The 169,511-nt window shown below is 34.0% G+C and carries 154 protein-coding genes, 2 pseudogenes and 1 riboswitch (1 of these 157 only partly in view); of the genes and pseudogenes, 133 read left to right on the top strand and 23 right to left on the bottom strand.

Annotated features, from left to right (window positions below):
- Positions 1-332, bottom strand: a pseudogene (locus tag NK213_RS01000) (transposase); the annotation flags it as partial.
- Between the two features lie 47 nt (positions 333-379).
- On the opposite strand from NK213_RS01000, the gene NK213_RS00995 reads away from it, so the two are divergent.
- The 7 genes from NK213_RS00995 to NK213_RS00965 all read left to right on the top strand — a co-directional run bounded on the left by NK213_RS00995 (position 380) and on the right by NK213_RS00965 (position 10,402).
- Positions 380-6,856 carry an autotransporter domain-containing protein gene (locus NK213_RS00995; RefSeq protein ID WP_253346067.1) on the top strand — a complete coding sequence of 2,159 codons (6,477 nt, stop codon included), beginning with the start codon at positions 380-382 and terminating at the stop codon, positions 6,854-6,856.
- Positions 6,857-7,144: 288 nt separating this feature from the next.
- On the top strand, positions 7,145-7,408 hold the full coding sequence (gene rpsO / locus NK213_RS00990) for a 30S ribosomal protein S15 (RefSeq protein WP_256478621.1): 264 nt from the start codon (positions 7,145-7,147) through the stop codon (positions 7,406-7,408).
- Between the two features lie 61 nt (positions 7,409-7,469).
- Positions 7,470-7,967, top strand: coding sequence for a GNAT family N-acetyltransferase (locus NK213_RS00985; protein ID WP_253346066.1), 498 nt, complete (start codon positions 7,470-7,472; stop codon positions 7,965-7,967).
- 1 nt (position 7,968) lies between these two features.
- A complete protein-coding gene (locus NK213_RS00980) occupies positions 7,969-8,391 on the top strand; it encodes an MATE family efflux transporter (RefSeq protein WP_253346065.1) in 423 nt (140 codons plus the stop codon).
- Entirely contained in the window at positions 8,388-9,338 is a 951-nt protein-coding gene (locus NK213_RS00975) for an MATE family efflux transporter (RefSeq protein ID WP_253346064.1), read from the top strand. The genes NK213_RS00980 and NK213_RS00975 overlap by 4 nt, the downstream gene beginning before the upstream one ends.
- Positions 9,339-9,426: 88 nt before the next feature.
- A complete protein-coding gene (locus tag NK213_RS00970) occupies positions 9,427-9,987 on the top strand; it encodes a GNAT family N-acetyltransferase (RefSeq protein WP_253346063.1) in 561 nt (186 codons plus the stop codon).
- Between the two features lie 19 nt (positions 9,988-10,006).
- Positions 10,007-10,402 carry a hypothetical protein gene (locus NK213_RS00965; RefSeq protein WP_253346062.1) on the top strand — a complete coding sequence of 132 codons (396 nt, stop codon included), beginning with the start codon at positions 10,007-10,009 and terminating at the stop codon, positions 10,400-10,402.
- Positions 10,403-10,478: 76 nt separating this feature from the next.
- Here NK213_RS00965 and NK213_RS00960 read toward each other — a convergent pair whose 3' ends face one another.
- The gene (locus NK213_RS00960; RefSeq protein WP_371926342.1) at positions 10,479-10,832 is read right to left on the bottom strand and encodes a nuclear transport factor 2 family protein; all 354 of its coding nucleotides are present in this window, start codon (positions 10,830-10,832) and stop codon (positions 10,479-10,481) included.
- A 105-nt stretch (positions 10,833-10,937) separates the two neighbouring features.
- The gene (locus tag NK213_RS00955) at positions 10,938-11,306 is read right to left on the bottom strand and encodes a DUF4870 domain-containing protein (RefSeq protein WP_253346060.1); all 369 of its coding nucleotides are present in this window, start codon (positions 11,304-11,306) and stop codon (positions 10,938-10,940) included.
- A 134-nt stretch (positions 11,307-11,440) separates the two neighbouring features.
- Here NK213_RS00955 and NK213_RS00950 point away from each other — a divergent pair, with 134 nt between their 5' ends.
- The 4 genes from NK213_RS00950 to holA are packed head-to-tail and all read left to right on the top strand — an operon-like array spanning position 11,441 to position 14,672.
- Positions 11,441-11,812, top strand: a complete 372-nt coding sequence (locus tag NK213_RS00950; protein ID WP_253346059.1) for a carbonic anhydrase — start codon at positions 11,441-11,443, stop codon at positions 11,810-11,812.
- Positions 11,813-11,814: 2 nt separating this feature from the next.
- Positions 11,815-12,675, top strand: coding sequence for a polyphosphate kinase 2 family protein (locus tag NK213_RS00945; protein ID WP_253346058.1), 861 nt, complete (start codon positions 11,815-11,817; stop codon positions 12,673-12,675).
- 15 nt (positions 12,676-12,690) lie between these two features.
- The gene (locus NK213_RS00940; RefSeq protein WP_253346057.1) at positions 12,691-13,698 is read left to right on the top strand and encodes a spore photoproduct lyase family protein; all 1,008 of its coding nucleotides are present in this window, start codon (positions 12,691-12,693) and stop codon (positions 13,696-13,698) included.
- Between the two features lie 8 nt (positions 13,699-13,706).
- Complete coding sequence (gene holA / locus NK213_RS00935) at positions 13,707-14,672, top strand: DNA polymerase III subunit delta (protein WP_253346056.1); 966 nt, start codon at positions 13,707-13,709, stop codon at positions 14,670-14,672.
- Between the two features lie 95 nt (positions 14,673-14,767).
- On the opposite strand, the gene NK213_RS00930 is transcribed toward holA, so the two are convergent.
- The 3 genes from NK213_RS00930 to rpsT form a co-directional block, all read right to left on the bottom strand.
- Positions 14,768-15,109, bottom strand: coding sequence for an immunity 51 family protein (locus NK213_RS00930; RefSeq protein WP_253346055.1), 342 nt, complete (start codon positions 15,107-15,109; stop codon positions 14,768-14,770).
- 37 nt (positions 15,110-15,146) lie between these two features.
- On the bottom strand, positions 15,147-15,944 hold the full coding sequence (locus NK213_RS00925; protein WP_253346054.1) for a Fic family protein: 798 nt from the start codon (positions 15,942-15,944) through the stop codon (positions 15,147-15,149).
- 208 nt (positions 15,945-16,152) lie between these two features.
- Positions 16,153-16,419 carry a 30S ribosomal protein S20 gene (rpsT, locus tag NK213_RS00920; protein WP_253346053.1) on the bottom strand — a complete coding sequence of 89 codons (267 nt, stop codon included), beginning with the start codon at positions 16,417-16,419 and terminating at the stop codon, positions 16,153-16,155.
- Between the two features lie 555 nt (positions 16,420-16,974).
- On the opposite strand from rpsT, the gene NK213_RS00915 reads away from it, so the two are divergent.
- The 3 genes from NK213_RS00915 to NK213_RS00905 are packed head-to-tail and all read left to right on the top strand — an operon-like array spanning position 16,975 to position 18,904.
- Positions 16,975-17,493 carry a PTS sugar transporter subunit IIA gene (locus tag NK213_RS00915; protein WP_253346052.1) on the top strand — a complete coding sequence of 173 codons (519 nt, stop codon included), beginning with the start codon at positions 16,975-16,977 and terminating at the stop codon, positions 17,491-17,493.
- A gap of 18 nt (positions 17,494-17,511) precedes the next feature.
- Positions 17,512-18,570 carry a PTS fructose transporter subunit EIIC gene (locus NK213_RS00910; protein WP_253346051.1) on the top strand — a complete coding sequence of 353 codons (1,059 nt, stop codon included), beginning with the start codon at positions 17,512-17,514 and terminating at the stop codon, positions 18,568-18,570.
- A gap of 19 nt (positions 18,571-18,589) precedes the next feature.
- Positions 18,590-18,904, top strand: coding sequence for a PTS fructose-like transporter subunit IIB (locus NK213_RS00905; RefSeq protein WP_253346050.1), 315 nt, complete (start codon positions 18,590-18,592; stop codon positions 18,902-18,904).
- A gap of 52 nt (positions 18,905-18,956) precedes the next feature.
- Here NK213_RS00905 and NK213_RS00900 read toward each other — a convergent pair whose 3' ends face one another.
- Positions 18,957-19,718, bottom strand: a complete 762-nt coding sequence (locus NK213_RS00900; RefSeq protein WP_253346049.1) for a DeoR/GlpR family DNA-binding transcription regulator — start codon at positions 19,716-19,718, stop codon at positions 18,957-18,959.
- Positions 19,719-19,868: 150 nt separating this feature from the next.
- On the opposite strand from NK213_RS00900, the gene NK213_RS00895 reads away from it, so the two are divergent.
- Genes NK213_RS00895 through NK213_RS00885 form a run of 3 tightly spaced genes read left to right on the top strand, consistent with a single transcriptional unit; the run spans position 19,869 to position 23,747 of the window.
- Positions 19,869-22,166: a formate C-acetyltransferase gene (locus NK213_RS00895; protein WP_253346048.1), complete on the top strand. Its 2,298-nt coding sequence runs from the start codon at positions 19,869-19,871 to the stop codon at positions 22,164-22,166.
- Positions 22,167-22,217: 51 nt separating this feature from the next.
- On the top strand, positions 22,218-23,039 hold the full coding sequence (locus tag NK213_RS00890; RefSeq protein WP_253346047.1) for a glycyl-radical enzyme activating protein: 822 nt from the start codon (positions 22,218-22,220) through the stop codon (positions 23,037-23,039).
- A gap of 24 nt (positions 23,040-23,063) precedes the next feature.
- Positions 23,064-23,747, top strand: a complete 684-nt coding sequence (locus NK213_RS00885) for a fructose-6-phosphate aldolase (RefSeq protein WP_253346046.1) — start codon at positions 23,064-23,066, stop codon at positions 23,745-23,747.
- 179 nt (positions 23,748-23,926) lie between these two features.
- Here NK213_RS00885 and NK213_RS00880 read toward each other — a convergent pair whose 3' ends face one another.
- A complete protein-coding gene (locus NK213_RS00880; RefSeq protein WP_253346045.1) occupies positions 23,927-24,508 on the bottom strand; it encodes a hypothetical protein in 582 nt (193 codons plus the stop codon).
- A 553-nt stretch (positions 24,509-25,061) separates the two neighbouring features.
- On the opposite strand from NK213_RS00880, the gene NK213_RS00875 reads away from it, so the two are divergent.
- From NK213_RS00875 to NK213_RS00775, 21 genes are all read left to right on the top strand, one after another.
- Positions 25,062-31,754, top strand: coding sequence for an autotransporter domain-containing protein (locus NK213_RS00875; RefSeq protein ID WP_253346044.1), 6,693 nt, complete (start codon positions 25,062-25,064; stop codon positions 31,752-31,754).
- Positions 31,755-32,636: 882 nt separating this feature from the next.
- On the top strand, positions 32,637-36,302 hold the full coding sequence (locus NK213_RS00870) for a hypothetical protein (protein ID WP_253346043.1): 3,666 nt from the start codon (positions 32,637-32,639) through the stop codon (positions 36,300-36,302).
- A 26-nt stretch (positions 36,303-36,328) separates the two neighbouring features.
- Complete coding sequence (locus tag NK213_RS00865; RefSeq protein WP_253346042.1) at positions 36,329-39,253, top strand: autotransporter domain-containing protein; 2,925 nt, start codon at positions 36,329-36,331, stop codon at positions 39,251-39,253.
- Positions 39,254-39,450: 197 nt separating this feature from the next.
- The gene (locus tag NK213_RS00860) at positions 39,451-41,901 is read left to right on the top strand and encodes a helicase C-terminal domain-containing protein (RefSeq protein WP_253346041.1); all 2,451 of its coding nucleotides are present in this window, start codon (positions 39,451-39,453) and stop codon (positions 41,899-41,901) included.
- 332 nt (positions 41,902-42,233) lie between these two features.
- Positions 42,234-44,324 (top strand): HD family phosphohydrolase, encoded by a 2,091-nt coding sequence (locus tag NK213_RS00855; RefSeq protein WP_253346040.1) that lies wholly within the window; start codon positions 42,234-42,236, stop codon positions 44,322-44,324.
- Positions 44,317-44,775 (top strand): rRNA maturation RNase YbeY, encoded by a 459-nt coding sequence (ybeY, locus tag NK213_RS00850; RefSeq protein WP_371926335.1) that lies wholly within the window; start codon positions 44,317-44,319, stop codon positions 44,773-44,775. Before NK213_RS00855 ends, ybeY begins: the two co-directional genes overlap by 8 nt.
- Positions 44,776-44,780: 5 nt before the next feature.
- Entirely contained in the window at positions 44,781-45,569 is a 789-nt protein-coding gene (locus NK213_RS00845; protein WP_253346039.1) for a diacylglycerol kinase, read from the top strand.
- Positions 45,570-45,606: 37 nt separating this feature from the next.
- Positions 45,607-46,533, top strand: coding sequence for a manganese-dependent inorganic pyrophosphatase (locus NK213_RS00840; RefSeq protein WP_253346038.1), 927 nt, complete (start codon positions 45,607-45,609; stop codon positions 46,531-46,533).
- Positions 46,534-46,759: 226 nt separating this feature from the next.
- Positions 46,760-48,037 (top strand): hydroxymethylglutaryl-CoA reductase, encoded by a 1,278-nt coding sequence (locus NK213_RS00835; protein WP_253346037.1) that lies wholly within the window; start codon positions 46,760-46,762, stop codon positions 48,035-48,037.
- Positions 48,037-48,939 carry a UbiA family prenyltransferase gene (locus tag NK213_RS00830; RefSeq protein WP_253346036.1) on the top strand — a complete coding sequence of 301 codons (903 nt, stop codon included), beginning with the start codon at positions 48,037-48,039 and terminating at the stop codon, positions 48,937-48,939. The genes NK213_RS00835 and NK213_RS00830 overlap by 1 nt, the downstream gene beginning before the upstream one ends.
- Positions 48,940-48,941: 2 nt before the next feature.
- Entirely contained in the window at positions 48,942-51,548 is a 2,607-nt protein-coding gene (locus tag NK213_RS00825; protein WP_253346035.1) for a PEP/pyruvate-binding domain-containing protein, read from the top strand.
- A complete protein-coding gene (locus NK213_RS00820) occupies positions 51,548-52,648 on the top strand; it encodes a DUF3419 family protein (protein ID WP_253346034.1) in 1,101 nt (366 codons plus the stop codon). Before NK213_RS00825 ends, NK213_RS00820 begins: the two co-directional genes overlap by 1 nt.
- Positions 52,645-53,976, top strand: coding sequence for a diacylglycerol/polyprenol kinase family protein (locus tag NK213_RS00815; RefSeq protein WP_253346033.1), 1,332 nt, complete (start codon positions 52,645-52,647; stop codon positions 53,974-53,976). Before NK213_RS00820 ends, NK213_RS00815 begins: the two co-directional genes overlap by 4 nt.
- A 14-nt stretch (positions 53,977-53,990) precedes the next feature.
- Positions 53,991-54,968 (top strand): GNAT family N-acetyltransferase, encoded by a 978-nt coding sequence (locus NK213_RS00810; RefSeq protein ID WP_253346032.1) that lies wholly within the window; start codon positions 53,991-53,993, stop codon positions 54,966-54,968.
- Positions 54,965-56,548, top strand: coding sequence for an AMP-binding protein (locus NK213_RS00805; RefSeq protein WP_253346031.1), 1,584 nt, complete (start codon positions 54,965-54,967; stop codon positions 56,546-56,548). The genes NK213_RS00810 and NK213_RS00805 overlap by 4 nt, the downstream gene beginning before the upstream one ends.
- A 14-nt stretch (positions 56,549-56,562) precedes the next feature.
- A complete protein-coding gene (locus NK213_RS00800) occupies positions 56,563-57,405 on the top strand; it encodes a fumarate hydratase (RefSeq protein WP_253346030.1) in 843 nt (280 codons plus the stop codon).
- A gap of 20 nt (positions 57,406-57,425) precedes the next feature.
- The gene (locus tag NK213_RS00795) at positions 57,426-57,971 is read left to right on the top strand and encodes a Fe-S-containing hydro-lyase (protein WP_253346029.1); all 546 of its coding nucleotides are present in this window, start codon (positions 57,426-57,428) and stop codon (positions 57,969-57,971) included.
- 21 nt (positions 57,972-57,992) lie between these two features.
- Positions 57,993-59,165, top strand: coding sequence for an NADP-dependent malic enzyme (locus NK213_RS00790; RefSeq protein ID WP_253346028.1), 1,173 nt, complete (start codon positions 57,993-57,995; stop codon positions 59,163-59,165).
- 109 nt (positions 59,166-59,274) lie between these two features.
- Positions 59,275-59,790, top strand: a complete 516-nt coding sequence (locus tag NK213_RS00785; protein WP_253346027.1) for a hypothetical protein — start codon at positions 59,275-59,277, stop codon at positions 59,788-59,790.
- A 122-nt stretch (positions 59,791-59,912) separates the two neighbouring features.
- Positions 59,913-60,509 carry an ankyrin repeat domain-containing protein gene (locus tag NK213_RS00780; RefSeq protein ID WP_253346026.1) on the top strand — a complete coding sequence of 199 codons (597 nt, stop codon included), beginning with the start codon at positions 59,913-59,915 and terminating at the stop codon, positions 60,507-60,509.
- Between the two features lie 22 nt (positions 60,510-60,531).
- On the top strand, positions 60,532-61,086 hold the full coding sequence (locus NK213_RS00775; RefSeq protein WP_253346025.1) for a sugar O-acetyltransferase: 555 nt from the start codon (positions 60,532-60,534) through the stop codon (positions 61,084-61,086).
- 51 nt (positions 61,087-61,137) lie between these two features.
- Here NK213_RS00775 and NK213_RS00770 read toward each other — a convergent pair whose 3' ends face one another.
- On the bottom strand, positions 61,138-61,821 hold the full coding sequence (locus tag NK213_RS00770; RefSeq protein ID WP_253346024.1) for a GntR family transcriptional regulator: 684 nt from the start codon (positions 61,819-61,821) through the stop codon (positions 61,138-61,140).
- Positions 61,822-61,975: 154 nt separating this feature from the next.
- Positions 61,976-63,439, bottom strand: a complete 1,464-nt coding sequence (locus tag NK213_RS00765) for a PTS fructose transporter subunit IIC (RefSeq protein ID WP_253346023.1) — start codon at positions 63,437-63,439, stop codon at positions 61,976-61,978.
- Positions 63,440-63,621: 182 nt separating this feature from the next.
- On the opposite strand from NK213_RS00765, the gene NK213_RS00760 reads away from it, so the two are divergent.
- From NK213_RS00760 to NK213_RS00690, 15 genes are all read left to right on the top strand, one after another.
- Positions 63,622-65,904 carry a pyruvate formate lyase family protein gene (locus NK213_RS00760; RefSeq protein WP_253346022.1) on the top strand — a complete coding sequence of 761 codons (2,283 nt, stop codon included), beginning with the start codon at positions 63,622-63,624 and terminating at the stop codon, positions 65,902-65,904.
- A gap of 72 nt (positions 65,905-65,976) precedes the next feature.
- A complete protein-coding gene (locus NK213_RS00755; RefSeq protein WP_253346021.1) occupies positions 65,977-66,888 on the top strand; it encodes a glycyl-radical enzyme activating protein in 912 nt (303 codons plus the stop codon).
- 28 nt (positions 66,889-66,916) lie between these two features.
- Entirely contained in the window at positions 66,917-67,414 is a 498-nt protein-coding gene (locus NK213_RS00750) for a PTS sugar transporter subunit IIA (protein WP_253346020.1), read from the top strand.
- A gap of 670 nt (positions 67,415-68,084) precedes the next feature.
- Entirely contained in the window at positions 68,085-68,963 is an 879-nt protein-coding gene (locus NK213_RS00745; protein WP_253346019.1) for a hypothetical protein, read from the top strand.
- 491 nt (positions 68,964-69,454) lie between these two features.
- Complete coding sequence (locus NK213_RS00740; protein ID WP_253346018.1) at positions 69,455-70,204, top strand: MurR/RpiR family transcriptional regulator; 750 nt, start codon at positions 69,455-69,457, stop codon at positions 70,202-70,204.
- Positions 70,205-70,440: 236 nt separating this feature from the next.
- Positions 70,441-71,151 (top strand): pirin family protein, encoded by a 711-nt coding sequence (locus NK213_RS00735; protein ID WP_253346017.1) that lies wholly within the window; start codon positions 70,441-70,443, stop codon positions 71,149-71,151.
- A 22-nt stretch (positions 71,152-71,173) separates the two neighbouring features.
- Complete coding sequence (locus NK213_RS00730; protein ID WP_253346016.1) at positions 71,174-71,377, top strand: DUF896 domain-containing protein; 204 nt, start codon at positions 71,174-71,176, stop codon at positions 71,375-71,377.
- 400 nt (positions 71,378-71,777) lie between these two features.
- Positions 71,778-72,698, top strand: coding sequence for a 1-phosphofructokinase (gene pfkB / locus NK213_RS00725; protein WP_253346015.1), 921 nt, complete (start codon positions 71,778-71,780; stop codon positions 72,696-72,698).
- Between the two features lies 1 nt (position 72,699).
- A complete protein-coding gene (locus NK213_RS00720) occupies positions 72,700-74,097 on the top strand; it encodes a PTS fructose transporter subunit IIC (protein ID WP_253346014.1) in 1,398 nt (465 codons plus the stop codon).
- A gap of 76 nt (positions 74,098-74,173) precedes the next feature.
- The gene (locus NK213_RS00715; RefSeq protein WP_253346013.1) at positions 74,174-75,025 is read left to right on the top strand and encodes a class II fructose-bisphosphate aldolase; all 852 of its coding nucleotides are present in this window, start codon (positions 74,174-74,176) and stop codon (positions 75,023-75,025) included.
- 22 nt (positions 75,026-75,047) lie between these two features.
- Entirely contained in the window at positions 75,048-75,500 is a 453-nt protein-coding gene (locus NK213_RS00710) for a PTS sugar transporter subunit IIA (protein ID WP_253346072.1), read from the top strand.
- 185 nt (positions 75,501-75,685) lie between these two features.
- Complete coding sequence (locus NK213_RS00705; RefSeq protein WP_253346012.1) at positions 75,686-76,072, top strand: VOC family protein; 387 nt, start codon at positions 75,686-75,688, stop codon at positions 76,070-76,072.
- A gap of 264 nt (positions 76,073-76,336) precedes the next feature.
- A complete protein-coding gene (locus NK213_RS00700; RefSeq protein ID WP_253346011.1) occupies positions 76,337-76,747 on the top strand; it encodes a hypothetical protein in 411 nt (136 codons plus the stop codon).
- A 75-nt stretch (positions 76,748-76,822) separates the two neighbouring features.
- The gene (locus NK213_RS00695; RefSeq protein WP_253346010.1) at positions 76,823-77,353 is read left to right on the top strand and encodes a hypothetical protein; all 531 of its coding nucleotides are present in this window, start codon (positions 76,823-76,825) and stop codon (positions 77,351-77,353) included.
- A gap of 18 nt (positions 77,354-77,371) precedes the next feature.
- Positions 77,372-77,722 carry a hypothetical protein gene (locus tag NK213_RS00690; RefSeq protein ID WP_253346009.1) on the top strand — a complete coding sequence of 117 codons (351 nt, stop codon included), beginning with the start codon at positions 77,372-77,374 and terminating at the stop codon, positions 77,720-77,722.
- Positions 77,723-78,321: 599 nt separating this feature from the next.
- Here the strand turns inward: NK213_RS00690 and NK213_RS00685 are convergent.
- The 3 genes from NK213_RS00685 to NK213_RS00675 all read right to left on the bottom strand — a co-directional run bounded on the left by NK213_RS00685 (position 78,322) and on the right by NK213_RS00675 (position 81,216).
- Positions 78,322-79,110 carry an ATP-binding cassette domain-containing protein gene (locus NK213_RS00685; protein ID WP_371926341.1) on the bottom strand — a complete coding sequence of 263 codons (789 nt, stop codon included), beginning with the start codon at positions 79,108-79,110 and terminating at the stop codon, positions 78,322-78,324.
- A gap of 212 nt (positions 79,111-79,322) precedes the next feature.
- Positions 79,323-80,018 carry a GTP-binding protein gene (locus tag NK213_RS00680; protein WP_253346007.1) on the bottom strand — a complete coding sequence of 232 codons (696 nt, stop codon included), beginning with the start codon at positions 80,016-80,018 and terminating at the stop codon, positions 79,323-79,325.
- A gap of 1 nt (position 80,019) precedes the next feature.
- Positions 80,020-81,216, bottom strand: coding sequence for an ABC transporter substrate-binding protein (locus NK213_RS00675; protein ID WP_253346006.1), 1,197 nt, complete (start codon positions 81,214-81,216; stop codon positions 80,020-80,022).
- A gap of 363 nt (positions 81,217-81,579) precedes the next feature.
- On the opposite strand from NK213_RS00675, the gene pnp reads away from it, so the two are divergent.
- The 17 genes from pnp to NK213_RS00590 all read left to right on the top strand — a co-directional run bounded on the left by pnp (position 81,580) and on the right by NK213_RS00590 (position 99,244).
- Positions 81,580-83,712 carry a polyribonucleotide nucleotidyltransferase gene (gene pnp, locus NK213_RS00670; RefSeq protein ID WP_253346005.1) on the top strand — a complete coding sequence of 711 codons (2,133 nt, stop codon included), beginning with the start codon at positions 81,580-81,582 and terminating at the stop codon, positions 83,710-83,712.
- Entirely contained in the window at positions 83,696-84,238 is a 543-nt protein-coding gene (pgsA, locus tag NK213_RS00665; protein ID WP_253346004.1) for a CDP-diacylglycerol--glycerol-3-phosphate 3-phosphatidyltransferase, read from the top strand. The genes pnp and pgsA overlap by 17 nt, the downstream gene beginning before the upstream one ends.
- A gap of 13 nt (positions 84,239-84,251) precedes the next feature.
- Positions 84,252-84,515: a YggT family protein gene (locus tag NK213_RS00660; RefSeq protein WP_253346003.1), complete on the top strand. Its 264-nt coding sequence runs from the start codon at positions 84,252-84,254 to the stop codon at positions 84,513-84,515.
- Between the two features lie 339 nt (positions 84,516-84,854).
- Positions 84,855-85,631, top strand: a complete 777-nt coding sequence (locus tag NK213_RS00655; RefSeq protein WP_253346002.1) for a TrmB family transcriptional regulator — start codon at positions 84,855-84,857, stop codon at positions 85,629-85,631.
- A gap of 77 nt (positions 85,632-85,708) precedes the next feature.
- Positions 85,709-88,153, top strand: a complete 2,445-nt coding sequence (locus NK213_RS00650; RefSeq protein ID WP_371926340.1) for a glycogen/starch/alpha-glucan phosphorylase — start codon at positions 85,709-85,711, stop codon at positions 88,151-88,153.
- A 198-nt stretch (positions 88,154-88,351) separates the two neighbouring features.
- Positions 88,352-88,783 (top strand): division/cell wall cluster transcriptional repressor MraZ, encoded by a 432-nt coding sequence (gene mraZ, locus NK213_RS00645; RefSeq protein ID WP_253346000.1) that lies wholly within the window; start codon positions 88,352-88,354, stop codon positions 88,781-88,783.
- Positions 88,784-88,792: 9 nt separating this feature from the next.
- Complete coding sequence (gene rsmH / locus NK213_RS00640; RefSeq protein WP_253345999.1) at positions 88,793-89,719, top strand: 16S rRNA (cytosine(1402)-N(4))-methyltransferase RsmH; 927 nt, start codon at positions 88,793-88,795, stop codon at positions 89,717-89,719.
- Positions 89,719-90,102 carry a hypothetical protein gene (locus tag NK213_RS00635; RefSeq protein WP_253345998.1) on the top strand — a complete coding sequence of 128 codons (384 nt, stop codon included), beginning with the start codon at positions 89,719-89,721 and terminating at the stop codon, positions 90,100-90,102. The genes rsmH and NK213_RS00635 overlap by 1 nt, the downstream gene beginning before the upstream one ends.
- 295 nt (positions 90,103-90,397) lie before the next feature.
- Positions 90,398-91,582, top strand: a complete 1,185-nt coding sequence (locus NK213_RS00630) for a M20 family metallopeptidase (RefSeq protein ID WP_253345997.1) — start codon at positions 90,398-90,400, stop codon at positions 91,580-91,582.
- Positions 91,582-92,937 (top strand): 23S rRNA (uracil(1939)-C(5))-methyltransferase RlmD, encoded by a 1,356-nt coding sequence (gene rlmD, locus NK213_RS00625; RefSeq protein WP_253345996.1) that lies wholly within the window; start codon positions 91,582-91,584, stop codon positions 92,935-92,937. Before NK213_RS00630 ends, rlmD begins: the two co-directional genes overlap by 1 nt.
- Before the next feature lie 387 nt (positions 92,938-93,324).
- On the top strand, positions 93,325-94,284 hold the full coding sequence (locus NK213_RS00620) for a sugar-binding transcriptional regulator (RefSeq protein WP_253345995.1): 960 nt from the start codon (positions 93,325-93,327) through the stop codon (positions 94,282-94,284).
- A gap of 249 nt (positions 94,285-94,533) precedes the next feature.
- On the top strand, positions 94,534-95,337 hold the full coding sequence (locus tag NK213_RS00615; protein ID WP_253345994.1) for an SDR family oxidoreductase: 804 nt from the start codon (positions 94,534-94,536) through the stop codon (positions 95,335-95,337).
- An 11-nt stretch (positions 95,338-95,348) separates the two neighbouring features.
- Complete coding sequence (locus NK213_RS00610; protein WP_253345993.1) at positions 95,349-95,756, top strand: PTS sugar transporter subunit IIA; 408 nt, start codon at positions 95,349-95,351, stop codon at positions 95,754-95,756.
- Positions 95,757-96,245, top strand: coding sequence for a mannose/fructose/sorbose PTS transporter subunit IIB (locus NK213_RS00605; protein ID WP_253345992.1), 489 nt, complete (start codon positions 95,757-95,759; stop codon positions 96,243-96,245). It abuts the gene before it with no gap.
- A 13-nt stretch (positions 96,246-96,258) separates the two neighbouring features.
- Complete coding sequence (locus NK213_RS00600; protein ID WP_253345991.1) at positions 96,259-97,071, top strand: PTS mannose/fructose/sorbose transporter subunit IIC; 813 nt, start codon at positions 96,259-96,261, stop codon at positions 97,069-97,071.
- A 69-nt stretch (positions 97,072-97,140) separates the two neighbouring features.
- A complete protein-coding gene (locus tag NK213_RS00595) occupies positions 97,141-97,971 on the top strand; it encodes a mannose/fructose/sorbose PTS transporter subunit IID (RefSeq protein ID WP_253345990.1) in 831 nt (276 codons plus the stop codon).
- A 40-nt stretch (positions 97,972-98,011) separates the two neighbouring features.
- A complete protein-coding gene (locus NK213_RS00590; RefSeq protein ID WP_253345989.1) occupies positions 98,012-99,244 on the top strand; it encodes a zinc-binding dehydrogenase in 1,233 nt (410 codons plus the stop codon).
- Positions 99,245-99,326: 82 nt separating this feature from the next.
- Here the strand turns inward: NK213_RS00590 and NK213_RS00585 are convergent, their stop codons facing one another.
- Positions 99,327-99,815, bottom strand: coding sequence for a flavodoxin (locus tag NK213_RS00585; protein ID WP_253345988.1), 489 nt, complete (start codon positions 99,813-99,815; stop codon positions 99,327-99,329).
- Between the two features lie 296 nt (positions 99,816-100,111).
- On the opposite strand from NK213_RS00585, the gene NK213_RS00580 reads away from it, so the two are divergent.
- The 6 genes from NK213_RS00580 to NK213_RS00555 all read left to right on the top strand — a co-directional run bounded on the left by NK213_RS00580 (position 100,112) and on the right by NK213_RS00555 (position 105,072).
- The gene (locus NK213_RS00580) at positions 100,112-100,573 is read left to right on the top strand and encodes a GyrI-like domain-containing protein (protein WP_253345987.1); all 462 of its coding nucleotides are present in this window, start codon (positions 100,112-100,114) and stop codon (positions 100,571-100,573) included.
- Between the two features lie 423 nt (positions 100,574-100,996).
- Positions 100,997-101,620, top strand: coding sequence for a glycerol-3-phosphate 1-O-acyltransferase PlsY (gene plsY / locus NK213_RS00575; protein ID WP_253345986.1), 624 nt, complete (start codon positions 100,997-100,999; stop codon positions 101,618-101,620).
- A complete protein-coding gene (locus tag NK213_RS00570) occupies positions 101,617-102,621 on the top strand; it encodes an NAD(P)H-dependent glycerol-3-phosphate dehydrogenase (RefSeq protein WP_253345985.1) in 1,005 nt (334 codons plus the stop codon). Before plsY ends, NK213_RS00570 begins: the two co-directional genes overlap by 4 nt.
- A 13-nt stretch (positions 102,622-102,634) precedes the next feature.
- On the top strand, positions 102,635-103,447 hold the full coding sequence (locus NK213_RS00565; RefSeq protein WP_253345984.1) for an RNA polymerase sigma factor RpoD/SigA: 813 nt from the start codon (positions 102,635-102,637) through the stop codon (positions 103,445-103,447).
- Between the two features lie 15 nt (positions 103,448-103,462).
- Positions 103,463-104,587 carry a DNA polymerase III subunit beta gene (gene dnaN, locus NK213_RS00560; RefSeq protein ID WP_253345983.1) on the top strand — a complete coding sequence of 375 codons (1,125 nt, stop codon included), beginning with the start codon at positions 103,463-103,465 and terminating at the stop codon, positions 104,585-104,587.
- A 74-nt stretch (positions 104,588-104,661) separates the two neighbouring features.
- On the top strand, positions 104,662-105,072 hold the full coding sequence (locus tag NK213_RS00555; RefSeq protein WP_253345982.1) for a DUF4259 domain-containing protein: 411 nt from the start codon (positions 104,662-104,664) through the stop codon (positions 105,070-105,072).
- Positions 105,073-105,133: 61 nt separating this feature from the next.
- Here the strand turns inward: NK213_RS00555 and NK213_RS00550 are convergent, their stop codons facing one another.
- A complete protein-coding gene (locus NK213_RS00550; RefSeq protein ID WP_253345981.1) occupies positions 105,134-105,454 on the bottom strand; it encodes a hypothetical protein in 321 nt (106 codons plus the stop codon).
- Between the two features lie 225 nt (positions 105,455-105,679).
- Here NK213_RS00550 and dnaX point away from each other — a divergent pair, with 225 nt between their 5' ends.
- The 9 genes from dnaX to NK213_RS00505 all read left to right on the top strand — a co-directional run bounded on the left by dnaX (position 105,680) and on the right by NK213_RS00505 (position 116,275).
- On the top strand, positions 105,680-107,167 hold the full coding sequence (gene dnaX / locus NK213_RS00545; RefSeq protein ID WP_253345980.1) for a DNA polymerase III subunit gamma/tau: 1,488 nt from the start codon (positions 105,680-105,682) through the stop codon (positions 107,165-107,167).
- A 16-nt stretch (positions 107,168-107,183) separates the two neighbouring features.
- Positions 107,184-107,642, top strand: coding sequence for a 50S ribosomal protein L9 (gene rplI / locus NK213_RS00540; RefSeq protein ID WP_253345979.1), 459 nt, complete (start codon positions 107,184-107,186; stop codon positions 107,640-107,642).
- Positions 107,643-107,644: 2 nt separating this feature from the next.
- On the top strand, positions 107,645-109,021 hold the full coding sequence (dnaB, locus tag NK213_RS00535) for a replicative DNA helicase (protein WP_253345978.1): 1,377 nt from the start codon (positions 107,645-107,647) through the stop codon (positions 109,019-109,021).
- Between the two features lie 40 nt (positions 109,022-109,061).
- A complete protein-coding gene (locus NK213_RS00530; RefSeq protein ID WP_253345977.1) occupies positions 109,062-110,324 on the top strand; it encodes a U32 family peptidase in 1,263 nt (420 codons plus the stop codon).
- 132 nt (positions 110,325-110,456) lie between these two features.
- Positions 110,457-111,053: an ACP phosphodiesterase gene (locus tag NK213_RS00525; protein WP_253345976.1), complete on the top strand. Its 597-nt coding sequence runs from the start codon at positions 110,457-110,459 to the stop codon at positions 111,051-111,053.
- An 87-nt stretch (positions 111,054-111,140) separates the two neighbouring features.
- Entirely contained in the window at positions 111,141-112,637 is a 1,497-nt protein-coding gene (locus NK213_RS00520; RefSeq protein ID WP_253345975.1) for a lysozyme inhibitor LprI family protein, read from the top strand.
- 276 nt (positions 112,638-112,913) lie between these two features.
- Positions 112,914-114,374 (top strand): gluconokinase, encoded by a 1,461-nt coding sequence (locus NK213_RS00515; RefSeq protein WP_253345974.1) that lies wholly within the window; start codon positions 112,914-112,916, stop codon positions 114,372-114,374.
- Between the two features lie 63 nt (positions 114,375-114,437).
- Positions 114,438-115,334 (top strand): phosphogluconate dehydrogenase (NAD(+)-dependent, decarboxylating), encoded by an 897-nt coding sequence (gnd, locus tag NK213_RS00510; protein WP_253345973.1) that lies wholly within the window; start codon positions 114,438-114,440, stop codon positions 115,332-115,334.
- Between the two features lie 92 nt (positions 115,335-115,426).
- Positions 115,427-116,275, top strand: a complete 849-nt coding sequence (locus NK213_RS00505) for a MurR/RpiR family transcriptional regulator (protein ID WP_253345972.1) — start codon at positions 115,427-115,429, stop codon at positions 116,273-116,275.
- A gap of 70 nt (positions 116,276-116,345) precedes the next feature.
- Here the strand turns inward: NK213_RS00505 and NK213_RS00500 are convergent, their stop codons facing one another.
- Both NK213_RS00500 and rlmN read right to left on the bottom strand, forming a co-directional pair.
- Positions 116,346-118,376, bottom strand: a complete 2,031-nt coding sequence (locus NK213_RS00500) for a transglycosylase domain-containing protein (protein ID WP_253345971.1) — start codon at positions 118,374-118,376, stop codon at positions 116,346-116,348.
- Entirely contained in the window at positions 118,376-119,449 is a 1,074-nt protein-coding gene (gene rlmN / locus NK213_RS00495) for a 23S rRNA (adenine(2503)-C(2))-methyltransferase RlmN (protein WP_253345970.1), read from the bottom strand. The genes NK213_RS00500 and rlmN overlap by 1 nt, the downstream gene beginning before the upstream one ends.
- A 96-nt stretch (positions 119,450-119,545) precedes the next feature.
- On the opposite strand from rlmN, the gene NK213_RS00490 reads away from it, so the two are divergent.
- The 29 genes and pseudogenes from NK213_RS00490 (at position 119,546) to NK213_RS00355 (ending at position 149,410) form a co-directional block, all read left to right on the top strand.
- A complete protein-coding gene (locus NK213_RS00490) occupies positions 119,546-120,370 on the top strand; it encodes a toxin-antitoxin system YwqK family antitoxin (RefSeq protein WP_253345969.1) in 825 nt (274 codons plus the stop codon).
- Between the two features lie 28 nt (positions 120,371-120,398).
- The gene (locus NK213_RS00485) at positions 120,399-120,629 is read left to right on the top strand and encodes a GlsB/YeaQ/YmgE family stress response membrane protein (RefSeq protein ID WP_253345968.1); all 231 of its coding nucleotides are present in this window, start codon (positions 120,399-120,401) and stop codon (positions 120,627-120,629) included.
- 193 nt (positions 120,630-120,822) lie between these two features.
- Entirely contained in the window at positions 120,823-121,581 is a 759-nt protein-coding gene (locus tag NK213_RS00480; RefSeq protein ID WP_253345967.1) for a hypothetical protein, read from the top strand.
- A gap of 132 nt (positions 121,582-121,713) precedes the next feature.
- A complete protein-coding gene (locus tag NK213_RS00475; protein WP_253345966.1) occupies positions 121,714-122,442 on the top strand; it encodes a UTRA domain-containing protein in 729 nt (242 codons plus the stop codon).
- 151 nt (positions 122,443-122,593) lie between these two features.
- A complete protein-coding gene (locus tag NK213_RS00470; RefSeq protein WP_253345965.1) occupies positions 122,594-124,249 on the top strand; it encodes a uracil-DNA glycosylase in 1,656 nt (551 codons plus the stop codon).
- Between the two features lie 221 nt (positions 124,250-124,470).
- Positions 124,471-125,247: a hypothetical protein gene (locus NK213_RS00465; RefSeq protein ID WP_253345964.1), complete on the top strand. Its 777-nt coding sequence runs from the start codon at positions 124,471-124,473 to the stop codon at positions 125,245-125,247.
- A 190-nt stretch (positions 125,248-125,437) separates the two neighbouring features.
- Complete coding sequence (gene polA, locus NK213_RS00460) at positions 125,438-128,095, top strand: DNA polymerase I (protein ID WP_253345963.1); 2,658 nt, start codon at positions 125,438-125,440, stop codon at positions 128,093-128,095.
- Positions 128,096-128,381: 286 nt separating this feature from the next.
- Entirely contained in the window at positions 128,382-128,843 is a 462-nt protein-coding gene (locus NK213_RS00455) for a GNAT family N-acetyltransferase (protein ID WP_253345962.1), read from the top strand.
- Positions 128,844-128,864: 21 nt separating this feature from the next.
- A complete protein-coding gene (locus NK213_RS00450) occupies positions 128,865-129,311 on the top strand; it encodes a GNAT family N-acetyltransferase (protein ID WP_253345961.1) in 447 nt (148 codons plus the stop codon).
- Between the two features lie 57 nt (positions 129,312-129,368).
- Positions 129,369-130,259, top strand: a complete 891-nt coding sequence (locus NK213_RS00445; RefSeq protein WP_253345960.1) for an AEC family transporter — start codon at positions 129,369-129,371, stop codon at positions 130,257-130,259.
- A 139-nt stretch (positions 130,260-130,398) separates the two neighbouring features.
- Positions 130,399-132,348, top strand: coding sequence for a fructose-1,6-bisphosphatase (locus NK213_RS00440; RefSeq protein WP_253345959.1), 1,950 nt, complete (start codon positions 130,399-130,401; stop codon positions 132,346-132,348).
- A 24-nt stretch (positions 132,349-132,372) separates the two neighbouring features.
- Positions 132,373-133,707: pseudogene (locus NK213_RS00435) on the top strand (KUP/HAK/KT family potassium transporter); the annotation flags it as partial.
- A 12-nt stretch (positions 133,708-133,719) separates the two neighbouring features.
- The gene (locus NK213_RS20610; RefSeq protein ID WP_371926339.1) at positions 133,720-134,325 is read left to right on the top strand and encodes a hypothetical protein; all 606 of its coding nucleotides are present in this window, start codon (positions 133,720-133,722) and stop codon (positions 134,323-134,325) included.
- A gap of 16 nt (positions 134,326-134,341) precedes the next feature.
- The gene (locus NK213_RS00430) at positions 134,342-134,998 is read left to right on the top strand and encodes a vancomycin high temperature exclusion protein (protein ID WP_253345958.1); all 657 of its coding nucleotides are present in this window, start codon (positions 134,342-134,344) and stop codon (positions 134,996-134,998) included.
- Between the two features lie 203 nt (positions 134,999-135,201).
- Positions 135,202-135,741, top strand: a complete 540-nt coding sequence (locus NK213_RS00425; RefSeq protein ID WP_253345957.1) for a hypothetical protein — start codon at positions 135,202-135,204, stop codon at positions 135,739-135,741.
- A 119-nt stretch (positions 135,742-135,860) separates the two neighbouring features.
- On the top strand, positions 135,861-136,757 hold the full coding sequence (gene whiA / locus NK213_RS00420; RefSeq protein ID WP_253345956.1) for a DNA-binding protein WhiA: 897 nt from the start codon (positions 135,861-135,863) through the stop codon (positions 136,755-136,757).
- Positions 136,747-137,736, top strand: coding sequence for a tetraacyldisaccharide 4'-kinase (lpxK, locus tag NK213_RS00415; protein WP_371926332.1), 990 nt, complete (start codon positions 136,747-136,749; stop codon positions 137,734-137,736). The genes whiA and lpxK overlap by 11 nt, the downstream gene beginning before the upstream one ends.
- 12 nt (positions 137,737-137,748) lie before the next feature.
- Positions 137,749-138,453 (top strand): hypothetical protein, encoded by a 705-nt coding sequence (locus tag NK213_RS00410; RefSeq protein ID WP_253345955.1) that lies wholly within the window; start codon positions 137,749-137,751, stop codon positions 138,451-138,453.
- Positions 138,450-139,013, top strand: a complete 564-nt coding sequence (gene nadD / locus NK213_RS00405) for a nicotinate (nicotinamide) nucleotide adenylyltransferase (protein ID WP_253345954.1) — start codon at positions 138,450-138,452, stop codon at positions 139,011-139,013. The genes NK213_RS00410 and nadD overlap by 4 nt, the downstream gene beginning before the upstream one ends.
- A gap of 14 nt (positions 139,014-139,027) precedes the next feature.
- Positions 139,028-140,308: a serine--tRNA ligase gene (gene serS / locus NK213_RS00400; RefSeq protein ID WP_253345953.1), complete on the top strand. Its 1,281-nt coding sequence runs from the start codon at positions 139,028-139,030 to the stop codon at positions 140,306-140,308.
- Positions 140,309-140,411: 103 nt separating this feature from the next.
- Positions 140,412-141,113 carry a DUF4163 domain-containing protein gene (locus NK213_RS00395; protein ID WP_253345952.1) on the top strand — a complete coding sequence of 234 codons (702 nt, stop codon included), beginning with the start codon at positions 140,412-140,414 and terminating at the stop codon, positions 141,111-141,113.
- A 204-nt stretch (positions 141,114-141,317) separates the two neighbouring features.
- Positions 141,318-142,295, top strand: a complete 978-nt coding sequence (locus tag NK213_RS00390; RefSeq protein ID WP_253345951.1) for a class II fructose-bisphosphate aldolase — start codon at positions 141,318-141,320, stop codon at positions 142,293-142,295.
- Positions 142,296-142,466: 171 nt separating this feature from the next.
- Complete coding sequence (locus NK213_RS00385) at positions 142,467-143,015, top strand: dual specificity protein phosphatase family protein (RefSeq protein WP_253345950.1); 549 nt, start codon at positions 142,467-142,469, stop codon at positions 143,013-143,015.
- Positions 143,016-143,188: 173 nt separating this feature from the next.
- Entirely contained in the window at positions 143,189-144,784 is a 1,596-nt protein-coding gene (locus NK213_RS00380; RefSeq protein ID WP_253345949.1) for a CTP synthase, read from the top strand.
- Between the two features lie 482 nt (positions 144,785-145,266).
- The gene (locus tag NK213_RS00375; protein ID WP_253345948.1) at positions 145,267-145,527 is read left to right on the top strand and encodes an HPr family phosphocarrier protein; all 261 of its coding nucleotides are present in this window, start codon (positions 145,267-145,269) and stop codon (positions 145,525-145,527) included.
- Positions 145,528-145,780: 253 nt separating this feature from the next.
- The gene (locus tag NK213_RS00370) at positions 145,781-147,040 is read left to right on the top strand and encodes a M20/M25/M40 family metallo-hydrolase (RefSeq protein ID WP_253345947.1); all 1,260 of its coding nucleotides are present in this window, start codon (positions 145,781-145,783) and stop codon (positions 147,038-147,040) included.
- Positions 147,041-147,075: 35 nt separating this feature from the next.
- Positions 147,076-147,870, top strand: coding sequence for a DUF3100 domain-containing protein (locus tag NK213_RS00365; protein ID WP_253345946.1), 795 nt, complete (start codon positions 147,076-147,078; stop codon positions 147,868-147,870).
- Positions 147,867-148,373 carry a hypothetical protein gene (locus tag NK213_RS00360; protein WP_253345945.1) on the top strand — a complete coding sequence of 169 codons (507 nt, stop codon included), beginning with the start codon at positions 147,867-147,869 and terminating at the stop codon, positions 148,371-148,373. Before NK213_RS00365 ends, NK213_RS00360 begins: the two co-directional genes overlap by 4 nt.
- A 347-nt stretch (positions 148,374-148,720) precedes the next feature.
- On the top strand, positions 148,721-149,410 hold the full coding sequence (locus tag NK213_RS00355) for an outer membrane beta-barrel protein (RefSeq protein WP_253345943.1): 690 nt from the start codon (positions 148,721-148,723) through the stop codon (positions 149,408-149,410).
- Positions 149,411-149,489: 79 nt separating this feature from the next.
- On the opposite strand, the gene NK213_RS00350 is transcribed toward NK213_RS00355, so the two are convergent.
- The 5 genes from NK213_RS00350 to NK213_RS00330 all read right to left on the bottom strand — a co-directional run bounded on the left by NK213_RS00350 (position 149,490) and on the right by NK213_RS00330 (position 154,361).
- Positions 149,490-151,088: an NFACT family protein gene (locus NK213_RS00350; RefSeq protein ID WP_253345941.1), complete on the bottom strand. Its 1,599-nt coding sequence runs from the start codon at positions 151,086-151,088 to the stop codon at positions 149,490-149,492.
- An 89-nt stretch (positions 151,089-151,177) separates the two neighbouring features.
- The gene (locus NK213_RS00345; RefSeq protein ID WP_253345939.1) at positions 151,178-151,840 is read right to left on the bottom strand and encodes a MarR family winged helix-turn-helix transcriptional regulator; all 663 of its coding nucleotides are present in this window, start codon (positions 151,838-151,840) and stop codon (positions 151,178-151,180) included.
- Positions 151,841-151,842: 2 nt separating this feature from the next.
- Positions 151,843-152,478 carry a ribulose-phosphate 3-epimerase gene (gene rpe, locus NK213_RS00340; protein WP_253345937.1) on the bottom strand — a complete coding sequence of 212 codons (636 nt, stop codon included), beginning with the start codon at positions 152,476-152,478 and terminating at the stop codon, positions 151,843-151,845.
- Positions 152,475-153,341, bottom strand: coding sequence for a ribosome small subunit-dependent GTPase A (gene rsgA / locus NK213_RS00335; protein WP_371926338.1), 867 nt, complete (start codon positions 153,339-153,341; stop codon positions 152,475-152,477). Before rsgA ends, rpe begins: the two co-directional genes overlap by 4 nt.
- Positions 153,342-153,380: 39 nt before the next feature.
- Positions 153,381-154,361, bottom strand: coding sequence for a PASTA domain-containing protein (locus tag NK213_RS00330; protein WP_253345935.1), 981 nt, complete (start codon positions 154,359-154,361; stop codon positions 153,381-153,383).
- A gap of 414 nt (positions 154,362-154,775) precedes the next feature.
- On the opposite strand from NK213_RS00330, the gene hpt reads away from it, so the two are divergent.
- The 15 genes from hpt to NK213_RS00255 all read left to right on the top strand — a co-directional run bounded on the left by hpt (position 154,776) and on the right by NK213_RS00255 (position 165,663).
- Positions 154,776-155,330: a hypoxanthine phosphoribosyltransferase gene (gene hpt, locus NK213_RS00325; protein WP_253345933.1), complete on the top strand. Its 555-nt coding sequence runs from the start codon at positions 154,776-154,778 to the stop codon at positions 155,328-155,330.
- Entirely contained in the window at positions 155,320-156,144 is an 825-nt protein-coding gene (rsmA, locus tag NK213_RS00320) for a 16S rRNA (adenine(1518)-N(6)/adenine(1519)-N(6))-dimethyltransferase RsmA (protein WP_253346069.1), read from the top strand. The genes hpt and rsmA overlap by 11 nt, the downstream gene beginning before the upstream one ends.
- Positions 156,144-156,383 carry a DUF4911 domain-containing protein gene (locus tag NK213_RS00315; protein ID WP_253345932.1) on the top strand — a complete coding sequence of 80 codons (240 nt, stop codon included), beginning with the start codon at positions 156,144-156,146 and terminating at the stop codon, positions 156,381-156,383. The genes rsmA and NK213_RS00315 overlap by 1 nt, the downstream gene beginning before the upstream one ends.
- 2 nt (positions 156,384-156,385) lie before the next feature.
- Positions 156,386-156,784, top strand: a complete 399-nt coding sequence (locus tag NK213_RS00310) for a thioesterase family protein (protein ID WP_253345931.1) — start codon at positions 156,386-156,388, stop codon at positions 156,782-156,784.
- Between the two features lie 2 nt (positions 156,785-156,786).
- A complete protein-coding gene (locus NK213_RS00305) occupies positions 156,787-157,032 on the top strand; it encodes a KH domain-containing protein (RefSeq protein WP_253345930.1) in 246 nt (81 codons plus the stop codon).
- 22 nt (positions 157,033-157,054) lie between these two features.
- On the top strand, positions 157,055-157,558 hold the full coding sequence (gene rimM / locus NK213_RS00300) for a ribosome maturation factor RimM (RefSeq protein WP_253345929.1): 504 nt from the start codon (positions 157,055-157,057) through the stop codon (positions 157,556-157,558).
- Positions 157,555-158,295: a tRNA (guanosine(37)-N1)-methyltransferase TrmD gene (trmD, locus tag NK213_RS00295; RefSeq protein WP_253345928.1), complete on the top strand. Its 741-nt coding sequence runs from the start codon at positions 157,555-157,557 to the stop codon at positions 158,293-158,295. Before rimM ends, trmD begins: the two co-directional genes overlap by 4 nt.
- Positions 158,292-158,813 carry a gamma carbonic anhydrase family protein gene (locus tag NK213_RS00290; RefSeq protein WP_253345927.1) on the top strand — a complete coding sequence of 174 codons (522 nt, stop codon included), beginning with the start codon at positions 158,292-158,294 and terminating at the stop codon, positions 158,811-158,813. The genes trmD and NK213_RS00290 overlap by 4 nt, the downstream gene beginning before the upstream one ends.
- Positions 158,810-159,373 (top strand): RNA methyltransferase, encoded by a 564-nt coding sequence (locus NK213_RS00285; RefSeq protein ID WP_253345926.1) that lies wholly within the window; start codon positions 158,810-158,812, stop codon positions 159,371-159,373. The genes NK213_RS00290 and NK213_RS00285 overlap by 4 nt, the downstream gene beginning before the upstream one ends.
- Positions 159,373-160,155, top strand: a complete 783-nt coding sequence (locus NK213_RS00280) for a DNA polymerase beta superfamily protein (RefSeq protein WP_253345924.1) — start codon at positions 159,373-159,375, stop codon at positions 160,153-160,155. The genes NK213_RS00285 and NK213_RS00280 overlap by 1 nt, the downstream gene beginning before the upstream one ends.
- 414 nt (positions 160,156-160,569) lie before the next feature.
- Positions 160,570-161,559 carry a dihydroxyacetone kinase subunit DhaK gene (gene dhaK, locus NK213_RS00275; protein ID WP_253345922.1) on the top strand — a complete coding sequence of 330 codons (990 nt, stop codon included), beginning with the start codon at positions 160,570-160,572 and terminating at the stop codon, positions 161,557-161,559.
- Positions 161,560-161,569: 10 nt separating this feature from the next.
- Entirely contained in the window at positions 161,570-162,208 is a 639-nt protein-coding gene (gene dhaL, locus NK213_RS00270) for a dihydroxyacetone kinase subunit DhaL (RefSeq protein WP_253345920.1), read from the top strand.
- 10 nt (positions 162,209-162,218) lie between these two features.
- On the top strand, positions 162,219-162,608 hold the full coding sequence (dhaM, locus tag NK213_RS00265) for a dihydroxyacetone kinase phosphoryl donor subunit DhaM (RefSeq protein ID WP_253345919.1): 390 nt from the start codon (positions 162,219-162,221) through the stop codon (positions 162,606-162,608).
- Between the two features lie 17 nt (positions 162,609-162,625).
- Positions 162,626-164,149 carry a glycerol kinase GlpK gene (glpK, locus tag NK213_RS00260; RefSeq protein WP_253345918.1) on the top strand — a complete coding sequence of 508 codons (1,524 nt, stop codon included), beginning with the start codon at positions 162,626-162,628 and terminating at the stop codon, positions 164,147-164,149.
- Between the two features lie 17 nt (positions 164,150-164,166).
- Complete coding sequence (locus tag NK213_RS00255; RefSeq protein ID WP_253345917.1) at positions 164,167-165,663, top strand: NAD(P)/FAD-dependent oxidoreductase; 1,497 nt, start codon at positions 164,167-164,169, stop codon at positions 165,661-165,663.
- 845 nt (positions 165,664-166,508) lie between these two features.
- Here NK213_RS00255 and NK213_RS00250 read toward each other — a convergent pair.
- On the bottom strand, positions 166,509-166,718 hold the full coding sequence (locus NK213_RS00250) for a DUF2188 domain-containing protein (protein ID WP_253345916.1): 210 nt from the start codon (positions 166,716-166,718) through the stop codon (positions 166,509-166,511).
- 324 nt (positions 166,719-167,042) lie between these two features.
- Positions 167,043-167,129: riboswitch (TPP riboswitch) on the top strand.
- A gap of 56 nt (positions 167,130-167,185) precedes the next feature.
- On the opposite strand from NK213_RS00250, the gene NK213_RS00245 reads away from it, so the two are divergent.
- The 4 genes in view from NK213_RS00245 to NK213_RS00230 are tightly spaced (at most 25 nt apart) and all read left to right on the top strand, a layout consistent with a single transcriptional unit that may run on beyond the window.
- Positions 167,186-167,473 carry a thiamine-binding protein gene (locus NK213_RS00245; protein WP_253345915.1) on the top strand — a complete coding sequence of 96 codons (288 nt, stop codon included), beginning with the start codon at positions 167,186-167,188 and terminating at the stop codon, positions 167,471-167,473.
- Positions 167,445-168,209 carry an ABC transporter permease gene (locus NK213_RS00240; RefSeq protein ID WP_253345913.1) on the top strand — a complete coding sequence of 255 codons (765 nt, stop codon included), beginning with the start codon at positions 167,445-167,447 and terminating at the stop codon, positions 168,207-168,209. Before NK213_RS00245 ends, NK213_RS00240 begins: the two co-directional genes overlap by 29 nt.
- Before the next feature lie 16 nt (positions 168,210-168,225).
- Positions 168,226-169,206 (top strand): ABC transporter substrate-binding protein, encoded by a 981-nt coding sequence (locus NK213_RS00235; protein ID WP_253345911.1) that lies wholly within the window; start codon positions 168,226-168,228, stop codon positions 169,204-169,206.
- A 25-nt stretch (positions 169,207-169,231) separates the two neighbouring features.
- Positions 169,232-169,511: the 5' portion of an ABC transporter ATP-binding protein gene (locus tag NK213_RS00230; protein ID WP_253345909.1), read on the top strand. 455 nt of this gene lie beyond the right edge of the window; only the first 280 of its 735 coding nucleotides appear in the window; the start codon lies at positions 169,232-169,234; the stop codon falls past the right edge of the window.

The following is a 169,511-nucleotide window of genomic DNA, read 5'->3' as shown; positions in this document are numbered from 1 at the left end:
AATTAGTCCGAAAATCTTTTTATATTTACAAATGAAATGATAAGCCACTAATCTATTTCCTTCGCAAAGAATGCCGCTGCTTTTTTTAGAAAGAGATTTTCTTTTTTCAATTCTTCAAGTTCTTTTTTAAGTTTATTATTTTGTTTCATAAAGTCTTGTTCTTCATGGGCTTTTTTATTGATGCGGCATTCGTTACGGAATTTTTTTAGCCAGTATGAGACAGCAGATTTAGAGATACTGTACTCCAGTGATAGGCTTTTAATAGTTCTTCCCTCTTCTATATGAAGACGGATTATTTTTTTCTTGAATTCTTCCTCATAATTTTTTTGCATTTCAAAACACCTCTTTCTTTTTTTATTATATCATTGTTTAGATTTTGGTGTTCCTACTTTACTATAGCACTACACAAAATGACTATGTTGTAAAACCTGAATATCTGGAATGGCAGATATTTACAAGCGGATTTTATAATAACAGTCAAAGAGGCGGAAAAAAAGACACAATAACTATGAATGGTGAAGGACGTATAAAATCAGTAGATTTAGGAATGGTTATACCTGTGAAAGGTATTAACAGGAATGGAGTGGAACTTAATCTGACACCGGTAAATGAACCGGAATTGAATATAAATACAGTTTCTGTACTGGAACCTCAGATTAGTGATCCTGTTTATAAATATACAGGTATCAGTGTTCCGGCTATGCCCCGTACTCCTAGTATAAATTTTAGTTATCCCAATTCATATGATAATCAATCAATTGGAGGCTACGCATTTAATACAGGATATTATACATCTGGAAATAAAATTTTTGAAAATCTGGATGTCAGCACATCAGAGACTACAATAAATTTAAATGGAGAAACTAACATTGCAACAATAACTGGTGCTGCTACTTATTCCGACGGTTCTTCTTATAACGGAACAACGGCTGATTCTTATACACATACTACTAACAGTAATAATAACAAATTTGTAGTACACGAATTAGGCGGTGCAAGAAACACAGAAATTAGCGGAAAATGGAATATGACATTAACAAATGGTACACGGAATAATGCTGTAGGTTTTTTGAGCTACAGACCAGCTTATTACAACGGCGGGGACTATAAGACAGTTTTTTCGGGAGATTTAAATTTACAGGTGGATTCCACAAGTACCAGCTATACAATTACTTCATTAATAGGTATGAGCCTTGATTTGTCTAATGTATATAGTACGCCGACAAAAGCGGTTTTAGAAAATACAGGAACAATAACAATAAAAAGAGGAAATCAGTATGGACAAAGCGGTATTGCCATGCAGCTTGACAGAGGAAGTTCTTCAACAATACAAACAGGTGAACTTATTAACTCAGGAACAATAAATATAGAAAGCAGTACTGACACTTCTTATGGGACTGCTTCTGGAGTTGTTGGATCAGTAGGGGTTTTTGTTACGGTAGATAAATTAAAAAATGAGGTATTAGTAAAACCAGGTAATATTAATGTTGACGGAGTTGGGAACAGAGGAGTAGAAACAGGAGGATATATTTACGGAAGCACTGATTATCTAAGCAGTAAAATAGAAATAGACGGTTCTACAGGAAAAATAATAATTGGCGGTAAAAATAACACAGCTTTTCATTTGGGGAAATCCATATCAGAAAGCGGTATCTCACTAGCAGATAATGTGAAGAATCTTGATATAGTATTAAACGGTGAAAGTTCTATGGGAGTTGTAAGAGAAGCAACGGGAACTATAGAAAAAACTATGGACTTAATATTAAATGATAAAATGATAAGTTCAATAGAATTTGGTGGAAACTCTAAAAGCAGTGCGATTTTTTATTCATATAGAGAAGGAACTACAATAATAGACAGTAGTTTAGAGAATTCGTTAACTCCTATTAATTCAGGCCAGCAAAATGCAATTGCACTTGGGAATAACGGGTCTAATATAAAAAATTACATGCCTATAAAAATAGGTTCCGGAGCTAAAGCAATGGCAGGATTGGTAAGCAACGGCGGAAGAATTGAAAATTATGCAGATATAGAAAATAATTCATCAGCTTATACAGATGTATATGGAAATAATTATGGAGGTACTGCTCTAGCATCAATGTATTATATGGATGATGCCATGATAGTAAATACCGGGAACATTACTATGAATGGTGATTATTCGACAGGTATTTTAAATTCCGGTAATATTGCTACTACAGAAAATGATCATATAATTGTTAATGGTAAAAATGCTACAGCGATATACAGCGGATTTGGTTATAATTATAATTCAGACGCTTCAAAGACAGAGATAAAAGCAAATAAACTCGAAGCCAACGGAGAAAACAGTACTGTTATATATGCAAACGGAAGTGAAGTGAAGTTAGGTTCTTCCACAATAGGCAGTCCTTTAGAAGTAAAGGCAGACGGTAAAGATGCATTTGCTTATTTTATAAAAGATTATAACAACAATGGAAATTACAAAGGGAAAATGATTTTAACAAGTGATGTAAATACAGAAATAAAAAATGGCGCATTAGGATTTTATGTAGAAGGAACGGATCCCAGTACAACAATAAATGTGGGTGAGTATTTAAAAGGCATAGTAGATACTACTAACGGTAATTTAACAATGAATATATCTGATGATTCTTACAGAATGGTTTTAAATAAAGCAAGCATAAAACTCAGTGACTTAAGTGATATTTCAAACGGATCGGGAATTAATTTTACAGGATCAGATGCTTCAAAAATTATTCAGTCATCAGTAGAAATTGATATTGATTCTAACATAGATAAAAACAACATAACTGGTGATAAAACATATAGAAATCAGGAAATTGGGAAATCAGGAATTACAGTAAAAGAAGGAATAACAATTAGTGGAACTGAAGACGGTCTGGCAGGTATAGCACAGGAATTTGCGAGTACTGATACACACATATTATCAAGTACAAATAATGGAACGATAAAATTAGAGGGTAATAATTCATTGGGGATGTATACAAAGAGAAGTTCGGTGAGAAATAACGGATTAATAGATCTATCAGGAACTTCAGGTGTGGGTTTATATTCAATACTTGGAGTAGCACAAAATACCGGTACAATAAAAGTCGGGGATAAGGGTGTAGGAATGTACGCCAGTACCAATGTAGACATTAGTGAGGTTCCTTATTATACACCACCTGCTTCATTGGAAAACAGCGGTAAAATAATAGCTGAAGCAGGAAGCAATGCAGTAGGGATGTACATAAACAATGCTTCTCCGAATGGATATACTGATGGCGGTATAAATATTGACAACGGTGAGATAGATGTAAGTGCATCAAAAGGCGGAATTGGTATATATGCTACTACTAATGCAGAAGTTAGCGGATCAGATGCTAAAATATCAGTAGGTGAAAACGGGACAGGTATATATTCAAAAAATGGATATATTAACGTATTTGATCTGGAACTAAATTTAAAAGGTGATAATTCTACAGGTATATATGCAGATAGTTCGTCATTTTACGGGTCAGTAAATGCAAATGTGGATGGAAAAGGAATTATAGTAATTAATAAAGAAGGAACATCAAGTTCTAATCTGGATTCTATTAATGTAACTTCTACAGAAGGTTCAGAATACATTGTGCAGAATATAAAAGATAACATAATAAGTTATAACAATAATGCATCCTTAGGATCAGGCGGGATATTTGCAGCTGGTACTAACTCAGTAGTATACTTAGGAGAAAATTCAAATTTAACTTCTTCAGGTCAGGCTGGCATGATAGGAATTGCCTTAAATGGAAAATATACAAACGGATTACCTGTTAGGATAGATTGGTACGGAAACTATGCGTATAAGGAAGCAACAAATAAAGGAACTATAAACTTCGGTAATAATTCAGTAGGAATTTATGTTGTAGATGGTGCCGGTGCCCAAAATGATGGTTCTATATTGTTAGGTGATAATTCAGTAGGTCTTTATGGTAAAGGCAGCGGGTCAAGTATTGCAAATACAGGTACAGTCGAAGTAGGCGGAAATTCATCAGGACTTTATCTGAAAGATGGAAATAGTGTACTGAATAGTGGAACTATAAGAAGTACAGGAGATAATGTGACAGGAATAAATCTTGACGGAACATCTGATATTACAACAGTTAATGTAGGAAATATAAATTTATCAGGGAATAAATCAATAGGTATATATGTATCTGATGGAGGAAATAAAGTTGTTGATAACTATGGGTATATAGAAATAGGAGATTCTACATCAGTTTCTGATCCAAGTATAGCGATATATAATAATAATTCCAATGGTGTTATTAATAATGCAAGCAGTATGATATTAGGGAAAAATTCAATAGGAATATATAATAACGCAGGAAAGGTAACGCATACATCAGGAGATTTATATATTGAAGAAGCAGGAACAGGGATTTATACAAATTCCGGAAATGTCAGCCTGTCAGGGGGTAAGTTAACTCTTAACGGTGCAAATACTGTAGGAATTTACAGTGCTGGTAATTCAGCCATAAATAACGCTATGGCACTTAGTGTAAGTGATAACAGCTATGGTATTGTACTTGACGGAAAAACTTCCATAACAAACAGCGGAGCCTCTACAGTAGGAGAAAACGGAGTTTTATTATACGCAAGTAACGAATCGGATGTAGTAAATGAAGCCGGAGGATCTGTATATATGACAGGTTCGGATTCAGCGGCATTTTATATGGTAAACGGCGGAAGTATTACAAATAGAGGTAATATTACAGCTGATACAGGAACAGCCAATATAGGTATTTACAGTAAATCAGGAAGTATATATAACAGTGGTGATATAAAAATCGGAAGTTCTGTAATAGTAGACAAACAAAATCCATATTTGAATAAATATGCAGTAGGAATATACGGAGATAGTGTTCAGAATATGGAAAACAGCGGAAATATAGAAGCAGGAACTGAAGCAGTAGGAATGTATGTTACTAATAATATAAACGAAGCTTTGAATAAAGGAAACATATTTTCTTCTTCAGAAAAAGCAATAGGAATATATTCAAGTACAGGAAGTTTGAGAAATGAAGGTAATATCACAATGTCAGGATCAGGAAGTATAGGGATAGCAGCAGAGAGAGCTTCTACAGTAACAAATGCAGGTACTATAACAATGAATGGTAATGATAATATAGGAATATATGCTAATGTAAATTCAAAAGTAATAAATGAAAGTACAGGAAAAATATATATAAATGGTAATGACAGTGTGGGAGTACAATTATCAGGAGGATCGACACTGGAAAATTACGGTTTGATCTCTGTGGCTTCCGGAACAATAAATTCTACAGACATAGTAAAAGGGAAAGACGGATATACACCGCCAAGTATAATAAATGCAGGTGTAATAAAGGTAGATGAAAAGTTTGAACTGGATGGATATAATTTAATAGTAAAACCAGATCCTACAAGTTTTAGAAAAGCAACAATGGAGGAAATTACAATAAATGATTATTCTCTTGATGATATAAATGCAGGATTCTTATTGTCAAATAAAGTAAGTTTTGTAGCACCAAGTTTTGATTTTGGGAATAATGCAGTAAAAATAGATCCTTTATTTACACAAGGAACTAATGCAAGAGTATATAAGTTTGAAAATGTATTCGACCCTTCTACTCCTGACGGCGGAACAAATTATGGAGAGATATCTGTGTCAAGTAATTCACTTACATTTGATGCGATACCTGTAGTGAATAGTCAGGGAAAAGTAGATATCTGGATGGAAAAAATTAATTATGACGAGTTTACTAACGGTGCATGGTATGATGAATTCGCCAAAAATATAGAAGGTAAATATCTGAATGCTGAAGGAGATGCATTAAAAATTTATGATAAACTTGATCTTATAACTGATGCCGGAGTTCTTGGCAATAGTTTTGAACAGCTTGCAGGTAACATGTATTCAAATATAAATCAGAGAGAACAGGATATCGCAGGTGTTTTTAATAATGCATTAACAACGTTGCAGAATTCTACTAATAATACAAAAGAAAATGTAAAAATAAATATTATAGGCGGAAAAGGAAGCACATCAGAAGATACTACAGGAGTGGAATCTTACAGCTATAATTCAGTGGGAGCATTGGCTCTGAGAGAAGTAGAGAGAACATACAGACATACATTCGGATACTCATTGGGATATGTAAGAACTGATTTCCAGATGAAAGATACAAAAAATGAAGAAGAGGTAAATACAATACAGCTGGGATTACATAATAAATACAGTGTTAACGGCTGGAATATCAAGAATGATATCCTTGGAAGAGCAGGATTTCATTCAAGTGACAGAGAAGTGGCGTGGTATGACGGAACAAAATCTAAATTAAGCGCTGACTATAATGTATACGGAGTAAGTTCATTAAATGAGGTAGGAAGAGATATAGAACTTGGAAAAAATCTAAAAGTAACTCCATTTGCAGGGCTTGAACTTGGATATATGACACATGACAGCTTTAAAGAAAAAGGTGGGATAGAAAGCCTGAAAGTGGATAGTAATGACGGATACAGCGTAAAACCAAGCATAGGTGTGAGATTAAACGGCGAAGCCGGATTTGGGTCAAGTAAAGATGTAAAACTGAAAGGAAACATAGGCGTAGCTTATGAATATGAATTAGGTAATATGAATGAACAGGAAAGAGCAAGCCTTGAAGTCATAGAAACAGGATATCATAAACTTGCACAGCCTGCAGAAGATAAAGGAAGAATAAAAACAACAGCAAGTGTAGGAGTAGAAGTAAATGACAGATACGGAATATTCCTAAACGGCGAATACGGAATGGGAAATGCTAATAAAGAAGATTATAAAGTAGGAATTTCATTTAAAGCAGCTTTTTAATACACATAAAAGAAGTAATAAAGAAGGGAATTATATCAAAAACATGATTTGTTTTGGTATAATTTCTTCTTATTTTGAAGGCAGAATATTATTTTAACTGAATACAAAAGGAAAAATATGAAATCTTCCGAAATAATATGTTAATATGAAAATTTTAAAAAGGAGAATACACAATTAATACTTTACATTTTGTGCTAAATATGATATTATTATTATGAATTTTTTCTAGGAATTTAGGTAGCCTCTAAATTCTTGGATAGGATAATTTATAATTAGGAGGAAATATTAATGGCTTTGAAAAGTAAACAGGAAATAGTTGCAGAATTTGGAAAAAATCCACAGGATACAGGATCTACAGAGGTTCAGATAGCATTACTTACTGACAGAATAAATCACCTTACTGGTCACTTGAAGACACACAAAAAAGATTTTCACTCAAGAGCAGGACTTTTGAAAATGGTAGGTAAAAGAAGAAGACTTTTAAATTATTTAAAAGACAGAAATGTAGATGGATATAGAGTATTAATCGAAAAATTAGGAATAAGAAAATAACATAAAAAGAGCGCTCTGCTCTTTTTATTTTAAACACAATGCCAGCCGGGAGATGAGAGAAATGATCAGAGGAGTAGAACTAAGAGACGCGGGAGATATTACAGCGATATATAATTATTATATAAAGGAAACAATCATAACTTTTGAAACAGAGGAGATAGATACTGCGGAAATGGAGAACAGAATAAGAAAAATACTGGATGCAGGATATCCCTTTATTGTTTATGAGGAAAATAACAAGGTGACAGGTTATGCATATGTGGGAAAATTCAGAGAGAGAAGTGCATACAGCGAAAGTCTGGAAACAAGCATATATATGGATATTAATGAAAAAGGAAAAGGAATAGGAAGAAAACTTTATAAAAGACTGATAGAACTGTCTCAGGAGGCAGGAGCACATGTACTTATAGGTGTAGTTTCATACCCGAATCTGGCAAGCCAGAGACTTCATGAAAGTATAGGTTTTGAAAAAATCGGTGTTTTTAAAGAAGTAGGGAAAAAATTTGGTAAATATATAGATGTTGAATTTTGGTCGTATATATTAGGTAAGGATAAATAAAATGAAGAAGAAAGTAAATAAAACAAATATATTGGAAGGTTCGATATCAAAAGGACTGTTTAAACTGGCTCTTCCGGTTGTACTTACATCTTTGATATCCATTGGATACAGTCTTACAGACACATGGTTCATAGGGAAATATCTCGGGGACAAATATGTTTCGGCAGTTGCAGCAGGTGCATTTTTTATAAATTTTGGAATGTGTTTCTGTAATATACCGAAAATAGGTGCACAGGTGCTTGTAGCGCAGTCAATAGGCGCACGTAAGATATTAACGGCAAGAAAATATGTAAGAACGGCACTTTATCTTTGTGTGGCTTTTGGGCTTATGTATTGTGCATTTGTTATGATATTTCATAATTATCTTATAAAAGTAATTAAGGTACAGGATCCTTTGATTGTCCATGCGCAAATCAATTTTTGATAATTTCCGCAGTGGGATTCGTATTTTTATATCTGGTAATAACAGTATCATCTATTATAAATGCCGAAGGTGATACTTTGGGGCCGTTTATTTTTAACTCGGCAGGGCTGCTTTTAAATGTGCTTTTGGATTATATCTTTATAAAATATTTAAAAATGGGAGTAATAGGAGCGGCAACAGCCACAGTTACAGCACAGGCAATAGCATGTATAGGAATATTATGTTACCTTTTCAGAAAAACATCAAGATTCAGAAAACTCCGTATATGGAGACTGGATCCGGTGCGTTATTATAAGAGAATAATAAAACTCGGGATTCTAAACGGAATAAATCAGGCTCTGTTCTCGGTATTTGCAATTATTCTTGCTGGTATGATAGCAAGCATAAATGAAACAGCATTGGGAGTACAGCGTGTGGGTATTCAGTTCGAGGCATTTTCTTGGAATATTTCAATAGGACTTGCAAGTGCTATATCTGCATTTGTAGGGCAGAATTACGGTGCGAGAAATTTTGAGAGACTGAAAACCGGCTATTTTATCGGGCTAAAATGGATAGTTTCTATTGGATTTGTGATTTCAGCTGTATTTATATTCGGAGGAAAGTATCTTTACGGATTTTTCTTTGAAAACCCCGAAACTATAGCAATGGGACAGGATTATCTGCGTATTCTGGGATTTTCGCAGATGTTTATGTGTGCGGAGATAACAACAACAGGAGCATTTAACGGCGTGGGAAGAACGTTACAGCCTACTGTAAACAGTGTAGTAGTAACCAGCCTGAGAATACCGCTTGCTTACATTCTTACATTAATTATGGGACTTACAGGAATCTGGTGGAGTATAAGCGGAACAAGTATCTTAAAAGGTGTTATTTCAGTTACGTGGTTTTTGTGGACTTTGAGAAAAATAAAAAATTCGGGAGAAATGTTAGAAGAATTAGCAGCTTAGAATTTTGGTATATTGACGGTTTTGAATTCAATATTGACATTCTGAATAGTAACAGACCGTTTTATCAAAAAAGTAAAGGAGTAATAACATGTCAATAATTAGAAAAGCAGAAAAAAGGGATGTAAAAGGGGCAGCAGCACTGCTTATTACAGCATTGGACGAGATGAAAACAGTATTTTCGGGATATAGTGATGAAAAAGAAATATTATCAAAATTAGAGGAATATTTTTTACTCGAAGAAGGAAGATATACATATAAAAATTTTGCTGTCTGCGAAATTGACGGAAATATAGCAGGCGTAATAGTAGTATATTATTCAGATGAAGGGGAAAAGCTGGACAGAGTGATGCTTGAGGATTTGAAAAAAAGAGGAATAATACGAAACAGTTTTGAAAAAGAATTTTATGAAAATGAATTTTATATAGATTCTGTGGCTGTAAGCCCTGAATATCAAGGTCGGGGAATAGCAAAGGAACTCATAAAGTATGCGGAAAATGAAGGTAGAGAACACGGATATGAAAAAATGAGTCTTATAGTTCACGGAGATAAGGAAAAAGCATATTCAATATATAAAAAAATAGGTTATGAAGAAGATTCGGAGATAACAGTATACGGAGAGAATTATACGCATATGGTAAAGAAATTATAAAAGCATATGGGAGGCTGTTTTGAATAAAAAAGAAAAGATGTGGCTGGGGTTTTTGGCTTTTGCGCCTTTTGTAACAGCAGTTATAATAAACGGAATGGTAGCAAAAAATCTGACTTCTATTATAGCAATGATTTTTGAGGATGCATTTTTTTCAGACATTCTTGTGTTAATATTAAAAGATTACAGTTTTATTTTCATATTATGGGCGATAAGCTGTAGTCTATCTTTGGTACAGAAAATTGTCTACATAATACTTGCAATAAAAAATAAGAATATAAAACGTACGATAAAAATACTTTATGTGATATGTATGGTATTCTTTGAGATAGCAGTAATGATCTACTTTTATCTGGAAGTCCTTCACGGGAAAAAAAGGAAGAAAAAAGGAGAAGAAGATACTGTGTGGATAGATTGATTCTTACAGATAAACAGGTAAAATAAAAAGATACTTTGTAATTTACAGGTATCTTTTTTAGATGAAAATATTGAAGTTATTCAACTGGGAAATTATACAGCTTTAAAAATGAGAGTTTGTCCCAGTAACCTCTCTGGAAAACTATTTTGTCATTAATAATATGAAAAAAGCCGCATCCTCTGAGACCTAAAGAATCTTTCCATTCGAGAATTGCCCATTCCCCGTCTTCGAATATATTCTCCGGAATACACACCATTTCAGCCTGTCTGAATTCATTTTCAAACATTTGCTTTATAGCTGTACGTCCGTTGACAGGTTCGTTGGCAACCTGATGATTAACCGCATTATCTGCATAAAGGGCGGAAATCTTTTCTGTATCGGCACTATTAAAGGCCTCAATCCACTGAATAAGAATTTCTTTTGGTTTTATAATAACCACCTCTAATAATAATCAAGAGAAAAAATTGCCCTGAAAATTTTTATTTCAAAAAGCTTCCGGACAGTTTTTATATCTAAAATTTGTTTAATATATCTCTTATGCAAATAAAAATTCACAAATTTTTCCCATAAAAGGTAAATCAAAAGTATCACCTTTATAAGCCTTATAACATGCAATGATCTGATAAACAGACAAAGCCGCCAGTCCCAGTAAAAAAACAATCTGACCAATAAAAAAAATCACATTACAAACAAGTAAAACTAAAAAAATCATATTTACAGCCAAAGTTCTTTCAGCATAAAATCTGACAAATTCATTTTCTTTTTCCAGTATAAGAGAAGCCAGTGAAACTATAAAACTTACTCCCAGAAAAAAAGATATACATATAAAAAAAGCTGCAATACTGGCTCTCAAACCGCCGATAGAAGCTTCTTCCCTCGGGTTTCCCTTGTATTCAAACGACATGATTAAACCTCCTGAAAATATATATAAAATTTTATCACAAATAAGTCATAATATCAATAATTGAAATTCTTGGGCAAAAAGAGTATAATGTAACATAAGAATTTTTTTAGGACATTAATCGAGGAGGACAGAATATGTATTGTACATTAATATGCTGCATGGACGGCAGATTTAACATGGCAGTAAACGAGTATATAAGGGTGAAATACGGGTATGTTTATGTGGATACCATCACAGACGCAGGGCCGGTGTCGAAGATAATAAATGAAAGTTATCTGAAGGATATAGAGGATAAAATAGTATTAATCTCTGTTAAAAAACATAAATCCGATCATCTTTTTATAGCAGGTCATCATGATTGTGCAGGGTGTCCCGTAGATGATGAAACACAGAAAAGCTACATAGAGGAAGCAGTGGACATTCTAAAAAAAGATTTGAAAGATATAAAAGTAACAGGAATGTTTATAGACGGGGATTTTAATATAAAAGTCGTAAAAGAGGTGTAAATATGATTGGAAAGTACAGAGTGGACGGTAAGAAAAGCATTAAGTTAAAAGATTTTCCCACAGCTGATAAGGGAATATTTAAGAACAAAGAAGAAGGATTGCTAAAATTAGGAGAGAATATCGAAATATTAAGTGAACTTCAGAACAAACTCTATGCTGAAGACACATATTCACTTCTGATTATTTTCCAGGCAATGGATGCAGCGGGTAAGGACGGGACGATAAAACATGTCTTCAGCGGTATAAACCCGCAGGGCTTCCAGATTTTTAACTTTAAACAGCCTTCAATGGAAGAACTGGATCATGCCTATATGTGGCGTACATCTAAGTCTATGCCTGAGAGGGGAAGAATAGGCGTATTTAACAGATCATACTATGAGGATGTATTGGTGGTAAGAGTGCATAATCTTCTTTCCGCACAGCATCTTCCCAAGGAAAAGCAGTATAAGGACATATGGAAAAAGAGGTTTCATCATATAAGAGAGCAGGAAAAATATCTGTTTGAAAACGGGATAATACCAATAAAGTTTTTTCTGAATGTTTCCAAAGAGGTACAGAAAGAAAGATTCCTTGAAAGAATAGAAGATCCGAGCAAGAACTGGAAATTTTCTTCAGCTGATATTGAAGAAAGAAAGTATTGGGATGACTATCAGGAAGCTTATGAAGACGCGATAAATCATACAAGCACTTCTTATGCGCCATGGTATGTGATTCCTGCAGATAAAAAATGGTTTACTAAGTTCGCAGTCTCAGAAGTAATTAAAGAGACACTGGAAGGTCTGAATTTGAAGTATCCTGAGTTAAACAAGACACAGAAGAGCGAGCTTAAGAATTATAAAGAAATATTATTAAAAGATAAATAATTATAGAGGAAAAAGATGGAAAGCAGATTTTTTATAACCGAGGATATAAAAGAGCATAAAAAAGGCAGAGATATCCTGAATATTTTGAAAAACTACAGTATTGTCAGTTCGGAAGCAGAATTTTTAGAGATGCTGAAAGAAAAGAAACTAGGTTTTGAGAAAGAAAAAGGATATTTTTTATTTACAGTAAAAAAGGGCAGATTTCTGAAATCATATCATCTGGATGAGAACTTCCGGAAAATAAAGGAAGAATATTATCTTTCTTATGAGAATAACTGCCCTTTTAACTGTGTATATTGTTATTTAAGGGATTATTACAGCCACGGGGCAGGGATATTTTATGTGAATACAGAGGATATGTTTCGTGAGCTGGATAATCACAAGGGGAATAATGAAATGATAAGCTGCGGAATTGTGAATGATTCACTTGTTTATGACAATATTACGGATATTTCACATGATCTTATTGATTATTTTGGTAACAGGGAAGATCTTACTTTGGAATTCAGAACCAAAAGCAAAAATATAAAAGGGCTTTTGAAAGAGAAGGTTTATAAGAATATTCTCGTTTCATTTACATTCAGCCCTGAGGAAGTTATTGAAAAGTATGAATTTCATACGGCTTCACTGCAAGACCGGATTACAGCCGCAAGACAGCTTCAGGAGCATGGCTACGATATCGGGATAAGGATAGACCCTGTGATAAATATAAAAAACAGGAAGAATGCCTATACAGATATGATAAATAAGCTTATGAGAGAACTGGACACCAAAAAGATAAGAGATATCGGTCTGGGCAGTCTGAGGTATACAAAAGGTCTGAAAGATAAGGTTCTTTCAGAGAGAAAAACCGATTTGTTTTATAATGAGCTGGTAACGGGAATAGATGGAAAAGAGAGATACTTTAAAGGAATAAGAATACAGATGTATAGTGAAATAGTGGAAGAAATTAGAAAATACGGGGACTTTGATATTTATCTCGGAATGGAAGAGGAATATATCTGGAAAAAAGTTTTGAAATAGGAGAATAAATGTTTTATTTTATTTGCGGTACCGAAAGCAGAGAGTTGAAATATCTGGAGATACTGGATGATATAAAAAAGAAAAATCCGGGAATACAGGAATTTGTCTTTGATGTGGTGCTTAAAGAGGATGATAAATTTTTTGAAAAACTGAATTTTAATTCCATATTTGGCGGTAAGGAAATACTTGTTTTGAAAAGGGCGGAAAAACTCGGCAATATAGAGGAGGTTCTTGCTCTTATTTCTAATGTAGAAATGGATTCAAAATATGTAATAGTAGATTTTCAAATAGAGGGAAGCAAGAAGAACGATAAATTGTTTGCTCTTCTTGGTGAAATAGGGAAAAAGACAGAAACTAAAGTTATCAAGACCGAGGAAGACGAGAAAAATCTTGCTGATTTTGTAAAGGAAAATCTGAAAACCGATACGAAGGAAACGCAGAGACTCCTCAGTCTTATAGGGGAAAATCCTTTTAAGGTGAAAAATGAAGTGGAAAAAATAAAAAGTTTTCTTGGTGATGAGCCGTATGACTTTGAGAAAATAAAAAATATGATTTCCGTGCAGAAAGAATACTTTATCTATGAATGTGTGGAAAAAACAATAAAAGGCGAAATTTTTGAGGTAATGGAATATCTGAAAAAAACAAAAGAATATATGGGGTTTCTATACAGTATGTACGGGGAAGTGGAAACACTTTTGAAACTTTTGGAACTGGAAGAGGAAGGATTCAGACTAAGAGGGGATTATAACTCGTTTAAGTCAGAATATGAAAAGATAAAAAAATATTTTTATGTTAATAAAAGACCTGCCCATCCATATGCCATATTTAATAAGTATAAAAATATAAAAAGATTCAGCAGGAAGAAGCTTAGAAGGCTTAGTTACAAATGCTGGGAAATAGAAAAAGACATAAAGACGGGAAAGCTTCCTATGGATATAGGGGTAGAGGCTCTTGTACTGGAAGTAAACAGATAGGTATATGGTTTTAAACTTTTGAAACAATAAATAACAATAAAAAAAACTCTGTAAAAAAAATATTTTTCACAGGGTTTTTTCTTTTATGATTATTTTTAGTCCAGTTCTGCACGTGAAAACATATCTGTAATTAATTCTGTATTTTCACAGGCTTCTTTGAATGAAAGAGCGAATTTCTTTAATGCCGTCGGATCGGAAGAATAGGCACAGAACATATCAGCTTCCGGGTCAAAATTCACAATACCGTCAAGTTCAGGCATTTTTTCTTCAAGAAATACACGGGCAAGTGATTCCCAATCGTAGCCGTTACCCAAAAATCCTTCATCAGCTCGTGAATCAAATATCTCAGCTTTATAATTCAGCGAACTAAGGCATAAAGAAGCGCTTTTTTCATGCTCAACCCAGAAAAAGGGTTTTATAATTTCTTCAAAATTCATGTTTCCTCCTTGAATTTATAATTTTTACTATATAATGTTATTTCATATTATTTATCTTGATTTCTTCTTCTTTAAATTTATTCATATATTCAATTCTTTCATCAGCTTTAACTGCTATAAATTCTGTGAAATCTTCCCAATTTCCAGTAACTGAACCCATATCCAATGTTTTGTAATAAATTTCCCGTTCTTCCTTATTTATGATTATAGGAGGATATCCGCTTTTCATCAATTCAAAGTTCAATAACAATCTTGCTGTTCGTCCATTACCATCTTTAAAAGGATGAATTTTTATAAATTCTCCATGTAAGATACTTGATTTTTCTATTGGGTGTAGATTACTTTCTTTATACCATAAAATTAATTCTTCCATTTTTCCTTTAACGAGATACGGGGGAACAGGAGTAAAGTTAGCTCCTCCTATTTGTACCTGTGTATCCCTGTATTTTCCTGAATCAATATTTTCTATACCTTTAGTCACTAAATTATGAATGTTTTTTATTTCATACTCACTTAAAAAAATATTTTTACTGACAATTTCTTCTATATATTTTATTGCCTCAGCATGATTTATTATTTCCAAATGCTCCTTCATTGTTTTTCCGCCTATAGTAATTCCATCTTCAAGCAATACTTTAGTCTGGTACATATCTATTGTATTTCCTTCTATAGCATTGCTGTTATAAGTCCATTTTATAATTAAGTCTTCTCTCAAATCTTTTAATAGTTCTTTTGAAAGCTTAATTTCACTATATTTTTTTAACTTTTTATCAATATCTAGAAATTTCATATTTTCTTTGTATGATAAAAGTATAATAATTATACATTTTTTCATACACTCCTTTCCAAAAAGATATTCTTTTGACGGTATTGTTTCAGCTTTTGAACTGACAGGCTTAAAAATGATTCTTTAATAAAGGCACTAATAGCCATATTATTAACATTATCCCAAAATCACAATTTATAATATTATAACAGATTTAAAGCAATAAAACCAAAAAAAGTTAAAACAAAAAAGACACGATGTGTCTTTTTTATATTGATTAGCTAGCCAATGAATTAACTTTTGCAGCGAGTCTTGATTTTTTTCTAGATACAGTGTTCTTCTTAAGGATACCTTTAGTAACAGCTTTATCTAGTTCTTTATATGCAACACTCAATGCTGTTTTAGCTTCGTCGACATTATTCGCATCAACAGCAACAAGAACTTTTTTAACAAATGTTTTTACTCTGCTTTTTATAGCCTGGTTTCTTAATCTATTTCTCTCACCTATGTATACTCTTTTTTTAGATGATTTTGAATGAGCCATTAGTAGCCTCCTTTCCGATAATTTTACGTATAATCATATCATTTTTTCTTATAAAAATCAAGCTTTTATCTGAATAAAAGACTAAAACCTCATGAATAAAGGGGTTTGGATGGAAATAGAACTGCACTTTATACAGATTGTACAGCTATCTTTTTCCTCAAAATTATATATAAAAATATCAGCTGGAAAAATTTTATTTGGAAAAGCTAAATAATAAAAAAATCAATAAAATAATAAATATAGTTTTATAATGATTATTGATGAAAAAACAGGAAGAAACAAGAAAAAAGATATAAAATAATTGAAATAAAAAATAAAATTAAAAAATAAAATGATTATAAATAAGTAAAATAATGATTTGTTATTCATTTTGTAAAAAACAATAAGAAACGATAAATGTTATAATTTTTGTTATTTGACATGTAAAACATGTGTGTGACTTTTTTGACAATAAAAAAATGGTTTAAAGAATAATGATCAATAAGAAACTTGACAAAACAATAAAAAATGGTATTATTAATTGTAGAATTTGAACAAGAGAGGTGAAGGTAATTAATGGGAACACTAATTAACGAAAAGCTGATAGAACTGGACATGGAGGTGAAGACAAAAGAGGAAGCCATAGAAAATCTGGCAAAACTAATACATGAAGAAAAGAAATTAAATTGTGTATGGAAAAAAGACGGCCTTGATAAATGCCAAAGCTGTGATTTCTGCTCTAAGACAGGATTTTTACATGCTCTACATGAGAGAGAAAAATCGTTTCCTACAGCAGTAGGCTATTCTTTTGCCATTCCACACGGGAAGTGCGGTTCTGTAAAGGATGCTGCAATAGCATTCGCAAGATTGAAAAATGAAGTAAAGTGGGGAGAAGACGGGGACGAAGACGAGTATGTAAAATATGTATTTATGATTGGTGTGTCTGAAGAAGCAGCTGGAGATGAGCATATGAGAATACTTATAAAATTATCTACTTCTATATTAGACGACGATTTTCGTGACAAACTTTCGAATATAAATACGAAAGAAGAAGCTTTACAAATAATAAGCGAGTATTCTGAAAATATAAACTAATAATGAGGGAGAAAAAGTATGAAAGATATTGTAAAAATATTTAAAGAAATCAGACAGCACCTTATGACAGGGGTGTCACATATGATACCTTTCGTTATAGCAGGGGGAATATTGCTGTCTTTAGCAGTGGTTCTGGGAGGAAAAGGAAGTGTTCCTGAGAATCCAATATTAAAGGATATTTTTGATATAGGGGTAGCAGGATTTGAACTGATGATACCTATGCTTGCAGCATATATAGGATATTCTATAGCGGGAAGATCAGCACTGGCACCGGCTGCCATAGCAGGGCTGGTAGGAAGTAAAATCGGCGCAGGATTTCTTGGAGCACTTTTCGCAGGGATAATCGGCGGAATAGTAGTGTTTTATTTGAAAAAAATAAAAGTACCGGATGTATTCAGATCGATAATGCCGATCTTTGTTATACCATTAATAGGAACATTTATAACTGCGGGAATAATGATGTGGGTAATAGGAAAACCAATTGCCAATATAACAGTTTTACTTACTCAGTGGCTCCAGAATATGAGCGGGGCTAATACAATACTTCTGGCAATTATACTTGGGATGATGATAGCATTTGATATGGGAGGACCTGTAAATAAAGTAGCTTTCTCATTTATGATACTGTCAGTATCTGAACAGATTTACACAATTCCTGCAATGATAGGAGTAGCTATATGTGTACCGCCTATTGGTCTTGGAATATCAACATTACTGGCACCGAAAAAATACAGCGATGAAGAGAAAGAAACAGGAAAAGCAGCGATTCTCATGGGGCTGGTAGGAGTAACCGAGGGCGCGATACCTTTTGCCGCTGCCAATCCTTTAAGAGTAATACCTGCATTAATGGTAGGAGCTGCATGCGGATCAGTAACAGCAGGTCTTTTGGGAGCAAAATTAAGTTCTTCATGGGGAGGACTCATAGTACTGCCTACAGTGGAAAATAAAATAGGGTATATAATATCCGTTCTTGTAGGAGCTATGGTAACAGCAGTATTAGCAATAGTATTAAAGAAATCGGAAGTAAAAGAATCGGTTTCGGATTCTGATGATTTAGAATTAGAAATAGAATTTTAGAATAACGGAGGATATAAATATGAAAATACTAGGAGTAACATCTTGTCCGTCAGGGGTAGCACATACTTATATGGCAGCAGAAGCATTGAAAAAAGCAGCATTAGCTAAAGGACATGAAGTAAAAGTAGAAACACAGGGATCGATCGGGACAGAAAATGAACTGACTATGGATGATGTAAAAAGTGCAGATGTAATAGTGCTTACAAAAGATGTGTCTTTGGCAAATCTTGAAAGATTCGAAGGAAAGCCGACAGTTAAAGTAGCAATAAGTGATGTAGTGAAAAAATCAAATAAAATCATAGAGAAAATAGAAGAAGCATTTAAGAACAGATAAGAAAAAAATCACTTTTACGACGTTGTCTAAAAGTGATTTTTTCTTAATTTTATTAAACAATAGAAACATTCTTTTTTTTCATAAATGTTTTTATATCTTTGGGAATATCATCATCGGTAATAAAACCATTGAAATTATCAATATTTGAGTATATGAAATTACCATCCTGATAAAATTTCTGCTTTTCGGATATAAGATATTTTTTCTTGGCGGAATTAATAATGGCTTCTTTTGTAAGTCCGTCTTCAGAATCAAATGTAGTCAGGCTGCCTGATACGGTATCAAGACCTATTGTTCCGAGAAAAGCTATATCCGATTTGAATTTTTTTATCTGATCTATTGAAACAGAGCCGACGAATCCGTCCAGTTCTTTATTCAAAACACCGCCGATTCCTATGAGCTTTATATTCTCAGAGTGGTAAAGCAGGTGCATTATATCGATCATATTGGTGATTACGGTAACGTTTATACCGCTGTTATCTATTTCATCTGCAAGATAATAATTTATAGATGTAATATCGAGAAAAACAGTATCATTAGGACTAATCAGAGAGAGAGCCTTTTTGGCAATTTTTTTCTTCTCTTCAGTATTGGAAGTCATTCTGCTCCAGATACTAAGATTCTTAACTATAGTCCTTTTTGGGATTGCACCTCCGTAGGTTCTTTCCAAAAGTCCCTGGTCTTCCAGTTTTTGAAGATCTTTTCTTATAAGATCTTTCGAAACACTAAACTGTTTACTCAGGTCGTTTACCTCGATTTTTCCTTTTTCTTTAAGCAGAGACATTATTATTTCCAGTCTTTCTTTTACAAACATAAGACCTCCCTGTAATTGGTAATACCAAATTATATATTAAATATGCAAAAAAATCAAAGATAAAATTCAAAACAATAAACAACAATAAAAAAGTTGACAAAACAATAAAAAAGATGTATCATAGAATTGAAAACCATTGGAGGTAATGTTATGAACGAAAGAATAAAATTTTTGAAGAAAGATTTATTTAAAAACGAAAGAGAAATATCAATAGAAAGAGCATTGCTTTATACTGAAAGTTACAAAGAAACAGAAGGTCAGCCACAGATAATAAGAAGGGCTGCGGCAACTGAAAATATACTAAATAAAGTGGAAATAAGCATAAGAGAAAAGGAAATAATAGCAGGAAACAGAACAGTGAGACCAAGAAGCGGAATTATATCCCCGGAAATGGATCCTTACTGGATTTTGGAAGAAATAGATACCATGGCTGTCAGACCGCAGGATAAATTTAAGTTTACCGAGAAAGATAAAGCTGTATACAAAGAGGAACTTTTTTCTTACTGGCAGGAAAAATCAATGAAAGATTCAATCGAATGTAACATAGGTGATGATATAAAAGTAAGTGTAAAAGAAAAAATAGTAAAATTAAACCAGACTGATAAAGGGCAAGGACATATAATTCCTGATTTTGAAACAGTATTGAATAACGGACTGGGTTATCTAAACAGAAAAATCAGCGATAAATTAAAAGAAAATCCTGAAAATGAATTTTATCAGGCATCAAAAATAGTACTGGATGCTTCTGAAAAACATATTCTCAGATATGCCGAACTGGCAGAGGAAATGATAAAAACAGAAACTGACAATGTTCGTATAAATGATCTGAAAAGAATAGCCGAAGTATCAAGAAAAATATCAAAAGACAAGCCCGAAAGCTTTCTTGAAGCATTGCAGCTTTTATGGTATGTATGTGTGATACTTCAATATGAGTCAAATGCAAGCTCTATCTCTTTGGGAAGAGTCGATCAGTACTTAAACAGTTTTTATGTTAATGATCTTGAAAAAGGAATATCTGAAAATGAGTTAAAAGAGTATCTCGAGGCTTTTTATATAAAAACAAATGATGTGGTATTGGTAAGAAGCAGCAACAGTGCAAAGTTTTTCGCAGGATTTCCTACAGGATACACTGCACTTCTGGGAGGTCTTACAGCTGAAGGGAGACCGGCGGTAAACGAGCTTTCGTATTTGTTTCTTGAAGCATACAAAGATATACAGCTTCCGCAGCCTAATCTTGGTGTAAGGGTAAATGAACTGGAACCAAGAAAATTCATCAAGAAAACATGTGAGATAATAAGACTGGGAACAGGAATTCCGCAGATTTTTAATGATGAGGTGATTATTCCGTCTTTCCTTATAAGAGGAGTAAGCCTTGAAGATGCCAGAAATTATTCTGTGGTAGGATGTGTAGAACTGTCAATTCCAGGGAAAACATACGGACTTCATGATATAGCAATGCTGAATATAATGAAAATCATGGAAAAAGTACTGCTGAGAAATAAAGGGAATAACAGGATTACTTTTCAGTTTATAATAGATGAAATAAAAAATGATATAAAAAAATATGTGAAACTAATGGCAGAAGGAAGTAATATAGTAGATGAAGGACACAGAATATATGCTCCTGTTCCGCTGCTTTCTGTAATGGTGGATAACTGTATAGAAAAAGGGAAAGATATAACCGAAGGCGGAGCAAAGTATAATTTTTCTGGGGTTCAGGGTATAGGAATGCCAAACCTTTCAGATTCGCTTTATGCTATAAAGAAATTTGTATTTGATGAGAAAAGATACACATTCAATGAACTTGTGGATGTCATGGAAAATGACTTTAATACTGAGAATGGTGAAGAAATGAGGCTCAGACTTATCAATGACGAGGATAAGTACGGTAATGACCTTGATAATGTAGATGATTTAAGCTCGGAAATATTAAGACTTTACTGTAAGGAAGTGGAGAAATATGATAATCCGAGAGGAGGAATATTTATTCCCGGTTCTTATACTGTTTCTGCGCATATACCTTTAGGGGAAGTAGTGGGAGCAACACCTGACGGAAGAAAATCAGGAGAACAGCTTGCAGACGGGGGATTATCGCCTATGTTCGGGAGGGATAAACTAGGTCCCACAGCGGTATTAAAGAGTGTAAGCAAGCTTGATAATGTTCTGCTGACTAACGGAAGTCTTCTGAATGTAAAGCTTAGCCCCGGGCCGCTTCAAAGTGATCAGGGACTGGAAAATTTTGTTAATTATATTTATGCTTATATGAAGCTGAAAATACAGCATATACAGTTTAATGTAGTGGGAAGAGAGACTTTACAGGAAGCTCAGCTTTACCCTGAAAAGTATGACAATCTTGTAGTCAGGGTAGCAGGATATAGTGCATTTTTCACAGAATTAAATGAGAAAATACAGAATGATATAATTAACAGAACAGAACATGTATTTTAGGATATTGCTTTTTTACATTTTGACATTAGCAGTAACAAGGAGAGATTATGAATGAATAAAGCTTTAATTTTTAACATTCAGAGATATTCTTTAAATGACGGTTCGGGAATCAGGACAATGGTGTTCTTCAAAGGATGCAGGCTCAGATGTCCGTGGTGTTCCAACCCTGAATCTCAGAGTGGTAAAATAGAAGTAATGATAAATAAGGAAAAACAGAAAAAGTATGAAAAATATATAGAAAATATAGACGAAGATCCTACGGGGACATATGAAAAAACCGGTAAATGGTACAATCTGGGAGAGCTTTTGAAAGAGGTTCTGAAAGATGAGATATTTTTTAATACTTCAAAAGGCGGGGTAACATTATCAGGTGGGGAAGTTTTGGAGCAGGGAGATTTTGCTGCGGAATTTTTGAAAGAATTAAAGGAGCATGGAATAAATACTGCTGTAGAAACCTGCGGCTATGGTGATAATAAGAAATTCAGAGAGATTCTGAAATATACAGATACAGTCTTATTTGATCTGAAAATAATGGATAATGAAAAGTCAAAAAAAATACTAAAGGGCGGTTCGGATATAATAACTGAGAATTTCAGAGCAGCGGCTGAGACAGGAAAAGTAATTGTGCGTTTTCCTTATATTCCGGGATATACTGATGAAACAGAAAATTTGGAAAAAATATCGGAATTAATGAAAGAATGCAATGTGAAAAATATAGATATTCTGCCTTATCATAACTATGGAAGCAAGAAGTATGAATATCTGAACAGAAAGTATCTTCTGGAAGATTTGGAAATACCAACAGAAGAGGATACTGGAAATATAAAAAAGTTTTTTGAAAAAGAAGGGTTTTGTGTAAATATAGGCGGATAAATAAAAAAACATACAGGAGGAAAAATGGAATATTTATTAGATACTGCAAATCTTGAGGAGATAAAATATTTTAACGAAAAATTTCCAATTGTGGGAGTGACTACTAATCCTACAATAATAGCAAATGAAAAAGGAGATTATAAAAAGATAATAAACAGCATTCTTGAAATAATAGGAACTGAAAAAATGCTGCATGTTCAGGTTTTGGGAAGAGATGCCGAAACTATAATAAAAGAGGCCGGGTTACTAAAGGAAACTTTAAAGGGAAATCTTTATATTAAGATTCCTGTATCGGATGAAGGTCTGAAAGCTATGGCAGTTCTTAAGAAAAAGGGATTTAATATTACAGCAACAGGAATACTTACTTCACAGCAGATAGTTTTTGCTGCACAGGCAGGTGCTGATTATATGGCTCCTTATGTAAACAGAGCTGATAATATCGGCGGTGACGGAGTAAGAGTGGTAAGCGAAGCTTATGAAATACTAAGCAGAAATAAGGACAACAAGGCAAAAATACTGGGAGCTTCATATAAAAACGTGAAACAGGTGCATGATTCAATACTGGCAGGAGCAGAAGCAGTTACTGTAGGATCTGATGTCTTGAAACAAATGATTTACCATCCTTATACAGACTGGAGTATAGACAAGTTTGAGAGTGACTGGGGAAAAGTTTACGGAAATGGTAAAAACCTGCTTGATATCTTATAGAAATTTTTATTAATATATATGAACTGAAAAACATTCTGAGTAATATGTGATTTTATTTGCCGGCTTTTCGAGTACGGTTCATGGGATTACTGCATTCTCGGAATGTTTTTTCTGTTATCCGGGAATAATATTTTGGCTGATATAAAAACAGCAGAGATTTTCACTCTGCTGTTATTTATTTATATTGAATCAGTGACTTTCAGATCGTATTTCTGCTTGGTTTCGGTATTTTCCAATTTGAAGTTCGGGCTTACCATCATGATAAGCTTACATTTCTTTCCCTTTATTCCGTCGCCTAATACTCCGTTACCGTTGGCCTCTTTCCCTTTTTTGCAGTCATCTATTCCTTGTTTTTCTGCCTGTTTTCCGGTTCCTTTATAAAAGGTATCAGCTTTTCCAATAAAAAGTCTGTTATCTTCCGAACTGACAATGGCGATATATTCACGAGCTGATACTACAGTACAGATAGAAGACTTTTTACCGGCACATGACCATGTTCTGTCAAGAGCAGTTAAAAAATCTCTTGTTTTCAAGTCAACAAGCTGATAATTGCTGTTTTTTACATCTAATATAAGAAAATACATGTTAACCGCGGGAGCATCAGGCGGGGGTGAATAAACAGGTGTATTAACAGGACAGTACTGACCGGTCGTCACATATCCGCCGCCGGGACATGTACATATCTGAGCATTGCATCCTGCTGCAAAATTCACTATACTAAAACATCCGAATAAAATCAGGAAAAATAATAATTTCTTCATATGTTTTCTCCTTTAATAATTTTTATATTTTAATCTCAATAAATTATAGGCTATTAAATAAAAAAAGTCAATGTGTAATGAAAAACAAAGAATATTATTACTTTGCTGTAATTTCACAAAATACTATATTAATAATATCAAGAAAATGAATGAAGAGTTAATTTTTGAAAAAATGATTTTTTAACATTACGATAAATAAAGAGGTTCAAATATTTTGAAAATTTATTCTAATATAATTATATTTGTACGTAGTAATATTTATTGACAAAAAAACTATTTATTATTATAATGAGTATACAAATGATAAGAACAGTAAAACTACAAATAAAATAAATTAGTAAAAACAGTCATTCTTCTTAAAAAAGAACAGCTAATGGTATGAAGAAAATAAAAATTTAGTATTCAAAATATGAATTAGATTTTTAATTTGAACAAATCATTATAACTAAGGAGAAGGCTATGAAAAAATATAGAAGTGCATTAATATGCGGCATTTAATGCTGTAACTTTTGCTTATGGTGCAGCAACTGTTAGCAGTAACACAGCTGAAAACTTGTATAACCAAATGGTTAAGAATATAGATTCAGAAAAAAGCAACGATTCAAACTATAAGCAAATAGAAAAAATATTAAATAAAAAAAATAAAGAATTAAAAGATTTGTATTTACAGGGAGATTATATAGTAAAACCTGAATACCTGGAATGGCAGGTATTTTTCAGCGCTTTCTATGCTGAAAGAAGAAAAGGGGATAATACTCTGAATAATGCCGATTATTATTCAGATCCGGATAAAAAACCGACAAAACCTATCGATCCCCAGCCACCTATAGATGTTAACATAGGACTGGCAATCCCTGTAAAAGATATAGAGCCGAGAGACAGAACTCTTGCGATTACACTGCCGAATGAGATTAATATAACACCTGCTGTTATAGATATACCAGCTCCTACAGCTTCAGCGATTATTGCGGTGAATCCTCTGCAATTTCAGCCTATATACCCGAGTATTCCGCAGGTTACAGTAAGTACAGTAACACCGATTTCATTTGATTTTCCGGGATCTTCTAATAGTGACGACCAGTATTTTCTAAAACAGAGTGCTTCAGTTGCTCCTATTTCACAGCAGAACTTGACTGGACAGGGATCAGGGGGAAGCATGGATGTAATAAGTAATTCATCAACTCTGAATCAGGATTTTGATATTTATGTTCAGAATACTCATGCAGTGGGTGTATCAAACGGGGCAACGCATAAATTGACTGATAATGGTATACAGAATACATCTGCTACAGGGCTGACTTCAGATTATGCAGCAATGAAACTGGTAGGAGGACATACCGTAAATATAGAAAATATGAATTTTCGTATGATAGGTGTGGGAAATAAGCCGGGAAACTATTTGATGTTATTTCATACTGATGCTCATGACGACGGTGGCGAAGCAGCAGCTTGGATAATGGATTCCAGTACAACAACGAAAATGTACGGGCAGCAGGTAATATTTTACGGAGTTCAGTCACATAAAACTTATACTTACGGTGCAGATATGATAAATAATGGAACTATAGAAGCTGTGGCAGATACATCTGTAGTTGCCGGAGGAGGAACAATAAATAATCTGACACCGCAGCAGAGAATTATTTTTACTACAATAGATGCAAATTCAGGAAATCTGTCTTACTATAACAGATATTTTACCTTTACTAATAATAACGGGGCAAATATAGTATTGAACGGAACTTCGGATATATTAGCCAATTACGCAACACCGGGGAATACAAACGGAGGAGCAGTTTTCACAAATAACGGAAATGTAACTTTAAACGGACTGAATTCAATAGGTGTAATATTAAACAGCTCAGTAAGCGGTTTTGGAGATTCCAAAATAATATTTAATACTCCTGTAGTATTAAACGGGGATAATTCAGTAGGTATACAGGCTACGAATTCAATGATTAATCTTGATAATTCAGTAATAAAATTAAATATAGGAACAGCAGGAAATGCTGCTAATTCTACAGGAAATGCTTCAGGAGGAGATGCCTCAAAAGTAGAAAATGCAATTGGAGTAGCAGTAGACTATACTACATCAAACCCGCTCAGAATGAGCAATTATAATATATTTTTAGGAAGCAGTGCCAAAGGCAGTACAGGTGTTATGGCGCAAAACGGAACTATAACTTTAGGTTATAATTCGGCAGCGGGAACAACACAGCAGATAACAAGCAACGGCGGAATAAAGAATAATCTTTTGGTTGCAACAGGTTCCGGTTCTTCCATAACTACCGAAGCTAATACTACATTGAGTATTTTGAATGGTTTCGGACAGGTGGGAATTTTTGCAAATGACGGTGCAACAGTAAATAACGCCGGAACTCTTAATGCAAGCGGAGCCGGAACAATAGGTGTAATAATAAATGACGGAACTGTAACTAACACAGGAAATTTGAATATAAGCGGAGGAGTGTATACTGATCCGGCAAATGATAAAACAGGTACGGTAGGAGTAGCAGTATTAAGTACCGGAGGAAGTCCGGCTTCTTTTACATCTGCTTCGGGAAATATTCAGGTGAATGTAACAGGTCAGGAATCTACAGGATTATTTACAGATTCAGGATTAATAGATATAACCGGGGGAAATATAGAGGCATCTGACAGTGCATTTAATCTTTACTCAAAAGGAGCTGCAGGAGTAATAAAATTAAACGGAACTACTTTACGTACAGGTCAGAGATCATTATTATTCTATACTGAAGACGGCGGTACCTTTGACCTGACAAATGTCACTGCAACAATAGCAGGAGGAACTGACAGCTCTTCAAGAGGAACAGCCTTTTATTACTCAGGAAATAATACACCGTTAACTAAAACAGACCTTGAGAATTATTTTCAGACAACATTTAACGGCCTTGCAGGAAAATTGACTTTGAATATGGAAGCCGGATCAAGACTGTTTATAGTAGATAACATAGTAATGGATCTGAGTACGGCAGCAACACCTCTGGGATCACTTGCCAACGGGCCTACAGTAGTAGGAAGTAATTATAAAACATATATGATGTATAAAGGAACCTTGAATATAGACCAGAATGTAAATCTTGATTCTCCTACAGATCCTTATAATACACTGGAATTAGCTACATCACATATAAATAATACATCAGCAACATTTTCTGGGACAAAGGCAGGGCAGATAGGAATGGCTCAGGAAAATGGACTTGACAGCTTAGGCGTTTCATTGCCGAGAAATCAGGTAACACTGGTGAATAACGGAGGAACTTTCAACCTTAGCGGTTCGAAATCTGTGGGAATATATGCAAGCAACGGAGAGATAAGCAATATAAACAGCGGTAATCTTACTCTTACAGGTGACGGTTCTATAGGAATGTATGCAGTAAACGGTACAATGGCAATTAATGATGCAACTTCAAATATAACAATAGGAACAAACGGTATAGGAATATACGCAGAAGGATTCAAACAAGGTTCTTCACAGGCTTTTGGGAACGGAACACTTGATATAACTAATAATGGTAATATAACTGCACAAAGCGGATCAGGAGCAATTGGTATATATCTAAATAATAACTCAACAGGTGTAAGAGGAGATACTAAACTGGATATAAGCGGAGGAAACATAGATGTTCAGAATTCAGTAAAAGGTGTAGGTGTATACATGAGCGGAGGTACACTGACTTCGACTTCTTCTACTATAATCAGTGTGGGTGAAAACGGTATAGGCCTTTATGTAAAAAATTCAGATGTAAATTTATCTGATATAACATTGAATCTAAATGGTGATAATGCTCTGGGAATATACTTTGACGGAGGAACAAATTTCACAGGAGCAGGAACATTTAATATAGACGGGAAAAATGTAGTATTATACAACATGGTATCAGGCGGAGTGGTAAATGCCAACATAAGTCTGGGGACAGTGACAACAGGATCTTCATATATCTTTGGAAGTGTAATTGATCAGGTGGCAGTATATACAGGAGATGCAAATCTGGCATCAAACGGAAGTTTTCTCATAGGAAAAAATTCAGCAGTATATCTTTCACCTACAAGCAGTATAACTGTACAGCCGGGTTCTGTAAATACAAGTGCTTTTGTACTGGACGGACAGTATGTTATGCCTGCGGGCAGCAGTGCATATGCAGGAATGACACCTGATATGGACGGAGAAAATGCAGGAGTCATAACAGTAGCTGATTCTTCAGCGGGAATATACGGTAAAAACGGTTCAAGATTAATCAATACAGGAACTATAACTGTGGGTAATTATTCTGCAGCAGTGACTTCATCAGGTGCAGGATCGCAAATAATTAATACAGGAACTATAAATCTCGGTTCCAGATCAAATGCATTATTTTTGAAAGACGGTGTAAATATAGAAAACAGAACTTCGGGTGTTATTACAGGAAGTTCGGATCATACAATAGCATTATTTGCAGATAATGTAAGCGGACCGATAATAAATCAGGGTACGATAACACTAACAGGAGATCAGTCAGCAGGAATTTATTCAATGGGTTCTGCGGCAAAAACAATAAATAACAGCGGAACGATAAATATAGGAAACTCGCTGGACGTAAAAAATCCAAGTGTAGGAATATTCACTGCTACCGCAGGAGATCAGATTACAAATAATAATCTTAATGCCGGAAATAATTCAATAGGAATTTACAGTGTAGGAGGGCAGATAACACAAACCGGAACATTAAATATAGGGGATACAGGAGCAGGTATGTACCTGAGAAACGGTCTGGTAAATATAACAAATACTGCAGCATTAAATTTTGGAACAGATAAGGCAGTGGGAGTATATGCTGATAATTCCACAGTATTAAATAATGCTAATATGAATATCGGGAACAATAACTTTGGATTTGTAGTTTTAGATGGTTCATACTCAAATACAGCATCGGATATATCAATGGGAAGTGATTCCATTTATCTTGTTAAAGGCGGATCAGGAACAGTAACAAACGCTTCGGGAACAACAGTAACTATGAATGGTTCCAGAAATACAGCGTTTTATATACTGAACAGAGTAGACTTCGTAAATGACGGAACGATTACCGGAACAGCAGGAACAAGTAATATAGGAGTACATAGTATTGCAAGTACGGTAACAAATAACGGTTCGATAAGTCTCGGTGATTCAAACATAATATTCAAAAAGAATTTTGACGGAAGTTATTCGCTTGATCCAAACGGAAACAAAATTGTAGATATAGAAAGAAGTTTATTCACTGTGGGAATGTATGGAAATGCTTCAACACTTATAAATACATCAACAGGGAATATAACAGTAGGTGCCGGAGGTGTAGGAATAGGACTGATTTCCGGTTCTGCAAGAAACGACGGAAATATAACAGCTAACGGAGCTTACTCTATGGGAATGTATACTGAAAGAGGAAGCTTAGTAAATAACGGAACTATTAATGTAACAGGTGATAATGTAATAGGAATGGCAGGAAACGGGGAAGGTTCAAAAATAGAAAACTACGGTACTATAAAAGTTTCCGGAACTCACGCAATAGGAATGTATGGTCTGTCATCAACAGAGATAATAAACGGAGGAACTATAATTGCAGATGGTGAGGGTGCACAGGGAATAGTTCTTGGGAATGGTTCAGTCCTAAACAATCTCGTAGGTGGAACTATAATAATAAACGGAGGAGTAGGTACCGGAAATTACGGTGTAGGTTCCGGCGAAGTATACAATACTCCTACAATAATAAATGCAGGTGTAATAAAAGTAGCGGAAAAATTCACTACAGACGGGGTAAATGTAGTGATAAACGTAGATCCTTCCACAATAAAAGCGCCAACAGCAGGAGATATAGCAGCAGGAAATTATGATCCTACAGATTTAGGGGCAGACTATCTCATATCAAATGCGGTAAGTATACAGGCTCCGGCTTTCGATATAACTTCACCGCTGCAGGTTTCAGGAAATTTTGCTGTAGGAACAAATGTGGAAAAATATAAGCTCGAAGATGTGATAATACCCGGTTCGGGATTCGGAGCAGACTCAGCTTCTGTACCGATACAGAGTAAGTCACTGACATGGAAAGCAATACCTGTGGTAAACTCAAGAGGAAATCTGGATGTATGGATGGAGAAAATACCATATGACAACTTTACAAGCGGTCTGTGGTATCAGGATTTTGGACGTGCATTAGATGAAAAATACTACAAAGCTGAAGGAGATGCACTAAAAATATATGACAGACTGGATGTCGTAGAAAATGAACTGGATTTCAGACATCTGATGGCCAGTCTTGCAGGTGATGTATATGCTAATATTAACCAGAGAGAAGAAGACATAGCAAGAACCCTTGAAAGTTCACTTGATCTCTTACAAAATTCAAAAAATAATACAAAAGAAAATGTAAAAATAGATGTAATAGTAGGGAAAGGTGAAAATAAGGAAAATACAGACGGCGTACAAAGCTATAATTACACAACAGCAGGAGTGTTAGCTCTGCGTGAGGTAGAGAGAACATACAGACACACATTCGGTTACTCTTTGGGTTATCTGCATACAGGCTTTGAATTCAATGACGGAAATAACAGTGAGGAATGGGTAGATACAATTCAGTTAGGTGTACATAATAAATATACAGCAGACAGCTGGAAAGTAAAAAATGATCTTACAGGGAGAGTAAGTTTTCATAATGTAGACAGAAATGTAGACTGGGGAACTCAGTATGGAAGATCTGAAATGAACGGAACATATGAAACTTATTCAATAACATCTGATAATATACTGGGAAAAGAGTTTGAATTAAGTAAAAAAGTGACTATAACACCATACGGAGGACTAAGAGCTATGTATGTGACAAGACCAACATTTGATGAAAGCGGGCTGGAAGCAGTACAGGTAGAAGGAAATGATGCATGGAGCGTGAAACCGAGAGCTGGTGTAGAATTAAAAGCATCAATGCCGTTAAGTCCGAAAACAGAATGGAAGCTAAAAGGAACTCTTGATCTGGCTTATGAATACGAACTTGCTAATCTTAATGAAAGAGAAAAAGCCAGATTAACAGCAATAGAAACAGATTATCATAATTTATCAAAACCTATGGATGAAAATGGAGCATTTAGAAGTAAGGCCTCATTAGGAGTGGAAGTGGAAAATAGATACGGAATCTTTCTTACAGGTGAATATGTAGTTGGTAATGACAATCAGGACGACTACAGAGCAGGAGTATCATTAAAAGCAGTATTTTAATAAATAAGGAAAATCAGATCTGAAAATGATCTGATTTTTTAATGTAAAAATAATTTTAAAAAATATTTTTTTAATTATTTGGAAATATTAAATATAATTTTATGTTTATAAATAAATTTTTTATAAAAATAATAAATTTAAAAGTTAAATAAAAAATTTTATTTTATATTTTTTGAATTAAATAAATCAGAATGAATATGCAAATAGTTTGTTTTTTTACAACAAATCCTTATAAATCAAAGTGGGGAAAATTGTACAATAATTGTAAAAGAAATAGGGTATAAAAGTATATAAAATATAATATAAAAAATTTAGATGATCAAAATTTTAGATAATAACAGAGGTAACGGAGGTTTTTTAGAAATAAAAAAAGATTTTTAACTGAGGAAAATTATGTGGAATATACAAAAATACTGATTTTATGATTAAAAGTTACTTTCAGGATAAAGAGAAAGAATGTAAAAAATTAAAGAAAAGTCTTTGTTTTACAAGAAATTTAACATATTTATGTATTTAATATTTATTGTTGCAAATATTTTCTTTTTTTAGAATGATATATCTAAAAAAAGAAAAAACAAATTTTTGAATTATTTTTTTATTTTATTTATAGTTAAATATTGGTTTATTAGATTGAGTGAATATTTTTATTTTATTACTGTTTTTATTGTATTGTTTTAAGTTTTTATTTTTAATGTTTTGATTAATTGACAAAAAAATTAATTAATAATATAATGAAAATATTCAAAGATATTTATAAGGAAAGGGAAATGTTTTTTTGATAATAGATTTTGAAAAGGTGGTGGTCTGGCAAAGAAGTTGTTATAGTCAGCAAGTTTCAGAAAAATAACCTAATTTTTTTAGATATAGAGAAGGAGTAAATTTATGAAAAAAAGTAAAAAAATATTATTAGGTCTTCTAGCCCTTAATTCAATGATTTCTGGCAGTATGTATGCTGCCGCAGGTTCGGTTGCAAATTATAATGATTTGTATAATAAAATAACAAAAAATATTGATTCCGGCAAATCTAATGACGGAAATTACAAAATAATAGAAAATATACTGAATAAAAGAAACAAAGAATTAAAGGATTTATATTTACAGGGGGATTATGTAGTAAAGCCGGAGTATCTTGAATGGCAGATATTTTTTACAGGATTTTACAGTGAAAGAAACGGCGGGGATAATACAAAAGAAAATGCACAGTATCGTTCTGAGGTAGAAGGATACTATGATACAAACGGAAATTTCGTAATGACAGGCGGGGACAAAGACGGAGTTCCCGGAAAGCCGTATTTGCAGCAGCAGGAGCCTAAAGAGATTAACCTTGGGGTGAGTATTCCTATAAAAGGAATGACAAGAGACGAGCTTAATTTAGATATAGTTCCGGCGGGGGAAGTTAATATTGCACCATTTGCAGGAAATATAACACCTCCGGTGATAGACTTTAATAATATACCGGTTAGCTTATCTCCGTTTTCACTGCCTGATGCACCAGTAGTTAATGTGACACCATTGAATATAAATATTCCTGCCTTTGCATTTCCGGGTTCAGGTAATGGTGACGATATGTGGATTTTATCAACTGGAAGTACAGCTCCAGTAGCTCAGATAAATCTGAATAATGACGGACTTGGTAATGCAACAGGAACAATGGGAACTATGAATGTAAATGTAAGCGGGGGAACTTTCGGTGTAAGTATGAGTAATGTTGATGCAGTGGGAGTCAAGGGTGCAGCTCACAGTCTGACAGCAAATCCAAATGGCTATGTTAAAGCAACAGGAATAAATTATACTGGTCTGAATCAGATGGCAGTTATGAAAGATGTAGGTGGTCATGATGTATATCTGGATAACCTGAATATTACTTTCGCAGGAATAGGAACAGCAGGATCACCAAAAATGCTTTTCCATATAGATGCTCATAATGATTACGGGGCATCAGTTTTTCATCTGGGCAGTACAGTCACTACAAATATTACAGGATCGAATCTATTGTTTTTTGGAGTGCAGTACCATTCAGGGGGAACAAATGCACAGAATGCCGGATTAGTAAATGCAGGAACGATAACCACATCAAGCAGCGGAAGCGGGAATACAATATTTACAACACTAGGCAGTCAGGGTGGATCGAATACAAGAAATCTGTATTTTACAAATAATGGTTCGATTACACTAAATGGAGACAGTGAACTTTTGGGACTGATAGATCTTCCCGGGGCGGCAGGTTTCGGAGGAGTCTTTACAAATAACGGAACTATTAATATGGATGGGACTAATTCATTTGGAATAATAGTAAATACAGCAGCAACAGGTTTAGCAAAAATATGGTTTAATTCAGCAGTAAATATAAATGGTACAGGAAATAAGGGTATTATACTGCAAAAAGATCTGGATTATTCACAATCAGTATTTAAATATAAACTTGACGGAACAGACGGTATTGGTCTTTTCACTAATTATGTACCGTCAGTAACAAGAAATATAACAGGATATGATATTTCCACAGGAAGTAATGCAAACGGCGGTACTCTTGTCAGAGTAAACGGAGGTAATTTCTTATTTAATAACACTGGAGTAATTGACCTGAAAGGAACTGATAATTACGGGTTTATATTATCAGGTGCGAATGCAAATGTATCAATAGATAATAATATTACTTCTGCAGGTGACGGTAATATTGTATTATATTCAGAAAATAATGCTTCGTTAAAATATGCCGGAACATTGGAAACTGCGGGGATAGGCTCACATGGAGCTGTAATCGGCAGCGGGGGTAAACTGGATAATTATTCCGGAAAATCTGCTTCATTGAAAGTGTCAGGTGATTCAAGTGTTGCTCTGTATAACAAAGGAACGGTAAATCTGCTGAATGGCGGAACATATACCGCATCAGGAGCCAAGTCAACTATTATATATAATGACGGCGGGACAACAAATATAAAAGGCAGCAACACATATGAACTAGGGTCAAACGGAGTGGGATTCTATGTAAACGGCGGAAAGCTGACACTGGATTCAAACAGCGGTGTATCGAATATAAACATAGGTTCAAACTCAGTTTTATCAAGTGTAAATACAGCAAATGGAATGGCATTTCAAAATGGACAGTTTAATGTAAGTCTAGGGGCGGGGGCGACAGGGTTTATATATAAAGGTACAGGAATGGGAACATTAACAGCTTCAGATGTAACGACATATCTGGGGAATTATTATACAGGGTTAAATAATCTTTATTTCACAATGGATCCTGATTCAAGATTATTCGTGGTAGAAAACTACGGGACAATAAATCTTACTGATGTACAGGCATTAAGTACATCAGGAGCAATAGTAAATATCGTAGGTGCAAATACGGGAAAAGATGCATATTTATGGAAAGGCGGGCTTATCGTAGACAGCAGTTACGGAACAATAAACCTTGATAACCCTTCAAATGCATTAAACAGTGTGGACAGATCAGCAGTTGGTGTGACTTTGAGTACAGGGGTTACTTTGAAAGGTACACAAAGCAGTCAGATAGGGCTTGCTGATGTGGATATTTATAACATGAACTATGTAAAAATGGTTAATAATGGAAGTGTTGATCTAAGCGGTTCTAATTCAATAGGAATATATACTAATAATGGAACTATAACAAATAACGGAACAGTATCAGCTACCGGAACAAATAGTGCAGCATTATATGGAGAAAATTCCACTTCAATAACAAATTCGACAGCAGGAATAGTAACTGTGGGAAGTAACGGGGTAGGGATTTACGGAACTTCTTACCAAAACCCTCTAAGTGTACCGACATACGGAAGCGGAACTATAAGTATACAGAATGATGGTATGATAACTGCAAATACAGGTACAGAAGCTGTAGGTATATATGCCAATAATAATAAACCGGGTGGAACAGTTGCTGATTCAACAGTTAATTTATCCACAGGGACGATAAATATACAGAATTCTGAAAATGGAACAGGTGTCTATGTAAATAAAACAACACTAACAGGCGGAGCAGCTGTAATAACTGTAGGTAAGAACAGTACAGGACTGTATGCAAAAGACAGTAATGTGACTTTGACAGGTTCAACTATAAATCTCTACGGAGATAACGCTTTAGGGCTGTATCTGGACGGAAGTACGAATTTTACAGGATCAGGGACTATAAATATAGCAGGAAAAAATGTAGTATTATTTAATATGGCATCAAGCGGAACTATATCAAATAATTTTACTGTGGGAACAGTGGCTTCAGGGTCAACATACACTATTGGAAATATAACAGGAGGAGTATTTGAATATACTGGAAACACTGCGCTAAGTTCTAACGGATCACTAATAACAGGTCAAAATGCGGCAGTTTATCTGAATGGTTCCACTATAACAGCTAATTCAGGGTCAACAGGAGCAGCGGCAATTGCGCTGGACGGGCAGTATACTGGAGCAACACCGCTTCCGGCGGGGATGACAGCAGGGATAGACGGCGAAAATGCGGGAACAATAACACTGGAGAATAGTTCTGTAGGTCTTTACGGTAAGAATGGAACAAGATTAAGCTAATAACAGTAGGAGACAGCTCGGCTGGTATGATAACATCAGGAACAGGTTCACTGGCTCAAAACAGCGGAACAATAACAATAGGTACAGGGTCTCAGGGAATGTTGGTAACAGACAGTGTAACAGCCGGGAATCTGGCCGGAGGAATAATTACAGGAACAGGAGTAAAAACAATAGGAATATATGCTAAAAATACAAGCGGGACAATAACAAATGCAGGAAATATAGCATTAACAGGAGACGGCTCTATAGGTATTTATACAGAAGGAACAAACGTGAAAACAATAAATAACAGCGGAACACTTACTATGGGAGACTCAACTAATCCAAGCAATCCGTCAATAGGGATTTACAGCAATAATGCCGGAGATACCATTACAAATACGGGAACATTAAAATCAGGAATAAATTCAATAGGAATATACAGCGCCGGAGGTATAGTAAATCAAAATAATATAATGAGTATAGGCGATACAGGAGTAGGGGTTTATATCACAGACGGAACTGTTACAACAGGGGCATCTTCAGTATTTAATTTCGGAACGAATTCAGCTGTGGGTGTATACGGGATAAGAACAGCAGCAGCAAATAATTCATCAATGAATACAGGGAACGGTAATTACGGATTTATATTAACTGACGGTACATTTACAAATAATGCCTCAAATGTAACTATGGGGACAGATTCAGTATTTGTTTACAGTTCAGGAAGCGGAACAGTAACAAATAATTCCGGAACTGCAATAACAATGAATGGTTCTGACAACATAGCCTATTACACAGTAAAAGGTGCAAATGTTCTGAATAACGGAGTAATTACAGGAACAGCAGGGGCAAATAATATAGGAATATATAACGTAGACGGAAGTATAACAAACAATAGTTCTGTAACAGTGGGAGATTCTACTTTAGTATATGTAACAAACAGTAAAGGGGAATCAGTACTTGATACAGCAAACAGCAAGTACGCAGTAGGAATTTACGGTGAAAATTCAGCTGTAGTAAATAATGCTCCAGGGAATATAAGTGTAGGAGCCGGCGGTATAGGCATTACAATAAAAGGCGGTACTGCAGAAAATAATGGTGCTATAATCGGTTCAGGCAAAGGTACAATGGGAATGTATTCAGAAAAAGGAGATGCTGTAAACAGAGGGACTATCACAATAACAGGTGATGATTCTATCGGTATGGCAGGAAACGGGGCAGGTTCCCAGATAGAAAACTACGGAACTATAAAAGTTTCGGGGACTAATGCAATAGGTATGTTTGGGAATGCCGGAGCTATAGTGGTAAACGGAGGAACTATTATAGCAGATGGAACTAACGCACAAGGAATAGTTCTTTCAAGCGGTTCTAAATTAAGTAACCTTGCAAGCGGTGTTATAATACTAAACGGCGGACTTCCTGTGCCGAATTATTATGTAGAAAGCGGGGACAGCTATACTACTCCTACAATAATAAACTCAGGAGTAATAAAAGTATCTGAAAAATTCGAGACAAACGGTGTAGATGTAATAATAAAAGTAGATCCTACAACAGTGAGGAAGCCTACAACATCAGAAGTAACATCTAATGGCTATGACCTTGGAGATACAGGAGCAGAATATCTGATATCAAATGCTGTAAGAATAGAGGCACCGTCATTTAGTGTGACTTCACCGTTAAAGATAACGGGTAACTTTGCAGAAGGAACAAATATAAAAAAATATAAGCTGGAAGATATGATAGTTCCGGGAAGCGGAAATGGTGTAGATGCAGGAATAATCCCTGTAGTAAGTAAGTCTTTGACATGGACAGCCACACCAGTGTATAATGATGCGGGAAATGTAGATATATGGATGGAAAAAATAGACTATACCAAATTTACAGACGGTTTATGGTATCAGGATTTTGGGCGTGCACTTGAAGATAATTATGAAACAGCAGGTGCCGATGGAATGAAAATATATGATAAAATAGATGTAATAGAAACAGAGAAGGACTTTAGACATGTAATGGCAAGTCTTGCAGGAAATGTTTATGCTAACATAAATCAGAGGGAAGAGGATATGGCAAGAGCATTAGAAGGATCTCTTGATCTGCTGTCTAATTCTCAAAACAACACTAAAGAAAATGTAAAAATAAATATTATAGCTGGTAAAGGTGAGAATAAAGATGACACTGACGGAGTAACGGGTTATGATTACACAACAGCAGGTGTACTTGCACTGCGTGAAGTAGAAAGAACATACAGACACACATTTGGCTATTCACTTGGATATCTGCATACAGGATTTGAATTCAAAGACGGTAATGAAAGTGAAGAATGGGTAGACACAATTCAGCTTGGGGCACATAATAAATATGCTGTAGACGGATGGAAGCTGAGAAACGATCTTACCGGAAGAGTAAGTTTCCATAATATTGACAGAAATATAGACTGGCCGAGTCCTAACGGAAGGTCAGAGATGAACGGGACATATGAAACATACAGTATAACAAGTGATAATATACTTGGCAAAGAAATAGGACTATGGAAAAATACAAGTATAACACCATATGGTGCATTCAGGGTGATGTATGTAACAAGACCGACATTCAGTGAAACTGGACTTGAAGCTCTGGAAGTAGAAGGAAATGATGCATGGAGCGTAAAACCAAGAGCGGGTCTGGAACTAAAAAGTGCCCTTCCTATAGGAAATTCAGCGTGGCAGCTGAAAGGATCACTAGATTTTGCATATGAATATGAACTTGCTGATCTGAATGAAAGGGAACAGGCAAGATTAATATCTGTGGAGAGCGGATATCATAAGCTTTCAAAGCCCGGTGACGAAAAAGGAGCATTTAGAACAGGTCTTACACTGGGAGCAGAGGTAGTAGACAGATATGGGATTTTCTTAACAGGGGAATATAAATATGAGGATAATGACAAAGATGACTACAGGGCAGGGGTTACTCTTAAGGCAGTATTTTAATAATATAAAAAAGTAAATTTTAAACGTGGAAACAGGGCATAAGTCCTGTTTCTTTTTAATAAATGAATCATTTATTAAATATAAGAATGAAATAAATGCGGTAATCCAGCATTCATGGAACAGAGATAAAATAAAATGAAATCCTGCCTTGAAAAAATATTGGTAATATTGTAAAATTGCTATATGTGGGAGGATACATGAAAATCTTAGAATTTTTAGATAAAAAGGCTGTAACAAAGCTCAAAAAGGAAATAAAAGCAGCTTCGGGGAATGAAGTCTTTTTCAGGGGGATTCCCAATGAAGAAGGAATAGTTACAGATGTGGAAGTAATTGCCAGAGGAAATGAATATTCCGTAGCGGCAGTTTTGAACAGAATGAAAAAGAATGAAATAATAATACATAATCATCCGTCAGGATTACTGGTTCCTTCTGATAATGACGTACAGATATCATCTGTGTACGGAGAGCTGGGCGGCGGTTCCTACATTGTAAATAATGAAGTTAATGATATATATGTACTTGTTTCTTTGAAAAAACATATAAAGATAGATATAGATAAATATTTTGGAGATGCCGGGGTAATTAGAAACAAATACCCTGATTTTGAGATAAGAGACGAACAGTATAAAATGTCTAAAAACATTGAAAAATCTCTTAATGAAAATAAAAAAGCACTGATAGAGGCTGGGACAGGAACAGGCAAAACACTGGCTTATCTCATTCCTACACTGGAATATGCTCTGGAGAATAATCTGAAAGCTGTAATATCTACCAATACAATAAATCTTCAGGAACAGCTTATTAATAAAGATATACCTCTGGTAAAGGAATTGCTGGGGCAGGACTTTAAATATACCCTTGTAAAAGGAAGAGGAAATTATCTCTGTAAGAGAAAACTGCAGAATGCTATTATGGAGGAAAGCGACGACAGCGAGGAGAAAGACATCCTGCTGAATCTCCAGAAATGGAATGAAACTACAAAATACGGTGACAGAAACGAACTAAGATATGAACTGAGTTTTGAAATATGGGAGAAAGTAAACTGTGAACTGGATTTGTGTACTAATGTGAAATGTCCGTATTTTTCAAGCTGCTATTTTTTTAATGCGAGAAAAGAAATAGGGAAATCAGATCTTCTTGTAGTAAATCATCATATGTTTTTCGCAGATTTATCTATACGAAGTGAGATAGGTTTTAATACAGATTACTCGATACTGCCTAATTATGATATTTTGATTTTTGATGAAGCGCATAATATAGAAGATACAGCAAGAAGTTATTTTACCAGCGAGGTATCGAAGTATTCATTTGGTAAATTAATGGGGAATATCTATAACAAAAGAGTCAGAAATTATAATAAAAGCGGAATTTTTGTAAGAACATTGATTTATCTGAAGGATAATCTTGATCCCGAGGATTATGAAATTATTGATAAACTAAAAGAAGAAGAAATAATTGAGAATTTAAATAAATATTATGATAAAATAATAGAAATATTTGACAGGTTTCTGCTTGGTTTTTCTAAAGACAGCGAGCAGATGGAAGTAAAAAAGAGATTTGATAAGGATAATATAAAAAAAAGCGTTCTCTGGAAAGAGATAATGAGGCTCAGAAAAGAATCAGTACATCTTTACAGTGTAATGATCAGAGGTATTACTAAGTTCACAAATGAAATTGACAAATTCAGACTTGAGGATGAAAACGGAATAATATTTGATTTTAAGAAATATATAGAAAGAGTAAAGGTATTCATGAAAGACCTTCTGTATATACTTGATTCAGATCAGGAAGATCACGTTTACTGGGCTAACATAAATCTCAGAAAGGGAAGCATAAGAATTTATGCGACGCCGTTTGAAGTGGCAGATGATCTGGAACATAATTTATTTGCTAAAATGGACAGAATACTTTTTACGTCGGCAACACTTGCCGTGGAACAAAAATTTGATTATTATAAAAAAAATATAGGTCTTGAAAAAAAAGGAATAATAGAAGAGATAATTGATTCCCCTTTTGATTATGAAAAACAAATGAGGGTCTACATACCTGATGATACTAAAGATCCTAATTCACTTGAATTTTTCTCTGATATTTATGACTTTATAAAAAAACTTGTGATAAATACCAAGGGAAGATGCTTTTTACTGTTTACATCTTATTCTTCACTGAATTTTATATATAACAAAATCAGGGGAGAGCTGGAGAAAAAGGGATATACACTTTTGAAGCAGGGTGAACTTCCAAGACATGAAATGATAGAAATGTTTAAAATAAAAGATAAGGCGATATTGTTCGGGACGGATAGTTTTTGGGAAGGGATAGATGTTCAGGGGGACAGCCTGAAATCTGTAGTAATAGTAAAACTGCCGTTTAAGTCTCCGGAAGATCCTGTGACAGAGGCTATAATAGAATATATGAGAAAAAATAACCAGAATCCGTTTATGAATTATCAGATTCCGCAGGCTGTGATAAAATTTAAGCAGGGAGTGGGAAGGCTGATCAGAAGTAAGACTGATACAGGAATCATAACAATACTGGATAACAGGGTTATAAAAAAGGCTTATGGTGAAAAATTTTTGAAATCTTTGCCAAAAACGTCTATAATAAAAGGAAACAGAGAGTATATTCTGGAAGAAGAAAAAAAGTGATGTTGGATGCTTGATTATGTAATCCACAGGATGGGTGTTTAATAGATGATTTTATAGATTGGGTTAATGGTATAAATAAAGTTGTTAAAATTTACGTTTGAGAGAACTTTAGCACCTTGTTTTCTCTGCATTTTGCAAGTGAAAATAAGGTAGAGGCACAAGAGTTTTGACAACGTAAATATAATTGTCTACGGGATCCTAGTTAGACAAAACTCTAGCACCTTATCTTATTTGCATTTTGACAGTGAAAAAATGTAGAGGCACAAGAGTTTTGACAACGTAAGTATAATTGTCTACGGGATCCCAGTTAGACAAAACTCTAGGGAGGAAAAATGAGACTGAATTTTTTTGGAAGAGAAGTAACAATAACAGTTGATGATAAAAAAATAAATAAAAAAGGTATAGTTTCCAGTTTCATACTGAATAATAAATTCAGATACAGATTTCTTCTGTTAAGTACCATGTTCCTTATCTTTGGTATTTTTATGGAAACTAAAAGAATAAATATCAGCTATCACATAGGAGATAAAGCAACAAAAGATGTAATAGCCTATAAAGATGTGGTATATTACAAAGATCTGCTGGATGAAAGCGTAAAAAACAGAATTATAGAAAATACTACTCCTGAATATGACAGAAACAAAGAAGTAGAAGATAATTCAGTCTCACAGCTGAATACATTTTTTGATTCCATAGACAGGTTTAAGCTGCAGCCGGAACTGGATAACGCCGAACTGAAAAGCTTTATAGATGATAATAAACTAAATCTTACTGTAGATGAATTGAAAACTATAGTACTAAGAGACAGCAGTTCTTATATTCTGTCACTTGCAAATGATGTGAGGAAAATCTACGCCGAAGGAATAGTAAAAAAAGGCGATTTTGATAAAATAGTCGCTTCAAAAGACTATAAACTAGGGCCTGAAGAGAAAAAACTGCTGAAAAACTTTATGGTAATAAATATGAAGTTTAATCAGGAAAAAACAAAAGAAAAAATTGATAAAAACTTAGAATCATTGAAAAATCAGGAAATAAAAATATACAAAGGCGATGTGGTATTGAAAAAAGGCGACGTAATAACAGCAGATGCTTATGAAAAACTGGAAAAACTGAGCATGGTAAAAGTAAGCGATAAAGCCAGAAAAACTACAGGATTGCTACTTTCATTTGTTATTTTATCCATGGTTTTATATTATATTTTAAAAAAATACTCAAAAAAAATAATGGACTCAAAAGCATTTTATCCGAGCCTTATTACAGTAGCAATATTAAATCTTATATATCTGGCATTCTTCCAGACGGGATTTTTACTGTACCTTTTACCTTTTGCAATAGTGCCTATAATTCTTTCTATTTTGGGGGATAAGGTATTTGCCATAACTTTGTCAGTGTTTAATCTGGTTCTTCTTACAAGAGACGAGACATGGTTCCTGATAACTTTAGGTGTAACAGTAGTGGCGATATATCAGGCTTCAGCATTGGTAAACAGAAGTGAATTCGTAAAATTAGGGGTATTTCTCGGAGTGTTTCAAGCGGTACTTTCTGTGGCATACGGGCTTGTGAACCAGTTTCCTATGACTATACTGGGACTTCTTATTATACTGTCTGTTTTCTCAGGAATACTCACAGGAATGATATGTCTGGCGCTGCTGCCGTTCTTTGAGAACACCTTTGACATACTGACCAATATAAAACTTCTTGAACTAAGCGACTTTTCACATCCTTTATTGAGAAGTCTGCTGGTAAAAGCATCAGGTACATTCCACCACAGTATTATGGTGGGTGCACTTGCGGAAAGAGCGGCGGAATCAATAGGGGCAAATGCCACTTTTGCAAGGGTGGCGTCGTACTATCATGATATAGGAAAAATGAAAAGACCTAATTTCTTTGTGGAAAACCAAAAAGGAAGGGAAAATCCTCATAATCATATAAAGCCTACATTAAGTGCATTGATTATTATTTCTCACACTAAAGACGGTGTGGCAATGGGGAAAAAATATAATCTTCCAAAAGAGATTCTGGATATAATGGTAGAGCATCACGGTACTACACTTGTGCAGTATTTTTATAATAAGGCAAAAGAAGAAGGCGAAGAGATAAGAGAACAGGATTTCAGATACAGCGGGCCAAAACCAAGAACAAAAGAATCAGCAATAATATTAATGGCAGATACAATAGAAGCAGCAGTGAGAGCAGCAGAAGACAAAACAAAAGAAAATGTGGAAAGTCTTGTAAGATATCTGATAAAATATAAGATAGAGGACGGACAGCTTTCATCTGCGGATATAACTCTGAGAGAGATAGAAGTAATAATAAAAGCCTTTCTGGATGTACTTCAGGGAGCTTACCACCAAAGAATACAATATCCTAAAGTAGGGGAAAATAAAAAATTAGTGGAAGATGAGGATTTTAAACATGAGTAATATAGAAATAACTTATGATATTTCAGATGTACAGGAATTTATGGATGAAGAAAAAATAAACGAGTTTGTGGATCTGATCCTTGAACATGAGAAAGTGGAAAATATAGAAAATATATATATATCATTTTTGATAACTACAAATGAGGTAATAAAGAACATCAACAGTGAATACAGAGGAAAAGACACTCCGACTGATGTTATTTCGTTTGCCTATAATGAAACAGAAAATATAGGGCCTTTTAATATTCTGGGAGATATAATAATTTCCGAGGAAAAAGTAAGGGAACAGGCAGAAGAATATGAACACAGCGTAGAAAGAGAATTTTATTATGTATTATGTCACGGGATGCTTCACCTGCTGGGATATGACCATATTGACGAAGAAGATAAAAAAGTAATGAGAGAGAAGGAAGAGCAGTTACTAAAAGAAATTGGCTATGAGAGAGGCTGATCACAGTGAAGAAATTTAAATTTTTTAAAAAATATCAGGATCTGGACTGGGATATAAAAAAAGAAAGAGAACGGGACAGGAAAATAATAGACAGCTTTAACTTTGCCATAGAAGGTACCATTGAAACAATAAGACATGAGAAACATATGAAAGTACATGTTTTTGTATCAATTGTTATAATTACCATTGCCATACTGACTAATATAAGCAAACTGGAACTGATGGTTCTGGCTCTGACTATTTCGCTTGTTCTTATTACCGAACTGATAAATACCTCAGTAGAAGCAATCGTGGATTTAATATCTCCCGAAAGGCATGTTCTTGCCAAACTGGCAAAAGACGTAGCAGCAGCCGGTGTTTTGATAGCGGCAATAAATGCAATAATAGTAGGATATCTGATTTTTTATGATAGAATACTGAATATATTTAATACTAATCTCCAGATTACCAGAATAGCAGCAAGAACAGGGAATATAGTGGCAATAACACTGGGACTTATATGTCTTATAGTTGTTACGCTAAAGGCCTTCTGGGGAAAAGGAACACCGCTTGAAGGAGGAATGCCGAGCGGACACAGTGCAATAGCATTTTCTATTTTTGCAATGATTTTATTTCTGACAAGTGATATCAGAATACTGCTTCTTGGATTATTAATGGCACTTTTAGTAGCACAAAGCAGGGTAAAATCAAAAATACACAGTTTTAAAGAGGTACTTGTAGGAGGAGCAATAGGTTTTTTGACGACTTTTTTGATCTTTTCTATAATATCTGCCTTTGGCGGCTTATATAATTAAATAAGAATAGATAAATAAAAATTAGGAGGAAGAATTAATGTCAAAAGAAATATTGGTATTAGGACACAAAAACCCTGATACAGACAGTATATGTTCAGCAATAGCCTATTCGGCTTTAAAAAATAAAACAGGAGCAAATACAATACCGATAAGACTCGGTGAGATTAATAAGGAAACAGAGTATGTTCTGGAACATTTTAATGTGGAAAAGCCAAGATTACAGACAAATATAAGCGGGGAAAGTGTAATACTCGTGGATCATAATGAAAGAACACAGACAGCAGACGGATTTGAAGAAGCTAAGATTCTGGAACTGGTGGATCACCACAGAATATCGAATTTTCATACTGATGAGCCTCTGAAAGTAAGAATGGATATAGTAGGATGTACTTCTACACTGGTTTTTGAGCTGTATAAAGAAGCAGGACTGGTTCCTGAAAAGAATATAGCAGGATTAATGCTGAGTGCAATAGTGTCTGATACTCTCTTATTTAAGTCGCCTACATGCACTGACAGAGATGTGGCAGCTGCAAAAGAACTGGCTGTTATTTCTGGAACAGACCTTGAAAAATACGGTATTGACATGCTTATAGCAGGAACAAACCTAGATGATAAAACTAATGAAGAACTGCTTAATATGGATATGAAAATATTTGAGATAGATACTCTTAAACTGGCAGTTGCTCAGGTAAGTACTGTTGACACAAATAAACTGCTTGCTAAAAAAGCAGAACTTGAAAAATCAATAAGTGATTTTATAACAAAAGAAAATCTTGATATGTTTATGTTTGTAATTACTGATATACTAAATAACAATTCTGTAGCAATGGCAGCTGGAAGCAGAGCGGATATAGCGGAAAAAGCTTTTGGACAAAGCATGAATAACGGAATTTTGACACTGAATGGAGTAGTTTCAAGAAAGAAACAAATTATTCCGCCTTTAACTAAAGCAGTACAAAATTAATAAATAAGGAAGATAAAATATGCCGGATACGGCAGTGATTTTATTTTCCTTTTTTAAATATACGGATATTCTATAAAGATTTTAGTATTTATAACTCTCTGTGTCCCCTGAAAGAAGTTTTGTAAAAACAGGACTTTAATGGAGAAAAATTCTATGTTTTGTGGTATAATTAATGGAATATATCAGAATAAATTAAGTGTTTTATGAAGAGAAAAGGTGGTCGCTTATGGGAATAGGAAAATTAAATTTTAAGAATACTGTAAGTAATGTTTTTAAAAAGTTTACTTTTGAGGAAATAGAGAAAAAGCTAAGTAAAAAAGACGGAATAAAATACGAAGATATAAAATTCGGCTATGACTCAAAAAGTTTTGATGAAAGGCTGAAATTATTAAACCTTACAAAAGAACAGGAAAATCTTATATTGGGTGATAACAGGGAAAAAGATCTGGAGACATATGGTCTCAGTATAGAAAATTACATTGGGATTGCCAAAGTTCCTGTGGGAATAGCAGGGCCTATAATTATAAACGGCAGTCATGCACAGGGGAAATTTTATGTACCTATGGCAACTACTGAAGCTGCAATGCTCGCATCCTATACAAGAGGAAGCCAGCTGATATCAGAAGTCGGAGGATGCAGTGCATTTGTTTTGAGCGAGGGAGTATCAAGATGTCCGTGTTTTTTATTTAAAAATATGCTTGAAGTGGGAAAATTCCTGCTTTGGCTCAGTGAAAACGAAGAGCGGATAGTGGAACAGGCGGAAAGTACATCAAGATATGCCAGAGTAAGGGATATAAATATAACAGTGGAGGGAAACAGAGTATACCTTAATGTTATTTATACCACAGGAGATGCCTCAGGACAGAATATGGTGACTATAGCCACTGAAAAAGCCTGTGAATACATAGAGAAAAATTCTGCGGTAAAGCCGGAAAAATGGTATGTAGAAGCGAATATGTCAGGTGATAAGAAGGCATCTTCCCAGTCATTCCAGAGTGTAAGAGGTAAAAAGGTAGTATGCGAAGTAGTAATACCAAAAGAACTACTGAAAAAAAGATTAAATGTAACTGCCCGTGAGATGGAAAAGTTTTATCAGGTAACGCAGAACGGCGGGATACAAAGCGGTGTATTCGGGAATCAGGGACACTACGCCAATGCTCTTGCGGGAATATATATAGCCTGCGGTCAGGATGCAGCATGTGTTTCTGAATCGTCTGTAGGACTTACGAGATTTGAGGCACTTGAAGATGATAGTCTTTATGCTTCGGTAACACTTCCCAATCTTATTGTGGGAACAGTGGGCGGAGGGACAATTCTTCCCACACAGAAAACATATCTTGAAGTTCTAGGGGCATATGGAGCGGGAAATGCCGGTAAATTTGCTGAAATAGTAGCAGGAATGTGTCTGGCAGGAGAATTATCCATATCTGCTGCAATATGTTCGAATAATTTTACAAGAGCTCATAAGATTTTTTCAAGGATGAGAAATAAAAAGGGGGAATAATGACATTAAAGACGTTATATATTTATCAGAAAGAGAGATTTCCGGTATTTAAACATGGTCTTTTGATATTGATTCTTTCAGTTTCCACATTGTGCTTTGTGCAGATACTTCAAAATAATTTTGTATTTCCGGTACTAAAAGATATAATTATTGTTTTTGTTATTATGTTTATATTTTTTCTTCAGTTAAGAATAGCAGACGAGTTTAAGGATTTTGAAGAAGACATGAAATACAGGGCTTACAGACCTGTGCCAAGAGGGCTTGTAACACTGAAAGAATTAAGGAATATAGGTATCGGGGGATTTTTAATACAGGTCATACTAATTTTACTTTTTAATAAAAATGTCCTTATAATATTTTGTTTAGTTTATCTGTACATGTTACTTATGACAAAAGAATTTTTTGTTCCTGAATGGCTGAATAAACATCAGGCTGTTTATGTTTTTTCACATATGATTATCATGATATTATTTCATTTATTTATTATTATTTATCAGTTTGGCGCATTTCCGGAATGGAAATATCTGCCGTATGTTTGTTTATACCTGATAATAGGGTTTTTAAATGGAATGTGTACTGAAACAGGAAGAAAAATAAGGGCTCCGGAAGATGAAGAAGACGGGGTGTCAACATACAGTAAGTTATGGGGAATAAAAAATTCAGTATTAATATTCGTTTTTATACAGATACTAAGCTTTATTTTATGTATGGTAACGGCTGTAAAAACAAACTCTCTGGCTCTGACAGGAATATTGCTTGGATTAATAGTGACAGTAACAGTGATAAAATCATTTGAATTTATAAAAAAACGTAAAAACGGAGGAATATTTGAAATAATTTCAGGGGTATGGATATTGGCAGTATATTTAATGCTGGGAATAATTCCGCTGATTAAGGGGTAGAGATGAAAAAATATATTGTGAACAGGGAAAATTATCACAGCTTTCAAAATACCGGGGGAAAAATCAAAGGGCTTTTTGAACTGGAAGAATATGGATTTACTGTTCCTGAATGGTTTGGGGTAAGTCCGGAGATTTTTTACGATAATATTGAAGAAGACATTACCAGTTTTAGTGATAAAAGTGAAATTATAAAATTAACAGATAAATTTCAGTTTGGGGAGAACAGTATTCAGATTCTGGATGCCGCAGAGAAGCTTGGAGCTGCTGAATATTATGCAGTAAGGTCATCTGCACGGGCTGAGGATTCTGAAAAGTTTTCGTTTGCCGGTCAGCTGGAAAGTTTTTTATATGTAAAAAAAGAAGATATAGAAATTTATATAAAAAAAGTATGGAAGTCTATGTTTGCAGATCATATATATGAGTATGGAAAAAACAATAATATAGATATAAAATATGAACTTCCTTTTGTAATAGTACAAAAAATGATAAATTCCGAATCAGCAGGTGTAGCCTTTAGTAAAAATCCGGTAAACGGGAATAATGAAGCAGTGATCAGTGCTGTATACGGTCTCGGGTCAAGTTTGGTAAATGGGGAGATTTCGGGAGATACATATATAGTAAGTTTGGAAAATAACGAGATTCTCAGTAAACAGATAAATGAAAAAGAAATCATGCGTGTTTTGGATAATAAAAATGGTTCAGGTATTATAAATGTAGAAACAGACATCGACAAAAGAAATGGTCAGGTTCTGAATGATGATTATATAAAGAAAATCGCTCTTATAGTAAAGAAAGCAGAGGAAAAATCCGGGTCTCCTAGGGATATTGAATGGGGAATTGAAAACGGTGAAATTTATATATTACAGTCAAGACCTGTTACCACACTTGGAAAAAACCGGAAAAAAGAAAGGGAAATCATATGGGATAACAGCAATATTGTGGAAAGCTACAGCGGAATAACCCTTCCTCTTACATTTTCTTTTGTGAGAAGTGTTTATTCCAAGGTATACGAGCAGTTTTCCCTGCTGATGGGTGTGGATAAAAAAACAATAAGAGATTATCTGCCTGTGTTTAACTGTATGCTGGGATATCTTAACAGCAGAATTTATTATAATCTTTTAAACTGGTATAAACTTCTTACACTTTTTCCGGGATTTAAGGCAAACAGAAAGTTTATGGAACAGATGATGGGTGTAAAAGAGGAACTTCCCGAAGAAGTGGAAAAAAGTATAAAGGAAACCGGCAGTATAGGACGTTTTTTTAGCAGAGTAACACTTGTAAGGACTTTTTTGGGATTTGGGATAAACTTTATTTTTATAGATGTTAAAGTAAAAAGATTTAAAAAGCTTTTGAATAATACTCTTGAAAATAGAAATACAGGGGAAATGTCGGAATATGAGTTATATAATTATTATACAGAACTTGAAAATAAGCTTTTATATAACTGGCAGACCCCTATTTTAAATGATTTCTATACAATGATATCATTTGGGGTGCTGAAAAACAGAATACAAAAATATAAACTGGATACTGAAGACGGAATCCTTCATAATGAACTAATAGTACATGAAACTGAAATTATGAGTGTGGAACCTTCAAAATATATAGAAAAGATGGCAGATATTGTCAGGGATGAGGGGATAATAAATAATGCCGCTGATATAAAAAACTTTGAGAATAAAGTATTTGAAAGTGAAAAATTCAGAAAGATTTTTGATGAATATATGGAAAGATTCGGGGACAGAAGTATAGCCGAGCTGAAACTAGAATCACCAACATTACATGAAAATCCCGAACTTTTATTAAAAACAGTTTTTGAAACAGCAAAGAGTGAAAAACGGGAAAAGAATGACAGTTTGGCAGAATTGAAAGATAAAGAGAAAGAAGTATTTGATAAACTCAAGAGTAATATTATAAAAAAATACAGATTTAAAAGAACGCTAAGGCTCGCAAGGAAGCATACAGCACTGAGGGAAAATCTGAGATATGAAAGAACCAGAGTTTACGGCAAGGTAAGAAGAATTTTTCTGAGAATGGGCGAATTATTTCAGGAAAAGAGAATTATTGATAATAAAGGAGATATATTTTATCTCGAAAAAGATGAGATATTTTCTTTGATAAACGGGACTTCTACATTTCCTGACATGAAAAAAACAGTGGAGCTGAGAAAGATAAAGCTTGGGGAAGACAGAAAAAAGGACAGACTTCCTGACAGATTTAAAACTTTCGGGGTTATAAGCGATGATTTTGAGTATATTTCCCTTGATAAAGATGATAATCTCAATACTGATATAAGAAAAGGGACAGGCTGCTGTAAAGGAATAGTACGGGGAAAAGTTCAGGTAGTAATGAATCCTAATGAAACCGTTATAGAAAAAGGCAGTATAATAGTAGCACATTCCACTGATCCAGGCTGGGTAATGGTATTTCCTCTTGCTAAAGGACTTATAGTGGAAAAAGGAAGCCTGCTTTCCCACAGCGCAATTGTGGCAAGGGAGCTTGGCATACCGGCAGTGGTCGGAGTAAATAAGGTCACAGACTGGCTGAAAGACGGAGATATAGTGGAATTAGACGGAAGCACAGGAGTTATCAAAAAAGCGGAGGTATAATGGAGAGCGAAGTAAGCAGAAAAGTTGATTTTTCTATAATAAGATATGCGCAATGCTGGGAAGATCCGGAGATTTTACTTGAGGTGCTGGATATTAAAGAAGGGGATGTGTGTATGTCCATAGCATCAGCAGGGGAAAATACTTTTGCTATGCTGGTTAAGAATCCGGGAAAGATAATAGGAATAGATCTGAATCCTGTCCAGCTCAGACTTGTAGAGCTGAAAAAGGCCGCATTTCTGGCACTTGAATATGAAGAAATGCTGGAATTTTTAGGGTTTAGCGAGAGCAGAAGAAGAAAGGAATACTATGGAAAATTAAAGGATTATCTTTTGGGAGAAACTGAGAAATACTGGAATGAGAATATGGCTTTAATAGAGGCAGGAGTAATAAATACCGGAAGATTCGATAACTTTTTTCAGATTTTCAGAAAGAAAGTCCTGAGTCTTATTCACAGCCAAAAAAGAGTGGCGGAACTTCTTGAAAAGAAAAATAAAGAAGAAAGATATGAATTTTATAATAAAAAATGGAATAATCTGAGATGGAAGATTCTATTCAGAATATTTTTTTCAAAGTTCATTGTGGGAAAACTGGGGAGAGACCCGAGACTTTTTGATTATGCTGATAATACGAGTCTTTCAGCTGTAATGTCAGAAAAGGCAAAGTATGCTTTTACCGAACTTGATGTATCTGAAAATCCCTATATAGAATATATACTTACAGGAAAATATACCAAAAATCTTCCTTTTGCCATGAGAAAGGAAAATTTTCAAAAAATAAAAAGTAATCTGAACAGGCTGGAATTACACAATGTAAGTATAGAGAAGTATCTGGAAACTTCAGAAGAAACTATAGATAAATTCAATTTAAGCGATATATTTGAATATATCTCCAGTGAAAAGTACAAAGAACTTCTGGAAAAGATATATGAATTTTCTTCAAACGGTGCAGTATTAGCATACTGGAATATGATGGTACCGAGAAGCAGACCGGAAGAACTGGGAAATAAGATCATTTCCCTGTCAGAAACAGCAAAAAATCTTCATGCCATAGATAAAACATTTTTTTATTCCGGTTTTGTGGTGGAAAGGATAGTAAAATGAAAACACTGGTATTTATCCTGATAATTTTTTTACTGTATGGATTGCTTTTTTTGGTAATTGACAGACTGGAGAAGAAGGGGAAAGCAGATTCGGAACTAACAAGAAAACTTCTTCATATAGGATCGGGACTCATAGCTCTGCTGTTTCCGCTGATTTTTAAAACGCTTACAGGAGTGGTATATCTGGGAATATTCTTTATTATAGTGCTTTTACTGCTAAGAAATATGGAAAAATTCAGCGGAGGAATAGGAAAGGCACTTAGAAAAGAAGAAAGAAAATCAAGGGGAGATTTGTACTTTATAGTAAGTATAGTGATACTGTGGGTATTTTCATATTCAAACAGAATATTGTATTATATACCTCTTCTGATTCTCATTTTTCCAGATGCACTGGCAGCTTTGGGAGGAGTGAGGTTCGGGAAAATAAAATATAAATCCGTAGTAGGAGAAAAATCAGTAGAGGGATCAGCAATATTTTTCTTTGTTACATTATTCATAACATTGGGATCGCTGCTTCTTTTTACGCCTCTGGGTCTTGCAGAATCAGTGATAATTTCATTATTAATGGCGTTTTTGTCTATGATTCTCGAAGCTATATCATGGAGGGGACTGGATAATATATTTGTTCCCGTGTTAAGTTTCTTTATTTTAAAAAGTTCCATGGAAGCTGATATTTTCACCACGGGAATAAATCTTCTGGTTACGATAATTTTATTTTTAATAGTTATTTTCGGAAAGAAATACGCATCTCTATCAGACGATGCAGCTTTGACAGGAGCATTTTACTGTTATTTTGTATGGATTACAGGCGGTTTAAAATGGACTATGGCTACTCTTTTTCTTTATGTTTTATATAGAGCAGTTACTGTAAAACCTGACTTTGACAAAAAAGAACCTTATGATTTTTTCACAATGCTGATTATATGTCTGCCAGCACTTTTTTGGCTTGTTATTTACAGAATAACAAATACAGAGGATATATTTTATGTGTATCTCACAGTTATTTCATCACATTTATCCATAATCGGGACAGCGAGAATGAGATATACACACCCTGAAATAGATTTTAAGAGGGTGGTTTTAATAAACAGCCTGATAGGAATATCCTATCTTACAATATTTATGAATATTTTTTCAGATTCTTTTGAAAAAGTAATCTGGATTTTTTGCATAATAGCAGTATGTTTATCAACACTGATATTTAATTTTTTACAGCCTGAAAGAAAAAATTATACACTGAATAAACACAGGCTTATAAAACATCTGCTCACAGTATTTTTATGTTCGTTTATAGTTTTAATACCAATATGGGGAAAAATATTTTTTTAAAATAAGGTGGTTATATGAAGATAAATATTATTTCAGAAAATGAGCTGGAAAAATTTTGTAATTTTGAAAGCTTTGATCTGGACAGGGAAAATGTGAAGAAATGTGGTGCTTTGGAAAGTGTTGTTGCGGAAGATAAGGGGAATATTCTCGCAAGGGCGTCATTATGGAATGCCGGAAATAAAATACAGGGAAAAAAAACGGGATATATCGGACATTTTGCTGCTGAAAATAAAGAAGCGGGATTGTTTTTAACAGAGTATATGTATAAGAGGGCAAAGGAATACAGACTGGAATATCTTATAGGGCCTTTGGACGGGAATACATGGCAGAAATACAGATTTATAACAGGAGATAATAAAAATCCGTTTTTTCTGGAACCGTATAATCCGCCGGAATGGCCTGAAATATTCATGGAATCAGGATATGAAGTAATTGCAGAGTATTATTCCGTACTGGTAAAAGAGCCTGAGAAAAAATTCAGAGTATCAGAAAAATTAAAAAAAATGAAATTTTATTCTGATTTAGTGATAAAAAAAATTAATAAAGAAAACTTTGACAAATATATAAATGAAATATATGATATGTCTATAGAGTCGTTTAAGGATAACTTTTTATATTCGGAAATAAGCAGGGAAGATTTCATATCTTCTTATATGAAGATAAAGGATGTCATGGACTGTGATTTTATATATACCGCATATAAAAGCGGAAAACCCGCAGGTTTTGTCTTTGGAATCCCTGATTATAACGAGATGTCTTCGGGGAATAAAATAGAGACAGTAATTTTAAAAACTCTTGCAGTAAATCCTGAATATCAGAATTTCGGACTTGGAACAGTATTGCTGGAAAAATTTCATGAGACTGCTGTGGAAAAGGGTTATAAAAATATAATTCATGCTTTGATTCATAAAGATAATATGTCCGGGAAAATCTCCGGAAAATATGGTGAAATCATGAGAACATATCATCTGTACGGGAGGGTGATATCATGAATGTATCAGATATCCTAAAAGAACTTGCTGTAAAATTACCTAATAAAACAGCTGTTATTGATACTAAAACTTCATCAAGAATCTCATTTAATTATCTTGAAAAAAATTCATCTAAAATAGCCAATATGTTCAAAGAGTCAGGACTTCAGGAAGGAGATGGTGTTTTACTGTTTCTGCCGATGTCTGTGGAATTATACTCTATACTGGCGGCAATATTTAAGATGAAACTGGTAGCTGTTTTTATTGATCCTTATGCAGATTCAAATCATATAAAGAACTGCTGTAAAATACATCCGTTAAAGGCTTTGATAATTTCCGGGAAAAAAGCGGGAATGTTCTGCTATATGAACAGTGAAATAAGAAAAATACCTAATAAATACATGACTAACGGCAAAATGCCGGGATTCAGGAAATTTTCCGAATATGAAGATTACTCTTTTGATTTTTCGTGCAGTGAAACAGCTCCTGATACAAAAGCACTTGTTACATTTACCAGCGGGAGTACAGGAACACCGAAAGGGCTTTTGAGAACACACGGTTTTCTTGCTGCACAGCAGAAAGTGCTGGAAAAAACTCTTGAAATATCAGAACATAACAAAGTTTTAGTGGCATTTCCCATGTTTTTATTATCAAACATGCACAGCGGACTCACAAGTATAATTCCAGATACAGATCTGAGGAAAATAGAGGAAACTGACGGCGGACTTATTACAGGGCAGATAATGTCGGAAAGTGTGGATACAATACTTGCTCCTCCTTCATTTTTTGATAATATGATAGAAATACATAAAAATACAGGAAGAAGTATCCATAGTATAAAAAAGGTTATCACAGGGGGAGTACCTGTATTTCCTGAGATAATGGAAAACCTGAAAAAATTATTTCCTTATGCTGAAATAAAAATAATTTACGGCTCATCAGAGGCTGAACCAATGGCTGAATTATGCTATAATGAATTAGAAGAAAACGATGTGGAAAAAATGAAAAACGGCGGCGGACTTCTTGCGGGAAAAATCATAGAGGACATAGATTTAATGATAATAGAAAATGATCCTGAAATAAGCTTCGGAGATCCTGTGAATATACTGAAACAGGGTGAAAAAGGGGAGATTATTGTATCAGGTGATCATGTACTGGATACTTATCTGAATGATATAAGAGGCAGCGGGAATATGACAAAATTAGTAATAGAAGATAAATTCTGGCATAGAACAGGCGATCTCGGATATATAGATGATTCAGGCAGGCTGTGGCTTCTTGGAAGGGCAAAAGCAGAGATTTCCAGAGACAGTGAAAAAATCTATCCTTTTTCCATAGAAACAATGCTTTCTTTTGAAAAAGATATAAAAAGAACAGCAATTATCAGTAAAAAAGGTAGAATTCTTTTATTTATAGAAATTCATTATACAGAGGATAAAGAAGAACAGTTTCAGATTCAGGATAATCTGGAAGTGAAAATAAATGAAATGGGGATTAGCGCAGATAAAATAATTTTTATAGATAAAATTCCGGTGGATAAAAGACATAACGGCAAAATTGATTACGGCAGTCTGGAAAAATTATCCGAAAAATATAGTTAGAAGGCGGAAAAGTAATGAAACAAATTGATTTGGAAAAAGTAACATCGGAAGTGGAAAGATTATGTATAGAAGCAAATTACTTTCTTGATAAAAACATAATGGAGAAACTGAAAGCAGCGCTTGATAATGAGGTTTCCGACACAGGGAAAAACATCCTTATGCAGATAATAGAAAATGATGAAATAGCTGAAAAGGAACATGTTCCAATGTGTCAGGATACAGGACTTACAGTAGTTTTTCTTGAAATAGGAACGGAAGTAAAGGTAAACGGTGATATTTATGAAGCTGTAAATGAAGGTGTAAGAAGAGGATATGAAAATGGCTATCTGAGAAAGTCAATGGTAAAGCACCCTCTTGACAGAGTTAATACAAAAGACAACACACCTGCGGTTATTCATACAAAGCTGATCCCGAACTCTGACAAGCTGAAAATCATTGTAGCACCAAAAGGCGGAGGCAGTGAAAATATGAGTATGGTAAAAATGTTAAAGCCTTCCGATGGGACAGAAGGGGTAAAAAAAGCCGTGGTAGAAGCGGTTCTTAGTGCCGGAGGAAATCCCTGCCCGCCGATAATAGTCGGGATTGGTCTCGGAGGAAGCTTTGAGAAAGCAGCAATGCTCGCTAAAGAAGCTTTGTTAAGAGAAATTGATGATGAAAGTGCTGACCCGGTGAACAGAGAATTGGAAAAGGATCTTTTGGAATTGATTAATAAAACAGGAATTGGACCTATGGGACTCGGCGGGAAAAATACAGCACTTGCAGTTAAGGTGAATTCATACCCTTGTCATATTGCTTCACTTCCGCTGGCAATAAATATAAACTGCCATTCTGCGAGACATAAAGAAACAGAATTATAGTGTAAAATCAAGGAGACGAAATGAATATAGAAACCCCTTTGAAAAAAAACGATATAGAAAAATTAAAAGCCGGAGATATAGTAAAAATTTCCGGGATAATATATACAGCAAGAGATGCGGCTCATAAAAAGATGTGCGAACTGCTGGAAAATAATCAGGAATTACCTTTTGAACCTGAAGGGGCGGTTATTTACTACGTAGGGCCTACCCCTGAAAAGCCGGGACAGATAATAGGAAGTGCCGGACCTACTACCAGCGGAAGAATGGACGCTTATACACCGCTGCTTTTGGAAAAAGGATTAAAGGGAATGATAGGTAAAGGCGAAAGGTCTGATGAAGTCAAAAGTGCCATAGTAAAGAATAAAGCTGTGTATTTTGCAGCGGCGGGAGGTGCGGCGGCACTGATTTCCAAGGCAATAATAAGCTCAAGGGTAATAGCCTGGGAAGAATTAGGCACAGAGGCTGTAAGGGAACTGGCGGTTAAAGATTTTCCCGTTATTGTAATTAATGATATACACGGAAATGATCTTTATATTGAAGGTCAGGAAAAATATAGAGAAGAATAATATCATAAAAAGGAGAAAAGAATGTCTGTATTTGATGAATCACTGAAACTGCATGAAAAAAACAAGGGGAAAATCGAGGTAGTATCTAAGGTAAAGGTGGAAAACAGAGAAGATTTGAGTCTTGCATATTCTCCGGGAGTAGCCGAGCCTTGTAAGAGAATAGCTGAAAATAAAGAGGATGCCTACAAATATACATCGAAGGGAAATATGATAGCAGTAGTAACAGATGGTTCTGCTGTGCTGGGGCTGGGTAATATAGGACCGGAAGCTGCACTGCCGGTAATGGAAGGAAAGGCAATTTTATTTAAGGAATTTGCCGGAGTGGATGCAATTCCCATTTGTCTTGATACACAGGACACCGAAGAGATCATAAAAACGGTGAAACTTCTTGCACCGAGTCTTGGCGGGGTAAATCTTGAGGATATATCAGCACCGAGATGTATAGAAATAGAGAAAAGACTGAAAGAAGAGCTGGATATTCCTGTTTTTCACGATGATCAGCATGGTACTGCAATAGTAGTAACCGCCGGACTTATAAATGCTTACAGATTCTTGGGGAAAGATCTGAAAGATGCAAAAGTGGTGGTTAACGGTGCAGGAGCAGCAGGGAGTTCTATCTGTAAGATGGTAAAAGAGCTTGGAGTGAAAGATATTATTGCTGTGGATAAATCAGGAATTCTGAACAGAGATGATATCAGCGGATATAATGAACTTCATAAAGAACTTGCCGAAATCACAAATACAGATAATAAAAAAGGAAATCTTGCAGACGCCTTGGCAGGAGCAGATATATTTATTGGTGTGTCAGCGGGAAATATATTAAAAAAAGATATGGTAGCGAATATGAATAAAGATGCGGTTATTTTCGCCATGGCAAATCCTGTGCCTGAAATAATGCCCGAAGATGCTTTGGAAGCAGGCGCAGCTGTAGTGGGAACCGGACGTTCCGATTATCCTAATCAGATAAATAATGTATTGGCATTTCCGGGGCTTTTTAGGGGAGCGCTTGATGCTAAATCGAAGAAAATAACAGAAGATATGAAAATAGAAGCTGCAAAGGCTATAGCATATATTCTTGAGGATGGTGACCTAAGAAAGGATTACATAATTCCTGATGTATTTGATAAAAGAGTGGCGGAATATGTGGCGGAAGCAGTGAAAAAGGTAGCTGTAAACAGCGGAATATGCAGATAAAACGAGCCTGATTTGTAAATGAAAGTGGTTTATTTTTAGTAAAAGCAATAAGACAGTTTTTAATTTTAAATTTTTAATATGAAATTATTGTATTTAAGGAGGTCTAATTATGGCAAAAGAAGAGAGCAAATTATATCTTGATGAAGAGGAAACAGGACTTGCAAGAGAAACAAGCCATCCGAATTTTGTGGAGTATTTCAGTGAAGAATTCTATTATGACTGTGCTGATGATGAAGCACCTTTCGGAAATGACAATGGTGCAGATACACTTTATGAACTGGAAGACTTATTTAAAAGCGGTGATTATGAGGGGAAAATATTTACACTTCCCAAAAGAATTGTTTCTGAAATATGGGACTTTCATTATTTGAAACCTGATAATTTTAGCAAGAAAAAAATAACAGAACTTATAGAAAAAGACGAATACTCCCTTATAGCTACAGATCAGGTAATAATAGCAGTAGCATTGGGCGAGATAAAAATTACCGGGAAAATAAGTCCGGAATTAAAAGAACTGGCTCTTAATGCAATGAAACGTCAGAAAATAGTATTTGAAATGCTGGGTTATGAAGGAAGCGATACATATGATAAGATTATGGAAGATTTAGAAAAATTTCCGGTTTAGGAGAGAGCAGCGAAAAAATGACGAAAAAAATATTTTTGCCGGTAATATTAATTCTGACTGTTGTATTAATATATCAATGCAGTATGGGGAAAAACAGGAATGAGCAAAAGGAGGTTTCAGACATGAAAAGTGAGATTATCAATGCAGTGGAGAGTAATGACTATAATAAAACAAAAGAGTTTCTTGAAAAAGGGGCAGATGTGAATGTGAAAGATGAGAGAGACAGAACGCTTCTTATGATTGCAGTTTATAATAATAATTATGAAATTTCAAAACTGCTTATAGAAAATAAAGCTGATATTAATGCACAGGATGATATGAAAAACAATCCTTTTCTTTATTCAGGTGCAGAAGGGCAGCTCGATATACTAAAGCTTCTTGTAAAAGCCGGGGCAGATACAAAAATTACGAACAGATATGGCGGAGTAGCTTTGATCCCTGCTTCTGAGCGTGGACATACCGAAACTGTAAAGTATCTTCTTGAAAATACTGATATAAATGTGAATCATATAAATAATCTCGGCTGGACGGCACTTCTCGAAGCGATTATTCTCGGAGACGGCGGGAAAAAGCATATTGAGATTACAGATTTGCTTCTGAAACACGGAGCCAATCCTAATATAGCAGACAAAAACGGTGTGACTCCGTTTATGCATGCAAAAGAAAGAAAGTATAAGGAAATTGAAAATTTGCTGGTAAAATCAGGAGCAGAGCAATAATAAAACAGGGAGAGGACTTTTTATGAAAAGCGAAAAAGAAAAGATGTTAAATGGTGAAAATTATAATGCTTATGATGAAATACTGGTAAAAGAGAGAGCGAGTGTCAGAAGAGCTGTAAGGGAATTCAATGATATAAGTGAAGATGAACAGGAAAAAAGAGAGAAAAAAATCAGGGAAATCTTTGGAAAAGCCGGAAAGAATGTATACGTAGAATCTCATTTTAAATGTGATTACGGCTATAATATAAGCGTCGGAGACAATTTTTATGCTAATTTTGACTGTGTTTTTCTTGATGTATGCAGTATAGAAATAGGAGATAACTGCTTTGTGGCACCGGGAGTGCATATTTACACTGCTACCCATCCACTTGATGCAGCAGAAAGAACATCGGGAATAGAGTCGGCCAAACCTGTAAAAATAGGAGATAATGTATGGCTTGGCGGAAGAACTGTAGTGAATCCCGGAGTTACCATAGGGAATAACGTAGTGGTAGCTTCAGGTTCGGTAGTAGTAAAGGATATTCCGGATAATGTGCTGGCAGCAGGCTGCCCTGCAAAAATAGTAAAAAAAATATAGAATATTAATATAAAAATCCCCTGAATATTCATCCAAAACTCAGGGGATTTTTTATTTTACGGTAATAACCTTAAAAAAGTTATCAATAATTATTTCTTTAGTATACTGTGCAAGTATAGATTTTATGAGATAAACTTTATGAGTTATTTCAAGGGCAATGTCATTTTCCTTATGATTAAGCAGTTTTGCCTCGTCTTTTGTGAGCTGTACACCTTTTATCTCTTTGGAATCATGGCTTATTTTATATCCTGAAGTATTCTCGATAAAGTCGAACATAGATTTTTCCACTACTTCCTTAGTCATTTCCTTAAATAAAAATTCCGGCATATATGTCTCTTCTATGACCTTCGGCACTTCATCTATAATCCTTACTCTCAGATAATGGAAAAAATTACTGTCTGGATGAACATTAAACATTTCGGAAAGTTCTTTATTTTTTACATTTTTTTCAAATTTTACTACTTTTGTCTTTAGAGTATGTGAATCCAGCATTTCGGATAAACTCTTCAAATTCTGGTCTTCATAAAATTCCGGAGGATTTACAAATATTCCCGATCCTTGTCTGGAATGAATAAATCCTTCTTTTTTCAGCATGGAAATTGCTTTTCTGATGGTAGTACGGCTCACTCCGTAATAATTACAGAGCATTACTTCCCCGTCAAGAGGACTCCATGACTGATATTTCTTATTTAGTATTCTCTGTTTTATATCTTCATAAATATCAATATATTTCAAAATTACCTCCAAATTTGTAGTGATTATTTTGTTATCTCTTTATATCATTATATAACTAATGCTGTAAATAATCAATAAAAATAGATAAGAATAAGAAAAATACTCTTTTATACCGGTTTCGGCAATAAAAGAGTATTTTTTCCTGTTCTGGTTTTTACAGCACCAGCTGTCTTTTTCTGTAACGTATAGATTTTATTCCAAGTGAAATAAATGCTGTAACAAGTGAACCTAAAATCATAGCCAGTAATGCAAGAAACGGTTTATTCATTGCACCAAGAAGAACTATGATAGGGCCTCCGTGCGCCACACTGCATGTAACTCCGAATAACAGAGAAGCGATACAGGCTACTGCACTTCCGATCATATTAGCCGGAAATACTGCAAGAGGATCGGCAGCGGCAAAAGGTATTGCACCCTCTGAGATACCTACAAGTCCCATTGCAAATGCAGCCTTACCGTTCTCGAATTCTTCCTCGGAAAAAAGCTTTCTTCCGATAAATGTAGAAATAGCCATTCCCAGAGGAGCTACAGGAATTGCACATGCCTGTGCACCCATAAATAAAGTCTGTCCGCTGGCAATCAATCCAAGGTTAAAGAGCAGTACAACTTTCCCGAAAGGGCCGCCCATGTCGAATCCCTGCATAAGTCCCATTACCAGACCTATTACTACAATACTTCCAGACGAAAGATTAATCAGCACATTTGTCATAGCTGTCATTAAAGAAGCTATAGGAGCACCAATAATAAAGATAAATACAGCACCTATAAATAATGTACCAAGAATAGGAATAATCATAATAGGTAAAAGCGGCTGGAGTATCTTAGGCCAGTTAAACTTTTTCATAAATAATACAAAGTAACCAACAAGAAATCCGGCAATAATAGCACCTATAAATCCTGTTCCAGACGGGGCATTGTAGAAAGAACCGTCATTGGCAATCCATCCTCCTATAATACCCGGAGCAAGAGCCGGTCTGTCACCTATAGCATAAGCTATATATCCTGCCAATATAGGAATCATAAGCTTAAAACCGAGAACTCCTATATTCAAAATACTGTTCCAACGGCTTTCTTCAGGAATCTGTAATCCCTGAGGAGTAGGCTTTCCGCCAAGTGCCAGAGATAAAGCTATTAAAATTCCACCGACTATTACGAAGGGAATCATGTGTGAGACACCATTCATAAGATATTTGTAAATATTACCCCTAGCAGTGGAGAGATTCAGCTTACTGCTGTTTTCTTTGTTTTCCGAAGAAGCTTTTTCTGCTAATTCCTCCTTATATACGGGGATATCTTCGTTCAGTACTCTTTCAATAGTTTCATCAGCACCTTTTACAACTTTTTTTATTGGGACAAAAAGCACTTTTTTCCCGGCAAATCTGTCTAAATCAACCTGTTTATCGCATGCAACAATGACAGCCGCTGCCTTTTCTATTTCTTCAGGTGTGGGAGAATTTTCTACGCCTATTGATCCGTTTGTTTCTACCTTAATAGAAATACCGGCTTTTTCGGCAGCTTTTTGCAGGCTTTCAGCAGCAATGTACGTGTGAGCCACCCCTGTAGGGCATCCTGTTACACCAATTAGAAAGATCCCGTCATTCGTCTTATTTGTTTCCATAAAGTCCTCCTAAAAAAATTCTTTAATATTTTTCTACAAGTAGAGTATACCCCGAAAATATAAATTTGTAAATACTAAATTTTAAATATAAATTTGTTATTACAAATTTATATTTACAAAGTAAATAAAGTGTGGTATATTTAGTTCAAGAGAAGTAACTTATTAGATATGGAGGAATACTTATGAATGATAAAAGCGTAGTTGAGCAAGTGGAAGTAAATAAAAAGGTAGAATGTGAAAAGACACTTGAGGAACAGCTTAATGTAATGGAAGAATATACCAGAACACACGAGAAATATTCAAACGGTAATATTTTTAAAAGAGAACTGGAATGTCTGAAAGTAATATATCCGAAAATGTTCAGAAATATAGAGAAACAGGATCTTGTTCTCGGTCGTGTGGACGCACTTCCTGTAGGATTCGGGAGTGTGACTTCTATAGGCGGAGTGGGGCATTATTGTATCTTTTCCAAGTTAAAGGCTTTCAGGGAAAAACTTACTGATGAAACTATGAAAGCAAGAGTAGATGTAATGGAAAAATACTGGGATAAAAATGATACAAGAACTATATATTTTAATGATGTGCTAAAAGATGACACAATGGGAAAATTTGTGGATGTAAAGTATCCGGCAATAGCTACTGCAAGGCTCAGCGGAATGTATCTTAATTATAACATTCTGGTAGAAAACGGAGTATCAGGACTAAGAGAGATTCTTACGAAAAAACTGGAAAATACAAATGATGAAAAAAAACAGCATGTTTATAAAAGCTTTTTAGGATGTCTTGATATGCTTGTAAAAACAGCAGATTATCATATAGAACTGGCAAAAACAGCTAAAAATGAAGCAGATGAAAAAAGAAGAAAAGAACTGGACAATCTGATCACGGCAATGGAAAATATAAAAGTAAGAAAACCGGTAACATTACTGGAAGGTATACAGCTTACATGGTTTTTCAGCCTGCTGGCAGCTGTGGTAAATTTCGGAAGAATGGATGATTACCTTGGAGAACTGTTAGCAGCAGACCTGAAAGCCGGAAGACTTACCGAAGATGAAGCCAAAGAGTACATAAAATCACTCTTTAAACTGATTGAATTCAGAAAAACAACAGTAAACGGAAGAGTAATAGTAGGCGGAAAAGGAAGAAAAAATCCAAAAACTGCTGATATATTCTGTAAACTTGCAATACAGGCAGTAAGAGAAAATAAAGATACCGAACCTCAGTTTACATTGAGAATTTATAGCGGAATGAACGAAGAAATCTATAATGATGCTTTGGATGCAATAGGTGAGGGACTAACATATCCTATTCTGTACAATGATGATGTGAATGTTCCCGCAGTTATGAATTCTATGCAGGTAGATGAAAAAACAGCGGAACAGTATGTACCTTTCGGGTGCGGGGAATTTGTTATATCCGGGAAAAGTGTAGGAACACCAAATACATGTATGAATATACTGAAAATTTTGAATATTTCGTTAAACGGCGGGATAGATCCGTGGGATAATTTAAATAAAAGCGGAGGTGTGGAATTAAAAACACCTGATAAAATAACAGATTTTAACGAAGTAGTCAGCCAGTATAAAAAGCTTCTTGATTATTATATTGATATCACATCAAAAGCTCAGGCATATTCATATAAAGTGATGAATAATCTGTGCGGCTTTATATTTACAAGCCTTCTTACAGACGACTGTATAGGAAGGGGAGAGATGCTTCTTGACGGCGGAGTGGAGTATCTCGGCGGAACAAATGAATTATACGGCAATACTAATGCCACAGATTCATTAACAGCCATAAAAAAAGTAGTATTTGAAGATAAAAAATATACACTGGCAGAAGTAGTGGAGGCTGTGAATAAAAACTTTAATGGTTTTGAGGAGATGAGAAGAGCACTGGTAAATGCGCCGAAATACGGTAATGATGATTCTTATGCAGATGATATAGCTGTGGATATACATAATTACATCTGTAATGGTATAAGAAATTCAGCAAAAGAAGCAGGATTATTTTCTTATCTGGTTGTTATAATAAATAATCAGGTAAATACAGAATGGGGAAGAGCAACAAGCGCTTCTGCTGACGGAAGACTTTCGGGAGTATATATGAGTAATGCAAATAATCCCCAAAGCGGTGCAGATAAAAACGGTCCTACGGCAATGTTAAATTCACTGGTAAAATTAAAAGCAAATCTTCATGCCGGTTCTGTACAAAATATAAAATTCAGCAAAAATATGTTTAACAGCAACAGAGATATAATGAAAGGCATGTTCAAAACTTATTTTGAGAACGGCGGCCCTCAGTTAATGGTAACTGTGGTAGGAAAAGGAGAGCTCGAAGAAGCATATAAGAATCCTGAAAAGTTTCCTAATCTTGTAGTAAGAGTAGGAGGATTCAGTGCAAAATTCGTAAATCTGGACAGAGATGTACAGGAAGAAATTTTGAACAGAACGCTGAATGATTAAGAAAAGAAGCAGAGCATAAATATTTCGTATCAAACAAAGATTTGGAGTAAGTAAATAAATGAAAGGATAAAAATGGACAGAAAAGGAGTCATACTGGATATACAAAAATTTTCAATACATGACGGTCCGGGAATAAGAACAACGGTTTTTTTGAAGGGGTGTCCGCTGAACTGTCTATGGTGCCATAATCCTGAATCAAAAAAATTTCAGCCGCAGTTATCATATGATGCAAATAAATGTATAATGTGTGGTAAATGTGAAACAGTATGTCCGGCAAATGTACATAAATTTGAAAATAACAAACACTGTACAGATTATTCAAAATGCATATTATGCGGTAAGTGTGTCGAAGCATGTCTGGTAAATGCATTAAGTATATATGGAAAATCAATGAGCGTAAATGAAATTATATCCGAAGTAAAAAAAGACAAAAAATTCTTTGATAATACAGGCGGAGGGATTACTATTTCAGGCGGAGAGCCGCTTAGTCAGCAGGAATTCACAGCAGCTCTGGCAAAAGAGGCAAAAGAGCAGGGAATACACGTAACTGTAGAAACAAGCGGTTTTGCCTCAAAGGAAAGTGTGGAAAGAGTAGCAGAGTATACTGACTTATTCTTGTTTGACTATAAAGTAAGTGAGGATGAATTATCTGAAAAATTAATAGGTATTAAGGATTTAAACAAAATTTTAGAAAATTTGGACTTAATTTGCTCAAAGAAAAAGGATATAATAATAAGATGTCCGTTTATACCCAAACATAATATAACAGAAAAACATTTTAGGAAAATAGCAGAGCTTGAGAAGAAATATCCTGATCTTCTGGGAATAGAAATTCTTCCTTATCACAATTTTGGCAAGAATAAAGCAGACAGTATAGGTGATGAGTATGAGGTGGAAGTAAAAATGCCCGAAGACAGTGAAGTGGATAGCTGGCTTGTGAAATTCAGGGAACTTGGATGTAAAAAAGTATACAGAAACAAGTAAAGTAAAAAGTATTTTGGAGGAAAAGAAAATGAGTACATTGATTAATGAAAATCTTATAACACTGCATTTAGATGCGGCAAATAAGGAAGAAGTGCTTGTAAAGCTCGCAGAACTTATACAAAATGACAAAAAGTTAAACTGTGTCTGGAAAGAAAAAGAACTGGATAATTGCCAAAAATGTAATTTCTGTCATACAGAAGGTTTTGTAGCGGCACTGAAAGAAAGAGAGGAAAGTTATCCCACATCTGTAGGTTATTCATTTGCTATTCCTCACGGAAAATGTAATTCAGTGGTGGAATCGGGAATTGCCTTTGCCAGACTCACAAAAGAGATAGAATGGGATGAAGACGAGGAAGTAAAGTATGTTTTTATGATAGCAGTATCTGAGGAAAATGCCTCAAATGAACATTTGGAGATACTGATAAAACTTTCAAAATCTATTTTGGATGATGAATTCAGGGAAAAACTGGAAAATACAGATTCAGAATCAGAAGTATTGGAACTTCTGAATAAATATACAGCATAAAATAAGAATAAGGCTGATTGCTGAAATATAACTTGAAATCAGATAATAACTGAGAATAAGATATATTTTACACTTAATCAAGCCTTATTTTTTTGCTTAGCAGATAAATTAATATACTAATTTATCTGCTAATATTTTTTATAAAAAAGAACGTTGTTCCAAAATGATTTAAATTAGATTATAAAACAATGCTTGGTTCATATAATATTGTTAAAATGTTTAGCTTGATTTTTTAAATATATAGATATAAGATAAAATAATTAAATAAATATAAATTTTTTTTATTGACAAAATGATATAAAAGAACTATAATAACTAATAGGAATATAGTTCCAAAAGTGTTTTTTGGAGAACAAACTTTAAAGCATATAAATATCAGTACTTTCTATTGATAATCATTTTTTGGAATTAATAATCAATATAAAACCTACGTCATTTTCGGAACTATGTTCCATAATAATATATTATTAAAATTTATAATTGGGTGAGAAAGTAGAATTTTATAAACGGAAAAAGTTTCAGGCAACAGGGATATTAAAAAGACCGTTATAAACATAATACAGTTTTTTGTGGCTTATACAGTAAAAGGGCAGGTAATTAAGTATAGAGTGAAGGATTTTATGTTTTTTGGAAATTATAAAACAAAATACCAGAAGGCGGTTGATATAAAATGTACAATGAAAAAAATAATTTAGAGTCGGAAATTTTGAAACATTCTGACCAAGAGGAAGAAACTGAGAAAAAAATTCAGAGAAAAAGCAGCTCAAAAAAGAGATCTGCCAAAAGAAAAAAAAGAGAATACATTGAGTATGATAAAGAGATACTTTTAGATTTGATAAAAGAAAAGATCAAAGCAGGAGAATTAAAACATATATCCAAAATAGGGAACCTAAAAGGAATGCCCAGCTACAGATATATAAAGAAACTCTGGACTCCTGACGAACTAAACGAGATATTCGGAATTAAGCTGAAAGTATATTCATATACCAACGGAGAAATAATAAAAGAGTATTACAGAATAAAACAAAATTACGATGTAATAACTTCGGATGTAATGAAAAAAGAAACTGGTATATGTATAGACTCTATCAGAACACGTTTTGGAAGCTGGAACAAATTTCTTATGTTTCTCGGTGAAGAACCTGTAAGAAACTTAAAAAGAGCGGAACATTCCAATGAAGAGCTAATAAAGCTGTACAGGGAAATATCGCTGAAAATAGGAAAAGAAGTATATGGAGCTACTTTTTCGGATTTGAAAGAAAACGGATTTCCTTATTCAAGATCGGTATTATCAAGCAGATTTACAGATATGAACAGTTTGAGAAGACTGGCAGGTTTTGAGATAAAAACTGAGAGAATAACAAAATATTCAAAACAAAAATTAAAAAATATGCTGTTTATGAACTATAAAAAATACGGAAGAAGATTAACACAGACAGAAATAAAAGATCATAAGGAATTACCAAATCCTTCAATAATTTTTAACTATTTCCAGACTACAGAAATAACAAAAGTATGGAATGAAGTACTGGAAAATATAAATGTATAAAAGCAGAGAATAAAAAATTATCGATTTGAAATCTAAAAAAGTTTTTAGAAATTTAGGAAACTGAATTGTCTGAGAACTTTTTGCATATAGATTATATTTATAGCAGCATGTTTGTAAAATTTTGTTGTTTTATAAAAAAATATACATATGAATATAGAAGTAATATTTAGCAGGAATTTATAACTTTGCTGCTTAATATGTAAAATATACCGGAATGTCAGGTCTTTTGGATCTGACATTGTTTTTTTAGATGAAATAAACATTTATATTTTTGGAAATTTTAAAATAAAAAAACTAATAAAAAAATAATATGGAAATAAGTGAATATAATTCAAATATATGATAAAATATAATATATATTTGGGATATTATAACAGGCTGTATTTGCAGATGAAATTGTTTAACATCGGACAAAGTAACAAAAATATTAATTAAGCCTGTAAACGCACCAATATTCGTATAGTCAGATTTTTTATGGAGAGAGGAAAAATATGATAATTCAACTAAATGACAAAATTAAATCAAGACTTACCAGTTCGGAAGAGCAGGTAATAAAGTATATTAATGAAAATGATAATAAACTGGTTGATATGTCAATAGTGGATATAGCCGAGGAAACATTTACCTCTCCCGCCACGGTTTCAAGGGCAATTAAAAAATGCGGGGTTAACGGCTTTATGGAACTTAGATATAATTTATCCAAAAAGAAGGAAGAGATAAACAGTTCCAAAGACATAAACGAAATTTTCAGCAAATCATTAATAGAAACAAGACAGACACTGGAAAATATTTCTGTTAATCAGATACTGGAAGTAATTGAGCTGATACAGAAAAGCAAGAAAATAATAGTAGTAGCAAGAGGGCTGAGCGAACTCGTCGCTACAGAGTTTTCACTGAAACTGGAACTTATGGATTTTAATGTATTTACCATATCAGATCCTAATATTATGAAAAAGTTCAGCAGGGAAGCAGATAAGGATCATCTTTATATAGCCTTCACGCTAAAAGGAGAAGATCAGGATATTCTTACTTCTATAAGAAACGCTCATTCACGTGACGCAAATGTAATTGTGTGTTCATGCGGGAGCAATAAGGAGCTTAGGAAATACTCAGACCATATAATCATGGGATATAAGCACTCCAATATTTCAATAAAAAAATTCGAGGTAACTTCGAGATTGCCGTTATTTGTAATATCAAGGGTTATTCTTGACTATCTTGTAATGAATCTGGAAAAATAAATTATTAGATATTAATATTAAGAGCAGAGTCAGTGTAAAAATATTTACGGCTCTGTTTTTTTATTATTTATTTTCTATAAAATGCTGAAAGACATTGGAAATAAGGGTTTTTATAGATTAATCAGAAACACTTGACATTATCACTAATTAGTGATATAATCATTTTATAAAGTGAATAGAGAAATAATTTTTTTGAAAGTATATCACTAATTAGTAATAAATTGGAGATGATTTAGATGTTAAGAAGATTACCGATAGAAAAAATGGGAGAATCTAATTTAGGATGGTTAAGAAGCAAATTTCACTTTTCATTTGCTGAATATTATAATGAGAAAAATATAAATTTTGGTGTATTAAGAGTGATAAATGACGACTATATAGCTCCGGGGACTGGATTTCCTACACATCCACACAGAGATATGGAAATAATATCATATGTAATAGAAGGAAAACTTACTCATAAAGACAGTATGGGAAATGAATCTACACTTGAAAGAGGAGAAGTACAATATATGAGTGCGGGAACAGGTGTTACACATTCAGAATATAATAAACATGCAGAAGATTTGAGGATTTTGCAGATATGGGTTCTTCCTGACAGAAAAGGACACACACCTAATTACGGAGAATATAAATTTAAATATGACGACAGAATGGGGAAATGGCTTCATTTTGTATCGCCAAAAGATGGGGATGCGCCAATAAAAGTCAATCAGGATGTTAATTTTTATGTAACTGAGATCGAAGCAGGGAAAGAAGCTGAGTTCGAAGTGAAAGAAGGGCGTCAGGCTTATATAGTGCAGATAGAAGGGAAATCAGAGATAAATTCTGTTGCTATGAATCCAAGAGATGGAATGGAAAGTATTGGTGAAAGTCTGAAAATACTTTCAAAAGAAAAATCACATATTCTTGTGATCGAAATGAAAGAAAGAGAAGATTTGAAATAAAGATACAGAAAAGAGGTATAAGATGGAAATGAGAAATATAATAACTGAAATAAATCGTTATACAAGTATATCAAGAGAAAGAGAATTAACAAATACAGAAAAAAATGAAAGAAGCACATATAGAAAACTTTATTTGAAAAAATTCAGGGAAAATTTTAGAAACCACCTTGATAATATAAAAGTAGTATATGTAGATGAAAATGGAAATGAAATAAATCCGCACTAAAAACTACACCGGAATAAATTTTAAAATATTCCGGTGTTTATTTTTTTAATATATGGTAAAATAAAAATAGATTAGTTGAAAAAATAATATAAAACCATTAATTTTACAAAAATTATAGGTCTGACATATTTGGATACGTAAAATAAAATATGGTTTAATTATAACGAGAGAGTTCAGATTAATAAGATTCGATTTTTTCTGTCAGGTTTTTTGGAAAAATATACAACAGATAATTATAAAAATGTAATTCCAGTGAAAATATTTTCAGTATAAAATAATGCATATTATGCTGTCATGAGAACCGCAGCATCAGTCTATCGCATAAATCTGGAAAGATTTTCATGAATTAATATGGTATACATAGAGTAGAAAGAATCTAAAAAAATTTGAGGTGAGAAACTTGATTTACACATTGACAACTAATCCAGCGATAGATATGAACATAAATACAAAAACTTTGAAACCCTCATATGTTAACAGAACAGACGAAGTAGGCTATACGCCTAACGGAAAAGGAATAAATGTTTCGTTTGTACTGGGACATTACGGGATTGAAAGTAAAATTTTAGGTTTTTTTGGCGGATTTTCCGGACATTACATCGTAGATGAGATAAAGAAGAGAAACTTTGTAATCGAGCCTGTATGGATAGATGACGAAATTACAAGAATCAATATTTTTATCAACAGTAACGGTGAAGAGTATAAACTTGTCAATAAAGGAGGTAATGTAAATTCTGAGAAACAGCAGGAACTTTTGAAATTAATAGAATCAAAAGAGGATTGTACGCATTTATCAATAAGCGGAAGCCTTCCTGCAGGAATCGAGGAATCATATTATCACGAAATATTGAAGATTTGTAAGGAAAAAGGTATAGAAATTATTCTGGACATAAGTTCAAAAGAATTGAAGGAGCTTTTGAAATATGAGCCTTTACTTATAAAGCCGAATGATGATGAAATAAAAGAAGTATTCGGCATGGAAATAACAGATGAAAACAGCGTAAAGGAAGTAATGAAACATCTTCACGGACTCGGGGCGAAAAATGTTCTTATGACAATGGGAGCAAAAGGTCTTTATTTCTCAAACAAAGAAAAAATATGGTTCTGTGACGCGCCAAAAATCACACTTTTAAGTTCGGCATGTTCAGGTGATTCGTGTTTAGCGGCTTTTTTAAGCGAATGGCTGATGGGGAAAGACATCGAATATGCATTAAAAAAAGCTTCTGCTACAGGAGCAAATGTTGCCGAATCTATGGCAATCGGAGATTTGAAAAAAGTAGACAAATACATTGAAAGTTTAAATATCAAGGAGGTAAAATAGTATGGGAAAAATTCTAGCAGTAACAGGATGCCCGACAGGGATAGCACATACTTTTATGGCTGAAGAAGCATTGAAAAAGGCAGCCGCTGAATTAGGGGTAGACATTAAGGTAGAAACAAACGGAGCAGTGGGAGTAGCAAACGAGCTCACAGAAGAAGAGATCAGAGATGCAGTGGGAATTATAGTAGCTTCTGATAAAGATGCAAGAACTTATAGATTTGCAGGGAAAAGAGTAATAGAGGTTCCGGTTGCGGATGGTATACGTAGACCAAAAGAACTTATCGAACAGATGCTTGCAGGCGGAGGAACAGTAAAAGCCGGAGGAGCTGTGAAAGCAGAAGCTTCAAATGCAGGATCAGGACAGGAATCAGTAGGAAGAGTAATTTATAAGCACCTTATGAGCGGTGTTTCAAATATGCTGCCGTTCGTAGTAGCAGGTGGAGTTTTAATAGCAGTATCATTTTTATGGGGAATCTTTTCAGCAGACCCTAACAGTGAGCAGTATAATAAAATAGCAGCAGCACTTATGAAAATAGGAGGAACTTCATTTTCTATGATGGTTCCGGTATTCGCGGCATTTATAGCATCGTCTATTTCGAGCAGACCGGGAATGGTAGCAGGATTCGTAGGAGGACTTCTGGCAAATGAAACAGGAGCCGGGTTTCTTGGCGGTATCATAGCAGGTTTCTTCGCAGGATATTTAGTATTGTATCTTGTAAAGGCATTATCAGGATTACCAAGACAGTTTGAAGGATTAAAATCAATTTTCATTCTTCCGATATTAGGTGTACTGTTAACAGGAGCATTAATGCTTTTTCTCGGAGGACCGGTAGCAGCTATTAATAAATCAATGATGGATTTTCTGGCTAATCTTCAGTCAGCTAACCCGATCTTACTTGGAATAGTAATTGGATGTATGTCGGCATTTGACTTTGGAGGGCCGGTTAATAAAGCAGCATATGTAACAGGGACAATCCTGCTTGGGCAAGGAAACTACTACTTTATGGCAGGGGTATCAGCAGCATGTATTACACCGCCGTTAGTAATAGCACTAGCAACAACAATTTTCAGAAACAGATTTACTGAGGATGAAAAAGCAGCAGGATTAGTTAACTATGTATTAGGAGCTACACATATAACAGAGGGTGCAATACCGTTTGCAGCAGAAAGACCGCTTGTAAATATACCAATACTTATGATGGCATCTTCTATATCAGCAGTATTATCTTATCTGATGAAAATACAAGTACCTGCACCGCACGGAGGATTCTTAATACTTCCAATAGTAACAAGAGGATATTTATGGGTAATTGCAATTTTAATAGGATCATTAATAGGAGCAATAGTATACGGATTATCAAGAAAACCTATACCAGCAGGAGCAAAAGAAACAGTATAAATATTATTATAACCAAATTACACGCAGGAAATTTTTAGAATAGATAATATATTTAATTACAGAACAGGAGAAAAGAATGTTAATATCTGGAAAACTGGGATTAAGAAATGCACTGGAAAACGGTTATGCTTTACCGGCCTTTAATTATACAAACCTTGAAGGGATAAAGGCTATAATAGAAGCAGCCGAGGAGATGAACTCACCGGTAATAATTCAGGTGACACAGGGTGCAATAGATTATGCGGGATTCGAATACCTGAGAGATCTGGGAACAGGAGCCGCTGCAAGAAGTAAAGTACCGGTAGTGTTACATCTGGATCATGGAAAAGATTATAACTATCTGTTAAAAGCTTTCAGATACGGTTGGACATCGCTTATGATGGATGCTTCACACGAAAGTTTTGAGAAAAATGTAGAAATAGTAAAAGAAGTAGTGAAAATGGCCTCTCCGCTGGACGTGGCAGTAGAAGCCGAGCTTGGAGTAATAGGCGGAAAAGAAGACGATCTGGAAGTAGACGAAGCGATTTATACAGAAGTAAACGAGGCAATAGAATTCGCAAAGCTGTCAAACTGTGATTCACTGGCTATTGCTGTAGGTACTGCACATGGTATCTACAAGGGTGAAGTAAAGATAAATTATGACAGAATAGAAGAGATAAAAAAAGCTTCTGGTATTCCGTTGGTTTTACACGGTTCATCGGGTGTACCTGATGAAATGGTAACTAAGGCAGTAAAAAGCGGTATCAACAAAGTAAACTTTGATACAGAATTAAAGCTTGCCAATCTTGCAGCATTAAATAAATTCCTGACAGAAAATCCGGGAGTATATGATGTAAGAAAAATCTATAAGCCGTGTATAAATGCTATGAAAGAAGTAGTAAAATCTAAAATAAGAGCCTGCGGTTCAGAAAATAAATCATGGATTTAAGGAGTGGACTAAATTGGATTTAATGGACTTAATTGATAAAAGATGTATAAAACTCGAAGTAGAAGCTAAAAATAAAGCTGATCTGTTTGATGAAATGATAGGGTTATTATACGATGCAGATAAAATTAAGAGTAAAGAAGGATTTAAAGAAGGAATTTTACATAGAGAGGCACAGAGTTCCACTGGTCTGGGATTCGAACTTGCAATACCTCATGCGAAATCAAAAGAAGTAAAAGTGCCGTCAATAGCAATAGGGTTTTCCAAAGAAGGAATGGATTATGAATCAATGGACGGGGAACCTGTAAAACTTATATTTATGATTGCAGCACCTGAAGACGGAGGCGATCTTCACGTTATGCTTCTTGCAGAGCTTGCTAAAATGCTGATATATGAAGATTTCAGAGAACAGCTGCTAAATGCCGGGAGTGCTGATGAAGTCATGGATATAATTAGAGACAAGGCAAAGAAACTATAAAATATTGAGTAATTTTTGGGATGAAAAAGTGTCTGTTTGAAAGAGCAGGCATTTTTTATTTTTAAGTTTTTGATTCACTTTGTTAATAGTTTTGCTGTAAAAAATTAATGGTGTATGTTATAATTAGGAGTAGATGAAATAGCGGTTTATGGTTTGAAATTTTTATGTGATATAGGAGGAAAAACATGATCGATAAATTTGGAAAAGTGATGATTTATGTTAATGATACCAAAACAGCTGCTGATTTCTGGACTGATAAAATGGGGTTCAGTAAAGTCAAGGTTGATACATATGAGGCAGGAGTTCTTTCAGTTGAGCTGGCTCCCAATGATACATCTGATGCAAGCATTGTTTTATTTGACAGAAATGTTGTGGAAAAAATGTCTCCGGAGATAAATCTCGGGACACCGTCTATTCTGTTTTCCAGTTATGGTATCAGGGATATGCGGGACAGGCTTATCGGTAACGGTGTAAATGTCGGGGATATTATAGAAATGGGCGGAGTGCTTACATTTAATTTTTCCGACTATGAGGGTAACTACTTTGCAGTAGGGGAAATAAAAAAAGATTAGATAATTTATTTATATTATAGAAATTCATTAGACAGCGTCTGGAAAGATCCCGGCGCTTTTTTTGTATTTTGAAAATATTTATATAAAGTAAAAAACTAATGAGGAATAATTTTTATTTTACGGCAGATATTATAAATTTAGCATAGATTCTGTATAAATAAGGATTTGTTATAAAATTATAAAAAATACTCAAAAAACTTGATTTATATTAATAAAAAGGATAAAATAAGATAGAACGATCTAAATTATTTTAAGGAGGAATTTATGTTAGAAAATAACGACTTTACAATAGAAGATATCAGAAAGGTAGCAAAGAGGGGCAAATTCTTGAATACAGTATTAATAGTGGTAACATTGATCTATTTCGTATCAAGCTGGGTGATAAACGGGATGTCCATGTTTAATGATCCTACGACTATTTTAATAATATTCAGCGCCGTATCTACGATTCTAGCTATAATAATACTTATTTTTTCAATATTAACATTTGGGAAAATGAGATTTTTGAAAATAGAAGGCGGAGGTCAGCTTCTGGCTTCGAGCATTATATTCACAATATTTGCACTTACTGGATTTTTACTGGGGATTGTGATATTAATACTATCTGGAATATCAATAAGAAAAATTAAGGAATCTTTGGAGATATTGGAAATAGAGAACGGCGGGAAATATTAAGGCAAAGAACAGCGGAAACCCGGAAACGGGAAATGCCGGAAAAAATGATAAAGACAAAGGAGTTTGGGAGGAATAATGTTTAACAAAATATTTCCGGAGCAGGTATCCGGAGAAACAGAGATACTGCAAAGTATAGAGCATGTCGAAACTGCGATTAATAAAATCGGAGAAGGGCATTATGTAAAAAAAGAAAATGGTGTGATTACCATAATACCTAAAGGAGCGCTAAACGTATTAGGTATGACACATCCTATAAGAAATTACAAAAAAGTAATATTTGAACCGGTAAAAACAGGTGATTATTCTACAAAGCTGAAATATACAGTGTTTCGTAAGCTGGCAAAAGCATCAACTGTTATTTATATTATATTTCTGCTTTTGGATGTAGCGCTTATTGCCGGAACAATATACACAACAATTACTTTCAGCGAGCTGGCACCGCTTTTATTTGCGGCAACAGCGGGGTGGGTTCTTATATCAGGCTGTGCATTTATATTTGATTATTTTATGCTGTTATCAAAAGGTGCAGTTTTGAGAGGTTTTAAGAAGAATATTCTGAGAAGGCTCGCAGCTTTGTGTGAAGCAAGCGCAAGAGCCTGGCAGTAGTACAGGATGGTGGATTTTTTGAAAGAGAAAAATAAAGTGCTGACAGCTGCCAAAAGGAAAGCGTTAAGAAATGTTATTTTTGGAATTATATATAATGTAATTTTATTTATGATTATAAAATTAGTTCTTAACAGTGAGTATGGAGATTATGGAAATGCAATGATGATTTTAATATTTTCTTCTGTTTTATTTATAATATCATTGGCTTTTTTCATTATTTGGTTTTGGGAAAAAATGGGGAATTTTTATGTTATTTTGAAAGAGGAAAGAATTCCAAAAGCTTCATTTCTGGGAATAAGTTCAGCTTTTATGTTTATTCCCGGATTTAGCATTATTTCTGTAATCTGTGCTTTGATTTTTTTGATTTAGGTTAGATGATTTATGAGTCCTGAGGTTTCCGGTGATTTGTTCATATGGAAATTTTCGGGATTTTTTTGTATGATTATAAGGAGTATGGGAGAAAAGTCGCGTCTGTCGATCTCTGGTAAGGTGTAAACTGATGGAGATCGACAATCCTTTATTTTATAAGGGATTTAATGTATTTTTGGCTAAAAGATGACATGTTTTTGTCGAGTTTGATTCAGACGAAAAAAAGTGGTCGACAGAAATGTTTATTTAGAGTATAATAAATAAAAGATTTTTGACAAGATGGGTATTAATATAACTATCCTAGAATGTAAATTCTCCTACTTTGATTTTTTATTTTTAATCTGTTATAGTATTAATATAACTATCCTAGAATGTAAATATTTCTTTCAAATCATACATTATAGACATACTCACAGTATTAATATAACTATCCTAAAATGTAAATGTACTATGTGCGATCTCATGAAGTACTGTATGGTAAGTATTAATGTAACTATCCTAGAATGCAAATCGAAGTCCCCAAAACTCTACGAAATTTAAATCGCTGTATTAATATAACTAAAAAAAGGACACCGTACGGTATCCTTCAATAAATATCCCTAAATAGTAAGCTTTTTCCCATATCTAAGATCTTTTCTCAAATCCTGAATTTTCTTATCCATTTCCTCTAATTCCAGAAATATTTCCTTTTCATCATCACTGGTCTCAATAACATTTTTAATCCCGCCGTTATTAATAACAATCCTTTTATTTCCCATAAGAGCAAGTAAAGGGTCATGAGTAGCCATAAGTACGATTTTTTCTTCGCCTACAAGCAGTTCAAGCGCCTTTTTTCTGTCAATCCCTGCATTTTCTATCTCATCTATAAGAACAATAGGAGAAGAACTCAAAATCGCAGTATCAGATATCATAAGAGCACGTGACTGACCGCCGCTAAGACTGGTAACAGGAGTATCAAGGGTAAATTTTTCACCTGCAAGATTATTGGCATTTTCAATAATTCTGTTTATTATTTCCTCTTTATTTTCAACCATTCTGCTGGCAGCATGAAGCTCAAGAAATTCATAGACACTTAAATCCATGATAAAATTCATATTCTGAGACAGCTGTGCCACCATTTTATTTCCCGATGACAGCCTGTGTGAAGTGTCCACATCTTCGTCATTAATAAGTATATGCCTTTTGGTAGGAGTGTCACCCTGCGCTGTCCATTCTATATCAGCAAGAAGTCTGCTTTTTCCGCTTCCTGTAGGACCTACAATACACAAAATTTCCCCTTTCAAAATTTCAAGTTTTTCAAAATTCTCTTTATTCCCGCTTTTATCAGTTCCCGGAAGAAGAGTAAGCTTTTCTATGTTATTTTCTTTCAGTCCGAGAATCTCTGACATTTGATCCACATAATTAGTGATAAGGTCGCTGATTTGTTTCTTAGTAAGAGCCCTGTCTTCCAGATCAAATTCATTTATTTTATCCAAAGCCTCTCTGAGAGAAACTGTTTTATCCGACATATTAATAAGATTTTCCTCAAAAGTTTCTTCCAAAAAAGGGTATTCTTTTAGTAATTCATTAATTGTTTTATTTATTAACTTATTATTTTCCATTATTTATCACCCAAGTCGATTTTTCTGATATTTCCCATTTGATGTTCCGCACCTATACGTGTCTCCCCGAGACAGTATGAACATGTAGCGGAAGGCATTGGGAATCTTAATTTTTTTCCTTCAAGCGTTTCTAGATTTTCATTTTCTTTATATATTATAGTAGAGAATTCATAAGCACCCTGACCTGTAAGTCCGTTTACGTGCATAACCACAGCATTTGGATTAACTGAATTTACTCTTGAAGCAAAAACTTCCCTTTCAGCCTGTGAAACTATATCTCCTTTTGTAATAACCACAATATCTGCTGTTTTCAGCATAGGACCGATTTTCTTCGGGGTGTTTATTCCGCTCAGATTGTCTATAACACAGACTGCTTTTATATTTTGTATATAAGGCGAACATCTGTTACATAATCCGGCACTTTCTGTGATAAGTACATCGAGATTTTCTTTTAGTCCCCATTGAACAACCTCTTCGATATTACTTACAAAGTAATGGTCAGGACACAGCGAACCTGAAAGTCCTTTTTTCACAGGAACTCCCGCCTTTTCATAAAGTTTGTCATCATCAGTATAGAGACAGTCAAATTTTACCACACCAACTTTCAGATTTCTAAGTTTCAGATTTTCTATAGTTTTTATTATAAGGGCTGTTTTTCCTGATGAAGGCGGCCCGGATACAGTAATTAAGTTCATTTTATACCTCCTGAGTATTTTCGGTTAATATTTTCGTACAGTTGTCAAGTATCTGATCTATGTCATTTTCATATAAATAGTCCCATCCCGCCCAGAGAAATTTTTTGTCCTTGATGTTATTTTCCACATCAGGATGCACACTTGGAAAATATCCCTGCTTTGAGAGTATTTCACCTGTTTTTTTACTTGAAAGAAAGTTCACTGTTTTATCAAGATGAACACTTTTACGATTTTTGATCAGCATAAATATAGGTGAAACTATAGCACCGTCTTTCGGCCAGTTTACAAACATTTCCGATTTTTCCGGCAGCATTTTTGTGAAGAAATACGGTGTTATTGTAATTGCCGGCTTGTTTACTTTCAGTTTATCAGCTTTAATCATTTGTGAAGGATGAAGATTATCAAGAAAATTATTTTTCAGTTTTTTAATTCCATCATAGCCGAATCTGCTGTGCAGTGTAATAAGCGCTGCATTATAAAGATCAAGGTCTCCCATAGGAATGCTGATGCTTTTTTCAAATTCAGGTTTTAGTATATCTTCCCATGTTTTGGGACATTTTCTTCCTTTCAGTTCTGCGGGATTAACCAGCATAACAGCAGGCACCACACCAACCATGGCATAATTACCATATGGATCTTTCAGATCTGTATTATCAAATATTTTATTATATTTTTCAAGTCCTGTTTTATCTTTAAATGCAGATTCTTTTTTTATCCTGTTTTTCAGATTCTGACTGAAAAACAGTTCAAAACCTGTGGAAATAAATATATCAGGTATCTCAGAAATATTATCTTTTTTTATAAGTTCTTCCATCCATCCTGAACCTGACGAAGCAGATTTCAAATCATAATTTAGTTTTATTTCCGGATTATCAGAATCAAATTCTTTGAAAGCTTCCAGAAGCGGAAGTCTTACAGGACAGGGCAGCAATCCTGAAACATCAGTTCCCCCTGCTTTATATTCCCGTGTTTCTGCGGTAATATCTGCATCATATGTATCAAAAGATGAATTCAGAGTATCCAGCAGTATTTCCAGATTTATCTTTTTAGTTTTGGCAGCCATCTCAAGTGTTAATTTATTTAAAAGGGCTGATTTGGAATTTTCATCAAACCCGCTTATGTTTTTTGACTTAAAAATATTTACCGAAGAAGGATATTTTGATACTATTTCGCCGAGTGTCATATCTTTTTTTATCATAATATTACCTGCTTTCTATTTTATATAAATATATTACACAAATTTTTAAGAAAAAAACGTAACATTAGTTACATTTGATTATAAAATTTTATGAATAAACGCTGAAAAGCTTAATTTATTTATTAAATAACGCATAATAAGAAAGTTGCTATTTTATGGGAATGTGTGGTATAATCACTATAAATCAAGAAGAAAGGGAGTAAGTAATTCTTAAATTCTTTGCATCAGCATAGTTATAGTGTAATGTCCCATTCACAATCAGTCAGACAATACTGTCTAATTGTAAATGAAACAGTGCATTAGAGTATTTAAGTGTTATTTGCTTCTCTTCTTGGTTTTAAATTTATAAACAGGAGGAATAATATGTTTAATGAAAAATCCTATGAACTGAAAATAGGAGAAAAAACGGTAAAAATAAGCAGCGGAAAAATAGCAAGACAGGCAAGCGGAGCAGTTGTAGTAGAGTGCGGAAAAACAGTGCTTTTGGTAACAGCTACAAGAAGTAAGGCAGTAAGAGAAGGGACAGACTTTTTCCCTTTGACAGTGGACTATATAGAAAAGTTTTATGCTTCTGGTAAGTTTCCCGGAGGTTTTATAAAGAGAGAATCAAGACCTTCTACAGGGGAAGTGCTTATAGCAAGACTAATTGACAGACCTATAAGACCTTTATTTCCCGAAGGATTTTTCTACGGAGTTCATATAGTAATAACTGTAATCTCTTATGATGAAGTAAATCTTCCGGAAAATCTGGCTACACTTGGGGTATCAGCAGCATTGTCAATATCGGATATACCTTTTGCAGGGCCGGTAGGCGGAGTAACTGTGGGATATATAGAAGGAGAATATGTACTGAATCCTACACCTGAACAGCTGGAAATAAGTGATATCGAACTGTCGGTAGCAGGTACTGCTGATGCGGTAACTATGGTCGAGGCAGGTGCAAACGAAATTTCAGAAGAAATCATGCTGGAAGCAATTATGTTCGGACACGGAAAAATAAAAGAGATGTGTGCAGAGCAGGAAAAATTCATAAGCCAGTTTGAAGTAAGCAAAATGGAATTTGAAATAGCGGAAGTAAATCCTGAAGTAAAAAGATTCATTGATGAAAAAGCTACTGAAGAACTTGGTGCAGCTATAGAGAAACATGGTAAGCAGGAAAGAGACGATGCTATAGATGCATTAGAAGAAAGACTTATTGAAGAGTTCGCTACATTATATGAAAACAACGAAATACCTGCTGAAATAGAAATAGAATTCAAAAATTACTATCATGATCTGATGAAAAAAATGGTCAGAGAATCAATTTTATATAAAAAGAACAGACCAGACGGAAGAAATACAGAAGAAATAAGACCAATAGATGTAGAGATAGATACACTGCCTATACCGCATGGTTCTGCACTGTTTACAAGAGGGGAAACACAGGCGCTGGTAACAGTAACACTGGGAAGCAGAGAGAATGAGCAGATAGTAGACGGAATGGAAGAAGAATCAAGAAAGAAATTTTTCCTTCACTATAATTTCCCTCCTTATTCGGTAGGTGAAGCAGGATTTATGAGAGCACCGGGAAGAAGAGAACTGGGACATGGGAGTCTTGCTGAAAGAGCATTAAAATATATGATACCTAAACAGGATGATTTTCCTTATACTATAAGAGTAGTTTCTGAAATCACAGAATCTAACGGATCATCTTCTCAGGCAAGTATATGCGGAGGTTCGCTTGCATTAATGGCAGCAGGTGTGCCGATGAAGAGTTCTGTAGCGGGAATAGCAATGGGACTTATAAAAGAAGGGGAAGAATTCGTAGTTCTTACTGATATTCAGGGACTTGAAGACCACCTTGGAGATATGGATTTTAAAGTAGCTGGAACTAAAGGCGGAATAACAGCCCTTCAGATGGATATAAAGATAACAGGTATAACTAGAGAAATAATGGAAATTGCACTAAAACAAGCTTTTGACGGAAGAATGTTCATACTTGATAAAATGAATGCAGTTATTCCTGAACCAAGAAAAGAAGTTTCTGAAAATGCACCAAAAATTCACTTTATGAGAATAGACCCAAGCAAAATTGCTATATTGATAGGTCCTGGAGGAAAAACAATAAAATCAATTATTGATCAGACAGGAGCAACAATAGATATAGAAGATGACGGAAGTGTAGCTATCTTCGTTAAAGAGAAAGCCAGCCTTGATAAAACAATCGAGCTTGTAAAATCTTATACACAAAGTGTAGAACTAAATGCAGTTTACACGGGAAAAGTAATAAAACTTGCTAAATTCGGAGCTTTTGTAGAGGTACTTCCAGGTAAAGAAGGACTGCTTCATATTTCTGAAATAAAGAAAGAAAGAGTAAATAAAGTGGAAGATGTTCTGAAAGAAGGACAAATCATAAAAGTAAAAGTTATTGGAATGGAAGATGAGAATAAATTTAACTTAAGTATGAAAGCTTTAGAAAATGAAAAAGTAGGAGATAATGATGAATCTGCCAAATAAATTAGCAGTTTTGAGAATAATATTGGTGATTCCTTTTGTTTTTATCCTTAGTTTTGGATTGAGAATAGAGGGAGTAGGAGGTTTTATATTAAGAATACTGGCTTTTTGGATTTTTGTAGGAGCATCAATTACAGATTTCTTAGACGGCTACATAGCCAGAAGAGATAATCTGGTAACAAATCTGGGGAAACTTCTGGATCCCCTTGCAGATAAGATTTTAGTACTTTCCGCACTTGTGGTATTTACTAAGAATGATCAGCTTTCAGTATGGTTCGTTTTGTTGATTCTGTTCAGAGAACTTGGGATAACAGGTTTGAGATCAATAGCAGCAGCAGAAGGAAAAGTAATTGCAGCTGAAACTCTGGGGAAATGGAAAACAGTTTCGCAGATAATCGCAATACTTATAATAATATTGTTCCCTTTGGGAAATGTGTTCGGGACTTTTATAATGCTTATTCCACTTGCACTGACTCTTATGTCAGGGTATGAGTATTATGTGAACTGTAAAGATATACTGAATAAGTAGGAAGGTATTAATTATGTTTTTTATAGGAAATATTTTGTTAAAAGTAATAGATATTTATCAGATTATTATATTAGCTTCCGTGGTATTATCATGGATAGACAGATATGGTGAAATGAGTGTAACAAAGTTTATAAGGCAGTTAACTGATCCTTATTTAAATAAACTAAAGGTAGTAGTCCCTGTGGGTGGAATGTATTTTGATCTTTCACCGATTATAGGAATATTACTTCTTAATGTGATCAGAGGAATTGTTGTTAAAATATTTTTTGGCTTTTAAAAATGAATTGATAATAGAGGGTTTGGAATTAAATAATAGTTAGTTCCGCCCTTTTTTATTATAAATTACAGTTTCTTATATTTTGAAAATAAAGTTTGATAATAAAATTTAAAATGATTTATTTTGATATTTATAGAGTGATTGTTTATACTTGAAAGATATAAGTATTTTGAAATTAGCAGTCAATAATTACATTGTATATAACCCGAATAAAATTTCAGGGAAAATTTTTCATATTTTAGAGATTTCATATAAGCTGCTTTGAATGTGAAAAAATACATTGAAGAAGAAAAAATTATGTTGTATAATAAAAACAACAAAATATAGGAGTAAATTTTTATGAAGATAATAGATGAACTTCAGAAATTCGGCCTGACAAAAATAGAAGCGCAGGTATACTATGAGCTTTTGAAAAATCCTGATTCCAACGGTTCTCAGATATCAAAGAAAATAGATACACCGCGTACGTCTGTTTATATGGCACTGGAAAAACTGTATTCACTGGGTTTTATTTATCTTATTCCCAGCCTTAATGAAAGAAAGAACTATATGGCGGCTGATCCGGATAAGCTGGTAATGAAATTAAAGAATGAATATATCAGAAGTGCGGAATTTCTTGAAGATGAGCTTTTGAAAATACACATAAAAAGTGATAACGAACAGTTTATTAATCTCAGGGGTGAAGAAAATATCCTTGATAAAATAAAAGAAATGCTGAATGATTCAGAAAAAGAAATATACATGAATACCAATATTAATCTTGCAGTATTCGAAACAGAACTTGAAAACTTTCTGAATAAAGGCGGAAGAGTTATTTTATTCAGCTTTGAAAAGCATAAATTGACTGATTCACGAATAGAAGCATACAGCAAAACCGAAAATTATATCAGTGATCCGAATAAAAGGCTGATGCTTGTCTCTGATATGAAAGAGGTAATAATAGGAAGTTCTGATGCAACGCATGGTTTTACCGGGACATATACAAGAAACCCACTTCTGGTAAATATAGCAGCGGAACATATTCATAATGACATTTATTTATATAAATTAGAAACAAAGTTCGGAAAAGATTTTTGGGAAGATATAAAAATAAGAACTTTAAATGAGGAGAAATAGGAGGAATTAATATGATAGTTGATAATGAAAGTTTGAAACACACTGAATCAAGGTTAAGACAACAATTCGGACTGACCTTGGAGGAAGCAAAGGAATATTTGAAAGTAAGTATAGAGAGAAAGATAAGAAGACAATTTGGTAAAACGATAAAAGAGGCGGAACCTCATGAAATATATTATGCATTGTCAAGAACAATCCTGGATTACAGTATAGAAAACTGGTATAACACAACAAGAAAATACAATGAAAAACAAGTGAAGCAGGTTTATTATTTTTCGGCGGAATTCCTTATGGGAAGATATCTTGGAAATAATATGATAAATTTGCAGATATATGATGAGATAAAAGAAGTTTTGAAAGACTTGAATATTGATATAAATATAATAGAAGACAGCGAGCCTGACCCGGGACTGGGGAACGGCGGACTGGGAAGACTTGCGGCATGTTTTCTCGATTCACTGGCAACACTGAAAATGCCGGGACACGGTTATGGTATAAGATATAAGTACGGAATGTTCCAGCAAAAGATAGAAAACGGTTACCAGATGGAGTACCCGGATGACTGGCTGAAATACGGCGATCCGTGGTCTATAAAAAGACTGGACAGAGTGTATGATATTAAGTTCGGCGGAGAAGTGGAAGTACATAAGGATGAAATAGGTAAAGAATATTATAAAAGAGTAAATACAGAGACTATTAATGCAATAGCCTATGATGCGCCGATACTGGGATATGGTACAGATACGGTAAATACTCTGAGACTGTGGGAAGCAAAGTCGCCTCAGGGATTTGACCTTCAGCTTTTTAATGATCAGAAGTATTTGGAAGCCAGTGCCGAAGCAGTAAAAGCAGAAGATTTATCAAGAGTTCTGTATCCTAATGATACAGAGAGAAGCGGAAAAGAACTAAGGTTAAAGCAGCAGTATTTCTTTGTATCAGCTTCATTACAGGATATAGTAAGAAAATATAAAGAAAAATATGGGAATGTATTTTCAGGATTTGCAGATAAAATAGCTATTCAGCTGAATGATACACATCCTGTGGTAGCAATACCGGAACTAATGAGAATTTTTCTTGACAGTGAAAAGCTCAGCTGGGTGGAAGCATGGGAAATATGCCAGAAAGTGTTTTCATATACGAATCACACAGTTCTTGCAGAAGCTTTGGAAAAGTGGGATATTAATATATTCAGTTCGCTTCTTCCAAGGGTATATCAGATAATTGAAGAAATAAACAGAAGATTTATGGCGGAAATAAGCAAAAAGTATCCTGAAGACTGGGCGAAACAGCAGAGAATGTCAATAATAGGAAACGGTGAAGTAAGAATGGCATGGCTTGCAATAGTGGGGACACATGCAATAAACGGAGTCGCGGCAATTCACACAGAGATTTTGAAACATCAGACACTAAAGGACTGGTATGAACTCTATCCTGAAAAATTCCAGAATAAAACAAACGGAATAACGCAGAGAAGATGGCTTCTAAAAGCTAATCCCGAGCTGGCAGGATACATTACTTCACTAATAGGCAACAAATGGATAACAGACTTGTCAGAACTGAAAAAACTGGAACAATATATAGAAGATGACAGTGTACTGAATAAACTGCTTGAAATAAAGCATAAGAAAAAAGAAGATCTGGCAAAATATATAAAAGAAAATAATAATATAGAAGTAAACATAGATTCTATATTTGATGTGCAGATAAAAAGACTGCATGAATATAAAAGACAGCTTTTGAATGTATTCCATATTATGGATCTTTATAATAAAATAAAAGAAAATCCTTTACTGGAAATGGTACCGAGAACATTTATTTTCGGTGCTAAGGCTGCTCCGGGATACAGAAGGGCAAAATCAATAATAAAACTGATAAATGCAGTGGCGGAAAAGGTAAATAACGATCCTGAAATAAATGATAAGATTAAGGTTATTTTTATAGAAGATTACAAAGTATCACTGGCAGAAAAAATAATTCCTGCGTCAGAAGTATCAGAACAGATTTCTACAGCCGGGAAAGAAGCATCAGGAACTGGAAATATGAAGCTTATGCTGAACGGAGCTATGACACTTGGTACACTTGACGGGGCAAATATAGAAATAGTAGAAGAAGCAGGCGTAGACAATAACTTTATATTCGGACTGAAAGCTGATGAAGTGGAAAGACTGAATCTTTACGGAAAATCTAACCCGCTTGAGGAGTATCACGTGGTAGAAGGTCTGAAAAAAGTAATAGACCAGCTTGTTGACGGGACATATTACGATAACCACAGAGGTCTTTTCAAAGAACTGCATGCTTCACTGCTGAATGGAGTGGAGGGAGGCAAGCCTGACCAGTACTATGTGCTGAAAGACTTTGCTGCATACAGATCTACACAGAACAGACTTCAAAATACGTATAAAGACAAGAGAAAATGGGCTCAAATGATGCTTATGAATATAGCGAACTCAGGTAAATTCAGCTCTGACAGAACTATAAAAGAATACGCAAAAGATATTTGGAATATCAGCACATTTGAATAAAATTTTTATAAAAAAATAACAAGATATAGTGCAAATTGAAAACGACATATACTAGATATAGTGAAATGTCGTTTTTTTTTATTTAAATTACAAAAAAAAGCTTGCAAAAATTCCTAAATAAAGGTATAGTTGTTATGTGGGAGAAAGTGGTAAGAAGTGGTAAAAAGTGGAAGAAGATTTGAAAATAGGTGAGTTGCTATGTTTATGGGAGAATTTACCTGCAAGATAGATGATAAAGGCAGGTTTATGTTGCCAGCTAAATTCAGGGAGATATTACAAAATGATGAATTCGTTATTACAAGAGGTCTGGATAATTCAATAGACCTTTTTCCAAGCAGCGAATGGGTTAATATCGAGAATGAACTGAGAAAGCTGAAGAGAACAGACAGCAAGCACAGAGCATATCAGAGATTCGTGTTATCAGCGGCCACTAAACTTACAGTAGACAACCAGGGTAGAGTGAATCTGCCGAATTCACTGGTAGAGCATGCCAAAATAAATAAAACTCTCATAGTAACAGGCATGGTAGATAAAATAGAAATATGGGCAGAAGAAATATGGAAAGAATACATTGAGAAAACAGAAGCATCTATAGAAGATATAGTTGATGAAATAAATTTTGATTTTTAGGAGTAAATTGTGGATTATCATAAGCCGGTTTTATTTGACGAAGTAATTGAGAATATAATTACCAATAAGGAAGGTGTATATTTAGACTGTACACTAGGAGGAGCAGGACATACTCAGGGGATTTTGGAAAATACTTCGGAAGGAGCAGTGGTAATTGCTATAGATCAGGATGATGATGCAATAGAATTTGCCGAGAAAAAGTTGGAAGACTACAAAGGACGTATAAAAATATTTAAAGATAATTTCAGAAATCTGGATACAGTTCTTTATATGGCAGGATATGAAAAGGTGTCAGGGATTCTTATGGATATAGGAGTTTCATCATATCAGCTTGACGATCCTGAAAGAGGTTTTTCTTATAAATACGAAGCAAAGCTGGATATGCGTATGGATAAGAGCGCAAAAATAAGCGCATATGAAGTAATAAATGAATTTTCAGAACAAGAAATAGCAGACATATTATATAAATATGGTGAAGAGCCGAAAGCTAGAAGAATAGCTAAGAAAATAACGGAGCAGAGAAAAGCAAAAAAAATAGAAACAACGACGGAGTTAGCAGATATCGTGATAAGAGCAATTGGAAAGAGCATGAAGAGACATCCGGCCAAAAGAACTTTTCAGGCTGTGAGAATGTATGTGAATAAGGAATTGGAAGTGCTTGAGGAGGCATTGGAGAAAGCTGTAGAACATTTAGAGGATAAAGGGAGATTATTAGTAATAACTTTCCATTCTTTAGAAGACAGAATAGTTAAAAATAAGTTTAGAGATTTCGAGAAGCCATGTAAATGTCCACCAGATATACCTATTTGCGTTTGCGGTAAAGAAAGTTTAGGAAAGGTCATAACTAAAAAGCCAATTATTGCCGGTGAATTAGAGTTAAAAGAGAATTCTAGGGCACATTCTGCAAAGTTAAGGGTTTTTGAAAGGAGAGCATAATGGTAAGAAAAGAGAGAAAAATTGATGTTATAGATTTGCCTGTAGTCAAAAGAACCATAAAGCAATATGATAATTTTGAAACAGTGCGTAAGCAGCAAAGAAGAGCAAAAAGCAGAAATAGTGCTAAATTGTATATGAAAATATTATTCTATTCTGTGATTTTTATGAGTGTTTCGGCATTCAAAATGACGACACTATATGACGTAATGGACTTAACAATGAAATTACAGAAATTAAACGGTGAAATATATGAAACTGAATTAGTTATAGATGATTTGAATTATTCTTATGATTCAAAAGAAAATTTGAAAGAGGTAGAGAATCTGTCAAAAAAACTTGGTTTTGTAGATGACAGAGATATAAGATATGTTAGATTTAATTAGTGTGTTGGTAAATTCTTTAAACAATATAATATGAAATCTTTCTAACTAATATCTATTAGGAAAAAAGATTTTTTTTTATAAAAATTTTTTATATTAATTAGAGTGATAAAGTTATAAATAAGTCTATTTTTTAATTTAAACATATATGTATATTTTCATCTGTGTATAAAAATATTTGTTTATAATTTTTAAATTGCTGTAAATTATATTAAAAAATCTTGTATAAATGAGTTTTTTATTTTATACTATTGGTAAATATCTGAAAATATAAAAAGATATATGGTTAGGAGCTACAATGGATAATGATTTTATAAAAGCAGAAGTCTCTAAGATTTTTGACGAAACAGTAAAAATCAGAAGAGACATACATATGAATCCTGAACTCGGGTTTGAAGAAACAGAAACATCACAGAAAATAAAGAATATTCTTACAGAATGCGGTGTGGAAATACAGAGTGCCGCAGGAACCGGAATAGTGGGGATTTTGAAAAACGGTGACGGTATAGTGGCAGCAAGCAGGGCTGATATAGATGCACTTCCCATTTCAGAAGAAAATGAAGTGGAGTATAAATCTACAGTGGCAGGAAAAATGCACGCATGCGGTCATGATGTTCATACGGCAATACAGCTTGGTGCTGTGAGATTTTTCGCTGAAAACAAGGATAAATGGAAAGGAACAATAAAATTTATCTTTCAGCCTGCGGAGGAGACTACAGGAGGCGCTAAGCCTATGATAGAAGAAGGTGTCCTTGAGTATCCCAAAGTAGAATATATTTTCGGACTTCATACTGCACCAGAGATAGAAGTAGGAAAATTTGGGATAAAATACGGTAAAATGCATGCTTCTTCCGATATATTTGAAATAAAAATACATGGAGAGTCAGCGCACGGAGCTTTGCCGCAGAATGGCACAGATGCAATAGTAATAGCTTCACAGCTGATAAATTACATACAGACAATAGTTAGCCGTAATATAGACCCCAGAGAAGAGGCTGTTATTACAATAGGGAAGATTTCCGGCGGGAAGGCAGAGAATATAATTTGCGACCTTGTGGAGATGAAAGGAACAATAAGGACTCTTTCTCCTGAAGTCAGAAGTTATATACTTGATAAAATGCATAATAGTGTAGTAAAATTTGTAGAAACTCTGGGAGGAAGTGCTGAGGTATCTGTGAGAAACGGTTATGATTCTGTAATTAATAATGATGAAGTTACTGCAATGCTGGAAAATAACATAAAAGAGCTGTACGGCGAAGAAAGTATAGTGAAAATTGATAAACCAAGAATGGATGTAGAAGATTTCAGCTTTTTTCTGCAAAAGGCAAAAGGAGTTTTTTTCAGGCTTGGTGTGAGAAATGAAGAAAAAGGCATAATTTATGATCTTCATCATCCAAGATTCAATGTAGATGAGGAAAGTATAAGATATGGTATGGAACTGCAGATAAAAAATTTAATAAATATATTAGAAATGGGTGAATAATGGAAAAGGGCGATAAAATAATAATAAAAATAGAAAAACTGGTATTTGGCGGAGAAGGATTGGGATATTATGACGGATTTACATTTTTTGTTCCCATGTCAGTTCCCGGGGATGAAGTGGAAGCTGAGATTATTTCATTGAAAAAAGATTACGGACGTGCACTTATAACAAAAATTATAAAGCCGTCGGAAGACAGAACTACAGGAATAGATAAAATAAGCTTTGAAGATTTTCAGGGCTGTGATTACGCAATGATAAAGTATGATAAACAGCTGGAATATAAAAGCAGCATACTTTTGGAAACAGTGAAAAAAATAGGGAAGATAGACGGGGATATTGATTTCGAAGGTATCATAGGTGCAGATAATATAACTAATTACAGAAATAAAGTTTCCGAGCCTTTCGCGAAGAAAGACGGAAAGATAATAACAGGATTTTATCAGAAAAAATCTCATGACGTCTTTGAAGTGGAAAATAATATGCTTAGAAGCAAAATTGCCGATAAGGTGGTAAATGAACTGCTTAAACAGCTGAATGAAGGAGATTTTACCGTTTATAACGAAGTGAATAAGTCAGGGTTTTTGAGATACCTTCTTGTTAGAAATAATTCACATAATGAAGTGATGATAACAGTAGTAGTCAACAAAACTACACAGGTAAAGAAATTGAGTGCTGTATTAATCGGCCTTACAGAAAAGTTCAAAGAAATTGTGTCTGTTTATATATCGCTGAAAAATGATGATGGAAATTATGTTTTGGGGAATGATCATAAGCTGATTTACGGTTCTGAGTATCTTGAAGAAGAGATTGACGGGATAAAATTCAAAATATATCCTGATTCATTCTTTCAGATAAACAGTGAGCAGACAGTAAAGCTATATAATAAGGCAATGGAGTATCTGGGGGACTCTGATGATAAAAGAATAGTAGATGCATTTTCGGGAACAGGTACACTTGGGATGCTGGTTTCTAAAACAGCCAGAAAAGTATACTGTATAGAAAGCGTGGAAAGTTCTGTTATATCTGCTAAGCACACAGCTGCGGAAAATAATATAAAGAATGTAAGATTTAAAATAGGAAAAGTAGAGAATAAACTTCCGGAAATTTTGAAAAATACAAAAATGGACGGGATAATATTCGATCCGCCGAGAAAAGGGATAGATGAAAATACTTTGAAGAGTATAGGGAAGCACGGAATAGAGAGAATAGTTTATATTTCTTGTAATCCGTCTACTTTTGCGAGAGATGCAAAGATACTTACAGGGTTAGGGTATAAACTTGAAAAGCTTGCCGCTGTGGATATGTTTCCTCAGACTCATCATATTGAAGCGGTTGGGTTGTTTTTAAAAAAATAACAAATTAATAACTCCTTTTGTAAAAAAATGATAATACAGTATTTTTTATTATAAATACTATAAATTCATAAATTTTTCAAAGGGAGTTTTTTTAATGAAAACATTTTATATTTCCTTAATGTAAATTATTACTTGCTTTTAAACTCTTATTTTGGTATAAGTAACTAGAGAAAATTTATAAGTAAATTTTAGTTATATTTCAGCCAAAAAGCCCTCAAAGTATTGAAAATAAAGAGGCACATTAGGAAAAAATAAATCACATTTGTGAAATATGTATTTGTCATTCTGTTAAATAAGGAAAAAAACTGTAATTATCAGGACACAAATATTCCGGCAGTAAAATTAATCAGACCGGATGCAAGGAATAAATAAAAACGGAGAGTGAATATGAAAAAAAATGAGGACAGGCTTTTAGTAAAAATAGCACAAATGTACTACGAAGAAAATAAAACACAAAGCGAAATTTCCAAAATACTCGGAATTCACAGGACTAGCATTAGCCGTATGCTGAAAACAATCAGAGAAAAAAAAATAGTAAAAATTTTTATTAATTATGATTTTGGAGGGACTTTGAGTCTGGAAGAAGAACTGAAAAATGTATTCGGACTAAAAGACGCCGTAATAGTGCCGTCTACACCAAATCAGGATAAAAGAATAAAAGTGAGTCTTATTGGTGCAGCAGCAGCGGATTATATCGGAAAAATAGTAAAAGATGATGATTTGATAGGCGTTTCATGGGGAGAAGCTCTGGCAGAAACAGTAAGCGCCATGGAGAGAAAAGATCACAAAGGAGTGGTATGTATACCTCTGATAGGAGGTCCGTCGGGAAAACTTGCCAGTTCATTTCATGTGAATACTATCGCATATGAAATAGCTTCAAAACTGAACGGAAAATCCATGCTTATAGATTCACCGGCCATTCTCGAAAGTGAGGAAATAAAAAATGCACTTATGGAAACTGAATATAATCATGAACTTTCCGAGCTGTGGAAGAAGATAAACATAGCTGTGTGCGGGATAGGAAGCCCTCTGATAAGCAAACATTCAAACTGGCAGGGATTCTATGCGGATAATCTTCTGGAGTCTCTAAAAGGAAAACAGGTGGCAGGAGATATATTATCAAGATTTTATGATATAAACGGTAAGGTTTTGGATACTATTATTTCAAAAAAGATGATAAGCTCTGATCTGGAAAATTTGAAAAAAGCTGAGTATTCCATAGGAATAGCAGAGTCTTTGGACAAGGTCGCAGGTATTCTTGGTGCATTAAGAGGGAAATATATAAATGTGCTAGTAACAACAGAGGAGACAGCAGAAGCACTTTTGGAAATGAATAAAGAAGACTAGAAATAAAATAAGACTATGATTTTTCGTAGTCTTTTTTTTATACTTCTTGTTTTAATATCAAAAAATATAATCAAAATTAATCAAAAATTATTATTTGCTGTTTTGGTAGATTTTATGTGACTTCTTTGAGAACTTTTTTCTAAAAAGTATTTTTATAGGAAAAATGTTGTTGACTTTAAAAAAGTTTTTTCATATAATCAAGTTATCACAAATGTTAATTAAAAATCACAAAAGTGAGAAAGGAGAAATATGACTGAAAATTGGTTGAATTTAGAAGGAAGTGTAGTAATAGTAACAGGCGGATCTTCAGGAATAGGAGAGAGCATAGTAAATGAACTATTGGAATTGGGGGTTAATACAGTGAATGCGGATATTCATCCGGGAAAAACTGTACATGAAAATCTTTTATACATAAAAACAGATGTTTCTTCAAAATCAGATATAGAAAATCTGGTAGAAAAAGTCATGGAGAAATACGGGAAAATAGACGGTCTGGTAAATAATGCAGGAATAAATATTCCTAAACTTCTTGTGGATGCAGGAGATTCAGAATCAAAATATATGGCAGATGAAACGGCTTTTGACAAAATGACTTCAATAAATCAAAAAGGACTTTTTATGCTTAGTCAGGCAGCAGGAAAAGTGTTCGTAAATCAGAAACACGGTGTAATCGTGAATATGTCTTCTGAAAGCGGAGCCGAGGGGTCTGAAGGACAGAGTATATATGCAGCTTCAAAGGCAGCATTAAACAGTTATACGAGATCATGGGCAAAAGAGCTGGGGAAATATAATGTCCGTGTAGTGGGAGTAGCACCGGGAATAATGGAGGAAACAGGACTTCGAACTATTGAATATGAAACAGCACTGGCTTATACAAGGGGAATAACTGTGGAACAGCTGAGAGAAGGATACAGCAAGACAACTACAATACCATTGAACAGAAGCGGGAAATTAAGAGAAGTGGCAGATTTTGTATGTTATCTTTTATCAGAAAAAGCCAGCTATATTACTGGTGTTACATGTAATGTCGCAGGAGGAAAAACAAGAGGATAAGGAGAAAAATTATGATAGTTATCTTGGCAGGACATGGAAAAATCGGAACGGCTATGCTTGAATCCACACAAATGGTAATCGGTGAATGCAGTAACTTTTATTCCGTGGAGTTTCAAAAAGGGGAAGGGCCGGAAGATATTCTGGCAAAATATAACAAAATACTTGAGGGAAAAGAAAATGAGGAAGTTCTTATAGTAACAGACCTGTTCGGGGGAAGTCCGTATAATGCAGCAGCAGTATTGGCAATGAAAAATAACAGGGCAGAGGTACTTACAGGTTTATCACTTCCTCTTTGTGCAGAACTGGCTACAATGGATGCAGTAAGTGTTAACGAAGCATCAGCTTATCTGAAAGAAGCAGGAAAAGAATTTGTAAAATCATTCAGAGATCAAATCATAGAGGATGAGGAGGAATTATAAATGATTATTAATCTGGCAAGAATTGACGACAGACTTATTCACGGACAGGTAACTACAGTATGGTCAAAAGAAGCAAATGCAGGCAGAATTATAATTGTCAGCAAAGAAGTAGACAATGATGAAATTAGAAAAACCCTTGTGAGACAGGCAGCACCTCTGGGAATAAAAGTAAATGTAGTAGATGTAGAGAAGGCTGTAAGGGTCTTTAATAATCCTAAGTATGACGGCGACACTGTTTTTTACCTTTTTACCAATCCAAGCGAAGTTTTGGAACTCGTGGAAAGCGGTGTACCATTGAAAAAAATAAACATTGGGGGAATGTCATTTAAAAACGGGAAAACCCAGATTACAAAGGCAGTTTCAGTAAACGAAGAAGACGTGGCAGCATTTCGTAAATTAAAAGCTCTTGGAGTAGAACTGGATTTACGTGTAGTAATATCTGATCCGCCGGTTGATTTTGAAAAAAAATTAAGCGAACACTTTAATTAAGGAGGAGTAGGGAATGGAATTAAGTATTATACAAATAGTTCTGATATTTATATTCTCATGTATAGCAGGTATGGGAAGTGTTTTGGATGAATTTCAGACACACAGACCTTTGATAGCCTGTACAGTGGTAGGACTAATATTGGGAGACGTAAAAACAGGGGTAATCCTAGGAGGAACTCTGGAACTGATAGCCTTGGGATGGATGAATATAGGAGCTGCACAGTCACCGGATTCAGCACTGGCAAGTGTCATAGCGGCAATTCTGGTAATAGTAGGAAAACAGGATATACAAAAAGGAATAGCAATTGCTCTTCCCGTAGCAGCAGCAGGTCAGGTTCTTACAGTATTCGCAAGAACAATTACAGTAGCTTTCCAACATGCGGCAGATAAAGCAGCTGAAAATGCAGATTTCAAAAAAATTGAGTTTTTGCATTTTAGTGCATTATTTATTCAGGCACTGCGTGTGGCAATACCGTCAACAATAGTAGCAGTATTTGTAAGTGCCGAGATGGTGGATAAAATGCTTTCGCTTATTCCGGATGTAGTAACAGGCGGTCTGGCTGTAGCAGGAGGATTTATAGTAGTAGTAGGTTATGCAATGGTACTGAATATGATGAGTGTAAAATATCTGATGCCTTTCTTCTTTTTGGGATTCGTAGTGGGAGGTTATCTGAATTTCAGCCTTTTATCATTTGGAGTGGTAGGTCTGGTAATGGCGCTGATATATGTACAGTTAAACCCGAATTATAAACAGGGAAAAGCTGTGGCGGGAGCAGTACCGGAAGGCGTCACAGGCGGAGAATACGATGATGAGTTAGAAGACTAAGAAAATATTACTTATTTAAACGAAAGTATTCAGGTAATAAAAAATTGCCAAATACCAGGAGGGAAGAAAATGTCAGAGATAAAAACTAAGATAAATCGTAAAGATATGATAAGTACTTTTATAAGATCAAATTTTCAGCAAGCTTCATTTAATTATGAGAGAATACACGGACTTGCGTTTTGCGTAGATATGATTCCTACAATAAAACGTGTTTATACTAAGAAAGAAGATCAGGTAGAAGCATTAAAGAGACATCTGGTATTCTTTAATACAACACCGGCAGTATGCGGCCCCGTTATTGGGGTAACAATTGCAATGGAAGAAGCCAAAGCAAGCGGTGCGGAAATAGATGACGGAACTATAAACAGTCTGAAAGTCGGACTTATGGGTCCGTTGGCAGGAGTGGGAGATCCTCTGGTATGGGGGACATTAAGACCGATTACTGCAGCAATAGGAGCTTCACTTGCATTATCAGGAACTATACTGGGGCCGCTGGCATTCTTTATAGCATTTAATGCAGTAAGACTGGGGATGAAATGGTTTGGTCTGAAATACGGAATAATAAAAGGAATGGATATAGTAAAGGATTTATCAGGAAATATTCTTCAAAAATTAACAGAAGGAGCAACTATTCTTGGATTGTTTATAATGGGAGTCCTTGTTACGAAATGGACTTCAATAAATGTACCGCTGGTGGTATCAGAAACTCCCGGACCTGACGGGACTATGGTGGTAACAACAGTTCAGAATATTCTGGATGATCTGGTGCCGGGATTACTGGCTCTGGGGCTGACTATGCTTATGATGAAACTTCTGAAAAAGAAAGTAAGTCCTATAGTATTGATATTTGCATTATTTGCAGTGGGAATTATCGGTTACTGGTCGGGTATTCTGGGATAACAGCAGTGTGTAACAAAATTTTGAAAGGTGAGGATAATTAATGAAAACAAAAGCAGTAAGACTTTATGGCAAAAATGATTTGAGGCTGGAAGAATTTGAGCTGCCGGAAATAAATGACAATGAAATACTAATGTCAGTAATTACAGACAGTATCTGTATGTCTACATGGAAACTTGCGAAACAGGGTGAAGACCATAAAAAAACACCGGAAAATATCAAAGAGGAACCGATTATTATAGGGCATGAATTTTGCGGTGAGATTATAAAAACAGGTAAAAACTGGGGTAATAAGTACAAGGAAAATGAAAGATACGTAGTACAGGCTAATTTACAGCTTCCTGATGCACCGTGGTGTCCGGGTTATTCATATAAATACTGCGGCGGAGATGCAACGTATATTATTCTTCCTGAAGATGTAATGAAGCAGGATTGTCTGCTGCCGTATAACGGAGAAACTTATTTTGAAGGGTCGCTTATAGAGCCGTTATCATGTGTAATAGGAGCATTTAAAGCAAATTATCATCTTATTGAAGGTACATATGATCACAAAATGGGTATAAAAGAAGGCGGAAATCTTTTGATATCGGGAGGAACAGGGCCAATGGGTCTTCTTGCTATAGATTATGCACTTCATGGGGACATAAAGCCAAAGAATATAGTAATAACAGATGTAAATGAGGAAAGATTGAAAAGGGCAGCCGAGCTTTATAAGTCAGAGGGAAATACAAAGGTTCATTATGTGAATACTTCCAAGATAGATGATGTAGTTGCTTACCTGAAAGAAACAGCAGGAGGCGGATATGATGATGTATTTATATTTGCACCGGTTTCTGAGCTGGTAACACAAGGGTCAAAACTCTTGAATCCGGACGGATGTCTGAACTTCTTTGCAGGGCCGCAGAATAAAGATTTTTCTGCTGAAATAAATTTTTATGATATGCATTATAATTTTACACATTATGTGGGGACTTCCGGAGGGAATACAGATGATATGCGTGAGGCTGTTAAGCTGATTGAGGACAAAAAGGTAAATGTGGCAAAGGTAGTCACTCATGTTCTGGGACTCGATGCAGTGGCAGAAACTACATTGAATCAGCCTGAAATAGCCGGCGGTAAAAAAGTAGTGTACACACAGAGAAAATTTTCGCTGGAATCACTTGATAAAATTATGGAAGATGAAAACAGCGAACTTGGAAAGATATTAAAGAAAAATAACGGGATATGGTCTAAGGAAGCAGAAGATTATATACTGGCAAATGCTGAGAAAATATAAATTAAAGAAGCCTGAGCAATAACCATAACTCAGGCTTTTTATATGGACTATTAAAAATGTCATGTTGCAAAAGAAATTTTTATTAGTCCAGTTTTTCTATAATATCGTCAACCCATGTCTTTACTTTTATATTTACTTCATCCGGGTTGCTTTTTGCAGGACTTAAAAATTCCATTTCGCCGATAATATTATTTTCACGGAGAATATCACACAGTTTTATAAAAACCTTTCCTTTTCCCCCTCTGGAACAGCAGAATAATACAATGTTCTTATTTTTTACTGCAGTTTCCGAAAGAAAAGTATTCAGAGCCGGGGCGAAAGTACCTGCCCATACAGGTGTACCTATAAAGATAAGGTCATAGTCTTCGGGATTAATATTAAAAGCTTCAAGTGCAGGCTTTTCATTTCTCAAAACCTGTTTGCCGCCTGAAAGAATCTTGAAGAGTCCTTTTTTGTTAATGTCATGTACTGGTTTTAGACGTAAAATGTCAGCATTAATAGAATTTTTTATCTCTTCGGCTATCATATGGGTATTTCCGTCAAGAGAATAATAGATAATTAAAGTTTTCACTGGAACCTCCTTAAAATAAGTGATTCAAAAGATTTTTAACAGAATTGTTATTATATTTTCGTAAAATTTTTTAAACTGTTTGTGTCATATTATTATAACAGCCTGTTTTAACAAGTGTCAACCAAATTATTAATTATAGATGTTTTTTTATTGAAAAAATAAAAAAATATATCAGACAAAAGAAAAAGAAACGTATAGCGAAGAAGCAAAAAATAAGAAGAGATTATTAATATATTATATATATGTCATAGTAGATATTGTATAATAAAGTACGTAATATAAGAGGAGGAAGTAACATGAATTACGAAATAGTAGAAATACCTGCAAAAACAATGACTGGAATAAGTATTCGTACTACCAACGAAAACATGCAGGCAGCAGATGATATAGGGAAATTATGGGAAGAATTCTGGAATAAAAATATATTCAGCTTTGCTGAAAACAAAAAGAACAATAAGATGTACGGAGTATACACAAATTATGACGGAGATTACACAAAACCGTATGACTTTTATGCATGCTGTGAAATAGAAGATTCTAAAAATAATAATGATGAGTTTTCCGTAGTGTCAGTTCCGGAATCTAAATATGCAAAATTTTCTATAAGAGGAAACTACGATGAGTCGGCAGGGAAATTATGGCATGAAATATGGAACACTGAGCTTGACAGGAAATACACGTATGATTTTGAAGTTTATCATAATGACGGCAATGATCCTGAGAACCAGCTTCTGGAGATATATATTGCCGTGAATTAAAGAAATAAATTCTATGGTATAAAATGGCGGTTGTTATGATTAGCCGCCGTTTTACATTTTTTTATAAAAAAATGTTATTAAAATTTATATTATTTTAAAAATATATTTCTATGTAAATTATAAGCTTTTTTTATATTTTTTTACAGGGAATATATGTTATTATCTTTTTAGTGTAAGGTGCATTTTATGTGAAATAAAAATAATGTATAAAAAAATCAAAATATTGAAATACATGTATTATTAGTCGAGAGTATGATTTATTGCTTTTTCCGTCTGAACTACAGGGTGCTTTGTAAGATTTACAACTTGACATCCTGAGCCAAAATGCTTATAATCAGATATAAGAAAAATAAATAGAAGGAATCAAAGCAAAATTATATTTTTTACTTTGTTTTGTTTTATTTACAAAATATGGGAGGTATGATGAACCTAATTATAATGTGCATATTTGCATATTTTTTAGGAAGTATTCCTAATGCTGTATGGGTAGGGAAAGTATTTAAAAAGATTGACGTAAGAGAACACGGAAGCAAAAATGCTGGATCTACAAATGCGGCAAGAGTACTTGGAGCGAAATTAGGGATACTGGTACTGGTTTTAGATGTACTGAAAGGCGTGATACCTACGTATTTAGCCTTAGGAATTAATACACTTGGGAATATGACAGGTATAGTAGGGATTGATCCTATTATTATCGGGATAGTCGCTATTCTGGGTCATACATTTTCTATTTTCCTTAAGTTTAAGGGTGGAAAAGGTGTGGCTACGACTTTGGGTGTTTTTCTGGTTCTTGCTCCAAAAGCAATATTATTTTTATTTGTTATTTTCTTTGTATTATTTGCTGTTTTTAGATATGTATCGCTGTCTTCTATAGTAAGTGCCGCATGTCTGCCGTTTTTTATATACTTTATATATAAAAATATTCCGCTGACAGTGGTTGCGCTGGTACTGGCGCTGGTTATAATAGTGAAGCACGGAAGCAATATACAAAGACTCATAAACGGAACAGAGAATAAATTTAAAGTAACTAAGGATGGTGAAAAATGAGTAAAGTATTAGTACTTGGCGGAGGTGGATTTGGAACATGCCTCTCGAATCTCCTTACTGAAAATGGAAACGATGTATACCTGTGGGAGTACAGCGAAAAGGTAAGGGATGTAATTCGGACAGAGCATGAAAATAAAGTTTTCCTCCCGGGAATAAAACTATCAGAAAAACTAAAAGTAGTGGATGAGTATCAGAAATTACTGAATGAAGAAAAGTTTGACTTTATTTTATTAGCGACACCATGCCAGTTTTTGAGAGGCATACTGAAAAATCTGAAAACTTCCCTGAAGTATAAAGTAATAATAATAAATATCGCTAAAGGGATAGAGATAGCCTCCAAAAAAAGAATGTCAGAAGTAGTAGAGGATGAACTAAGCGGCTGTGATTATGAATACGGAATTCTCACAGGGCCGACACATGCAGAAGATCTGGCTAAAAAAATGCCGTCAGCAATTTTGGCAGCATCACCTAATCTTGAAACTGCAGAGAAAATACAGAAATTATTTAATAATGATTATTTAAGAGTATATACAGGGACAGATATAGTAGGGGCAGAACTTGGCGGAGCTCTGAAAAACTGTCTTGCTATAGCTGCGGGTATGGCAGACGGGCTGGAGCTTGGCGACAATTCCAAGGCAGCGCTTCTTACAAGAGGAATAAATGAAATAATAAGAATCGGGGAATTTTACGGGGCAGATCCCAAGACTTTTTTCGGGTTGTCCGGTCTCGGTGACATAATTGTTACATGTACAAGTAAACACAGCAGAAACAGATATGTGGGCGAGCAGCTGGGAAAAGGAAGAAAGCTTGCGGAGATACTAGAGAGTATGAACGGCATTTCAGAAGGATCAGAGACAATAAAGGCACTGCATAATATTATTGTTGATGAAAATATAAATGCACCTATTTTTACTGAATTATACAAAGTCCTTTATGAAGACGAAACTCTGGAAAATTTATTTTATAACTTAATGAGTAGAAAACTAAAGTCAGAATTTTAGATGGAGATAGAGTATGGAAAAAGAATATAATTTAATAGATTTGTATTTGAAGGATATCCAAAAATATGAATTATTAAATAGAGAAGAAGAATATGAACTCTTTAGAAAAATCAAAGAAGACAATTCCCAGGATGCAAGACACGAGCTTATTTTATCTAATTTGAGACTTGTAATAAGTATTGCAAAAAAATCTTTAGGAAACGGGCTTCCGCTTATAGATCTTATAAGCGAAGGGAATATTGGTCTGATAAAAGCAATTAATAAATTCGACTATACTAAAGGACACAGATTTAGTACATATGCAGTGTGGTGGATAAAGCAGTCTATAAAAAAAGCTATTATCAATAAAGGAAGGGATATAAGAATACCTTCATACAAATATGAGCAGCTGGCTAAGGTGAATAAAGTAATGGTCAACTATATAAATGACCACGGCGAGTCGCCAAGTGTGGCATATATAGCTGAGCAGTTGGAAATAAAAGAATATAAAGTAAGTCTTCTGATAAATGAATTTCAGGATATAATATCACTGAATGACGTAATCGGGGATAATATCTTTTTGGAAGATGTAATAGGAAATGAAGATAATATAGAAGAAAAAATAATAAAAAATGATCAGATAAACAAAATGCGTGAACTTCTTGATAATATATTAAGTGAAAGAGAAAGAGAGATAATCGAACTTAGATACGGATTATACAACAATAAAATGCATACCCTGAAAGAAATAGGCGATGAGCTGAATATAACAAGGGAACGGGTAAGGCAGATAGAGAAAAAGGCAATTACAAAACTAAAATCTCATTTTCATGAGTTTTTTAAATAATTTGAAGGAGGAATAATGCTAAATATAAAAGTAAACAGAAAAGACTTTCTAAAAGGATTGCAAATCGTAGAAAATGCAGTATCGGAAAATAAAATCAGACCTGTAATTTCAGGTATTTTTATAGAAGCAAAAGAAAATGAAATATTCTTGAAAGGTACTGATCTTGAGCTTTCAATAAACTTTAAGATAAACGGCGAAGTAAGAGAAAACGGAAAGATCGTTATTAAATATAAACTTATAGAAGAATTTTTGAAACAGATAGAGGATGAATTTATAGAGCTTATAGAAGAAAGCGGAAAGATAATTATAAAAACAGGAAAAATAAATTCGGAATTCTCTACATTTGATCCTGAAAATTATCCTGTGACACCTACACTTGAATTAGGAGTGGAGTATAACTTTGATAAGCAGAAACTTTTGGAATCTATAGAAAAAGCAAGAATAGCAGCATCACTTACACCTGAAAATCTTGCTGTTAACTGTATAAGATTCGAAATAGAGGAAAATAAACTGAAACTCGTATCTTCTGATACCTACAGACTGATTTACCTTGAGGAAGAACTGGAAGAAGAAGAGAAGAACAAAGAAAGTCTGAGTGTAAGTATACCGCTGAAAACAATGGATGGTCTCGTGAAAATAATGAAACTTACAAGTGAGGATAAAATTGTTTTAAAATCCGACGGAACAAAGGTATATTTCCAGATGGGCGATGTAGAAATACTTACAAGAGTAATAGAATTACAGTTCCCTGATTATAAAGCAATTTTAACAGGTGCACAGTATGATAAAAAGATACTTCTTAATACAAAAGATTTTATCGCAGTATTAAAAAGAACGCTTATTTTCGTAAGAGATAACTATGAAGCTAAAAACAGCGGAATATTCAGCTTTGAAAACGATAAGCTGTTTTTGAATGGAATTAGCGAAAATGCTAAAATAAAAGAAGAAATACCAATTATAAAAGAAGGGGAAGATATAAAAATTTCCCTGAACGTAAAATTTTTACTGGACTATATCTCTACAATTACAGGAGAAGTTACACAGCTGAAAATGCTTAATTCAAAAAGTTCAGTATTAATAACAGAAGAAAAAAATGATAAGTCGCTGTATCTGACAATGCCTTTGGCATTAAGAGACTAGTATTTTATCCTGACTGATAAAATACCGGTGATTTTAAAATAAAAATATAGTAGTAGTGTAAAGTAGGAGGAAGCATGGGAGCCTGGGGATATGGGTGTTTAGAAAATGATACAGCCCTTGATTTTATAGGTTATTTGGAAAATTATAAGGGGAAGGAACCTAGTTTAAAAAAAATATTGAGAGAAATGGAATATGATGCAGAATATGTGGATTCAGATGTAGATGCTGAAATTCTCGCACTTGCAGCGGTAATACTGAATCAGGAAAATATAGTGGAATTCACTGAAATAACAGATGAGGTTCCATATCTGCCATATACAAAAGATGATGTAAAAGTATTAATAGAACAGATAGAGGATATACTTACCAATTCTGAGAGTCATGAACTACACGATTTGTGGGAAGAAGCAGATGAGGAAGATTTTAATGAATGGAAACAGGAAGTAGGAGATCTGGCTGAAGCTTTATCAGATCTTTTGAAATAACATAAAAAGGAGAGACAAGACTCTCCTTTTTCATTAGTATCTATTATGGATATAAAATAAATCAGTCAGTCCAGATTCGCTCTATATCAAGAGTTTTACAGGGTTTTCCTGCCTTATACTCAGTTTTATAAGCTTCAATTTTTTTATCATCATTTATGTTTTTGTAGATCATATAAAACATAGTACATTTAGCATATACATTACCGGCTTTATCTGCTTTTCTGTAATATTTTTCCGCTTTTTCAAAATCATTATTATTCTGGAATTTAACAGCTTTTGAAAATAGTGAGTCCGGATAAATTTTTACCCTTGTAATGTATACAGCTGTAACTTCAGATAATATTAAAAGTGCTGATAAAAAAATAAATAATACTTTTTTCATGCTTTCCTCCTTGTTCATTACTTATTTTATCATATAAAGAGTTTTCATGTATAATATTTATACAATTTTATAAGAATATTATAAAAATATAAACAGCCGAATAAAAATACAGCAGATTTCGAAAAAAAGGCAGAAATTCAGACATGTTTAATGTAGGCCATAATTGCAAAAACAGCTTAGAAATGTTATAATTAAAGACAATAAAAAAAATGGGAGAATTTTAGAGTGAATATAACTTTATATAGAAAATACAGACCTCAAAATTTTGAGGAGATTGCCGGGCAGGGTCATATAGTCAAGGCAATAAGGAATTCTTTGAAAGAAAATAAATTATCTCATGCTTATCTTTTTAACGGACCGAGAGGTGTGGGAAAGACCACAATAGCCAGACTTATAGCAAAAGGCGTAAACTGTCTGACTAATGGTATTTCCGATCATCCGTGCGGAACATGCGATAACTGCCGTGAAATAACAGCAGGAATCTCTATGGATATGGTGGAAATAGATGCAGCATCAAACAGAGGAATAGATGAGATAAGAGAGCTGAAAGAGAAAATAAACTATCAGCCTGTGAACGGGAATAAGAAAGTATATATAATAGATGAGGTTCATATGCTTACTAAGGAAGCATTTAACGCCCTTCTGAAAACTCTGGAAGAGCCGCCTTCGCATGTTATATTTATTTTGGCTACCACAGAAGTGGATAAAATACCGGATACTGTAATATCAAGATGTCAAAGATATGATTTTCTTCCATTAAATATGAACGATATTATAGAAATGCTGAAAATGGTTGCTGAGAAAGAAAACATAAAAATAGACGACGAAAGTCTGAAACTTATTTACAGAAAGTCTGAGGGAAGTGCCAGAGACAGTTTTTCTATTTTTGAACAGGTAGCGTCTAATTTTTCCGGTGAAGAAATAGATATAGAAAAGACACAAATGGCTTTGGGTGTTATTCCCGATAAGCTTTTGAACGAATTTCTGGATGTTATATCCAATGGTGATAAAATCGGAGGAATAGATTTTGTAGATAAATTATGGGAAGATGGTATACTTATAGAAAATTTTCTGAAAGATTTTTCATATTTTTTGAAAGAAAATCTAAAAAGAGAAGATTCTATAGGGATAGACAGAACTTTATCATTAATCAGCGTAATTTATTTTGTTCTGGGTGAATTCAGATATGAAGAGGATAAGAGACTTCTTGGTTATGTTCTTATAAATGAGATATTTAAACAGGAAACACCTGTTGTCATCACAGAAGTAAGGCAGGAGGTCAGAGCAGCAGAACCTGCGGGAAAAAGCAGTCCGGAAATGCCCATAGAAAATCAGGCACAGGAAACCGCGCCAAGTCCTTCTGTAGAGCTTTCTGATCTTAATATAAATATTATAGAAAAAAAGTGGCCGTTATTCAAAGGGGAGTTAAAAAAAGAAAGCATCATGCTTTCTGCATTTCTTACAGACACCAATCCTTTGGATCTCGATGGTGACAAGCTGGTCTTAGGTCTTCCTGGATGGCAGTCTTTTCACCGTGAAAAAATAGAAGATAAAGATAATAAGCTGAAAATAGAAAAAATACTGAAAAAAATATACGGTGCAAAATTAATTATAAGCACAAAATTAATCGGTGAACAGCCGAAAAACGAATCCGACGAATTCATTAATAAGGTCATAGACTTTTTTGATGCTGAGATAATTGAAAAAAAATAAGACGGGAGTGAATGGTATGAAAGTAAAAGTGATACTAAAAGAGAACATCAAAGGTGTAGGAAAAAAAGATGAAATAATAGAGGTTAAAGACGGATACGCCAATAACTTTTTATTTGCACAGAATAAAGCAGTTCCTGCTACAGATGAAAATCTGAAAAAACTTAAAAATAAAGCAGAAAAAAATGTTAAAGATCACGCAAAAGAAGTAAAAAAAGCTGAGGAAATAAAAGAGAAAATTAATAATAAAGAAATAACACTTGCAGTAAAAGCCGGAGAAAACGGGAAAGTGTTCGGGTCTATCGGTTCAAAAGAGATAGTGGACGAAGTAAAAAAAGTGTTCGGGCTGACTATTGATAAGAAAAAAATAGACGGGGAAAATTCAAGAATGAAAGAATTAGGACTTCATGATGTGGAAGTAAAACTACACAGTGAAGTAAAGGCCATTTTAAAAGTGAAATTAATAAATAAGGAGTAAATATGGACCAAAATACAGTAAAAACCCCCTATAATATAGAAGCAGAAGAGGCGCTTCTAGGGTCGATATTTATAAAACCCGATGTTCTTTCGGAAATTATAGAACTTGTTACAGAAGATGATTTTTATAAAAATAATTATAAAATTATTTTTACGGAAATGAAAGAAATATACAGAAGCTCGGCAGTAATAGATTCATTACTGCTGATAAACTCTTTAAATAGAAAAGGAGTTCTGGAGGATATAGGCGGGGAACAGCTTATATATGATCTTACAGAGGCAGTCCCTACTGCTGCCAATGCAAAAATGTACGCACAAATAATCAGGGATAATGCAGTTCAGAGAAAGCTCATAGACACAGGAAGTAAAATAGTGGAAATGGCTTACAAAGGATATGATGACGTACAGACAATGCTTGATAAATCAGAAAGTATGATTTTTAAAATAGCTGAATTCAAGCAAAAAAAGGATGTAACAACATTAAAGGAAATGGCAAATCTGGAATTGGAAAGAATGGAGAAAATGCCCAAAGGAACCGGAATAACAGGGATAAGTTCGGGATTTACCGACTTTGATTCAATGACAAGCGGATTTCACGGGTCTGACCTTCTTATACTTGCGGCAAGACCAGCCATGGGAAAAACGGCTTTTGCGCTGAATCTGGCTTTGAATATCGCAAGACAGAATAAATCAGTACTGGTTTTCAGTCTGGAGATGTCAAATGTACAGCTTTATCAAAGACTTCTTGCTATGGAAACAAGAATACCGCTTACGAAGCTGAGAGAAGCAAGACTGTCGGAAACTGAATGGGCAGCACTGGCAAACGGAGTCGGGAAACTTGCAGATCTTCCGTTCTATATCTCAGATGCACCGGGAATAAATGTCCTTGAAATAAAGGCAATAGCACGTAGATTAAGGGCAGAGGGAAAACTTGACGCCATTGTAATAGATTATCTTCAGCTAATCACAGGAACTGACGGCGGAAGAAAGAGTCGGGAACAGGAAATATCGGAAATATCGAGATCACTGAAAATAATAGCAAAAGAGCTTGATATTCCAGTAATTACACTATCACAGCTGTCAAGAGCACCTGAATTGAGAGCAGATAAAAGACCTATGCTTTCGGATTTGAGAGAATCGGGAGCCATAGAGCAGGATGCGGATATAGTTCTGTTTTTATACAGAGATGAATATTATAACGAGCAAAACAGAGGGGAAGGCAGCGAAGGAGCACCTAGTCCCGAACCTGCAGTAGTTAACAATATACCAATAACAGAAGTAATTATCGGTAAGCAGAGAAACGGTCCTGTAGGGACTGTAAAAATAGGATTTCTGAAGGAACAGCAGAGATTCGTAAATATAACATTCAGAACAGACTAGTTAGATACAAAACAGTGCGTAAAATCAATTAGGAGGAAAAATGGGCACAAGGAAAATCGAATTATTAGCACCTGCGGGTAATCTCGAAAAATTGCAGTCAGCTTTTCATTTTGGGGCAGATGCATGTTATATAGGCGGGAATGCTTTTAATTTAAGAGGTATGTCTGCAAATTTTAAAAACCCTGAGTTGGAAGAAGCGGTAAAATTTGCACACAGCATAAATAAGAAAATTTATATAACTTTAAATATATTTGCTCATAATAAAGAGATAGACCATCTTCCGGAATTTATAAAATTTCTGGCAGGTGCAGATGTAGATGGGGTAATAGTAGCAGATTTGGGAGTTTTTCAGCTGGTTAGGGAAATAGCTCCCGATCTGGATGTACATGTAAGCACACAGGCTAATAATACAAACTGGAGAAGTGTAAAACTCTGGAAAGATCTCGGAGCTAAAAGAGTGATTCTTGCACGTGAAATGTCTCTTGAGGAAATAAAGGAAATAAGGGAAAAAGTCCCTGATATTCAGCTGGAAGTATTTGTCCACGGAGCAATGTGCATGGCGGTGTCAGGAAGATGTCTTTTGAGCAACTACTTTACAGCAAGAGATGCAAACAGGGGAGTATGTGCGCAAAGCTGCAGATGGAATTACAAGGTCGTTGCTGAAAACAGACCCGGGCAGTATCATGATGTAGTGGAAGATGAAGACGGAACATTTATATTTAATGCAAAAGATTTATGTACGATAGAGTTTATTGATAAAGTCATAGAAACAGGAGTAGACTCACTGAAAATAGAAGGACGTATGAAAAGTATCTATTACAATTCTATAGTAGTAAAGCAGTACAGGGAAGCAATAGACCTGTATCTTAAAGGTGAATATAAATATGATCCGAAATGGCTGGAAGAGTTGCAGACAATAAGCCACAGACTTTATTCACAGGGATTTTATTTAGGAAAGCCTACTGAAGATGATCAGAATTACAATACAAATCTTTCTTACAGCCAGACTTACCAGCTGGTAGCCAATGTGCTGGAAAAAAGAGAAAATAATCAGTATTTGCTGCAAATAAGAAACAGATTAACTGCTGATGATGAAGTGGAACTGGTAAGACCAACAGGAAATGCGCAAAAATTCAGAATAAAAGAATTTTTAAATACAAAAAATGATGAAATAGTTAATGTGGTGCATCCGAATACCCTTGCACTTATAACAGCTGATCTTGAGATGGAACCGAAGGATTTACTGAGAGTAAAACTTCCTGTAGGTGAAAGTGAAAGCGATATAGATAAAGAAAGCAACTAAAAGAAAACTTGCCTTAACGGTGAGTTTTTTTGCTGTAAAATAGTATAAATTTTGTATATCCAAAAGTAAAATTAGACTTATTTTGAAATATAGGATAAAATATATTTACATTAATGTAAAGGAATGATAAGTATGAACTTTCTCGGGCATTCTAGAATCTCTGCGGAGATTGACATAAAAACAACATATGGTAATTTTACAGGTGATTTTTATAAGGGCAGACTGGAAAATATAAATGTTCCCTATGAGGTGAAAAATGGGCTGTTTCTTCATAGAAAAATAGACTCTATCTCTGATATTGATAATGTCCTTACAGAAAAAATAGATAAAAGATTCAGTATTTTCAGGGGTGTAATTTCAGATATAATAATAGATCATTTTTTGGCTTTGGAGTGGGAGAATCTTTTCAAAGAAGACCTTAATAAAAGCATAAAAACAATATACGGAGAACTGGATAAGTATAAAAATATTTATCCGAAGCATTTTATTGAAGTATATGACTGGATATCGAAAAATAACATACTTTACTCATATAAAAATCCTGAAAACATCAGGAAAACTTTTGGGGGAATTTCCAGAAGAGTGAGAAAAGGTGAGATATTAACAGAGGCATATGACGAGCTTATGAAAAAATATGATTTGTTTCACAGGCTGAGTTTAGAAGAATTCAGACGTACAGCAGAACTTGCGTATACAGAATATCAGAATTTGACAGATGGTCAAAGGTAATTCTATATAATAAATACGGGCAGTTATGATATAATACGTAAAATGAGTTTTATATTCAGCAATTTAGCTATATATAAGGAGTGTGAAATGTCAGAAAATAAAGAAAATTTAGAGAAAAAAGAATTAGCAGAAGAAGAAAACGGTACAAAGCTGCCGGAAGAAAATATTGAGACTGCTTTGGAAAATCAGGCAGAAGATATCACAGAAGAACCGGTTCATCCAACAGAAGAGAGTGAAAATACAGAAGCCGGAAATAATGACTATGAAGCTGATATTGCAGAAAACGAGGGAGAGGAATCTTTTGACGAGAATCTCAAAGATAAATTCGATCCTTCAAAATATGTTCCTTATGACCCAAGCGTAAAAAGCAGGGGAAATACAAGTAAGCTTCCTTATATAATATTTGGAATTATAGTAGTTTTAGGAATACTTCTTTATATTATAATAGGAAATATGAGAGGCGGGAACAGAATAAACGACCTTGCAGAGGAGAACGCCCAGACGGAAACAGAGCAGACTGCTGCGCCTGGCACAGATGTTAATGACTATAAGAAAAAATACTGGAGCGGTGATACAAGTATTGCAATATCAGATGCTTTTTCGAATTATAAAAACGCCAGAAATGTAGAGTATCTTCTGTATGAAAAAGACGGAAGAACTGTTTTTCAGGTAAAAGCTGAGCTTGATGTAAAGCAGATTCTTGATTATAACGGTCCTGATGTAAAAATAGGCAATGACGGAGATATGTCTGAAATGGCGTATTTGTATCTTAGAAAACATCAAAATGAAATAAAAATATACGATAACAGTTATTTCTACATACCAAAGGAAAGTACAGGAAATGAAAATCTGGAACTGTCTAAAAGGGAAATGGAAATAACAAACGGAAATGAAATATATAAAGCAGAATTAGCCGGCGGATTAAATGATGTATATAATGATTCTTTTAATTACGGGGCAGCACTAAAAGGGATGAATAATTTTTACCTGAAAGTAGTTCCAAAGAAAACATCAAGTATAAGTGTAAAATTTGAAACTAAAGAGAAAGCTGACGAAGAGCTGAATAAAGTATATCAGCAGCTGACAGGAGTCCTTAATGATGATCAGAGATCAAAGCTTACAGCTTCACAAAAGTCATGGCTTGATTACAGAGACAGTGAATTTAAATTTTTGAATTCAATATTCTTTATCAAAGATATTCCAAATTCTGCGGAAATTTCGGATAGATTCTCAGAAAAATATAAGATAAAAGTAATAGAAAACAGAATTAATGAATTAAATTCATATAAAGAACTGGTAGATAAAAAAGGAACAGTAAAGCTTGACGTAACAGAAATGAATAAGCAGAAAGAAAATTTGAAACAGAGATATGCAACATTGCTTACACATTTAAGCGGTGACAGCCTGCAGCCTATGAAGGATTCAGAAACAAAATGGTCTGTATTTGCTGATTCTGACCTTACATTTGTTCAGAGTCTTTCAGCGGTACTAGCTGAAGGAGAGACATCTCAGTTTTCAATGGGATTTGAACCATACAGTATAAGACTGAAAATGCTTCAGGTTTATGATGATATTTTATTTTAAAATGAGAAGTGTAATTTTTCCCGGAATTTATAAAGGAATTCCGGGATTTTTTAGTATGAGGAAAAAGTTTAAGTAGGAGAATTAAATATTAGAAAGCATATTTTACTGAAAATAATAAAGATGATAAACAGCTGTATATTTTGAAATATAAAAATTTTAGTTGACTTTTAAAAAAAATAAAGTATACTATTATTAGAAAATTTTTTTCATAAAAATATTTTTTTTGACAAAATAAAGTTTTAAGTAAAATTTTTTTCAAAAAGAGAAAGAGGTATGATGAAGTACTTAATCAGCATAGATATAGGAACTACCAGTGCGAAGTTAATTGCATATAGTATTGAGGGAAAGATAATTTCAGAGAGGAATTCCAGATATAATACCTATACACCGAAAGACGGATTTTTTGAGCAGAATCCCGAAGAGATTTTTGAATCTGTGACAGAAAAATTAAAAGATATAATTTCAGATAATAAGACGAAAGTGCTTCTGGGAATTAGTTTCAGCACTGCAATGCACAGTATAGCAGCAATAGATGAAAATGATGAACTGCTTACCAATGCATTGTTATGGTCTGACAGAAGAAGTGAAAAACTGGTAAAAAAATATAAAGAAAGCAACATAATACATAACATATTTCTTAAAACGGGAACGCCGATTCATGCAATGTCTCCTTTGTTTAAGATAATGTGGTTCAGGGAAGAAAAAAAAGATATATTTCAAAAAACTAAAAAATTCATATCAATTAAGGAATATATTATTTTTAAACTTACAGGAAAGTATTATGTGGATTATTCCACAGCTTCGGCTACAGGACTGTTTGATATTCATGTCAGGGAGTGGAGCAGGGAAGCAATTGATTTTCTGGGAATAGATGAAGGTTATTTATCAGAGAGTGTAGATATTGATTTTAAAATATATGATATAAAAGAAGAGTACAGGGAATTTTTAGGTTTAGCTAAAGACATTCCGTTTATAATCGGTGGAAGTGACGGATGTATGGCGAATCTGGGAGTAAATGATATGGAGGAAGGAACAGCTGTGATAACATTAGGTACAAGTGCCGCTGTGAGAGTAGGGAGTAAAAATCCGGAAGTAGATAATGGGAAACGTATTTTTACTTATATACTGGATAAAAATCATTATATTTCAGGCGGAGCTGTAAACAACACCGGAATAGTTCTCGAATGGCTTAAAGAAAAACTTTTTCCCGGCTTAGACTACAAGGAAATATTTCAAATTCTTGAAGATACAGAGGATATAGCAGGAATTCCCGTATTTCTTCCGTATCTTCTGGGAGAGAGAGCACCGATCTGGAATTCCAATGCAAGAGGAGTATTTTTTGGAATAAGTCTGGAGCATAAACAGGAACACTTTGTAAGAGCGGTGCTTGAAGGAATAATTTACAGTATATATGATGTTTTCAGGGTTTTGGACAGTATGAAAGATATTAAAAAAATATACATAAACGGTGGATTAAGCAGATCAGAAGCATTTGTGAGAACAATGGCTGATGTTTTTAACAGGGAGATATTAATTTCGGAAAACTATGAAAGCTCTTGTTTTGGAGCATTTATAACAGGAATGGCAGCTGTGGAAGAAATAGAAAATATAGAAAGTTTTAATAATATAAAATTTGAGGTAAAAAAAATAACACCTGACAGAGAAAAGCATAAAGTATATATGGAAAAATTTCGGATATATAAAGAAGTTTATAATTCTTTAAAAGAAATATTTTGATATTATATGCCAAAATTACTTGTTAACCGGCAATAAACCAAAAAACTGATTAGGAGATGACATATGAAAATAGGAATAATAGGATTGGGAAAAATGGGATTCAATTTATCAAAAAATCTGCTTAGAAATAATCATGAGGTAGCAGCATTTGATACAGATAATGATATAAAGGCAAAAGCACGGGCAGAAGGAATAGAGACTGCGGACAGCCTGAAAGATTTATGCGGAAAACTGGGAGGGCGGAAAATAATATGGATAATGATTCCTAACGGGCTTCCTGTGGATAATACAATAAAAGAGCTTCTTCCTGAACTTTCAGAAAAGGATATAATAATTGACGGAGGTAATTCCAATTATAAGGAAAGCGTGAGAAGGCATAATGAACTAAAAGAGCGAAATATAGATTTTATAGACTGCGGGACAAGCGGAGGAACGTCAGGAGCTTTAAACGGGGCATGTCTGATGGTAGGAGGAGATACGGAACCTGTAAGTTACTGTGGAAAAATCTTTACTGATATTGCTGTAAAAGATGGATATCTTCATGTAGGAGAAGCCGGAAGCGGACACTTTACAAAGATGGTGCATAACGGGATAGAATACGGGATGATGCAGTCTATAGCAGAAGGATTCGAGATTTTGGACAAGAGCAGCTATAACATGGATTATGAAAAAGTAGCACGGGTATGGAATAATGGTTCTGTAATAGAAAGCTGGCTTATGGAGCTTACAGAGAATCTTTTCAGAAAAGATGCGAAGCTGGAAAAAATAAAAGGTATAATGAATTCTTCCGGTGAAGGGAAATGGACTGTGGAAACCGCACTTGATCTGGAAGTTCCGGCTCCGGTGATAGCATTGTCGTTAATGATGAGATACAGATCACTTGAAGAAAATACTTTCTCAGGAAGAGTAATTGCTGCATTAAGAAATGAATTCGGCGGTCATAAAGTGGAGAAAGCATAAAAAGTATTGATATTTCTTTGAAATAATTATAGAATATTAAGAAAAGATATTATGAATTAAACTTGTGAAGTTTTCGGAAAAGGATGTAGTAAATGGAGAATTTAACTTATCTTGAACGTATCAGGGAAGTCTATCCCAGATTAAAAGGTGTAGAAAAGAAAATAGCCGAGTATATAATGCAGAATCCGGAAAGGATTATAAAACTGTCAATTACAGAGCTTTCAGAGGAATGTCAGAGCGGGGAAGCCACTATTTTCAGAGTTTGTAAAAAGCTGGGATATAAAGGCTATCAGGAGCTGAAAATAAAAATAGCAAGTGAAGTCATAGAGCCTATAAAAGACATACATGAAGAAATAAATGAAAATGACAGTGCACTGGTAATAATGGAAAAAGTAATAAGATCCAGCATGTACTCACTGGAAAAAACAATGAAACTAAATAAAAGCACCCAGATAGAAAGGAGTGTTTCTTATCTGCTGAAAGCGGAAACCATTGCATTTTTCGGAATGGGCGGTTCGGCAGCACTTGCTTTTGACGGATATCATAAGTTTTTGCGTACAGGAAAAAGATGTGAATATCATTCGGATTCTCACCTGCAGGTTATGATGGCAGGGCTTTTGAAAAAAGACGACTGTATAATTGCAATATCAAATACCGGAAGCAATAAAGAACTCATAGACAATCTTGCTGTTGCCAAAGAAAACGGAGTAAATATAATAGCAATCACTTCTAATAATAAATCTCCCATTTCCAAAATTTCCGACGAAGTTTTGCTGAGTTACGGACAGGAGAGAAGTTTTAAAAGTGAAGCATCAGAATCAAAGATTAGTACACTTGCAATTATAGATACATTATTTGTGAATGTTTGTCTGAAAAATAAAGGGAAGTATATGGAAACTGTGGGAAAAATCAGAGAAGCCATTGCAAAAAAAAGATTTTAAGAAATTATTTATAAAAAAACAGGAGTTATCATTCAGAGATAACTCCTGTTTTTTATATAATCAGTTATTTTTAGAAGAAACCTTCAAGTCCCATTCTGTATTTATTTTGAAGTTCTACAGGCTCTGTTCCTACTTTGAATAATGCTGTTCTCTTATCTACATTATCTGTATCAAGAAGACCGGTTTTCAGGTCAATATCTCTCATAGAAAGATCCTTACTCTTAATATAGTCATCTATAAAGGCGAAATTACCAATTTCAAATCCTTCAAGATTAACAACAGACTGCATATAGTTTTTCCAGATAGGGGCTGCAGCAGCTCCTCCTGTCATACCTCCGCCCATAGATCTGTTGTCGTCATTACCGACATATACTATAGTAACCAGAGTAGGAGTATATCCTGTAAACCATGCAGAACCATAATCACTTGTAGTTCCTGTTTTTCCTGCTTCAGGAATCAGCTGTCCGTTTTTAAATACTTTTGCACTTTGTCCTGTACCATATTTTACTGCACTTTCAAGCATGAAAGTAATCAGTGCTACATCTTCCGGTTCGTATATTTTTACTTTTTCCTGTTCTTTCTTTGCATCGTAAATAACTTCACCATATTTATTTTCTATTTTATATATAAATATAGGTTTTACTCTGTAACCTCCGTTTGCAATAGCCGAGTAAGCTTTTGCCATATTAAGCGGGTTAGTGGTAATAGATCCCAGAGCCAGCGTAAGGTCTTTCGGGAAATCTCCGCCTTCTATACCGGCATCACGCCATATTTTTTCTACTTTATCTATACCTACCTGCTGCAGAAGCTTAACAGGTACAACGTTGTTTGAAATTTCAATAGCTTTCAGAAGGCTCATACCGCCTCTGAATTTCCTGTCATAGTTATTAGGGCTCCATCCCGGAGTAGTAAACGGTGAATCTTCTATAACTGTGTTCATAGGAATATTTTGCTGTATTGCAGCCAGATAAATAAATGGCTTATAAGATGAACCAGGCTGTCTTGTAGAACTTATAGCTCTGTTAAAGTCACCTTTTCTGTAATTCTTCCCGCCGACCATTGCTTTTACGAATCCTGTGTTAGGATCCATAGAAATTAAGGCACCGTTTAGTCTTTCACGTCTTTTTAGATTATAATTATTGTGAAAAGCTTTGTAAGCGGCTCTTTGCATATCCAGATCAACTGTGGTATATATTTTGTAACCGTCAAATAAGGCTTTTTGATCACTTTCGCTGATATTAAGTATTCTTTTTGCTTCACTGATAGCAATTGATGTAAATTCCGGAGCGTTGTTTGAAACTGAAATCTGTTCGTCTTCATTCAGATCATTATTTAAGTCGCTGTTTTTAGAAAGTACGATTTTCTGATTCAAAGCTTCTTCATATTGTGCTTCAGTAATAAACTTATACTTATACATTTGTGCAAGAACTACCTGCTGACGTTCTATTGCGTTTTTCATATTCTTTGTAGGTGAATATTTGGTAGGAGACTTAGGGATACTTGCGAGTATTGCAGCTTCTGCAATGGTAAGATCCTTAGGCTTTTTGTCAAAATATTTTCTGGCGGCATTTTTAATACCGTACGAACCATTTCCAAAATAAATTGTATTTAGATAATTTTCTAAAATCTCGTCTTTTGTATATCTTCTTTCTATCTCAATAGCAAGCAGTGCTTCTTTCAGCTTTCTGTCAAATGATCTTTCAGGTGAGAGGAAAGCATTTTTCGCAAGCTGCTGAGTAATGGAACTTCCACCTTCTTTGGCACTTCCGGTAACATTTGATAATACTGCCTTACCAAGTCTCATATAGTCAAATCCGTGGTGTGTTCTGAATTTTCTGTCTTCTATAGCAAGAAAAGCATTCTGAACATCAAGAGGTACTTCGTTAATATGAACCGGTGCTCTGTTTTCCAATGTGATAATATCCAGCTGGTTTCCATTAATGTCATAAATAACAGTAGGGGAAATAGGCTGATAGTTTTCAATAACTTCCGAATTTGGAAGCTCTTTCTTTACTTGATATACAAGAACCCCCACAGCAATAAGCAATGCTATAATTAGAAAAATAAATATTTTTATTGCTATAGATAATTTTGATTTCATTAAATCAACTCCCTTTTTACTTTTAACTGTCCGCATGCTGCAGCAATGTCCTGTCCTTTTGTCTCTCTCAGAGTTACATTGATATTATTATTTAATAAAATTCTATAAAATTCCTGCTGTTTTGCTTTGGAAGGAGTCTTGTAAGACTTTCCCGCAACTGGATTATAAGGAATCAGATTTACCAGACAGCTAAATTCTTTGAGAAACTTAGTAAGCTCGAAAGCGTCATTTTTACTGCAATTAAAATCATCAATAAGAATGTATTCAAAGCTTATACGTTTTTTAGTTTTCTTTTGGTAAGCCGAAAGGCTCTTTTTCAAATCCTTAAGAGGATATTTTTGGTTAACAGGCATAATTTTACTGCGATATTCATCTTTTACAGAGTGCAGGGATACTGCAAGATTAACCTGTGAATCCAGCTCTGTGAACTTTTCAATAAACGGAACAAGTCCGCTGGTAGAAACAGTAAAGTTTCTTTTGGAATAATATTGTCCGTCAGCACTGTTCAGAGTATCAATAGAATCCATAACATTGTCATAATTCAGGAAAGGTTCCCCCATTCCCATAAAGACAACATTATCGAGCTTATGACCTTTTTGGTTCAGATATTTCTGTACATAATAAAACTGCATCAAAATTTCGGAAATATCAAGATTTTTTTCAAATTTCATCGTGGCAGTAGCGCAGAATTCACATCCCAAAGCACAGCCGGCCTGTGATGAAACACAGAGAGTATAACGGTTTTTATGACCGATAAGAACGCTCTCAATCAAAACATTCCCCTGTAATTTAAATAAAAATTTTTCAGTATCATCATTCTCAGAAATCTGGTGATCCAATAATATTATTTCCGGTATAAAAAAATTTTTACTCAAAATATTTCTGTTCTCTTTTGATATATTGGAAAAATTATCAAAATTATCTTCCATTTTATTATGAAGCCAGTTAAATATCTGTTTAACATTATATTTTTTGAAATTTAGTTTTAATAGTTCTTTTTCCAGAGTATCGTATTTTAAGCCTGATATATTAATTTTTTCGATTATTATCACCTTCATATTTATGATATACATGATATTTTATCATAAAATGGATAAAAACAAAAGATAATTTGAAATTGAAACTGAAATTATGTATAATATAGGAAAGATTATTTAAAGGAGAAAAAAATGAGAAGATTCATGATCTTATTTTTGTCATTATTCGCAGCTGTATTTGCTTTCGCGGATATGCTGCATTCAGATTATCAGGTAAGTAATGACAGAGTCTATTTAATTAATCCGATTTTTTATGAGAATATAAAGGTTAAAGATGCAGATAACGGAAGATATGAAGTTATTGATACCGGGGATTTTAATTTTATTTCAAATTCCGGTAGAAGTATTACTTTTTCTCTGAAAAACGGTGAGCTTGCAGGAAATTTTACAGAGTATTATGAAAATGGATTGAAATTATCAGAGGGAAGTTATGTAAACGGAAAGAAAAATGGGAAATGGTATACCTATAATGACAGCGGCAGAAGATGGATACAGGAAACATACAAAGACGGGAGGCTGGACGGCGAGTATGTGGAGTTGTATTCTAATACAGGGCAGGAAAAGATAAAGGGTAATTATATAAATAACAGAAGAGAAGGTAAGTGGAATACTTATTATACCAACGGGCAGAAAGAGTCAGAAGGAAGCTATGAACGCAACCAGAAAGACGGAAGATGGACAACATGGTATAATTCAGGAATAAAGAAACTGGAAACTGAATATTCCAACGGTGAAATATCGGGAGATGATATAGCTTATTATGAAAACGGGAATGTTTTTTATAAAGGGAAGTACAGTAACGGAGAAGGAAGTGTTATTTCTTATTTCAGTTCGGGAGAACTGAAATTTGAAGGAAATTATAAGCTAAGAAAAAAAGAGGGTCTATGGAAATACTTTGATAAAAGTGGAAATATTGTAGCAACAGAAAATTACAACAATGGTATTTTGCAATATTAACATATTCTAAAAATCGGGAGGTATTTGTATGGGTATACTTGGTTCACTTATAGTGGGTGCAGTAGCTGGAATAATAGCAAAAGCACTAATGGGACAAAGATACAGTTTCATAGTAACAATTATTATTGGTTGTATAGGCGGTTTGATAGGAGGGCTTATATTCCGTGATACTTACGGGTTATTTGCACAAATATTGGTTTCAGCTGTGGGAGCCGTAATATTTTTACTGATTCTCGGCTTTTTTAAAAGAAAATTATGAATTGAGATATGGGGCTTTATGCCTGAATTAAGATGATCCGTGACTGGGTCGTCTTTTTTTGTGAATAATATGATGCAAGAGATTAATTTTATAACTTGAAATATATTATTATGTAATATAAAATAATATATGGTAGAATGTTGTATAGATTTATATAAAATTAAAAATATTTGAATAACTAGGGAGAAGAAAAATGAAATCAAGTCTGACAGAAGTAATAAAAAAAACAAATGAAGATACAATGAATAATATGGGTAAGTCCATAGTAGGATTCCTGATAAACTGGGGTGTTAATTTTGGAGTGGGGATGGCTGCACAGATTTTGATGCTTCTGGGATGTATATTTTTTATCTTTCAAAATATATGGAGCTATATAACAGGCAGTGTGATTATAGCAATATTGGGAATAATTTCACTGAGTCTCGCAGGAGTGATAGAATACGGATTATACATATTTTATCTGAAAATTACAAGAGGGGAAGAAACAACATACAGTACATTATTCTCCGGAAAAAATCATATAAAAAAAATAACTTTATTTCAGATTTTAAAATATGTAAAGTTTGGAATATATTTAATGCTGGGCTGTGCAGTAGTATTTGTACCGCATTGGCTTATCGGCCCCGGAAGAGATATTAATATATTTGAAACGATATATATTATACTCTTTAGTATATTTCTTATTATAAAACTTCAGATTTATAATTTTGGATATTACATTATTCATGATAATCCGGAAATTGGAATATTTGAAGTATTTAGGAGAATCAGAAGCCTGATAAAAGGGGAAACGGTAAATATACTGCTCGTGTTTTTGGTGTATATGCTTGTTATGATAATATCTTTATGTACGCTGTGGATAGGAATAATAATAGGAGTTCCTTATATAATGATACTATTTGCTAATTATTATAACAGCCTTGAAGATAAACAGGAAAAAGAATACTTATAATTTTTTCAGGAATAAATAATTTCAGACAGCCGCAAAAAATATAAACCAGAATAAAGCATAATATTATTTCATTTATTATAAAATTCAAAATAATATGATATAATCAAAAAAATAAATAATAAAGGAAGAAAAATGGGAAGAATAAAATATGACAAGATATATGAAGACCTTAAAAAGAAAATAGAGTTGGAAGTATACGGATATCAGCAATTACTCCCGTCTGAAAATAACCTTATAAAAGAATATACATGTTCACGTAATACATTAAGGAGGGCTGTGGCACAGCTGGCATCAATCGGTTATGTACAAAGCCTTCACGGCAAAGGTGTATGTGTAATATACGAGCAGCATAAGAAACCGGGTTTCATGCTTGGTGATGTTGAGAGTTTTAAAGAGGCAAGTATAAGAAACAGCAGGGAAAATAAAACAGAAGTCGTACACTTTTCAGAACTTACAGCTGATGAAGTTTTAAGCAGAAAAACCGGAATTCCAGCGGGAACTGAAATATACTATATCCAGAGAGTCAGATTTATGGACAGGCAGGCACTGATAATTGATCATAATTATTACAGAAAAGATATAGTAAAAGGGCTTACTCTTGAAATAGCGGAAAATTCCATATATGAATATATTGAAAATGAACTGAATGAAAAAGTAGTGACTACCAAGCGTATTATTACAGTGGAAAAAGCAACAGAGGATGATTTTAGATATCTGAATCTGCAGGACTATAACTGTGTAGCGGTGATAAGTAATTATACTTATAATGCCGAAGGGATTATGTTTGAATATACTCAGTCAAGACACAGACCTGATTATTTTATATTTTTTGGGCAGGCACAAAGAATAAAAAATACATGATTTGTATATGGGAATTCTTTAATTGATGCTTTTACAGACTTTTTTACAGTATAGGAAAATACAATGTTCTGTAAAAAAAATTGTAAAAGTATCTTTTTTTATGGCGTTTTAAGTGTTATAATAATAAAAAAATGATTGATGGCGGTTTTGTATGAAAGTAATATTGGATAAAAAGTTAATAAACGAAAACGGGCTGAAAGATTTTGATCTGGATCCTGTTAATAAAGATTTGGTCGCTGTGGGGAAAAAGCTGTATTTTGTATCGCCGGATTTTGAGGGAAATGTAAATGTAACAGAGCTCGGCGGGAAATTAAAAAATTTAGAAGCAGTAAAATTTATAAAGGAAGAAAATCAGCTGTTTGTATCGAATTCCTTTTTTGTTCTGACTATGAACGGGGATATTTATAAATATTATGACAGAAAACACAAAACTTCCAAAACAGTATTTTCAATGGAAAGAACACCTGATTATGTGAATTTCACCACAAACGGAAAGATAATATATCTGATGGATAATATTCTTCACTCATATAATCCTAATTCAGAAAGAACAATAAAAAAGGCTGTTATTAATGAAAAGAATGAAAACAGGGGAAAGTATAAAATTTATATTAACGGTGAAAATATAGTAGTAAAATATCGCGCCCTTCATTCACAGGAAAATACCATAAGTATTTTCGATGAAAAGCTCGAAGAAATTTTTAATATAAAAACAGTAAAAAACCATATATATTCCAGTATATCTGCTCTTCAGTATATAGCAGGAACAGAAGACGGAGAAGTGGAAATATGGGATGTAATCACTAAAGAACTTTATAATTCCGTAAAAGTAAGCGATTATCGCATATCTTATATAGAAAAAACCAAGGAAAATTACCTTTTGGGGCTTTCATCGGGAGAACTCCTGATAACAGACGAGAAATTCAGAATAGAGAAAAAACTCAGTCTTCATAAAGGCGATATTCTGAAAATAAAGGCTAATGACGAGAGAATATTTACACTTGGCATGGATTATAATATATTAAGTCTGAGAATACTTAGAGATGAAGATACAGATATTGAAAGACGGAATTTTATGGAAGAATACAAAATAAACGATGAATATTTTGATTTTTTTACATATGAAAGAGTGGAGTCTGTGAGAAACTTTATAAAAGAACTGAAAATGAAAAATATACCTTACAGCCCGAAAGAAAATCTCATATTCAGAGTATTTTCAGAGCCGCTTTCAGAACAAAAAGTATGCATGCCGGGAAAAGAACCTTATACACAGGGGAATACTGCCACAGGGCTTGCATTTGAGATGGAGAAAAATTCATGGATGGATCCTGAGGTAAATAATACTCTTAGAAATATTCTGAAATTACTTTACAAAACGTATATGGGAACTTCAAAAGATCTGAATTTTATAAGGGAAGATATAGAAAAGAGAAATTTTAACATTCTTCCTCCTGACAGATTATTTAAATACTGGGAAAAAAACGGAGTTCTTCTTTTGAATACAGCTTTGACAATATCCGAAACAAAAGCAGCAGACCATAGTAAGTTTTGGATACCTTTTACACAGGAACTTATGGAATTCATATCAGAAAGAAATAAAAATATAGTATATTTTTTATGGGGAAAAGATGTTCAGATATTTGAGAAGAGTATAAAAAGCGGAGAAATAATAAAAAATAATCATCCTTCTGCATGGGGAAATCCTGAGAATGAAAATGATTTTGTGAACAGCAAATCTTTTGAAAAAACAAAAGGGCTGGTAAACTGGCTTGGACATGAGGATCAGAGAAAAACTACGCTGTTTTAAAAAGAGAATATCAATATTGATTAAAAGGCTTTTATAAGGCCTTTTAATTATTTATATAAAATCAACAAGGGTTAATTTTTTATATCATAGAAAATCCAGTGTAAAAACTATTGTTTTTATATGGAAGTATAATGATTATTTCTTGTAAATTATATGTTAAAGTATTATAATAAAAATGTATTTAGGTGTTACAAAATAATATGATAAGAGGTGATTTTATCGTGAAAAAGGTGATATTAATGTTTATGACGTTATTGTCGGCAGGAACATTCAGTGCATCGTCAATAGCCTGTGTGGAAACATGGGAGCGTCCGAGACCTGAAGGTGTGGTAATAAAATCAGACGGTATATATTATGATAATAAAAAAGTAGATACTGATGTGGATAAACCAAAAATTTTGAAGAAAAAATATGATATTGAGAATTTTTATAGAATTGATAATGAGTTAAAACTGAATAAGCCCGGAGATGAGGATTATAAACCTGAAAATAACGAGTATTTTGTAACAGGTGGAAGACTTTATTATAAAAATTATCAGATAAATAAAAATAATTATAAAAGTCTTGCGGCAGTGGGGCAGATACGTTATTCCACAGGAGGACGGTGCAGTTCTTATACTGTATATAACGACATTATTAAAGCTGATAATTTATATATAATAAACGGAAACACATATGCTTCTATAAATAAATATATTTCTGATATTCTGGCAAATGAAAATGTGGAACTTCTTTATATTATGCTGGATAAGAGACTTACAGTATATAATTATTTTGATAATGGTTCCTTTATGAATAATTATGTGTATAATACATCTAAAAATATGTTTATAGCAGACGGAGTACAGGAAGTAAGAGATAAAAATTATAAAATTATAGATAAAACAATTTTTAAAAACGGAACGGGATATATGAAAGTATATGATGAAAGTCTGACTTTAGTAGAAGAAGGTAAATATGAAAATTCGAAAAGAGTAGGGGACTGGAAGTTATATTAATGTTTTAGCAGTACCGGAATAGTCAGAATAAAGAAGATTATTCCGGTTTTTTGTATTCTGAATATAAAAAGCCGATTGAATGAAGTAAACAGTTTATATTTTTTAGTACAAAAAAATTTTTTATGCCAAGTGAATTATGGTATAATATTACAAATAATAGATAATAAAAAACGGAATAAAGGAGAAAAAAATGCCAAGAGCTGTAATATTAGATACAAGCGCCATTATGTACAGAACACATTTTGCCCTTATGGGAATGAGAAATTCCAAGGGGAAAGCAACAGGAGCTACATATGGTTTTATAAATACCCTGAACCTGATAATAAAGGAATTTTCTCCTGATTATCTGGTAGCCTGTCTTGATGTGAAAAGATCAGAGCTTAAAAGAACTTCCGAACTGACAGAGTACAAGGCACACAGGGAAGATATGCCTGAAGAGCTAGTTTATCAGCTTCCTAAGATTATGGAAGTGCTGGATGCATACAATATACCTAAGTATAAAGTAGACGGATATGAAGCAGACGATGTTATTGCCACTCTTGCGAAGAAACTTTCCGATGATAATATGGAAGTATTTATTGTTACAGGAGATAAAGATCTTATGCAGCTTATAAAAGATAACGTAAATATAGCGCTTCTCGGAAAAGGTGACGGTAAAAGCCAGTTTAAGTACATTCAGACAGAGCAGGATGTAGTGGAGTATCTGGGAGTAAGACCTGATCAGGTAATTGATCTTTTTGGTCTTATGGGAGATAAATCCGACGGAATTCCGGGAGTACAGGGAATAGGACCTAAAACCGGTGTTGAATTAATATCAAAATATGGAAATCTTGAGACTTTATATGAAAATATAGATGAAATAAAAGGAAAAAGAAAAGAAAAACTGGAAAAGGAAAAGGAAAATGCATTTTTGAGCAGAGAACTGGCAACAGTTCATATGGAGCTTGATGTGGAGTATGATAAGGACAAGCTTAAATATGAGGAAAAAGATATGAATAAGCTCATTCCTCTGTATAAAGAGATGGAATTCAAGAGATTCCTTGAAGATGCAGAACGTGCAAGAAAGAATGCCAATCCGCTTCAGGGAACTTTATTTCAGACAGCGGTACAGGAAAAGAAACCTGCTGCGGAAGAAGTAAAGGAAGAAACTCCGTTTCAGTACGAGACAGCAGATACATTGGAGACGGCTGAGAAAATAATTGCGGCACTTGGTAATGAAGTAACTGTTTTTGATAATGAACTCGGGTTTGGGATTTCCAATAAGGAAAAAAACTATTATATTCCTGCGGAAATTATTACAGACAGAGCTGCTTTTTTGAAAAATTTTAAGGATAAAACTGTAAATGCATATAATATAAAAGACCTTTTTAAGGCCGGACTTGAGTATAAAGATTACTTTGATATTATGCTTGTATGGTATGTACTGGGGACAGAGGCTGCACAGGATCTGGAAAGCATAATTTTTTCAGAGTTTCAGGTACTTTTGGAAAAGTATGAAGTAGAGTTTAAGAAACAAAATATAAGTGAAGTTTCTTTAGAAAGAAAAGCGGAATTTCTTACAAAAAGATCTTATTATATGGCAAGGCTCAGAGACATTTTAGGAAACCGTCTGGAATCAGAAGGTCTTAATAATGTTTATGAAAATATAGAGAAAAAACTGGTTCCTGTTCTTGCTGATATGGAGAAAAAGGGAATACTGATAGACCCTGATTATTTTGAAAAATATGGAAGCGAGCTAAAAAATAATCTTGTTGAAATAGAGAAAAATATATATGAGCTTGCAGGTGAGGAATTTAATATTAATTCTCCTAAGCAGCTTTCAGAGATATTATTTGAGAAAATGATGCTTGATCCCGTGAAGAAAACCAAGACAGGATATTCTACAGATGTGGAAGTGCTTGAAGTGCTTGCAGCACAAGGTGTGGATGTAGCAGAGAAAATACTTGAATACAGAGGTTACACAAAGCTTCTTACGACATATGTAGAACCGCTTCCGAAGCTGGCAGACAAAGAAAACAGAATACACACAACTTTTCATCAGAACGGTACTGCCACAGGGAGGCTCTCTTCAAGTAATCCCAATATACAAAATATTCCCGTGAAAACTGATGAAGGAATAAAAATAAGAAGAGGTTTTGTTTCTCAGGAAGGCTGGAGTTTTATATCTTTTGACTATTCGCAGATCGAGCTGAGAGTTCTTGCGGAATTATCGGAAGACGGGACTCTTATACTGGCGTATCAGCAGAATAAAGACCTTCATGATCTTACAGCAAGAAAGCTGTTTTTTAAAACAGACGAAGAGCCTGTGAGCAGAGAGGAAAGAAGTATAGCCAAAGTAATAAACTTTAGTATTCTATATGGGAAAACTCCTTTCGGACTGTCAAAAGAACTAAAAATTCCTATGGGAGATGCGAAATTATATATAAATAAATATTTTGAAGAATATCCTAAGGTAAGAACATTTTTGAATAATGTACTTCAGGAAGCAAAGCTGAATGGTTTTGTAGAGACATTATACGGTACAAGAAGATACATTACCGGGATAAATTCGTCAAACAAAAATATAGAAGCACAGGCTGACAGAATGGCTGTAAATACTGTAGTTCAGGGAACAGCAGCTAATATTATAAAAATAGTAATGGTAAAGCTTTATGAGGAATTTAGGGATAAAGAAGACATAAATATGCTGCTTCAGGTACATGATGAACTTATCTTTGAAGTGAAAAACGAAGTTGTGGATAAGTATCTGAAAGAAATTGATAATATTATGGAAAATACAATAAAATTAAAGAATGTAAGACTTGCAGCAAATGGCAATGTAGGTAAAAACTGGGGAGAATTAAAGTAAAGATGAGGCATAAGCCTAAATTTCTTAGATTGCAGACGGAAGCGTGAAAATAATAAAACAAAGTATAAAGATATGAGTTATTTCCCGTTTTTGCATTTATAACCATAGTTTTAGCAATAATAAGCGGCTGGGCGGTTTATAATACAAATATAGATAGTATCAAAGTATTAAAGCCGCTCAGAATATGCTGTTCTCTATGGAAAGACAGGACAGTAAGGGACTGAGTAAGACGGGAATATATGTAAAACGGGCAAATAAAGCTGATGATCTATAAATGGAGGTTGGTATGACAGAAAAATCAATAAAAAAATTCAGTGAACTTACTCTGGATGAATTATATGATATTTTGAAGCTGAGAACGGATATATTTGTAGTGGAACAAAACTGTCCTTACGGGGAACTGGATAATAAAGATAAAGAATCAATACATATTTTTTATAAAGATAACGGGGAAATAACAGCTTATCTGCGTATTATACCAAAGTTTCTCTCTTATGATTCTGTATCAATGGGAAGGATCTGTGTAAAGAAAGAATTTAGAAGCCGTAAACTCGGCAGAGTGATAGTAAAAGACGCTATAGATTACATAGAAAAAGAGATGAATGAGTACATTATTACAATAGGGGCACAGGAATATCTGAAAGACTTTTATGCATCTTTTGATTTTAAGCCGATATCAGGTGTATATGATGAAGACGGGATAAAACATCTGGATATGCAGAGAAAATGCCCGGGAATGCCAGAATAAAAGTCAAATGAAGGAGTAAAAATGGAACTGATTATAAAAAAATACAGTGATCTCACTCTGGATGAGCTTTACGGATTAATAGAAGCCAGAATAGAAGTTTTTATAGTGGGACAGATAGGGGCATATCAGGATCTTGATTTTAAGGACATGGAAAGCTATCATCTTATGTACAAAGAGGGAAAAGAAGTGACGGCATATCTTAGAATAGTACCAAAAGGTGTGGGTTATGACAAAATTTCCTTTGGAAGGGTTCTGGTGAAGGAAAAGCACAGAGGTAAGCAGCTCGGAAGGGCAATAGTGGAAAGCGCAGTAAAATTTATCACAGAGGAACTAAAAGAAAAAGAGATAAAAATAGGAGCACAGAAATATCTGGAAAAATTTTATGAATCATGCGGATTCAAAACCGTATCAGATACTTATGATATTTTAGGGATAGAGCATGTAGATATGATTTACAAATTATCATAATATTATAAATATAAACAAACAATAATTAAAATCAGAATTTAACGACAGGGGAAAAAAATGTTTTCGAAGATAATGGTTATAAATATGTACTTTATATTGGGATATTTTATGAAAAAAATAAAAATATTAAAAGAAGAAGACGGAAATACACTGTTGAAAATGGCATTTTACATATTTCTTCCGGCAATTCTGTTCCAGTCAATAAGAAAAATAGATTTTACACCGGGTTATCTGGCTTATCCCTTGATAATCCTTTTGATCCAGCTGATAATTGCAGCTGTGGTTCTGACATATTTAAAAGCAAAAAATACAGAAAAAGATACTATGAAAATAATAGCCGGCTTTTTTGCAATGGCAAATATAGGATTTTTATATCCTTTTTATATATCAATATTCGGCGACGAAAATGTATGGAGGCTGGGTCTTTTGGACTTTGGCAACTCCATATTTATTTATGCAATATCTTATTCTTATATAGTAGGGGCAGAGCGAAAAAGAGATCTGGCGAGAAAAGTGTTTTTTGCACCGGGAATAGTAGCCTTGATTCTTGCTTTGATATGTAATTTTGCAGGGATAAAATTTTTTGCACCAATTGAGGAATTTTTGAATCAGCTTGGTAATCTTACAGGCTTTTCAATGCTGTTTTCTCTGGGACTGTTTTTTAATTTCAGATTCGGTGAATTAAAAGAAAGTCTGAAAATAGTCCTTTCTAAAGAAATTGTGAAGTTTGTGCTTCTGATAATAATCTATAATCTGAATATAGATTATTATACTAAAGGTGCATTTATGCTGGTAACAGTATCGCCCGCAGCTTCAAGCCTGCTGAATTTTGCATTGTTTGCCAAACTGGATACAAAGTTTGTATCAAAGCTTATTTCTATATCAATGATACTTTCATTTATAGAAATACCGATTGTCGTTTATTTTCTTCAAAAACTTCAGTATTAACGGTATGAATTAAGAATTTCCTTCCTGGAAACAAGGGGGATTTTTTATTATAATAATTTTTTAGGTCATAAAATCGTTTTATAGGTTTCAAATTATCATAAAATCATGTATAATAACAGGTGATAATGAAGGAGGTTTCATGCTTAATAATTATTGTAAAATTTTATCAAAATATTATGATAATATCGCAAAGGTGTCAAAGGAGATAATAAATCTCGAAGCAATACTGAATCTTCCCAAGCCTACAGAGCATTTTATAACAGATATACACGGTGAATACGAGTCATTCAGCCATATATTAAGAAATGCTTCCGGCTATATAAGAATGAAGATCGACGAAGAATTCAGCGATTTGAAGCTTCATGAGAAAAAAGATCTTGCAACCTTGGTTTATTATCCGAAAGGATGGCTGAAAGCCAATAAGACAGAGTATAAGGAGCTAAAAGACTGGTATAAGATAACCCTTGAAAGACTGGTTATATTATGTAAGGTAGTTTCTTCAAAATACAGCCGTTCAAAAGTAAGAAAGGCACTGCCAGAGAATTATTCCTACATTATAGAAGAATTGCTGCATGAAAATTCCTATAATAATATAGACCGTAAACAGTATTATAACGGCATACTGGAGTCAATTATCGAACTTAACAGGGCAGATGATTTTATTATAGAACTTTCCAAACTGATAAGGAGGCTCGCAGTAGATCATTTGCATATAGTGGGGGATATTTATGACAGAGGACCGGCACCGCATCTTGTGATGGATGAACTTATGAATCATCACTCTCTGGATATACAATGGGGGAATCACGATATTCTGTGGGTTGGAGCAGCGGCAGGCTCTACAGCGTGCATTTATAATGTTCTCAGAATTTGCATGAAATATAATAACCTTGAAAGTGCAGAGGACGGATATGGTATAAATTTACTCCCTCTGGCAAGGTTTGCGATGAAAACATATAAAAATACAAATTGTAAGATGTTTGAACCAAAGATAAATAATGATGAAAATATATCACTTGATGATATAAAACTGATCGCTCAGATGCATAAAGCAGTGACAGTGCTGCAGCTGAAACTGGAAGGTAATATCATAAAGGAAAGCCCTGAGTATAATATGAACGACAGACTCTTCCTTGATAAAATAGATTTTACCAACAATACTGTAAGAATCGGAGATAAAGATTATCCATTGCTTGATACGGATTTTCCTACGTTTGATCCTGATGATCCTTACAGACTGAGTAAAGAAGAAGAGGAAATTACAGAAAAACTAAAAAACAGCTTTATAAAAAGTGAAAAGCTTCAAAAGCATATAAAATTCCTGATTTTAAAAGGAAGTATATATCTGAAATATAACTCTAACTTGTTATACCATGCGTGTATTCCAATGGGAGAAGATAAAGAATTTAAAAAAATAGAAATACTGGGAAAATCCTATTACGGGAAAAATTTCCTTGATAAAATAGATATTCTGGTAAGAGAGTATTATCTCACAGGAGGCAAGCCAAAGGAAAAGTTTGGTTCTGATTTCTTCTGGTATCTGTGGTGTCATCAGGACTCGCCTTTATTTGGGAAAGATAAAATGGCAACATTTGAAAGATACTTTATAGAGGATAAGTTTACTCATAAAGAAAAAGAAAACCCGTATTTTACACTTAGAGATAAAGAGAAAGTATGTAATAAAATACTGGAAAACTTTGGTCTTGATGTAGCAAAGTCTCATATAATAAATGGTCATATGCCTGTAATTGTACGAAAAGGGGAAAGTCCCATAAAAGCTAACGGGAAGCTTTTGGTAATAGACGGCGGTCTTTCTAAGGCTTACCAGAAAAAAACAGGTATAGCAGGTTACACCCTTATTTATAACTCATACGGTCTGCTGCTTACTACTCAGGGGCCGTTTACATCAACGCAGGAAGCAATAGAATCAGGACATGATATACTTACAATAAGCGAAGTAGTAAGAAAAAACGACAGAAAATTCGTAAAAGATACTGATATAGGAAAGGAGATTTCAGAGGAAATCTCAGAATTAAAATATTTGTTAACTTCATATAAGGAAGGTATAATTAAGGAAAAAAACATCTGAATATAATGAAATGAGTGATGAGTAATGAATGAAAAACAGACACATAATATAAATAAAGTCACATTAGCCACTTTAATTGTCACTTTAGGGGTAATTTACGGAGATATAGGGACTTCACCTTTATATGTAATGTCAGCAATAATACGGGGTAATAATAATATAATAGATTTATCTTTTGTACTTGGGGGAGTTTCTCTGGTAATATGGACTCTGACCCTGCAGACAACAATAAAATATGTTTTTTTAACACTAAGTGCAGATAATAATGGTGAGGGAGGAATCTTTTCACTGTATACAATAATCAGAAAAAGGGCGAAATGGCTTCTGGTTCCTGCAGTCATCGGCGGTTCGGCACTTCTTGCAGACGGAATGATAACTCCTCCGGTAACAGTAACTTCTGCAATTGAAGGATTAGTAACTATAATACCTCTTACGACTAATGAAATAGTTACAATAGTAGCTATAATAATTACAATGCTTTTTCTTTTTCAAAGATTTGGAACGGCAGTAGTGGGAAGAGTTTTCGGGCCTGTAATGTTTGTGTGGTTTTTTATGCTTGCAGTTCTGGGGGTAAAAGAACTTGTGACTTATCCCGTTGTGCTTAAAGCGATAAATCCTTATTACGGAATAAAGCTTCTTATTACAAATCCGCTTGGGATCATGATTTTGGGAGCGGTATTTCTGTGTACCACCGGAGCAGAAGCGCTTTACTCTGATTTAGGACATTGCGGTAAGAGAAATATACACTATACGTGGATTTACGTAAAAATTTCATTGATTTTGAATTATCTGGGACAGGCAGCATGGCTTTCCAAAAATGACGGACAGATTTTGGAAGGAAATCCTTTTTATAATATTATGCCGTCGTGGTTTTTGATACCGGGAATAATAATAGCCACTCTGGCAGCAATAATAGCCAGTCAGGCACTGATATCAGGGTCTTTCACGCTGGAATCAGAAGCAATAAAGCTGAATATATTTCCAAGACTTAATATCAGTTATCCTTCAGACTTAAAGGGATAGTTATATATTCCTGCGATAAATATGGTTTTGTGGCTGGGATGTATGCTCGTATTATTTCACTTTAAGGAATCTTCAAATATGGAAGCTGCATACGGGTTGTCCATCACTATAACAATGCTTATGACAACAGTGTTATTCTATAATTATCTGAGATTTAAACAATATCCTGTGATTTTCTCTGTGATATTCCTGTGTGTATATGGTATAATCGAAGGTATATTTTTATACGCCAACCTGTTTAAGTTTTTCCACGGCGGTTATATCACAGTGCTTATAGGGATGCTGATAATGTTCCTGATGTATGTGTGGATAAGAGGAAAGAGTATAAAAGAAGGCTTAGCTGAAAATGTGAAAATAAAACTTTATGAAGATCAGCTGACTACTCTTCAGGAAGATATAGATATACCAAAATATGCTACGAACCTTGTATACCTTACGAATACATCAGATGATGAAGAAGTGGAAAGAAAAGTAATGTATTCAATTTTGAATAAACAGCCTAAAAGAGCGGAAATATACTGGTTTATAAATGTACTTGTAACTGACGAGCCGTTTACCATGGAATATAAAGTAAACAACATTATACCGAATCAGGCACTGAAAATACAGTTCAGACTGGGATTTAAAGTAGACCAGAAGATAAATATATTCCTGCGTCAGGTAGTTAATGATCTTCTGAGTACAGGGGAACTGAATTCATATCAGAAAGGTTATTTTTCAGAATCGGGTAATCAGGTAGGAGATTTTAAATTTGTAATAATACAGGAATCCCTGTCAAATGAGGGGGAACTTCCTAAGTTTCAGGAATTAATAATGAATTTGAAACTATTTGTAAAAAAATATACAGTAACGCCGGCCAAATGGTTTGGTCTGGATACAAGCAACGTAGAGGTGGAAACTGTACCTCTGGTTCTGGGGAGAAAAGTAAGGGCAAAATTAACAAGAGTGGACTAATAATGAAAGGGGAGAAATGAAAAAAGTGATTTTGATATTTAAAATACTGCTGGTTCTCTTTATAGGAGCAGTGTTTATAAATATATACATACAATACAGTACAAAAAAATATATATTTTCAAATGTAGAAGGGGTTCCGAAAGCTTACACCGGTCTGGTTTTGGGATCAATGGTTTTTGATAACGGAAACCCTTCGGGAGTGGTAAGGCAGAGGCTTGATAAAACAATAGAACTGTACAGGTCAGGGAAGATAAAAAGAATTCTTGTTTCAGGAGATCACGGACAGAAAAATTATGACGAGGTAAATTCAATGAAAAATTATCTTGTGAAAAAAGGGATACCTATTGAGGATATTTTTCTGGATCATGCAGGCTTTGATACGTACAGTTCTATGGTAAGGGCAAGGGAAATATTTGAAATAGATGATGTAATTATCATAACACAAAAATTTCATCTGCCAAGATCTGTATACATTGCCAGAAAAAAAGGGATGAATGCATACGGGGTAATTTCTAATCCTGAAGGATGGTATGAATCTTACTATAACAAAGGAAGGGATAAGATATCACGGGTAAAAGCTTTTTTTGATGTTATGTTTAACAGAAAACCAAAATATTTAGGGGAAAAAATACCTATAAACGGCAGCAATGAAAAAACATTAGATCAAAAATAAAATTTCCTGTATAAAATATTTTTAATTTCTGATAAAATAGAGAAAAGAAATAAAAAATCAAAAAATTGAATGACAAATAAAAAAATTTATATCATCTTAATATAGCAGCCATCACAAAATACAGTTGTTTAATTATATGGAGCATAAGTTTTGGCATAAATATTACAATTAGGAAAAAGATTCTAATAAAGGGAGAAATCGAAATGGATAGAAATAGAGTAATAGCCGAGATTCCGGAATATCATTTGAATAAGTATAAATTAAGAAGAGGTTTCAAATTTGTATACATGAGAAGCTACGAGTTTCTGACTTCGTTATTTCTGGTAGTGTTAATAGCGGCACTTGCAGGAGCTTACTATTTTACAAATGTGGATAAGTATAAGTATCTTAAAGGAAAATATTATATCGCAGCATGTATAGTAATAGTGATAGTGTATCTGATCTTTTGTTTTATCACATTCAGAATGAAAATACTGAGACGTTCCAGCAAAATTATTAAATCAATACCAAATAATCTTCTTGGTCTTACTTTAAGAATAAAGTTTTATCTTGACAGAGTGGAGTTTGACTCTGAGGATGGCGGCGGTGCGTTGAAATATGAAGATTTCTACAGAATAGTAAAGCTGGATGACGGATATTTATTCCTGTCAGCAAAAAAGGTATTCCATTATTTTGAATATTCAGAAATAAAAACATTGTATAATCTGGATTATCTGGATAGTGTACTTGCGAAATATTATTAAAAAAATTTCTTTATGCGGTAATTATCAGTGTTTTTACAGTAAAGCCAATGATAAAACAGCTGTTTATACATACAGGAATGAAAAAAACACGGTACTAATATAACTTTCTGGGAGTAAAAATGTCATATTCTGCAAATGTAAAAAGTGAACTTTTTAATGTACCAAATGAAAATAATAATGAAAATCTGGCAGAACTTTTGGGAATATTTATGGCAAAGAATTCCATAAAAGAAAATGAGATAAGATTAAGTACTGAAAATATAGCTTTGGCAAAACGGGTTTATTCTAATATGAAAAAAGCTGCCGGACTTACTATTCAGCTGAAATATCTTACCAGTAAGAAGCTGGGGATTCATAAGGTATACGAGGTAATAATACCTTTTCAAAACGGGTATATTGAATTTTTGAAAAGTATTTTTGAATTCAAAAATCTTGATTCATCAAAAGATGAAAATATATTCAAAGGATTAATCAAAGGATATTTTTTGAGCTGCGGTTATATAAAATCTCCGGAAAAAGGTTATGCTCTGGATTTTTTTATAGATACTGAAGATGCAGCTACTTTTTTATATTACTTATTTAAAAAAATAGGAAAAAGGGTCTTTCAGGCTGATAAAAAAAATAAAAATCTGGTTTATATAAGAAATTCGGAAGACATACTTGATATATTAATTATAATAAATGCCGTGTCGACTTTTTTTAAATATGAGGACACAATTATAAATAAAGAGATAAGAAATAAAGTAAACAGAAATCTGAACTGGGAAATAGCCAATGAGACAAGGAAAATCTCCACTTCGGAAAAACAGCTTAGAATGATAGAGAAAATAGATGAAGTGGCAGGTTTGAACACACTTTCGGATGTATTGCAGGAAACAGCAAGAATGAGAATTGAAAATCCTGATATGTCTCTTCAGGAACTGGCTGATCTTACGAATATCTCAAAATCAGGGATCAGAAACAGATTCAGGCGTCTGACTGAATATTACGAGGAACTTATGGAAAATGAGGAATAAAATTCCGGGAATGGTGGTACTTATGTATTTTTTATCGTTAATTTACGGTCTGATAACAGGTATCAGAAATAGACTTTATGATTTTAATATTTTAAAGGCAAAAAGAGTAGAAGGAACTAAAATAATATGTATAGGTAATATAACAGCAGGAGGAACAGGAAAAACACCTGCTGTACAGTATTTTGCCAAAAAAATGCTTAAAGAAAACAAAAAAGTAGCTGTATTAAGCAGAGGATATAACGGAAAAAGAAAAGAAGATCCTATGATTGTAAGGGATGAAAAAGAAATTTTTGCAACAGCACTTGAAGCCGGGGATGAAACTTATCTTCATGCACTAAATCTGGAAATTCCCGTTGCAGTGGCAAAAGACCGTTATTCAGGCGCAAAACTTCTCAAAGAAAAATATAATATAGATGTTATAATATTAGATGACGGATATCAGCACAGAAAACTTTTCAGAGATAAAAATATCCTTTTGATTGATGCAACTAATCCCTTCGGGGGAAACCATCTCCTTCCCAAAGGAAGACTGCGTGAAAGCCTTGCGGGAATAAAAAGGGCAGATGAAATAATAATTACAAAAGTAAATTATACAGGAGTACAGGCAGCAGAACCTATAATAAAGAAACTTGAAAAGTATAATAAGCCTTTATTTCTTGCTGAGCATAAAGAAGATTACTTTTACAGTCAAAAGCTTGAGAAGTTTGACTTTAGTGTAGTGAAAGATAAAAAAGTCCTTTTATTTTCTTCTATTGCCAGTCCTGAAAATTTTAAGAAGTCAGTATTAAAACTGGGAACAGGAAAGCTGGATGAAATAAAATTTTCAGATCATCATGTGTATTCTGATGTGGAAATAGATGAAATTATAAGAGAAGCAAAGGATTATGACTTTGTTATTACCACAGAAAAAGATATAGTAAAAATAAATAAAAATATTGAAAATCTTTTGATTTTAAAAATAAGTTTTAATATACTGTGATACGGAGGGACAATGAACATTATAATGGAAAATCTTCCTGAAAATTTTCATGAATTTATAGAAAAATATCAGGGGAATTTTGATAAAAGAAAATATTTTAAAATAAATCAGGAGCTGGAAATCTGTGAAAAAGAACCGTCCTGGGTACTTGAGCTTTCTTTCATTTATTATGAAACAAAAGACAGCACTGTTTTTGATCTTATAAATAATGAACTAGGAAAGTGCTTTAAAGATAAAATAAAAAAAATCGACAGATTATCAAAATACAGTATTCCTGAATTAAGCGATAAATTTTGGCGTGCATTAATGAATAAAGACGGAGTTCATACTGTAAGACTCGGAAATGAACTTTTTTTGAGAGACAGGGAATTGTTTCTGGAAATAGTATACAGATATGCCTTTATATCATCAGATGTGAATAAGCTGACTAAGGTTTTCTTATTTGAAGTGTTATGTGAAAAAGCATCATATAATATTGAATTTATGAAAAATCTTCTGAATTATTTCTCAAGTTCCGAGCTGGAATATATAAGACACGACTCTGCGGAATATATGAATTACTTTGGTAAATACCGGGCAGATAAGCTGTATTACGATATTTATATGAAAAAATATGAAAAATACAAAATGAAAAGCATGGAATCAGCTCCGGGTGCATCTTTAAGTCCTGAAAAAGACAGAATATATACATATTTGAAAAAAGAGGGATATTTATGAAAATAGGCATCTATGGAGGAAGCTTTAATCCTGTGCATAACGGTCATCTGAAAGTAGCAGAATGGATACTGGATAAGGTAAAACTCGATAAAATAATCTGGGTTCCGCTGTATAAGCCGTATCATAAGGAAATAAGCGATCTGGAAGATTCTGAACACAGATATAATATGCTGAAACTGGCATTAGGAAATAAAAAAAAGTATGAGATATCCAGAGTGGAAATTGATGATAAAATAATTTCTTATACACTGGATACTTTATTAAAATTAAAGAAGCAATATCCGGGAAATGAATTTTATGAAATAATAGGCGGGGATTCCGCTGAAACATTTCACACATGGAAAGATTATAAAGAAATACTGAATAATGCAAAGGTACTTGTATATTCCAGACGCGGACACAGGGTGAAAATAACAGAGAATATGGAATTAATAGAAGCACCTTATCTGGATATATCTTCAACACTTATAAGAGAGAAAGTGGAAAATAATGAATCCATCTTCGGACTTGTTCCCAAGTCTGTGGAGGAGTATATATACAGTAATAAATTATATAGATGATAGGAGAAAGAAATATGATAGATATGAAATTTATTAGAGAAAATACTGAAGTAATAAGGGAAAGTCTGAAAAACAGAAATAGTAATTTTGATCTGGACGGGCTTTTGAAAACTGATGAAGCAAGACGTGAATTGTTACAGGAAGCCGAGACATTAAAAAAAGAGAAAAATGATCAGAGTGCTTTAATAGGAAAGTATAAAAGAGAAGGACAGAATGCAGACGAGCTTCTGGCAAATATGGGGAAAGTAAGTGAAAAAATAAAAGAACTTGATGAAAAAATAACAAAAATAGAGGAAGAGCAGAATTATCTCCTGCTGACAATCCCTAATAAGCTTCATGAAAGTGTGCCGGTAGGTACTTCAGAAGATGATAACGTAGAAGTAAGAAAATGGGGAGAGCCGAAAAAATTTGATTTTGAACCAAAGCCGCATGAAGAATTAGGTGCAGAACTGGGAATTCTGGATTTTGAAAGAGGAGCAAAGCTTTCAGGATCAAGATTTACAGTATATAAAGGACTTGCTGCGAAACTGGAAAGAGCCCTTATTAATTTTATGCTTGATCTTCATACAAGTGAACACGGATACGAAGAGATGCTTACTCCTCAGCTGGTAAAAAGGGAAATAATGATAGGGACCGGTCAGCTTCCGAAATTTGAGGATGATGCATATAAGACTACTGATGATATGTTCTTGATACCTACAGCAGAGGTTACTCTGACTAATCTTCATAAAGATGAAATTCTTGCGGAAAGTGAACTTCCTAAGTATTACTGCGGATTTACTGCATGCTTTAGAAGAGAAGCAGGATCACACGGTAAGGATATAAAGGGTATACTTAGACAACACCAGTTTAATAAAGTAGAAATGGTGAAAATAGTTCATCCTGATAATTCATATAATGAACTTGAAAAGATGGTAAATAATGCGGAAACAATATTGCAGAGACTAAATATTCCTTACAGAGTACTTGCTCTGTGCAGCGGAGATATAGGATTCGGAGCTTCAAAAACTTATGATGTGGAAGTATGGATTCCAAGCCAGAATAAATACAGAGAGATATCTTCTTGCTCAAATACAGAGGATTTTCAGGCAAGAAGAGCCATGATAAAGTATAGATCAGATGCTGACAAAAAGAGTTACTTCGTTCACACATTAAATGGATCAGGGCTGGCAGTGGGAAGAACACTTCTTGCAATTATGGAAAATTATCAGAGAGAAGACGGAAGTATAGAAATACCTGAGGTTTTAGTGCCTTATATGGGCGGTATTACTGAGATAAAAAATAACGGGAAATAATCAGCAGAAAATTATTTTTTACACCCTTAATTAGATAATTTTAAACAGAATATCTTAAAGAGAGTTTATTTGATAAAAAATAAAAACTAAAGGATGGAGTAAAATGAAAATATTTAAGTATGTATTATTTTTAATGATTTTTTCAAGTATGTGCCTGATGGCAAAAACTGAAGTAAAAGTTCCTGAAATGAAAACGGAAACTGTCTATATTAACGGAAACAAAAATTTCGAAATAATAAAACCGTCATTTACTGATAATGTGAAATTCAAAGCTGTCAATGATGAAATAAACAGAATAATAGACATAGATGCAATAACAAAAGACGAGAAGGAAATTTGTAGTGACGATCCTGAAAGATGTGAGCATTATGAACTGTCAATAGGGCCGGATATGATTTATGCAGATAATAATGTAATATCTTTTACAATAAACGGATATCAGTATACAGGCGGAGCACACGGCGGCGGCTGGGTAACTTCTTTGCTTGTAGACAGAAAAACGGGAAAACTTATTACTGAGACATTAAAGACTAATAATAAAGCTGTATTTAATAAAATACAAAAATATATTATTGATAATCCGGAAGGGATATTTTTTGAGGATGAATATACAGTAAAGGAATTAACTGACAGTGCCGTGGTTTATCAGTCAGGCAAAGATACAATCGGGATAATCTACCTGAATTATGCTGTGGCACCGTATGCAGCAGGTATGCCTGAATTTGAATATAATACAAAAACAAAGAAACTTTATTTTTTCGATAGTTATTCAGGAGATGAAGTAAAAAAAGTGGAAATAAAATAATATAAAAAGCCGGTTCTGAATTTATTTTAGTCAGAATTGGTTTTTTTTATTTAATTTTTTGTACGAAATGTTTTAAAACAGGGTAATTGGCATTAAATACAGAGTTTAGAAATGTTTTGACAAAGGTCAAAGTTATTCAAGAATGTTGATTTTAAGGTATAAATTTGTTATTATATAGGTGAACATATTTTAGGAGGTATTAAAATGAAGTATCATTTCAAAGATTTAGGTTTAAGCAATACAAAAGAAATGTTTGCAAAAGCTAACAAAGAGGGATATTCTGTTCCTGCGTTTAACTTTAACAACTTAGAGCAGGTTCAGGGGATAATTGAAGCATGTGTGGAAACAGGATCACCTGTTATCTTACAAGTATCAAAGGGAGCAAGAAATTACATAGGAAAAGAAATGGTTCCTTTTTTAGCACAGGCAGCAGTAGCTTATGCAAGAGCAAAAGGATCTGACATACCAATCGCTCTTCACCTTGATCATGGTCCTGATTTTGAAACTTGTAAAGACTGTATTGAATACGGATTCAGTTCTGTAATGATAGACGGTTCTCATCACGCTTACGAGGAAAACATAGAAGAATCTAAAAAAGTAGCAGAGTTTGCACATCAGAATGATGTAACAGTAGAAGCAGAGCTTGGAGTACTTGCAGGAGTGGAAGATGATGTAGTAGCAGACGCACATATATATACACAGCCTGATGAAGTAGAAGACTTCGTAAAAAGAACAGGAGTAGATTCATTAGCTATAGCAATAGGAACTTCTCACGGAGCACATAAGTTCAAACCAGGGGATAATCCTAAAATAAGACTGGATATTCTTGAAGAAATAGAAAAAAGAATACCTGGATTCCCTATAGTATTACACGGTTCTTCATCTGTACCTAAACAATTTGTTGATTTAATGAAACAGTACGGAGGAGAGTTAGCAGATGCTATTGGTATACCTGATGAACAATTAAGACTTGCATCAAAATCAGCTGTTGCTAAAATTAACGTTGATACAGACGGAAGACTGGCTTTTACAGCAGGAATAAGAGAAGCACTTGCTAAAAATCCTAAAGAATTCGACCCAAGAAAATATCTTGAACCAGGGAAAAATTACATGAAAGAATTCTATAAAGAAAAAATAAAAACAGTATTTGGTTCTGAAGGTGCTTATAAAAAAGGCGAGTAATAAAATTTATGTTATAGAATCAGGGAATTAAGCTGCTTATGCGGCTTTTTCTTTTATAAATAAAAAAATTAAGATAAGATAAATATTTGATATATTTTTTTAATATTAAGCTAAAAATAGAATTTTTATGATATAATAATAGAAATTAAACTATACGGAAAGCAGGATATTATGGAAAATTATGTGAAGGTCTTCCTATTATTTCTATTTTTGATACAAAGTATCAGCTTTGCCGAAATAAATTCCATAGAAGAGGAAATACTGGCTGATAATATAAGGAATTTTTATAAAGTAAGCGACGGATTGTACAGGTCAGCACAGCCTAATAAAAAAGACATGGAATTAATGGATATAATAGGAATAAAAACAGTAATAAATCTCAGAAGAGACCATTCTGACAATTATGAAGCAAAGAATACCAGCCTAAAGGTGGAAAGAGTAAAAATGAATGCCGGTAAGATAAAAGATGAGGATATAATTGAAATCCTTACTATGATAAAAAATTCTGACGGGCCTGTTTTGATACACTGCTGGCATGGAAGTGACAGAACCGGGGTAGTTGTCGCTATGTACAGAATAATATTCGAAGATTATACTAAAGAAGAGGCTATAAAAGAGCTGAGAGAAGATAAATACGGACACCATGAGAGTATTTACGGGAATATAGTGAAGTATATACAAGATGCAGATATAGAAAAACTAAAATCAAAAATTTTATAAAATTATTGACAAAATCTATTTTTTTTATTATACTTAATAATAACAAAGTAGAAAAAATTCTATATAAATTCAAAAAACTGACGAAATTAAAGTTAATTTTTTTTTTTTCGTCTTTTTTATTTGTGAAAAATAAAAAGAATACATACTATCAAATTGGAAAGGAATGGTTTCAAGTGGAGAAAAAGTACGTTTTTGTTACCGGAGGAGTAGTTTCGTCTTTAGGGAAAGGAATTACTGCATCATCATTGGGAAGATTGTTAAAAGAGAGAGGATACAAAGTAACAATACAAAAATTCGATCCTTATGTAAACGTCGATCCTGGAACAATGAGCCCGTATCAGCATGGTGAGGTTTTTGTAACAGAAGATGGTGCGGAAACAGACTTGGATTTGGGGCATTATGAGAGATTTATAGATGAGGAGCTTACCAAATATAACAGTCTGACTACAGGAAGACTTATGTCTACTATTTTAAACAAAGAAAGAAAAGGGGAGTATCTTGGTGCTACAGTTCAGTTCGTTCCCCATGTAACAGATGAAATAAAAGACTATATAAGAAAAGTATCATGTGCTAATGACTCTGACATAGTAATTACAGAAATAGGAGGCACAATCGGGGATATAGAGGGCGATACTTTCATAGAAGCAATAAGACAGTTCAAAAAGGATGCCGGAAGAGACAATGTAATTTATATCCATGTTACTCTGCTTCCTTACATAAAAGCAGCAGGAGAGTTGAAAACGAAGCCTACGCAGCATAGTGTAAAAGTATTAAGAAGTCTTGGAATATCACCTGATATAATAGTAGTAAGAAGTGAACATCCTGTAGATGAGAATATTAAGAAAAAAATATCTTTATTCTGCGACATAGATGAAGAAGCAGTAATAGAGGCAAATGATGCAGATGTTTTATATGAAATACCGCTTACAATGGAAAAGTTAGGTCTGGCAGATGTAGCATGTAAATATTTGAAACTTGAAAATAAAAAGCCTGATTTGGTAAAATGGAAAACTATGGTGGAAAAATATAAGAACCCGAAGAAATGTGCAAAAGTAGCCGTAGTAGGGAAATATGTAGAATTAAAAGATGCATATATAAGTATACATGAAGCTATAGAGCATGCCGGTTATAATCAGGATACCAAGGTAAAAATAGATTATATCCAGTCAGAAGATTATGATCCGTCGATTTTGTCGCAGTATGAAGGAATACTTGTTCCGGGAGGCTTTGGCGACAGAGGAGTGGAAGGTAAACTAAATGCCATAAAATATGCAAGGGAAAATAAGATTCCATATTTGGGGATATGCCTTGGAATGCAGACAGCATGTATAGAATTCGCTAAAAATGTCCTTGGTCATGTAAATGCCACTTCCACAGAATTCGATGCTAATACTGATTACCCTATAATAAGTCTTATGGAAGAACAGGAAGATATAGTGGATCTGGGCGGGACAATGAGACTGGGAACTTATCCTTGTAAATTAAAAGAAGGAAGCAAAGCATATTCATTGTATAATTCTGAATTAATAAATGAGAGACACAGACACAGATATGAATTTAACAATAAATACAGAGATGAATTTGAAAAAGCAGGAATGAGAATTACAGGGACATCACCTGACGGAAAATACGTAGAAGTAGTGGAATTAGATAATCATCCGTTCTTCGTGGCTTCACAGTATCACCCGGAATTCAAAAGCAGGCCGGATAAGCCGCATCCTTTATTTTTCGGATGGATAAGTGCAGTTTTGGAAAATAGCAAAAAATAAACATGTAATTTCAAAAAAAAGTATTATAAATATAAAAAAGATAAAATAATTTAACCTGTTACACATTTGTGGCAGGTTTTTTTTATTCAAACCCTGAAAATCAGGTGATATAAAGAATTTTTAACTATTAATTTTTTAATTTTTACACTTATAATAATTAAAAATAATGTTTTAATTATTAATTTTAAAAAATATATAATATTATATATTTTTTAATTTAAAATTTATATTTTTTATTTTACAGTTTATATAGTGCAATCATTTAACTGTTTATATGAAAATGTAGAATTTAATATAAATTAATCTAAAAATAAAAAATATGAATTTAATATTATGACAAAAAAATCACAAAATTTTAGAGGTTAAGTAAATTTTTTTTTAATTATCATCTTTTTAACAGTATATAAGCAGACACATTAATATTGACAAAGTAAAATTTATATTGTAAAATCTTAGATATAAAAAAGCTCAAGGAGGAGAATATGGCAAGTAAAACAGTAACTATTACTAATCCTACAGGATTACATACAAGACCAGGTGGAATTTTTGTATCTAAAGCAAAAGAATTTGAAAGTGATGTTTTTGTAGAACATGACGGAAAAAAAGTGAATGGGAAATCTCTGTTAAAGTTATTATCTATCGGAATTAAAAACGGATCAGAAGTAACAGTAACAGCTGAAGGAGCTGACGCTGACCAGGCAGTAGAAACTTTAGGAGAATTATTAGCAACTATAAGAGATTAATTTTTTGCACCCATTCTGTTTGTTTGGGTGTTTTTATAACTTATAACTCTGCCGTGTTTATTCCGTTTTCTGTACAAATATCATAGGAATACACAAAAAGAGCATTGAACAGCATATTATTTATGCTGTTATTTTTTTATCAGGCTTAATATATTAGAAGAAGAAGTAATTAGATATATAAAATATATCAGCAAAGGGTTTTAATTTTAAAAAAAGTTATGTATAATAATTGTAGGAGAAAGGAGAATCAATTATGTTTTTTAAGAACCAATATCAAGAGATAAAAGATTTGGGTGAGAAGATATTTAAGAACCCTGAACTAGGCTACAAAGAGTTTAAGACTAAAGAAACAGTTATCGAATTTCTGAAAAAAGTAAATCCGGAAATAGAAATGGAATTCTTTAGTACCACCGGGATAAAAACCAGCCTTGGAAGCGGGAAGAATATCAATCTGGCCTTTGTAGGAGAATTAGATGCAGTGTATGCACCTTCACACTGGTGTTCCGATAATGAGAGCGGAGCAGCACATAACTGTGGACATCATACACAGGTAGCAATAACACTGGCATTATATAATTATTTTTATACAACAAAAGCATATGAAAAACTGGATTATACGCTAACCTTTATATTTATACCCGCAGAAGAGTATCTGGATCTTGCTTACAGGGAAAAGCTTCAGAAAGACGGCGTAATAAGCTATTACGGCGGAAAACCCGAGGCAATGAGACTGGGTATTTTCGATGATATAGATATAGGTGTTTGTGTTCACGCAATAGGAGGATCATTTACAGAAAGAACTTCTGAAATAAACTGTGATCTTGCCGGTTTTCTTTATAAAAAATATACTTTTAGAGGAAGTGCATCACATGCAGGTTTTGATCCTTTTTCCGGGAAAAATGCATATAGTATGTCTAATATATTTCAGGTAGCTCTGGGACTTATGAGACAGCAGCTGAAAGATACTGAACATGTGAGAATGAATCCAATTGTGATGAATTCCGATATGTCTACGAATGTAATACCTAATTTCATAAAAGTCGGGACAGATTTAAGGACAAAGACTGTGGATTATATGAAAATAGTAGCCGACAGAATAGATAAAGCAGCAAAGGGGAGTGCAATATGTCTTGACGGTGAAGTAGAATCAGAGACACAGATGGGTTATCTGCCGTTTGTACAGGATCGTTATATAGGACAGTTTGTAGTAGAAGCCTTTGATGAGCAGAGTGAAATAAAGACTTTGTGGAATAATAAGTTTATCAGTGCTGCAGGAGATATAGGAGATCTTTCTTATATAATGCCTTGTATACAGATAGGTTACAGCGGGTTTGCCGGTACAATACACGGTGATGATTTCAAGGATGAAGATCCGGAAATGATATACGAAATATTTCCAAAATTTGTAGCAAAGTCTCTGGAATATATGAGCGGAAAAATAGACAAGTCAAAGTTATACAAAAAGAGTTTTAAAGAATATGAAGAGTGTATAAATTCCATTATTGGAAAATAATATATAAAAGAAATTTAGGAGGAAAGAAAAGTATAATGAAGAAAACTTATATTTATATGGTGATTTTTGCATTTATAATAATTGCTATTGCCGAAATAATAGGAATTCAGATTATTCCTATCGGAGGGAAGCTGGCTCTGACTATACTGCCGCTGGCATTTGCAATTTTATTTACAATGCTTTTGGGTTTGAAACCATTGAGAAAAGGAATTATAGCAAAGATTTACACAAAAGAAAATGTAAATTTTGCGGGAAAATATCTGATTATAATCATGCTTCCGCTAATGGCGAGATACGGTGCCACAATAGCGCCGCAGTTAAAAGATATAGTCAGCAAAGGACCTATTTTTATATTTCAGGAATTAGGAAATCTCGGAACGGTAATACTGGGACTTCCAATAGCTATTCTTTTAGGGCTTAGACGAGAAGCTATAGGATGTACGCTTGGTCTTGGAAGAGAAGGGGAACTAGCTTATATATCTGAAAGATATACTCTTGATTCGCCGGAAGGACGTGGAGTACTGTCTCTTTACATAATAGGAACATTATTCGGAGCGCTGTTTTTCAGCTTCTTTGCACCGCTGTTAAGTTATGTGGGATATGATCCTCAGGCACTTGCCATGGCTTCGGGAGTAGGTTCGGGAAGTATGATGGCGGCTTCGTCATCAGCACTGACTTCGCATTTTCCTGAACTGGGAGAACAGATAACGGCATATGCCAGTGCAAGTAACCTGTTAACAAGCTTCTTAGGTACATATTCAATGTTATTTTTAGCAGCTCCGTTACAGAGCTTTATGTATAAGTTATTAACAAGAGGTGATAAAAAATGACAGATGATATGATGAAAGAAGTAAAACAATTTGCAAAATACGGGGGCATCCTTCTGTTAAGTGTGGTGTCAGTACTTTTTGGAACAACAATAAAATATATATTTCATCCCGGTCCAAAGCTGGTTTTAAATAAATATACAGTATACGGTCTGGCAGCATTGTGGGCTATTTCTATGATTGGACTTTTAGTTTCAATGATACTGAAAAAGGTTCCGGGATTAAACAGATTTCCTATTCTTGGATGGGTATCTATATTTTCAATAATATTTTGTCTTCCGGGAATGCCGTTTTCATCACTGATAATCAAGTCTATTAACTCAGTGGATCTGCTTGCTATAACTACTCCTATACTGACATATGCAGGAATATCAGTGGTAAACCGTATGTCGGAATTAAAACAGACTTCATGGAAAATATTAATAGTAGCAGTGGCAGTTTTCATAGGAACATATATTGGAAGTGCTACAATAGCTCAAATAGGATTAATGATAATGGGAAAATAAATTTGAAAAAGGAAGTTTTTATGCTTCCTTTTTTATTTGCTTTTTTACTTGAAAAAAAGATTTAAATATGTTATAGTTGCAATAATCAGATAATTTTTTAATATCTAAATCTTATTCATATCAAAATTCAAAATATCTTTTATTTCCAGTCAAACACTCTTATCTTATATAATCAAAATGTATTTTTTTTCTATTCTGTAAACAGTTTTTTTCATTTCTTTTTCAAATTCCAGATTCCTGAAAGTAATAATTTTATATCATTTTATAAGTATATTTTACGTAGAAATTATGACGCTCTTATTTATTTTAACATACTAAAATATATAGCCAGAGATTGGAGGAATAAAATGAGAAAAAAATATGTATTATTAATTGGATTAGTTCTCGCTTTTTCTGTGTTTGCTGAAAATAACACAGTAGAAGTAAGAGGCGGGTATGACGTTTATAAAAAAATCGAGCAGAAAGACAGCAACGGGTACGATAAATTAAAATTCAAGAATGGTTTTAATCTGGGAGCTGAGTATAGAAGGGAAATATATGAAAATATACAGATAGGTGCAGGACTGGAGTATAATTTTAACAGTGACAAAACTCCGGGAGATAAGTACAGTTCTGCTGATAACAGTACAATAAAATACAGCAGTGATGATCTGGATTCTATTCCTTTATATGCTACTGCAAGATATGTTTTTAGAAACAGAACGGATTTTACTCCTTATGTAAAAATAAATTTAGGGTATTCATTTAATTCCGGTGATATGGAAGCTAAAAAAACACTGCATGACGTAAATAAAACTTTCAAGGCTTACGATTACAGTGCTAAGGATAGTTTTTACTATGCTTTCGGAACAGGAGTGGAGTATAAAAATTTCATTGTAGATCTTACATATGAAATAAATGATTTTAAGGCTGACGGAAAGAGATATACAAGTGTCAGTGATACACCGGGAGGATTAAACGTAACATATAAAGACGAAGATATAAAATTTAAAAATCAAAAATTGAAACTTTCACTAGGATATCAGTTTGATTTTTAAATAGAATGAGAGCGTCAACGGTTTTTATGTATCAGATATTTCGTATAGAAAAACAGGAGCAAAAAGGACTCCTGTTTTATTATGTCTGTATATTTTTTATAACAACATCAGTGCTTTTATAATTAATATAAGTTACATTTCCCGGCTTGCTTTTCTTTATCTTTTTTACAAAGCGTTTTTCACAGTAATCTATTGTGACTTTATCACCAATACCGGATTTAGAATAAAGGCCTGCAAGATTAGCAGCATACAGCAGCACAGAATCAGGAACCTCCCTGTTTTCTCTGAGAATAAGAACATGACTGCCGGGAAGATCTTTTATATGAAGCCAGATATCATTGCTGTTACCTTTTGTAAAGCTGATTTCTTCATTTTCACGGCTGTTTCTTCCCACAAGTATTGTGAAATCTTCAAACTGATAACTCAAAATTTCTCTTTTAATTTTTTTGTTGAGTTTGATTTTGCGTTTTTGTTTAATATTCAGTTCATTTTCCAGTTCTTCCAGTCCTATAATATCAGTTTCGTTATTAACAAAGACTTTTATTTCCTCAAGATAATCTACTTCTTCCTCAATCTTGGGAAGTCTTTCATTGAGATTTTCTATGGTTCTTTTAGCTTTGTTATATTTATTATAGTAAAAATTCAGATTTTCATTTGGTGAAAGAGAGGGGTCAAGCTTAATTGTGATCTCTTTTTCGTTATAGAAATCAAATAATGCTATTTCTTTTATGTCATGTCTGAGTAAATGCATATTTGCAGCAAGTATATCGCCAATATTTCTGTATTTTTGATAATTTGAATTTTTATCAAGGTCTTTTTTTATATTTTGTATTATCTTTCTATTTTTTACAAGATGGGTGTCAATAAATTTTATAATATTATTTTTTTTACTGTTAAAAAATGAGGATTTAAAACTCACATTCAGGTAAATATTCAGAGACTCGTTAATAGTAGAGTAAGTGTCGTATTCAAATGCAGAGAATTCCGAAAATACATTATAAGTGAGTGTACGTCCTTTTTCCTGTTTATATATAACAGGAAGATAGTTTTTTAGATATTCCGAGAATTTATTATAGTTATTATAAACTTCATTGGCAAATATTTTCCCGCTACCTTCCACAGCTGCTAAAAAATCGTCACCTGAAGTAAAAGGGAAGTCATCAGAAGTAAGCTGCATAGGAGACAGTTTAGTTTTTTCAAACGGGGGAGTATACATGCTTCCCGGGAAGATAACCCTGTTTCCCTCATCCAGTGAAGCTGTGAATATAGAAGAAATAATTTTATTTTTTTCAGTAAGAAAAAGATTGCTGTGTTTTCCCATTATTTCAAAAATAAGATCAAATTTTTCCAGATTACCAAACTGGTTCAGTTTTTCAAACTGAAAATATATTATTCTGTCAAAACCGCTTTGTGTAATGTTAATAAGTTTTGAATTTAGAAGAGTCTTTTTCAGATTCAGAAGAAACTTTGACTGAAAGTCTGTATTGTCATCTTTAGTGTCTTTCAGATAAAAAATAGTATTTTTATTATTGATTATAAAGGTAAGGTTTTGTCTGCCAAAAAATAAAGAGAGAGAAGACTTATCATACTGATAAATCTTACTCACTCTATAATTTAATATTTCATTTTTAATCTCGTTTACGAGGAATTTCATTCCTATTCCGTCAATGTAGATCATATTGTCTCCGATACTAGTTAAAAATTTGATTTAATAATTTTCCAAAGCCAGAATATTCATTCTGGTCAATATATAGAGCTGAATTAGTATTAGATATAGTTTCTGATAACCATTATATCAGCTGCATCTTCTATGTTTATTATCTTTTCATCACCATCTACCAGAAGTGATAAAATATGTTTGTTTTTATCATTGATTTTAATTAATGATTTTATGTTAATACCTTTTTCATTCAGGTATTTTTTTATTGCAGGGCTTCCTTTTATATTTGAAACCTGTATTACGTCTCCTTTTTCAAAATTCAGGATAGATTCAGGCTGAATATCTTTTTTTACTTTATTTAGATTTCTCACAATAGTTTCAAAAACTTCTATAAAAGTCTCCATTTTACTTTTTGAGATTTCACTGGTAACTTTTTCAAGGATGTTACTGTGAAAGCTGTTATGATATTTGTATGCGAGAAGTCCTTTTTTAGAAAGTTTTACAAATACCTTTCTTCTGTCATCATCGCTTCTTTCTCTTTCAATAAAGTTCTTTTCTGATAGTTTATTTATGGCTACAGATGCTGTACCCATAGTAATTCCAAGTTTTTCCGACAGCTCGTTCATGGTAAGAAGCTGGTCTCCTATAGCTTCTATAACGTGAAGTTCTGTGGTAGTCAGGCACTTTATTACCTGATTCAGATTAATTTCCTCTATTTTATAATAAGTTTTATAGAACTCATCCAGTAAAACTTCTATATTTTCGTACATAATTACTTACCTCCTCTGAGAGAGTCAATTTTTTCTTTATAATCGCCGTTAAATACATAAGAACCGGCAACTAAGATATTGGCTCCTGCTTCTACTACTCTTTTTGCAGTAATGTCTGTGATGCCTCCGTCGACTTGTATATCAACATCAGGACGCATATTTCTGATTTCTCTTATTTTGTCCAGTGAATATTCTATAAAACTCTGACCGCCAAATCCGGGATTTACACTCATTACCAGAACCATATCGACCTTATTAATAATATATTTCAAAGATTCGACAGGAGTAGCGGGATTTAGTGTAACTCCGGCTTTTATACCGTAAGATTTGATTAATTCAATGGTTCTGTCAAGATGATTGGTGCTTTCTACATGAACAGTGATAATATCAGCACCTGCATTAACAAAATCCTCTATATATCTTTCGGGCATTTCTACCATTAAATGAACATCGAATATCAGTTTGCTGCATTTTCGGAGTTCTTTTATAACAGGGGCACCGAAAGATATATTAGGGACAAAATTACCATCCATAACATCTAAATGTATATAATCAGCACCTGCCTTTTCCAAATTTACAAGCTCTTCTTTAAGAATGCTAAAATCTGCTGCCAGAACAGAAGGAGCAACTTTTATCATTTTTTCACCTCTCTAAAAATATTATTATATGAATACAAGTAAAATTCGTATCTTAATTCTGGAATCTGCTTGTTTTCCAAAGCATTTTTCACACCGCACTCAGGTTCGTTTATATGTGTGCAGTCTCTGAACTTACATGAACTGACATATTCCTGAAAATCAGGGAATAAAAACGAAAGTGCAGATTTTTCTTTTAGTTTCGGGAAATCCAGACTGGAAAATCCCGGTGTATCTACTATTAAAGTAGAATTATTAAGTTCAAAAATACGGCTTTCAGTGGTAGTATGTTTTCCTCTGTCTGTTTTTTCACTAATATCACCTGTTCTCAAAATATCTTCATCAAGAAGATTATTAATAAGAGTAGACTTACCAACACCGCTCGGCCCCGAAAAGGCTGTTATCTTCCCGTTGATAAACTCTTTCAAGTCTGAAAGAGTGCTGTTATCCATGGCAACAACAGGAAAAACATCAAGCTCAAGACCGGAAAATACCTTATGAAACTCACTAAGAAATTCTTTTAATTCTGAATCTGAAATCAGGTCTGTTTTGGTAAAGATAACAGAGGGACTGATATTTCTGTCATAAACATTTAAAAGTACTTTCTGAAAATTAGTGTAATCAAAATCCGGTGACTTAACCGCAAAAGTAATACCTGCGTAATCAATATTTGAAATAAGCGGTCTGTCAAGATAGTTCTTTCTGTCAAAGACATTGTAGATTGCCAGTTCTTTTTCGTCAAATTCCACTATATCGCCGACGATACAGTTAAGTTTATTATTTTTCATTTTAAGGGTTCCCCTTAGTTTACATTCGTATACATCATTATCAGTACTGACATAGTAGAAACCCTTAATTTTCCTTATAACTCTTCCTTTAATAAAATTACCTCCGTAGTTTTGTCTTTATTCCTGTGCAGGAGCAGCAGAACCACCGTTATCCGGCTTTTTAGGCTGCGGTGCAGGCTTAGGCTGGCTGTCTCCTCCGGCAGGAGTATCTGGTTTTGCGTTATTGTTATTGGCAGGAGGAGTAGCTGGCTTTGTACTCTTCTCGTCAATTTTTTCCATAGTCTGATTAATAATGTCTTCTACATTCTGGTTAGTAACATTATCAGCAGAGTTCTGTTTTATGATATCTTCAATTGTAGGTTCTGCTTTTCTTGGTGCAGGACCTGAATTTATAACAATAGATACAGTCTGTCCTTTTTCTATTTTGGCTCCCGGAGCCGGGTTAGTAGATATTATGGCATTAACAGGCAGAGTATCATCATTTGATCTGCTTATTTTTCCTGCTTTTAATCCCATCTGAACAAGCAGCGTCTGTGCATCATTCAGATCAAGACCGATAAGATTAGGCATAACAGAAGCATCAAGTATTTTTCTTGAAGAAACAAGAAGTGATATCTTCTGGTTAGGATCAAGCTTTGTTCCCGGTGCAGGGTATACTGAGATTATAGTGTTGAACTTTGCATCTGAAGGCTGATAATCAATTTTCTCTATCTGAATATCAGAGTTCTGAAGTATTGATTTTGCTTCAAGCAGTTCCATTTTCTCTATGTTTGGAACCTCTTTTCCTTTTCCGTTATTAACCCAAATCTGTATTGTTCTGTTAGATTTTACGATTTTTCCCGCTTCGGGATATTGGATAAATACTTTATTAAATCCTACTTTTTCTGAGTTTGAACTATTTATCTTAACCTTTAAACCTGCTTCTTTCAGGTATTTTTCCGCGTCTTTTACATCCAAATTCATTACATTCGGAACTTCTGATTTTTGTTCATTAAAGAAACGTCTTACGAATACATCTCTTCCAAATATTATTATAACAGCTAATGAAATTACGAAAATTATAAATTTTATGTAGTTTATTCTGATTCTTCCAGCCATGAATTACTCCCTTAACTATAGTTTTTTTATATGATATCATAATTGGGATAAAAACGCAATTAAACTATGGGGAAATGTCAGAGTACGGCAATTTTTGAACAGCAGATTTAATATAGTTTTATAGATTAGCCGGAAGAGGTTTTGTTTACTCAAAGAAACGAAATTTTTTAGTGTAAAAATTTTATAATTCTGGAGTATAGTTTTTGAATATACAATAGTTAAAAGAAAATAAAAAAAATTTAAGTACGACAATAGAGAGAAAAAAAAGAAAAATTCTCTGTGATTGGGGGAAAATCCGGTTTTGAAATTGGCAGAGATGCAGAAAGCATTAAATTTTTCAATACTTTTTTGGTTGCAACAAAGCTACAGAAGTGTTATAATTTAAAAAATTTATTGGGAAAGAAGAGATATCAAATGACAAAAAAAGATTGGGAATATGGAATCAGTAAAACATTGATTGACAGTGAAACACTCCACGCAAGAATAAAGGAATTAGGAGCAGAAATAACAAGAGATTTTGAAGGAAAAGAAGAAGATCTGGTAGTTATCTGTCTGCTGAAGGGCTCACTTCTGTTCATGGCAGATCTTATCAGGGAGATAAAACTGCCGATAACAATAGATTTTATGGAAATTTCAAGTTACGGAAACGAATTTGAAAGCACAAGGGAAGTAAAGATCTTAAAAGATCTTGAAGGAAGCATAATGGGAAAAGACGTGCTTATCGTGGAAGATATTATCGATTCAGGTCTTACACTAAAAAAAGTATTGAAAATAATAGGCGGAAGAGGAGCAAAAGAAGTATACTTATGCACACTTCTTGATAAAAAGGTAAAAAGAGTGGCAGATATTGATGTACAGTATATAGGCTTTGAAATAGAAGATGAATTCGTACTGGGATATGGTCTGGACTTTAAACAGGAATACAGAAATATTCCGTATATTGCAGTAATGGGTGAAAATGTTGAATAATACCAGAGAAAAAAATTTCAGGACAAAAAAGAAATACGGTCAGAATTTTTTGGAAAATAAGGAGATACTGGAACAGATATTTTCTTATGCAGATATAGATGAAACTGATGCTATAATTGAGATAGGACCCGGATTGGGCTTTCTTACAAAAACACTTACAGAAAAAGCGCGAAAAGTATATGCATTTGAGATAGATGACGATCTGGTAAAAATACTGCGTGAAAAATTTTCCAAAGCAGAGAATCTGGAGATAATTCATACAGATTTTATGGATTATGATTTATCAGAGATAGTATCAAAAGAGAAAAATATAAAAGTAGTCGCTAATATTCCGTATTATATTACATCGCCTATCATAGGGAAACTCATAGAATACAGAGATTCCATAGATGAGATATATGTAATGGTACAGAAGGAAGTAGCAGAGAGAATAAGTGCCGTAAGTCCAAGCAGTGATATCAGTCTTTTGACACATGGAGTACAGTTTTTCGGAGATGCCGAATACCTTTTTACCGTAAAAAAAGAGTTTTTTAATCCTGTACCAAAGGTGGATTCTGCTTTTCTGGGAATAAAGCTTTTTAAAAACAGGGAATATGAGAAACAGATAGATGAAAAAGAATATTTTAAATATCTGAAAGCAGCTTTTTCCAATAAAAGAAAAAGTCTGGGAAATAATATGAAAAGCCTTGGTTATAATAAAGAACAAGTAGGGACAGCATTAGAAAAAACAGGGAAAAAGCCTCTTGCCAGAGCTGAGGAATTTTCAGTACAGGAATTTATAGAATTTATAAATGCTTTAAAGGATGAAAAATAATGAAAAGCTGGGAATATATAATAAAAACAAGAAAATCTGATATAGATTATATAAATAAAATAGTAGAGGTACATGAGGGAATGGCCAATGTCAGAACTCTGAACAGTGAAGACGGCATGATAAAAGTGCTTACCAATGAGTTTTTTTTAGATGATGTGGAATTACTTCTGGAAAAATTAACAAAACACGGAGTGGAAATAGAAATTCTTGAAAAAAGAGAGTGGCAGGGAGTATTATAAACATGAAAGAAAAAATAGTGGAACATCGGGTTTATTATTATGATACTGACAAAATGGGTGTAGTATATCATTCCAATTATCTGAAGTGGATGGAAGTGGCAAGAACGGAATTTTTCAGGGATACACTGCCATACAGCAGACTTGAGGAAATGGGTGTTATGCTCCCGGTAAAAACACTGAATATAGAATATTTCAATTCTGTAAAATATGATGAACTAATAAAAATTAAAATAAAATTGCTTGAGTTTTCAAAGATAAAAATAAAATTTTTATATGAGATTTATGATGAAAACTTCACACAACTAAAAGCCAAAGCTGAAACAGTAAATACTTTCACTGACATAAACGGAAATCTGAAAAGGCTTTCTAATGAGTTATTGAAAAAATTAAAAGGAGAATGATCATGAGTAGATATTTTGACACTGTAAATTTTTTAGTGGAAAACTTGGTTGAAAGCAAAAGTTCTTTTCACCTGGAAAGTAACGAGAAGGGAAAGAGTATATTTATCAAAATAATAGTAGACGAGGCAAATATGGGGAAACTAATTGGTAAAAACGGAAGAATCATTACTTCTATAAGAACTCTTATCTCATCAATTGCCAAAAAAGAAAACAAAATAGTAAAAATAGAAATAAAAAAAGCTGGATAAACTATTTTACCGAAAGGATGTTATGGAATTAGTAAATATTGGAACAGTAACAGGTACTCATCATTTGAACGGAGCAGTAAAAGTAACTTCGATATTTCAGGATACAGATGTAATAATATCAGAAAAAGTGCTGCTTGAGAAAAATAATGAAAAAAAGCTCTGTACTGTTAAATCAATAAAAAGAATTAATAATAAGAAGCTTATAGTGGAATTTTCCGAAATAAACAATATAAATGATGCAAAAAATCTAAACGGATATCAGATAAAAATACGAAGAGATCTTCTGCCTGAAAAGACAGAGGATGATTTTTATTATAATGACCTGCTCGGGATGAAAGTTTTTGAGAAAGAGGAACATCTCGGTGATGTTCTGGATACTCTGGAAACTGCTGCCCATGATATTTTAGTGGTGGTAAACAGTGACAGCAGGGAAATACTTATACCAATGGTAGATAATTTTGTAAAAAAGATAGACTTTGAAACGGGAAAAATAGAAGTAGAATTAATAGAAGGAATGAAAGAATGAAATTTACTGTATTAACTTTATTTCCTGAAATATTTGAGCTGTATCTGAATCAGACAATTATTCAGAGAGCCGTGGATATGGGAATAGTGAATTATGAAATTGTGAATATAAGAGAATTCAGCGGGAATAAACACGGACAGGTTGACGATACACCTTTTGGCGGAGGTGCGGGTATGGTATTAAAGCCGGAACCTTACTGGAATTATTTCAAAATGAAAAGCCATGAAAACCCGAATAAACCTTTTGTTATTTTCGTTACTCCCCAGGGAGTACCTGCAAGCCAGAAAATAGTGGGAGAGATTGCCGAGATGGAAGATGTAGTCCTTATATCAGGACGATATGAGGGGCTGGATCAAAGAGTAATAGATAATTTTGTGGACTTGGAAGTTTCTATTGGAGACTTTGTATTAAGCAGCGGGGATCTTCCTGTGCTTTGTCTTATGGATTCGGTAATCCGTATAAAAGACGGGGTTATTAAAAAAGAATCTTTTGAAACGGATTCTTTTTATAATGGTCTGCTTGGTTTTCCGCAGTATACCAAACCAGCCGTAATAGAAGACGTGGAAGTACCTGAGGTATTAACATCAGGTCATCATAAAAAAATAGATGAATACAGATTATTGGAATCTTTGAAAAAAACATATAGAAACAGACCGGATCTTCTGGAGAAAAAATTAAGTGAAGATGAGAATTTTCGGACAATATGGGAAAAATATAAAAAGGAGATAGAATTATGATATATTCATTAGGAGAGAAAATGCCAAAAGTGGATAAAGATACTTTTGTGGCAGATTCAGCTTCAGTAATAGGTGATGTGGAACTCGCAGACGGTGTAAATATATGGTTTGGAGCTGTTTTGAGAGGGGATCTGGAAAAAATAAGCATAGGCTCGGGAAGCAATGTCCAGGATAATTCTACGATACACACAGATTTTGGAATACCATGCAGAGTGGGGAAAAATGTCACTGTAGGTCATAATGTTATTCTTCACAGCTGTGATATTGATGATAATGTAATAGTAGGAATGGGAAGTACAGTATTAAACGGTGCAAAAGTCGGTAAGAACTGCCTTATAGGAGCGAATTCCCTTGTTACACATAAACTGCCGTATGAAGACGGAGTGCTTATTATGGGACAGCCTGCTAAAATAATCAGAAAACTTACAGAAGATGAAATAAAGCATATCTTTGATAATGCAGATCATTATGTGAAAAACGGGAGACATTTTAAAGAAAATCTGAAGGAGATAAAATGAGGGAAAAAGTATATGTAGGTTTGGTACATTATCCTGTATATAATAAAAATAACGATATTGTGGCAACATCAGTAACCAATTTTGATATACACGATATATCAAGAACATGCCGTACTTATGATATAGAAAATTATTTTATAGTAACGCCGCTTGATGCACAAAAGGAACTTACAGGAAGAATCATAGGTTTTTGGCAGGAAGGCGACGGTATAGCGTTTAATAAAAACAGAAATGAGGCTTTTGAGCGTACGAGACTTATGGATTCCATAGAAGACTGTATAAAAAAAATCAGGGAACAAGAAGGAAAAGAACCAAGAATAATAACAACTTCAGCAAAAACTTTCCCTAATTCAGTATCTTATGAAGAATTAAGCAATGAAATATATAATGATGAAAATCCTTACCTTCTCCTTTTCGGGACAGGATGGGGATTAACAGACGAGATAATGGGGATGTCGTATAAAATATTAAATCCTATAAGAGGAAAAACGGAGTATAATCATCTTTCAGTAAGAAGTGCTGTTTCTATTATTCTTGACAGACTGTTTGGTGATAATTAGTGAGCGATAATGAAAAGGAACTTATAACAGAGGAGCTTCTGGCATTAGAGAAAAAAGAAAATATAAAAATCCTGTTTGCTGTGGAATCAGGCAGCAGAGCTTGGGGATTTGAATCTAAAGACAGTGACTATGATGTACGTTTTGTTTATGTGAGACCGCTTGAATGGTATATGTCAATAAGCAGAAGAAAAGACACATTAGAAGTTATGATAAATGAGGACTTGGACTTCGCAGGATGGGATCTGAACAAAGCTCTTGAACTTCTGGCAAAAAGCAATCCGCCTTTGGGAGAATGGCTGAATTCCAGTATTGTCTATATGAACAGAGATAACAGCATATCAGAGTTTTCAGAGCTTTTTGATAAATATCTAAGAGAAAATGCCTTGGTTTATCACTATTTAAGCATGGCTTCCAAAGACATTGAAACTCTGAGAGAGAAAAAGGAAATAAAACTAAAAAAATATTTTTATATGTTAAGGTCTCTATTAGCATCTAAGTGGGTAATGGTATATCATGAAAAGCCTCCTATACTTCTGAGTAAGCTTCTTACACTAACGGAAAATAAGGAAGTTCTTAATGAAACAGGCAAGCTTTTGGAAATGAAAAAAGCTGGTAATGAGGGTACTAAAATAATAGGAAATGAAATAATTAATGAATTTATTTTTGATACAAAAAAGGAAGTGGAAGAAATGGTAAAGAATGTTTCTAATTCTAAAAATACCGATCTGAAATTTCTTGATAGATTTTTTCTTGATAAGGTTCTTTATTATGAAAAAATGTAGTTTGAGGCGGAGTTGTTGTATTAAAGCAATTCCGCTTTTTGTTTAACGGTCTGAAATAAATCAGGAAAAAGTATATATTTTACAAGATATAAGAAATTTCTGTTTTTTAAAATTTTAATATACAAAAATACTTTTGGCTGTACAAAAGTAAATATCTATAAAAAAAGTATCTTTTGAAGAAAAAAATAACAAAAAAATCTTTTCCTAATATTGACAATTCTGAACTTCAAGCTAAAATTAAGTATATGCTCAAAAAAATCAGACTTTTGATGGTGCAATTACAGGATTAATTATTATATTTATCTCAGAACAGCCTGTCTTTACAGTAAATTTTTTTATGCAGAAAAATGAAACGTTTTAAAATTTTAGTTTAATATGAATTTTTTTCAAAATAAATGATTATAGGAGGGCAGCATGAAAAAATTAATCAACAAAACAGAGAATATTGTCAGGGAAATGCTGGAGGGTATAGCTGATGCCTATCCGGATACTCTGGAAAAGGTACCGGATTTTAATATTATCAAAAGAAAAATTATAGATAATAAAGTTAACCTTGTCAGCGGAGGAGGAAGCGGACACGAGCCTGCACATGCGGGTTATGTGGGCTGTGGAATGCTGGATGCGGCAGTGGCAGGTGAAGTATTCACATCACCGACACCTGATCAGGTTCTTGAAGGAATAAAAGCAGTAAAGTCTGAAAAAGGTGTACTTCTTATAATAAAGAATTACAGCGGGGATATAATGAATTTTGAAATGGCAGCTGATATGGCTGACATGGAAGATATAAAAGTGGAAAAAGTAGTAGTAAATGATGATATAGCGATGGAAGACAGCACATATACAATAGGAAGAAGAGGTGTGGCTGGAACCGTACTGGTTCATAAGATCAGCGGCGGTGCGGCAGAAGACGGGCTTGATCTCGCAGAAGTAAAGAGAATAGCGGAAAAAACAATAAAAAATGTAAAAACACTCGGGATGTCTTTGGGTCCGTGCATAGTACCAGCCAGCGGCAAAGAAAGTTTTCACCTTGAAGAAGATGAGATAGAAATGGGGCTCGGAATTCACGGAGAACCCGGTATACACAAAGAAAAACTCAAAACAGCAGATGAGCATGTGGAATATATGATGGAAAAGCTTCTTGCAGAGCAGAAATTTTCTGAAAATGAAAAGACAGCAGTGCTGATAAACGGATTAGGAGCAACGCCATTAATGGAACTATATATAATAAACAGAAAAGTTTCTGAAATTTTGAAAAATAATAAAATAGAAATATCTGAAACTATAGTAGGAAACTATATGACTTCTCTTGAAATGCCCGGTTTTTCAATAACACTGCTAAAGCTTGATGAAGAACTGGAAAAGTATCTAAAATTCATAGCCAAAACACCGGCATATAAGAACTGAGGTGAAATACTTGAAAAATGACAGAGTAATTGATGTATTGGATGAAATAGCCAAGATAGTAGTAGCTCATGAAGAAGAACTCACAGATCTGGACAGGGCAATAGGAGACGGGGATCACGGACTGAATCTGAAAAGAGGATTTGATGCAGTAATAGCTAAAGTGGATTATTTTCGGGAAAATGAAGATAATATGGATTTATCAAAGCTTTTGAATGATACTGCAATGATACTTTTATCAACAGTAGGCGGAGCTTCAGGGCCCCTTTATGCTACGGCACTTATGAAAATGGCAAAAGCTTTTAAGGATAAAAATGAAGGAAGTGTAGATATAGATAATATAGAATATGCTGTAAAAGAAGCTGTGGAAGGCATAAAACAAAGAGGGAATTCAGCAGTAGGCGATAAAACAATGGTAGATACACTTGAACCATTTTATATTGCTTTTAAGAAAGCTGTTCAGGATGAGAAAAATCTCAAGGACAGTTTTGCAGAAGGATTGAAGGCAGCTGAAAAAGGGATGTTATCAACAAAGGATATTCAGGCAAAACGTGGGAGAGCAAGCTATCTCGGAGAGAGAAGCATAGGAACCATTGATCCCGGAGCATGTTCAAGCTATCTCATATTAAAAACAATTTATAATCAAATTTAGGAGGAAAAAAATGATAGGTTTAGTAGTAGTAAGTCACAATAGAAAATTAGCAGAGGAAATAATAAATTTTTCAAATGAAATGAAACAGTTTGACTTTCCGGTGGAAAACGGCGGAGGAACAAGCAGTGAAATATACGGAACAGAACCTCAGATAATAATAGATGCGGTAAAACGTGCCGATAAAGGGGAAGGTGTACTTATATTTGTAGACTTGGGAAGTTCAATAATGAATGCGGAAATGGCTATTGAAATGCTGGAAAATCCTGAAAAAGTACATATAGTAGATGCACCGCTGGTAGAAGGTGTAATATCAGCAGTTGCAGGGAATTTTCCCGGAATATCAACAGAAGAATTAAAACAGATATCTGAAGAAAGCAAAAACTTTATAAAAATAAAATAATCGGGAGGTTTCATCTTATGAAGAATGTAACTGAAAAGAATTATGTAATAGCTCTGGATCAGGGAACGACAAGTTCCAGAGCAGTTATTTTTGATAAAGATACTAATATAGTAGGAATAGCACAAAGGGAATTTCAGCAGATATATCCGCAGCCCGGTTGGGTAGAGCATGATCCCATGGAAATCTGGGCGACTCAGAGAGCGGTACTAACAGAAGTAAATGCCAAAACAGGAATCCCTCTGGAAGAAATAGCCGCTATAGGCATAACTAACCAGAGAGAAACAGTAATAGTATGGGATAAAGAAACCGGAGAGCCGGTATATAATGCAATAGTTTGGCAGTGCAGAAGAACGGCAGATATGTGTGAGGATTTGAAAAAAAGAGGACTTGAGGAATATGTTAAAGAGAATACAGGTCTGATTATAGATGCTTATTTTTCAGGTACAAAAATTAAGTGGATTCTTGATAACGTTCCCTGGGCGAGAGAAAGGGCAGACAGCGGCCAGCTGCTATGTGGAACTGTGGATACCTGGCTAGTATGGAAGCTCACAGGGGGAAAGGTGCATGTGACTGATTATACAAATGCATCAAGAACAATGCTGTTTAATATAAAAACACTGCAATGGGACGAAAAGCTTCTGAAAGAACTGGAGATACCAAGATCGATGCTTCCAGAAGTAAAAAATTCCAGTGAAATATATGGTGAAACATCGCTAGGAGGAGGCGGGAATACCACAACAGTAATACCTATTGCGGGAATTTCCGGAGATCAGCAGGCTGCTTTGTTCGGGCAGGCGTGCTTTGTAAAAGGAGATACTAAAAGTACATACGGTACAGGATGTTTTATGCTTATGAATATAGGCGACAAGTTTATAAGATCCAAAAACGGTCTTTTGACTACAATTGCCATAGGACTTGACGGTAAAGTGGAATATGCCTTTGAAGGAAGTATATTCGTAGCAGGTGCTGTGGTACAATGGCTGAGAGATGAGATGAGACTTATTGCTGATTCGGCAGATACTGAATACTTTGCCAAAAAAGTAGAGGATAACGGCGGAGTATATGTAGTTCCTGCTTTTGTGGGGCTGGGAGCACCTTATTGGGATATGTACGCAAGAGGAGGTATTCTTGGGCTTACAAGAGGATCAAATGCTAATCATATAATCAGAGCTGCTCTTGAGTCAATAGCATATCAGACAAAAGATCTGCTTGAAGCGATGCAGGATGATTCGGGACTTATTCTTACGAAACTTAAAGTAGACGGTGGAGCTGTAAAAAATGAGTTTCTTGTGCAGTTTCTTGCAGATATAATAGGAGAAACAGTATTGAAACCGGAAATAACAGAGACAACCGCACTGGGTGCCGCTTATCTGGCTGGTATGGCAGTAGGATTCTGGAAAGATAAAGATGATATAAAGAAACACTGGAAATTGAAAAAGGAATTTAAGTCTGAACTGGACAGGGAAAAACGTAATAAATATTACAAAGGATGGAAAAAAGCAGTAGAGAGAGTAAGAAACTGGGAAAGAGAAGATATCTGAAATACGGGAGAACTGCAATGATATATGATTTTGTTATTATAGGTGCCGGAATCACTGGAACAATTATAGCAAGAGAACTAAGCAGATATAAGGTCAAAATACTTCTGGCAGAAAAAGAAAATGATGTTTCCATGGGAGCAACCAAGGCAAACAGTGCCATAGTACACGGCGGTTATGATGATAAACACGGTACGCTGAAATCAAAGCTTTGTTATAAAGGGCGCCTGTCTTTTGAGAAATATAATTCAGAGTTGAATTTCGGATACAGAAAAACAGGTTCTCTTGTGGTTGGTTTTAATGAAGAGGACAGGGAAACACTTTATAATATATATGAAAACGGGTTGAAAAATGGTGTAGATGATATAAGAATTCTAGAACAGAAAGAAATACTGGAAATGGAGCCTGCATTAAATCCTGAAATAAAATATGCCTTATATTGTGAGGGAGCCGGAGTCTGTTCGCCTTATGAATTTGCCATAGCGCTTGCAGAGAATGCAGTGGAAAACGGTACAGTTCTAAAATTGAATTCAAAGGTTACAGATATAAAAAAATGCGGAGATTATAATTATAATGTAACATATGAAGAAAATATTAACGGCAGAGCAGAGAATAATACTGTCAGTACAAGATATGTAATTAATGCAGCCGGGATATACAGTGATGTTATTTCTGAAACGGTGAATAAAAAAAATTTTACGATAAATCCCAGAAAAGGGGAGTATATTTTGTTTGCCAGAGATACAGGAAATATATTAAATAATGTTATTTTTCAAACACCTTCAAAACTAGGGAAAGGTGTGCTGGTAACAAGCACCTATCATGGGAATCTCTTAATTGGACCTGATGCGCAGAATGATTCAGGGCGTGAAGATACAGGAACAGAAAAAGAAAATCTTGAACAGATTTTGAAAAGGGCGGAACATGTAACAAAAGAGTTTGATTTGAAAACTTTTATCAGAACATTTTCAGGCTTGAGGGCAGCGGCGGACACAGGAGATTTCATAATAGAGGAAACTGAATCCAAAGGCTTTATAAACGCAGCAGGAATACAGTCTCCGGGCTTGACATCTTCTCCGGCTGCAGCGGAAGTGATAATAGAGATAATAAAAAACAGCGGTTTTGAATTAATGGAAAAAGATAATTTCAATCCATACAGAAAGCCTTTGATAAAGAAAAAAACAAAGGAAGATATGCTCTCCGTGCAAGAAGTGAACAGACTTTTAGAGAGTGAAATTCCAGAAGAAAAGATAATATGCCGATGTGAACAGGTAACTGAAAAAACAATACTGGATTCACTTAGAAGAGGAATAAGAGTAACAAGTACTGACGGGGTAAAAAGACGTACAAGAGCAGGAATGGGATGGTGTCAGGGGAGTTTTTGCAGAGAAAGGGTACGGGAAATAATTGAGAAAGAATACGGAATTTCTGTAAACAGCAATGAAGATGTACAAAACAGCGGTATAAACAGAGTTGGGAAAACAGAGTTGGGAAAACAGAGTTTCTGGAATATATAAAGGCTGGAAAAAGCTGATGTTTTGATAAAATTAATAAAAATAACTGTCTGACTCATCATGAGATAATAAAGTTCGGACAGTTTTTTATTTGAAGTTTGTTTTTCTTCTATAAAATTCCGGGGATAAAATTAACATATAAAAAAGCAGAAAACATTTCAGTGAATATTTTCTGCTTTTTATTATAGATTTTCAGAATCAGTCAACATTATAATATTCTTTTTTTACAAATATCAAGCCTATAATATAAAAAATTAAAATTATAATATTAAAAAGAAAATGAAATGTAATACTTGATAATTGAAGAAATACCCTGATACTGTCAGGAAAAACAAATGCAAATACCAGCGGAAATAAAAATAAAACTGAAAAAATAATATGGGCGGAACTGGTAAGAATCATTATTTTCAACCCCTGCGGGGGAGTGTCCTCATAAGGCAGCTTGGATTTTACCGAAAGGGCAAAAATAAGAACAACCACAGAGGGAATAAAAGAAAACATAAATATTAGTATACAGGAAATGACTCCTGCTGCATATAACAGAGAATACGTAAATTTCAGATTATTATTGTCACGCATTAAACTCTCTCCTTATAAAAAAATATTGGTTTATTTGTTACTGTGAATTTTATTGTTAATATTAGTTTTTGAAATATTATACAGAAATAAAACAGACAGGCTGTAAATACCTGTTTTATTATTTGTAATTACTGTTTCATATGATTTTTTCAAAATATTCTCTCCGTTTCTGTTTTTCATATTTTAAAACTAAAAGGGATGTATCAAAAAAATTGATACAATCCCCCAATGTAAGTTCACCACAGAGAAGTGCTTAAATCTTCAGGAGATTACTGCGGTTTTTTCTTGTAATTGTATTTCTTACAGATTTCACCATCTTCATCATGAATAATGAGTTCCGACTTTTCGTATATTGAGATCTCTTTAGCGTAACTTACAGCTTCTTCCTGTGTATTGAAGCCTTTTGTAGCCTGCAGATTTCCGTCACCCTTAACCTGCCATTCTTCGTCTTCAAGAATAACAAACTGGTTTATACCCATGAATACATCTCCTTTCATAAAGACTTAGCAGAAAATGAAATTACCTGCTAATACAAGTATAGCACAAGAGCCAAAAAATAGGAAGGCGGTAAAATTCTGAAATGTGTCCGGACATCTTAAAAGAAAGAATTTGTGTAAAATATAAAAAAAATATAAATAAACTAAGAACATAAAATACCTGAAATACAGAAGATATAATTAAAATATCTAATTGTTATAAATTAACTCCATAACATAAAAATCATCTGTTTTCAGGCGTGAAATAAAAAGTACAGATATAAAATTATATAAAAGTATTGCTATTATCAGTAAAATATTATATACTAATGTCAACACGGGTGCTTAATGCTGAGAAATACCGTTTAACCTGCTCTAGGTAATGCTAGCGAAGGGAGTTTAGATTCAGATATTTCTTAGTAGACCTTGTTGTGAAGGTCTTTTTTTTATAAATTTTTCAGGAGGTAAAAATGTTAGTTAATTTAAGTTTACAGGTAATTCCTACGGTAAAAGAGGAAGAAATCTATTATGTAGTAGACAGAGTTATAGACAGGATAGCGGAATCAGGTCTAAAATATGAAGTAGGGCCTATGGAGACGACAATAGAGGGAGAGCTTGATGATATACTTGTGATAGTAAAAGAAGCACAGGAAATATGTGTGAAATACGGGGCAAGCAGGGTGTGTTCGGTAGTGAAAATTGATTATAAACCTGAAGGAGTTACTATAGATGAAAAAATCGGAAAATACAGGAAGTAAATTTCAGGCAGTATTGTTTTTTCTTATACTGATTGTGGTAATACAAGTAATAACAGTAAAATTCAATATTCCAAAATATGTATTTCCTTCGCCGGCAGATGTTATCAGTGTTCTTTGGAATGATAAATCTATTTTAGGCGAGCATGCATTGATTACATTCGGAGAAGCACTGGCAGGGTTTGCAGCAGCAGTGATACTAGGGATAGTTCTGGGAGGATTTCTGGGGTATTTCAGGCTTCTAAGAAATATACTTTATCCTCTCATTCTTATATCGCAGATGGTACCGCTTATTGCAGTGGCTCCTGTTATTTTAATATGGTTCGGCTTTGGAATAATGCCTAAGATATTAATAGTCCTTACAGTGTGTATTTTTCCATGTATTTTATCTTTTCTTGACGGATTGGATAACATAGATAATGAATTGATAAGTCTTATGAAAACTATGAAAGCAAACGAAATACAAATATTTTTTAAGCTGAAACTCCCGGCGAGTCTGCAGAGTCTTCTTTCAGGACTAAAAATAAGTGCAGTATACAGTATAATGGGAGCGGTTATAGGTGAATGGCTCGGCGCGGAAAAAGGACTGGGGATTTATATGACAAGATCTATCAGTTCTTTTAGGACAGATGCATTGTTTGCTTCAATAATTGTGATAATAGTGCTGAGCCTTGCAGTATTTAAGGCTACGGAATATGCAGAAAAAAAGCTTATTCCATGGAAAAATAATAAAATTTAGATATAGGCGGTAAAAAATGAAAAAGATTTTATTGATGATATTTTTAATAATACTTGCAGTATCATGCGGAGATAGTGCAAAAAAAGCAAAGGGAGAAGAAAAAACAAAAATTACAGTGGTTCTGGACTGGACGCCGAATACTAATCATACAGGACTTTATGCGGCTAAAGATCTGGGATATTATGATGAAGAGGGACTGGATGTAACAATAATACAGCCCGGTAACGGGACTTCCGACCAGCTGGTGGCTTCAGGAAAAGCCCAGTTTGGAGTATCATATCAGGAAAATGTTACACTGGCAAGGCTTCAGGATATACCTGTTGTTTCAATAGCAGCAGTAATACAGCATAATACAAGCGGTTTTTATGCGAAAGAAGATAAAGGGATAAAATCACCGAAGGATTTTGAAAATAAGAGATACGGCGGATGGGGGTCACCTATAGAAAAGGCTACATTAAAGGCTTTAATGGATAAAGACGGCGGAGATGTGGAAAAAGTGAAGATAATAACATCAGGAGATACTGACTTTTTTGCTACAAGTGAAAACAGCATTGATTTTGCCTGGGGATTCGAAGGATGGACTGGAATAGAGGCTAAAGTAAGAAATATTCCTGTGAATTATATAAAATTAAGTGATTATAATAAAAATCTTGATTATTACACACCAGTAATTATTACCAATGAAAAGATGATTTCACAAAGTCCGGATATTGCGGCAAAATTCATGAAAGCCACTAAAAAAGGATACCAGTATTCATGGGAAAATCCTTCAGAAGCAGCAGAAATACTAATGAAAAATGCTCCTGAACTAAACAGGGAGCTGGTAACGGAAAGTCAGAAGTTTCTTGCTAAAGAATATAAAGCTGATGCGGCTTACTGGGGAGAACAAAAACCGGAAGTATGGGAAAATTATATGAACTGGCTTTATGACAATAAATTAATTGATAAAAAAACTGATATATCAAAAGCATTTACCAATGAATTTGTAAAAGAATAAAAATAATCAGTTTTAAAGGAGTAAAATGAAAATTTCGTTGAATAATATCGGACAGGTATATGACGGGAAAAAAGTCCTTTCTGAGATTTCGTTTGATGTAAATGCGGGGGAGTTTATTACATTAATAGGTCCCAGCGGCTGCGGCAAAAGCACGATTTTTAAAATAATAACCGGGCTTGAAAAGAATTATACGGGAACTGTATTAATAAACGGCATTGATCTGGAAAAGTATCAGGGAAAACTGGCTTATATGCCTCAGAATGATCTGCTTATGGACTGGAGGACACTATATAAAAATGCCGTTC

Source organism: Sebaldella sp. S0638 (assembly GCF_024158605.1).
GTDB lineage: Bacteria > Fusobacteriota > Fusobacteriia > Fusobacteriales > Leptotrichiaceae > Sebaldella.
This window is presented reverse-complemented; position numbering and strand designations above follow the sequence as displayed.

What these genes read in the sequence shown, in the direction of transcription:
- rpsO (WP_256478621.1), top strand. Translation starts at nt 7,145, where the DNA reads ATGGCTTTGAAAAGTAAACAGGAAATAGTTGCAGAATTTGGAAAAAAT.
- NK213_RS00985 (WP_253346066.1), top strand. Translation starts at nt 7,470, where the DNA reads ATGATCAGAGGAGTAGAACTAAGAGACGCGGGAGATATTACAGCGATA.
- NK213_RS00980 (WP_253346065.1), top strand. Translation starts at nt 7,969, where the DNA reads ATGAAGAAGAAAGTAAATAAAACAAATATATTGGAAGGTTCGATATCA.
- NK213_RS00970 (WP_253346063.1), top strand. Translation starts at nt 9,427, where the DNA reads ATGTCAATAATTAGAAAAGCAGAAAAAAGGGATGTAAAAGGGGCAGCA.
- NK213_RS00955 (WP_253346060.1), bottom strand. Translation starts at nt 11,306, where the DNA reads ATGTCGTTTGAATACAAGGGAAACCCGAGGGAAGAAGCTTCTATCGGC.
- NK213_RS00950 (WP_253346059.1), top strand. Translation starts at nt 11,441, where the DNA reads ATGTATTGTACATTAATATGCTGCATGGACGGCAGATTTAACATGGCA.
- NK213_RS00945 (WP_253346058.1), top strand. Translation starts at nt 11,815, where the DNA reads ATGATTGGAAAGTACAGAGTGGACGGTAAGAAAAGCATTAAGTTAAAA.
- NK213_RS00940 (WP_253346057.1), top strand. Translation starts at nt 12,691, where the DNA reads ATGGAAAGCAGATTTTTTATAACCGAGGATATAAAAGAGCATAAAAAA.
- holA (WP_253346056.1), top strand. Translation starts at nt 13,707, where the DNA reads ATGTTTTATTTTATTTGCGGTACCGAAAGCAGAGAGTTGAAATATCTG.
- NK213_RS00930 (WP_253346055.1), bottom strand. Translation starts at nt 15,109, where the DNA reads ATGAATTTTGAAGAAATTATAAAACCCTTTTTCTGGGTTGAGCATGAA.
- NK213_RS00925 (WP_253346054.1), bottom strand. Translation starts at nt 15,944, where the DNA reads ATGAAAAAATGTATAATTATTATACTTTTATCATACAAAGAAAATATG.
- rpsT (WP_253346053.1), bottom strand. Translation starts at nt 16,419, where the DNA reads ATGGCTCATTCAAAATCATCTAAAAAAAGAGTATACATAGGTGAGAGA.
- NK213_RS00915 (WP_253346052.1), top strand. Translation starts at nt 16,975, where the DNA reads ATGGGAACACTAATTAACGAAAAGCTGATAGAACTGGACATGGAGGTG.
- NK213_RS00910 (WP_253346051.1), top strand. Translation starts at nt 17,512, where the DNA reads ATGAAAGATATTGTAAAAATATTTAAAGAAATCAGACAGCACCTTATG.
- NK213_RS00905 (WP_253346050.1), top strand. Translation starts at nt 18,590, where the DNA reads ATGAAAATACTAGGAGTAACATCTTGTCCGTCAGGGGTAGCACATACT.
- NK213_RS00900 (WP_253346049.1), bottom strand. Translation starts at nt 19,718, where the DNA reads ATGTTTGTAAAAGAAAGACTGGAAATAATAATGTCTCTGCTTAAAGAA.
- NK213_RS00895 (WP_253346048.1), top strand. Translation starts at nt 19,869, where the DNA reads ATGAACGAAAGAATAAAATTTTTGAAGAAAGATTTATTTAAAAACGAA.
- NK213_RS00890 (WP_253346047.1), top strand. Translation starts at nt 22,218, where the DNA reads ATGAATAAAGCTTTAATTTTTAACATTCAGAGATATTCTTTAAATGAC.
- NK213_RS00885 (WP_253346046.1), top strand. Translation starts at nt 23,064, where the DNA reads ATGGAATATTTATTAGATACTGCAAATCTTGAGGAGATAAAATATTTT.
- NK213_RS00880 (WP_253346045.1), bottom strand. Translation starts at nt 24,508, where the DNA reads ATGAAGAAATTATTATTTTTCCTGATTTTATTCGGATGTTTTAGTATA.
- NK213_RS00870 (WP_253346043.1), top strand. Translation starts at nt 32,637, where the DNA reads ATGAAAAAAAGTAAAAAAATATTATTAGGTCTTCTAGCCCTTAATTCA.
- NK213_RS00865 (WP_253346042.1), top strand. Translation starts at nt 36,329, where the DNA reads ATGATAACATCAGGAACAGGTTCACTGGCTCAAAACAGCGGAACAATA.
- NK213_RS00860 (WP_253346041.1), top strand. Translation starts at nt 39,451, where the DNA reads ATGAAAATCTTAGAATTTTTAGATAAAAAGGCTGTAACAAAGCTCAAA.
- NK213_RS00855 (WP_253346040.1), top strand. Translation starts at nt 42,234, where the DNA reads ATGAGACTGAATTTTTTTGGAAGAGAAGTAACAATAACAGTTGATGAT.
- ybeY (WP_371926335.1), top strand. Translation starts at nt 44,317, where the DNA reads ATGAGTAATATAGAAATAACTTATGATATTTCAGATGTACAGGAATTT.
- NK213_RS00840 (WP_253346038.1), top strand. Translation starts at nt 45,607, where the DNA reads ATGTCAAAAGAAATATTGGTATTAGGACACAAAAACCCTGATACAGAC.
- NK213_RS00835 (WP_253346037.1), top strand. Translation starts at nt 46,760, where the DNA reads ATGGGAATAGGAAAATTAAATTTTAAGAATACTGTAAGTAATGTTTTT.
- NK213_RS00830 (WP_253346036.1), top strand. Translation starts at nt 48,037, where the DNA reads ATGACATTAAAGACGTTATATATTTATCAGAAAGAGAGATTTCCGGTA.
- NK213_RS00825 (WP_253346035.1), top strand. Translation starts at nt 48,942, where the DNA reads ATGAAAAAATATATTGTGAACAGGGAAAATTATCACAGCTTTCAAAAT.
- NK213_RS00820 (WP_253346034.1), top strand. Translation starts at nt 51,548, where the DNA reads ATGGAGAGCGAAGTAAGCAGAAAAGTTGATTTTTCTATAATAAGATAT.
- NK213_RS00815 (WP_253346033.1), top strand. Translation starts at nt 52,645, where the DNA reads ATGAAAACACTGGTATTTATCCTGATAATTTTTTTACTGTATGGATTG.
- NK213_RS00810 (WP_253346032.1), top strand. Translation starts at nt 53,991, where the DNA reads ATGAAGATAAATATTATTTCAGAAAATGAGCTGGAAAAATTTTGTAAT.
- NK213_RS00805 (WP_253346031.1), top strand. Translation starts at nt 54,965, where the DNA reads ATGAATGTATCAGATATCCTAAAAGAACTTGCTGTAAAATTACCTAAT.
- NK213_RS00800 (WP_253346030.1), top strand. Translation starts at nt 56,563, where the DNA reads ATGAAACAAATTGATTTGGAAAAAGTAACATCGGAAGTGGAAAGATTA.
- NK213_RS00795 (WP_253346029.1), top strand. Translation starts at nt 57,426, where the DNA reads ATGAATATAGAAACCCCTTTGAAAAAAAACGATATAGAAAAATTAAAA.
- NK213_RS00790 (WP_253346028.1), top strand. Translation starts at nt 57,993, where the DNA reads ATGTCTGTATTTGATGAATCACTGAAACTGCATGAAAAAAACAAGGGG.
- NK213_RS00785 (WP_253346027.1), top strand. Translation starts at nt 59,275, where the DNA reads ATGGCAAAAGAAGAGAGCAAATTATATCTTGATGAAGAGGAAACAGGA.
- NK213_RS00780 (WP_253346026.1), top strand. Translation starts at nt 59,913, where the DNA reads ATGAAAAGTGAGATTATCAATGCAGTGGAGAGTAATGACTATAATAAA.
- NK213_RS00775 (WP_253346025.1), top strand. Translation starts at nt 60,532, where the DNA reads ATGAAAAGCGAAAAAGAAAAGATGTTAAATGGTGAAAATTATAATGCT.
- NK213_RS00765 (WP_253346023.1), bottom strand. Translation starts at nt 63,439, where the DNA reads ATGGAAACAAATAAGACGAATGACGGGATCTTTCTAATTGGTGTAACA.
- NK213_RS00760 (WP_253346022.1), top strand. Translation starts at nt 63,622, where the DNA reads ATGAATGATAAAAGCGTAGTTGAGCAAGTGGAAGTAAATAAAAAGGTA.
- NK213_RS00755 (WP_253346021.1), top strand. Translation starts at nt 65,977, where the DNA reads ATGGACAGAAAAGGAGTCATACTGGATATACAAAAATTTTCAATACAT.
- NK213_RS00750 (WP_253346020.1), top strand. Translation starts at nt 66,917, where the DNA reads ATGAGTACATTGATTAATGAAAATCTTATAACACTGCATTTAGATGCG.
- NK213_RS00745 (WP_253346019.1), top strand. Translation starts at nt 68,085, where the DNA reads ATGTACAATGAAAAAAATAATTTAGAGTCGGAAATTTTGAAACATTCT.
- NK213_RS00740 (WP_253346018.1), top strand. Translation starts at nt 69,455, where the DNA reads ATGATAATTCAACTAAATGACAAAATTAAATCAAGACTTACCAGTTCG.
- NK213_RS00735 (WP_253346017.1), top strand. Translation starts at nt 70,441, where the DNA reads ATGTTAAGAAGATTACCGATAGAAAAAATGGGAGAATCTAATTTAGGA.
- NK213_RS00730 (WP_253346016.1), top strand. Translation starts at nt 71,174, where the DNA reads ATGGAAATGAGAAATATAATAACTGAAATAAATCGTTATACAAGTATA.
- NK213_RS00720 (WP_253346014.1), top strand. Translation starts at nt 72,700, where the DNA reads ATGGGAAAAATTCTAGCAGTAACAGGATGCCCGACAGGGATAGCACAT.
- NK213_RS00715 (WP_253346013.1), top strand. Translation starts at nt 74,174, where the DNA reads ATGTTAATATCTGGAAAACTGGGATTAAGAAATGCACTGGAAAACGGT.
- NK213_RS00710 (WP_253346072.1), top strand. Translation starts at nt 75,048, where the DNA reads ATGGACTTAATTGATAAAAGATGTATAAAACTCGAAGTAGAAGCTAAA.
- NK213_RS00705 (WP_253346012.1), top strand. Translation starts at nt 75,686, where the DNA reads ATGATCGATAAATTTGGAAAAGTGATGATTTATGTTAATGATACCAAA.
- NK213_RS00700 (WP_253346011.1), top strand. Translation starts at nt 76,337, where the DNA reads ATGTTAGAAAATAACGACTTTACAATAGAAGATATCAGAAAGGTAGCA.
- NK213_RS00695 (WP_253346010.1), top strand. Translation starts at nt 76,823, where the DNA reads ATGTTTAACAAAATATTTCCGGAGCAGGTATCCGGAGAAACAGAGATA.
- NK213_RS00685 (WP_371926341.1), bottom strand. Translation starts at nt 79,110, where the DNA reads ATGTCAGAGATTCTCGGACTGAAAGAAAATAACATAGAAAAGCTTACT.
- NK213_RS00680 (WP_253346007.1), bottom strand. Translation starts at nt 80,018, where the DNA reads ATGAACTTAATTACTGTATCCGGGCCGCCTTCATCAGGAAAAACAGCC.
- NK213_RS00675 (WP_253346006.1), bottom strand. Translation starts at nt 81,216, where the DNA reads ATGATAAAAAAAGATATGACACTCGGCGAAATAGTATCAAAATATCCT.
- pnp (WP_253346005.1), top strand. Translation starts at nt 81,580, where the DNA reads ATGTTTAATGAAAAATCCTATGAACTGAAAATAGGAGAAAAAACGGTA.
- pgsA (WP_253346004.1), top strand. Translation starts at nt 83,696, where the DNA reads ATGAATCTGCCAAATAAATTAGCAGTTTTGAGAATAATATTGGTGATT.
- NK213_RS00660 (WP_253346003.1), top strand. Translation starts at nt 84,252, where the DNA reads ATGTTTTTTATAGGAAATATTTTGTTAAAAGTAATAGATATTTATCAG.
- NK213_RS00655 (WP_253346002.1), top strand. Translation starts at nt 84,855, where the DNA reads ATGAAGATAATAGATGAACTTCAGAAATTCGGCCTGACAAAAATAGAA.
- mraZ (WP_253346000.1), top strand. Translation starts at nt 88,352, where the DNA reads ATGTTTATGGGAGAATTTACCTGCAAGATAGATGATAAAGGCAGGTTT.
- NK213_RS00635 (WP_253345998.1), top strand. Translation starts at nt 89,719, where the DNA reads ATGGTAAGAAAAGAGAGAAAAATTGATGTTATAGATTTGCCTGTAGTC.
- NK213_RS00630 (WP_253345997.1), top strand. Translation starts at nt 90,398, where the DNA reads ATGGATAATGATTTTATAAAAGCAGAAGTCTCTAAGATTTTTGACGAA.
- rlmD (WP_253345996.1), top strand. Translation starts at nt 91,582, where the DNA reads ATGGAAAAGGGCGATAAAATAATAATAAAAATAGAAAAACTGGTATTT.
- NK213_RS00620 (WP_253345995.1), top strand. Translation starts at nt 93,325, where the DNA reads ATGAAAAAAAATGAGGACAGGCTTTTAGTAAAAATAGCACAAATGTAC.
- NK213_RS00615 (WP_253345994.1), top strand. Translation starts at nt 94,534, where the DNA reads ATGACTGAAAATTGGTTGAATTTAGAAGGAAGTGTAGTAATAGTAACA.
- NK213_RS00610 (WP_253345993.1), top strand. Translation starts at nt 95,349, where the DNA reads ATGATAGTTATCTTGGCAGGACATGGAAAAATCGGAACGGCTATGCTT.
- NK213_RS00605 (WP_253345992.1), top strand. Translation starts at nt 95,757, where the DNA reads ATGATTATTAATCTGGCAAGAATTGACGACAGACTTATTCACGGACAG.
- NK213_RS00600 (WP_253345991.1), top strand. Translation starts at nt 96,259, where the DNA reads ATGGAATTAAGTATTATACAAATAGTTCTGATATTTATATTCTCATGT.
- NK213_RS00595 (WP_253345990.1), top strand. Translation starts at nt 97,141, where the DNA reads ATGTCAGAGATAAAAACTAAGATAAATCGTAAAGATATGATAAGTACT.
- NK213_RS00590 (WP_253345989.1), top strand. Translation starts at nt 98,012, where the DNA reads ATGAAAACAAAAGCAGTAAGACTTTATGGCAAAAATGATTTGAGGCTG.
- NK213_RS00580 (WP_253345987.1), top strand. Translation starts at nt 100,112, where the DNA reads ATGAATTACGAAATAGTAGAAATACCTGCAAAAACAATGACTGGAATA.
- plsY (WP_253345986.1), top strand. Translation starts at nt 100,997, where the DNA reads ATGAACCTAATTATAATGTGCATATTTGCATATTTTTTAGGAAGTATT.
- NK213_RS00570 (WP_253345985.1), top strand. Translation starts at nt 101,617, where the DNA reads ATGAGTAAAGTATTAGTACTTGGCGGAGGTGGATTTGGAACATGCCTC.
- NK213_RS00565 (WP_253345984.1), top strand. Translation starts at nt 102,635, where the DNA reads ATGGAAAAAGAATATAATTTAATAGATTTGTATTTGAAGGATATCCAA.
- dnaN (WP_253345983.1), top strand. Translation starts at nt 103,463, where the DNA reads ATGCTAAATATAAAAGTAAACAGAAAAGACTTTCTAAAAGGATTGCAA.
- NK213_RS00555 (WP_253345982.1), top strand. Translation starts at nt 104,662, where the DNA reads ATGGGAGCCTGGGGATATGGGTGTTTAGAAAATGATACAGCCCTTGAT.
- NK213_RS00550 (WP_253345981.1), bottom strand. Translation starts at nt 105,454, where the DNA reads ATGAAAAAAGTATTATTTATTTTTTTATCAGCACTTTTAATATTATCT.
- rplI (WP_253345979.1), top strand. Translation starts at nt 107,184, where the DNA reads ATGAAAGTAAAAGTGATACTAAAAGAGAACATCAAAGGTGTAGGAAAA.
- dnaB (WP_253345978.1), top strand. Translation starts at nt 107,645, where the DNA reads ATGGACCAAAATACAGTAAAAACCCCCTATAATATAGAAGCAGAAGAG.
- NK213_RS00530 (WP_253345977.1), top strand. Translation starts at nt 109,062, where the DNA reads ATGGGCACAAGGAAAATCGAATTATTAGCACCTGCGGGTAATCTCGAA.
- NK213_RS00525 (WP_253345976.1), top strand. Translation starts at nt 110,457, where the DNA reads ATGAACTTTCTCGGGCATTCTAGAATCTCTGCGGAGATTGACATAAAA.
- NK213_RS00520 (WP_253345975.1), top strand. Translation starts at nt 111,141, where the DNA reads ATGTCAGAAAATAAAGAAAATTTAGAGAAAAAAGAATTAGCAGAAGAA.
- NK213_RS00515 (WP_253345974.1), top strand. Translation starts at nt 112,914, where the DNA reads ATGAAGTACTTAATCAGCATAGATATAGGAACTACCAGTGCGAAGTTA.
- gnd (WP_253345973.1), top strand. Translation starts at nt 114,438, where the DNA reads ATGAAAATAGGAATAATAGGATTGGGAAAAATGGGATTCAATTTATCA.
- NK213_RS00505 (WP_253345972.1), top strand. Translation starts at nt 115,427, where the DNA reads ATGGAGAATTTAACTTATCTTGAACGTATCAGGGAAGTCTATCCCAGA.
- NK213_RS00500 (WP_253345971.1), bottom strand. Translation starts at nt 118,376, where the DNA reads ATGAAATCAAAATTATCTATAGCAATAAAAATATTTATTTTTCTAATT.
- rlmN (WP_253345970.1), bottom strand. Translation starts at nt 119,449, where the DNA reads ATGTATATCATAAATATGAAGGTGATAATAATCGAAAAAATTAATATA.
- NK213_RS00490 (WP_253345969.1), top strand. Translation starts at nt 119,546, where the DNA reads ATGAGAAGATTCATGATCTTATTTTTGTCATTATTCGCAGCTGTATTT.
- NK213_RS00485 (WP_253345968.1), top strand. Translation starts at nt 120,399, where the DNA reads ATGGGTATACTTGGTTCACTTATAGTGGGTGCAGTAGCTGGAATAATA.
- NK213_RS00480 (WP_253345967.1), top strand. Translation starts at nt 120,823, where the DNA reads ATGAAATCAAGTCTGACAGAAGTAATAAAAAAAACAAATGAAGATACA.
- NK213_RS00475 (WP_253345966.1), top strand. Translation starts at nt 121,714, where the DNA reads ATGGGAAGAATAAAATATGACAAGATATATGAAGACCTTAAAAAGAAA.
- NK213_RS00470 (WP_253345965.1), top strand. Translation starts at nt 122,594, where the DNA reads ATGAAAGTAATATTGGATAAAAAGTTAATAAACGAAAACGGGCTGAAA.
- polA (WP_253345963.1), top strand. Translation starts at nt 125,438, where the DNA reads ATGCCAAGAGCTGTAATATTAGATACAAGCGCCATTATGTACAGAACA.
- NK213_RS00455 (WP_253345962.1), top strand. Translation starts at nt 128,382, where the DNA reads ATGACAGAAAAATCAATAAAAAAATTCAGTGAACTTACTCTGGATGAA.
- NK213_RS00450 (WP_253345961.1), top strand. Translation starts at nt 128,865, where the DNA reads ATGGAACTGATTATAAAAAAATACAGTGATCTCACTCTGGATGAGCTT.
- NK213_RS00445 (WP_253345960.1), top strand. Translation starts at nt 129,369, where the DNA reads ATGTTTTCGAAGATAATGGTTATAAATATGTACTTTATATTGGGATAT.
- NK213_RS00440 (WP_253345959.1), top strand. Translation starts at nt 130,399, where the DNA reads ATGCTTAATAATTATTGTAAAATTTTATCAAAATATTATGATAATATC.
- NK213_RS00430 (WP_253345958.1), top strand. Translation starts at nt 134,342, where the DNA reads ATGAAAAAAGTGATTTTGATATTTAAAATACTGCTGGTTCTCTTTATA.
- NK213_RS00425 (WP_253345957.1), top strand. Translation starts at nt 135,202, where the DNA reads ATGGATAGAAATAGAGTAATAGCCGAGATTCCGGAATATCATTTGAAT.
- whiA (WP_253345956.1), top strand. Translation starts at nt 135,861, where the DNA reads ATGTCATATTCTGCAAATGTAAAAAGTGAACTTTTTAATGTACCAAAT.
- lpxK (WP_371926332.1), top strand. Translation starts at nt 136,747, where the DNA reads ATGAGGAATAAAATTCCGGGAATGGTGGTACTTATGTATTTTTTATCG.
- NK213_RS00410 (WP_253345955.1), top strand. Translation starts at nt 137,749, where the DNA reads ATGAACATTATAATGGAAAATCTTCCTGAAAATTTTCATGAATTTATA.
- nadD (WP_253345954.1), top strand. Translation starts at nt 138,450, where the DNA reads ATGAAAATAGGCATCTATGGAGGAAGCTTTAATCCTGTGCATAACGGT.
- serS (WP_253345953.1), top strand. Translation starts at nt 139,028, where the DNA reads ATGATAGATATGAAATTTATTAGAGAAAATACTGAAGTAATAAGGGAA.
- NK213_RS00395 (WP_253345952.1), top strand. Translation starts at nt 140,412, where the DNA reads ATGAAAATATTTAAGTATGTATTATTTTTAATGATTTTTTCAAGTATG.
- NK213_RS00390 (WP_253345951.1), top strand. Translation starts at nt 141,318, where the DNA reads ATGAAGTATCATTTCAAAGATTTAGGTTTAAGCAATACAAAAGAAATG.
- NK213_RS00385 (WP_253345950.1), top strand. Translation starts at nt 142,467, where the DNA reads ATGGAAAATTATGTGAAGGTCTTCCTATTATTTCTATTTTTGATACAA.
- NK213_RS00375 (WP_253345948.1), top strand. Translation starts at nt 145,267, where the DNA reads ATGGCAAGTAAAACAGTAACTATTACTAATCCTACAGGATTACATACA.
- NK213_RS00370 (WP_253345947.1), top strand. Translation starts at nt 145,781, where the DNA reads ATGTTTTTTAAGAACCAATATCAAGAGATAAAAGATTTGGGTGAGAAG.
- NK213_RS00365 (WP_253345946.1), top strand. Translation starts at nt 147,076, where the DNA reads ATGAAGAAAACTTATATTTATATGGTGATTTTTGCATTTATAATAATT.
- NK213_RS00360 (WP_253345945.1), top strand. Translation starts at nt 147,867, where the DNA reads ATGACAGATGATATGATGAAAGAAGTAAAACAATTTGCAAAATACGGG.
- NK213_RS00355 (WP_253345943.1), top strand. Translation starts at nt 148,721, where the DNA reads ATGAGAAAAAAATATGTATTATTAATTGGATTAGTTCTCGCTTTTTCT.
- NK213_RS00350 (WP_253345941.1), bottom strand. Translation starts at nt 151,088, where the DNA reads ATGATCTACATTGACGGAATAGGAATGAAATTCCTCGTAAACGAGATT.
- NK213_RS00345 (WP_253345939.1), bottom strand. Translation starts at nt 151,840, where the DNA reads ATGTACGAAAATATAGAAGTTTTACTGGATGAGTTCTATAAAACTTAT.
- rpe (WP_253345937.1), bottom strand. Translation starts at nt 152,478, where the DNA reads ATGATAAAAGTTGCTCCTTCTGTTCTGGCAGCAGATTTTAGCATTCTT.
- NK213_RS00330 (WP_253345935.1), bottom strand. Translation starts at nt 154,361, where the DNA reads ATGGCTGGAAGAATCAGAATAAACTACATAAAATTTATAATTTTCGTA.
- hpt (WP_253345933.1), top strand. Translation starts at nt 154,776, where the DNA reads ATGACAAAAAAAGATTGGGAATATGGAATCAGTAAAACATTGATTGAC.
- rsmA (WP_253346069.1), top strand. Translation starts at nt 155,320, where the DNA reads ATGTTGAATAATACCAGAGAAAAAAATTTCAGGACAAAAAAGAAATAC.
- NK213_RS00315 (WP_253345932.1), top strand. Translation starts at nt 156,144, where the DNA reads ATGAAAAGCTGGGAATATATAATAAAAACAAGAAAATCTGATATAGAT.
- NK213_RS00310 (WP_253345931.1), top strand. Translation starts at nt 156,386, where the DNA reads ATGAAAGAAAAAATAGTGGAACATCGGGTTTATTATTATGATACTGAC.
- NK213_RS00305 (WP_253345930.1), top strand. Translation starts at nt 156,787, where the DNA reads ATGAGTAGATATTTTGACACTGTAAATTTTTTAGTGGAAAACTTGGTT.
- rimM (WP_253345929.1), top strand. Translation starts at nt 157,055, where the DNA reads ATGGAATTAGTAAATATTGGAACAGTAACAGGTACTCATCATTTGAAC.
- trmD (WP_253345928.1), top strand. Translation starts at nt 157,555, where the DNA reads ATGAAATTTACTGTATTAACTTTATTTCCTGAAATATTTGAGCTGTAT.
- NK213_RS00290 (WP_253345927.1), top strand. Translation starts at nt 158,292, where the DNA reads ATGATATATTCATTAGGAGAGAAAATGCCAAAAGTGGATAAAGATACT.
- NK213_RS00285 (WP_253345926.1), top strand. Translation starts at nt 158,810, where the DNA reads ATGAGGGAAAAAGTATATGTAGGTTTGGTACATTATCCTGTATATAAT.
- dhaK (WP_253345922.1), top strand. Translation starts at nt 160,570, where the DNA reads ATGAAAAAATTAATCAACAAAACAGAGAATATTGTCAGGGAAATGCTG.
- dhaM (WP_253345919.1), top strand. Translation starts at nt 162,219, where the DNA reads ATGATAGGTTTAGTAGTAGTAAGTCACAATAGAAAATTAGCAGAGGAA.
- glpK (WP_253345918.1), top strand. Translation starts at nt 162,626, where the DNA reads ATGAAGAATGTAACTGAAAAGAATTATGTAATAGCTCTGGATCAGGGA.
- NK213_RS00255 (WP_253345917.1), top strand. Translation starts at nt 164,167, where the DNA reads ATGATATATGATTTTGTTATTATAGGTGCCGGAATCACTGGAACAATT.
- NK213_RS00250 (WP_253345916.1), bottom strand. Translation starts at nt 166,718, where the DNA reads ATGGGTATAAACCAGTTTGTTATTCTTGAAGACGAAGAATGGCAGGTT.
- NK213_RS00245 (WP_253345915.1), top strand. Translation starts at nt 167,186, where the DNA reads ATGTTAGTTAATTTAAGTTTACAGGTAATTCCTACGGTAAAAGAGGAA.
- NK213_RS00240 (WP_253345913.1), top strand. Translation starts at nt 167,445, where the DNA reads ATGAAAAAATCGGAAAATACAGGAAGTAAATTTCAGGCAGTATTGTTT.
- NK213_RS00235 (WP_253345911.1), top strand. Translation starts at nt 168,226, where the DNA reads ATGAAAAAGATTTTATTGATGATATTTTTAATAATACTTGCAGTATCA.